Source organism: Stenotrophomonas sp. PUT21 (assembly GCF_052232875.1).
Lineage (GTDB): Bacteria > Pseudomonadota > Gammaproteobacteria > Xanthomonadales > Xanthomonadaceae > Stenotrophomonas > Stenotrophomonas maltophilia_N.
Window position 1 is genome coordinate 1,982,256 of the sequence record NZ_CP197645.1, and the last position, 226,972, is coordinate 2,209,227.

At 66.3% G+C, this 226,972-nt stretch carries 199 protein-coding genes, 9 tRNA genes, 4 pseudogenes and 1 riboswitch (1 of these 213 running past the window's edge); of the genes and pseudogenes, 95 read left to right on the forward strand and 117 right to left on the reverse strand.

Going from position 1 to position 226,972, the window contains the following annotated elements:
• A protein-coding gene (locus tag ACTT2I_RS09125; protein ID WP_421099871.1) for a TonB-dependent receptor plug domain-containing protein crosses the window boundary here: on the reverse strand, positions 1-1,729 show its 5' portion. Its footprint begins 947 nt before the window's first position; 1,729 of the gene's 2,676 nt are visible here — the first part of the coding sequence; its start codon is at positions 1,727-1,729; the stop codon falls past the left edge of the window.
• Positions 1,730-2,153: 424 nt separating this feature from the next.
• Between ACTT2I_RS09125 and ACTT2I_RS09130 the strand changes: the two genes are divergently transcribed.
• From ACTT2I_RS09130 to ACTT2I_RS09160, 7 genes are all read left to right on the forward strand, one after another.
• On the forward strand, positions 2,154-4,046 hold the full coding sequence (locus ACTT2I_RS09130; RefSeq protein ID WP_421099870.1) for a DUF885 domain-containing protein: 1,893 nt from the start codon (positions 2,154-2,156) through the stop codon (positions 4,044-4,046).
• 155 nt (positions 4,047-4,201) lie between these two features.
• A complete protein-coding gene (locus tag ACTT2I_RS09135; RefSeq protein ID WP_443096835.1) occupies positions 4,202-4,987 on the forward strand; it encodes a DUF2092 domain-containing protein in 786 nt (261 codons plus the stop codon).
• A 491-nt stretch (positions 4,988-5,478) separates the two neighbouring features.
• A complete protein-coding gene (locus ACTT2I_RS09140) occupies positions 5,479-5,628 on the forward strand; it encodes a hypothetical protein (RefSeq protein ID WP_293979541.1) in 150 nt (49 codons plus the stop codon).
• Complete coding sequence (locus tag ACTT2I_RS09145) at positions 5,625-6,449, forward strand: hypothetical protein (protein WP_421099868.1); 825 nt, start codon at positions 5,625-5,627, stop codon at positions 6,447-6,449. Before ACTT2I_RS09140 ends, ACTT2I_RS09145 begins: the two co-directional genes overlap by 4 nt.
• 39 nt (positions 6,450-6,488) lie before the next feature.
• Positions 6,489-7,928: a DUF1254 domain-containing protein gene (locus ACTT2I_RS09150; RefSeq protein WP_421099867.1), complete on the forward strand. Its 1,440-nt coding sequence runs from the start codon at positions 6,489-6,491 to the stop codon at positions 7,926-7,928.
• Positions 7,929-7,954: 26 nt separating this feature from the next.
• Positions 7,955-8,548 carry a YSC84-related protein gene (locus ACTT2I_RS09155; protein ID WP_088433316.1) on the forward strand — a complete coding sequence of 198 codons (594 nt, stop codon included), beginning with the start codon at positions 7,955-7,957 and terminating at the stop codon, positions 8,546-8,548.
• A gap of 22 nt (positions 8,549-8,570) precedes the next feature.
• Positions 8,571-8,747, forward strand: a complete 177-nt coding sequence (locus tag ACTT2I_RS09160; RefSeq protein ID WP_167390385.1) for a hypothetical protein — start codon at positions 8,571-8,573, stop codon at positions 8,745-8,747.
• A 39-nt stretch (positions 8,748-8,786) separates the two neighbouring features.
• Here the strand turns inward: ACTT2I_RS09160 and ACTT2I_RS09165 are convergent, their stop codons facing one another.
• The 12 genes and pseudogenes from ACTT2I_RS09165 to ACTT2I_RS09220 form a co-directional block, all read right to left on the reverse strand.
• Positions 8,787-11,084, reverse strand: coding sequence for a patatin-like phospholipase family protein (locus ACTT2I_RS09165; protein WP_421099866.1), 2,298 nt, complete (start codon positions 11,082-11,084; stop codon positions 8,787-8,789).
• On the reverse strand, positions 11,075-12,292 hold the full coding sequence (locus ACTT2I_RS09170) for a BamA/TamA family outer membrane protein (protein WP_421099865.1): 1,218 nt from the start codon (positions 12,290-12,292) through the stop codon (positions 11,075-11,077). Before ACTT2I_RS09170 ends, ACTT2I_RS09165 begins: the two co-directional genes overlap by 10 nt.
• A 126-nt stretch (positions 12,293-12,418) precedes the next feature.
• Positions 12,419-12,967 (reverse strand): DUF4136 domain-containing protein, encoded by a 549-nt coding sequence (locus ACTT2I_RS09175; RefSeq protein WP_088433319.1) that lies wholly within the window; start codon positions 12,965-12,967, stop codon positions 12,419-12,421.
• Positions 12,968-13,128: 161 nt separating this feature from the next.
• The gene (locus tag ACTT2I_RS09180; RefSeq protein WP_421099864.1) at positions 13,129-13,659 is read right to left on the reverse strand and encodes a hypothetical protein; all 531 of its coding nucleotides are present in this window, start codon (positions 13,657-13,659) and stop codon (positions 13,129-13,131) included.
• A gap of 1 nt (position 13,660) precedes the next feature.
• On the reverse strand, positions 13,661-14,479 hold the full coding sequence (locus ACTT2I_RS09185; protein WP_172407510.1) for a DUF2092 domain-containing protein: 819 nt from the start codon (positions 14,477-14,479) through the stop codon (positions 13,661-13,663).
• A gap of 52 nt (positions 14,480-14,531) precedes the next feature.
• Positions 14,532-15,518, reverse strand: a complete 987-nt coding sequence (locus ACTT2I_RS09190) for a SphA family protein (protein WP_421099863.1) — start codon at positions 15,516-15,518, stop codon at positions 14,532-14,534.
• A gap of 42 nt (positions 15,519-15,560) precedes the next feature.
• The gene (locus tag ACTT2I_RS09195; RefSeq protein WP_088433323.1) at positions 15,561-15,938 is read right to left on the reverse strand and encodes a DUF1622 domain-containing protein; all 378 of its coding nucleotides are present in this window, start codon (positions 15,936-15,938) and stop codon (positions 15,561-15,563) included.
• A gap of 42 nt (positions 15,939-15,980) precedes the next feature.
• On the reverse strand, positions 15,981-16,907 hold the full coding sequence (locus tag ACTT2I_RS09200) for a formylglycine-generating enzyme family protein (RefSeq protein ID WP_088433324.1): 927 nt from the start codon (positions 16,905-16,907) through the stop codon (positions 15,981-15,983).
• A complete protein-coding gene (locus ACTT2I_RS09205) occupies positions 16,907-18,505 on the reverse strand; it encodes an arylsulfatase (RefSeq protein ID WP_293979476.1) in 1,599 nt (532 codons plus the stop codon). Before ACTT2I_RS09205 ends, ACTT2I_RS09200 begins: the two co-directional genes overlap by 1 nt.
• Positions 18,506-18,564: 59 nt before the next feature.
• Entirely contained in the window at positions 18,565-19,074 is a 510-nt protein-coding gene (locus ACTT2I_RS09210; protein ID WP_088433326.1) for a YidH family protein, read from the reverse strand.
• Positions 19,075-19,104: 30 nt separating this feature from the next.
• Entirely contained in the window at positions 19,105-19,512 is a 408-nt protein-coding gene (locus ACTT2I_RS09215) for a hypothetical protein (protein ID WP_088433327.1), read from the reverse strand.
• A gap of 616 nt (positions 19,513-20,128) precedes the next feature.
• Positions 20,129-20,989 (reverse strand): annotated as a pseudogene (locus ACTT2I_RS09220) (TonB-dependent receptor plug domain-containing protein); the annotation flags it as partial.
• A 164-nt stretch (positions 20,990-21,153) separates the two neighbouring features.
• Here ACTT2I_RS09220 and ACTT2I_RS09225 point away from each other — a divergent pair.
• Complete coding sequence (locus tag ACTT2I_RS09225; protein WP_088433353.1) at positions 21,154-21,870, forward strand: MgtC/SapB family protein; 717 nt, start codon at positions 21,154-21,156, stop codon at positions 21,868-21,870.
• A gap of 76 nt (positions 21,871-21,946) precedes the next feature.
• Here ACTT2I_RS09225 and ACTT2I_RS09230 read toward each other — a convergent pair whose 3' ends face one another.
• The 5 genes from ACTT2I_RS09230 to ACTT2I_RS09250 all read right to left on the reverse strand — a co-directional run bounded on the left by ACTT2I_RS09230 (position 21,947) and on the right by ACTT2I_RS09250 (position 25,776).
• Positions 21,947-22,714 (reverse strand): SapC family protein, encoded by a 768-nt coding sequence (locus ACTT2I_RS09230; protein WP_088433354.1) that lies wholly within the window; start codon positions 22,712-22,714, stop codon positions 21,947-21,949.
• Between the two features lie 125 nt (positions 22,715-22,839).
• Positions 22,840-23,679 carry a hypothetical protein gene (locus tag ACTT2I_RS09235; protein ID WP_421099862.1) on the reverse strand — a complete coding sequence of 280 codons (840 nt, stop codon included), beginning with the start codon at positions 23,677-23,679 and terminating at the stop codon, positions 22,840-22,842.
• Entirely contained in the window at positions 23,676-24,461 is a 786-nt protein-coding gene (locus ACTT2I_RS09240) for a CDP-diacylglycerol diphosphatase (protein WP_421099996.1), read from the reverse strand. Before ACTT2I_RS09240 ends, ACTT2I_RS09235 begins: the two co-directional genes overlap by 4 nt.
• A gap of 89 nt (positions 24,462-24,550) precedes the next feature.
• Positions 24,551-25,180, reverse strand: coding sequence for a decarboxylase (locus tag ACTT2I_RS09245; protein WP_421099861.1), 630 nt, complete (start codon positions 25,178-25,180; stop codon positions 24,551-24,553).
• A gap of 101 nt (positions 25,181-25,281) precedes the next feature.
• Positions 25,282-25,776 (reverse strand): DUF1543 domain-containing protein, encoded by a 495-nt coding sequence (locus tag ACTT2I_RS09250; RefSeq protein WP_421099860.1) that lies wholly within the window; start codon positions 25,774-25,776, stop codon positions 25,282-25,284.
• 138 nt (positions 25,777-25,914) lie between these two features.
• On the opposite strand from ACTT2I_RS09250, the gene ACTT2I_RS09255 reads away from it, so the two are divergent.
• Positions 25,915-26,220, forward strand: coding sequence for a hypothetical protein (locus ACTT2I_RS09255; RefSeq protein WP_421099859.1), 306 nt, complete (start codon positions 25,915-25,917; stop codon positions 26,218-26,220).
• Positions 26,221-26,253: 33 nt separating this feature from the next.
• Here the strand turns inward: ACTT2I_RS09255 and dld are convergent, their stop codons facing one another.
• The 7 genes from dld to ACTT2I_RS09290 all read right to left on the reverse strand — a co-directional run bounded on the left by dld (position 26,254) and on the right by ACTT2I_RS09290 (position 33,559).
• Complete coding sequence (dld, locus tag ACTT2I_RS09260) at positions 26,254-27,975, reverse strand: D-lactate dehydrogenase (protein ID WP_421099858.1); 1,722 nt, start codon at positions 27,973-27,975, stop codon at positions 26,254-26,256.
• Positions 27,972-29,132 (reverse strand): FMN-dependent L-lactate dehydrogenase LldD, encoded by a 1,161-nt coding sequence (gene lldD, locus ACTT2I_RS09265; RefSeq protein ID WP_421099857.1) that lies wholly within the window; start codon positions 29,130-29,132, stop codon positions 27,972-27,974. Before lldD ends, dld begins: the two co-directional genes overlap by 4 nt.
• A gap of 3 nt (positions 29,133-29,135) precedes the next feature.
• Entirely contained in the window at positions 29,136-29,900 is a 765-nt protein-coding gene (lldR, locus tag ACTT2I_RS09270; RefSeq protein ID WP_421099995.1) for a transcriptional regulator LldR, read from the reverse strand.
• Between the two features lie 67 nt (positions 29,901-29,967).
• Entirely contained in the window at positions 29,968-31,626 is a 1,659-nt protein-coding gene (gene lldP / locus ACTT2I_RS09275; RefSeq protein ID WP_421099856.1) for an L-lactate permease, read from the reverse strand.
• A gap of 185 nt (positions 31,627-31,811) precedes the next feature.
• Positions 31,812-32,246: a VOC family protein gene (locus ACTT2I_RS09280; RefSeq protein ID WP_088433362.1), complete on the reverse strand. Its 435-nt coding sequence runs from the start codon at positions 32,244-32,246 to the stop codon at positions 31,812-31,814.
• Positions 32,243-32,701: an MgtC/SapB family protein gene (locus ACTT2I_RS09285; RefSeq protein ID WP_088433363.1), complete on the reverse strand. Its 459-nt coding sequence runs from the start codon at positions 32,699-32,701 to the stop codon at positions 32,243-32,245. Before ACTT2I_RS09285 ends, ACTT2I_RS09280 begins: the two co-directional genes overlap by 4 nt.
• 99 nt (positions 32,702-32,800) lie before the next feature.
• On the reverse strand, positions 32,801-33,559 hold the full coding sequence (locus ACTT2I_RS09290) for an SDR family NAD(P)-dependent oxidoreductase (RefSeq protein WP_421099855.1): 759 nt from the start codon (positions 33,557-33,559) through the stop codon (positions 32,801-32,803).
• A gap of 209 nt (positions 33,560-33,768) precedes the next feature.
• On the opposite strand from ACTT2I_RS09290, the gene ACTT2I_RS09295 reads away from it, so the two are divergent.
• Positions 33,769-34,863, forward strand: a complete 1,095-nt coding sequence (locus ACTT2I_RS09295; protein WP_421099854.1) for an alkene reductase — start codon at positions 33,769-33,771, stop codon at positions 34,861-34,863.
• Positions 34,864-34,964: 101 nt separating this feature from the next.
• Here the strand turns inward: ACTT2I_RS09295 and ACTT2I_RS09300 are convergent, their stop codons facing one another.
• The 3 genes from ACTT2I_RS09300 to ACTT2I_RS09310 form a co-directional block, all read right to left on the reverse strand.
• Positions 34,965-36,860, reverse strand: a complete 1,896-nt coding sequence (locus ACTT2I_RS09300) for a CocE/NonD family hydrolase (RefSeq protein ID WP_421099853.1) — start codon at positions 36,858-36,860, stop codon at positions 34,965-34,967.
• Positions 36,861-36,959: 99 nt separating this feature from the next.
• Positions 36,960-37,385, reverse strand: coding sequence for a hypothetical protein (locus tag ACTT2I_RS09305; protein ID WP_443096836.1), 426 nt, complete (start codon positions 37,383-37,385; stop codon positions 36,960-36,962).
• Positions 37,382-38,737: an MFS transporter gene (locus ACTT2I_RS09310; RefSeq protein WP_421099851.1), complete on the reverse strand. Its 1,356-nt coding sequence runs from the start codon at positions 38,735-38,737 to the stop codon at positions 37,382-37,384. Before ACTT2I_RS09310 ends, ACTT2I_RS09305 begins: the two co-directional genes overlap by 4 nt.
• A 106-nt stretch (positions 38,738-38,843) precedes the next feature.
• Here ACTT2I_RS09310 and ACTT2I_RS09315 point away from each other — a divergent pair, with 106 nt between their 5' ends.
• Positions 38,844-39,740, forward strand: a complete 897-nt coding sequence (locus tag ACTT2I_RS09315; RefSeq protein WP_421099850.1) for a LysR family transcriptional regulator — start codon at positions 38,844-38,846, stop codon at positions 39,738-39,740.
• Positions 39,741-39,778: 38 nt separating this feature from the next.
• On the opposite strand, the gene ACTT2I_RS09320 is transcribed toward ACTT2I_RS09315, so the two are convergent.
• Both ACTT2I_RS09320 and ACTT2I_RS09325 read right to left on the reverse strand, forming a co-directional pair.
• Entirely contained in the window at positions 39,779-42,598 is a 2,820-nt protein-coding gene (locus ACTT2I_RS09320; protein WP_421099849.1) for a beta-glucosidase, read from the reverse strand.
• A gap of 268 nt (positions 42,599-42,866) precedes the next feature.
• Positions 42,867-43,310 (reverse strand): winged helix-turn-helix transcriptional regulator, encoded by a 444-nt coding sequence (locus ACTT2I_RS09325; RefSeq protein WP_421099848.1) that lies wholly within the window; start codon positions 43,308-43,310, stop codon positions 42,867-42,869.
• A 76-nt stretch (positions 43,311-43,386) separates the two neighbouring features.
• Here ACTT2I_RS09325 and ACTT2I_RS09330 point away from each other — a divergent pair, with 76 nt between their 5' ends.
• From ACTT2I_RS09330 to ACTT2I_RS09355, 6 genes are all read left to right on the forward strand, one after another.
• Positions 43,387-44,733: an MFS transporter gene (locus tag ACTT2I_RS09330; protein WP_421099847.1), complete on the forward strand. Its 1,347-nt coding sequence runs from the start codon at positions 43,387-43,389 to the stop codon at positions 44,731-44,733.
• Positions 44,655-45,089 carry a VOC family protein gene (locus ACTT2I_RS09335; RefSeq protein WP_421099846.1) on the forward strand — a complete coding sequence of 145 codons (435 nt, stop codon included), beginning with the start codon at positions 44,655-44,657 and terminating at the stop codon, positions 45,087-45,089. The genes ACTT2I_RS09330 and ACTT2I_RS09335 overlap by 79 nt, the downstream gene beginning before the upstream one ends.
• 223 nt (positions 45,090-45,312) lie before the next feature.
• Complete coding sequence (gene imuA, locus ACTT2I_RS09340; protein WP_088433373.1) at positions 45,313-45,930, forward strand: translesion DNA synthesis-associated protein ImuA; 618 nt, start codon at positions 45,313-45,315, stop codon at positions 45,928-45,930.
• Between the two features lie 9 nt (positions 45,931-45,939).
• On the forward strand, positions 45,940-47,355 hold the full coding sequence (locus ACTT2I_RS09345; protein ID WP_293978147.1) for a Y-family DNA polymerase: 1,416 nt from the start codon (positions 45,940-45,942) through the stop codon (positions 47,353-47,355).
• The gene (locus ACTT2I_RS09350; protein WP_421099845.1) at positions 47,352-50,453 is read left to right on the forward strand and encodes an error-prone DNA polymerase; all 3,102 of its coding nucleotides are present in this window, start codon (positions 47,352-47,354) and stop codon (positions 50,451-50,453) included. Before ACTT2I_RS09345 ends, ACTT2I_RS09350 begins: the two co-directional genes overlap by 4 nt.
• A 111-nt stretch (positions 50,454-50,564) precedes the next feature.
• Positions 50,565-51,071 carry a hypothetical protein gene (locus tag ACTT2I_RS09355; RefSeq protein WP_421099844.1) on the forward strand — a complete coding sequence of 169 codons (507 nt, stop codon included), beginning with the start codon at positions 50,565-50,567 and terminating at the stop codon, positions 51,069-51,071.
• Between the two features lie 2 nt (positions 51,072-51,073).
• Here the strand turns inward: ACTT2I_RS09355 and ptsJ are convergent, their stop codons facing one another.
• The gene (ptsJ, locus tag ACTT2I_RS09360) at positions 51,074-52,366 is read right to left on the reverse strand and encodes a MocR-like B6 salvage transcription factor PtsJ (protein WP_421099843.1); all 1,293 of its coding nucleotides are present in this window, start codon (positions 52,364-52,366) and stop codon (positions 51,074-51,076) included.
• Positions 52,367-52,454: 88 nt separating this feature from the next.
• Between ptsJ and ACTT2I_RS09365 the strand changes: the two genes are divergently transcribed.
• The 3 genes from ACTT2I_RS09365 (at position 52,455) to ACTT2I_RS09375 (ending at position 53,681) form a co-directional block, all read left to right on the forward strand.
• Positions 52,455-53,222, forward strand: a complete 768-nt coding sequence (locus tag ACTT2I_RS09365) for a YggS family pyridoxal phosphate-dependent enzyme (protein ID WP_421099842.1) — start codon at positions 52,455-52,457, stop codon at positions 53,220-53,222.
• Complete coding sequence (locus tag ACTT2I_RS09370) at positions 53,219-53,455, forward strand: hypothetical protein (protein WP_088433378.1); 237 nt, start codon at positions 53,219-53,221, stop codon at positions 53,453-53,455. The genes ACTT2I_RS09365 and ACTT2I_RS09370 overlap by 4 nt, the downstream gene beginning before the upstream one ends.
• A gap of 70 nt (positions 53,456-53,525) precedes the next feature.
• On the forward strand, positions 53,526-53,681 hold the full coding sequence (locus ACTT2I_RS09375; RefSeq protein WP_167390404.1) for a hypothetical protein: 156 nt from the start codon (positions 53,526-53,528) through the stop codon (positions 53,679-53,681).
• A 50-nt stretch (positions 53,682-53,731) separates the two neighbouring features.
• On the opposite strand, the gene ACTT2I_RS09380 is transcribed toward ACTT2I_RS09375, so the two are convergent.
• Entirely contained in the window at positions 53,732-54,634 is a 903-nt protein-coding gene (locus ACTT2I_RS09380; protein WP_088433379.1) for an AraC family transcriptional regulator, read from the reverse strand.
• A gap of 159 nt (positions 54,635-54,793) precedes the next feature.
• Here ACTT2I_RS09380 and ACTT2I_RS09385 point away from each other — a divergent pair, with 159 nt between their 5' ends.
• Positions 54,794-55,870 (forward strand): aldo/keto reductase, encoded by a 1,077-nt coding sequence (locus ACTT2I_RS09385; RefSeq protein ID WP_421099841.1) that lies wholly within the window; start codon positions 54,794-54,796, stop codon positions 55,868-55,870.
• Entirely contained in the window at positions 55,867-56,400 is a 534-nt protein-coding gene (locus tag ACTT2I_RS09390; RefSeq protein WP_421099840.1) for a nuclear transport factor 2 family protein, read from the forward strand. Before ACTT2I_RS09385 ends, ACTT2I_RS09390 begins: the two co-directional genes overlap by 4 nt.
• A 61-nt stretch (positions 56,401-56,461) precedes the next feature.
• On the opposite strand, the gene acuI is transcribed toward ACTT2I_RS09390, so the two are convergent.
• Both acuI and ACTT2I_RS09400 read right to left on the reverse strand, forming a co-directional pair.
• Positions 56,462-57,448, reverse strand: coding sequence for an acrylyl-CoA reductase (NADPH) (gene acuI, locus ACTT2I_RS09395; protein WP_421099839.1), 987 nt, complete (start codon positions 57,446-57,448; stop codon positions 56,462-56,464).
• A gap of 86 nt (positions 57,449-57,534) precedes the next feature.
• A complete protein-coding gene (locus tag ACTT2I_RS09400) occupies positions 57,535-58,179 on the reverse strand; it encodes a TetR/AcrR family transcriptional regulator (protein WP_088433383.1) in 645 nt (214 codons plus the stop codon).
• A gap of 126 nt (positions 58,180-58,305) precedes the next feature.
• Between ACTT2I_RS09400 and ACTT2I_RS09405 the strand changes: the two genes are divergently transcribed.
• Together ACTT2I_RS09405 and ACTT2I_RS09410 are read left to right on the forward strand one after the other, a co-directional pair.
• Positions 58,306-60,588, forward strand: coding sequence for a TonB-dependent receptor (locus ACTT2I_RS09405; RefSeq protein ID WP_421099838.1), 2,283 nt, complete (start codon positions 58,306-58,308; stop codon positions 60,586-60,588).
• Between the two features lie 17 nt (positions 60,589-60,605).
• Positions 60,606-61,520: a tyrosine-protein phosphatase gene (locus tag ACTT2I_RS09410; RefSeq protein ID WP_088433385.1), complete on the forward strand. Its 915-nt coding sequence runs from the start codon at positions 60,606-60,608 to the stop codon at positions 61,518-61,520.
• Between the two features lie 117 nt (positions 61,521-61,637).
• Here ACTT2I_RS09410 and ACTT2I_RS09415 read toward each other — a convergent pair whose 3' ends face one another.
• The 3 genes from ACTT2I_RS09415 to ACTT2I_RS09425 form a co-directional block, all read right to left on the reverse strand.
• Positions 61,638-62,225: a hypothetical protein gene (locus ACTT2I_RS09415; protein ID WP_421099837.1), complete on the reverse strand. Its 588-nt coding sequence runs from the start codon at positions 62,223-62,225 to the stop codon at positions 61,638-61,640.
• Positions 62,226-62,338: 113 nt separating this feature from the next.
• The gene (locus tag ACTT2I_RS09420; protein ID WP_421099994.1) at positions 62,339-63,154 is read right to left on the reverse strand and encodes a S1 family peptidase; all 816 of its coding nucleotides are present in this window, start codon (positions 63,152-63,154) and stop codon (positions 62,339-62,341) included.
• Positions 63,155-63,227: 73 nt separating this feature from the next.
• A complete protein-coding gene (locus tag ACTT2I_RS09425; protein WP_282259956.1) occupies positions 63,228-63,647 on the reverse strand; it encodes a MarR family winged helix-turn-helix transcriptional regulator in 420 nt (139 codons plus the stop codon).
• A gap of 114 nt (positions 63,648-63,761) precedes the next feature.
• Here ACTT2I_RS09425 and ACTT2I_RS09430 point away from each other — a divergent pair, with 114 nt between their 5' ends.
• Positions 63,762-65,246: an FAD-dependent oxidoreductase gene (locus tag ACTT2I_RS09430; protein WP_421099836.1), complete on the forward strand. Its 1,485-nt coding sequence runs from the start codon at positions 63,762-63,764 to the stop codon at positions 65,244-65,246.
• Between the two features lie 7 nt (positions 65,247-65,253).
• Here the strand turns inward: ACTT2I_RS09430 and ACTT2I_RS09435 are convergent, their stop codons facing one another.
• The 3 genes from ACTT2I_RS09435 to ACTT2I_RS09445 all read right to left on the reverse strand — a co-directional run bounded on the left by ACTT2I_RS09435 (position 65,254) and on the right by ACTT2I_RS09445 (position 67,337).
• Positions 65,254-65,940: a hypothetical protein gene (locus ACTT2I_RS09435; RefSeq protein ID WP_253247686.1), complete on the reverse strand. Its 687-nt coding sequence runs from the start codon at positions 65,938-65,940 to the stop codon at positions 65,254-65,256.
• 157 nt (positions 65,941-66,097) lie between these two features.
• Positions 66,098-66,367: a hypothetical protein gene (locus ACTT2I_RS09440; protein ID WP_088433391.1), complete on the reverse strand. Its 270-nt coding sequence runs from the start codon at positions 66,365-66,367 to the stop codon at positions 66,098-66,100.
• A gap of 136 nt (positions 66,368-66,503) precedes the next feature.
• Entirely contained in the window at positions 66,504-67,337 is an 834-nt protein-coding gene (locus tag ACTT2I_RS09445; RefSeq protein ID WP_421099835.1) for an AraC family transcriptional regulator, read from the reverse strand.
• A 39-nt stretch (positions 67,338-67,376) separates the two neighbouring features.
• Here ACTT2I_RS09445 and ACTT2I_RS09450 point away from each other — a divergent pair, with 39 nt between their 5' ends.
• From ACTT2I_RS09450 to ACTT2I_RS09460, 3 genes are read left to right on the forward strand one after another with little or no spacing between them, the layout of a single operon-like run.
• Entirely contained in the window at positions 67,377-68,843 is a 1,467-nt protein-coding gene (locus ACTT2I_RS09450) for an efflux transporter outer membrane subunit (RefSeq protein WP_421099834.1), read from the forward strand.
• A 31-nt stretch (positions 68,844-68,874) separates the two neighbouring features.
• Complete coding sequence (locus ACTT2I_RS09455; RefSeq protein WP_421099833.1) at positions 68,875-70,011, forward strand: HlyD family secretion protein; 1,137 nt, start codon at positions 68,875-68,877, stop codon at positions 70,009-70,011.
• Positions 70,008-71,597 (forward strand): DHA2 family efflux MFS transporter permease subunit, encoded by a 1,590-nt coding sequence (locus tag ACTT2I_RS09460; protein WP_421099832.1) that lies wholly within the window; start codon positions 70,008-70,010, stop codon positions 71,595-71,597. The genes ACTT2I_RS09455 and ACTT2I_RS09460 overlap by 4 nt, the downstream gene beginning before the upstream one ends.
• 85 nt (positions 71,598-71,682) lie before the next feature.
• Here ACTT2I_RS09460 and ACTT2I_RS09465 read toward each other — a convergent pair whose 3' ends face one another.
• From ACTT2I_RS09465 to ACTT2I_RS09525, 13 genes are all read right to left on the reverse strand, one after another.
• The gene (locus ACTT2I_RS09465; protein ID WP_421099831.1) at positions 71,683-72,537 is read right to left on the reverse strand and encodes a hypothetical protein; all 855 of its coding nucleotides are present in this window, start codon (positions 72,535-72,537) and stop codon (positions 71,683-71,685) included.
• Positions 72,538-72,563: 26 nt separating this feature from the next.
• Entirely contained in the window at positions 72,564-72,836 is a 273-nt protein-coding gene (locus ACTT2I_RS09470) for a heavy-metal-associated domain-containing protein (protein WP_253247687.1), read from the reverse strand.
• Between the two features lie 36 nt (positions 72,837-72,872).
• On the reverse strand, positions 72,873-73,883 hold the full coding sequence (locus tag ACTT2I_RS09475) for a 2Fe-2S iron-sulfur cluster-binding protein (RefSeq protein ID WP_421099830.1): 1,011 nt from the start codon (positions 73,881-73,883) through the stop codon (positions 72,873-72,875).
• Positions 73,880-74,158 carry a glutaredoxin family protein gene (locus ACTT2I_RS09480; protein ID WP_421099829.1) on the reverse strand — a complete coding sequence of 93 codons (279 nt, stop codon included), beginning with the start codon at positions 74,156-74,158 and terminating at the stop codon, positions 73,880-73,882. Before ACTT2I_RS09480 ends, ACTT2I_RS09475 begins: the two co-directional genes overlap by 4 nt.
• A 21-nt stretch (positions 74,159-74,179) precedes the next feature.
• Positions 74,180-75,685 carry an efflux transporter outer membrane subunit gene (locus ACTT2I_RS09485; protein ID WP_421099828.1) on the reverse strand — a complete coding sequence of 502 codons (1,506 nt, stop codon included), beginning with the start codon at positions 75,683-75,685 and terminating at the stop codon, positions 74,180-74,182.
• Positions 75,682-78,858 carry an efflux RND transporter permease subunit gene (locus ACTT2I_RS09490; RefSeq protein WP_421099827.1) on the reverse strand — a complete coding sequence of 1,059 codons (3,177 nt, stop codon included), beginning with the start codon at positions 78,856-78,858 and terminating at the stop codon, positions 75,682-75,684. Before ACTT2I_RS09490 ends, ACTT2I_RS09485 begins: the two co-directional genes overlap by 4 nt.
• Positions 78,855-80,021 (reverse strand): efflux RND transporter periplasmic adaptor subunit, encoded by a 1,167-nt coding sequence (locus ACTT2I_RS09495; RefSeq protein ID WP_421588917.1) that lies wholly within the window; start codon positions 80,019-80,021, stop codon positions 78,855-78,857. The genes ACTT2I_RS09490 and ACTT2I_RS09495 overlap by 4 nt, the downstream gene beginning before the upstream one ends.
• Positions 80,022-80,353: 332 nt before the next feature.
• Positions 80,354-80,626 carry a hypothetical protein gene (locus tag ACTT2I_RS09500; protein ID WP_421099826.1) on the reverse strand — a complete coding sequence of 91 codons (273 nt, stop codon included), beginning with the start codon at positions 80,624-80,626 and terminating at the stop codon, positions 80,354-80,356.
• Positions 80,619-81,797, reverse strand: a complete 1,179-nt coding sequence (locus tag ACTT2I_RS09505) for a hypothetical protein (protein ID WP_421099825.1) — start codon at positions 81,795-81,797, stop codon at positions 80,619-80,621. Before ACTT2I_RS09505 ends, ACTT2I_RS09500 begins: the two co-directional genes overlap by 8 nt.
• Positions 81,798-82,106: 309 nt before the next feature.
• On the reverse strand, positions 82,107-83,567 hold the full coding sequence (locus tag ACTT2I_RS09510; RefSeq protein WP_421099824.1) for an efflux transporter outer membrane subunit: 1,461 nt from the start codon (positions 83,565-83,567) through the stop codon (positions 82,107-82,109).
• Entirely contained in the window at positions 83,564-84,448 is an 885-nt protein-coding gene (locus ACTT2I_RS09515) for an HlyD family efflux transporter periplasmic adaptor subunit (protein WP_421099823.1), read from the reverse strand. The genes ACTT2I_RS09510 and ACTT2I_RS09515 overlap by 4 nt, the downstream gene beginning before the upstream one ends.
• Position 84,449: 1 nt before the next feature.
• Positions 84,450-84,659, reverse strand: a complete 210-nt coding sequence (locus ACTT2I_RS09520; protein ID WP_088433403.1) for a DUF1656 domain-containing protein — start codon at positions 84,657-84,659, stop codon at positions 84,450-84,452.
• Positions 84,660-84,663: 4 nt separating this feature from the next.
• Positions 84,664-86,679 (reverse strand): FUSC family protein, encoded by a 2,016-nt coding sequence (locus tag ACTT2I_RS09525; protein WP_421099822.1) that lies wholly within the window; start codon positions 86,677-86,679, stop codon positions 84,664-84,666.
• A 77-nt stretch (positions 86,680-86,756) separates the two neighbouring features.
• On the opposite strand from ACTT2I_RS09525, the gene ACTT2I_RS09530 reads away from it, so the two are divergent.
• On the forward strand, positions 86,757-87,584 hold the full coding sequence (locus ACTT2I_RS09530; RefSeq protein ID WP_421099992.1) for an AraC family transcriptional regulator: 828 nt from the start codon (positions 86,757-86,759) through the stop codon (positions 87,582-87,584).
• A 28-nt stretch (positions 87,585-87,612) separates the two neighbouring features.
• Here the strand turns inward: ACTT2I_RS09530 and ACTT2I_RS09535 are convergent, their stop codons facing one another.
• Positions 87,613-87,990 carry a hypothetical protein gene (locus ACTT2I_RS09535; RefSeq protein WP_421099821.1) on the reverse strand — a complete coding sequence of 126 codons (378 nt, stop codon included), beginning with the start codon at positions 87,988-87,990 and terminating at the stop codon, positions 87,613-87,615.
• A 187-nt stretch (positions 87,991-88,177) separates the two neighbouring features.
• On the opposite strand from ACTT2I_RS09535, the gene ACTT2I_RS09540 reads away from it, so the two are divergent.
• The 4 genes from ACTT2I_RS09540 to ACTT2I_RS09555 all read left to right on the forward strand — a co-directional run bounded on the left by ACTT2I_RS09540 (position 88,178) and on the right by ACTT2I_RS09555 (position 92,182).
• Positions 88,178-88,594, forward strand: coding sequence for a hypothetical protein (locus ACTT2I_RS09540; protein ID WP_421099820.1), 417 nt, complete (start codon positions 88,178-88,180; stop codon positions 88,592-88,594).
• Positions 88,595-88,604: 10 nt separating this feature from the next.
• A complete protein-coding gene (locus ACTT2I_RS09545) occupies positions 88,605-88,961 on the forward strand; it encodes a bleomycin resistance protein (protein WP_421099819.1) in 357 nt (118 codons plus the stop codon).
• Positions 88,962-89,007: 46 nt separating this feature from the next.
• Positions 89,008-89,937 (forward strand): hypothetical protein, encoded by a 930-nt coding sequence (locus ACTT2I_RS09550; protein WP_421099818.1) that lies wholly within the window; start codon positions 89,008-89,010, stop codon positions 89,935-89,937.
• Between the two features lie 190 nt (positions 89,938-90,127).
• The gene (locus tag ACTT2I_RS09555; RefSeq protein ID WP_421099817.1) at positions 90,128-92,182 is read left to right on the forward strand and encodes a TonB-dependent receptor domain-containing protein; all 2,055 of its coding nucleotides are present in this window, start codon (positions 90,128-90,130) and stop codon (positions 92,180-92,182) included.
• 48 nt (positions 92,183-92,230) lie between these two features.
• Here ACTT2I_RS09555 and pnuC read toward each other — a convergent pair whose 3' ends face one another.
• The 5 genes from pnuC to ACTT2I_RS09580 form a co-directional block, all read right to left on the reverse strand.
• Positions 92,231-92,827: a nicotinamide riboside transporter PnuC gene (gene pnuC / locus ACTT2I_RS09560; RefSeq protein WP_443096837.1), complete on the reverse strand. Its 597-nt coding sequence runs from the start codon at positions 92,825-92,827 to the stop codon at positions 92,231-92,233.
• Complete coding sequence (locus tag ACTT2I_RS09565) at positions 92,824-94,989, reverse strand: TonB-dependent receptor (RefSeq protein ID WP_421099816.1); 2,166 nt, start codon at positions 94,987-94,989, stop codon at positions 92,824-92,826. Before ACTT2I_RS09565 ends, pnuC begins: the two co-directional genes overlap by 4 nt.
• 67 nt (positions 94,990-95,056) lie before the next feature.
• Positions 95,057-95,152: riboswitch (TPP riboswitch) on the reverse strand.
• Between the two features lie 39 nt (positions 95,153-95,191).
• A complete protein-coding gene (locus ACTT2I_RS09570) occupies positions 95,192-96,328 on the reverse strand; it encodes a phosphotransferase enzyme family protein (protein WP_421099815.1) in 1,137 nt (378 codons plus the stop codon).
• A 103-nt stretch (positions 96,329-96,431) separates the two neighbouring features.
• Positions 96,432-98,630 carry a hypothetical protein gene (locus ACTT2I_RS09575; RefSeq protein WP_421099814.1) on the reverse strand — a complete coding sequence of 733 codons (2,199 nt, stop codon included), beginning with the start codon at positions 98,628-98,630 and terminating at the stop codon, positions 96,432-96,434.
• Positions 98,631-98,735: 105 nt separating this feature from the next.
• A complete protein-coding gene (locus ACTT2I_RS09580; protein WP_421099813.1) occupies positions 98,736-99,884 on the reverse strand; it encodes an FAD-dependent oxidoreductase in 1,149 nt (382 codons plus the stop codon).
• 50 nt (positions 99,885-99,934) lie between these two features.
• On the opposite strand from ACTT2I_RS09580, the gene ACTT2I_RS09585 reads away from it, so the two are divergent.
• On the forward strand, positions 99,935-100,387 hold the full coding sequence (locus ACTT2I_RS09585; protein WP_421099812.1) for a MarR family winged helix-turn-helix transcriptional regulator: 453 nt from the start codon (positions 99,935-99,937) through the stop codon (positions 100,385-100,387).
• Between the two features lie 23 nt (positions 100,388-100,410).
• On the opposite strand, the gene ACTT2I_RS09590 is transcribed toward ACTT2I_RS09585, so the two are convergent.
• A complete protein-coding gene (locus ACTT2I_RS09590) occupies positions 100,411-100,803 on the reverse strand; it encodes a hypothetical protein (protein ID WP_421099811.1) in 393 nt (130 codons plus the stop codon).
• Between the two features lie 220 nt (positions 100,804-101,023).
• Between ACTT2I_RS09590 and ACTT2I_RS09595 the strand changes: the two genes are divergently transcribed.
• Together ACTT2I_RS09595 and ACTT2I_RS09600 are read left to right on the forward strand one after the other, a co-directional pair.
• The gene (locus ACTT2I_RS09595; protein WP_421099810.1) at positions 101,024-102,148 is read left to right on the forward strand and encodes a sensor histidine kinase; all 1,125 of its coding nucleotides are present in this window, start codon (positions 101,024-101,026) and stop codon (positions 102,146-102,148) included.
• Positions 102,145-102,921 (forward strand): LytR/AlgR family response regulator transcription factor, encoded by a 777-nt coding sequence (locus ACTT2I_RS09600; RefSeq protein ID WP_421099809.1) that lies wholly within the window; start codon positions 102,145-102,147, stop codon positions 102,919-102,921. Before ACTT2I_RS09595 ends, ACTT2I_RS09600 begins: the two co-directional genes overlap by 4 nt.
• A 29-nt stretch (positions 102,922-102,950) precedes the next feature.
• On the opposite strand, the gene map is transcribed toward ACTT2I_RS09600, so the two are convergent.
• The 3 genes from map to ACTT2I_RS09615 form a co-directional block, all read right to left on the reverse strand.
• On the reverse strand, positions 102,951-103,718 hold the full coding sequence (gene map, locus ACTT2I_RS09605) for a type I methionyl aminopeptidase (RefSeq protein ID WP_088433418.1): 768 nt from the start codon (positions 103,716-103,718) through the stop codon (positions 102,951-102,953).
• The gene (locus tag ACTT2I_RS09610) at positions 103,715-103,927 is read right to left on the reverse strand and encodes a ParD-like family protein (RefSeq protein ID WP_088433419.1); all 213 of its coding nucleotides are present in this window, start codon (positions 103,925-103,927) and stop codon (positions 103,715-103,717) included. Before ACTT2I_RS09610 ends, map begins: the two co-directional genes overlap by 4 nt.
• A 78-nt stretch (positions 103,928-104,005) precedes the next feature.
• On the reverse strand, positions 104,006-104,437 hold the full coding sequence (locus ACTT2I_RS09615) for a RidA family protein (protein ID WP_088433420.1): 432 nt from the start codon (positions 104,435-104,437) through the stop codon (positions 104,006-104,008).
• Positions 104,438-104,583: 146 nt separating this feature from the next.
• Here ACTT2I_RS09615 and ACTT2I_RS09620 point away from each other — a divergent pair, with 146 nt between their 5' ends.
• Positions 104,584-105,051, forward strand: coding sequence for a DUF3806 domain-containing protein (locus ACTT2I_RS09620; RefSeq protein ID WP_421099808.1), 468 nt, complete (start codon positions 104,584-104,586; stop codon positions 105,049-105,051).
• Between the two features lie 15 nt (positions 105,052-105,066).
• On the opposite strand, the gene ACTT2I_RS09625 is transcribed toward ACTT2I_RS09620, so the two are convergent.
• The 7 genes from ACTT2I_RS09625 to ACTT2I_RS09655 all read right to left on the reverse strand — a co-directional run bounded on the left by ACTT2I_RS09625 (position 105,067) and on the right by ACTT2I_RS09655 (position 114,467).
• A complete protein-coding gene (locus ACTT2I_RS09625) occupies positions 105,067-105,969 on the reverse strand; it encodes a cation diffusion facilitator family transporter (protein WP_088433422.1) in 903 nt (300 codons plus the stop codon).
• Between the two features lie 28 nt (positions 105,970-105,997).
• The gene (locus ACTT2I_RS09630; RefSeq protein ID WP_088433423.1) at positions 105,998-108,286 is read right to left on the reverse strand and encodes an Orn/Lys/Arg decarboxylase N-terminal domain-containing protein; all 2,289 of its coding nucleotides are present in this window, start codon (positions 108,284-108,286) and stop codon (positions 105,998-106,000) included.
• Positions 108,287-108,307: 21 nt separating this feature from the next.
• The gene (adiC, locus tag ACTT2I_RS09635; protein WP_019185028.1) at positions 108,308-109,657 is read right to left on the reverse strand and encodes an arginine/agmatine antiporter; all 1,350 of its coding nucleotides are present in this window, start codon (positions 109,655-109,657) and stop codon (positions 108,308-108,310) included.
• A gap of 51 nt (positions 109,658-109,708) precedes the next feature.
• Entirely contained in the window at positions 109,709-111,148 is a 1,440-nt protein-coding gene (locus ACTT2I_RS09640) for a DcaP family trimeric outer membrane transporter (protein WP_293981851.1), read from the reverse strand.
• A gap of 492 nt (positions 111,149-111,640) precedes the next feature.
• Positions 111,641-112,459 (reverse strand): thiol:disulfide interchange protein DsbG, encoded by an 819-nt coding sequence (gene dsbG, locus ACTT2I_RS09645; RefSeq protein WP_088433425.1) that lies wholly within the window; start codon positions 112,457-112,459, stop codon positions 111,641-111,643.
• A 41-nt stretch (positions 112,460-112,500) separates the two neighbouring features.
• Positions 112,501-113,301: a redoxin family protein gene (locus ACTT2I_RS09650; protein ID WP_421099807.1), complete on the reverse strand. Its 801-nt coding sequence runs from the start codon at positions 113,299-113,301 to the stop codon at positions 112,501-112,503.
• 113 nt (positions 113,302-113,414) lie between these two features.
• Positions 113,415-114,467, reverse strand: coding sequence for a helix-turn-helix domain-containing protein (locus tag ACTT2I_RS09655; RefSeq protein ID WP_421099806.1), 1,053 nt, complete (start codon positions 114,465-114,467; stop codon positions 113,415-113,417).
• A 209-nt stretch (positions 114,468-114,676) separates the two neighbouring features.
• Here ACTT2I_RS09655 and ACTT2I_RS09660 point away from each other — a divergent pair, with 209 nt between their 5' ends.
• The 10 genes from ACTT2I_RS09660 to ACTT2I_RS09705 all read left to right on the forward strand — a co-directional run bounded on the left by ACTT2I_RS09660 (position 114,677) and on the right by ACTT2I_RS09705 (position 118,718).
• Positions 114,677-115,075 carry a heavy metal-responsive transcriptional regulator gene (locus ACTT2I_RS09660; protein WP_293981860.1) on the forward strand — a complete coding sequence of 133 codons (399 nt, stop codon included), beginning with the start codon at positions 114,677-114,679 and terminating at the stop codon, positions 115,073-115,075.
• 83 nt (positions 115,076-115,158) lie between these two features.
• Positions 115,159-117,444 carry a heavy metal translocating P-type ATPase gene (locus ACTT2I_RS09665; RefSeq protein ID WP_421099805.1) on the forward strand — a complete coding sequence of 762 codons (2,286 nt, stop codon included), beginning with the start codon at positions 115,159-115,161 and terminating at the stop codon, positions 117,442-117,444.
• A gap of 81 nt (positions 117,445-117,525) precedes the next feature.
• A tRNA-Ala gene (locus ACTT2I_RS09670) sits at positions 117,526-117,601 on the forward strand.
• A 53-nt stretch (positions 117,602-117,654) separates the two neighbouring features.
• Positions 117,655-117,730: transfer RNA gene (locus tag ACTT2I_RS09675), tRNA-Glu, on the forward strand.
• A gap of 145 nt (positions 117,731-117,875) precedes the next feature.
• A tRNA-Ala gene (locus tag ACTT2I_RS09680) sits at positions 117,876-117,951 on the forward strand.
• A gap of 52 nt (positions 117,952-118,003) precedes the next feature.
• Positions 118,004-118,079 (forward strand) — tRNA-Glu (locus ACTT2I_RS09685).
• Between the two features lie 134 nt (positions 118,080-118,213).
• Positions 118,214-118,289, forward strand: a tRNA-Ala gene (locus tag ACTT2I_RS09690).
• Positions 118,290-118,338: 49 nt separating this feature from the next.
• Positions 118,339-118,414 (forward strand) — tRNA-Glu (locus ACTT2I_RS09695).
• Between the two features lie 103 nt (positions 118,415-118,517).
• Positions 118,518-118,593 (forward strand) — tRNA-Ala (locus ACTT2I_RS09700).
• A 49-nt stretch (positions 118,594-118,642) separates the two neighbouring features.
• Positions 118,643-118,718, forward strand: a tRNA-Glu gene (locus tag ACTT2I_RS09705).
• A gap of 50 nt (positions 118,719-118,768) precedes the next feature.
• On the opposite strand, the gene ACTT2I_RS09710 is transcribed toward ACTT2I_RS09705, so the two are convergent.
• The gene (locus ACTT2I_RS09710; RefSeq protein ID WP_088435414.1) at positions 118,769-119,185 is read right to left on the reverse strand and encodes a GNAT family N-acetyltransferase; all 417 of its coding nucleotides are present in this window, start codon (positions 119,183-119,185) and stop codon (positions 118,769-118,771) included.
• A 105-nt stretch (positions 119,186-119,290) separates the two neighbouring features.
• Here ACTT2I_RS09710 and ACTT2I_RS09715 point away from each other — a divergent pair, with 105 nt between their 5' ends.
• Positions 119,291-120,247 (forward strand): SOS response-associated peptidase family protein, encoded by a 957-nt coding sequence (locus ACTT2I_RS09715; RefSeq protein WP_088435413.1) that lies wholly within the window; start codon positions 119,291-119,293, stop codon positions 120,245-120,247.
• Positions 120,248-120,254: 7 nt separating this feature from the next.
• Here the strand turns inward: ACTT2I_RS09715 and ACTT2I_RS09720 are convergent, their stop codons facing one another.
• A complete protein-coding gene (locus ACTT2I_RS09720; protein WP_088435412.1) occupies positions 120,255-120,635 on the reverse strand; it encodes a response regulator in 381 nt (126 codons plus the stop codon).
• Between the two features lie 124 nt (positions 120,636-120,759).
• On the opposite strand from ACTT2I_RS09720, the gene ACTT2I_RS09725 reads away from it, so the two are divergent.
• A tRNA-Leu gene (locus tag ACTT2I_RS09725) sits at positions 120,760-120,846 on the forward strand.
• A gap of 78 nt (positions 120,847-120,924) precedes the next feature.
• On the opposite strand, the gene ACTT2I_RS09730 is transcribed toward ACTT2I_RS09725, so the two are convergent.
• The 11 genes and pseudogenes from ACTT2I_RS09730 to ACTT2I_RS09780 form a co-directional block, all read right to left on the reverse strand.
• On the reverse strand, positions 120,925-121,272 hold the full coding sequence (locus tag ACTT2I_RS09730; protein WP_421099804.1) for a DUF4189 domain-containing protein: 348 nt from the start codon (positions 121,270-121,272) through the stop codon (positions 120,925-120,927).
• Between the two features lie 181 nt (positions 121,273-121,453).
• Positions 121,454-123,310: pseudogene (locus ACTT2I_RS09735) on the reverse strand (methyl-accepting chemotaxis protein).
• Positions 123,311-123,593: 283 nt separating this feature from the next.
• Positions 123,594-125,792 (reverse strand): PAS domain-containing protein, encoded by a 2,199-nt coding sequence (locus ACTT2I_RS09740; RefSeq protein WP_088435420.1) that lies wholly within the window; start codon positions 125,790-125,792, stop codon positions 123,594-123,596.
• Between the two features lie 251 nt (positions 125,793-126,043).
• Positions 126,044-128,419 carry a Tex family protein gene (locus tag ACTT2I_RS09745; RefSeq protein WP_293981877.1) on the reverse strand — a complete coding sequence of 792 codons (2,376 nt, stop codon included), beginning with the start codon at positions 128,417-128,419 and terminating at the stop codon, positions 126,044-126,046.
• Between the two features lie 207 nt (positions 128,420-128,626).
• Complete coding sequence (locus ACTT2I_RS09750; RefSeq protein ID WP_088435408.1) at positions 128,627-128,842, reverse strand: hypothetical protein; 216 nt, start codon at positions 128,840-128,842, stop codon at positions 128,627-128,629.
• Positions 128,843-129,001: 159 nt separating this feature from the next.
• The gene (locus ACTT2I_RS09755; protein ID WP_421099802.1) at positions 129,002-129,445 is read right to left on the reverse strand and encodes a hypothetical protein; all 444 of its coding nucleotides are present in this window, start codon (positions 129,443-129,445) and stop codon (positions 129,002-129,004) included.
• On the reverse strand, positions 129,442-129,645 hold the full coding sequence (locus ACTT2I_RS09760; RefSeq protein WP_019184139.1) for a PspC domain-containing protein: 204 nt from the start codon (positions 129,643-129,645) through the stop codon (positions 129,442-129,444). Before ACTT2I_RS09760 ends, ACTT2I_RS09755 begins: the two co-directional genes overlap by 4 nt.
• Before the next feature lie 47 nt (positions 129,646-129,692).
• The gene (locus ACTT2I_RS09765) at positions 129,693-130,064 is read right to left on the reverse strand and encodes a YfeK family protein (RefSeq protein WP_443096838.1); all 372 of its coding nucleotides are present in this window, start codon (positions 130,062-130,064) and stop codon (positions 129,693-129,695) included.
• Positions 130,061-131,131, reverse strand: coding sequence for a class III poly(R)-hydroxyalkanoic acid synthase subunit PhaC (gene phaC / locus ACTT2I_RS09770; protein ID WP_293981883.1), 1,071 nt, complete (start codon positions 131,129-131,131; stop codon positions 130,061-130,063). Before phaC ends, ACTT2I_RS09765 begins: the two co-directional genes overlap by 4 nt.
• Positions 131,128-132,213 (reverse strand): class III poly(R)-hydroxyalkanoic acid synthase subunit PhaE, encoded by a 1,086-nt coding sequence (gene phaE / locus ACTT2I_RS09775; RefSeq protein WP_088435404.1) that lies wholly within the window; start codon positions 132,211-132,213, stop codon positions 131,128-131,130. The genes phaC and phaE overlap by 4 nt, the downstream gene beginning before the upstream one ends.
• A 52-nt stretch (positions 132,214-132,265) precedes the next feature.
• Positions 132,266-132,880 carry a CDP-alcohol phosphatidyltransferase family protein gene (locus ACTT2I_RS09780; RefSeq protein ID WP_088435403.1) on the reverse strand — a complete coding sequence of 205 codons (615 nt, stop codon included), beginning with the start codon at positions 132,878-132,880 and terminating at the stop codon, positions 132,266-132,268.
• Positions 132,881-133,257: 377 nt separating this feature from the next.
• Between ACTT2I_RS09780 and ACTT2I_RS09785 the strand changes: the two genes are divergently transcribed.
• Positions 133,258-133,908 (forward strand): class I SAM-dependent methyltransferase, encoded by a 651-nt coding sequence (locus tag ACTT2I_RS09785; RefSeq protein WP_421099800.1) that lies wholly within the window; start codon positions 133,258-133,260, stop codon positions 133,906-133,908.
• A gap of 19 nt (positions 133,909-133,927) precedes the next feature.
• Here the strand turns inward: ACTT2I_RS09785 and ACTT2I_RS09790 are convergent, their stop codons facing one another.
• From ACTT2I_RS09790 to ppsR, 3 genes are all read right to left on the reverse strand, one after another.
• Positions 133,928-134,416: an NUDIX hydrolase gene (locus ACTT2I_RS09790; protein WP_421099799.1), complete on the reverse strand. Its 489-nt coding sequence runs from the start codon at positions 134,414-134,416 to the stop codon at positions 133,928-133,930.
• A 57-nt stretch (positions 134,417-134,473) separates the two neighbouring features.
• Positions 134,474-134,983 carry a DUF1249 domain-containing protein gene (locus ACTT2I_RS09795; protein WP_088435400.1) on the reverse strand — a complete coding sequence of 170 codons (510 nt, stop codon included), beginning with the start codon at positions 134,981-134,983 and terminating at the stop codon, positions 134,474-134,476.
• Between the two features lie 92 nt (positions 134,984-135,075).
• Positions 135,076-135,897, reverse strand: a complete 822-nt coding sequence (ppsR, locus tag ACTT2I_RS09800; protein WP_019184148.1) for a posphoenolpyruvate synthetase regulatory kinase/phosphorylase PpsR — start codon at positions 135,895-135,897, stop codon at positions 135,076-135,078.
• 143 nt (positions 135,898-136,040) lie between these two features.
• On the opposite strand from ppsR, the gene ppsA reads away from it, so the two are divergent.
• The gene (gene ppsA / locus ACTT2I_RS09805) at positions 136,041-138,419 is read left to right on the forward strand and encodes a phosphoenolpyruvate synthase (protein WP_421099798.1); all 2,379 of its coding nucleotides are present in this window, start codon (positions 136,041-136,043) and stop codon (positions 138,417-138,419) included.
• A 263-nt stretch (positions 138,420-138,682) separates the two neighbouring features.
• The gene (locus ACTT2I_RS09810) at positions 138,683-139,150 is read left to right on the forward strand and encodes an REP-associated tyrosine transposase (RefSeq protein WP_172407622.1); all 468 of its coding nucleotides are present in this window, start codon (positions 138,683-138,685) and stop codon (positions 139,148-139,150) included.
• Between the two features lie 172 nt (positions 139,151-139,322).
• Here ACTT2I_RS09810 and ACTT2I_RS09815 read toward each other — a convergent pair whose 3' ends face one another.
• The 5 genes from ACTT2I_RS09815 to mntR form a co-directional block, all read right to left on the reverse strand.
• Positions 139,323-140,435: an alkene reductase gene (locus tag ACTT2I_RS09815; protein WP_088435397.1), complete on the reverse strand. Its 1,113-nt coding sequence runs from the start codon at positions 140,433-140,435 to the stop codon at positions 139,323-139,325.
• 116 nt (positions 140,436-140,551) lie between these two features.
• On the reverse strand, positions 140,552-141,421 hold the full coding sequence (locus ACTT2I_RS09820; RefSeq protein ID WP_421099797.1) for an EcsC family protein: 870 nt from the start codon (positions 141,419-141,421) through the stop codon (positions 140,552-140,554).
• A gap of 105 nt (positions 141,422-141,526) precedes the next feature.
• Positions 141,527-142,096, reverse strand: coding sequence for an oligoribonuclease (orn, locus tag ACTT2I_RS09825; protein WP_088435396.1), 570 nt, complete (start codon positions 142,094-142,096; stop codon positions 141,527-141,529).
• 100 nt (positions 142,097-142,196) lie between these two features.
• Entirely contained in the window at positions 142,197-142,721 is a 525-nt protein-coding gene (gene tadA, locus ACTT2I_RS09830; RefSeq protein ID WP_088435395.1) for a tRNA adenosine(34) deaminase TadA, read from the reverse strand.
• On the reverse strand, positions 142,714-143,172 hold the full coding sequence (gene mntR / locus ACTT2I_RS09835) for a manganese-binding transcriptional regulator MntR (protein WP_088435394.1): 459 nt from the start codon (positions 143,170-143,172) through the stop codon (positions 142,714-142,716). The genes tadA and mntR overlap by 8 nt, the downstream gene beginning before the upstream one ends.
• A gap of 241 nt (positions 143,173-143,413) precedes the next feature.
• On the opposite strand from mntR, the gene ACTT2I_RS09840 reads away from it, so the two are divergent.
• The 3 genes from ACTT2I_RS09840 to ACTT2I_RS09850 all read left to right on the forward strand — a co-directional run bounded on the left by ACTT2I_RS09840 (position 143,414) and on the right by ACTT2I_RS09850 (position 144,566).
• On the forward strand, positions 143,414-144,028 hold the full coding sequence (locus ACTT2I_RS09840; RefSeq protein ID WP_443096839.1) for a peroxiredoxin family protein: 615 nt from the start codon (positions 143,414-143,416) through the stop codon (positions 144,026-144,028).
• 109 nt (positions 144,029-144,137) lie between these two features.
• Positions 144,138-144,332: a hypothetical protein gene (locus ACTT2I_RS09845; RefSeq protein ID WP_421099795.1), complete on the forward strand. Its 195-nt coding sequence runs from the start codon at positions 144,138-144,140 to the stop codon at positions 144,330-144,332.
• Positions 144,333-144,386: 54 nt separating this feature from the next.
• The gene (locus ACTT2I_RS09850; RefSeq protein WP_088435391.1) at positions 144,387-144,566 is read left to right on the forward strand and encodes a hypothetical protein; all 180 of its coding nucleotides are present in this window, start codon (positions 144,387-144,389) and stop codon (positions 144,564-144,566) included.
• 48 nt (positions 144,567-144,614) lie between these two features.
• Here ACTT2I_RS09850 and ACTT2I_RS09855 read toward each other — a convergent pair whose 3' ends face one another.
• Genes ACTT2I_RS09855 through ACTT2I_RS09870 form a run of 4 tightly spaced genes read right to left on the reverse strand, consistent with a single transcriptional unit; the run spans position 144,615 to position 150,239 of the window.
• Positions 144,615-145,733: a hybrid sensor histidine kinase/response regulator gene (locus ACTT2I_RS09855; protein ID WP_293981909.1), complete on the reverse strand. Its 1,119-nt coding sequence runs from the start codon at positions 145,731-145,733 to the stop codon at positions 144,615-144,617.
• Positions 145,730-146,314 (reverse strand): chemotaxis protein CheB, encoded by a 585-nt coding sequence (locus tag ACTT2I_RS09860; RefSeq protein WP_293981911.1) that lies wholly within the window; start codon positions 146,312-146,314, stop codon positions 145,730-145,732. Before ACTT2I_RS09860 ends, ACTT2I_RS09855 begins: the two co-directional genes overlap by 4 nt.
• Positions 146,314-147,162, reverse strand: a complete 849-nt coding sequence (locus ACTT2I_RS09865; RefSeq protein ID WP_172407619.1) for a CheR family methyltransferase — start codon at positions 147,160-147,162, stop codon at positions 146,314-146,316. Before ACTT2I_RS09865 ends, ACTT2I_RS09860 begins: the two co-directional genes overlap by 1 nt.
• Positions 147,135-150,239, reverse strand: a complete 3,105-nt coding sequence (locus ACTT2I_RS09870; RefSeq protein ID WP_421099794.1) for a response regulator — start codon at positions 150,237-150,239, stop codon at positions 147,135-147,137. Before ACTT2I_RS09870 ends, ACTT2I_RS09865 begins: the two co-directional genes overlap by 28 nt.
• A 153-nt stretch (positions 150,240-150,392) precedes the next feature.
• Between ACTT2I_RS09870 and ACTT2I_RS09875 the strand changes: the two genes are divergently transcribed.
• The 3 genes from ACTT2I_RS09875 (at position 150,393) to ACTT2I_RS09885 (ending at position 152,223) form a co-directional block, all read left to right on the forward strand.
• A complete protein-coding gene (locus ACTT2I_RS09875; RefSeq protein WP_293981915.1) occupies positions 150,393-151,550 on the forward strand; it encodes a two-component system sensor histidine kinase NtrB in 1,158 nt (385 codons plus the stop codon).
• The gene (locus tag ACTT2I_RS09880; protein ID WP_088435386.1) at positions 151,543-151,911 is read left to right on the forward strand and encodes a response regulator; all 369 of its coding nucleotides are present in this window, start codon (positions 151,543-151,545) and stop codon (positions 151,909-151,911) included. The genes ACTT2I_RS09875 and ACTT2I_RS09880 overlap by 8 nt, the downstream gene beginning before the upstream one ends.
• Positions 151,912-151,989: 78 nt before the next feature.
• A complete protein-coding gene (locus ACTT2I_RS09885) occupies positions 151,990-152,223 on the forward strand; it encodes a DUF1653 domain-containing protein (RefSeq protein WP_088435385.1) in 234 nt (77 codons plus the stop codon).
• A gap of 39 nt (positions 152,224-152,262) precedes the next feature.
• On the opposite strand, the gene ACTT2I_RS09890 is transcribed toward ACTT2I_RS09885, so the two are convergent.
• Positions 152,263-153,258: a GAF domain-containing protein gene (locus tag ACTT2I_RS09890; RefSeq protein WP_421099793.1), complete on the reverse strand. Its 996-nt coding sequence runs from the start codon at positions 153,256-153,258 to the stop codon at positions 152,263-152,265.
• Between the two features lie 254 nt (positions 153,259-153,512).
• Here ACTT2I_RS09890 and ACTT2I_RS09895 point away from each other — a divergent pair, with 254 nt between their 5' ends.
• The 3 genes from ACTT2I_RS09895 (at position 153,513) to ACTT2I_RS09905 (ending at position 158,004) form a co-directional block, all read left to right on the forward strand.
• Positions 153,513-153,740 carry a hypothetical protein gene (locus tag ACTT2I_RS09895; RefSeq protein ID WP_421099792.1) on the forward strand — a complete coding sequence of 76 codons (228 nt, stop codon included), beginning with the start codon at positions 153,513-153,515 and terminating at the stop codon, positions 153,738-153,740.
• 163 nt (positions 153,741-153,903) lie between these two features.
• The gene (locus ACTT2I_RS09900; RefSeq protein WP_088435383.1) at positions 153,904-155,118 is read left to right on the forward strand and encodes an MFS transporter; all 1,215 of its coding nucleotides are present in this window, start codon (positions 153,904-153,906) and stop codon (positions 155,116-155,118) included.
• A gap of 138 nt (positions 155,119-155,256) precedes the next feature.
• Complete coding sequence (locus ACTT2I_RS09905) at positions 155,257-158,004, forward strand: UvrD-helicase domain-containing protein (RefSeq protein ID WP_421099791.1); 2,748 nt, start codon at positions 155,257-155,259, stop codon at positions 158,002-158,004.
• 16 nt (positions 158,005-158,020) lie between these two features.
• Here ACTT2I_RS09905 and ACTT2I_RS09910 read toward each other — a convergent pair whose 3' ends face one another.
• From ACTT2I_RS09910 to ACTT2I_RS09950, 9 genes are all read right to left on the reverse strand, one after another.
• Positions 158,021-158,809 carry a CHAD domain-containing protein gene (locus ACTT2I_RS09910; RefSeq protein ID WP_421099790.1) on the reverse strand — a complete coding sequence of 263 codons (789 nt, stop codon included), beginning with the start codon at positions 158,807-158,809 and terminating at the stop codon, positions 158,021-158,023.
• Positions 158,810-158,865: 56 nt separating this feature from the next.
• Complete coding sequence (locus ACTT2I_RS09915; RefSeq protein WP_293983344.1) at positions 158,866-160,806, reverse strand: response regulator; 1,941 nt, start codon at positions 160,804-160,806, stop codon at positions 158,866-158,868.
• Positions 160,793-161,653 (reverse strand): sensor histidine kinase, encoded by an 861-nt coding sequence (locus ACTT2I_RS09920; protein ID WP_421099789.1) that lies wholly within the window; start codon positions 161,651-161,653, stop codon positions 160,793-160,795. The genes ACTT2I_RS09915 and ACTT2I_RS09920 overlap by 14 nt, the downstream gene beginning before the upstream one ends.
• The gene (locus ACTT2I_RS09925; RefSeq protein ID WP_421099788.1) at positions 161,650-162,666 is read right to left on the reverse strand and encodes an ATP-binding protein; all 1,017 of its coding nucleotides are present in this window, start codon (positions 162,664-162,666) and stop codon (positions 161,650-161,652) included. The genes ACTT2I_RS09920 and ACTT2I_RS09925 overlap by 4 nt, the downstream gene beginning before the upstream one ends.
• Complete coding sequence (locus tag ACTT2I_RS09930) at positions 162,657-163,058, reverse strand: anti-sigma regulatory factor (RefSeq protein ID WP_088435375.1); 402 nt, start codon at positions 163,056-163,058, stop codon at positions 162,657-162,659. Before ACTT2I_RS09930 ends, ACTT2I_RS09925 begins: the two co-directional genes overlap by 10 nt.
• The gene (locus ACTT2I_RS09935; RefSeq protein WP_019184175.1) at positions 163,055-163,426 is read right to left on the reverse strand and encodes an STAS domain-containing protein; all 372 of its coding nucleotides are present in this window, start codon (positions 163,424-163,426) and stop codon (positions 163,055-163,057) included. The genes ACTT2I_RS09930 and ACTT2I_RS09935 overlap by 4 nt, the downstream gene beginning before the upstream one ends.
• Position 163,427: 1 nt before the next feature.
• Positions 163,428-164,288 (reverse strand): STAS domain-containing protein, encoded by an 861-nt coding sequence (locus tag ACTT2I_RS09940; protein ID WP_088435374.1) that lies wholly within the window; start codon positions 164,286-164,288, stop codon positions 163,428-163,430.
• 354 nt (positions 164,289-164,642) lie between these two features.
• On the reverse strand, positions 164,643-165,683 hold the full coding sequence (locus ACTT2I_RS09945) for a hypothetical protein (protein ID WP_421099787.1): 1,041 nt from the start codon (positions 165,681-165,683) through the stop codon (positions 164,643-164,645).
• A 115-nt stretch (positions 165,684-165,798) separates the two neighbouring features.
• Positions 165,799-166,407 (reverse strand): hypothetical protein, encoded by a 609-nt coding sequence (locus ACTT2I_RS09950; RefSeq protein ID WP_088435372.1) that lies wholly within the window; start codon positions 166,405-166,407, stop codon positions 165,799-165,801.
• Positions 166,408-166,716: 309 nt separating this feature from the next.
• On the opposite strand from ACTT2I_RS09950, the gene ACTT2I_RS09955 reads away from it, so the two are divergent.
• From ACTT2I_RS09955 to ACTT2I_RS10000, 10 genes are all read left to right on the forward strand, one after another.
• A complete protein-coding gene (locus ACTT2I_RS09955) occupies positions 166,717-168,051 on the forward strand; it encodes a peroxiredoxin family protein (RefSeq protein WP_421099786.1) in 1,335 nt (444 codons plus the stop codon).
• 117 nt (positions 168,052-168,168) lie between these two features.
• Positions 168,169-168,750 (forward strand): YceI family protein, encoded by a 582-nt coding sequence (locus ACTT2I_RS09960; protein ID WP_088435415.1) that lies wholly within the window; start codon positions 168,169-168,171, stop codon positions 168,748-168,750.
• On the forward strand, positions 168,747-169,196 hold the full coding sequence (locus ACTT2I_RS09965; RefSeq protein WP_088435370.1) for a protein-disulfide reductase DsbD domain-containing protein: 450 nt from the start codon (positions 168,747-168,749) through the stop codon (positions 169,194-169,196). The genes ACTT2I_RS09960 and ACTT2I_RS09965 overlap by 4 nt, the downstream gene beginning before the upstream one ends.
• Positions 169,197-169,209: 13 nt before the next feature.
• Positions 169,210-170,211, forward strand: a complete 1,002-nt coding sequence (locus ACTT2I_RS09970; RefSeq protein ID WP_088435369.1) for a cytochrome-c peroxidase — start codon at positions 169,210-169,212, stop codon at positions 170,209-170,211.
• Positions 170,208-170,756, forward strand: coding sequence for a TlpA disulfide reductase family protein (locus tag ACTT2I_RS09975; protein ID WP_421099785.1), 549 nt, complete (start codon positions 170,208-170,210; stop codon positions 170,754-170,756). Before ACTT2I_RS09970 ends, ACTT2I_RS09975 begins: the two co-directional genes overlap by 4 nt.
• Before the next feature lie 174 nt (positions 170,757-170,930).
• Positions 170,931-173,489 carry a TonB-dependent receptor plug domain-containing protein gene (locus ACTT2I_RS09980; RefSeq protein ID WP_421099784.1) on the forward strand — a complete coding sequence of 853 codons (2,559 nt, stop codon included), beginning with the start codon at positions 170,931-170,933 and terminating at the stop codon, positions 173,487-173,489.
• A 176-nt stretch (positions 173,490-173,665) separates the two neighbouring features.
• Positions 173,666-175,903: an ATP-binding protein gene (locus ACTT2I_RS09985; protein WP_421099783.1), complete on the forward strand. Its 2,238-nt coding sequence runs from the start codon at positions 173,666-173,668 to the stop codon at positions 175,901-175,903.
• Positions 175,900-176,373 carry a response regulator gene (locus ACTT2I_RS09990; protein ID WP_421099782.1) on the forward strand — a complete coding sequence of 158 codons (474 nt, stop codon included), beginning with the start codon at positions 175,900-175,902 and terminating at the stop codon, positions 176,371-176,373. Before ACTT2I_RS09985 ends, ACTT2I_RS09990 begins: the two co-directional genes overlap by 4 nt.
• Positions 176,366-178,789 (forward strand): PAS domain-containing protein, encoded by a 2,424-nt coding sequence (locus tag ACTT2I_RS09995; RefSeq protein ID WP_443096840.1) that lies wholly within the window; start codon positions 176,366-176,368, stop codon positions 178,787-178,789. Before ACTT2I_RS09990 ends, ACTT2I_RS09995 begins: the two co-directional genes overlap by 8 nt.
• Positions 178,790-178,933: 144 nt before the next feature.
• Positions 178,934-179,314 (forward strand): response regulator, encoded by a 381-nt coding sequence (locus ACTT2I_RS10000; RefSeq protein ID WP_421099776.1) that lies wholly within the window; start codon positions 178,934-178,936, stop codon positions 179,312-179,314.
• A gap of 15 nt (positions 179,315-179,329) precedes the next feature.
• Here ACTT2I_RS10000 and ACTT2I_RS10005 read toward each other — a convergent pair whose 3' ends face one another.
• On the reverse strand, positions 179,330-182,212 hold the full coding sequence (locus tag ACTT2I_RS10005; protein WP_421099775.1) for a hybrid sensor histidine kinase/response regulator: 2,883 nt from the start codon (positions 182,210-182,212) through the stop codon (positions 179,330-179,332).
• 390 nt (positions 182,213-182,602) lie between these two features.
• On the opposite strand from ACTT2I_RS10005, the gene ACTT2I_RS10010 reads away from it, so the two are divergent.
• From ACTT2I_RS10010 to ACTT2I_RS10020, 3 genes are all read left to right on the forward strand, one after another.
• On the forward strand, positions 182,603-183,562 hold the full coding sequence (locus ACTT2I_RS10010) for a cation diffusion facilitator family transporter (RefSeq protein ID WP_293983378.1): 960 nt from the start codon (positions 182,603-182,605) through the stop codon (positions 183,560-183,562).
• 73 nt (positions 183,563-183,635) lie between these two features.
• Positions 183,636-184,379, forward strand: a complete 744-nt coding sequence (locus ACTT2I_RS10015) for an SOS response-associated peptidase (RefSeq protein ID WP_172407591.1) — start codon at positions 183,636-183,638, stop codon at positions 184,377-184,379.
• 147 nt (positions 184,380-184,526) lie between these two features.
• The gene (locus ACTT2I_RS10020) at positions 184,527-184,697 is read left to right on the forward strand and encodes a CsbD family protein (protein WP_019184192.1); all 171 of its coding nucleotides are present in this window, start codon (positions 184,527-184,529) and stop codon (positions 184,695-184,697) included.
• A gap of 65 nt (positions 184,698-184,762) precedes the next feature.
• On the opposite strand, the gene ACTT2I_RS10025 is transcribed toward ACTT2I_RS10020, so the two are convergent.
• Complete coding sequence (locus ACTT2I_RS10025; protein WP_088434761.1) at positions 184,763-185,452, reverse strand: class I SAM-dependent methyltransferase; 690 nt, start codon at positions 185,450-185,452, stop codon at positions 184,763-184,765.
• Positions 185,453-185,644: 192 nt separating this feature from the next.
• Between ACTT2I_RS10025 and ACTT2I_RS10030 the strand changes: the two genes are divergently transcribed.
• Positions 185,645-186,046 (forward strand): hypothetical protein, encoded by a 402-nt coding sequence (locus ACTT2I_RS10030; RefSeq protein ID WP_421099774.1) that lies wholly within the window; start codon positions 185,645-185,647, stop codon positions 186,044-186,046.
• 17 nt (positions 186,047-186,063) lie between these two features.
• Here the strand turns inward: ACTT2I_RS10030 and ACTT2I_RS10035 are convergent, their stop codons facing one another.
• Positions 186,064-186,975, reverse strand: coding sequence for an NAD(P)/FAD-dependent oxidoreductase (locus tag ACTT2I_RS10035; RefSeq protein ID WP_088434776.1), 912 nt, complete (start codon positions 186,973-186,975; stop codon positions 186,064-186,066).
• Between the two features lie 257 nt (positions 186,976-187,232).
• Between ACTT2I_RS10035 and ACTT2I_RS10040 the strand changes: the two genes are divergently transcribed.
• The 3 genes from ACTT2I_RS10040 to ACTT2I_RS10050 all read left to right on the forward strand — a co-directional run bounded on the left by ACTT2I_RS10040 (position 187,233) and on the right by ACTT2I_RS10050 (position 191,167).
• The gene (locus tag ACTT2I_RS10040; RefSeq protein ID WP_421099773.1) at positions 187,233-187,664 is read left to right on the forward strand and encodes a DUF805 domain-containing protein; all 432 of its coding nucleotides are present in this window, start codon (positions 187,233-187,235) and stop codon (positions 187,662-187,664) included.
• A gap of 81 nt (positions 187,665-187,745) precedes the next feature.
• Complete coding sequence (locus ACTT2I_RS10045; RefSeq protein WP_421099772.1) at positions 187,746-188,675, forward strand: DUF6624 domain-containing protein; 930 nt, start codon at positions 187,746-187,748, stop codon at positions 188,673-188,675.
• A 137-nt stretch (positions 188,676-188,812) separates the two neighbouring features.
• Entirely contained in the window at positions 188,813-191,167 is a 2,355-nt protein-coding gene (locus ACTT2I_RS10050; protein WP_421099771.1) for an arylsulfatase, read from the forward strand.
• A gap of 244 nt (positions 191,168-191,411) precedes the next feature.
• Here ACTT2I_RS10050 and ACTT2I_RS10055 read toward each other — a convergent pair whose 3' ends face one another.
• The gene (locus ACTT2I_RS10055) at positions 191,412-191,828 is read right to left on the reverse strand and encodes a hypothetical protein (protein WP_421099770.1); all 417 of its coding nucleotides are present in this window, start codon (positions 191,826-191,828) and stop codon (positions 191,412-191,414) included.
• A gap of 190 nt (positions 191,829-192,018) precedes the next feature.
• Here ACTT2I_RS10055 and ACTT2I_RS10060 point away from each other — a divergent pair, with 190 nt between their 5' ends.
• Positions 192,019-192,375, forward strand: a complete 357-nt coding sequence (locus ACTT2I_RS10060) for a hypothetical protein (protein WP_421099769.1) — start codon at positions 192,019-192,021, stop codon at positions 192,373-192,375.
• A 5-nt stretch (positions 192,376-192,380) separates the two neighbouring features.
• Here the strand turns inward: ACTT2I_RS10060 and ACTT2I_RS10065 are convergent, their stop codons facing one another.
• Positions 192,381-193,064: a thermonuclease family protein gene (locus ACTT2I_RS10065; RefSeq protein WP_088434778.1), complete on the reverse strand. Its 684-nt coding sequence runs from the start codon at positions 193,062-193,064 to the stop codon at positions 192,381-192,383.
• Between the two features lie 139 nt (positions 193,065-193,203).
• A complete protein-coding gene (locus ACTT2I_RS10070) occupies positions 193,204-194,448 on the reverse strand; it encodes an MFS transporter (protein ID WP_421099768.1) in 1,245 nt (414 codons plus the stop codon).
• 104 nt (positions 194,449-194,552) lie between these two features.
• Between ACTT2I_RS10070 and ACTT2I_RS10075 the strand changes: the two genes are divergently transcribed.
• The 3 genes from ACTT2I_RS10075 to ACTT2I_RS10085 all read left to right on the forward strand — a co-directional run bounded on the left by ACTT2I_RS10075 (position 194,553) and on the right by ACTT2I_RS10085 (position 204,069).
• Entirely contained in the window at positions 194,553-195,518 is a 966-nt protein-coding gene (locus ACTT2I_RS10075; RefSeq protein ID WP_421099767.1) for an AraC family transcriptional regulator, read from the forward strand.
• A 472-nt stretch (positions 195,519-195,990) separates the two neighbouring features.
• The gene (locus tag ACTT2I_RS10080) at positions 195,991-200,169 is read left to right on the forward strand and encodes an autotransporter outer membrane beta-barrel domain-containing protein (protein ID WP_421099766.1); all 4,179 of its coding nucleotides are present in this window, start codon (positions 195,991-195,993) and stop codon (positions 200,167-200,169) included.
• A gap of 438 nt (positions 200,170-200,607) precedes the next feature.
• Positions 200,608-204,069, forward strand: coding sequence for an autotransporter outer membrane beta-barrel domain-containing protein (locus tag ACTT2I_RS10085; protein WP_421099765.1), 3,462 nt, complete (start codon positions 200,608-200,610; stop codon positions 204,067-204,069).
• Positions 204,070-204,177: 108 nt separating this feature from the next.
• Here ACTT2I_RS10085 and mrdA read toward each other — a convergent pair whose 3' ends face one another.
• Positions 204,178-206,109, reverse strand: coding sequence for a penicillin-binding protein 2 (gene mrdA, locus ACTT2I_RS10090; protein WP_443096854.1), 1,932 nt, complete (start codon positions 206,107-206,109; stop codon positions 204,178-204,180).
• 27 nt (positions 206,110-206,136) lie between these two features.
• Positions 206,137-206,352: pseudogene (locus ACTT2I_RS10095) on the reverse strand (bile acid:sodium symporter); the annotation flags it as partial.
• A gap of 58 nt (positions 206,353-206,410) precedes the next feature.
• On the opposite strand from ACTT2I_RS10095, the gene ACTT2I_RS10100 reads away from it, so the two are divergent.
• Positions 206,411-207,552 (forward strand): IS3-like element ISStma9 family transposase gene (locus tag ACTT2I_RS10100; RefSeq protein ID WP_443096841.1). Its coding sequence is split into 2 segments (ribosomal slippage): positions 206,411-206,651 and positions 206,651-207,552, totalling 1,143 coding nucleotides; the frame shifts between segments, so codons are not numbered across the junction.
• Here ACTT2I_RS10100 and ACTT2I_RS10105 read toward each other — a convergent pair.
• A complete protein-coding gene (locus tag ACTT2I_RS10105; RefSeq protein ID WP_443096842.1) occupies positions 207,541-207,981 on the reverse strand; it encodes a bile acid:sodium symporter in 441 nt (146 codons plus the stop codon). The genes ACTT2I_RS10100 and ACTT2I_RS10105 overlap by 12 nt on opposite strands.
• A gap of 77 nt (positions 207,982-208,058) precedes the next feature.
• On the opposite strand from ACTT2I_RS10105, the pseudogene ACTT2I_RS10110 reads away from it, so the two are divergent.
• Positions 208,059-208,355 (forward strand): annotated as a pseudogene (locus ACTT2I_RS10110) (AraC family ligand binding domain-containing protein); the annotation flags it as partial.
• 24 nt (positions 208,356-208,379) lie between these two features.
• The gene (locus ACTT2I_RS10115) at positions 208,380-208,853 is read left to right on the forward strand and encodes a helix-turn-helix domain-containing protein (RefSeq protein ID WP_443096855.1); all 474 of its coding nucleotides are present in this window, start codon (positions 208,380-208,382) and stop codon (positions 208,851-208,853) included.
• 992 nt (positions 208,854-209,845) lie between these two features.
• Here the strand turns inward: ACTT2I_RS10115 and ACTT2I_RS10120 are convergent.
• Entirely contained in the window at positions 209,846-211,393 is a 1,548-nt protein-coding gene (locus ACTT2I_RS10120; protein ID WP_443096843.1) for a MobA/MobL family protein, read from the reverse strand.
• 249 nt (positions 211,394-211,642) lie between these two features.
• Here ACTT2I_RS10120 and ACTT2I_RS10125 point away from each other — a divergent pair, with 249 nt between their 5' ends.
• From ACTT2I_RS10125 to ACTT2I_RS10140, 4 genes are all read left to right on the forward strand, one after another.
• Complete coding sequence (locus ACTT2I_RS10125; protein WP_443096856.1) at positions 211,643-211,951, forward strand: hypothetical protein; 309 nt, start codon at positions 211,643-211,645, stop codon at positions 211,949-211,951.
• A gap of 1,308 nt (positions 211,952-213,259) precedes the next feature.
• The gene (locus ACTT2I_RS10130) at positions 213,260-215,713 is read left to right on the forward strand and encodes a TerB N-terminal domain-containing protein (RefSeq protein ID WP_443096844.1); all 2,454 of its coding nucleotides are present in this window, start codon (positions 213,260-213,262) and stop codon (positions 215,711-215,713) included.
• Complete coding sequence (locus ACTT2I_RS10135) at positions 215,710-217,008, forward strand: ATP-binding protein (protein WP_443096845.1); 1,299 nt, start codon at positions 215,710-215,712, stop codon at positions 217,006-217,008. Before ACTT2I_RS10130 ends, ACTT2I_RS10135 begins: the two co-directional genes overlap by 4 nt.
• Positions 217,009-217,012: 4 nt before the next feature.
• Positions 217,013-219,205 carry a DEAD/DEAH box helicase gene (locus ACTT2I_RS10140; protein ID WP_443096846.1) on the forward strand — a complete coding sequence of 731 codons (2,193 nt, stop codon included), beginning with the start codon at positions 217,013-217,015 and terminating at the stop codon, positions 219,203-219,205.
• A 198-nt stretch (positions 219,206-219,403) separates the two neighbouring features.
• On the opposite strand, the gene ACTT2I_RS10145 is transcribed toward ACTT2I_RS10140, so the two are convergent.
• On the reverse strand, positions 219,404-220,732 hold the full coding sequence (locus ACTT2I_RS10145) for a hypothetical protein (protein WP_443096847.1): 1,329 nt from the start codon (positions 220,730-220,732) through the stop codon (positions 219,404-219,406).
• A gap of 389 nt (positions 220,733-221,121) precedes the next feature.
• Between ACTT2I_RS10145 and ACTT2I_RS10150 the strand changes: the two genes are divergently transcribed.
• From ACTT2I_RS10150 to ACTT2I_RS10175, 6 genes are all read left to right on the forward strand, one after another.
• The gene (locus tag ACTT2I_RS10150) at positions 221,122-221,286 is read left to right on the forward strand and encodes a hypothetical protein (protein ID WP_168355643.1); all 165 of its coding nucleotides are present in this window, start codon (positions 221,122-221,124) and stop codon (positions 221,284-221,286) included.
• 40 nt (positions 221,287-221,326) lie between these two features.
• The gene (locus ACTT2I_RS10155) at positions 221,327-221,809 is read left to right on the forward strand and encodes a DUF4126 domain-containing protein (RefSeq protein ID WP_421100711.1); all 483 of its coding nucleotides are present in this window, start codon (positions 221,327-221,329) and stop codon (positions 221,807-221,809) included.
• Complete coding sequence (locus tag ACTT2I_RS10160; protein WP_421100712.1) at positions 221,809-222,195, forward strand: sensory rhodopsin transducer; 387 nt, start codon at positions 221,809-221,811, stop codon at positions 222,193-222,195. The genes ACTT2I_RS10155 and ACTT2I_RS10160 overlap by 1 nt, the downstream gene beginning before the upstream one ends.
• 108 nt (positions 222,196-222,303) lie before the next feature.
• Positions 222,304-223,170, forward strand: coding sequence for an SDR family oxidoreductase (locus tag ACTT2I_RS10165; RefSeq protein ID WP_421100713.1), 867 nt, complete (start codon positions 222,304-222,306; stop codon positions 223,168-223,170).
• Positions 223,171-223,202: 32 nt separating this feature from the next.
• Positions 223,203-224,102 carry an SDR family oxidoreductase gene (locus tag ACTT2I_RS10170; RefSeq protein ID WP_421100714.1) on the forward strand — a complete coding sequence of 300 codons (900 nt, stop codon included), beginning with the start codon at positions 223,203-223,205 and terminating at the stop codon, positions 224,100-224,102.
• The gene (locus ACTT2I_RS10175) at positions 224,099-225,922 is read left to right on the forward strand and encodes a glycoside hydrolase family 15 protein (protein ID WP_421100715.1); all 1,824 of its coding nucleotides are present in this window, start codon (positions 224,099-224,101) and stop codon (positions 225,920-225,922) included. Before ACTT2I_RS10170 ends, ACTT2I_RS10175 begins: the two co-directional genes overlap by 4 nt.
• An 87-nt stretch (positions 225,923-226,009) precedes the next feature.
• Here ACTT2I_RS10175 and ACTT2I_RS10180 read toward each other — a convergent pair whose 3' ends face one another.
• A complete protein-coding gene (locus tag ACTT2I_RS10180) occupies positions 226,010-226,444 on the reverse strand; it encodes a hypothetical protein (RefSeq protein ID WP_421100716.1) in 435 nt (144 codons plus the stop codon).
• Positions 226,445-226,972: the final 528 nt, after the last annotated feature.

The window sequence follows — 226,972 nt, forward strand, 5'->3', positions numbered from 1 at the left end:
TGAGGGTGCGGCTGCTGGTGGAACTGAAGTACTGCTGGGCCAGTGCGGGGGCATGGAAGCCGCTGCTGACCGAGGCGCGCAGCGCGACCCCGCCATCGAGCTGGTAACGCAGCGCGAGCTTGCCGTTGGTGGTACTGCCGAAATCGCTGTAATCCTCCCAGCGCCCGGCCAGCGACACCAGGAAACGGTCGGTGACATCGGTCTCGGCCTCGGCATAGGCCGAGACGTTATGCCGATGGTGGTTGCCCGCGTCGGCCGGCTGGATGCCGGCAAAGCCCTGCGAGCCGATGGTCGGCACGCTGCCGGCCGAAGGGCCGTCGAGCACGCGTGCCGGGCCCCACACATACGAGTTGAGTTCACCCGGCGAAATGCCATAGGTATCGCGGCGGAACTCCGCGCCCACCGCCAGGCGCAGCGGCGCATGCCAGCCCAGCTCGACGCTGTTGTTGGCATCCAGATTGGTGGTCCACTGCGAGGCCTCCAGCGCACCGTTGTAGAACGCGGTCGGGCTGTCGGCGCCCAGGGTAGCGTTGAGGGTATTGCGGGTGCGATAGACCAGCTTGTTGCGGCCGTAGACGCTGCTCAGGTCCCAGTGCCAGTCACCGAGCAGGCCTTTGAGGCCTGCACCGAGCGAGGCGTTCGTGCTCTGCGTATCCACCCACGGCAGGAACCCGTCCGGGTAGATCGCACGCACGTTCTCGACCTGGCCGGCGCGGCGCAGCGAGGCGTTGGAGCTGCCCTCGCTCACCCCGTAGCCACCGAACGCGTATGCCTCCAGTCCCTCGGCCCAGGCCAGCGGCTTGCGCAGGTTGCCGAACACGGTTTTCTCCACGGTGTCGGCCGAGTCGGCGAAGCGCCACAGCGCATCGCGGTCGATGCTGGCCTCACGTGGATCGGCGACCGCACCTGCCGCCGCACCGCCGATCGGGGCCAGGCCGGTACCGGAGCCGAAGGTGCCCGAGGGGGACACCGGCGCACCGTTGCGACCGATCCCGAAGTACTGCTGGCGCGTATCGGGCAGCGCGCGGTTGGCCGCCTTGCGGTCGCGATAGTCCCAGGTCAGGTGCAGGCCACCGCCGTCGGCAAAGGCCACGCCGGTATCCAGCGCGACGGCCGTCGTACCGCCGCCGCCATCGCGGGTGGTGCCGCGGCTGACGCGCCCTTCGAACCCGGCATCCTCGCGCAGCACGATGTTGATCACCCCGGCGATCGCGTCCGAACCGTACTGGGCGGACGCGCCATCGCGCAGCACCTCGACCCGCTCGATCGCGCTAACCGGGATGGCATTCAGATCGGTGGAGACCGCGCCCTTGCCGACCGTACCGCCGGTGTTGACCCAGGCGCTGGCATGCCGGCGCTTGCCGTTGACCAGCACCAGGGTCTGATCCGGCGACAGCCCGCGCAGCGTCGCCGAGCGGATGTGGGTGTTGCCGTCCGGCGTGGTCGGATGCGGGAAATTGAACGAGGGCAGCAGCGACTGCAGGATCTGGCTGATGTCGGTGTAGCCGCTGCTGCGGATGTCCTGGGCACCGAGCACATCGATCGGGACCGGCGATTCCAGCACGGTGCGTGCCTGTGTGCGGTTGCCGAGCACGGTGAGCTGGTCAAGCTGGGTGACCGCCGGCGCGGTGACGGACGATTGCGCGTGGACAGGCAGGGTGGTGAGCAGGCTGGCAAGCACGGCGACGGACAGACGGCGACGTCGCAGCACGGTGGCGCGAGGATTCATGGCAACTTCCGCAAAGGTCGGGCGAAGCCCGCAAGAGACGATGGAGCGCAGCGCAGGCGATACGTCAGCGGCGACATCGCCGTGGCAGATGAAAGGCAGGCAAGACAGGTTCCCCCAGGTGACCTGCGGCACATGTTGCAAACTTGTTGCGGAGCGTCAATCCGTCCCGACGTGCCCGCCCTGACCCGCCCGGACGCATTGCGCGGCGCCAGTGGTCAAGTCACTGATTTCATTCGATGGCGGCAACGGCGCAGCGACGAACGCCCTTACCCGTGGGCATATCCAGATAGCCAACGGTGTTCGCCATGCGGCGTCGAACGACCGCCCGAGAGCGGCACGTGCGCGGAGGTGACGATCCGCAGGTGCAGCCGCACACGCACAGGCGTAGCCTGCGCGCAGCCTGCCCGCCAACGGAGATCGCCCTGTGTTTCCGATCACGCCCGCCCGCCTTGTCCCTGCCCTGCTTGCGCTCACCATTGCCGGCGCGGCGTCCCTGCCTCTCCCCGAGGCGCGTGCACAGACGCCTGCGCCCTCAAGCGCCGCTGCCCCCACCTCGTTCAACGCACTGCTCGATGCGCAGACGATGGCCGCGATCAACGCCGATCCCGAACTGCGCACCATGCTGGGCATCAGCGGCGACGCAGCGGGTGATCTGTCCGACCAGTTGACCGACGTCTCGCTGGCAAGGCGCGAGGTCAACCGTCGCGCGATGGCCGACAACCTCGCCCAGATCAAGGCCTGGAACGGTGCGCCCCTGGATCCGCAGCAGCGTCTCAGTGACGGCCTGGCGCGCTGGTTCTATCAGGCCCAGATCGATCTGATGGCGGTGCCCTGGGCCGCGGCGTGGTTGCCGGTCGGCGGCAGCACCTATGCGGTGGATCAGCTGTTCAGCCTGCCGGTCAACCTGCCGCAGTTCATGGACAACCAGCATGCGGTGACCGACCAGACCAGTGCCCGCCATTACATTGCGCGGTTGCGCGCCATGGGCCCCAAGCTGGACCAGGTCCGCGCCAACATGGCCATGCAGGCCAGCCAGGGCGTGGTGCCGCCGGAGGTGGCACTGGAGGGGGCGGCCAACCAGTTCCGCGCGCTGCTCACGCCTGCCCCGGAAAACAGCCTGTGGGTGCAGTCACTGCAGCGCAAACTGGACAAGGTGCCCGCCATCGCCGCGCCGCGCCGGGCCGAGCTGATCGCCGAGGCGACCGCCGCCGTGCGCGAGGCCGTCAATCCTGGGTATCAGCGCCTGCTCGAGGATGTGCAGGCCACGCTGGCCACCCACCCCGGCAACAAGGGCGTGTGGGCGCTGCCCGAGGGCAAGGCGTACTACGACGCGGCACTGCGCTGGTACACCAGCACCGATCTGGATGCCGATACGATCCACCAGATCGGCCTGCGTGAAGTCGCGCGTCTGGACACGGCCATGGATGCCCGCCTGAAACAGCTTGGTCTGCGCGACGGCACGGTTGCCGCGCGAATCGAGACCCTGCGCAAGGATCCGCGCTACCTGTATCCGGACAGCGAGGCCGGGCGCCAGGCACTGCTCGGCGACATTCAACAGCGGCTGAGCGACCTGGGCCCGATCCTGCCGACCTACTTCGGCCACCTGCCAACGCAGCCACTGGTGGTGCAGCCGGTGCCCGTGCACATGCAGACGACCTCGCCCGGCGGTTACTACTATCCGCCGGCGATGGATGGCTCACGGCCCGGCACGTTCTTCATCAACCTGGGCGACATCACCTCCAACACGCGCTGGAGCATTCCTACCCTCACCTATCACGAGGGCTCGCCCGGCCATCACTTTCAGATCTCGATCGGCCAGACCCTGACCGATCTGCCGATGCTGCGCCGCAGCCTCAACCCGAGCGCGTTCAGCGAGGGCTGGGCGCTGTATGCCGAACAGTTGATGGCCGAGGCCGGTGTTTACCGCGATGACCCGGCCGGCGATCTGGGCCGGCTGCAGGCCGAAATGTTCCGCTCGGTACGGTTGGTGGTCGATACCGGCCTGCATCGCAAACAGTGGACACCCGAACAGGCAATGGCCTACATGCAGGCCAAGACCGGAATGACGCCGGGCGACGTCCGCATCGAGGTGTATCGCTATCTGGTGCAGCCCGGCCAGGCCTCGTCCTACAAGATGGGCCAGCTGCGCCTGCTGGAGCTGCGCGAGCACGCCCGCAGGCAACTCGGCGACCGCTTCGACATCCGGGCCTTCCATGATCTGATCCTGGGCAATGGGGCGATGCCGATGACGGTGGTCAGCCAGGCGGTCGAGGACTGGATCGCCGCCGGCGGCCCACCCTCCCCCCACGGCCCCTGAGCGCACCGCGCAGGCGCCGGTGTGCGGCCGGTGCCTGCGTATAAATACCTAGCGGCGTACCGTGTAACTCCGGTTGTCCGCTGCGTGGGCGGTGCGCAGAGTGTCAACAGGGTCGGCCGGTCGCGCGGCCGACCGACGACACTCTGGAGACCGTCATGCCGCGCACCCCTTCGCGCCTGCTGTTGGCGCTGGTCCTGGCCGGACCGCTGCTGTTGTCACCCCCGCCGCTAGTTGCGCAGACCGCTGCCGCGACGATCGATGCCGAGGCGATCCAGGCGCTCACCCGCATGGGCACCGCCCTTCGCGCACTGCCGCACTTCTCGTTGAGCGCCACGACCAGCACCGAATACGTGCTCGACGACGGCCAGAAGATCGCGCTGCCTGGCACCGTCACGTATCGCGTGCTCGGGCCGGACCACTTCTTCGCGGAAATCCAGAGCGACCAGCAGCACCGCCAGCTGTTCTATGACGGCAAGGCGCTGACCATCTACTCCCCGCGCCTGAAGTACTACGCCACGTTGGATGGATTGAACAAGAGCAGCCAGGCGCTGCTGTCCGAATCGGCCACCACCTATGGCATCGAACTGCCGCTGGCCGACCTGTTCCTGTGGGGCACGCCGGCGTTCCCGACCGATCAGTTCCAGTCGGCACTGCTGGTCGGCAGTGCCCGCATCGGCGGTGAGGCCACGCACCATTACGCCTTCCGGCAGCCCGGCGTGGATTGGCAGGTCTGGATCTCCGACGCCACCCATCTGCCGCGGCAACTGGCCATCACCAGCCACAGCGATCCGGCCCTGCCCACCTACCAGGCCACGTTGAACTGGGACACGCGGCGCGCGGTGACCGCAAAGGAACTGGCCTTCGACCCCAAGGGGGCCGCCAAGATCGTGTTCGTTCCGGTCGCGCTGGCCGCGCAGACCGCGACCGACGGGGAGAACTGAGCATGGACCGTTCCACCACGCTTCGCGCCGCACTGGCGCCCGCCTTGATCACCCTGCTGCTGGGCAGCGCGTTGCTACCGGCCGACGCCCAGGCACGGCCGGGCCTGCGCGGCTTTGCCCATCCCTCGATCGCGCATGCCGGCGGTTTTGGCGGCGGAGGCTTCGCGCACGGCGGGGGTGGCTTCGCGCCGCATCCGCCCGGGCCGGGCCCTGCGCCACATCCCGGTCCGGGCCCACGCCCGGAGCCGGGTCCGCATCCTGGTCCAGGTCCCGGTCCCCACCCTGCTCCGGGGCCGGGACCCGGGCCGGGACCCCATCCGCCAGGACCGGGCCCAGGTCCGCATCCGCCCGGTCCAGGCCCAGGTCCAGGCCCAGGTCCGCATCCGCCGGGGCCGGGGCCATACCCGCCGCCGCCCCCGCCGCCGCCGTACTGGGACCATCCGTTCTGGGACGCCGCGGCATTCACCGCCGGCGTCGCGGTCACCTCGGCGGTGATCGGTTCGGTGGTGTACTCGCTGCCGGTGGACTGCAGCACCGTCGTCGTCAACGGCCTGGGCTACCAGCGCTGCGACAATGCCTGGTACCAGCCACGCTACTCGGGCACCACCGTGCAGTACGTGGTCGTGGATGCACCGCAATGAGCCGGCGCCGCCCGCTGCTGTCCCGGTTGGCGCTGCTCGTCGGCATCGCCTGCGCGGCGCCGCTGGCCGCGCAGGAGGCGCCGGCCGGCTCGGCGTCCTCCGATGACATCGCCCGCAAGCTCGCCGACCCCGGCGCGGCACTGATCTCGGTGCCGTTCCAGTACAACTACCAGGGCTCGGTCGGGCCGGGGGGCGACGTCCACAATCAGCAGTTGAAGATCCAGCCGGTGATTCCTTTCGTCCGCGAGAACGGCAAGTTCATCCTGCGCCCGATCCTGCCGCTGAGCTGGAATCAATTCCCGGAAGACAAGCACGGGACGGGCGATCTGTTCGTGCAGGGCTATTACATCCCCAAGACCGCCTCCGAGGCGCATGGCACCGAGGTCGGTTTCGGCTTTGCCGCGCTGCTCGATACCGCCTCGCACGACAGCCTGGGCACGGGCAAATACTCACTCGGCCCGGCCTTCATCCTGGTGCACAAAACACAGAAGTGGACCGTGGGCGCATTGGCCAACCACGTCTGGTCGGTGGGCGGCGACAGCGACCGCGAGGATGTCAGCAGCACCAGCGTACAGCCCTTCCTCACCCGCAACCTGCCCCAGGGCTGGTCGCTGAGCTTCACCTCCGAGACCAACTACAACTGGAAAGCCGACAGTGGCGATGCCTGGACGGTGCCGCTGGGGGCGACCGTCTCCAAGGTGCTGCGGCTGGGCCACACGCCGGTGAGCATCGGCGTCGGCGGTTTCTACAACGTCGATCGCCCGCAGTACGCCAGCCGCTGGACTGCCCGGATGATGGTGACCCTGGTCTTCCCCGAATGATCGCGACGCGCGCCATCCGGTGCGTGCACTGAAGAGGACATGATCATGCGACTGCTGCGCACCGCCACCGCCCTGGCGATCGCCGGTGCGATCCTCGCCCTGCTGGCGGCCTGCCGGCCGACGCCATCGCTCCAGGCCACGACCGCACCAGGCGAGCCGCCCGCGGACGCCGCCGAGACGCGCGCGATCGCACGCGATGCCTATGTCTACGGCGTCCCGATGCTGGGCGAGTACCAGACGATGCACACCTTCAGCATCGACACTGCCAACCCGCAGTACAAGGGGCCCTTCAACACCATCCTCAACATCGCCCGGGTGTTCACCCCGGCCGACACCGCCTTCGTGACGCCCAACTCGGACACCCCCTACTCGTTCGCCGGGCTGGACCTGCGCGCCGAACCGGTGGTGATCACCGTGCCGAAGATGGAACCGGAGCGCTACTTCGTGTTCCAGCTGATGGATCTGTACACCTACAACTTCGCCTACATCGGCAGCCGCACCACCGGCAACGACGGTGGGCAGTATCTGATCGCCGGCCCGGACTGGCAGGGCGCCGTTCCCGATGGCATCACCCAGGTGATCCGCTCGGAAACCCAGCTGGTCAGCCTGGTCGGGCGCACGCAGCTGTTCAACCCCGCCGACCTGGACAACGTCAAACGAATCCAGGCCGGGTACAGGGTCCAGCCGTTGTCGGCCTACCGCGGCACACCCGCGCCGCCGGCACCCGCCGCGGTGGACTGGCCCGCGCCGCTGTCGGCCAGCGAAGCACGCACCTCACCGGCCTTCTTCGGCCAACTCGCCTTCCTGCTGCAGTTCGCGCCGCCGCACCCCAGTGAAGTGGACCTGCGCGCACGCTTTGCCCGGATCGGCATCGTGCCGGGACAGCCGCTGGACCTGGCGACGCTGCCGCCGCCGACGCTGCAGGCGCTGAAAGACGGAATGGCCGACGGGCAGCACGCGATCGACGCACGCCGCAGCGCCCTGAGCGGGAAGATGGACACCCTGTTCGGCACCCGTGAGTTCCTCAAGAACGATTATGTCGCGCGTGCCACCGGCACGCAGATGGGCATCGGCGCCAACTCGCGCGATGAAGCGCTGTACCCCATCTACGAAAAGGATGCCGACGGCGCCCCGCTGGATGGCAGCAAGCACCGGTACGTGCTGCGGTTCGGCAAGGACGGCCTGCCGCCGGTGAACGCGTTCTGGTCGCTGACCATGTATGACCTGCCTGGCCAGCTGCTGGTGGCCAACCCGATCGACCGCTATCTGATCAATGCCGCGATGCTGCCGCAGCTCAAGAAAGACGTTGATGGTGGCGTCACGCTCTACCTGCAGCACGACTCGCCGGGGCCGGACAAACAGAGCAACTGGCTTCCGGCGCCCAACGGCCCGTTCATGGCCGCGATGCGCTACTACTGGCCCAAGCCTGCGCTGCTGCAGGGCCAGTGGACCTCGCCGCAGATCGAGCGGGTGCAGTGACCGCTGTTCCTTCCGGAGGTGCCGTGATGAAACCCTGCCTGCCTGTGTTGGCGCTGGCGCTGGCCAGCGTTCTCGTTGTCGGCTGCAGTACCCGTGCGCCCGCACGCAGTGATGCGCCGCCGTCAACGGAAAAGCGCGAGGCGCAGAACCAGGCGCGTACCGCCACCGCCGCTGTGTTGTCGCGGCTGTATGCAGCCCAGCCCGGCGCCCGCCAGGCGGTGGAACAGGCTGCGGGGTATGCGGTGTTCCGCAGCTTCGGGGTCAAGGTGCTGATCGCCGGCGGTGGCGGCGGGCATGGCGTGGCCATCGACAACCGCAGTGGACAGGAAACCTTCATGCGCATGGTGGAGATCCAGGCCGGCCTCGGATTTGGTGCCAAGACGTTCGATCTGGTCTGGGTCTTCAAGACACCCGAGGCGTACCAGGATTTCATCACCCGCGGCATCGAGATCGGTGGCCAGGCCACGTTGGCCGCCAAGGTCGACAAGGCCGGCGGCGGCCTGACCGGCGCCGTGCAGATCTCCGACGACGTCTGGGTGTACCAGATGACCGAAAGCGGCCTGGCCGCGGAACTGACGGTCAAAGGCACCCGCTACTACCCCGACAAGGCACTGAACTGAGCCGTCAGGCCAAGGAGCTTCCATGCACGGCCATCCGCTGGTCTGGATCGTCAGTCTGTTCGTGCTGCCGCTGGTGGCCGCGCTGGTGCTGAGCCTGTTCGTCCGCCACCGCGGCATCAGCGCCAATGCGGTGCTGGCCTGGTTCGTGATCGTGTGCTGGTGCGGCGCGCTCGGGGTGATCCTGTCGCAGGTGTGGTGATCACGCGCCGCGCACGGCGGTGCCACCCACCGGTCGGCCTCACAGGGATTGCCCCAGTTCGATGAACAGCACATTCTCGCCGCCTTCGCGGAAGCCCATGCCGAAGATCAGCGGGCCGATCCACGAGTCGAAACCGAGGAACACGCTGCCGTTCCAGATCCCGTCGCTCAAGGACATCTCGCTGCGGCGCTGCCAGGCATTGCCGTACTCGAGCGTGCCGCCCACCTGCGCCGAGCGGCCGAGCAGCTTGCCCAGCTCATAGGTATAGCCGGTAAACCCGAGGGCATAGTCCTGGCCGGTCAACTGATTGTGCTGGAAGCCGGCCAGCCGCCAGCGCCCGCCGAGCCGGTACAGGTTCTGCACCGGTGCCGTGCCGGAGGAGGTCACGTGGTAGCGAAGCCCCAGCTGCAGGGCGTGTCTGCCGAACGACCGCGCGGCCACTGCATCCAGATCCAGCTGGCCGAAGCGCGCATCGGCCCCCAGGGCCGGGCTGGACTGGTAGGTGCCGGCATTGACCAGGTAGCCATCGCGCGGGAAGTACACGCTATCGATGTCGTCCAGCGTTGCCTGCGCGATCCAGGCACCCTCGTCGAAGTTCACGCGCGGGATGGTCGGGTCGCCCACCTCCACCTCGGCGTTGCCCGTGTAGCGCTCCACCCCGACCGACAGCGCCAGCACGTTGGACACATTGCGGACCAGCGCCAGCGTGCCGCCGGTACGGCGCACCCGGTAGCGGGCGATCTTGTCGCCGGCCTCGTCATACAGATTGAAGCTGCGCGTCTGGAATCCGCCGCCGACCTGGAAGGCGTAGCGATTGTGCAGATCGAAGGGACGGTAGTACTGCCCGGTCAGTCCCGGTTCGCTGCCGAGCTGCAGGGCGATGCGCGCCTCGGCGCCATACGGCGACAGCGGCGAGAACAGCAGCCCGGCGCGCAGGTTGCTTTCGTGGTTGCCTTCCAGATCGTTGCTCAGGCTCAGCCCCGCCTCCAGGTAGATGGGGCCGTTCGGCTTGGGATAGGCCGACACGAAAACGCCCGTGCGTCCCTCGCGCTCGCGCACCTCGTAGTTGATGCTGGCCAGCGTGCCCATCCCGTACGCCCGCAGGACGCCGGCCTGCATGCCCTTGATGTCGAGCGGTTCGCCAATGCGGACCGGCAGATAGCCCAGCAGCAGCGCATCGGCGTAGCCGGTGTGGTTGTCTACCTCGACGAACTCGATCCTGGCCGTGCCGACGGGGCGTTCGCGCTGCACACGCTGCGCGGCCAGCTGCGTGTACACCTGCGGGGTCTGCGCGAACGCACGCAGCGCCGGCGCGGCCTGCTCGGCGGCGAGCTGGCCGATCCGCAGGGCTTCCGGGGCCTTGTCGAAATCGCCGGTGGCGACCTTGCCGGTCAGGTCCGGGGAGATCAGCAGATCCTGCGTGCCCAGACTGTCCAGCTGGGCCTGGGCACTGCGGGTGGTCAGGAAGCCACTCAACTGGCTGATCACATCGACCAGGCTGGCATCCCGGTCCAACGGCTTGAGCGGCGTGCCCACGTCGACCGCGATCACCCGGTCCGCGCCCATCGCGCGCACCACGTCGATCGGCACCTGGTTGGACAGGCCGCCATCGAGCAGTACGTGCCCATCGATCACCACCGGCCGGAAGATGCCTGGCAGGGACATGCTGGCGCGCATCGCCATCGGCAGGTTGCCCTCGGCCAGTACCACCGGTTGACCGGTGTTGATGTCGGTGGCGACCGCGCGGAACGGAATGGGAAGATCGTCGAAGCGCCCGCTGACCCGGCTACCGCCGGTGGCGCGCTCGAACAGCGCGATCAACTTCTCACCCTCGGACACGCCGCCGGCCAGGGCCACCGCCTTGCCTTCACCGCCCAGCCCGATGCCGATCGGAGCCAGCTGGGCGTAGTCGTCGGCCTTGCGGCGCAGTGACCGGTCGCGGCGCGGCAATGTATCGGTGAACAGGCTCAACCACTCGGTGCTCAACACCACCTGCTCGATCTGCTCAGGCGTCGAGCCGGAGGCGTACAGCGCACCGACCAGGGCGCCGGCGCTGGTGCCGGCGATGCAGTCCACCGGGATGTTCAGCGCTTCGAGCTGCTTGAGGATGCGTACATGCGCGATGCCGCGCGCCCCACCACCGCCCAGTGCCAGCCCGATGCGCGGTCGGGTGTCGCCGGGACCGCGTACGCCGCAGTGGCTGCCCTCGCCGGCCACCCCGGCCGGCGCGACCGGTTCGGCCGCCTGCAGTGGTGCAAGCGCACCGGTCGCCCACACCCCTGCAAGCAGCAACGATGCCGCACGCCGCAGTCGGTGGCGGTGGCCTGTCAACGCCATGCGCTGCCAACCTGGATGTAGAACGTGTCGTCTTCCGGGCCCCAGGCATAGTCCACGCCCACATGCATGCCCAGCTGACGGGCGATCAGATAGCGCACGCCGGCGCCCTTGGAGACCTGGCTGGCCCCGTCACTGAAGCTGTTGTGGCGGCCCCAGGTCCGGCCCGCGCCCACGAAACCGATCAACGCCCAGCGCTGGGTCATGTTCCAGCGCAGCTCGCTCTCCAGCACCGCCGCGCGGGTGTCCTGGTACCGGGCCGAGCCGATGCCGCGCAGATCGATGTAGGGCAGCCGGTAAAACGGAATGTCACCGTTGGCCCAGCGCGCATCGGCGCGGCCCCCGAGCACGAAATACCTGCCCATCGGCCAGTAGCCGTAGGCATGCCCGCGATAGCTCTGGAACGTCGCGTCGCTGCCGATCCCGGGCAGATAGAAATTGCCCTCGACCATGCCGAGCCAGCCCTTGGAGGGTGTGAACGGATTGTCGCGGGTGTCGTATTCCAGCGACAGGCCGAGCCCCGAGCTGCGCTTGGACAGCTCGTGCGGCTGGAACCGGTCACTGTCGGAGGCGACATCGAAACCAATGTCCAGATCCATGTATACCCAGGCCAGGCCCAGATACAGGTCGCGCTCGCCGAGGCGACGGAACCCCTGCTGGAACGACATCAGCCCGTCCATGTTGTACTCGATCTTCTGCGCGGGCAGCAGCGTGCCCGGGGTGTAGAAGCCCAGATTGAACGAGGTCTTGGCCACGCCGCCGCGGTAGCGCCAGCGGTCGTCGTCGAAATGCAGGGATGCCCCCACGCCATAGGCTTCACTGCCGTTGGAGGTGCGCATCGCACCGCCGCCATAGATGTCCGGCGTCACCATCTTCGGTGCACCGCCCTCCCCCGGCGATCCAGAAGCCGGGGGACGATGGAAGAACGCCAACGCCACGCCGCCGCCATTGCCGACCGCCGGGTCGGTCACGATGATCGGCACCGGCAGGAAGCCGCGGTGTTCGAGCAGCCAGCGCGACATATCGAAATGCCCATCTTCGGCGTCGCGGAACAACGAGGCTTTTGCGGTCGACACCGCCGCGGGCGCCGAGGCTTGGGCCGGCACCGCCCCAGGCGCGGCCGCTGCGGGACTTCGCTGCTGGGCGATGGCAGTCCAGGGCGCGAGTACGCCCAACAGCATCAGCAGGCGTACGGCGTGGCCGATCGACACGGGGCACCTCGGAGATGGGAAGCAGGACGGCCCGTCAGTTCAAGTGCGCGGGCCCGCGCCGGTGGGAGGGGAACAGCCCGGCACGGGCCCACGCGGTTGAACACGATTGCCGCATCGGCGCAGCACTCAGCGTGCGGCGGTCGCGCCCGGCGGGAATGCGGCGAACAGCTTGTCCAGGCCGGCCTCCACCGCCGCATTGACCTTGTCCGGCGAGGTCGGCACGGTGCCGCTGGCCGTACCGCGCCACACCGCCTGCTTGGTACGCGCGTCGAACATGTCCACCACCAGGGTGCCCACGTCATACGTATGCACCGTGGTCGTGGCGTTGCCCATGGCCATGCCACCGCCCCAGCCACCACCCCGCCAGCCCCACCCGCCCATGCCGGTGCCGCTGTAGAAGGTGTCCAGGGTCTGCTTCTGCCCCGTGGCAATGTGCGCGGCCAGGGCGATATCGCCATTGGGCGCTTCGCGCAGGCCCTTGGCCTGCAGGCGGGCGTTAATGCCGTCGATGATGCGTTGCTGCACCAGCGGCGAGCTTGCCTGGGGCTTCATCGCCCAGGTGTAGGTTTTGTAGGACCCGAAGCTGGCCGACGGATCGTAATCGGTCTTGACGGTCGGGGTGGAAGCGCAGGCGACCAGGGAGGTGGCCAGGACGGCAATGGCAAAGGCTTTCATGACGCGAGTCTCCAGGGGCAGGATGGAAAGACGCGCTGCGTGGGCAGCCGTCCTGTGGCGGGCCGGGGTGGCAGCCTCGGTTGCCATCACGGTAATGCACCGGCAGTCACGGGTAATGCGCATAACTACGCAGTGGCGACTGGCAAAACTACCGAGCGTGTTCAGCGCGGCGGGTTGATCACCACGTACTGCACGCTGGTACCGGCATAGCGCGGCTCGTACCAGACGTTGCCGCACTGCTGGTAGGCCATGCCGTTGATGACGGTGGTCACGCAGCTAGGCGGAACCGAATTGACGATCGAGCCGATCACCGCCGAGGTCACCGCCACGCCAGCGGTCACCGCGGCGGCCGTCGCGAAGGGATGGTCATCCCAGTGGTTCCAGTGATCGTCGTGGTAGTCCACGTTGACGTTGACGTTGCGATCGACAGTGCGATTAATGTTTCGATTGACGTTGCGGTTCGCATCGATGTTCCGGTTGATGTTTCCGCCACCGCCGCGGTTGACGTTGCCGCCCTGCGGCCGCTGCACGGGACGGTTGATGCTGGTGTGGGCGCTGGCACGTGCGCCGCCGCCATGGAAGCCGCCGCCGCGCTGGGCGCTGGCCGGTGCGGACACCGCCAGCAGGACCACGAGGAGCAGGCCGGCGGCCAGCGAGGACGCCACGAAGAAACGATTGATCACGGTCCGCATGTCAGTTCTCCTGTCCAGCAGCGTCGATCACCACCGCGACCGGGACCAGCTTGATCCGGGCCGCATCGGCCGGAGGCGTGAACTGGAACGCGGTGGCCGCCACCGGCGTGCGCGTATCCCAGCGCAGCTGCGCACGGTATTGCGGCAACGCCGGATCATCCAGCGAGGTGATCACCAGCTTCTTCGGCAACGCGGTCGCCTTGCTCACCCACAGCTGCCAGTCCACCCCGTCCTGCTTGAACGCGTACTGCTCGATCGCCTCGCCGTCCAGGGTGCCGCCGCCGATATGCAGCGCGCCGCGGATGGCGGTCTTCGGAGCTCTGTCGGTGCCCCACAGGAACATGTCGGCCAGCGGCATGTCGATCCCGTAACGGCTGGCCGCATCGTCCACCAGCTCGCCCAGCGTGGCGCTCAACCCGTCGACCTGGGCGTAGTACTTCAGGCGCGGGGAATACAGCGACAGCGCCTTGCCGTCGTAGAACAGCTGGCGCAGCTGACGGTCGCTGCGCAGTTCCAGGAACAGTTGGTTGGGCACCTTGACCTTGTAGGTGACCACGCCATCCAGCTCAACCTTCTGGCCGTCATCGAGGACGACCTCGGTGCTGGCCTGCGAGGTCAGCGAGAACTGCTTGAGTGCGCGCAGCGCGGCGCCCATGCGGTCCAGCGCCGCCAGCGCCTCCGGATCGCGTTCGGGGCTGTCGGCCGGCGTGGATGCCGGCGGAGTCGCCGGGGCGACGCGGGTGGCCGCATGCACTGCAGGGGCCAGCGCGGCCAGCAGCAGGCAGGCAGACCAGGCAACGGGAGGGAGGGCAGAAGGCATGACCGTTACTCCACAGGACGGAACACAGGCGGCCGCAGCAGTGCGGCCGGGATCAGAAGCCACCGCTGATCGAGAGACTCCAGGGATCGCCCTCGAAGCGGTTCTTGACGCTGAACTCGCCGACATAGCGGAACGACACATCCAGATGCTCGCCGCCGGGCCACTTCTTGCCGTAGGTCAGCACCGGGCCGAGCCCGAACGAGCGCCCCTTGAATCCATCCAGGCGGTCCGCGGTGTCACCTTTGTCGTCCTGCAGCTGCTGGATCCAGCCGCCGGCCGCGCCGAAGCCCCAGCCGCTGGCGGTGCGCTTGACCAGCAGCAGATCCGCACGGGCGACCACGCCGTTCTTGTAGTCGGTGTCGTCATTGCGGGTGTACCAGTCCGTGGCGCCCAACACGCTGAACTCCAGCGTGCCCTTCTGGAACAGGTGGGTGTAGCCCACGCTGGGCGAGAACGTCCAGATGTTCATGCCCGGGTTGGCCAACCGGTTGGGGTCGTACTTGGCCGTGGGCGCATACACATATACGCCGAAGGACAGATGCTGCACTTCGCTGATATGGAATCCCGCGATCACCGGGGCGAAGTACACGTCGAACAGGTTGGACGCGTGATCCTTGGTCTGGAAGCGATTGCCCAGCGGCCCCGCCAGGTTCGCGGTGACCTCGGCATCGATGTACGGCACGGTCAGCATCGAGGCGAAGTTCCAGCGTCCGGCCTTGGTGGGCCACACGTACACCCCGGTGGCGGCGGTCAGGTTGACGTCGGCTTCCAGCCCCAATGAGATCTGGCCCGCGATCGGTGCGGGGCGGTTGCCGCTGATCTTGCCGTTGTACCGGATGTAGCTCAGCGACCACTGCATGCCCGGCTCGGGCGGAATGACACCGGCGTAGGAGGTGATCTGCATGCCGGTGATCGAGCGGCCCAGGGCGCCTTCGGTGGCCGCGACCGGGGCACTGCCCAGCGCCAGCAGTCCGCCGAGGATCACGGCCAGCGGGCCGCGCGGAAGCGATCGGGGCGTGGTGGGTGCAGGAGTGTTCATGGCATCTGCCTCCAGGGCGGAAGGGGTTCGCACTACGTAGAATCAGGGCAGCTCAGGCGTTGGCCGGGGCGCGTGCTGGCGCTCGCGCACTTCCTCGATGTCGCGTTCCAGGAAATAGTTCAGGAAGGTCCGGATCACCGCGATCGCGGCCAGTTGGCCGATCGCGTCCCAGTCGGTGTAGATCGAGGACTCGATGATGTCCGCGGCCAGCTGGATGGTGAGCCCGGCCACCAGCCAGCGCCCGTACGCCAGCCACAGCGCGCGCCGTTCCACGTTGGTCGGGTGGCCGCGCAGCGCCAGCCGCAACGCCTGCACGAACACCACAGCCGTTGCCAGCGTGATCAGCACCAGTGCCATCGCATCGATGATGACCACGACCGGCTCGGTAACGGCAATCAGCCAGGCCTTCAGAGGCGTCATGAGGGGTGCTCCGGTAACGCACCTGACGGTGGCAGGTGCCGCTCATCCGCGCTCCACGCAACGGAAGCCGAGGTGGCAGGTGGAGGTATCGATCGGCTGCGCCATCCGGGCCGCCGGCCGGTAGCGCCGGCAGTAGTTGGGCGCACACAGGTGCGAGCCGCCTTTCATGACCCGGCGCGGCATCGCGCTGCGGTCGCGCGGGTCGTGGCTGCCCTCGCGTGCGCCGCCGCGGGGGTTGTCGATCGCGCAGCACGGCTTGCTCTGCAGCTGGTCGTGCTGCTGGTACCAGTCGCTGGTCCACTCCCAGACGTTGCCGATCATGTCGTACAGGCCGTAGCCATTGGGCGGAAAACTGCCCACCGGCGAGGTCCAGCGATGGCCGTCCTCGTCCAGGCTGTGCCACGGGAATTCGCCCTGCCAGGTATTGGCCTGATGGCGGCCCCCCGGCACCAGGCTGTCGCCCCACGCGAACTCGCCGCTCTCCTGCCCGCCGCGGGCGGCGAACTCCCATTCCGCTTCGGTCGGCAGGTCCTTGTCCATCCACTGCGCATACGCCAGTGCGTCGGCGACGTTCACGTGCACCACCGGGTGATCGTCCAGACCCTGCAGCGACGAGGCCGGGCCGCGCGGATGACGCCAATCCGCGCCGGCCACGTAGTGCCACCAGTTGTGCGTATTGGACAGATCGACCGGGTGCGCCGGCTGCACGAACACCACCGAGGACGGCACCAGCAGTGCCGGATCCGCGCCGGGGTAATCAGCCGGGTCCGCCGGGCGCTCGGCCGCGGTCACGTAGCCCGTATCCCGGACGAACCGTGCGAACTCCCGGTTGGTCACCGGGTACCGGTCGATCCGGAACGGCGCCACCCGCGCCTTGTGCGCCGGCCGTTCTTCGGGATAGTGATCGTTGGATCCCATCACGAAGACACCGCCGGCGAGGTCGATCATGGTGTCGGCGACGACGCTCATCATTGATTGCCCGCGCAGGCTTCGCTGAGCTTGGCCAGCGCATCATCGATGGTGAAGGTGTTCGGCTTCTGCACGCGCGGGAAATCCTTGAAGGTGGCCGCGAACTTGTCGGCGATCGCGTAGGCCCCGAACAGGATGTAGTCGTGATGCAGGAACCAGTCGTAGTACGAGTTCGAGGTGATGTCGGCGAACTCGTACGGGTCCGTCCTCAGGTTGTAGACCTTGGGCAGGCGCAGGCGGATGAGCGGCTCGGACCAGACCTGCAGCGTGCCCTTGCAGCGCTGCTCCATGAACGAGACTTTCCAGTTGTCGTAGCGGATGGCCATCACGTCGCCGTCGTCGCTGAAATAGACGAACAGCTTGCGCGGGCTCTCCTTCTCCTTGCCGGTCAGGTAGCCGGTCAGGTTGACGCCGTCGATATGGTTCTTGTACGTCCGCCCGATCGCCTTGTGGCCCTTCTTGAGCTTCTCACTGACATCCGGGTCGCCGGCCATCGCCAGGAAGGTCGGCAGCCAGTCGTGATGCTGCACGATGCCGTTGGCAATGGTGCCCGCGGGAATCTGGCCGGGCCAGCGCACCACCATTGGAATGCGGAACGCGCCTTCCCAGTTGGTGTCCTTCTCGCTGCGGAACGGCGTGGTGCCACCGTCCGGCCAGGAGTTGCGGTGCGGGCCGTTGTCGGTGGAGTACATCACGAAGGTATCCTCGGCGATGCCCAGCTCGTCGAGATAATCGAGAAGTTCACCGACATTCCTGTCGTGGTCGATCATGGTGTCGTGGTACGGCGACTGCCAGCGCCCGGCCTGGCCGAGGCTTTCCTTCTTGGTATGCGTGAAAAGATGCATGTGGGTGAAGTTCACCCAGACGAAGAACGGGGTGTCGGCGTCATGCTGGCGCTTGATGAAGTCCTTGGCGGTGGCCGCGAAATCCTCGTCGCAGGTCTCCATCCGCTCAGGCGTCAGCGGCCCGGTGTCTTCGATCTTCTGCTTGCCGACCCTGCCCCAGCGCTCCTGTTCGGTGGCATCGTCCTTGTCCGTGGCCCAGCTGCGGATGACGCCGCGGGGGCCCATGGTTTTCCGGAAGTTCGGGAAGTCCTCCTCCGGGAAGTAGTCGTACATGTCCGGCTCTTCCTCGGCATTGAGGTGGTACAGGTTGCCGTAGAACTCATCGAAGCCGTGGTTGGTCGGCAGCATGTGGTTCAGATCACCCAGATGGTTCTTGCCGAATTGGCCGGTGGCATAGCCCTGGTTCTTGAGCAGCGCGGCGATGGTCACCAGTTTCTCGTTCATGCCGGTCGGCGCGCCGGGGATGCCGACCTTGGACAGGCCGGTGCGGTAAACGCTCTGGCCGGTGATGAACGACGAGCGGCCAGCAGTGCAGGACTGCTCGCCATAGGAGTCGGTGAACAGCGTGCCTTCATTGGCGATGCGATCGATGTTGGGTGTCCGGTAGCCCATCAGGCCCTGGCTGTAGCAGCTGAGGTTGCTGATGCCGATGTCGTCGCCCCAGATCACCAGGATGTTCGGCCGCTTGCCGTTCTTGCCGGTCTTCGCGGTTCCGGAGGCTTTGGGGGATGCTGCCGCTTTTGCTGTTGCCATGACACTCTCCAGAGATGCGTGTTGGGGTCCGGCGTCATGCCGGCATGCGGGAACGGCCGTCAGGCGAACGGCGAGACGTTGAAGGTCATGCTGACGATCGCCAGCAGGCCGAGCAGCCACAGCAGCCCGGCAGTGATCAGGGTGAGCGAGATGGGATAGTGGCTTTCGCCATGGACGAGGCCTTCGCCGATCATGATCCGGCGCTCAGCCCGCAGGCCCTGCATGTAGCGCACGTGGTAGACGATGCCCAGGGTCAGCAGCACCAGCCCGAGCCCCACCAGAGCGATGCCGAAGTTGCGCGGCGCATGCGGGCGCAGCGCGGTGCCGGTCTCCAGCATGTGCCCGAAGAACTGATAGATGGTGAAGCCGAAGCCGATCAGCGACAGCGCCGTGCGGATGATCGACATCAGCGTGCGGTCCGCGCTCATGCGGGTCCGCTGGAACGACATCCCGGTCCGCCGCGACGAAAGTTCGATGGACGCCTCGTCGCTGCCGCCAAGCAGTTCCTTGGCGCGCGCGATGCTGAGGGCACGGTCGCTGAGGCGCTTGCTCGGGTCGGTGTCGTTCATGAAGGGCTCGTGGCGTGGAAGGTCTGGGAGTCAGTGACGGCGGCGCAGCCAGCGCGATGCGATGCGGGTGATCGGGCCACGCAGGACCAGGTACGGCAGGAAGCCGAGCACCACGGCGATGACGAACGCCTCCAACGGGTACTTGAAACCGCCGAACATGCGGAACTGGTAGATCACATCCATGCCCACACCGAGCAGCAGGATCCGCGTCGTGGCGGTCACCCCTTGGCGCCAGGCCACCTTGCGCTCGCCGGCCGAGCTGTGGGTCAGCAGCCATGCGTAAGGGGTCCTGCCCGCCTTGGCGTCCTTGATGCCGTCGATCAGGGCGGTGATGAGCGCCATCGTCGGCTGCAGGAAGAAGCGGAAGGTCATGGGACCGTCGGCGCGATCGATCATGTCCGTCCAGAAGCGCGTGAGGAAATCGATCACCAGGAGCATCGGCGGGGTCCTTGGGTCAGGGCTCCAGCTTGGGCGGCCCACGCAGGCCGCACAATCGAGTTAGTACTGCATGGACCACAGTATTTTTACTGCGCCCGCGGCACGCGACCGCGGCGGTATGCTCGCTTCCAGCGCGCTGCGGCGACGACCTTGCGCGCCTCCCTCCCCTGCCCGGTCAGCTCCCCGATGCGCAAGGACCAGGACCACTACTCACTGATGCGCGGCGGGCTGGTGCACCGGCTGCTGCATGCCAGCGGGGCGCTGCACGGCACCTCACGGCTGTCGCTGTGGATCGCGCTGGGAATCGTCTTGATCACGCTCGCGCCGATGCTGCTGCTGGCGGCCCGCGCCGGCACCCTGTGGCCCGCGCCGCCGGCGATGTCGCTGCTGGGCGACTACGCCACGCTGGCCCGCCTGCTGCTGGCCGTGCCATTGCTCGTGCTCGCGGCACCGCACTCGGACGCGCTGCTGCGCAATGCGTTCCGCCAGCTCACCCACGCCAGCCTGGTCCACCCGCGTCACGAGGGAAAGCTCGACGCGCTGTTGGCCACGGTGCGGCGCTGGCGCGACAGCTGGCTGCCCGAAGCGCTGTGCGTGATGATCGCCTGGTCGCCGCCTGGCGCGGATTCTGCGCACGGAAGACGCTGCCGCCATACAGCGTGCTGGAGGCATCGCAGCCGTCGGTGCCGGGATCGATGTAGTTGTTGGTGGAGGCGTTGCGGCGATAGGCCACGGCCGTCGCGAGCGGCGCCACGCCGCGCGGATCGTCGGTCAGCGAGTCCATGAAATCGCGCTGCGAACCGTAGATCGCCTTGCGGTTGGCGATCTCCAGGCCGAAGATCGCGTCCCACTGCTCGCCCGAGCCGCCGCCGACCGCCTGCAGGCGCTGGTTGTCGCCGCCCCCCTGTTCGGTGGTGCCGGCGCGCACATTGATGCCGACGCCGTCATAGGTCTTCTTCAGGATGATGTTGACCACGCCGGCGATCGCATCGGAGCCGTACACCGCCGAGGCACCGCCGGCCAGCACTTCGATCCGGTCGATCAGCGCACTGGGAATGTTGGCCAGGTTGACCACATTGACCGAGCCTTCATAGGCCAGCGGGTAATCCGACTGGCGGCGACCGTTGACCAGCACCAGGGTGCGGTTGGGGCCGAGGCCGCGCAGGTTGATGGTGTTGGCGGCGGGGGTGAACGTGTTGCCGAAGTCCTCACCCTGCACATTGCCGGTGTTCTCGGTCAGTGCGCTGAGCGCTTCGAAGGCGCTGCGGTAGCCCTGCGCCTCGATCTGTTCCTGGGTGATCACGGTCACCGGGGACGGTCCTTCCACACTGGCGCGGGGAATGCGCGAGCCGGTGACCGTGACCGCATCGAGCTGGGTGGGCGCATCGGCGGCGTGGACGACAGCCCCTGCGCCGAGCAGGGGCAACAACGACAGAACCAAGGCCCGCCGACGCAGCGGGCGATACAGCACAGACATGCAGACTTCCGGTAAAAGAGGTACGTCCCGGCGCAGACAGGTCCGTGCCAGAGCGTAGTGAGGGAGGGGCCGTGATTCTGCTGAACAGGCAGAAAAGGGGGAAATGACCGGCCGGGATATGCTTATCGGGATTTCGCCTAAGCCCTGCCCTGCAAGGACTCCGCATGCGCTTCATCCAGACCTTCGAGCTGTATCCCTTCCTGGACACCGTGGTCAGCCTGGTGGCCGCGTTCGTGCTCGGCACCCTGATCGGCGCGGAACGGCAGTACCGCCAGCGCACCGCCGGGCTGCGCACCAATGTACTGGTGGCAGTCGGCGCGGCCGCCTTCGTGGATCTGGGCATGCGCATCGCCGGCAGCGCCGAAGCCGTGCGGGTGATCTCCTACGTGGTCTCCGGGGTCGGCTTCCTCGGCGCCGGTGTGATCATGAAGGAAGGCATGAACGTGCGCGGCCTGAACACCGCGGCCACCTTGTGGTGTTCGGCGGCGGTCGGCGCCTGCACCGGTGCGGACATGTTGGCCGAGGGCGCGCTGCTGACGGTGCTGATCATCGCCGGCAACACGCTGCTGCGGCCGCTGGTCAACGCGATCAACCGCATTCCGATCAACGAGGCCGCCTCCGAAGCCACCTACGAGGTCCGCCTGAGCGTGGACCCTGCCGCCACACCCTTGGCGCGCGAGCGCCTGGTGGACGCGCTGGAAGCCGCGCAGTACCCGGTCAGCGACGTGCAGGTGATCGAGCACGGCGACGGCCCGGTCGAACTGGTGGCGATCCTGGTCAGCACCGCCGTCAGTGCCGACGAGCTCGATGCCGTGATCGCGCGCCTGCAGCGTCAGCCCGGTGTGGTGCATGCCAACTGGGAAGTCAGCACCCGCGACTGAGCACCGCCCTGCCCCCAAACAACGAAAAACGGCGGCCCTGCGGCCGCCGTTTTCGTCATTGCACGTGCGCCTGCGGTCAGGCGTCGGCAGGCAGCGCGCTCTGGCGGCTCACCAGTGCGCTGAAACGTGCCAGCGAGCTCAGGTGATGATGGACCAGCGCCAGCCAGCCACTGCGGTGCCAGGCCACGACGGTGGCGTCCGGCAGCGCGGCGAACTTTTCCACGTCCACGACCTGGAAGCCGTTGATCGACATCTGCCGGCCATCGGCCAGGGTGACGTCGATGTTGCGGTCGATCAGCAGGTCGTTCTCGATCAGGGCAGCCGTGAAGCGGCGGGTCTGATCATGCTCGCGGGTGTAATCGCCGCAGAAGCGCATCGCGTTGTCGACGATCTCGGTCGCCTTGCCATCCTGGAACAGCGGCACGCCGTCCTCACTCTGGCCCTGGTTGACCTGCTTGGCAGCCGAATCCAGCGCCAGCACGTACTCGTCCTGCTCACCGGCCTGCATGAACACGAACGGGTAGCGGCGCACGTAGGCCGGCACGTAACTCTGCTCGTCCCACACGCCGTCGGCAACGAACAGGTTGCGCTGGGCCAGACCGACAGCGACCAGCGGCATCGCGTCCTTGCCGGTGAAAATGATCGGATAGTGCTGGGCCAGCGAGCCGAATTCGCCGATCACGGCGGGGATCGCATTGGTATCGGCGGCAAAATGCGCGGTGTCCGGCACCAGGCGCCAGGCGGCGTGCAGATCCGAGCGCAGCGGCACGGGCGCTTGGTAGAACAGCGGACCGGTGGCCTGGGACGGCGCAGCGGCGGGCGGAGTCGTGGTTTCAGCAGTCATGGATTAAGTCGGATACGACGCGCCAGTCAGCCCGGGCGCGAAAGCGGGAACCGCATTGAACGGCCACTATAACGTGCCACGTCCGTGGTTTTTATTTCAATCGCGCCGCCGATTCCCGCGCCCGGCTACAGTTCGGTGAATTCGCTGCAGTCCGGCAATGCCTGGTCGGCCCCATAAGCGCCGTCCCGGAAGCGGTAGACACGCCGATACGAGCAGGCCGGATCCGACACGGTGCGCAGCTCCGACGTTTTCACCCGGCCATGCGCGAGCGAATCCTGCTGGCGTGAGACAAACGATGGAAACCGCGTCGCATGGGTCTGGTAGCGCAGCACCGGCATGCCCTCGCCGGCCGGCTCCAGGGTCAAGGTTGCACCGAAGCCATAATCGTCCTGGCAGGCGCCGGCGCGCAGCGCCATGTCGCGTTCGCTGAAGCACGCGCGGATGCTGGCGTGGCCCTGCACCGGCAGCCGCAGCACCTCACCGGCGCCGGCGTCGTCCGCGCCCGGCATCACGCGCGCCACGATCCGCTCGGTGACGCTGGCGCCCCCGCCGGAGTACATCGTGCTGGCCTGTGCATCCAGCCCGATCAGCACCCCGCCACCGGCGGCCGGGCCCAGTTCAATCAGAGACGCCCAAGGCTGCAGGCCGCCGTCGGCGTTGCCGATGGCCAGCGTGAGCTCGTGGCGCGACATGTCCCTGCCCGCGGAACGCTCACGCACGATCAGCACCGCCTGTTCCTCGTTGTCACCCGCCTGCACGCGCACGCACCAGTGCTGGTCCGCGCTGCAGTACCAGCGCGGGTCGAACGTCTGCTCACCGGCTGCCTCGCCGTCCCCTGCGAGCGCCGCGGAGAGGGCGATCAACCGATTGCCGGACACATCCTGCCAGCCTGCGCCCGGGTCATCCGCCGCCCAGCACAGCGCAGGCAGCGCGATCAGTACGGCGCAGCCGCGGGCACGCCTCACAGCACGCCGTCCAGCGGGCCGGCCGCACCGGTCAGCACGGCGCAGGCATGATCCTGCAGCTCCTCACCGCTGGCTTTGTTGCCCGCCGCCAGGTCCAAGCGGGTGGCCAGCAACACGAAACCGGGCGCGCCAGAGGGGTCTGTCTGCCCGGCCACCACCAGCGACCAGTTGCCGAGATCGGCCGGATCGGCCAGATGGGCGGCCAGCAGACGCACCGGGTTCGCGGTGAGCTCGGCACCCGGCAACTGGCGGGCGAGATAGGCATGCCCCCGCAGCGGCTCCGGCAGCGGCTGCCAGTTGGCACCGATGACCGGCTGCATCCGACGCAGCTGGGCCAGGACATCCGCGCGCAGGCAATCCACGTGGATGTGCAACTGGTGCTGGGAACGGCCATGCGGCGAGTTCAGTGCCAGACTGGCCACGTCGCGCGGCAGGGCACGGCCGAGCGCCTGCTCGGTGTGGCTGCGGGCAGCCCAGGCCGCGGCGAAGTAGTTCGGTGCACCGGCGCGCAGCAATGCGGGGCTTTCAATCCCCGAGACCCGGTCCAGCGGCAACACCAGGAACTGGTAGTGCCCGTGCGAATCCTTGAGCAGGACATCGCGTCGCTGCGCCGCGGCGGATACCGCCAGGCAGCTGCCGCGGGGGGCGGCAGCGTCGGCGCAGTCGCGCTGGATGATGCCCCACAGGGCGTCTGGATTGGCAGGCGGTTTGGCCGGCGGCCGGGCCGGCGTGGCGCAGGCGGCCAACAGCAGCAGCGCACAGGACAGGGAGAATCGGGCGATCACGGACAGGCTCGGACAAGGATGCGGGCCCAGCCGGCACGGCCGGTGGGCGGGCGCGATTGTACCGTGCCGGTTCTGTCGCTTCCGTGTCAGTAGGTGCTGTAGGGCACCTCGACCACCACCGGCGCGGCCGGTGCCGGCGGCTGCAGGGTGTAACGGTCCAGTGCGCCGTTGTCATCGGCGAAACGCTGCGACTGCACCTGCAGACGGTAGGTCGTGGTGCCGTACTTGATGCTGCTGCCACCCGCATCCAGCGCTGCACCGGCCGGCAGCAGCAGGCCGCCGAGGTCGCTGTAGCCGCCCCCTTCCTGCGAGAAGACGTGGTCGACCAGGTCGCCCTCGCGCTTCATCGCAAACACGTGCGGGTCGCCGTGGCGGCGGTTGTAATCTTCGTTGCCGAGCAGATCGGCGATCCAGACCCCCGGCAGCCGGTAGCTGGTTTCCAGCGCGATCGCATCGAGGCGGTCACTGTCCACCACCAGGCAGCACACCGCCTGCTTGTTCTCGCGGTCCAGGATCGCGAAGCGCTCGCCCTTGGCCACCTCGCGCGGCAGGATCGCAAACGGCTGGTTCCTCAGGACCGGCTCGGCGCCACTGGCCGAATGCAGGTTGCGCCAGCCACCGAACACCGGTGCATCCGGCTCGGCCGCCGCCGCGCTGCCCGCCATCGTCATTCCCAGTGTCACGATCAATGCGGCCGTGATCTTCCTGCTGTGCATGCGTTACTTCCGTTGGTTGACCTGTCGCGGCGACAGCGCCGGACCTCACAAGACCGCGACACTATGCGCCAGGGGCAGGGCCGCGGGCAATCGCCGCCTCCTCAGCCGATCACGATGTAGTCACTGACCAGGGTGATCCCGCGGTGCTCACCGCGCTCAAGCTGCACGTGGCGTCCGCCGATCTGGTCGATGGCGATGCAGTCATCCACCTCCAGCAGGGCATCGGTATGCGGCTTGAACCAGCTGGCATCGCGCAGGGCCTTGGCCTTGCGCTTGGCGGCCTCGGCATCGGTGGCGACCAGCAGTTGATAGTCATGCGCCTCACCCAGCGCGCCGGCGGCATACCCGCCGAGATTGAGAAAATAGAGCCGCGGCGCCCCCTCTGCCGGGGCGACCTCGCCGAAGCGCACCTGGTACTCCTCCACCCCATCCACGGCGAGCCAGCCATCTACATGCAGCCCTTTACGCTCACCGAACCAGTCCTGCCTCAGCTGCGGATAGGCATCTTCGATGGCATCGACGTTGGCGAAGGCCACATCATGGACCTCGATCCGGGCGCGGGCATGGCGCCCGCCCAGCATGAACACGTGCAGCACCTGCGACTCCCGGCCTGGCCGATCTGAGAGTGCGTCAGTGTAGCGCTGGCACTGCGTCGAACGGTCGCGGCGTGCTCACTACGCGCCGATGCACACCGCGGTGGTATGGTCGGCGCCTGACCCCGCAGGAGCGACCCGATGGCATCCCTTTTCCGTTATTCCCTCGCCGCAATCACACTGGTCGGCACCCTCTCGCTGGTAGCCTGTGTCAGCACGCCGGGGCCGGAGATCAACGGGCCGGGCCTGTGCAAGGCCGACGCCCTGGGCTGGGCCATCGGCCAGCCGGCCGACGAAACCAACATGCGCAAGTTGCTGCTGCAGAGCGGCGCCGGCCTGATCAACCCGATCGGCCCGGCCACGATCACCACCCGCGACCTGCGCCAGGATCGCCTGCGCGTGTTCATCGACAAGGACAACGTGATCACCGCCGTTCGCTGCGAGTGATTCCCCGCCGGCACCGCCCCCCATGCGGTGAGGCTACCCGGGGTGGGTGCAGTCGCAGCTGCCCCATCCGCGCCTCTTCGCGGTCTGGCCGATGCCCGGGTTGAACGTATTGCTGGGATCGAGCTGCTGGTAGAACGCCGCCAACGGCGGCTTGGCCGGGTACAGATGGCCCACGTTGTGCTCGGCTGGATACTCCGCACCGCGCGCGTCCAGCAGCGCCCACATCGCGTGCTCGATGGCCAGCGGATCCTCGCCCTTGCGCACGATGTAGTCCTGATGGAACACGTGACACAGGAAGTGCCCGTAGTACAACTTTCCGGCCAAGCGTGCGTCGAGGTCCGCCGGCAGGTGTTCCACCCACGCGCGGTCATCGCGGCGTAGCGCCACGTCCAGGGCCACGATGTCCTCGACCTCGCGCCGGTGCACTTCGCGGTAACGCACGGCCGCACCGGCCACCGCAAAGCGATGCAGGAACGCCTTGCGTCCCTCCTCGGCCGTGCACTGGAAGAAGTCGCCCCCGCCGCCGGCGAAGTGATTGCGCAGGAAGGTTTCGGTGGCGGCGGCATCCACCGCCGATACCTTGAGCAGCAGATGGTGCTCGTAGCGGTCACGGAACTGGCCCATGCGCGCCGGCAGATGGCGCGGCAGGCAGCGCATCGCGCACTGGATCACCCGGTCGGTCACCCCGCGCAGGCCAAGGCTTTCGAACCAGCCATCGACCCGGCTTTTCAGCGCGAACGCCGCCGGCACCCGGGCCGTGCCGAAGCGATCGATGAGCAGGAACGTGTCCTTGCCGTACCGTTCGCCGATGTCATACGCCTCGCGGTGCAGGTACTCGCCGGAGATCGGCAGGCGCTCGAACGCGGTCAGCAGATGGCGGCGGATCGTGGTCAGATCCTCCATCGCGTTGCTGCCGATGTAGAACACCTCGCCCGTCTCGCGCGCGAAGGTATCCAGCCGCACCGCGAACACCGCCAGCTTGCCGGCCGAGCCGGAGGCTTCGTAATGGCGCGAGGGATCGGCGTTGTAGCGGGCCGGGGTGGCCGCATCGACCTGGCGTACCTGCCCGGCATAACGCGGATCGGACGCGGCGCGGTCGGTGTGGTTGTCCACGTCGGTGCGCGCGTAGTCGCCGCGCTGCAGCCGCTCCAGGATCTGCTCTGGGGTGTCGCCCAGCGCGATGCCCAGGTGATTGACCAGGTGCAGCCGCCCGTCCGCGTCGACCTGGGCGAACAGCGCCATCTCGGTATAAGCCGGGCCTCGCCGGACCAGCGAACCACCGGAGTTGTTGCAGACCCCGCCCAGCACCGAGGCACCGATGCACGACGAGCCGATCACCGAGTGGGGTTCGCGGTCCAGCGGCGCCAGTTCCTTCTCCAGCCGGTCCAGCGTTGCCCCAGGCAGGCAGACCACCTGTCGGCCCTCGTTGATCAGCTGCACGCCGGTCAGGCGCAGCGTGTTGAGGATCACCACCGGGCGGTCATAGTCGGCACCATCCGGCGTGGAACCGCCGGTGAGGCCGGTGTTGGCCGCCTGCATGATCACGATCGCGTCTGCCGCCACGATGGCCTGCAGGGCGCGCCACTGTTCCAGCAGCGTGCCCGGGCGGACCACCGCCAGCACCGGGCCATCGCCGAAACGGTAGCCCTTGCGGAAGCGCCGGGTCGGCTTGTCGCCGCACAGCACGTGTGCATCGCCGACGATGCCGCGCAGCTGCGTCAACAGCGCCGCCGTGCCTTGGGATGCAACGTTCATGGCGCGGCCGCGAGACGACGGGCGGCATCCACCAGCGAGTCACGGCTGATGCCGGCGATGGTCTTCGCACCGGTGAGCGTCATCGCCACGCGCATTTCCCTGGCCATCAGGTCCAGCAGGTTGGCCACGCCGGCCTCGCCCTGCGCGGCGAGCGCATAGACGAAGGCGCGGCCGAGCAGCACGCTGTCCGCGCCGAGCGCGATCATGCGCACCACGTCCAGGCCGTTGCGGATGCCCGAATCGGCCAGGATCTTCAACTCACCCTTGACCGCATCGGCGATCGCCGGCAAGGCCCGCGCGGTGGACAGCACGCCGTCCAGCTGGCGCCCGCCATGGTTGGACACCACGATGCCATCGGCCCCGAAGCGCACCGCATCGCGCGCATCGTCCGGATCGAGAATGCCCTTGATCACCATCGGGCCGCTCCAGAAGTCGCGGATCCACTCCAGGTCCTTCCATGAAATGGATGGATCGAAGTTGTTGCCCAGCCAGCCGATGTAATCGGCCAACCCGGTTGGGCTGCCGCGATACGTGGAAATGTTGCCCAGATCGTGCGGGCGGCCGAACAGGCCGACGTCCCACGCCCAGCGCGGATGGGTCATTGCCTGCAGCATGCGCCGCGCCGGCGCGTTCGGGCCACTCATGCCCGAATGCGCATCACGGTAGCGCGCGCCCGGCGTGGGCATGTCCACGGTGAACACCAGGGTGGTCACCCCGGCCGCCTTGGCACGCTCCAGCGCATTGCGCATGAAGCCGCGGTCCTTGAGCACATACAGCTGGAACCACATCGGCCGATCGATGGCCGGGGCCACCTCCTCGATCGGGCAGACCGACACCGTGGACAGCGTGAACGGAATCCCCCGGCTCGCCGCCGCCCGCGCCGCCTGCACTTCACCGCGGCGCGCATACATGCCGGTCAGCCCGACCGGTGCCAGCGCCACCGGCATCGCCAGGCGCTCGCCGAACAGCTCCGTTTCCAGGCTCAGATCGGACATGTTGCGCAGGATTCGCTGGCGCAGCGCGATCTCCGACAGGTCCGCGACGTTCCGCTTCAGGGTGTGCTCGGCATACGCACCGCCATCGATGTAGTGGAACAGGAACGGCGGCAGGCGGCGTTGTGCCGCTGCGCGATAATCGGTGGAGGCGGAAATGATCATGGGTCAACCGTGGGAAGAAGGAAGCCGCGACGCACGTGCGCGCCGGGCTTCGTTGTCGTCGAGCGTGCGCAGGGAGGTGTGCACGAATTCCAGGTGCGCGTGCGCGGCGGCACGCGCGCGTTCGGGGTCGCCGGAGAGCACGCCATCCATCATCTCGCGGTGCTGGATGGACAGCGGCTCGAAGGTGCGGGCGGAGGTGTAGAGCTTCTCGCGGCTCTGCGAGATGTTGGTCTGCAGCAGCTCGAACAGGCCACGCATCACCTGCAGCAGCACCAGGTTGTGCGAGGCCTCGGCGATGGCCAGGTGGAAGGCCGCATCGGCCTGTGCCTCGCCGGCCGGATCGTCCTTGCCGTGGGCGGCCATCATGGTGTCGAAGGCCTGGCGGATCTTGGCGCGGTCCTCGTCGGTGGCGCGCAATGCGGCATGCCACGCGGTCGCCCCTTCCAGCGCATGGCGGATTTCCAGCACGTCGAAGCGGTATTCCGGGTCGCCCTGGAACAGCGGCAGATACGGCATCAACGGCTCATCGATGGTCTGCCGGGCCCGGGCAGCCGGCTCGCTCACGTAGGTGCCGCCGCCGACCCGCGCGCTCAGCAGGCCCTGGCTGGCCAGCTGCGCGATCGCTTCGCGCAGCGCCGTGCGCGACACCCCCAGCTGCACCGCCAGCGGTCGCTCGGCCTGCAGCCGGTCCCCCGGCTGCAGGTTCTGCTCACGGATCAGGTCACGCAGCTGCGCGGCCACCTTGTCGGACAGGCGTTCGTTCTTCATGCCGCCATTGTCGCCCGCGTGGCGGGCGATGGGGTCGATGCCGGTGGCCGGAATGCCGCGCATGGGCTCAGGGAATCATCCAGGTCAGCCAGTAGGCCTGCACCGTGGTGATGATGCCGACCATCACGGTGAAGATCAGGCTGTGCTTGACCGTGAAGCGGAACAGGTCCGATTCCTTGCCGGCCAGGCCGACCGCCGCGCAGGCGATGGCGATCGACTGCGGCGAGATCATCTTGCCGGTCACCCCGCCAGTGGTATTGGCCGCGACCAGCAGCACCTCGGACACGCCGATCTGCTGTGCCGTGGTGGCCTGCAGCGCCGAGAACAGCGCGTTGGACGACGTGTCCGAGCCGGTCAGGAACACGCCCAGCCAGCCCAGGAACGGCGAGAAGAAGGTGAAGGCCTTGCCGGTATGCGCCAGGGCCAGCGCCAGCGTGGCCGACAGCCCCGAGTAGTTGGCGAGGAAGGCGAAGGCCAGCACCATGCCGATGGAATAGATCGGCACTTTCAGTTCGTTGGCGGTTTCGCCGAAGGTGCGCAGCGCCGCGGCCGGGCGCATCTTCAGCAGCACGATCGCGATGACCGCGCCCAGCATGATCGCCGTGCCGGTCGCCGAGACCGCATCAAATTTGTAGACCGCCTCGTACCCGGTCGGCACCGGCACGATCGGCGGCATCTTCTGCACCAGTTGATCCAGCGACGGCACCGGAATCTTCAGCACCCAGTGCTCCAGCGCGCCGCCGGCGGCGAACAGTGCCTTGAACGGCGCGATGCTCCAGATCGTGACCATCGCGGTCAGGATCAGGAACGGCGACCATGCCTTGACGATCTGGCCGGTGGAATAGCGCGGGGCCTCCAGTGCCTGGGCGGCGGCTTCAGCGCTGGTCTCGGTATCGAAGCGGAAGATCCGCACCGGCCTCCACCTGCGCAGGAACAGGGTCAGGCAGACCAGCGACGTCAGCGAGGCCGTGATGTCCGGCAGCTCCGGGCCGATGAAGTTGGAGGTCAGGTACTGGGCGATCGCGAAGGAACCGCCGGCCACCAGCACTGCCGGCCAGGTCTCCTTGACCCCGCGCCAGCCATCCATGATCGCCATGATCCAGAACAGCACGATGATGGTCAGGAACGGTAGCTGGCGCCCGGCCATCTGCCCGATCTCGAACGGATCCAGCCCGGTCACCTGCCCGGCCACGATGATCGGAATGCCCATCGCGCCGAACGCCACCGGCGCGGTGTTGACGATCAGGCACAGGCCGGCCGCATACAGCGGTTTGAACCCCAGCCCGACCAGCAGCGCGGCGGTGATCGCCACCGGCGCACCGAAGCCGGCCGCCCCTTCCAGGAACGCGCCGAACGCAAAGCCGACCATCAGCATCTGCAGACGCTGGTCTTCGGTGACCGACAGGATCGAGGCGCGGATGATGTCGAACTGTCCGGTCTTGACCGAGACCTTGTACAGGAACACCGCGCCCAGGATGATCCAGGCGATCGGCCACAAGCCGTAGACGAAGCCATAACCGGCCGCCGCGAACGCCTGCGACAGCGGCATCCGGTAGAACAGCAGGGCCACCGCAAGCGCGATCGCCACGGTGATCGTGCCGGCCAGCCAGCCTTTCATGCGCAGCACGGCCAAGGCGACGAAGAAGAAGGCGATCGGCAGCAGCGCGATCAGGCTGGACAGCCAGAGGTTGCCAGCGGGGTCATACAGTTGTTGCCAGGCCTGCATCGGCGGATCTCATCAAGACGGACAGGGGTCCGCGCGGTCAGCACCGCACGAGCCGAGAACGCTCAACCGGGATTATTGGTATGACCAATAACAAAAGAACCGGCTGAAACTGCCCGCATTGAAACGCCAAACGCCAGGCGAGCCTATTAGACCATAGGTCTAGGCTCGTTGATTGGTAGTACCACTTAGCAGCCGCAGTCGCTGGAGCGGCCTTTCAGTTCCACCGAGTTGCCGTCCGGATCGCGCAGCCGCAGCGACAGCCCGTCGCCCTCGGCGCCGTAATTGCGCTCGGCCGGCCCACTGAGCTCCACCTGGCAGCCCTGCAGGTGGGCGCGCACCTGCTCGGCATCGAACGGCTCCACGCGCAGGCAGACATGCTCGACATTGCGCCCTTCCCGCCCGGGCGCTGCGCCGCCTTTGATTCCCAGCGGACCGTCCACACTGATCAGATCGATCAGCGACTCACCGGCGTGCAGATGCACCATGCCCAGCGAGGGCCGCTCGCGGGCGACCGTGCAACCAAGGACGTCACAGTAGAAGCGCACGGCGCGGGGCAGATCCTGCACGCGCAGCACCACATGGTCGATGCGCTGGATCTCGAAGGGACGTTCGCTGCTCATGACGACTCCAGTTTTTTGGCGATACGGCTGAACACCACCAGCACGATCAGGCACAGCACACTCACGCCGACCGCGATCACGTACTCGCCGATGCCGACCGCGATGCCGATCGCGGCGGACATGATCAGTGAGCTGGCGGTGGTCAGGCCGCTGACCTGGTCATCGCGCGAGCCGCGCAGAATCGTGCCGGCGGCAACGAAACCCACGCAGGCCACCACCGCTTCGATCAGACGCACCGGATCGACCTGCAGCAGGTCGCGGTAGCGTTCTTCCTGGAAGTGTTCGGCGATGCTGTCACCGAGGCCGACGATCAGCGCCGCCGCACCGGCGATCAACATGTGCGTGCGCAGGCCAGCGGCGTGCTTGCCCATCTCGCGTTCGATGCCGAGCGTAGCGCCCAGCAACATCGCCACGGCAATCCGCAGCAGGATCGATAGATCTTGTTCCAGTCCCATCTGCGTCTCTCATCCGGTCATGCATGGAGCGTCGCAGAGAGGGGCGTCTGGGGACCGTGAAACCAGCGGCAGGCCCAGGTGAGCCCGCCGCCGCCGGGCTTACTGGGCCAGATAACCGCCATCGATGGCGTAGTACGTCCCGGTCGCAAAGCCGGCATCGGCACTGGCCAGCCAGGCCACCAGCGCAGCCACTTCCTCGGGTTTGCCGAGGCGGCCGAGCGCATGCTTGCTTTCCAGCGCCTGCTTCACCTTCGGGTCCATCTTGTCCAGCAGCGGCGTGGCGATGAAGCCCGGGCCGACCGCATTGATGCGGATCTTGTCCGCGGCGTGTTCCCATGCCGCCGTCTGGGTCAGGCCGACCACGCCATGCTTGGCCGCGACATAGGCGGCCGAGTTGTTGAATCCCACCTGGCCCAGGATGGAGGCCATGTTGATGATGCTGCCGCCGTTGCCCGCACTGCGCATCGCCTGGATCTGCGCCCGCTGGCACAGGAACACGCTGTTGAGATTGACGTCGATGACGTTCCTCCAGCCATCCACGGGATAGTCACCGCTCGCCGCCGACGGCCCGCCGATGCCCGCGTTGTTCACCGCGATGTCCAGCCCACCGAGTTCCTGCACGGTGCGCTTCACGGCCGCGTCCACCGCGTGCTCGTCGGTGACGTTCAAGGCGATGCCGATCGACTTAACCCCTTTGCTGCGCAGCGTCCCGGCAGTCTTCTCCACGGCGTCGGCCTTGAGATCCCACACCGCCACCGCCGCGCCGGAATCGGCCAGCAGTTCGGCCACGGCCAGGCCGATGCCGGAGACGCCGCCGGTGACGATGGCGACCTTTCCCTTGAGCTGATAATCAATCATCGCGTTGTTCCTCGGGTTGGAATGAGGCTGCGGGCAGTGCCTGCCCATGCCTCGACCATACGCCGCGAAAACGTTACAGAACGTGCACAGCGTGCTCCGCAACAATCCTTCCCATCGCTGCAACGCACCTGGCCCTATGCTCGGGGTCGTACACCCACCTTCTTTTCTTTCATCCGCCGATGGCGGTCGCCCTCCCCCAAGGTAAGCCCATGACAGACTCCACTGACGGCCAGTTGTTTTCCCCCACCCGCCTGGGGGCCATCGACGTCGCCAACCGCGTCGCGATGGCACCGTTGACCCGCAACCGCGCGATCAACGACCGCATTCCCAATCCCCTCGCCATCCAGTACTACGAACAGCGCGCCAGCGCCGGCCTGATCATCGCCGAGGCCACCCAGATCAGTCCGCTGGGCCAGGGCTATCTGGACACCCCCGGCATCTACAGCCAGGACCAGATCGACGCCTGGAAGAAGGTCACCGATGCGGTCCACGCGCGCGGCGGCAAGATCGTGCTGCAGTTGTGGCATGTCGGCCGCATCTCGCACACCAGCCTGCTGCCCGAGGGCGAGGTGCCGGTCGCGCCGAGTGCGCTGCGTGCCAACGCCAAGACGTTCACCGCCAAGGGCTTTGAAGATGTCTCCGAGCCGCGCGCCCTGCGTCTGGACGAGATTCCCGGCCTGATCCAGGACTATCGCCAGGCCGCGCGCAATGCGATCACCGCCGGCTTCGACGGTGTGGAAGTGCATGCCGCCAACGGTTACCTGATCGACCAGTTCCTGCGCGATGGCAGCAACCAGCGCACCGACGAGTACGGTGGCAGCATCGAGAACCGCACCCGCCTGCTGGATGAAGTGGTCAGCGCGATCGTCTCGGAAATCGGTGCCGACCGCACCGGCGTGCGTCTCTCGCCGGTGACCCCGGCCAACGACGCGGAAGATTCCAACCCGCAGCCGTTGTTCGAACGCGCCGTCGAACGCCTGGATGCGATCGGCCCGCTGGCCTTCATCCACGTGATCGAAGGCGCAACCGGCGGCCCGCGCGACAACATCGCCTTCGACTACGCCGCGCTGCGCGCCAAGTTCAAGGGCGCATGGATCGCCAACAACGGCTACGACCAGGCGCGCGCGGAAGCGGCGGTGGCCTCCGGGTATGCCGACATGATCGCCTTCGGTCGCCCCTTCATCGCCAACCCGGATCTGGTCGAACGCTTCCGTCTGGGCGTGGCGCTCTCCGAGCTGGACAAGGACACGCTGTACGGCGGTGGCGCACACGGCTACACCGACTACCCGACCCTCGACGGTTGAGGGTCAATGCGGGTCCGCCGGATGCGCTGTCCGGCCAACCAGATCGAGGATGACCTGCATCCTGGAGGCGCCGGCCACTGGCCGGCACTCCCTTCCAGCCTTCAATACACCGGCAACGAAATGAAACTGGCCTGCTGCGGCGCGTGCCAGATCTGCTGCGTCGCCTTCTGGTAATCGGCCGGCTGGGCCAGGTAGATGTTCGGCACGAACGTCTGCGGATTGCGGTCATACAGCGGGAACAGGCTCGACTGCACCTGCACCATCACCCGGTGGCCCGGTTGGAACACATGGTTTGCGGTCGGCAGACCGAACTTGTAGTCCAGTACCTGATTGCTCGCGATCGCCTTCGGATCGCTGAAGCTCTCGCGGTACCGGCCGCGGAAGATCGCCATCGAGACCGACAGCTCGTAGCCGCCCATTTCCGGCGTCGACGGGGTCTGGTCCGGATACACATCAATCAGTTTCACCACCCAGTCGCTGTCGCTGCCACTCGTGGCTGCCTGCAGATTGACCTGCGGCGCGCCGCCGATCCGCAACGGCTCGGTCAACGGTTCGCTGACGAAGGTGAGCACGTCCGGGCGCCCATCCACGAAGCGTTGATCCTTCACCAGCCAGCTGGTCCACATATCGCGGTCGGCGAACCGCACCGGGCGCGGCACGAACGGCACCGGCTTGGCTGGATCGGACACATACGCCTCGAACGTCGCTTCACCCGCCTGCGGGGCCTCGAAGGACAGCTTGCCGCCCGCGCGCAGGTACAGCGGCTTGGACTGCGCCACGCTGCGCGGCCATTGCTGCAGCTTGTCCCAGTGGTTTTCGCCGGTGTTGTAGATCAGCACCGGCGGTGTCTGCGCCTTGGGCGCGCCATCGACCAGGTACTGATCGAAGAACGGCTTGAGCACATCACGTCGGAACTGCAGCGCGGTATCGCCGTCGAACTTCAACGCGCCCAGGCTGCTGCCGTCATAGTTGACCTGGCTGTGCCGCCACGGCCCCATCACCAGATAGTTCATCGTATTGCCGGTGTCGCGCGGCTCCATCGCCGCATAGCTGTGCACCGCACCCCACATGTCCTCCTGGTCCCACAGGCCCTGCAGCCACATCGTGGGCACGTTCAGCTCGGTCCTGGCCATGCGTGCGTCCAGCGCCTGCTCCTGCCAGAACGCGTCGTAGCTGGGGTGTTCGATCAGCTTGTGCCACCACGGCAACTGATCCAGGCCATTGGCCTTGGCGTAGTCCCCAGCCGAGCCGGCGCGCAGGAAGGTCGTGTAGTCGTCGTAGCCCACGCTGGGAATCGCCGGGCCCTTGCCGCGCTTGGCCAGCTGCCCGGTGAAATAGCCGAAATTGACCTGGCGGAACGCACCGTAGTTGAGCCAGTCATCGCCCATCCAGCCATCGATCATCGGGCTCTGCGGCGCGGCGACCTTCAACGCCGGGTGCGGGTTGGTCAGCGCCATCACCACGGTGAAGCCCTCATAGGACGAGCCCAGCATGCCGACCTTGCCGTTGCTCTCGGGCACGTGCTTGACCAGCCAATCGATGGTGTCCCATGCGTCGGTGGCATGGTCCACCTTCGTGGGGTTGAGCGGCCCACGCAGCGGCCGGGTCATCACGTAATCGCCCTCGGAGCCGTACTTGCCGCGGATGTCCTGGAACACGCGGATGTAGCCGCCATCGACGAACACCTCATCGCCCTGCGGCAGGATGTCACGCATGTTCGGCGAATCCATGCGCTTGGCACGGTTGGCGGCATCGTAAGGCGTGCGGGTCAGCAGAATCGGCGCGTTCCTGGCGCCCTTGGGCACCACGATGACCGTGTAGAGTTTCGTTCCGTCACGCATCGGCACCATCACCACGCGCTTGTCGTAGTTGTCCTGCGCTGTCGGGGTCACGAACCCCTTGGCTGGAATGTCCGGGGTCATCGGCGAGGTCTGCGCCGACACACTGGCCGCAACCATCAGACTCAACAGCGCAACTGGCAATACACGCACACGCATGGGCTCTCTCCCGGCAATGATGGCAACCTCCGCAGCCTAGCGCTGCCCGGCGCGCCCCGGTAGATGCCGAACGGCCCGGCGCCGTGTCTTTGCCCGCATTCAGCTGCCAACCACCGTTTCATGCAAAGCCTGCCAACGCAGCACGCCATCGGTGCCGGTGCCGGTGCCGGTGCCGGTGCCGGTGCCGGTGACCAGGATGGCCAAGGCCTCGCGTCGATTGCCTGCGTGTTGTGCCTCGATCTGGTCTTCCCGATAACGCACCGCGCATGCGCCCGTGCCCAGCGGCAGGTACGTCATCGCATCGATGGTGATGCGCAATCCCGGCCGGCTGGCATGCGCGGCAGCGAAGAAACCGGCCAGCGTGGGTTTATCCAGGCGGATGCCACGGATCCCGACCATGCTGAAGTCCTCGCTGAAACGGGCCAGCAGGGTATCGAGCGCCGCCACCGGCGAGCGGCCGGTGAACCAGTCTTCGATCAGCACATGCAGGTCATGGATCTCGTTGAAGGCAAGCGTGTCATTCATGGGGAGGCTCTCAAGGCAAGGGAAGACGCCGGCAGGCGCCGTAGCAGATGCATCGGCAGCAGGCTCATGCCCGCCGCCAGCATCAGGGTGAGCGGGAACGCGTGCGCTGGCAGCACGGAGGACAGCACCGCCAGCACACAGGCCAACAGCGCGGCGGCCAGACAGAAGCTGAGTTGGCGGTTGAGATTCCACAGCGCACTACCCGGCAGCAGCTCCGCGTCCGCCAACCTCTGGAAGGCGAGCGTCTGTGCACTGCTGCTGCACAGGCTGCCGCCCAGGCCCATCAGCGCGAAGGCCAGCACCGGCAGCCATGGGTGAGTGGCCTGCACGCCGATCAGCAGCACGATCCCGAGCGCCTGGCATCCCATGCCGGCGCTCAACAGTGGGCGCGCCCCGATGCGGGGCAGCCAGTGCCGTGTGGTGGCGATGGCGCAGGCCGAGGCGATCGCCCACGGCAGCATGAAGCCACCGATGGCCGCGGCGCCGTAGCCCTGACGGTGTAGCAGCAGCGTGGCCACCAGCTGGGTGCCGATGAAGGTCCCGGGTACCAGCAGATAGACCAGCATCGCCAGCCGCAGCGAGGCATGCCGCAGCAGCGACCACTGCAGGACCGGATGATCCGTAAGGCGCGCACTGCGGGCATACAACGCCAGCACCAGGGTGGCGACCACGAGCAGGCCCGCGCCGAGCATCCGCTGCCCCGGCTCTGCCAACAGGCTCAGCGCAACCAGCAACACGCTCAGGCCCAGTGAGCCCCACAGCAGCCCGCGACGGTCCAGCGCAGGTACGACCACCGGCTCACGCGGACGCACCCACCACGCCGCCAGCGCCAAGGCCACCATGGCCAGCGGCACACTGACCAGCAGCACGCCGCGCCATGAGCCCCACTCCACCAGCAGGCCGCCCAGCGTGGGCGACAGCGCCGGCACCAGCAGTGCCACCGCCATGATGCGGGCGGTCAGACGCGCGCGGTCGGCCGGTGGGCATTCGCGGTAGGCCATCGCCTGCCCGACCGGAATCAACAGCCCGCCGCCCAGCCCCTGCATCAGGCGCCACGCGATCAGCCACTCGATGCTTGGCGCGGTGCCTGCCAGCACAGCGCCCACGGTGAACAACGCCAGCGAGACGCACAGCACCCGGCGTTCGCCCAGACGCGCCGCCAGCCAACTGCCCAGCGGAATGACCAAGGTCAGCCCGAGCATGTAGGCATTGCCGATCCACGCCAGCTGCGGCACGGACGCGTGCAGGTCGTTGGCGATGGCCGGATACGCGACGGTCCCGATGAACATGTTCACCAGGTCCAGCGAGAATCCCAGCAGGTACAGCGTTTCCACCCTGGCCCGGTATGTCATGACGCGCTCCGATTGCGAGGCGGCAGCATGCGCGTTGCGGCCGGCTGGATATACGGGCAAGCGGATGCAAGACTGTCAAACCATTTTTGACAGTCAACGTGCCGCCATGGTCAGCCTGGATCGCTTCGAGACCTTCAAGACGATTGTCGATGCCGGCAGCCTGACCGCTGCCGCGCAACGCCTGGGCCAGAGCCGCGCGGTGGTGAGCTTCAACCTAAAGCGGCTGGAACAGGAACTCGGTGTGACGCTGCTGGTGCGCAATACCCGCAGCCTGGCGTTGACCGAAGCCGGCGAGCGTTTCTACCAGCACTGCACGGCGCTGCTGGCCACCGCCGAGCTCGCCATCGAGGAAGCACGCAGCGAACAGCTGCAGCTGCGCGGCACGCTGCGCCTGACCACCACACCGGAATATGCGATCGCCCGGGTCGTGCCGGTGCTGGAGTCGTTCCGTACGCTGCACCCCGAGCTGCGCCTGCATCTTTCGACCTCCCCGGCACCGGCGGACCTGATTCCCGAGCGGTTCGATCTCGCGATCCGCCTGGGCCGCCTGCAGGACTCGCAATTGCGCGCGACCCTGCTGGACGAACACGCGCTGTGCGCGGTCGCCGCGCCGTCATTGCTGGCCACATTGCCTGATGATGCCGCGCGCGATGATCCGGACTGGATCCGCACGCTGCCACGCCTGGGCTATCCGCGCCTGGCCGATCTTCCACTGGTGGCGCCCGATGGCAGCGACCAGGTGTTTGCCTGCAACCCCGCCCATGCGGTGGTCACGGTCGATAACGCATCCACGCTGCGCGCATTCGCGCTGGCCGGTGCTGGCGCAACCGTGTTGCCGCAGTGGTTGATCGATGACGATCTGGCGCAGGGCCGGCTGCTGCCGATCCTGCGCCGTCATCGTTTCCCGCGCCAGGGCGTGTATGCGGTGTTTCCCAACACCGCCCAGCGCTCACGCCGGGTCCGGCTGCTGCTGGCGCATCTGCGCGAGCACCTGCCGGGGTGAGCGGAGGCACGACCCACGGTCGTGCCCTGCCCGTCAGCTCAGCGGACCACCTGCTCGGCCAGCTCCAACGGCACGCGCTGCACCGGTGCATTGGCCGCGCGCGAGAGCTGCACTTCGTACTGCCCACCGGCGATCTTCCACTGCTTGGCAGCGGTATCGAAGCTGGCCAGCGTCTTCGGCTCGGCTTCGATGCGGATACGGCGGCTTTCGCCCGGCTGCAGCGTCACCTTCTGGAAGCCGATCAGGCGGATCGGGGTGGTGCTGCCCTGCGGCAGCTGCAGGTACAGCTGCGGCACATCCGCACCGGCAACCTTGCCGGTGTTGCGCACGTCCACACTGGCGACCACACGCTGGCCTTCCACCACCACCTGCAGGTTGTCGTAGCCGAAGCGGGTGTAGGACAGGCCATGGCCGAACGCGTACTGCGGGGTCAGGCCCTTGGCCGCAAACCACTTGTAACCGACGTTGGCGCCTTCGATGTCGTAGTCGATGGTGTCATCCGGCTTGTTCTTCGGGTTGAAGCCCAGGCCGTTGACGTGCGGGCGCGGCAACTGGCTGACATCCACCGGCCAGGTGACCGGCAGGCGGCCGGACGGATTGACCTTGCCGGTCAGCAGCGCGGCGATGCCCTCGCCGCCACGGATGCCCGGGTACCAGGCCTGCAGGATGGCCGGTACCTGCTGCAGCCACGGCAGCTCGACCGGGCCATTGGTTTCCAGCACCACCACCGTCTTCGGGTTGGCCTTGGCCACGCCGGCGATCAGCGCGTCCTGGTTGTCCGGCAACTGCATGTGCGGCAGATCGACCGATTCGGCCGACCACTGCGTGGCGAACACGATGGCCACATCGGCCGCCGCAGCAGCGCGCGCGGCGGCGGCGACATCGCGGCCGTCCACGTAATCGATGCGGGCATCCGGACGCTCGGCGCGCAGCGCCTCCAGCGGCGAGGACGGGTGGAAGATCACCGGGCCCGGCCAGGTGGTCGGCATCACGCCCGGCACCGCATTGGTGCCGCGGGCGGTCCAGCCCACCATCGAGGAACCACCGCCGCCGATCACGCCCTTGTCGGCATGCCCACCGATGATGACGATGCGCTGCACATCCTTGCCCAGCGGCAGCAGATCATCGGCATTGCGCAGCAGCACGCTGCCTTCTTCGACGGTGCGCTGCGCGGCATGGAAGCCGGCCTCGTCGTCGATCGGCTCGTGCACCGGCGGCAGATCGAAGTTGCCGTGCGCGAACATCGTGCGCAGGATGCGGCCGACCATGTCGTCCAGACGCGCCTGCGGCACCACGCCACCGGCCACGGCCAGGCGCAGCGGTTCATCGAAGTAGACCGCCTTGTCGAACACTTCACCGGCCGACTGCTGGTCCAGGCCGGCCAGCGCCGCCTTGGAGCCACTGTGCACGCCGCCCCAATCGGACATCACGAAACCGGGGAACTTCCATTCCTGCTTGAGCACCTCGTTCATGAGGTAATCGTGCTCGCAGCCGTAGGTACCGTTGATGCGGTTGTACGAGCACATCGCCGAGCCCGGCTTGCCGATGTCGATGGCGATCTCGAAGGCCAGCAGATCCGACTCGCGCATTGCCTGCTCGCCGATCTCGGCGCTGTGGAAGTTGCGCGAGGTCTCCATGTCGTTCAGCGCGAAGTGCTTCATCGTGGAGATGACGTGCTGGCTCTGCACGCCGCGGATCGATTCACCCACCAGCACACCGGCCAGCAGGGGATCTTCACCGGCGTATTCGAAGTTGCGGCCATTGCGCGGGTCGCGCTGCAGGTTGACGCTGCCGGCCAGCAGGATGTTGAAGCGCTGCTGCCAGGCTTCGCGCCCCATCGTGGCACCGCCAGCAAAGGCGATGTCCGGGTTCCAGCTGGAGGCCGTGGACGGGCCGGACGGCATCGCGGTGGCGTGGTCGCCCTTGCGCAGGCCGCCGGGGTTGGTGACGCCGACGCCGGCATCGGCCGACTGCTGCGCCGGAATGCCCAGGCGTGGCACGCCCGGCACGAAGCCGGCCGAACCGACCGCGCCTTCCGGCAGTGGACCGCCATCCTTGCCCAGCCCGAAATAGCTGTGCAGCATCTGGAACTTCTCGTCCACGGTCATCTGTGCGACCAGAGCCTTGGCACGGGCATCGGCGTTCAGGCCGGTGTCCATCCACGGCGTATCGCCACCGACCGGCGCGGCATAGCCGAGCGTCAGCAGCGTCGCCGCAGTGGTGCCCTTCTTTCCGTCATGCGTGCGCAGCTTGATGGCGGACGAGGTGGCCGACTGGAAGCCATCGCTGAAGTAGCTTTCATTGGCTTCCAGCGCGACGCGCGACGGATCGAACCCGGCGGTGGTGGCCGCATCGGCGCTGACCGCGCCCAGCAGAACGGCCGGCGCGCCCAGGCGCGAGCGGGTGACCAGCGTCGGCAACGCGGCAGCATCGGCAGCGCTGGTGTACAGCGCGACGACGTGGCGGCCATCGTTGAGGCGCAGGTAATTCAGGGACGGCTGCTCGGTGCCCGACTCGGCCTCGATCGGCAGGCGGGTCAGCACCACGCTGCCGGTCTGCTGCGCAGCGGCCGGATCGGCGGTCACGAAACGATAGTGGTAGCCCAGCGCATCAGCCAGACCCTGCAGAGGATCCACGCGGTCGGCGCGGCGCTCCACGTTGCGCACGGTCACGGCATCGACCTGCAGGTGTTCCAGCTGTGCAGCGACCACGGTGGCGTCCAGATCACCCGGGGTCTGTTCCAGGGTCAGCACGGTGAACGCGTCGGTGGTGGCGGCCGGGGCAGCGGCCCAGGCAGAAGCACTCAGGGAGAGCGCGATGGCGGCCGTCAGGGCCAGGGGCTTTGAAATCGTTTTCATGAGCGGGCGAAACACCTTTGCTTGCGCAATAAATCCGGGGAGTCTTGCCGCAGAAGGGTGCAGCGCCATATCGGCGGGAACCACGCGCAGGTGCGCGGAACCGTTTACAACGCAAGGCGATGACGGCTACGTCCAGGCCCCTCCGCCCGTCGTGACAGCCGCACCACCCGGGAGGCCGTTACCAGCGCCTCACCCCCGAAGAGTGTCCGAGCCTGTTCATGCCTGTCAACAGGATGCTTACATTTGAGACAGCCCAACCCAGGCGAAATCAGGGCGACGGCGGCTTTATCACCCGGGTCTCGGCGGCCGCCACCACGTGCCCGTGCTGATCACGCGGCAGCATCGGCGCCAGGGGCTGCCCATCGCTGTCGGCCTGCAGCACCGAGCGCGGTTCGCCCTTCGCGAACAGGAAGGCCTCGCCCCATTGGCGCAGGGCCACCACCAGCGGGAACAGCGCGCGGCCGCGCTCGGTGAGCACATATTCCTGATAGCTGCGCCCCGCCGCCAGCGGCTGTTGCGCCAGCACGTCCGCCTCCAGCAAGGCCTGCAGCCGCTGGCTGAGCATGCTCCGCGACATTCCCAGACGGCGCTGGAAGTCACTGAACCGGCGCACCCCATCGAAGGCCTCGCGCACGATCAGCAGTGACCAGCGGTCGCCTACCAGATCCAGCGCGCGGCCCACCGGGCAGGTCGTCATCGGCTCGATTGCCATGCAGGCTCTCCTTTCAAGGTTTCATTTTAGAACCACATCCGGCAGAATCAACTGGTTCTATTTTGAAACCACAATCATGGCCGTCATCGCCTCCAGCCCCCGCGCTTCAGCCTCCCCGCTCCCCTCGTCCCTGCTGATGCTGTTCGCCTGCGCGGCCGGCCTGAGCGTGGCCAATGTCTATTACGCCCAGCCGCTGCTGGACGCCCTGGCCGCCGATCTCCAGATCAGCACCGGCCGCATCGGCGCGGTGATCGCGGCGACCCAGCTCGGTTCGGTTGCCGCCTTGTTATGGGTCGTGCCGCTGGGTGACCGCCTGGATCGGCGCCGCCTGATGGCGGTCCAGACCGGCGGCCTGGTGCTGGCGCTGCTGGCCGTGGCGCTGGCCGCGCAGGCCTGGAGCCTGCTGCTGGGGATGCTGGCGGTGGGCCTGCTCGGCACCGCGATGACCCAAGGGCTGATCGCGTACGCCGCCGCCGCGGCGGGCGGGCACGAGCGCGGCCGTGTGGTCGGCGCCGCACAGGCAGGCGTGGTGGTCGGGTTGCTGCTGGCGCGGGTAGTGGCCGGGGCGGTGGCCGATCTGGGCGGTTGGCGCGCGGTATACCTGCTCTCGGCGGCGCTGATGCTGGTGACCGGCACCGTGCTATGGGCACGCCTGCCACGGCTGCCGGTGCTGGCCGCGCCCAACGCGCGCACCGGCTTGATCGCCCTGCTGCGGCAGCAGCCGATGCTGCGCCAGCGCGGCGTGCTGGGCCTGCTGCTGTTTACCGTGTTCGGCCTGTTCTGGAGCAGCATGAGCCTGCCACTGGGCGCGCCACCGTATGCCCTAGGCCACACCGCCATCGGCGCCTTCGCCCTGGTCGGCCTGCTCGGTGCATTGGCGGCGGCACGCAGCGGGCACTGGAGTGACCGGGGCCACGCCGGGCGGGTCACCACCGGCGCCCTGTGGCTGATGCTGCTGAGCTGGGCACCGATCGCGGCGATGTCCCATCACCTGGGCTGGCTGGTGCTGGGCGTGCTGCTGCTGGATCTGGCCGTGCAGGCGCTGCACGTCACCAACCAGAGCGGGATCCTGGCCGCCGCACCGCAGGCGCAGGCCCAGGTGATCGCCACTTACATGCTGTTCTACGCGGCAGGCAGCGGGCTGGGTGCACTGGCCGGCAGTGCGCTGTATGCCGCGTTCGGCTGGCCCGGGGTGTGCATGGCCGGCGCCGGCGTCTCGCTGCTCACGCTGCTGGCGTGGTGGGCGATGCCGGGTTATCACACCATCACCGGTGGTCATGAGCCCTGCCCGGTTCCCGATGGATCGCGGATCGATAATGAGCACTCACGTCCCGGAGCGACCGCATGCCCCCACACCGCCACTTCGATCAACTCTGGCGTGACCGCAACGACACCTCCCGGCAACGCAGCCCCCGGGTGCTGATCCGGGTGTTCGTCGGCCCGGGCGAGCTGGAAGCGCGGGTGGCGTTCTACGAGCAGTTGCAGGGGGTGGTGGCCGATGCGGGCTTTCCGTTCCCCGAGGCCGGCCTGCGCCTGGCGATGGTCGGGGCGTTCCTGCTGATCGAAGGCGCGCCGGACAAGCTGGCCCCGTTCACCTCCACCACCGGCACGCTGCTGGTGGATGACGTGCAGCCGTACTACGACCGGCTGGTGGCGGCCGGCGCGCAGATCATCTTCCCGCTGCAGGTCGTGCCGACCGGTGCGGCCTTCAACGCCGTGCATCCGGACGGCACCGTGGTCGAGTACGTGCACCACCGGCCCGATCCGCACGGGCGCTGAGTCCCCCGCCCCGCACCGATCCATCCCCTGCGTGGCGGCCCTGCTGAAGCATTCATCACCCTCAACCGGTTCGGAATCCGGCTGCCGAATTCGTTAGCATTTTTACTAATTGCAGGTAGGATTGTCGGTCTCAGCCTTTGACACGCGTGCTGCCGATACTCGCCGCCATGCCCTTGTTTCCTGCCCGTTTCCGCCTGCTCCAGCCCTGCCGGGAGGCCTGTTGATGGGCGCCGTGCTGGCCTTGGACCGGCTGCTGGAAACGCGCCGGGTCTGGCGCGGGCAGCCGCGTGCGGCCTTCCCCGAGGTGGCGCCGCACCCGACCGGCCACCCGGCGCTGGATGCCCGCCTGCCCGGCGGTGGCTGGCCGCCGTCGGCGCTGTCGGAGGTGCTGCTGGCCTCGCCCGGGGTCGGTGAGCTGGCCCTGGTCTGGCCGACCCTGGCGCGGTTGAGTCAGCAACAGCAGACCGTGGTACTGATCGCCCCGCCGCACCTGCCGCATGCCCCGGCCTGGGCCCGCGCCGGGCTGGCACTGAACCAGGTGCAGGTGGTCCAGGCCAGCCCGCGCGATGCGTTGTGGGCGGCCGAACAATGCCTGCGCTCGGCGGCCTGCGCGGCGGTGCTGTGCTGGCCGCAGCAGGCCGATGACCGCGCGCTGCGCCGGCTGCAGGTGGCGGCCGAGACCGGCCAGTGCCTGGGCTTTTCCTTCCGCGACGCCCGGCATGCACGCAATCCCTCCCCGGCCGCGCTGCGCCTGCAGCTCGACGATGGCCAGGTGCGGGTGCTCAAGTGCCGTGGCGGGCTGGCACCGGCACAGCCGCTGCCGCTGGCCGTGGCCCATTGAGCCGCCGCCGTGGACTGGGCCTGCCTGCTGCTGCCGCACCTGGCGCTGGATGCCGCCCTGCGCCAGCAACCGGACCCGGACGCGCCGCTGGTGCTGGTCACCGGCCCGGCGCAGCGGCGCGTGCTGCACGCGGTGAGTCCGGCGGCCCGGCAGCTTGGGCTGCGCCGCGGCATGCTGCTCTCGGCCGCGCAGGTGCTGACCCGCGACATGCTCAGCGTGGAGTACGACCCACGCGCCGAGCAGGCCACCCGCCAGCTGCTGGCCAGCTGGCTGTATGGCATCAGCTCACAGGTCAGCCTGGATTTCCCGCATGCGATGGCGCTGGAGATCCGGGCCAGCCGCGCACTGTTCGGTGATTGGCCACAGGTCGAGCAGCGCCTCACCCGTGGCCTGACCGAACTGGGTTTCCGGCATCGGCTGGTGGCCGCACCGAATCCGCATGCCGCCAGCGTACTGGCCCGCGTGCATGGCCGGCTCGGCGTGGCTGCACCCCAGCTGGATGCGGCCCTGGCCCAGGTGCCGATCGAACGCAGCGGGTTGCCGGCCGAGGCGGTCACGGTGCTCGCGCGCTCAGGCCTGCGCACGCTGGGCGCCGCGTTCGGCCTGCCGCGCGAGAGCCTGGCCCGGCGCTTCCCGCCGCAGGTATTGGCGCACCTGGATGCGCTGCGCGGGATCAGCACGCCGCCGCTGCGTTATTTCCAGCCACCGGACCGCTTCGATGCGCGCATCGAGTTCGAGTACGAGGTCGAGTCCACCCAGGCGATGCTGTTCCCGCTGCGCCGCCTGACCGCCGATCTGGCCGCGTTCCTGTGCTCGCGCGATGGCGGCGTGCTGCAGTTCGATCTGTGGTTCGAACACGAAAACCACCCGGATACACGGCTCTCGATCGGTCTGCTCGCCCCCGAGCGCGAACCGGCGATGCTGTTCGAGCTGGCCCGCAACCGCGTCGATCATCTGCAGTTGCCCGCCGGCAGCCGTGGGCTGCGCCTGCAGGCCGAGCAGCTGCCGCCGTTCGTCCCGGCCGCACGCGATCTGTTCGACCCGCGCCCACAGCAGGCGATGCCGTGGGAGCAGTTGCGCGAGCGCCTGCGTGCCCGGCTCGGCGACGATGCCGTGCAGGGCCTGGGGCTGCGCGCCGACCATCGGCCCGAACGCGCGACCGGCGATGCCGGGGGCGCCCCCAAGGCCGCGCCCCCGGTGCTGCCGATGCGCCCGGGCTGGTTGCTGACCCAGCCGCAGGCGCTCCAGGATCCGCACCTGCGCATCCTGTCCGGGCCGGAACGGATCGAATCGGGGTGGTGGGATGCCGGCGACATCCGCCGCGACTATTACGTGGTCGAAACCACGCAGGGCCAGCGCGGCTGGGCGTATACCGCCGCCGATGCACGCAGCGGGCCGTTCATGCTGCACGGCTGGTTCGCATGAGCACGTCCCTGCCCGATTATGCCGAACTGCATTGCCTGTCGGCCTTCAGTTTCCAGCGCGGCGCGTCCATCGCCGAGGAGTTGTTCGCGCGGGCCAAGGGCCAGGGCTACCGCGCGCTGGCGATCACCGACGAGTGCTCGCTGGCCGGCATCGTGCGCGCCTGGCAGGCCGCGCAGAAGCACGCACTGCCCCTGATCACCGGTGCCGAGTTCCAGCTGGAGGACGGTCCGAAACTGGTGCTGCTGTGCACCGATCAGGGCAGCTACGCCGCGCTGTGCCAGCTGATCACCACCTGCCGCCGGCGCGCGCCCAAGGGCGAGTACCGCTGCCTGCGCAGCGACATCGAACAGCTGCACGCCGGTCTGCTCTGCCTGTGGCCGGCGCCCACCCCGGGCATCGAGGATGCGCAGTGGCTGCAGACCTGCTTCCCGCAGCGGCTGTGGCTGGCGGTTGAACTGCACCGCGAGGCCGACGACCGTGCGCGCCTGCAGCGGCTGCGTCGTTTCGGCCGCGACCAGGGCATTCCACTGGTGGCCAGCGGCGATGTGCACATGCATGTGCGCCGCCGCCGCGCGCTGCAGGACACCCTCACCGCGGTCCGCCACCACTGCACACTCGGTGAGGCCGGCTGGCGCTTGTTTCCCAACGGCGAGCGCCACCTGCGTACCCGCCAGGCCCTGGCCACGCTGTACCCGCCCGAACTGCTGGCCGAGACCCTGCGCATCGCCGAACGCTGCCACTTCGATCTCAAACAACTGAAGTACACCTACCCGCGTGAGCTGGTGCCGGCCGGTCACGACCCGGCCAGCTGGCTGCGGGTGCTGGTGGAAGAAGGTATGCAATGGCGTTGGCCAGCGGGCGAGACGCCCCAGCAACGCCACCAGATCGAACACGAACTGGCGCTGATCCACACCAAGCAGTACGAGTCCTACTTCCTGACCGTGCACGACATCGTGCGCTTCGCGCGCCGCCAGCAGATCCTCTGCCAGGGGCGCGGCTCGGCCGCCAATTCGTCAGTGTGCTATGTGCTGGGCGTGACCGAGATCGACCCCAGCGAGATGGAGCTGCTGTTCGAGCGCTTCATCTCCGCCGAGCGCGACGAGCCGCCGGACATCGACATCGACTTCGAACACGAGCGCCGCGAGGAAGTGCTGCAATACGTGTTCAACCGCTACGGTCGCGAACGCGCCGCCTTGACCGCGGTGGCGATCAGCTACCGGGGGCGCAGCGCGGTGCGCGATGTGGCCCGGGTGCTGGGCCTGCCGCCGGACCAGGTCAACGAACTGGCCGCCTGCCTGGACCGCTGGAGCAGCCACGAGCCGCTGCCGGAGGCATTGCGCGAGCGCGGTTTCGATCCGGATACCCCGCTGATGCGGCGCGTGGTCGCCCTGACCGCCGAACTGGTCGACTTCCCGCGCCACCTGTCCCAGCACCCGGGTGGTTTCGTGATCTCCGAACACCCCCTGTCCACGATGGTGCCGGTGGAGAACGCGGCCATGGCCGACCGCACCGTGATCCAGTGGGACAAGGACGATCTGGATGTCACCGGGCTGATGAAGGTGGACTGCCTGGCACTGGGCATGCTCACCGCCGTGCGCAAATGCCTGGCGATGCTGGAAGCGCATGGCGAGCCGAAGATGGGCATGGCCGATATCCCCTCCGGCGATGGCCCCACCTACGACATGATCTGCCGCGCCGACACCCTGGGCGTGTTCCAGATCGAGTCGCGCGCGCAGATGGCGATGCTGCCGCGCATGCAGCCGCGCTGCTTCTACGATCTGGTGATCGAAGTGGCGATCGTGCGCCCCGGCCCGATCCAGGGCGACATGGTCCATCCGTATCTGAACCGACGGAAGAAGCTCAAGGAAGAAGGCATCGAAGAGGTCGACTATCCCCCCGCGCTGGAAAAGGTCTTTAAACGCACCCTCGGCGTGCCGCTGTTCCAGGAGCAGGTGATGCAGCTGGCGGTCGCCGCCGCCGGCTTCAGCCCCGGCCAGGCTGACGCACTGCGCCGCTCGATGGCGGCGTGGAAACGCCACGGTGGGCTGGAGCCGCACCGCGACCAGCTGCTTGCCGGCATGGCCACCAACGGCTACAGCCGCGAATACGGCGAGCGCCTGTTCGAACAGATCAAGGGTTTCGGCAGTTATGGCTTTCCGGAAAGCCACGCGGCCAGTTTCGCGCTGATCACCTATGTCAGCTGCTGGCTCAAGTGCCACCACCCTTCCGCGTTTGCTGCCAGCCTGATCAACAGCCAGCCGCTGGGGTTCTACACCCCGGACCAGATCCTGCAGGACGCGCGCCGCCATGGTGTGCCGGTGCTGCCGGTGGATGTGCGCTACAGCGCATGGGACTGCACGCTGGTGCCCCCCACCTCGCCGGGCCGGCCGTTCGGCATCCGCCTGGGGCTGCGCCTGGTCGATGGCTTCAGCGAGGCGGTCGCCACCGACGTGGTGCAGGCGCGCGACCGCGCACCCTTCGAGAGCGTGGCCGACCTGAGCCAGCGCGCGCAGCTGGACCGTCGCCATCAGGGCCTGCTGGCCGATGCCGGCGCACTCAAAGGCCTGAGCGGCCATCGCCATCGCGCGCGCTGGGAGGTTTCCGGCGTGGAGAAGCCGCTGCCGCTGTTCGAAACCGCGCGCGCCACCGCTGAAACCGCCGTGCCGCTGCCGCTGCCCAGCGCCTTCGAGGACATGCAGGCCGACTACAACAGCACCGGCACCACGCTGGGCCGGCATATGGTCTCCTTCATCCGCAGCCAGCTGCGCCAGCGCCGCTGCCACCGCTCCGACGAGCTGGCCGCACTGCCACACGGGCGCAGCGTGCGCTTTGCCGGGCTGGTGCGCATGCGCCAGCGCCCACAGACCGCCAGCGGCGTCACCTTCCTTACCCTGGAAGACGAATGCGGCATGGTCAACGCGGTGGTCTGGCGCAAGATCGCCGACCGCCAGCACCGCGTGCTGGTCGAAGCCCGGCTGATGCAGGTCGATGGCCGCCTGGAACGCGTGGACGGCGTGCAGCACCTGATCGTGCGCCAGATGCACAATATCGACCCGCTGATCGATGGCGTGCGCACCCACAGCCGCGATTTCCGCTGAACCCTCCCGCGGCCGACCTCATGCCCTGAATGCAATTCCAGACTTTTCCGACTGGTGTCGTGAATGGCCTATCCGGTATCGTCGCACCCTTCCAAGGATCCGGAGAACTGCATGTCGCGCGCGCTGACTGTCACCACGCTGGTCGTTTCCAGCCTCGCCCTGATCGTTTCCGGTTGGACCGCGCTGCGCCTGCACCAGAGCCAGTCCGATGAGCGCGTCATCACCGCACGCGGTCTGGTGATCCGCGATGCCAGTGGCCAGGCACGGGTGATCCTCGGCGCACCGGTGCCTGATCCGCTCACCAAAGGGGTCACCCAGGGGCCGCGCGCCTCACCATTGTCGGGCCTGATCCTGCTGGGGGCGGACGGCTCCGAGCGCGGCGGTTACGGCACCGCCGATATCGGCGACGAGGCCATCCTCACCCTGGACGATGCCACCGGCACCACCGAGGTATTCAAGGTCACCGCCAACCCGGACCGCGGCGCGACGCTGGTGGTCAAACACCAGAACAGTACCGGCGCGATGCTGACCTCCTGGCAGGGCAAGCCGGAACTGATCTTCCTCAAGGACGACGAGCAGACCCACTACATCAGCCCGAACGCCGCTGCGGCGCCCTGAGCTCAACCCGCCAACGCCTCGCGCAGATCCTGCGCGAAGCGCCTTGCCTCGGGGCTGGTCAGTGTGGCCGTGGTGATCCGCAGCCCGTGCACCGGCGCATGAACCGAAAACACCTCGCCCCCGCGCACCTGCCAACCGCGCTGGGCCAGGGCCATCACCAGCGGCTGGCTGTCGCTCGCCAACGGCAGCCACAGGTTCAGACCGTCCATCTGCGCGCCTACCGCGATGCCTTCCTCCTGCAGCGCCTGCCGCAGCATTTCCCGGCGCGCCACGTAATCGTCCCCGGCGCGTTTCATCCGCGCCGCCACCCGTGCAGACCCCAGCGCCGCAGCAGCTGCATCCTGCAACAGATGGCTGACCCAGCCGGTGCCCGGCGCCATCCGCAGGCGCAGCCGTGCCGCGGTTTCGGCATCACAGCCGATCAACGCCAGGCGCAGGTCGGGCCCCAATGACTTGGACAGCGAGCGCAACAACGCCCAGCGCTGGGTCGTTGGCGGAATCACGGCGTGATACGGCTGCCGGGACAACCATGCGAAATGGTCATCGACCAGCACCAGCACCTGCGGATACCGTTCCAGTACCTGGCGCAGCGCGCGCGCGCGCCGCCGGCTGAGGCTGGCACCGGTGGGGTTGTGCGCACGCGGAGTGAGCAGCACCGCCCGTGCGCCGGCGGCCAGCGCCTGCTCCAGCGCCTGGACCTGCATGCCTTCCTCGTCGATCGCCACCGCCTGCGTCTGGTAACCGGCCGCACGCAAGGTATTGAGGCTGCCGAGGAAGCAGGGGTTCTCCACCGCCACTGGATCACCCGCCAGCAGCCAGCAGGCCAGCACGCGTTCGATCGCATCGACCGCGCCGTGCGCCAGTTCCAGCACATAGCCGGGTGGACAATCGCCGGCCAACTGCTGGTGCGCGAGGGTGGCCAAGGCCGGATCGATGGTCGGCGTGCCATACAACCGCGGCGGCCGCGCCGGCAGCAGCGCGCGCAGGTCCGGCAGGCAGCGCGGGTCCGGGTTGCCACTGGCCAGGTCCTGCAGGGCCGAACCCGGCTGCGTGCCTTCCTGTGCCCCCGGGCTCGGCCGTGCGCTGACCACGGTGCCGCGCCGCCCCTGGGTCTGGGCCAGACCGGCCGCATCCAGTCGCTTGTACGCGGCCGCGACCGTGTTGCGGTTGATGCCCAGGGCGAGCGCCAGATCGCGGACCGGGGGCAGCAGCTGGCCCGGTCCCAGCGCGCCACTGAGGATCTGCTGGCGGATGCTCTCGAACACCGCACTGGCGGTCTGGCCGGTGATTTTCATTTTGTCCTATGCCAATATATCCATCGTCACGGGACAGTGTTGCACGTGCGCCGCCGCCGTGCAGCCGTCCCCGCTTCCGGAGCTCCCCATGCCCATCGCTGCCCCCACCTGGCCCCAGGCCACCACTGTCGACGAGATCCGCCACAACCTGCAGGCGGTCCGCGAACGCATTGCCCGCGCCTGCGCACTGGCCGGCCGCGACCCGGCCAGCGTGCGTCTGCTGCCGGTCAGCAAGACCGTCGATGAAGCCCGCCTGCGCCTGGCCTGGGAAGCCGGCTGTCATGAGTTGGGCGAGAACAAGGTGCAGGAGGCCCAGCGCAAGGCTGCGGCCATGGCCGACCTGCCCGGCCTGCGCTGGTCGGTGATCGGTCACCTGCAGACCAACAAGGCGCGCGACGTGGCGCGCTTTGCCAGTGAGTTCCAGGCGCTGGACAGCCTGCGCGTGGCACAGGCACTGGATCAGCGGCTGGAACTGGAGCAGCGCACGCTAGACGTGTTCGTGCAGGTCAACACCTCCGGGGAGGACAGCAAATACGGTCTGGACCCGATCGAGGTCGCCGATTTCGTGCAGCAGTTGCCGGCCTTCTCCAACCTGCGCGTGCGCGGGTTGATGACACTGGCGGTGTTCTCGCCGGATCCGGAACAGGTACGCCCGTGCTTCGCGCGCCTGCGCGAGCTGCGCGACCGTTTGCGCCCCACCCTGCCGCCGGGCGTCAGCCTGGAGGAACTCTCCATGGGCATGTCCGGTGACGTCGAGATCGCCATCGAAGAAGGCGCTACCGTCGTGCGCGTCGGCCAGGCCATCTTCGGTGCGCGCTCCACCCCGGACAGCCTCTACTGGCCGAGCCCGGCATGAGCCACTATCGCCTGATCATCCATTGCCACGACCAGCGCTGGGGCCAGTTCGACAGCGAGGGCCCACAGGCCCGTGAGCACCTCATCGCGCTGGCCGCGCGACTCCCCGACGCGGATGGTTTCCGACTGCAATGGCAGCAGGCGGTCGGCGAGCAGCGGCTGCTGCAGAGTGGTCCGGACGGACTGAAGGTGCTCAGCAGCGAACCCGTGTACCGGGATATGCCTGCGCCATGAACGGCCGCACCCCGGGTTCACGTCAGCGCACCCATCGCACGCCGATGCGCCGGCCGACACTGGATGTGCCATGCTCGCCTCCGTTGCAACCCACCTGGAGAGCGTCGCCATGGCCAAAGGCCTGAACAAACAGAAAGAGCAGAAAAAGAAACCTGCCAAGACCGCCAAGGAAAAGAAGGCGGAAAAGAACGAAAAGAAGACCACCCGCGGTTTCGCGCCGGTCTGACCGCCGGGTCTACCCGCGGATGGCGCGGGCATCATGGGAGTGCGGCCACACTACGGTGTCCCGCAGCTCCTCCCCTCCGCCCACCGCAGCCGCTGGGCATCGGTCGCCGGGGGCAAGCCGAACAGCCGTGAGTAGTCCCGGCTGAACTGCGAGGGGCTTTCATAGCCCACATTGAAGCCGGCCTCGGCCGCATCCAGGCCAGCACTGACCATCAGCCGCCGCGCCTCCTGCATCCGCAGCTGTGTCCTGAACTCCAGCGGGCTCATCGCCGTGACGGCCTTGAAGTGCGCGTGGAAGCTGGAGCGGCTCATGCCTGCAATGTCGGCGATCGCCTCGATCCGGCAGGCACCGCGGAAATGCGTCCGGATCCACAGGATCGCACGGGCAATCTGTCCCTGACGGCTGTCGTTGCGCGTCATCGCCTGCAGCACGCCGCCATCGGGACCGCTCAGCAGCCGGTAGAGGATCTCGCGCAGTGCAAGCGGGGCCAGTGCCCCGACGTCTTCCGGTGAATCCAGCAAGCAGACCAGGCGCGTGGTGGCATCCAGCAGCCCGGCCGTCATCGCACTGAGCGACAGACCGGCGGCCGCCATGTCCGCTGCGGCAGGCCGTGGGTAGGCCAGCGCGAGCTCGCCCAGCACGGTCGCATCCAGATCGATCTGCAGGCTCAGATACGGCTGCGCCGCGGTCGCCTCGATCACCGAGCCCATGACCGGCAGCCCGACCGACGCCAGCAGATAGCAGGTCGGGTCGTAGTAGTAGACGCTGGTCCCCAGCATGGCGCGCTTGCGGCCCTGGGCCACGAAGCAGACGGTCGGCTCGTAGATCACCGGCATCGGCAGCGTCGGCGTGCTGCATCGGATCAGCTTCACCCCGGGCAACCGGGACTCGAAGGTGCCGTCGCGCGGGGCATGCCGGGCGATCGCATCACGGAACAGTTCGAGCGAGGACATGCCGTGGTCTCCGGACGCGCATCTGCGCGATCCGCATCTTCCCTCGCCTTCGGACGATCGTGCAAGCATTGCGGAGGACGGTGCTACCCGGCGCAGGCGCCGGGGCCGAACACTGGGCGCCCACGCAGGCACGGCCTGCCCCTACCGGAGAACGACCGCATGACCTCCCCCACCTCGCTCGATCACTACCGCCTGCTGGGCCGTTCCGGCCTGCGCGTCTCGCCCCTGTCGCTGGGCACGATGACCTTCGGCGCCGACTGGGGCTGGGGCGCGGATGACGCCGAGGCACGGCGCATCTTCGATGCCTACGTCGACCGCGGCGGAAACTTCATCGATACCTCGGTCAACTACACCAACGGCGCATCCGAACGCATCCTCGGCCGCTTCGCCAAGGCCCAGCGCGACCGCCTCGTGCTGGCCACCAAGTTCACGATGGCGCGCGATGCCACCAACATCAATTCTGGCGGCAACCACCGCTACAACCTGGTGCGCTCGGTGGAAGCCAGCCTGCGCCAGCTCGATACCGACCGCATCGACCTGCTGTATGTGCACGCCTGGGACTTCACCACCCGTCCGGACGAAGTGATGCGCGCGCTGGATGATCTCGTCCGCGCGGGCAAGGTGCAGTATCTGGGCATCTGCAACACCCCGGCCTGGCGCGTGGCCGAACTGCAGACGCTGGCCGATCTGCGCGGCTGGTCGCCGTTGATCGCGCTGCAGATCGAGTACAGCCTGGTCGAGCGCACGGTGGAGCACGAACTGCTGCCGATGGCCCGCGCCCTAGGGCTGGGCGTGCTGCCCTGGTCGCCGCTGGGCGGCGGCATCCTGACCGGCAAGTACACCCGTGCCGATCTCTCCAATGAGAACAGCGCGGACGTGGCGAGCAGTCGCAAGGGCGTGATCGCGTCGATCGGCCATCTCAACGAACGCTCGCTGGCGATCGCCGCCGTGGTGGGCGAGGTAGCCGAGGAGCTGGGCGTGACGCGCGCACAGGTAGCCCTTGCCTGGACGCTGGTCAATCCGGCCGTGGTCTCGCCGATCATCGGCGCCCGCACCGTCGCGCAGGCCGAAGACAACCTCGGCGCGCTGGAGATCGTCCTCAGCGACGCGCATCTGGCCCGGCTGGATGAGGCCAGTGCACCCGCGCCGATCTTCCCCGCGCGCTTCATCGATCGGCCGATGGCGCAGCAGCTGATCTTCGGCACCTCCACGCTCCGCGGGGAGGTCCGCCGATGAGCCGGCTGCCGCTACGCTGCGTGCTGTCCGTCGGGCTCGCTGCGGCGGCGCTGGTCGCTGCGCCCATCGCCCGGAGCGCGGAGGCCACGGAGGCCGCGGAGACCACGGTGCAAAACGCCGCGCACAACAAGCGTCTGGTCACCGATGCGTTCAATCGATGGGCAGCCGGCGGCTCGGACTTCTTCAACGAGATGCTCGCGCCGGACGTGGTGTGGACGATCGCCGGCTCCAGCCCGTCGGCAGGCACCTACCGCGGACGCGAGCCGTTCATCGCCCGCGCCGTCCTGCCTTTCGTCAGTCGGCTGCGCACGCCGGTGCGGCCTTCGGCCACACGGATCTGGGCGGACGGCGAGCATGTGATCATCCACTGGAGCGGCAACGCGGTAGCCCTGGACGGCAAGCCGTATCACAACGACTACGTCTGGATCTTCCGCATGCGCGATGACAGGGCGGTCGAGGTACACGCCTTCCTCGACCTGGTGCCTTACGAGGATGTCCTCCGCCGGATCCCCGGCAAGGAGGCAGCATGACGCCTGCGCACCTTTGCCGGTATGCCGGTCACCTGCGATGGCCGCCGTGGGCATTCCCACCTCAGGCGTTGACGTCGACCACGGTGCGGCCCTGCACCCGCCCCTGCAGCACCTGGCCGGCCAGCGCCGGCACCTCGGCCAGACCGATCATCTGCGTGGTGCGGGCCAGCTTGCCCAGATCCAGATCGGCCGCCAGGCGCGTCCAGGCCTGTTCGCGCGCGGCGTAAGGCGCGTTGACCGAATCAATGCCGGCCAGGGTCACGTTGCGCAGGATGAAGGGCAGCACCGAGCCCGGCAGATCCGCGCCCTGCGCCAAGCCGAAGGCAGCGACCACACCGCGATAGCGGGTCTGCGCCAGCACGTTGGCGAGCGTATGGCTGCCGACCGCGTCGATCGCACCGGCCCAGCGTTCCTTGGCGATCGGCGCACCCGGCTCGGACAGCGTGGCGCGGTCAAGAATCTCGGCGGCGCCCAGTTCCTTGAGGTAGGCGGACTCCTCCAGCCGGCCGGTCGATGCCACTACCCGATAGCCGAGCGTGGACAGCAGCGCGATGGCGATGGAGCCTGCACCGCCGTTGGCGCCGGTGACCAGGATATCGCCCAGGTCAGGGCTCACCCCGCCATGCTCCAGCGCCAGCACCGACAGCATCGCGGTGTAGCCGGCGGTGCCGATCGCCATCGCATCGCGGCTGGTGAACGCCTCGGGGATCTTCACCAGCCACTCGCCGGGCACGCGCGCTTTCTGCGCATAGCCGCCGTGGTGGGTCTGGCTCAACCCCCAGCCGTTGACCAGCACGCGGTCACCCGGCGCGTAGCCGGGATGGCTGGAGGTCTCGACCACACCGGCCAGATCGATGCCGGGAATCAGCGGGAAGGTCCGGATCACCGGCGAGCGGCCGCTCAGCGCGAGGGCGTCCTTGTAGTTCACCGTGGAGTACTCCACGGCAACGGTGACATCGCCGGGCATCAGATCCTGCTCGGTCAGCGGGACGACACCGGCGGTGATGGCATCGGCGGTCTTGGTCGCAAGGAGGGCGTTGAAGGACATGGGATCTCCGGTTGCTGTGCATGAGGGACAGTGAAGACCGGACCAGTGTGCGCACCTTGCCGTACCGTGGCGTTAAATCGCTGCGCTCACTCCGCCAGCACGGTGGCGATGGCGTCCGCCAGCAGCGCCCGCACCGTGGCTTCGGCCAGATCCGGATCGCGCACCGCGCGCATCGCCAGGCCCTCCACCAGCAGACGCATCAACAACGTGCGTCGCTCCACATCGGCCGCCACCGGCGTGCGCCCATGCGCGATGTCGTGCTGCCGCAGCCAACCGGCGATGGCCGCGCTGGTCTGCCGGTCGTGCCGTCTCAACACCTCGGCCACGACCGGATCCCGATGCGCTTCGGCCGTGATCTCCGCGTACAGCGCGACGTTGGCGATGGCATTGCCCCGGGTTTCCAGCGTCTCGCCGCGTGCCCACAGCCGGTAGCAGCGCAACAGCCCCTCGACCAGATCGGATGCGGCCGGCATGTGCCCGATCGCCTCCTCGTCGTGCGCGAGCTGCCGCTCGATCAGCGCCAGGACCAGGGCGCGCTTGTTGTCGAAGTAGCGATACATCAACCCTTGGCTGATCTCCGCCTCCGCAGCGATGTCGCTGATGGAGCCGGCATGGAACCCACGGGCGATGAAGCAGCGCTGCGCGGCGTCCAGGATGCGCTGCCGCTGTGCCTCTGCTCGGGTGGCGGCGGCGGCGTCCGCGGGGGCGGCGGAAAGGGGATTAAGCGTCATTGCTCGTCGTAGATGGCATCCAGTTGAGGACCGATGGTACGCCATGGGCGCAGTGAATGAACGGTCATTCATCTGTCATTTTGCACGCACAGACTGCGCCGGCCCCTCCTCCCGTGAACGACTCCGATGCGCCACGCCCAGCTGCACCGTCACCTGTTAGCCCTTGCCATCGCCACCGCGCTGCCCGGCCTCGCCCTGGCCAACGACGCGGAGACCTCCGCTACCGCCGATATCGCTGCACGGGATGTGGTCGCCCTGGATCAGGTCGTCGTCACCGCCCAGAAACGTGCCACCAACCTGCAGGAAACCCCGATCTCGGTCTCCGTGGTGGATGCTGAAGCTTTGAAGGACCGCAGCGCGATCTCGATCGGCAGCCTGTCCGATAGCTCGATCCCGTCGCTGCGGGTCACCCCGTTCGCCACGCGCAGTTCCGCGCTGAACATCGGCATCCGCGGCATCGGTGCCTCCGGTGACGCCAACCAGCCCGCACGCGATGCGGGCGTCGGCGTGTATGTCGATGGCGTCTTCATGGGCCGCGCGCAGGGCCTGGGCAGCATGTTGTATGACGTAGAGCGCATCGAGGTGTTGAAGGGGCCTCAGGGCACCCTGTTCGGCCGCAACACCGAAGGCGGCGCGATCAGCATCGTCACCAAACCGCCCACCGGCGAGTTCGGCGGCAGCGTCAGTGCCGGCGCCTCCAACTACAGCGGCTACACCACCGGCATGCATCTGGATCTGCCGAAGGTGGGCGATGTGAGCGTCAAGATCGATGCGGTGCAGGCCAAGCGGGGTGGCACCACCGACAACCCGATGCGCGGCGAACGCGACTTCAACAGCTACGACAAACGCGGCGCGCGCTTGAGTGCACTGTGGCAGCCCAGCGACGACTTCTCCGCGCTGTATGCCTTCGACACCTCCTTTGATGCCACCACCCCATACCACACGCAGTTGCTGGTGCCGGGCCCCTACGTGAGCCCGCTGCAGCAAGCCGGGGCCAGCGAGGACCGGCGCGGTTCCGCCATTCTGGGCGGCCCGCAGGAAGACAACATCGGCCGCACCAGTGGCCATCTGCTCAACCTCGGCTGGACGCTCAGCGAACACCTGGAACTGAAGTCGATCAGTTCCTACCGCGAACTGACCCAAGGCCAGTTCGACATGGGCCTGGTCGACGCGATTTCCGCCTATGGCGGTCCCAGCACGCCGTTCGGCCGCTACAGCCTGGCCCAGGTGTACCAGCACCAGTACAGCCAGGAATTCCAGCTGATCGGCACCACTTCGCAGGTGCAGTTCCTCGCAGGCGCCTTCTACTATCACGAAACCGCCGGCGACAACGCGCAGACCCCCAACATGCTGCTGTGGGGCCCGGGCGGCAACAGCTATACGCTCAACCCGGCGACCAACCCGTTGAACCTGGGCAACGTGCGCATCGACCGCGCCAGCAAGGCCTGGACGGACAGCCTGGGCATCTTCGGCCAGGCCACCTGGACACCGGCTTCGCTTGAGCGCCTGCACCTGACCGCCGGTGGCCGCTACACGCGCGATGACAAGAAGGGCAGCCTGTACATCGTCAACGGCCTGGCAACCGACCTTGCCTTCGACGATGCGTGGGGACGCTTCGACCCGATGGTGAACATCGCCTACGACGTGGGCGACAACGCGATGGTGTATGCCAAGTACAGCACCGGCTTCAAGGCGGGCGGCGCCAACTCGCGCTCCACCACGTATACCGCCTTCGCGCCGGAAGAAGTGACTGCGATCGAGCTCGGCTTCAAGTCGCAGTTCTGGGACAACCGCGCACGCCTGAACCTGGCCCTGTTCGATTCGAAGATCGAACACAAGCAGATGGATTTCTCGCTGCCGTTCGACCCCAACAGCGGCGAAACCCGCACCACCATGGTCACCACCAACGCACTGAGCAACGGGACCTCGCGCGGTGCGGAGCTCGAATTCAACGTGATGCCGGTGGACAACCTGACCGTGGGCCTGAACTACGCCTACACCCGCATCGATGCGCAGAGCGCGGTCGATCCGTTCGGCGCCGGTGTCCAGGTCACGGTGCAGCCGCTGCTGGCGCCGAAGAACGCCGGCAGCGTGTCGCTGGACTACCTGCTGCCGTTCGCCAACTTCTCCGCGCTCAAGTTCCATCTGGATGGCAACTGGTCCGACGGTTACTACACCAGCGAATACGACCAGATGCTTACCGACCGCTCCTTCATCGTGAACGCCCGCGTCGCGCTGATCGACGTCCCCCTCAACAGCACCGGCTCGACCCTGGCCGTCTCGCTGTGGGCGCGCAACCTGCTCGACGAAGAACACCTGTTCTACAAACTCAACAACGCCTCACTTGGCCAGAGCGGCATCTTCAACGACCCGCGCACCTACGGCCTGGACGTCACCGTCACCTTCTGATCGCCCTGGAGATCCCGATGAACCTTCGATGCAACCACCTTGCCCTTGCCATTGCCCTCAGCCTGCCGATGCTCGCTGGCGCGGGCATCGCACTGGCCCGCGCACCCGTCGCCGACACGGCAGCCGCCGCGCCTGCGGCCGCGCGTACCACCAACGTGCAGCCGGTCGCCGCCGATGCACAACGCCTGATGCCGCTGCAGGGTGCATGGAACACGCGCACCTTTGCCGGCCTGCAGGGCAGCCATGGCCCGATCCCGGCCAGCGCGTTCGTGCGCACCTCGGACCTGGGCCGTCTGACGGCCGCCGATCGCGACGCACTGGCTGCCGCCGGCGTCACGCTGGATATCGACCTGCGCACCGCCGATGAGCAGGCGCAGTCGCCGGACCTGCTGGCCGACGATGCCCGCTTCGCCTACCAGCGCACCTCGCTGATGGGCACCGAGAGGATGGACCTGCAGAAAATGATGACCACCTTCCCGGATTCGCTGGGTGCGGCCTATGTGCAGTGGCTGGATCACAGCCAGCCGCAGTTCAAGCAGGTCTTCCAGCGCATCGCCGCCGAGCGCGACGGCACCGTGCTGTTCCACTGCACCGCCGGCAAGGACCGCACCGGCATCATCGCCGGGCTGCTGCTGGATCTGGCCGGCGTGTCGCGCGCGGACATCGTGCACAACTACGCGATCTCCGCCCATTACCTGGAAGGCCAGCCCAAGGACAGCGCGATGAACGCGCAGATCATGGAACTGATCAAGCAGAACCCAGAGATCGGCAGGAAAATGGCCGGCATGTCCGGCACCGCGCCGGAGAACATGGAGCTGTTTCTCACCGCGCTGCATCAGCAGTACGGTGGTGCCGAGGGCTACCTGAAATCCATCGGCGTCAGCGAGGCGGAGATCGATCAGCTGAAGCTGCGGTTGGGTCAGGCGGGCTGATCGCAATGCATGACGCAGGCGCCGGGGGATGCCCGGCGCCTGCTCGATCCGAGGTGAGCCAGCAGCTCTCGATCCCGGACGAGCACGCGGCGCTGCGTGGGCATGAGCGATGACGGCCTATTGCGCCTGCGGCTCACCCAACGGGCGCTGCCGCCGCTCGTCCTGATCGAACGTGATGTAACGGCGGTGGATGAGCTTGGCATCCATGTCCCAGCGATACGTCTCCACCCCGCCGTTGCCTGTGCCGTCGGACAGAAGACCGACAATGCCGCGGGTCAGGTTGTCCGTGAGCAGCACCTGGGAAGCACCGTCGGCATTCACGCGCAGGCTCAGGCGATCACGCAGGTGATCCTCGCCCTTCCCCACCGGGGCATCGAAGGCAAGACCTACCAGGCCATCTTCGTGGGTTGCCATCCCACCGCGTTCATCGCCTTTGGCATCGTACAGCCACACACCGGCCGTGCGCGATCGCCTTCCGGCATCAACTGCATCCTGGCCCACCTCAACGCGCATTACGCCCTGGTCATCCAGCACAACGACGCGATGGGCGTGGAGTTCATCAACGGTGAGTGTTCCGCGCGGCGCCATCGACAATGCGATGACTGCCACGGCCAGGCCCGCAACAAGCACTCCAAGGGCGATAGTCAACAGAGTGAGGCGGCGTACGGACGTGCGAAGCACCTCCAGCGGTTCTACAACGTCCATGTGCTTGGTGCTCCTTTGCTGATGTCCTTCCTTGGATCATAGCCCTGGCATCGCCGCTGACGTTGCCCCACGCGGTCATACCTGGTCCGCCAAGTACCCTCTTCCAACGCCATTTAAGGCTGCCCGGCCATCACACGTTGAATCCAGTCCCGATAGTGACTCACGCGCACATTGCAGGTCACCTGCCCATAACGCCCGGGTCGAGCCGTCAGCACATTACCCTGCACGACCTTCCAGGCTCCCTGCCCGGCCAGCAGCCACTGGCCATCGCGCTCGATGAGCACCGGGCCACCGCTGTCACCGTTGCCCAGCACGCCCTCGAGGGGCAACGCTTCCGGCGGTTCGTCGAACACGTAGCAGAGCCAGCGGTCGTAGGCGCTGGTGATCCGGTTGAACGCACGCCGGAGCTCGGTGCGATTGGGGCCGTTGGGAGAATGCCCGGTGGCGCCGGTACCCGTTGCGCCCTTCCCCAGGATTTTCGCGATCTGGCCGGCCTCCTCGCTGCCGCTGTAAAGGGCCACCGGCTCAACGTCCGTCACCGGCGCCTTCAACCGGATCAGCGCAACATCATCGCCCGAGGCGAGAAACACCACGATCAGCATCGCCTCGCCACTGGCCATGGCCTGATCGATCAAGGTCTGCGGCAGCGTTCGATAGCCGGGATGGGTGATGACGCGCTCGACGTCCCGGGCCGCTCCATTGATCACCACCTGCTTGAGGTCGGCATGCACCGGCAGCGTGTGTGCGGCGGTGAGCACCCACTGCGGTGCGATCAGCGCGCCGTGGCCTTCGCCGGGCATATCCACGAGGGCGGGAAACTCGGTGGCGGGAACGCGGTACCGCGCATCGTCCACGTCGTGGCGGATGACGATGGCATGGGCGGTCGAGGACGCGACCGTGAGCAGGGCAAGAAGCAGCAATCCTTTCACGTGTGATGCCTTGAGGGTCTGACAACGGGATCCGGTAGACGAACGGACGGGCTGGGAAGGCCGCGGTGCGCCATTACGGCGCGCGTTCACGGGCTTCCAGTGCGCTGGCGAACTTTGCCATCAACCGCACCAGTTCCGACACATCTTCCGCCGCCCAGGACGCGAAGATCTCCCGACCGATCCGCTCGCGTGCGGCGTCCAGCCGATCGGTCATCTCCTTGCCCTTCGGCGCGATGGTCGCCTCACGGATGCGGCGATCCTCGGGGTTTCCACGACGTGTCACCAGCTCCATCGCCGCCAGTTTGGCGACCTGTCGGCTGATGGTGGTGTAGTCGCGGCCCAGCCGGTCAGCCAGGTCCACCACGCCGATGGGGCCGACCCGCTCGATCACCACCAGCAGGCGGAACAGGGCCTGGTCCAGCGTCACCCCGGCCTCCTGGATCAGCCGCTCATCGTTGCGCGGCCGATTCATCACGCTGGCGAGGCTGACCATGGAAAGGTGCAGCGACTTCAATGCGGAAGAATTATGTGTATCTTGCACCTTATTTTTCGCAGGCATAGCATCCCCTCCAAGTAAGTGCATATTACACACACCTGGAGCGGCACAATGGGCAATACCCCTGATGTAGTGATCTGTGGTGCCGGCGCTGCCGGCCTCACCCTGGCCATCGAACTGGCGCGCCGCGGTGTCGCGTTCCGGCTGTTCGAACAGCGCGAGCAGCCTTTTCACGGCTCGCGCGGCAAGGGCATCCAGCCGCGCAGCCAGGAAATCTTCGAGGACATGGGCATCCTCGATCAGCTGTTCGCGGCCGGTGGGCCCTACCCAGTGTCCCGGGTCCATTGCGCCGACGGCAGCAGCGTCGACGCGACGGTCATCGAAGGCGCACCGGCTACGCCGGTCGAACCCTACCGCCAGCCGCTGATGGTGCCGCAGTTCCTGACCGAGGCCGTGATGCGCGATCGACTTGCCGAGCTCGGCCACCGGGTCGAGTTCGGGCATGGATTGATCGGCGTCGAGCAGGACGCAAATGGCGTGACGGTTCGGCTCGCCACCCCCACGGGCGAGCAGACGCTCCAGACGCGCTATCTGGTGGGCGCCGATGGCGGCCGCAGCTTCGTGCGGCAGGCCCTGGACATCGGCTTCCCGGGCAGAACACTGGGTGTGCGCGCGGTGGTGGCCGACATCGTCCTGCAGGGATTGCCGCGCGATGCCTGGCACAGTTTCAACGAGGACGACATGGCGCGGCGCATCTCGCTATGCCCGCTCATGGGAACAGCGCTGTTCCAGTTGCAGGCCCCCGTGCCGTTCGAGGGCGACGTCGACCTTTCCATCGACGGGCTGGCGGACATGGTGCGCATGCGTACCGGCCGCAACGATCTCGAAGTGCTCGATGTCTGTTGGGCTTCGGCGTACCGGATGAACGCGCGATTGGCCGACCGGTACCGCGACGGCCGCGTGTTCCTCATCGGCGACGCCGCTCACACGCATCCGCCCACCGGCGGCCAGGGCCTGAACACCAGCGCGCAGGACGCCTACAACCTCGGTTGGAAACTGGCGGCGGTGTTGAACGGTGCGCCGCAGGCCCTGCTGGATACTTACGAGGAAGAGCGCCGCCCCATTGCAGCCTCGATGCTCGGGCTTGCCACGACGCTGCTCGCTCAGGCCCAGCGCGGCGACAACCGCCGCGGGCGCGACGTGCAGCAGCTCGATCTCGCCTATGGTGAATCGTCACTCACGCTGGCTGCCGAGGCCCGCAGCGGACGCATCGCGCCGGGCAGCCGGGCGCCCGATGCGCCGCTGCTGGGCGCGGGTGGACAGCGCGTGCGCCTGTTCGACGTGCTGCGCGGAACGCATTGGACATTGCTGGGCTACGCCTGCGATCGGTCCAGCGCCCCCTCGCGAGCGGGGTTGCGCGTCCACATCATCGGCCCGGCTGGCGACCTGCGCGATGCGGACGGGCACTTCGCCGAGGCCTATGGCGTGCAACCGGGCGAGTGGCTGCTGATCCGGCCGGACGGCTATATCGCCGCTGTCGTCGACACGCCGCACCTGGCGGCGCTGCTGGCGCATTTTGAACGCCATGCGCCATGACGACGCATTACTTGCCGGCGGGACCCGCGCGGGCTCCCTCATCGCCCTGGGTCGCCTCGCGACTCTTCGCGAACTCCGGGAAGGTCTCCGCTATCGAGGCCTTGTCGGGAAGGACGTAGAACACCCCGCCCCGCTGGAAGGTAGATTCAATGATCTGCGCGTAGAACGCCGGCGAGACATTGATGCAGCCATGGGTGACGCGATTGTCGTCCGGTGACGCCGATGCCAGGCGCTCGGCCCGTCGCTCTTTCGGGACCCCTGTCGCCGTCGGGTGGATGGAGACGGCGGAATCGTAGTCGACCCACAGGACGCGGCCCGCGTCGATGGAGGGCCCGAAGCCCCCCACAAAGCGCCCGGCGGGCGTTGTGCGATCCCGGCCGGGAATTTCGCGAAGGGCGAGGCCCGCGATTCCGGGCGCGATATGGTCGCCGGTCGCCGAGCCGAACAGCCCCGGGGCGGCGCCGCGAAGCTTGCCATCGCCGTCGAAGACCAGGATCTGCGCAGCGGCCTTGTCCATGATCGCGAACGGATAGCCTTGGCTGTCCTTGCTCGCGACAACCCAGCCCGCGAGTTCAATCACGGTCTCGGACACGGCCTGCCCTTGCGGAAGCTCATCGACGGCGGGTGCTGGCTGAGCGGGCGCATCCTCGGCGCTGGCCACGCCGATGCTCGTGAACGCCAGCGCCACGGCCAATGCGCCACGCAGGGCCCGGGTTATAGGGTATGAGTGCGTACGGATGGGACAATTCCTTGCATTGAAGACTGCACAGCCACAGGAAACCAGTGGCCCGCAAAGGCCACTGGTTTCCGATTCACACGTTGCCTGCCTGATACATGCTGCGGGGAACGAATCAGCCACGCGGCTTGCGACGCGGTGCTTGTTCGAGCTGCTGGACGCGGCCCTCGATCTGATCCAGACGCTGGTTGGCCTGCTGCGCCGACTGATTGGCGGACTCGGCGCTCTGCGCTGCACCCTGCACCTTCACGTCGAGCTGGTCGAGGCGTGAATTGATCGTTGCAAACTCGTCTTTGTAGGTCGCACAGGCACTCAGGCCCACGGTAGCGACAAGCGCCACAGCAAGCGTACGCGCGGTCGTCAGGTGTTGTTTGGTCAGAATCATCGCACTGCCTCCTTCTTATGGGGTGTTCGGACTATAGCGGCGTTTACGCCAGCGCCATGACCGGCATTCAGTTGAAGCTCGGCGACGTAGAGGCAGCGTGAAGGACATGCGCGCTCGTTTTCCCACCCTGAAAACCTCACACGTTGGAGACGAGATACTCCGTCGGTGACACCCCGAGAGAGCGGCGAAACATGGCCGAGAACGCGCTTGGGCTCTGATAACCATGCTCCAGCGAAACCTCAAGGATGGAGACGCCCGAGGCAAGACGCGGCAGGCTGAGCAACAGGCACATCCGCCGCCGCCAGCCGCCAAAACTCATCCCGACTTCTCGATGGAAGAGCCTCGCCACCGTCCGCCCGCTTGTGTTCATCGCGCGCGCCAGGCCTTCCAGCGTTACCGGTTCAGCGGGCTCGGCGATCATTCGTTCGCAGAGGCGCAGCAGCTTGGGATTGCGCGGCAGCGGGACATGCAGTTGAAGCCGGGGAGCCACTTCGATCTCGTCAAGGATCAAGTCCATGACGCGCTGGTCGCGTCCTCCATTGCGGTAATCCAGGCGGATCTCGGTAGCGGCAACGATGGCCTCACGCAGCAGCGCGGATACCTCGATGACCTCGCAGTGGCCGGAAAGGCCCGGCCGCACCTGCGGCGCTAGGTAGAGGGTCCGCATGGCGACATCGCCGGCGATCTGGATTCTGTGGACGACATTTTCAGGCATCCACACCGCCCTGCCGGCCGGCACCACCCAGCTTCCAGCAGCGCTGACGACCGTCAACACGCCGGTAAGTGCATGGATCAACTGCGCCCGCGCGTGGCTGTGCGGACGGATATGTTCCCCATGGGGATGTCGGGTGGCCAGGGCTGCGACGGGGCGGTCGGTGGCATGGCAATCGCTGACAGTGCGCTTTTTGTCCATATCTCGACGATGGTAGTCCGCCAGGCGGGAGAAGGACAGTTCGCAGGCTGATGTCATGGACGCCTTGGCTCCACGACATCCACAAGTCCCTCGTCCATGATCGTTCCCCGTCCGCTCTTGTTGTGTTTTCTGGCGACCACCGCCCTCACCGGATGCGCCATGGGTCCAACCCGGCCCCCCGCCTCCACCCTCGACGCAGCGCCATCGTTGAACCCATCGGGCAGCACGAGCGTGGGCCTGCCCACCGTGGCTCGATGGTGGAGCCTCTATCAGGACCCCACGCTGGATGCTCTTGTCATCGAAGCGCTGCAGAACAACCGCGATCTGCGGGTCGCTTCCGCGACGCTCGCCGAAGCCCATACCGTGCTTCTGGAACGCCAGGACAGTCGCCTGCCGGTCACGACCGTGTCCAGCGACATTGGGTATGGCAGCACGGTCAGCGACCAGCTAGCGGCCGCGTTGGATCAAACCGAGATCCGCACCGGACAGCGCTACACCGCAGGCTTCTCATCAGGCTGGCGGCTCGACCTGTTTGGTCAGATCGCCCGGAGCATTCAGGCCGCCCACGCCGACGAGGCGGCCACCCTGGCCGCTGAAGACAGTGTGCGCGTGGTAGTAGCCGCCGAAACGACGCGTGCCTACCTGGACAGCTGTGGCTTGGCCGCGCGCGCAGACGTAGCGCAACGATCGCTCGACGTAGTGACGCGCAGCCTGGAACTGAAAACCGCACTGCGTGATGTCGGTGGCACGACCTCACTGGACGTCGCGCGCTGGGCAGCGCTGATGGAACAGGCACGTGCGGCCATTCCGGCCATCGAAGCCGCGCGGCAGAATGCGCTGTACGAACTGGCCGTGTTGACCGGGCGTCCCCCGGACCATCTGTCCACCACTGCGACCGGCTGTGTCAGCGTGCCTCAACTGACGGCACCCATCCCGATCGGGGACGTGACAGCGCTGCTCCAGCGCCGACCGGATATCCGCGAGGCGGAGCGCCGCCTTGAAGCCAGTACCGCGCGCATCGGCGTCGCCATGGCCAATCTGTATCCGACGGTGTCTATCCTGGGTTCGGCAGCCAGCTCCGCGCCGACCGTGGACGGCATGCGCAATCATGGCTCGATCGTCTGGGGTCTGGGGCCGACACTTTCCTGGCACTTTCCCAACCGCCGCGCCGCGCGGGCGCAGATAGCGAAGGCCGAGGCCCAGGAAGTGGCCGCACTTGCACGCTTCGACGCCGTGATCCTGACGGCACTGAAAGACGTGAAGCAGGCGCTCGCCACCTACGCGGCGGCAGTACGCCGGCACGGCGCCCTCGCTACCGCTGCCCAGCAGAGCCGCGAAGCCGTCCGCCTGGCCGGGGTCGGCCGCAGCGCCGGCGCGATAAGTGAACTGGATGCGCTGGATGCGCAGCGCCGCAATGTCGAGGCGGAAGCGATGCTCGCCTCGGCGGAGGCCGACGTTGCCTTGGACCAGGTCGCCTTGTTCCGTTCCCTCGGCGGCGGCTGGGAACAGGCGCCCGCGGTATCCCGACCCGTGATCACCCGTGCTGCCGATGCTGCGCGCTGATTCTCCCCCTCGCCCTCCTCTGATAGCCAACATGACCAATACAACTTCTTCCCGCAGCGCACATGCCGATGCGCCCGCTTCGCTGATCCGCAAGACACGCCGCCCCGCGGCAATGGGCGCGATCGCGCTGTGTCTGCTGGCTGCCGGTGGCGCAGGCATCCGATGGTGGACGGCCGGCCGCTTCGTGGTCAGCACCGATAACGCCTACGTCCGGGCGGACATCGCCACCATCAGTCCGCGCGTCACCGGTTACATCGTCAACGTGGGCGTGCGCGACAACCAGCGCGTCGCCAAGGGCGATGTGTTGGCGACGCTTGATGATCGGGACTACCGCATGCGCGTGTCCCGGGCCGAGGGTGCGGTCGCTGCCGCAAAGGCAGCAATGGCCGCGCAATACGCGGCCATTGCCAATCTCGATGCGCAAGGCGAGCGGCAGCGCAGTGTGATCGCCGCGACCACCGCAGATGTGCAGGCTCGCCAGGCCGATCATCGGCAAGCGACCTTGGAGTATCGGCGTGAACGGGCGCTGGAGAGCCAACAGGCCTCCGATGCACGGCATCTGGAGGCGGCCGATGCCAGTGCGAAGCGGACCGCGGCCGCTGTGCAGGCAGCGCGTGCCACCGCCGAGGCGAGCAGAGCCTATGCGAGGGTGCTGGCGACAGAACAGCGCCGATCCACCGCCGCATTGGATGAGGCGCGCGGAGCGTTGTTACAGGCCGAAGCCGGCCTGGCCCTGGCAAACCTTGATCTCGAACACACCGTGATCCGCGCGCCGATGGGAGGAACCATCGGTCAACGCGCCGCGCGGGTGGGAGCGTACGTGGGTCCGGGCAGCCCTTTGATGGCGATCGTACCCAGCGAGGTCTATGTCGTCGCCAACTACAAGGAAGTACAGCTGCAGGGCGTCACCCCCGGCCAGCGTGTAGAGGTGGAGGTCGATGCGCTGGGTGGAGGTGTCCTGAAAGGCCGTGTCGAGAGCTTCGCGCCTGCATCCGGTGCGCAGTTTGCGCTGTTGCCGCCGGATAACGCCACCGGGAATTTCACCAAGATCGTTCAGCGCATTCCGGTGCGCATCGCCGTGGATGCCGACCAGCCGAGGCTCTCCAGTCTCCGGCCGGGAATGTCGGTCGTGGCGTCCATCAATACCCGGCCGGGATCCAATCCATGACTGCGGCCACTGCACTGCCTGGCGAAGATTCGGTCTCCCTGCGCTCCTGGGTCGCGGTCATCGGCGGCGTGGTCGGATGCTTCATGGCGGGCATGAACGTCCATGTCACCAACGCGTCGCTGCCGGATGTGCGCGGCTCGCTGGGCGCCACCTTCGAAGAAGGCTCCTGGATCACCACCGCCTATCTCGTGGCGGAGATCATCGTGATTCCGCTGGCGGCGTGGCTGGCGGCGGTATTCACCGTCCGCCGCGTGCTGATGGTAGGGGCTGCGGGTTTCGTGCTCTTCTCGATGGCCTGCTCGATAGCACCCAACATCAATGCGATGATCCTGGCGCGCACCCTGCAGGGTGCCTTTGGCGGCGTTCTCATCCCGCTCTCCTTCCAGCTCATCGTGACCGAGCTGCCCTCCTCGAGGCATCCCTTCGGCATGGCGCTGTTCGCCATTGCAAACAACGTTGCACAGGCCGCGGGGCCTTCGCTCGGCGGCTGGTTGACCGATGCCTATTCCTGGCGCGCGATCTTCTATCTCCAGGTCCCCCCCGGGTTGCTGCTTCTGGCGGCGATCGGCTGGTCGATCCGGCCGGAGCCGATGGCGCTGGAAAAGCTCAGGAAGGGCGACTGGGGTGGGATCATCGCCATGGCGCTGGGTCTGTCCGCACTGCAGATCATGTTGGAAGAAGGCGGACGCAAGGATTGGTTCTCGTCGTCGTTCATCATCGAGGCCTCCCTCGTCGCCGCGGTCGGCCTGGTGGCGTTCGTCGTCATCGAGCTCCGCCGCGAGGAGCCATTCCTCAATCTTCGCCTGCTTTCCAGCTACAACTTCGGCTTGGCCAGCCTGATGCAGTTCACCTTTGGCGCCGTGGTCTTCGGGGTGGTGTTCCTCATCCCCAATTACTTTTCCGACGTGCATGGCTACAACGCGCGCCAGATCGGGCTGACCATGATTCCCTACGGCATCGTGCAGTTCATCATGTCCTTCGCTACGCCGCCGCTGATGAGACGCACGAGCGTGAGGACGGCCATCGTGCTGGGATTCGTCATCATGGCGGTGGGCTGTCTGATGAACATCCACCTGGATGCCAATGCGGCGAGCAACGTCATCGTACCGTCGCTGATCGTGCGCGGCATCGGTCAATCGTTGATCGTGGTCGCGCTCAGTGTGATGGCCGTAGAGGGGCTTGAGCACGCGGAACTTGGCTCGGCGGCGGGCGTGTTCTCGATGGTGCGCAATGTCGGCGGTGCCATCGGCATCGCGGTGGCCAGCCAGTTCATCGTGACCCGGGAACGACTGCACGCGTCGCACATCGGGGAATCGGTGTCGCCGTTCGCGGAGGCGACCCAGCTGCGTGTGGTCGAGCTGGTCAGGATGCTCGCGAAGGTGCCGGTGGAAAGTGCCACAGCCCTCTACGGCAGTGGCCACGCACTGGATCGGCAGCAGGCCTTTGCGATTCTGGACCGGGTCGTCCATCGCGAGGCGCTGCTGCTTGCCTACAGCGACGCCTTTCTGGTGGCCGGCGTCGCCATGCTTGCCTGTGCGGCGGGCAGCCTGCTGCTTCGTGGCAGAAGACGCGTCCGTCCAGCATGACGCACTGGATTTGCCACCGCTCAGCGCCCATAGGTGTGGCTGGGGTCCACCCCAGCCACGGCGACAGGGACGTTGGAGCGGCGGCCTACGAGCCCTTCGCAACATCCACGACAAACGGTACCGTCCGGATTTCATCACTGGCCATGAACTGGATCCAGAGTGCATATCGACCGGCATGAGGCGGCTGTGCGTGGAGCATCATTCGTGCCGGGACCGGCCCTGTCTGCGGATGCGCTGCGCCGTGCCCGCCGTGTGCACCTGTGGCGGCATCGGCGGACATCGCATGCGCGTGGACATAGGCAAGGTCATCGGTGCCCACGAACACCGCATGCGCCGGCACGCCCAGATACAGGCCCAGGTCCTGCGCCGGTTTGCCATTCTTCAGCACCGTCAGGTTCAACATGCTTTCCTTGCCCGCCTGCAGGCCGGCCTTGTCCAGCTGGACGGTATACGGACCATCGGTCCCTTCCCTGGGGGCCGAAACCGGCTGGAGGGATGTCCCGCCGGCAGGGGCAGCCACGTTGACGTCGAATCGAACCACCTGCTGGCCCAGCCCGGTGGGTACTGCGTCGGCGAAGACATGGTAAACGCCCGGCTTGGGGAAGGTCATCGCGACCCGGAACTGACCGTCCGGCCCCGCTTTTCCGGGATGTTCGTGCAGGAAGGTGGAGAATGCGCTGTCGGTCGCGAGCACATGCAGCTCCTGCGACAGCTCCTCGTCAAACTGCGCGATGCGCTTTCCGGTCGTCTTGTCGGCGAAGGTGATGAGCAGATCGCGGGACAGCGGACCGGTCTCCTCGACCGACAGTTCGGCGATGACTTTTTCGGTCGTACCGGAAAGCGCAAAAGCGCCTTTGATCGCTGCATCGGACGCCGAAGACGGCACGGCCACGGTACCGAGGGCGGCGACGCCGAAGGTGACAAGCTGTTTCATGAACATGTGACGTTTCTCCTTGAGAAAGGGAATTACAGCCGCGGTTGCGGCTGGTGCGGATACCCCGCCTCTGCCAGCACCGCGATGAAGGCGGCTTCGTCCAGTGCGGTTTCGACGCGCACCTGTCGCGCCGGCGTGTCGGTCTCGATCTGCGCCAGCGGGTCGACGCTCAGCAGGGCATCTCTCACCGGCCTGGCGCAGGACCCGCACGTCATATTGGGAATGTTGAACTGAAGCATGGTCTTTTCCTGGTTGAGTGGTACAGCGACCACCTTCGGCGTTGACAGCGTGGCAATGTCAATCACCTGTTCTGCACTCTCCACCTGCGCCCTGGTTTCCGTTCATGCAGCCGTCTCCGGCGTAAAGAACACATCGGCGTGGAGATCTTCCGCGCGCAGGCGCGCCGCGCTGAGGACGCGCATGGCCGCCTCCACCATCAACGGCGGCCCGGCGACATAGGCCTTCCATCCTTCAACATCCGGATGATCCGCGGCCACGGCATCGGTCACCCAGCCGGTCCGCCACGTCGTCTGCTGCTCATCGTGGGACAGCACAGGGGTGAACGTCAGGTTGGGGTGGGCCTGCGCCAGTCGCTGGAAGTGCGCCACCCGGTACAGGTCATGGAGGGCGCGTGCGCCCACGTAGACATGCATCGGCTGCGACATGCCCGCCGCGATCGCCCCGTGCACGATCGCCTGGATGGGGGCCAGGCCCGAGCCCCCTGCGATACAGAGCATCGGGCCATCGTGCTGGCTGCGCAGATGGGAGACCCCGAGGGGCCCCTCCACCCGCACGGGATCTCCTGGCTTCAGCGATGCGTGGATCCATTCGGTCACGGCGCCGCCCGGCACGCGGCGAATGTGGAAATCGAGCTCGCCATCGAGCGCACCGCCGGCCATCGAATAATCGCGCGGTGGAACGCCCGGGAATGTCAGTCGCGCATATTGGCCGGCCTTGAAGGCCAGCGCGGCGCCGCCGGTGGCGAGCCGGATCCGTTTGATGTCATGGGTCAGGGTTTCGATCGCCTCGACCCGATAATCAAGGCGCTGCATCGCAGGCGAAGGCCATGCTTCAACATCACCCGCGTAGGCGGCAACCAGATCACTTCCCGGCAGCGCACGGCACGCCAGGAACAGGCCCCGGGCCTTCTGCTCGTCCGTGAGTGCGAAGCGACTGTGCTCCAGGTGCACGACGTTCCCGCTGATCACGCGGGACAGGCAGGAGCCGCAGCGACCTGAGCGGCAGCCATGCGGATACGCCACCTCCGCGGCCAACGCGGCGTCCAGTATGGTGGTTCCCTCCGGCACGGCGAGGGTCCGTCCTGCAGAGCGTATTTCAATGTGTCGGGTCATGGCTGTCGCTCAGGGGCAGCGGTCAGACCGAGCGCCGTGGTCAGCAACGGCCTCTGGGTCGGGAAGGTGCCGTAAAAGACCGACTCGCCCACGAGCGTGATCGGCGCTATCCGCACGCCGGTGCGTGCCTTGGCCTCTTCCATCACCTGGTGGACCGATAGGTCGCGCTCTACGAACACGACACCCTGGCGATCCAGCCACGCTTTCAGCGCATGGCAATCCGGGCATGTCGGTGTCGTGTAGAGAATGACGGGGGGATGGGATGTGGTGATCATGGCGGTCTCCTTCAGATAGGTCTAAGGCGTCGGCATGAGCGTGCTGAATCGCGCATCCGGGGCGCCGCCTGCACCACTGCAGTCGATCTCTTCCCGCGTGCAGGGCAGCCAGCCACCGCCCAGCGCTTTGTAGATGCTGACGATGGCCAAGCGCTGGTTGGTCCGTGCTACCACCAGGGCACGCCGGCTGGCGAAGTCGGCCCGCTCCGCATCCAGCACATCCAGATAGATGCCCTCCCCGTGGGCGAACTGCGCGCGTGCAAGGTGTGCTGCCTGACCCGTGGCGGATGCTTCCTGGAGCCGGAGCTGCAGCGCATCGCCGGCCGAGCTGAAGGCACCGAACGCGTTGTCGGTTTCCTCCAGTGCGCGCAGCACGGTCTGGTCGTACCGGATCAGCGCTTCCCTGGCACGTGCTTCACTCGCCGCGATCCGGGCGCGGACCCGTCCACCATCCAGGAAGGACCAGCGCAGCAGCGGTGCGAGAAGGCTGGAAAGTGCGGAACTACCGCCCGTGGAGCCCAGGCTGCCGGCCACTACGCCAATCGATCCCTGCACCTCGATCTGGGGATACAGCCCCGCGGTCTCCACCCCGATGCGTGCCGTCGCTGCCGCCAGGCTCAACTCCGCTGCTTCGATATCCGGGCGCCGTGCCAGCAGCGCGGCGGGATCACCCACGGCGATTCTGCGGACCGCCAGCTCGTCGCGTGCCGTCACGGTCGAGGGTGCGACGAAGGTCTGCGGTGTCTCACCCAGCAGGAGGGCCAGCGCGTTCGAGGCCACGGTGCGGCGGTGCGCCAGTTCGGGCGCCACCACTTCAACGGCGCGCAGCGCCGCGTCCGCGCGCAGCCGGTCGACCTCGTTGGCCGAGCCGGCCTCCACCAGCCCCTCGACCAGCCGCAGACTGTCACGCTGGCGCCGGGTGATCTCGGCCACCACGCCGAGCTCCGCCTCCAGCCCGCCCAGCTCGAACCAGGTGGCCGCCACCGCCGCCGCCACGCTGGCCTGCACGTCACGCAGCAGCGCTTCGCGCGACCCGGCGTCGGCCCGTGCCGCTTCCGCCGAACGGCGGACACGGCCGAACAGGTCGATCTCCCAGGACGCATCGACGGCGGCCCGATAGGTCTCGGTCCTGCGTGCCTGGCCCGGCCCGCGCTCCACCTCGCCGAGCCGACGGTTCTCATGCCCGACGCCAACGCTGCCGCGTGGCAGGAAGCCCTGCCGACTCTCGCGAAGCATCGCCTTGGCTTCGTCCAGGCGTGCGGCGGCGAGCCCGATGTCATGGTTGGCCGCCCATGCGCGCTGGATCAGCGAGCTCAGCACCGGATCATCAAAGGATCGCCACCACGCCGCGTCCACCGCACCGGCCGAAAGCCCGGCCGATCCCACCCGGAATTCGGTGGGGAACGGCGCTGACGGCACCTCGGGCAGCGATGGCGAGGAGACGTTGGGCCCCACCGACGCGCAGGCGGACAGCATCACGCCTGCGGCAACAGGAAGCAGGAACATCCTGCGGCGACGATCGTTCACGACGCACGCTCCTGTGCAGGATGGCTGGCGCCGCCCTTGCGCCTCTCGAAGCGGGACGAAATGCGGCGGATCACCACATAGAACACGGGCGTCAGGAACAGGCCGAACACGGTCACCCCCAGCATCCCGGCAAACACCGCGACACCCATCGCCTGGCGCATCTCCGCGCCCGCACCGGTCGCCAGCACCAGCGGCACGACACCGGCGATGAAGGCCAGCGAGGTCATCACGATGGGACGCAGCCGCAGTCGACATGCTTCCACCACCGCATCCACGGTGCTCCATCCGTCCTCCTCAAGGGTGCGGGCGAACTCAACGATCAAAATCGCGTTCTTGGCCGCCAGGCCCACCAGGACGATCAGGCCGATCTGCACGAACACGTTGTTGTCGCCCCCCATCAGCCAGACGCCGCCGATCGCGCTGAGCAGACACATCGGCACGATCAGCAGCACCGACAACGGCAGCAACCAGCTGTTGTACTGCGCAGCGAGGATCAGGTAGGCGAGCAGCACACACAGCGGGAAGATGTACAGCGCCGCATCCCCGGCCAGCTTCTGCTGGTAGGTCAGCTCGGTCCATTCAAAGCTCACGCCCTCGGGCAGTACTTCCTTGGCCAGGCGTTCCATCACTGCCACGACCTGGCCCGAGCTGACCCCGGGCGGCGCGCCGCCGGAGATATCGGCCGAGGGGTAGCCGTTGTAGTGGATGACACGGTCTGGGCCCGAGCTCGGCGTGACCGTCACGAATGATGACAGCGGCAGCATCTGACCGGCGGCGTTGCGCACCTGCAGTTGACCAATCGCTTCGGCCTGCATGCGGTGTTCGGCGTCGCCCTGGGCGGTGACCTTGTAGGTGCGACCGAAGCGGTTGAAGTCGTTGATGTACAGCGAGCCCAGGTAGACCTGCAGTGACTCGAAGACATCCGCCAGAGGCACACCCTGGCTCTTGGCCTTGGTCCGGTCGATCACCACGTCCAGCTGCGGCGCGTTGACATCCAGGCTGGTCATCAGCCCGGCGACCTGGCCGGATTCGGTGGCCTTCATCATCAGGATCTGAGTCTGCTGCACCAGGGCATCCAGCCCCACCCCGCCGCGATCCTCGATCTGCATCTTGAAGCCACCCGTCGCGCCCAGCCCGGGGACGGGCGGTGGCGGGAAGACGCCAAGGAAGCCATCCTGGATGCCGGCGAACTTCGCCTGCAGGCGCCCTGCGATCGCCGTCGCCGCAAGATCAGGCGACGTGCGGTCCTTGAAGGGATCGAGCATGACGAACATGACCGCTGCGTTGGGCACGTTGACGAAGCCATTGATGGACAGCCCCGGGAAGGCGACCACGCTCTCGACGCCCGGCTCGGCAAGCGCGAGCTTGGACATCTGCTTGACGACGTCGTCGGTGCGGTCCAGCGAGGCCGAGTTGGGCAGCTGGGCGATGCCCACCAGGTAGTACTTGTCCTGCATCGGCACGAACCCGGGCGGCACCACCTTGAAGCCGAACAAGGTCAGCGCGAGCAATCCACCGTAAATAAACAGCGCGACGCCACTGACCCGCACGAGTTTGCGCACGCCATTACCGTAGGCATCCGGTGCACGCTCGAAGGGACGGCTGAGCCGCTGGAACACCCGCTCGGCACGGCCACGCAGGCTGCGCGGGTCACGTGGGGGCGCGATCGTGCGCGGTCGCAGCAGCATCCCGGCCAGCGCCGGGCTGAGCGTGAGCGAGTTGACCGCAGACAGAATCGTGGAGATCGCGATCGTCAAGGCGAACTGGCGATAGAACTCGCCCTGCAGGCCGGTCAGGAAGGCCGTGGGAATGAACACGGCGGCCAGCACGGAGGTAATGGCGATGATGGGGCCGGTCACCTCGCGCATGGCCCGCCGCGCCGCTTCCAGCGGCTCCTCCCCGTCCTCGATATGCCGCTCGACGTTCTCCACCACCACGATCGCATCATCGACGACGATGCCGATGGACAGCACCAGGCCGAACAAGGACAAGGTGTTGAGCGAGAACCCCATCAGGTGCATCACCGCAAACGTGCCGATCAAGGAGACCGGAACGGCCAGCAACGGGATCAGCGAGGCCCGCCAGTTGCGCAGGAACAGCACCACCACGATCACCACCAGGATGATCGCTTCCAGCAGCGTGGTCGCCACGGACTCGAGCGACGCCTTCACGAACACCGTCGGGTCATACGCGATGCGCGAGGCAAGTCCTTCCGGGAAGTTCTTCTCCAGCCTGCCCATGGTCTCGCGCACGGCCGCGGATACATCCAGTGCATTCGCGCCGGGGCTCTGGATGATCTGCAGGGCCACCGCCGGCTCGCCGTCGAGCAGGCTGCGCAGCGCATAGGCGTCGGCGCCCATTTCGATCCGTGCCACGTCGCGCAGGCGGGTGACCTGGCCGTCATCGCCGGTACGTATGATGATGTCGCCGAACTGGTCTTCGTCAGTGAGGCGGCCCAGCGTATTCACCGTCACTTGGAAGGCCGCGGTGGAATCGGGCGCCTGCCCGACCGAGCCGGCAGCGACCTGGACGTTCTGCTCGCGCACGGCGGCGATGACGTCGCCTGCGGTCAAGCCACGCGCAGCGATGAGGCTGGGATCCAGCCACAACCGCATGCTGTACTCACCCGCGCCCCAGACCAGTACATCGCTGATGCCGGGGATGCGCGACAGTTCGTCGCGAACCTGCAGATAGGCATAGTTGGAGATGTAGAGCGGGTCGTAACGTTTGTCCGGTGACAGCAGGTGGACCACCATCAGAATGTCCGGGGAGGTCTTCTGGGTCACCACACCTTGGCGCTGCACTTCGGCAGGCAGCCGCGGCAATGCCCGCGACACCCGGTTCTGTACCTGGACCTGGGCCATGTCTGGGTTGGTGCCGTCGGCGAAGGTGACGGTGAGGATCATCCGGCCGTCGGTCGCCGATTGCGAAGACATGTACATCATGCCCTCCACGCCGGTGATGGCCTGCTCCAGCGGCGCGGCCACCGTCTCGGCGATCACCTTGGGGTTGGCGCCCGGGTAGGACGCGGTGACCTGCACGGTCGGCGGCGTGACGGCCGGATACTCGCTCAGCGGCAACTGGAAGAACGCCACGATGCCGGCGATCACCATCAGCACCGACAGCACGATGGCGAAGATCGGGCGATCAATGAAGAAGCGCGGGAAATTCACTGCGCTGCTCCTTTCTTCGCGGGCGTTGCCAGCGGCGCACCATCGATGGCGCTGGCCTGCGGCGTCACCTTCATGCCCGGGCGCACCAGGCCCTTGACCACGATGCGGTCGCCCCGCTGCAGGCCCTGCTCGATGACGCGCAACCCATCCACCATCGGGCCCAGCTCAACCGGGCGGTACTCGGTTGCATCGCCTTTCCCGACGACCAGCACATAGCGGTGCCCCTGATCGGTGCTGATGGACTGATCAGACACCAGCACACGCTCTTTCGACGGGCCGGAGGCCAGCCTCACCTTGGCGAACAGGCCGGGCGTCAGCTGCCCGTCCGGGTTGTCGATCACCGCGCGCACACGCACCGTCCCCGTTCCGCGGTCTGCCGCGTTGGACAGGAAATCGAGTCGGCCTTCGCGCGTGTAGTCCTTGTCCGTGACCAGGGCAACCGCGACCTTGGCAGGCTCGGCGCCAGCGGCGGGTTCCTGCGTTCGCCCCGCGGCCAGTGAGCGCAGATAGGTGCGCTCATCCACGTCGAAATAGACATGAAGGGGGTTGATCGAAACCAGTGTGGTGAGTGGCGTGACCCCGCTCGCCACGTAGTTGCCTTCGGTGACCAGCACCTGCCCCACTCGTCCACTGATCGGCGCGGTCACGCGGGTGAAGCCCAGGTCCAGCTGCGCAGCGTCCAGCGCTGCCTTGGCTGCGTCCACCTGTGCCCTGCCCGCATTGCGCGCGGCGATGGCCGAATCCAACCGGTTGCGTGCGACGATCTTCTGCGCAAACAGCTGCTCGGCGCGTGCATGGTCGGCATGGGCAAGCGCCGACGCCGCTTCAGCCTCGCGCAGGCGCGCCGCGGCGGCGTCGCGTGCTGCCTGGAACGGGCGCGGGTCGATATGGAAGAGCGCCTTGCCCTTCTCCACGAAGCTTCCCTCGGGAACACTGACCGCCTGGATATAGCCGGCGACCCGCGGGCGAAGCTCCACCTGCTTGACCGCGGTCAGCGAGCCGGTGAACTCGGCGTAGGGAGTCACCTGCCGGACGACGACCTCGGCTACCGGCACACCGGGCGGCTGGGCGGAGCCCGCGCCGGGCGCGGCCTCCCTGCATCCAGCAAGGGCGAGTGCGGCGCCTATCGCCACTGTCATCAAGGTGGTGCGCGTGATTGTCATCGTTGTGCCTTTCGCGACTGCGGTTGGATGTCTGGATTGCTGAACCGGAGCGGCTCCGGCGACAGTTGTCCGGCATGCCACGCTTGGAAGGTCAAGCGATTTCTGTGCCGTTGCCCATCCGCGTGGGGACGGCCAATCCGCGGGCACGGCGCTGCCGCCCGGCGTGCGCTGAGGCCGCGACGGGCACAGGGGTGCGATGTCTTCAGGCGATGACGCGGAACGCAATCGTCAGATGACTGAGACCCGGGAAAGACCCGGTGCCCGCTTCACGCCTGCTGCAGGGAGGACGTGCTGCAAGGCACGCCAGGCGACAAAGCCGCCTTGAACGGACGCTACGGTCCGAAACGTCCGTACAGGTCCTGTCCGGTGAGCACATTGACCTCACGCAGAAGTGCTTCCGTTGCAGCGTAGATGGCGCTGCCATCCATCCTCCTGATCGCCATGTCCATGCATTCCGAGCGCAGCTTGGCAGTGAGCTCCAGCAGCGCAGACACCACGGCCGGGTCGTCGGGGGTGTCACGCAAGGCGGCTTTGCCAACGGCATGGGCCAGCTCGACATCACCGCATTGAAGGTGCGTCCTTATCTGATGCGATGCCTCACTCATCATCGCCGCCCCGATCACCCACGCTCGCCTCCAGCGCCTTCATCACGCGCCAGCCGCCCGCATCCCTGCCCAGGCGCCACCCCTCGCTGAGCACCAGCGTCCAGCCGGGGCCCGACCACCTGGACCCCTCGCCTTCCACGGCGCCGCCGCCCACGCTGAGCAGCGCCCAGTCCTTGGAGAGCAACGCACCGGCTGCCGCCGTCAGCTCGCCCCACTCGTCCCGCACCGTCACGGGTGTATAGACCGTCCCGGCATCGTCGAGCGGGAAGAGAGAACGCGGATCGAACGACACCGACGGTTTGCGCAGTTCCAGCCGAACCGCATCGTTACCGAGGAAACGCTCACGATAGCCTGCGCTGCGCCGCTCCCGCACTGTGGCGCGTTCGCGTTCCTCTGCGCGCACCTCGTCCGCGCCATATCCGGCATCGCCCTTTGCGATGCCGGGTCCGCCGCCGGGCCCGTCCAGCGCATCGGCCAGCAGCGCAGGCAATGCCGAGCGGGCAGACAACCTGCTGCGCCATGGCGGCGACCAACGGTCGAGCAGCATCCCGTACGCCGGTCCGGTCGCGTACGCCGCCGAACGCACGAAACTCTGCGACGCATCCGCCTTGGCCAGCGCATCCACCGCGGCGGACACCGCATCGCCCTCATGCGCGGCCGCGGCGATTCTGCGCCCGGTGTACTCGGCCAGGCCTTCGTTGCGCTCCACCTTCGCCTCTTCGTCCAGCGCGCGTGTCCCCGCTGCCGCAGCGTCCGAACGTAATGCCCTGAAGCCCAGCGCCGCTGCCGCATGCTGGCGCGCCTGGCGCTCATCGCGCGTGGAGAGTGCCTGCGCCAGCGCACGCATCTCCAGCCGCAACGCGGTGCGACCGGCTTCGTTGTCCAGATGGGCCGTGTCACCTTCGGCGGCAGGCAGGCCGAGGGCCGCCTGCACGCAGTGCCACTGCTCGTGCCATAGCAGCGTGGCCAGTCCGTCCAGCTCTGCGGGCAGTGGCAGAAGCAGCAGCACCGCAGGGGCACCATCGATCGTGATGCAGGTGTTCGCGGGCGGCTGGTCGCTGCGCAGCACGACGGGGAGCGCGGTGCCTGCAACGCCGTTTCTCCGCCAGCTGGTGCCGGAGCCGCGGTCGTGCACCACCACCGGCGCATCCAGTGGTATTCCCCACAGCATCTGTGCAACCTGCCTGGACGACGCGGCCTCCGCCACGCTGGCGACCCTGGTCAGCGCGTCATCGACCCCCGCCGGCGGAGCCTGGGGTGCAGCGCTGCAGGGCATCAGCCAAAGGGTTGCGATGACGGCTGCGACGGCGACAGCAACGCGGTGACCGCGTGCAGGACGCCGCGGTGGCCTTGTCCGCTTCATTGTGGACATCCCTGCCATCATTTCCGCACCTCTCCCTGGACGTACCCACGCTGCACCAGCTCCGGAAGGTAACCCGAGGCGGGCAGTGACGCCATGAGGCCGACCTCCTGCCTGCGCTCACGGGGCGCGCTGCGCCGCCCCCGCTTCCGCATCGTCGCCCGGGCCGGACGGCGACCAACCGCCCCCCAGGGCCAGGAACAGGTCCACCTGGCGGTCAATCAGCTGTGCCTGCGAGGACGCCAATGCGGATTCCGCATCCGCCAGCGCCGCCTCTGCCGAGAGCACGTCGATGAAACCGATTCGGCCGAACCGGTACAGCTGCCCGGCCTGCGCACTGGCATGGGCGGCGTCCTCACGCGCTCGGGCCAGGCTGGCCTCGCGATCGAGCGCCTGCGAGTAAGTGGACAGCGCGGTGTCTGTCTGCTGCAGCGCCTGCACCACGGCGCCATCGAAGGAGGCCAACGCCGCCTCCGCACGCGCATTGGCCGCAGCGATCCGGGCCTTCACTGCGCGCCGGTTCGGCCAGCGCCATGACAGCAGCGGCCCGACGCTGGCACCGACGCTCTCGCTGGCAAGCAGGCGCCGGGGGGCATTCGCGATGCCGGCCGAGGCGCCGAGGTTGACCTGCGGATACAGCTCGGCGGTCTCCACGCCAATGGTGGCCGTCGCAGCGGCTAGGCTGCGTTCTGCCGCACGGATGTCCGGACGCCGCTGGATCAGCTGCCACCCGTTGCCCACCGGCAGGGGCCGATCCAGCCGGGGCGGTCGCGCGCAGGCGCTGACCTCCTGCGGATAATGGGACGGCACCCGGCCCATCAGCGCACCCAGCTCAGCCACTGCACGCTGACGTTCGGCGATCAGCTGCGGAACGGCCGCCGCACTCCGGTTGACCGCGGCGCTGGCACGGGTCACGTCGAACTCCGTGCCGCGCCCACCGGCGGCAAGCCGGCGGGTCGCATCCAGCGTGTCGCGCTGGGTCGACAGCACACGCTGGGTCGCTGCCAGCGTCTGATTGGCGGCGCAGGCGCCGACGTAGGCGCGGGTCACCGCCGCCGCGACCGTCACCCTGACGTGGTCACGGGCCGCTGCGACGGCTTCGGCATCGGCGCTGGCCGCTTCGATGCCGCGGCGGATGCCGCCGGCCAGATCCAATGGATACGACAGCGTGATGCCGAGCGCATAGGCCTGCGGCAGCGAGCCCGAGGGCAGCGTGTAGCCGCCCGCATGCGTGAGCGTGCCTGATGCCGCAGTGTCGGTGCGCAAGGTGCCTTGCGCCTGATGCTCCAGCACCACCGCCGAGGCACGCCGAAGATTGGCATCGGCCGCGCGCAGGTCCGTGTTGGCCCGCAGCGCTTCGGCCACGTAGGCCTCCAGCTGCGCGTCCTGGTACAGCTGCCACCAATGGTCTGGCGGCTCGGCCTGCGTATACGTTGGCGCTCTGCTTGAAGCGAAGCGACCCTGGGCATCGGGCGCCACCGCCATGGCAGTGGCCGGAACACGGTAATCCGGACCCGATACGCAGCCGGACAACCACAGCATCGCACTGATCGCGCCCACACGCCGAAGGTGCGCCCTCATTTGCAGGCGCCCCGTACCGTCGGGGTGATGGTGACGCTGGCCGTCCTGCCGATGATCAGGCGGGTATCGGGCGGGATGTCGTCGATCCGGATGCGCACGGGGATGCGCTGCGCCAGCCGCACCCACGCATACGTCGGCGCCACCGCGGGCAGCAGGTTGTGGGTGTTCGAGCGCTGGTCATCGGCGATGCCGGCAGCAATGCTCTCGACGTGGCCGTGCACGTCACGGGTGTCGCCCATCAGGCGCGCTGTCGCGTGATCGCCCTCGGTGATGCAGGCAAGCTTGGTTTCTTCGAAGTAGCCCTCGATCCGCAGGCTGCGGGTGGCGATCAGGGCCATGGCCTGGGTGCCCGGCGGCAGGAAGTCGCCGGGGTGCAGGTCCAGGTTGGTCACGATGCCATCGGCAGTGGCACGCACTTCGGTTCGTTGGACATTCAGCCGTGCCACCCGTCGCTCGGCCTGCGCTTCGGCCAGGCCGGCCAGTTCGGTGTCGACCTTGGCGGCGTTGCGCTCCCGTGTCTCGGAGGCGACCAGGTTGCCCAGGGCACCGTCCCGTGCCGATTCGCGGCGCGCCAGCGCAAGCGTGGCCTGGGCGCTGCGCAGCCGTGCGTCGGCCGTTTCCAGCGCGGCGGCGAAACGCGGCTGGTCCAGTACCAGCAGCAACTGCCCTGCCCTAACCCGCTGGTTGTCCTGCACCAGCACTTGGGTGACCAGCCCGCCCTGGTCGGAGGCGACCCGGACGACATCCGCGCGGACGCGACCATCGCGCGTCCAGGGATGCCGTTCGTATCGGTTCCACAGCGACAGAACCGCGATCACGGCGAGGGAGACCAGGCAGAGCGTAGCGCTCCAACGGCCAAGAAGAACGAGCGTGTGCTTCATTTCATTTCTCAAGCAGGGGCACGAACTGGATCAACCATTCGGCCAGGATGACGAACAGGGACAGGCCGACCAGCGGGCGACAGGCAAACAGCCGGTACAGCCCGAGCCGCGCCAGCAGCCGCGACGCCATCAACGACAGCGCCAGCGCAGCAAGGGCCACGGCCATCAGGCCGGGGATGAAAACGCCATCAACGGAAACGTCGGGCAACATCGCATCAGTCTCCGTGCGCGGTCAGGGGTGCCAGCACGTCGCGGCGGAGTGCGGCGAGCAGCAACAGCAGGCGCGTGCGCTCTGGCTCATCCCCCGCCAGCACCGCTCCCCGGGCACGATCAAGGCAGTCCAGCAGGTGCGTATCCGGGGCATGGCGCTGGAGCGTGTCGCGCTGGCAGTGATCGATCACCGCGTCGATCAGCGCTGCATGACAGCGGCGGATGGTTGGCGCGTGCGAACGGCTGCCCAGGCAGCGAAGCTCGGCAACCACATCGGCCGCACGCAGCGCGGCAAAGCCCGCGCGCAGGCACTGGCCGGCGCCTGGCTGTCCGCGCAGCCGAGGTGCCAGCAGACCCAGGCGGTCCACCATGCGGCTCGTCCAGCCGGCGACGTCACTCACGCCACCGCGCATCCGCCGCGCGACATCGTGCCGGAGCGCGGCCTGCAACCTGCGGCGGCTGCGATGGGTATCCAAGGTCTGGAACAACAGCATGCTGCACAACGCGACGCCCACACCCACCAGCAGCGCCACGCTGCTGTTGACGGCGGCCACGAAATCCCATGCATTGGTGGCGCCCAGGCCTGCAACGAGCGGAAAGGTCAGCACCACACCAAGTGCGGCCAGGGTGAACGCCGGCCGAGCCAGAAAGGCGCCGCTGAGCAGCAGGGCCGGCGCCAGCGCCACGGCCAGACCGACAAAGCCGGACATGCCAGGAAGGATCGCCAGTCCGTAGACCAGGCCGACCGCCACGCCGATGGCCGAACCGGCCAGATAGCGCATGACATGGCCCGCGGGCGCCTCGGTGGTACCGAACAGCACACACGCGGTGCCGATGATGGAGACGGCGGTCGCGCCGTCGGACCAGCCCGTCGCGATCCACACCACGCAACTCAGCACGATGCCGATGAAGGCGCCAAGCGCGCTGCGCAGGGCGAGCCGATGGTCCCGGTGCAGGACATGGCCACGCGCCTCGCCTGCGAGACGGGCGGGCACCTGCCGGCGCCAGTGCGGATCGTCGCGACCCAGCTGGTGTTCCAGCAGGCGGCAGTCGCGATGCGCGACATCCAGCCCGGCAAGATCCGCGGCCAGGCCCGCTGACAGCAGCGCCTGCCAGCTGTCCACGCCGGCCGCCTCCTCCACGTCCGCCGTGTCGTGCGCCGAGCCGCGGGCGGCCGGACACCCGCGTGCTGGTGCACGCAGCGCTGCCATCGCGTCCTCTACGCCGCTGGACAGCACCAGCACGTCGAGCATGCGGTCATGCAGCGCCCGCAGCACCTGTGCCTCGGTGACGCCGTAGGCGCTGTCGAACCGAAGGTGGACCGCCAACGTGTGCAGCTCAAGCAGGTCCACCGCGACCTTGGCGCGGTCTTCGGCAAGCACGGCCTCGGTCGCGCCGGCGCGCATGTCGCGGGTCCAGCGCTCGGCGTCGGCCAGGATCGCGGCAACGCGGACCTTGACCCGCCGCGAGACCGGACGCGGCAGGAGCAGCGCGTGCACCAGCGTGGCAGCAAGAATGCCGAGGGAGATTTCCTGCACCCGCATGACGGCGACGCTGAAGACCGCCTCGGGCGCCATCACACTGGGGAACCCGATCAGGCTGGTCGTATAGCCGGCAAGCAGAAAAGCGTAGGCACGCGGCGTGCGGTCCAGCATGGCCAGATACAGGCACAACCCCATCCAGGCCGCCAGCACCACGCTCAGCACCAGGGGTTCGTTGGCGAAGCGTGGCACCAGCAGCACCGTGGCTGCCGCACCGCCCAGCGTACCCAGCAGCCGGAACAGGCCGCGGCTGAGGGTGGCACCGGACATCGGTTGCGAGACGAGATAGACGGTCCCGATCACCCAGAAGGGACGGGTCAGGCCGATCCACAAAGACAGGTACAGGCCAAGTACTGCGGCGACCAGGCATTTCAGCGAGAACAGTGCGGCTTCCTGGTCGGCCCTGAGCGCGGGCGACGTCAGCAGTGCAAGCGGCCGGGCCAGAACGGTGCGGCGAACGGGAGGGGGCGACGGGTGCATGGCGCACATCGTAGGCACCGACCCGGGTGATCGAATCTCGCTACAATGCCACTCAATCGCTAAATCCGGTCACGATAATGCCTCCCGTTTCCATCGCCGGCTTCGACATCGACCCGGATGTGACGGATCGGCCCGCCGTGGCCAAGCGCCTGCAGGTAACCGAGCACGCGGCGGAGATCCCGGTCCACGATCATCGCAAAGGTCAGCTGATCCTGGCCCTGCATGGGGCCGTCACCTGTGAGGTGGAACACGCATTGTGGATCGTCCCGCCACAATGCGGGGTATGGATTCCCGGTGGCATGCCGCACAGCAACCGTGCCACGGCGAACGCGCGGCTCTGTTACTTGTTCGTGGAGCCCGGCGTGGTGGATCTGCCACAGCATTGCGTGACGCTGACGATTTCACCGATGGTGCGCGAGATGATCCTGCATCTGGCCGACGCCCCGTTCGACTACCCGCGCGATGGGCCGACCGATCGCCTTGCCCGCGTGCTGCTGGAAGAACTGGTGCAGGTGCCGACCGAACGGCTGTACCTGCCGGTGAGTCATCATCCGAAAATCCGGGCACTCGCCGCTGCCCTTTCAGCACATCCGGAAGACCGCGGCACGATCACCGAATGGGCCAAGCGCCTTGCGCTGGGCGAGCGCACGCTGACGCGCCTGATCGCCAGCGAGACCGGCCTGTCGTTCGGAAAATGGCGGCAGCAGCTCCAACTGCTGATCGCGGTGCGGGAGCTCGCTGCCGGCGCCCCGGTACAGCGGGTATCCGAAGGCCTGGGCTACGAGTCCGTCACGGCCTTCATCACCATGTTCAAGAAGGCGCTGGGGCTTTCGCCCACCCGTTACTTCGCCGCGCGCTCGCGCCGCCAGGCGGCGGGTGCCCCAGACCCCGACGCGCAGGCCTAGCGCGCCGGGAACGGGAACGCGGCGGGGATCAGCGCCAGCCGCGATTGTGGTTGCGGCGGTCCTGGTTCCAGCGACGCTGGTCATGTCGGCGGTCATGGCGACTGCTCCGCTCGTAGCGGTGGTCGCGGTCATAGCGACGATCGCGGTCGTAGCGATGATTACGGTTGTCCCGGCGATCCTTCGTGGTCACGTTGCCGATGGCCCCGCCTGCCACCGCGCCACCGGCGGTCATCAGCGGATCTCCGTTGGACAGCACGTGCCCGGCCACGCCCCCCACGACGGCACCGACCAGCGTGTTCTTGTCCTTGCGCGACATCGCATCCGCATTGCCCGCGGCGGTCACGCCAGCGGTCAGTGCCACTGCCAGAGCCAGGCCACGGAAGCTGAAAACGGTCGAGGTGAGCATGGTTGGATCCTCCAAGGGAACGGTGTTGAATCGAATCTGGTCGCCGAAGGTTGCCGGAACATTGCGTACCTGCAGATGAACCGACCCCTGTTCAGGTTGGCGTAGGCACGCCGGACACCACCATCGGCCGCTTCACATACGCATTTGCTATCGTGCCCTCCGTCAGTCCCTCCTTCTCTGGAATCCCATGCCCCGTACGCCCTCCACCGCCCCTTCCGCAGCAACGATGAACGCCACACTGGCAGCGGCGGTCGCGCGATCTGGAATGGACGAGCAGGCACTGCTGAAAGCAGCCACCCGGGAAGCCTATGAGCGTGTCACGCTCCTGTTGACCACCAGCTACGCCGATTTCAGCCCCGAGCAGCAGCGCAGGATCCGGGCGCTGCTGGACACCGCGCCTGCGGCCAAGCGCGAGAAAGCCCCCAAGGCCGCCAAGGCCCCGAAGGAAGATCTGCCGCCCCGTTTCTGGTTGCCGCACAGCGGCGCCACCTGGTCGGGCCGCGGGCGCGTACCGAACGCTTTCCTGTCCTGGGAAGGCACGGTCGCGCATACCGAATGGAAGAAAACTCACCCCGATCAGCGCTTCCCGTCCTATCCAGGCTGAGGCCGCACCCATGCCGCAGACCGTCATTCCGCAACTGCGCATGACCGATGCCGCGATCAGCGTGCCGTTCTACCAGCGGCTCGGGTTCGCGATCGACTGGGAACACCGCTTCGCACCGGACCTGCCGCTGTTCGTGCAGATCAGCCGTGAGGGCCAGCAGATGTTCCTCAGCGAACACACCGGCGATTGCGAGCCGGGGGGCGCCGTGTACTTTCATGTGCCTGACGTGGACGCATTGCATGCCGCGTTCGTTGCGGCCGGCGCGCCGGTCTTCCGACCGCCGGCAGACGTGCCGTGGGGCGGGCGCGAAATGATGGTGATCGACCCCGACCACAACCGGCTGCGCTTCGCGACACAGGGCGACTGATCGAAGCGACTATGATGGTCGCCATTGAACGAAGCAGTGGTTGCAGATGAGTCGCGGAATCAAGATGCGCAAGGCAGTGGGCACGCACGGCACCCTGCACCGGGTGGGCGACCTGCAGAAGCGTCATGACGCGCAACAGACCCTGCCGACCCTGCTGTGCGATGGGTGCAACGTGCCGGTGAGATTCGTTCCCGAGCACAGCAGGCCCGGCGTGGATCGCGCCCCGCCCCTCCATTTCCCCGCCTACCTCGCCCTGAACAAGGGCACCGGGCATCTGCCCGGGTGTCGCTACAACGCGCCCTCTCATCTGCAGGCCCTGCTTGCCGCCGGTGGCGATCCCGAGTTCCTGCCGACGCTGGATGATGGGAAGCACGAGCTTCGCCTGCTGATCCTCCAGCAGGCCCTGAAACGCGGCAGCGCGGGGCCGGCACTTCTCCCGGCAGACGCACCGCTCGACGGTTACCTGCGCACCCTCACCGACCTGCTTACGCTGCAGGCGATGTGCGAGGACGACACGCTGCTGGCCGCGCAGCTGACCCTGCGCCTGGGCAAGAAGCGGGTGGATTGGACGAATTTCGTCTACTGGCAGGACCGCTACGACGCGGCATGGGAACGCCTTGGCTCAGCATCGAGCGAGCTGCCGATGGCGCTGCTCGGGACCGTGCGGTCGCATCGCACGCCGCAGCCCGGTGACCCCCATGGCGTCACCTTCCTCAACTGTGCTCCGAAGTATCAGCACACCGGTGTGACCGATCGCCGGGATTTCTACGAAGTCAGCGTCGGGCACCCCGATGCCACGTGGCTGAAGTCCTTCCCGGTAGGGGCGGAGATCGTGATGTTCGGGTTGTGGCGCCAAGGCAGGAGCAGCACCGCCTCCCGGCCGCACCCGACCGATCCGCGCCGCACGATCACCAGTGTCACCCACAAGCTGGCATTGCGGCCGAGCTTTGCCCGGCAATTGACCCTGGTGGAGTGATTCGCGCGGCCGGCATGGGTGTCCCGTGATCGACAGCTCGCAACGCTAACGACATCCGAGGTTGTGGAGATGTATCACTACATTTCAAATGCGAATGGTTCGTGATACGATTGTTAAGATTTCTTGAAACCCCACACGGACGTCCCCAGCCATCGCCAGCGGGCTCCCATAGCCACGGAGTATTTTCGCGATGTCGCACCCCTCCCCCGTTTCCCGTCGTTCCGCCGCCACGCTGGCCGTCGCCATCGGTCTGGTACTCACCGCCCAGGCGCATGCCGATGCCGCTGCGGATGCGGCCGCCTCGCCCCGCCAGATGGATACCGTGGTGGTTACCGCCACCGGCGCCCAGCAGTGGATCAAGGACGCGCCGGCCAGCATCAGCGTGATCACCCGCGAGGAGATCGAACGCAAGCCGGTCAGCAGCATCGGCCAGCTGCTGAGCACGGTTCCCGGCGTGACCGGTGGCTATGCGCTGTCCGGCGCGCAGTCGAAAATCCGCCTGCGCGGCCTGCCCGAGCAGTACACGCTGATCCTCATCGACGGTCGCCGCCAGGGCAATTCCTCGGGCGTGAACTACCGCGATGATCTGGGCCCGCAGGATCTGAACTGGCTCTCGCCGGACATGATCGAACGCATCGAGGTGGTGCGCGGGCCGATGTCCTCGCTGTACGGCTCAGACGCGATGGGCGGGGTGATCAACATCATCACCCGCAAGATCGCCAGCGAATGGGGTGGCTCGGTCACCTACAACTACAGCAAGCCGGATTCCTCCACGCGGGGCAACACGCTGCAGATGGGCGGGCTGTTCAGTGGTCCATTGACGCAGAACCTGGGCCTGCGCATCGGTGCCAACGTGACCGATCGCGAATCGGACCGCGGCGAGTATCAGACGCCGGGCAACAAAGCCGAGAACGCCAACGCCCTGCTCAACTGGCGCATCAACGATGATCACACGCTGGGCTTTGAAGCCTCGCGCGGCGAGCAGCGCAACCGTGGCGCAGGTGACGTTGGCGCGTGGGGCTTGTCAAAGCTGGTACAGACCGGCTACGCGATCAAGCATGACGGCCGTTATGGCGATGCCGCCACCTCCAAGACCACGCTCGTCCAGAATGATTACGAAGACAAGGGCAGCACCGTCGGCAACCACTCCAAGGAGACGGTGTTCGATTCCGCGTTCACCCGCAGCTTCCACTGGGGCTTCGAGCAGAGCCTGAACGTGGGCGGCCAGTGGAAGCGCGAGGAACTGGAAAACAGCGACACCATCGGCACCGTGCCGGTGACCTGGACCGGCACCGGCCGGATCAGCCCGACCAGCAAAGCCGACTCCTGGGCGCTGTTCGCTGAAGACCACATCACCCTGCACGAGCGTTTCATCCTCACCGTGGGCCTGCGCTGGGACAACACCGACAACTACGACGACAACCTCAGCCCGCGTGTCTACGGTGTCTGGCACCCGTCCGATGCCTGGACCGTTCGCGGCGGTGTCTCGCAGGGCTTCCGCGCACCGACGCTGAAGCAGGGCACTGCCGGCGCGGCCACCCAGTCCGGCGGCCGTGGCTGCACCGCCCTCACCGTGGAAGGCTGGAACAGCCGCTCGGTCAGCGCCGATGGCACCACCGGCTGCTACATGGCGGGCAATCCGAACCTGGAGCCGGAAACCAGCACCAACTATGAGATCGGTGTCGGCTTCGACAAGAACGGCTGGCTGGCGTCGGCCACCTACTTCCTGACCGACTTCGACGACAAGATCCAGCAGGTTCCCCTGCGCGATATCCCGGGGCAGACCAGCAGCTTCGTCAACGGCTTCTGGTGGACCGTGGCGGAGAACATCGAAAAGGCCCGTACGCGCGGCGTGGAAGCCAGCGTCACCGTGCCGCTGCATGAGCGGCTGACCTGGACCACCAACGCCACGCGCATGCTGGAATCGAAGAACCGCACCACCGGTGCCAGCCTGCTGGTCGTGCCCAAGCTCACCGCCAACACCTCGTTGGACTGGCAGGTGACCGACGCCTGGTCGCTCAACCTGAGCGCGCAGCACATCGGCGAGCAGCTGGTGTCCTCCACCAGCGCCACGTTCGCCAAGGCGTACACGACCTGGGATCTGGTCACCGGCTACGACGTCAATGAACACCTGACCGTGCGTGCCGGCGTACTGAATCTCGGCGACGTCTCCACCATCGAAGAAGGCAACAACTACGACGGCGGCGCACGTACGTTCTTCGTGGGTGCCACGGCGCGGTTCTGACCGCGCCGGGTCGAATGCAGACCTGAGGTGACGCAGGGCGGCGCGGACTTATCCGTGCCGCCCTGCTGCGTTGTGGAGCACGGCCTCGTTGCGCGCTGCCGTCCACGCGCGCAGCCCCATCACCGCCAGCCCGACGAAGACCAGATACAGCACCGCGGTCACGTGCAGGGATTTGACCAGGTACATGCCCACATACACGACATCGACCAGGATCCACAGCCACCATGCCGCCGTATGCCGGCGCGCCTGCCACCACTGGGCGACCAGGCTCAGCGCGGCCAGCATCGCATCCAGCCACGGCAGCGCGGCGTTGGTGTAGACATGCATCGCGGCGCCAAGAGCGAGGCCGAACACCACGCCGATGCCCAGATCACGCCACAGGGCGACCCGCGCCAACGGCATGATCGCGACCCGGCCATCGTCCTGGACTTGGCCGCGCCAGTGCACCCAGCCGTAGACCAGGAAGCCACCGAACACGATCTGCAGCAGCGTGTCCGAGTACAGGCGCGCCTCGACGAACACCAGCGCATAAAGCGCCACCGAGATCAGCCCGACCGGCCAGGCAAGGGTCACCCGGCGCGTCATCAGCCACACACCGAGCATGCTGACGATGGCGGCCGACCATTCCAGGATGGCCGGGTTCATAGCGCGAACGTGACCGACAGCCGGGCCTGGCGCGGCGCGCCCGGGAACAGGTAGTAGTCGCCCGAGCTGCTGCCGGTGTCACGCCAGTAGAAACGGTTGAACAGGTTGTCCACCGAGAGGTTCCAGGTCACCGGATGCTCACCCACGCGGTGTTTGAAGCGCAGCCCGGCGTCGAACACGCTGTAGGCCGGTGCGCTGACGCGGCCGTCGGCGGTGGCCACGTTGGAGGAGGCATAGCGCCAGCCGCCGGTCAGCCCCAGGCCGGTCACGAACGGCAGCTGGTACTCCGCATGCACGGTCGCCCGCGTCTTCGGCACGTTGATCAGCTGGTGCCCCTCGTAATCCGGCGTGCCCGCATCGCGCGCGCGGGCCCGCAGGACGCTCGCACTGGCGGTGAGCGACAGGCGCGCGGTCAGCTGCCCCTGTGCGGTGAGTTCCAGCCCGGTGTGGGTCTGCTGCCCTTCTTCGACGAAGGTGTAGCCCGCGTCGCTGTCGTCCGGCCTGGCGTACTGGAACGGCTGCGCGGTGCGGAACAGCGCCGCACCCAGCGTCAGCGCATCGCTGGGCACGTACTTGATGCCCACTTCGGTCTGGCGCGACAGCACGGACGGCAGGAACGCGCCGTCATTGGAGGTCCAGAACGGCGCCTCCTGGCCGAGCGAGATGCCCCGCACGTAGCTGACGTACGCATTGACCTCATCGGTCGCCTTCCAGACCAGCGCGGTCTGCGGCAGGAACCGCGACAGGCGGCTGTGCCGCTCGGGGTTGCCGCGCTTGTCGTAGGCGCGCTCGTCCAGGCGCACGAAGCGGCCGCCGGCCAGCCACTGCCAATCGCCGAAGCTCATCCGGTCCAGGGCGAACACCGCGGTCTGCGCGCTGTCCAGGCGCCGCGCGGAGGGGCCCGGCATCAGCGGCGACGGCTCGAACTGCGGCACCTGTGCATCATGGATGTTGGCGGTGCCCACGTACTCGTTGACGTTGCGGCGCTTGTCCACGGTGCGTTCGAACCGGTCCGCACCCACGCTCAGCGCGTGGCCGACGCTGCCAGTGGTGAAACTGCCGCGCAGCTCGGCACGGAATTCCAGGTTGCGGCGCGTATCGTCCGGGCTGCGGTAATCGTAGATGTCGTAGTCGCCGTTCGGCGCGAAGTAGTTGCCCGGCACGCTGCCGTCCGCACAGCCGGCAGCGTAATAGCAGCCGTAGGCGAAGGCGACGTTGTCGTCGATCACCGAGCGGCTGTAGCTGGCAGACACGCGCGACTGCCAGTTCGGACTGAAATCGAAGGTATGCAGCGCGGTCAGGTTGGTGCTGTCGATGCCGACCGGCCGCTGCCAGGCCTGGTAGCCGAGCAGGTGCTTGCGGTCCACGCCGCGCGGCAGCCCGGTGGCGCCCAGCAGCTGATAGCCCGAGGCCGAGCGCTGCGCGCTGGTCTGGTAGTTGGCGTCCACTTCGAGCTTGCCACGCTCGCCGATCAGCCAATCGGTGGCCAGCGAGTAGAAGTTGCGGCGGCCATCGGCATGGTCGATGTAGGAATCGCTGTCTTCCCAGGCCGCATTGAAGCGCACCCCGAAACGGGGCGACAGCCAATGGCCGAGATCCACCGCGGTGTAGCGCGAGCCTTCCGAATCCGTGCCGAGGGTGACGTTGCGGACCTCGGCCGGGCGCTTGCCCACGTAGTTGATGATCCCACCCGGGGCCATGACGCCAGCGGCGAGGCCGGCCTCGCCCTTGAGGATCTCCACCGCCTGGATGTTCTCCAGCGCCAGGCGCTGTTCGCCGGTGATGGCCAGCCCGTTGAAGCGGTAGCCGGTGCCGGTGTCCAGCGGGAAGCCGCGGATCGCGATGTTCTGGTAGTAGCCGACCGGCGCGTAGCTGTCGCCCAGCGAGGCATCGTTGCTGGCCAGCTCGGACAGCGTGCGCACCTGGCGGCTGTCCAGCAGATCGCGATCGAGCACGTTCACCGAGGCCGGCGTGCTCTTCCAGTCACCGGCACCGAAGCTGCCGGTCTGCGTGGATGCAGCTGCCGGCTGATGCGCCTGCACGCGCACGGCGGCCAGTTCCGTCGGCGAGCGCTCGGGCGCCTCGGCGAGTTCATTGGCATGAAGGGGCAGCGCGGCGCACAGGGCGGCGGACAACAACGTAGGGCGGAAGCAGCGGTTCATTCGATTCGTCATCAGCTGGGGGAGACGAAGCGAAGGCGCGCACGCGCACCGACCCATCACGGCGGTATGCCTGCTGCTCAAAGCTCCCTACGCCGGTGCAAACCGGATCAGGTTCCAAGGGACTCTCTCAGCCTAGTTTCGCCAGGCACCCCCGCTTCTGTGACTATTTCACTACAAACCGTACGGATTTGCGAGCCTGCCCTCAGGCGGCCGCGTGCAGCGCCTTCAGCAGGCCCTGCCCCGCCGCGGTGCTGAACCAGTCAGCATGCCCCAGCAGGAAGGTGTGGTAGGCCACGTCGGCATTGGCAGGCGAGCGTGTCACACCCTCGAAGTACTCCACTTCCGACAGCGCGAAATCGAGCTGCACGATGGGCAGCAGATCGGCCAGCAGATGGACGCGCTCGGCCGATAGCGGCACGATCTCGCGGTAGCCGGCCAGCAGCGCCAGCGCGATATCCGCGCGCACCGCCTCCGCGCCGCGCTCCAGCGCCAGCCAGGCGATGGCGTTGCGTTCGATCGCGGTCGCAAGATCGAACAGGGCGCTGGTCGGTGAGGCCAGCCCGAGATCCAGCACGGTGTCGACCACGGTGGCAGTGCCCTGCTGGCGCCAGAGCAGATTGGAGACATGCCAGTCGTTGTGCGCCCACAGGCGCGGTTCGGCCTGCAGGCGCACGGCCAGTCCGGCATGCCATGGCAGCACCGCCCGCCGCAGATCGCCCTGCCAGTCCTGCCGTTCAAGATAGGCTGCCAAGCCCGGGCGATCCGCGAGATCGGCCTGGATGGCGGCGACCGGATCGGCGGCACGCAGCAGGTCATCGCGCGCGACCAGCAGATGGGTGCTGCGCTGGGGGGCGTCGTAACGCGCCGATGCCAGATGCAGTGTCGCCAGCATCCGCCCGGCTTCGCGCGCCTGCGCGTTATCGGTCAGCAGCGTCCAGGACGGTGCGTCGCGATACAGATCCTGACCACGGCCCACGCTGTGCAGCTCGTAGGTCCAGCCCTCGTGCTCGACCGCCGTGGCGCCATCGCGGTCATCCAGCACGTCGACCACGGGCACGCCGTGATCGGCCAGGTGCCGGATGAAGCGATGTTCCTCGGCCAAGGTGGCCGCCGTCCGGACACTGCCGTGGTGGCGTTTGACGAACACCCGCTCTCCGCCACTTTCAACGATGGCCGCGGCGGACAGTGGCCGCGGGCTGTGCCACAGCAGCCGGCAGGCGCCGGCCAGCGGCGCGAAGCGCTCGCCGAGCCAGGTGATCTCGCGGTCGCTGATGGCGGGCCAGTCGGCGGCCACCTCATCGTTGTTGAGGCCTTGGACGCGGTGGGTGCTGTTGCTCATGGGATGAAGGGATCGATGACGGCGAAAAGGCACGCTGTCACCAGACAGTGGGCGCGGCGAGGATACCAAGCCTCGCCCTGCCAAGGGGAACAGATGCGTCCCGTCAGGGAGTGCCGTTGCCTTGCTTCGCAGCGGCAGACTTGGCCGGCAGCAGCCGCGGCTGCTCCGCATACCAGTCACGGGCACCGGCGAGGTGCCACTTGCGCTGCTCGCCCTGCAGCTCGATGCCGGCGCCCAGCACGCCCCAGCGCAGGTAGAGATCGCCCCGGCGCTTGCCATGGCTCAAGTCCAGCCTTGCCTGCAGGGACAACCGCTCGTTCTCGGCCTGCAGGTCCTCCACGATCAGCTCGCCGCTGCGCCAGCGCAGCTGCCCACTGGCCTGTACCTCGCCGGAGTCGAGCATCCCGAGCACCCAGCGCGGGTACTCGCTGCGTTGCGCGAACACGCCAAGCAACGGCCCGGCATCGCGCAGGCGCAGGTCGGCCAGCCCATCCACCTGGAATGGCGCCGCCGCATCGATGTGACCACTGCGGATCGCCACCTTGCCCCACCAGCGTCCGTCACTCCTTTCATCGCCGACGTGGATATTGCGCAGCTCCACCGTGGTGCCGCCGAGATCGAACTGGCGGCTGTCGAAATCCGCACGCTGCAGGCGCGCCTGCAGCTGCGCATCGCCGCGCATCGCAATGCCTGCCACGCTCAAGCGGGCGCCGCTGCCACGCAGATCGGCGCTGCCCTTGCCCACCCGGCCGGAGGCATCCAGCGAGACATCTCCACTGAGCAGGCCGGTACCGCCAAGCAGGCGCACGTTGTCGTTGCCGAGGTAGCGGTTGTAGGCGGTCAGGTCCGGCACCCGCGCATCGGTGAAGCGCAGCTGGGCGCGCATGCCGTCACTCAACTGCTTCAGGCGCGCATCACCACGCAGGCTCAGCGCCAGTTGCCGCCCATCGAACAACACCGCCTTGGGTGCGTTGGTCGGCGCGGCCTGGAAGCGGGGAATCTGCACCTTCAGTTCCGCCTGCGCGGGTGTTCCTTCGACAATCCGGCCCTGTGCGTGGGCATCGCCACGCATCCGAACCCCTGCGACCTCCGCCACGGCCGCCACCTGCGGGATGTCCACGGTACTACCGGGTGCGAGTTCGCCGTCGGCGATGATGACGTCTGCCTTAAGCAGGCCACCCCCATCAAGATGGAACCAAGGCTTTTTCACGAACAGATCGCTGATCCAGTTCAGCGACTGGAACTGCCATGCGCCCTGGACGTTGCCGGACAAGCGCGGCAGCAGCTCGGCCGGCGCCTGGAACGGAATCTTCCGGCCGGTAATGCGGAGATCGGCATCGAGTTCACTGCCCGTCTCCGGATCGCGCGGCAGCCGCGCCTGCACGCGCATGTCCTGCGCTACGTCCAGCTGCAGCGACAGCAGGCCGCGGTCGTCGGCATGCACGCCGGCATGCAGCGGCAAGCGCCAGACCAGCCGGCTGCCCGGTCGCAGCGCGCCCTCCTCCAGCGTCACATCCGCAGTGAGGCGGGCGTTGGACACCGCACTGCCGACCTTCACGTGCGGGCCGCCGGTATCGATGCGCAACCCCTGACTGCGGGCGTCGATCTGCAGCTGCGCCCAGGTAATGCCCAGTTTCTGCAGCCCCGGCGCGTCGTCACGATAGTGCCGCGGGAAATGGAAGCGCGCAGCGATATGCGCATCGTCGAGCACATTGACGCCGCCAAAACTGACCTGCGCGTCATCGAAGCCTGCCGTGGAATCGAACAGCTCCGACGGCCCGCCTTTGAGCTGTTTGAGGAAGCCGACCGTGCCGTGGCCCTGCCCCACGATCAGCAGCTTGCCGAAGCGCCCACTGCGGATCGTGTCGCTGTGGATCGCATCGAAGCGCAGGGTCCAACCCCGGTCGCCGCGCGGCGGCGGCGGAATGGCGTTCTCGACCCGCTCCACCTCCGCTTCCACCCCGGTCGCGTCGATACGCGGGATGCGCACTTCCTTGCGCAACAACGCCGGCAGGTCGATCCATGCACTGGCCCGATCGGCACGGAACACATACTGAGTCCGATTGGCCTGGCCGCGCATGCGGATGTTCCAGACCACCGCCTGGCCGGGCATCAAGGTCACCGCCGGGCCGGTCTGCATCGTGAATTTTTCAGGTTTGCGGTTGGTCACCGCATCGAACAGCGGCGTATTGAGGAATACGTTGCCCGCCAGCAGGTACAGCGCATACAGCGCCAGCAGCGAGAGCAACGCCACGCGCCACGGCCGGGGCCAGCGCCGGACGCGCTCGGGAATCAGGGGCATGTGGATCCGCAACAGGAAGCAGGATGACGACCCACTATCGGCAACGCGCAGCCGTCACCGCGTGAAGGCCCCGCGCCGGAAGGCCTCTCATGGCCCACCCACGGCTCAGGAACGTCGTGCTGCCTGCTGCGCCTGGAAGAACGCCACCGTCGGGGCCAGGCCCAGGTGCGAAAGCTGGGTCGCAGCGCCCTCGGCCGAGCCCTGTGCAGCCTCGATGACGCGCTCGAACATGTGCGCCTCGTAGGCTGCAACGGCGCCTTGCCAGTCCGGCACCTGACCGAGCTGCGCGGCCAGCTCGGCGGCATCCAGCATCGCCGCGTTGACACCCTCACCGCCGAACGGGGACATCAGGTGCGCCGCATCGCCGATCAGGGTCAGCCCCGCACGTGGATTCCAGCGGTGTCCGACCGGCAGCGCATGGATCGGGCGCGCCACGAATCGAGTGGTACTGGCCCGGAACAGGTCGCGGATCGTTTCGGCGAATCCCTCAAATTCTTCCAGTAGTGCCGTGCGCATCGCCTCGGGCGAGGTGAAATCGAACCGCGTCGCCGCCCAGTCGACGGGAACGCGGAACACCGCGTAGCCGCGCACGTGCGAATGGCCGTTGCGCTGGGCGATGATCATGCGGCCGTCGCCTTCGATGCCGACCTTGCCGCGACCGACCAATGCAGCCAAGCCGGGATGGGCCCGGTCGATGTCGTCGATGCCGAACTCGATGAAGGTCAGCCCGCTGTACTGCGGCCGATAGGGCGACAGCAACGGGCGCACCCTGGACCAGGCACCGTCGGCGCCGATCACCAGATCGAACGGTCCTTCCACCCCCGTGTCGAATAGCAGCTCCCAGCGGTCGTCCGCGCTGCTGCGTACGTCCGCCAGGCGCCGGCCCCAGTGAAGGGTGTCGGCAGGAAGCGAATCGATCAACAGCGCGCGCAATGCCGTGCGATCGACCTCGGGGCGGCTGCGATCGGTGCCTTCGTTGTCTTCGAACAGCACGTGGCCGGCCTTGTCGAGGAGGCGCTCGCCCTGGTCGTCGTGCCGTGCAATCGCGTCGAATGCCGCGCTGAGTCCGGCACGCTCAAGCGCCAGCAGCCCGGACTCGGCGTGCAGGTCCAGGCTGCCCCCTTGTGGGCGTTCGTCAGGATCGCGCTCTGCTTCGTAGACGGTGCTCGGCAGACCATGGGTATGGAGGATCCGAGCCAGGCTCAGGCCCGCGGGGCCGCCGCCGACGATGGCAATGCGAGGGGGGCTGGGCATGGCGTGCATCCGGGATTAACATAGGGGCCTATATTTATAGATAGCCACCTATGGAACGTCAATCCTCATCTCCCCCGCTGTCCACCGACAAGCCCCTCAAGCTGCTGGGCGTGGCGTACCGCGGCTTCCAGAGGATCGTGGATGCACCGTTGCGCGAACTGGGTTTCGCGATGAGCCAGCTCCCTGTCCTGGTGTCACTGAAGCATGGCAACGCCCTGCCGCAGAGCGAACTGGCGCGGATCGCCGGTGTCGAGCAGCCGAGCATGGCGCAGCTGCTCAACCGCATGGAGCGCGACGGGCTGATCCAGCGCCGTCCGGACCCGGACGACCGCCGCAGCCGGCTGATCGCGCTGACCCCGCAGGCACGCGAACGGCTGCCTGCCGCACAGGCGGTCATGGAAGCGGCCAGCGCGAAAGCGACCGCCGGCTTCAGCGCGGCCGACATGGCGCGGTTGCAGTCACTGATGGTGCGCCTCAACGCCAACCTCGAGGCGAGCGACTGATCGGACAAGGCTGATCGCATCCATCAACGCGGCCGTTGCTGATCGGCCACCCGGAGCTCAGGACGCGCCTGGCCCGCGCGGCCCTGCGGCCAAGGCTGGATCGCAAGCCTGCTACCGCGGCAGGCATCCACGTCCTGGTAGACCTGGGTCCTGCCGTTGGCGAAGGTGAAGCGCAGGTCGTAGCGGCAGCCCTCGCCAGCCAGGTCCACCGTCACCGCATCGCCGCCCCCGGACAGCCTGCGCACCAGGGCACGGGGCGCGAACGCGTCACTGCCGGCAGGCGCGACCTCCACCGCACTCACGCTGTCATGCGCACGGTTGACGAGGGTCAGATAACGGGCGTTGGCGGCGCCGGCAAGCGGTACCGTCACGGTGGAGAGCAGTCCGGCAAGGGCAACGGCGCGGGTCAGGGTCATGGCAGCGGTCTCCAGCAAGGAAGGGATCTCGGCAGCGCCTGCATCACAGGGCGCGTTCCGGTCGTCCCATCTCGCCGTCGCGGCGGCGGCCCGGCAACCGGTCCGGGACCAATCGTCGCCACGCGCGGACCAATCGTAATGAGGCCTCATGGCGCTTCCCGTGCGCACGTCCGCCTGCCTAAGATGACCTCCGCCAGAAACGCCTGGCCCGGAACCCACCATGTACCTCCGCCTTGGCAGCACCCGGATCCGCCTGTCCCGCTACCTCGCCGTGTGGACGGCGGTGGCCGTCATATTCGCCGTCCAGACCTCGATCAACGCCGGCCTGCCGAACAGCCAATGGCCCCTGTGGGACCTCATGCGCTGGTCGCTGATCCAGTGGTATACGTGGGCCGCGCTGGCACCGACGGTCTTCCGCCTCGCCGAGCGCTTCCCGGTGCGCGGCACCGGTCGCTTGCACGGCCTCGGCGCGCAGGTAGTGGCCAGCCTGTGCATGACGGTCATCGCGATGATCGTGGGCGCACTGGTGTCTACCCTGTTCGAGCCCAGCGGTTTCTTCGAGCAGCTGGGCTACTTCCTGGAGCAGCACTTCGCCATCGGGCTGCTGACCTACTGGACCCTGTTCGCGATCCAGCAGGCCCTTCACTTCCACGCCGAGAAAGCCCGCCGTGAACTGGAAGCCAGCCAGTTGGCCACCGAACTGGCGCAGTCGCGGTTGCGCTCGCTGAAATCGCAGCTGCAGCCGCATTTCCTGTTCAACACGCTGCACGCGATCATTACCCTGCTGGACGAGGACAAGGTCTCGGCCGAGGACATGCTGCTGCGCCTGAGCGAGCTGCTGCGCGCGTTCCTGGAGGACTACGACGGCCAGGAAATCAGCCTGCGCCAGGAGCTGGACCTGATCGAGCTGTACCTGGGCATCCAGCGCACCCGCTTCAAGGACCGGCTGACCACCCGCACCTACATCGGCCCGGAGACGCTGGACTGCGCGGTGCCCAGCCTGATCCTGCAGCCGCTGGTGGAGAATGCCCTGCGCCACGGCATCGGCCAGCGCGTGGGCAGCGACACCATCGAGATCGAGGCCCGGCGCGACGGCGATGCGCTGTGCATCGAGGTGCGCAACCGCAACAGCACCCTGTCGGTCGAGCCGGCCGCATCGGACGGGCATGGCATCGGCATGTCCAACACACGCCTGCGCCTGAAGGAACTGTACGGCGATGCCGCCGAGGTGAGGCTGGACATGATGTGGCCGGAAGGTGTGGTGTGCCGCATCCGCGTTCCGTTCCGGGAACTGGAGAGCGCCGACGATGCACCGGAATTCTTCCCGGGCACAGCGCCGGCATGAGCCTCACCGTTCTCGTGGTCGATGATGAGCCGATCGCGCGGCACGCGGTCATCCGGTTGCTGCGCGATGATCCTGAGCTTGAGATCGTCGGCGAATGCGGCGATGGCGTATCGGCGGTCAACGCCATCCGCAACCAATCGCCGGACCTGGTCTTCCTGGACATCCAGATGCCGGCGATCACCGGCCTGGACGTGGTCGCCACCATCGGTGCCGAGCGGATGCCGGCCACCGTGTTCGTCACCGCCTACGAGCAGTACGCCGTGAAGGCCTTCGAAGCCAATGCCGTGGACTATCTGGTCAAACCGTTCAGCCGCGAGCGCTTCGCCGCCACCCTGCAGCGGGCCAAGGCGCGGCTGTCGGCGGCCCGCGGGGTGGGCGCGCAGGCCTCGACGCAGATCCTGCAGGCGCTGGATGCATTGCGGCAACGTGACGCGTATCTGCAGCGCATCCCGGTGCGTGTGGAGGAGCATGTGGTGCTGGTGGCAGTGGATGACATCGTCTGGATCAAGGCCGCGCGCAACACGGTCGAGATCCACCTGGTCGACCGCGTGCATGAGCTGCGCGAGACCATGGCCACCCTCGCTGCCCGGCTGGACCCGCGGCACTTCGCCCGCGTGCACCGCTCGGCGATCGTCAATGTGCGCCGGGTCAAGGCGATCCATCCGTGGTTCAACGGCCACCACGTGGTGACCATGGACACCGGCCAGCAGCTGCGCATGAGCCGCTATCAGAACGAGGCGTTTCTCAAACTGGTGTCCACACGCAGCGAATGAGGCTGCCGGGCATGGCCCGGCCGCCCGCTTCAGTCGGGCATCCGCTCACCCGTGCGCAGGGTCAGCACTTCCACCCCATCGGCGGTCACCAGCACGGTGTGCTCGGCCTGCGCCGACAGTTTCCCGTCGCGGGTGGTCACCGTCCAGCCGTCCTCACTCATGTCGATGGCCGCGCGGCCCTGGTTGATCATCGGCTCGATGGTGAAGGTCATGCCCTCTTCCAGCTCGAGCCCGTCGCCGCGGCGCCCGTAATGCAGCACCTGCGGTTCTTCGTGCATCTCCTGGCCGATGCCATGGCCGCAGAATTCGCGCACCACGCTGTAGCCATGCGCCTTGGCATGCTGCTGGATCGCAAAACCGATGTCGCCCAGCGTCGCGCCCGGGCGCACCACCCCGATCCCCTTCCACATCGCCTCGCGGGTCACCCGCACCAGCCGCTTGGCCGCGTAGTCGACCTCACCGATCAGATAGGTCTTGCTGGAATCGGCGATGTACCCCCCCTTTTCCAGCGTGATGTCGAGGTTGACGATGCTCCCGCTGCGCAGGATGGCATCGGCCGAGGGCACCCCATGGCAGACCACGTTGTCGATGGACGAATTGAGCACGTAGGCGAAGCCATACTGTCCCTTGCTCGCCGGGCGCGCCTGCAGCTCATCGACGATGAAGCGCTCGACCCAGTCGTTCACCTGCAGCGTGCTCATGCCTTCCAATGGCAGCGTGTCCAGCGCTTCGAACACCTGGGCCAGCAGGCGTCCCGATGCGCGCATCAGCGCCTGTTCTTCAGCGGTCTTGATCATGCTTCGGCCACCCGCAACGCGCCCGGTTCGACCCCGGCGGCGCGCAGTTCACGGCTGACGATCTCCTGGTAGCTCATACCCGGATTCATTTCGCACAGCATGCCGATCTTGATCCAGAAGCCCGCCTGGGCATTGATCGAGCGGCCCGAGACGCCGCTGGCGCGGCGCAGGTTGTCGTGTAGTTCGTCGTCGATGTTGACGATGCCCATGGGCGAGCCTCTCTAAAAAAATGATATACACATCATATATGTTTCGTATATCACATGAGAAGGCCCGCCCCGGATCGTTCAGCCGGTGTACGCCGTCGCCTCGATCTCGAACAGCATGCCGTCCAGTGCCAGCCGCGGCACCGGGATGAGCGTGCAGGTCGGCGCACGGCCCAAGGGCCAGCGGCGGCCGATCTGATCCGAGAGGATGCCGAGCCGGTCCTGATCGTGATCCACCACCAGCACGGTCAGCTTTGCCACGTCGGCCAGGGTGGCACCGGCCGACGCCAGCGCGAGGCTGAGGTTGTCCAGCGCCTGGGCGACCTGCGCCTCGAAGCGCGGCGACAACGCGCCATCGGCGGTTTCCCCGCCCTGCCCGGCGATGTGGATCACGCGGGCCGGCAGCCGCACCACGGCAACGTGGGAATAGCCGTTCGCGGTCGGGTCGTACAGCCCGGACGGATTGATGAAACCAAACAGGCCGGCAGGCGCAACAGGGGTATCGGTCAACATGGGGGGAGGCGTCGTCGGGGAGTGAGTGCGCAGTCTCCGGCCTCAACTGCGGTTGAGGTCAACGGCGCGCACTGCAACGTTGCGATGCGCCGTCGCATTGCCCGTGCAGAGCTGCCAGAATCGCGACCGGGCATCCGGAGAACCGCATGAGCGACAAGGACGTGGCATTGGCCGGGTTTTCGGACCGGGAAAGCGCGTGGGCACAGGAATCCAGGGATCTGGGCCGACAACTGCTGACGATCTATGCCGGCACGAGCGAGGTCACCCCGAACGCGCTGGACACGGCCTTCCGGCGTTGGAAGGCCGACGATGTCGCCCAGCGCCCTGCCGACAACGTCGTGGCGTGCGGGCTGGGCATCCTCTTCGGTGATTACGTGATTGCCCATCGCGGCGGCGATTGGCGCATGCAGACCGACGCCTATGGCACCGACGCGGTAGTGGTCGGCCCCGCCAAGCTCAAGCTGTTCCCGGTGGCTTCGGTCTCCAAGCGGATGGCCCCGGACAATGAGGACATCGCCTTCTTCGAGCCCATCTGGGCCAGCCTGCCCCCGGCTCACCTGCCCGACCCGACGCCGCCCGTGCCCTGGTGGCGCCGCCTTTTGGGGCGACCCTGAGTCCCGTCCCCGGCCTCAGGTCCAGGCCGGATCGGCGGTGAAATCGATGGTCAGCCAGAACTCACTGCCGCGCGCATCCAGGCGCTCGGCGATCTCATCACGCAGCCGGTCCACATTGCCGATGTTGCCGATGACCGTTTCCGGGTGGGTGAGGATGTGGATCTCCACGAAACGCATGCGGCCCATCTTGGCCACGTGGCTGGTGAAATCCAGATAGCCGTGTTCGGCGACGAAGTCTTTCATCACCGCCTGCACGCGCGCATCCAGCGTATCCGGCGCCACCTGCAGGACCTCTCGCATCGCCTTCCACGCGCTGCGCAGCGGTACGGGCAGCACCGCGACGCTGATCGCGGCCAGCACCAGCGGGTCCAGATAGGGAATCCAGTGGGCATGCGCGCCATCGCGCAGCAGCAGCGCGATCGCGAACGCCAGCACGACGGCCAGGCTCATCATCCCGCTGAGCAGCCACGCGCGCACATCCAGCCAGAGCAACGCCGAATGCAGCTGCATCGCGCGGGTACGCACGTACGCGGCCATGGCCAGGTTGCTCACGCACAGCAGAGCCGCCCACAGCAGCGCCGGCCCGGCCTTGACCTCGTGCCCGCCGGTGGTCAGCCCGATCACCGAATTGGCCAATGCATAGATGCAGGCCAGCGACAGGATCGCCCCGCCAAGGGCCTCCACCATCGGCTCCAGATGCCAGTAGCCGTACTGGAAGCGCGGGCTTTCTTCCCGCGCCACCAGCCGCAGCACCGACAACGCCACCAGGGTCAGCGCCACGTCCACCAGGCTGTAGACCCCATCGAACAGGATGGCCTGCGACCCCACCAGCAGGCCGCCGATGAAGCCGATGGCGCTGACCGCCATCGTCACCCCGATGGAGAATGTGAGGACCCGTTGCTCGCGTGCTGTATCCATCGCTGGCCGAGGGTCCTGCGCGCGGGCGTCAGACCTTCAGCACCTCCACCTTGTAGCTCGGCGCATCGCCGTCGGTATCAATGATAAGCCCGTGCACATCCGACTCGAAGCCCGGGAAGCGCGCATTCTGCTCGCGGGCGATCCGCAGCGACTGGATGATCGGCTCGTCGCTGCTGCCGAAGCGCTCGCCCGGCATGATGGTCGGGATGCCCGGCGGGTACGGCACCAGCATGGTGCCAGCGATGCGGCCGCTGATCTGCTCGATGTCGACCCGTTCGATCTGGCCACGGACCAGATGGTCATACGCCTCGGCCGGGGTCATCACCGGCTCGGGCAGGTCCACGTACATCGCGCGCATCACCTGGGCCACACCGAACTCGTCGTTGAAGGCGTGCAGCGCATCGCAGAGGTCGCGCAGGCCCCAGCCGGCGTAGGCGATCGGGAACTCGGCCGCGAGCTGCGGCAGCGCACGGGTCAGCGGCGCGTTGCTGTCATAGAGCTCCTTGAAGGCCATCAGCTCGGTGACCAGGGTGCTCCACTTGCCCTTGGTGATCCCCATGGAGAACAGGAACAGCACGGAATAGAGATTGGTCTTCTCCACCGTGATGCCACGCGTCCACAGGAACTTGCTCAGTACCGCGGCCGGAATACCGCGCTGCCCCATCTCGCCGTCCATCGACAGCCCGGGCGTGAGCAGGGTGACCTTGATCGGATCGATCAGCACGTAATCGTCGACCAGGCCATCGAAGCCGTGCCAGTGCGCGTCCGGCTGCAGATACCATTCGCTGCGCTTGGCCACCATCGGGGCCGGCGCATCGCCCTTGGCCAGCGAACGTTCCAGCTTGTCCGGCTGCCACACACTGAACCACCAGTCGTCGCGGCCCAGATCCTCGCGTACATGCAGCATCGCGCGGCGGAACGCGATCGCCTCATCGTGCATTTCCTGCACCAGCGATTCACCCGCCGCACCTTCCATCATCTTGGAGGCCACATCACAGGCGGCGATCACGCCGTAGTGCGGGCTGGTGGTGGTGTGCATCATGAAGGCTTCGTTGAAGCGTTCGGCATCCAGCGCATGGGTGGCCGCGTTGCGCACGTGGATCATCGAGGCCTGCGAGAACGCGGCCAGCAGCTTGTGCGTGGAGTGCGTGGTGAAGATGATCGCATCCTGCTCGCGCGGCTTGCCCTTGGCCATGCCGTAATGGTTCTCATAGAACGGATGGAACGCGGCATAGGCATACCAGGCTTCGTCGAAATGCAGGTAATCGACCGCGCTGCCGATCTCTTCGGCGATCTTTTCGGCGTTGTAGCACAGCCCGTCATAGGTCGAATTGGTGACCACCGCGATGCGCGGCTTGGAACCGGCCTTGTAGGCCTTGCTGGCCAGCGGGTTGGCGGCGATGGCCTGCTGCAGCGACTCGGGCGTGAACTGGTCCAGGCTGATCGGGCCGATGATGCCGTGCGCGTTGCGGCTGGGGGTGAAGTACACCGGGACGCCCCCGGTCATGATGAGTGAGTGCAGCAGCGACTTGTGGCAGTTGCGGTCGACGAACACCACATCGCCCCGCCCCACGGTCCCGTGCCAGACGATCTTGTTGGCGGTCGAGGTGCCATTGGTGACGAAGAAGGTGTGGTCGGCACCGAAGTTGCGCGCCGCCTCGTTCTCGGCCTCCTTGATCGGGCCGGTGTGGTCGAGCAGCGAGCCCAGCTCCGGCACCGAGATCGACAGATCGCTGCGCAGGGTGTTCTCACCGTAGAACTGGTGGAACGCACGCCCGACAGGCGACTTGGTGAACGCTACGCCGCCGGCATGCCCCGGCGTATGCCAGGAGTAGTTGGACTCGGCGGTGTGGTGGATCAGCGCCTTGAAGAACGGTGGCAGCAGATTGGCCATGTAATCTTCGGCCGCGCGCATTACCTGGCGTGAGATGAAGCTCTTGGTGTCTTCGAACAGGAAGATGTAGCCGTGCACGAACTTGAGCAGCTTGCTGGGCACCTTCTCGATGGTGCGCCGCTCGCCGTACAGGAACACCGGCAGGTTGGCGCGGCGGGCGGTCTGTTCGCGCAGGAAGCCCAGCAGGCGCTGGAACTGCTCCGGGTTTTCCTCGGTGCCGTCGATGGAGATCAGCACCGCCGAGGCCGCCACATAGGTGCGCGCGCCGGCCTGGGCATCGGCCAGGGTCAGGCCGCACAGCACGCGCTGGTCGTTCTTGCGCAGTTCGTCCACCAGCGCACGGATCAGGATGCCGCCGATGCGCGGGGATTCGTAGTCGTCGTCGATGACGATGATCGGGTAATCAAGGGACTTGAAGTACACAGGGATTCTCCTGGGGCAATATCACGAAAGCGTCGTGCGGACAGCGGCGTCGAGCGCGGGCAGCTGGCCGCGCTGGCGGCGACGCTCCTCGCTGAAGAACGGGTAGAACACCGTGATGAACAACACGAACAGGAAGGCGTACTGCACGATGTTGCCGGCCGAACCGAAGATCGCCCACAGGCAGTACACGACGGTGACGCTGGTCAGCAGCCAGAACGCGCCGGTATGGACCAGCGTGTGCGAGCGCTCGACCACGAAGTAGCAGGCCACGCAGGAGTAGATGTACGGCAGCAGGGTCAGCACGACCGCGGCCGAGGTGATCACATCGAACTGGGCCGAGGCGGTCTTGGAGGTGGAGGTGACCAGCACCGCCAGGGTCATCAGCACCGCCACGATCAGCACGCCCTTGACCGGCACGTCGTCCTTGTTGGTCTTGCTGAAGATGCTGGGGAACAGGCCGTCATCCGAGGCCGCCTTGGCGCTCTGCGCGGTCAACAGGATCCAGCCGCCGAGCGAGCCGGCTGCACCGACGAAGGCGCACAGGCTTACCAGCGCCCCGCCCCAGCCACCCACCGCATTGGCGGCGGCCAGTGCGAACGGCGCATCGGAGACCTGCAGGTCGCCATTGGGCACCATGCCCATGATCACCGAGGAGCTGGCGATATAGGCGATCGCGGCCAGGAACACGCCGCCCAGCGTCGCGCGCGCCACGTTCTTCTCCGGGTTCTCGACCACGCCGGCAGTCACCGAGGCCGATTCCACGCCGATGAAAGCCCACAGGGTCAACGCGGCGGCACTGGAGATCGCGCCGAAGTTGGACTCCCCGGAAACGTTGTAGGCGCCCTTGAAGATGGTCGGATCGAAGAAGAACCAGCCGAAGATCGCGATACCCAGGATCGGCACCAGCGCGAAGCTGGTGGTCACCGTCTGCAGCTTGCTGACGAACGACGGGCCGATCACGTTGGCGAAGCTCAACGCCCATACCAGGGCCAGCACCGCGATGCAGCGTGGCAACGGCTCGGACAGGATCGGGAAGAAGTAGCTGAAATAGCCCACCGCCGCGATCGGGATGGCGACGTTGCCGATCCAGTTGGCGAACCAGTAGATGGTGTTGGTCTGGAAACCCATGTAGGGGCCGAACCAGTCCCTGGCGTAGGCATAGGGACCACCGGCCTTGGGGGCCAGCTTGCCGAGCTTGGCGAACACGAAGGCCAGCAGCAGCGCGCCGGCGGTGGTGATCAGCCAGCCCCAGATCGAGGCCGTGCCGATCTTGGCCAGGCTGGAGGGCAACAGGAACACCCCCGACCCCATCATGTTCCCGGCCACCAGGAAGGTGGCACCGACCACCCCGATTTTCTTCGCTTTTGCCATGACGCTTGCTCCTTTGCCAGGCAGGGACCCGGTCATGCCGGGCGTTGGGAGTTACTTGATGAAGTTGTACTGGAGGCTGCCCTGCAGCCGCATCGTGTCGCCGCGTTGTCCACTCTGCTGTTCCAGCTGCCCGTAAAGCAGCTCCATACCCATCGTCCAGGACGGGGCCGGGCTCCAGAGCAGGTTGAAGACGCCGTAGCGGCTCTGGCGGAACGCATCGGCCGCCAGCGCATCGTTGCGTCCACTGGTGAGCTGGCCGTAGATCAGGTTCGAGCGCCACAGCGGCGACCAGTAGTGCGTGTAACCGACGAAGCCGCCGTACAGCGACAACGCCTGCAACCGCCCGTCGGCGGTCACCACCGCGTCCATGCCCGAGCCGGTCAGGTCGGCGGTGTAACGGGCCAGGCCCTTGCCGCCGAGCATGCCGAACAACAGCAGGTCCTGATCACCGACCGCGGCCGAGCCACTGAGCTGCAGGCCACCGGCGAAGCGGCGGCCGTCGCCGGCATCGCCGTCGTACCCCAGGCTGCGCGCGACCGCGCCCAGCTGCAGATGGCCCCAGTCACGCTCCATGCGCGCCGTCACGGTGACGTCCGGCAGCGAGTCCACCGGCATGACCCCCTCGGCGGGGTTGCTCAACTGGGTATCCGGATCCTCGGCGGCCACGGTGAGGGTATTGCCCTTGCCCATTGCGAAGCTGTGGTGGATGCCGGCCACCAGCAGGTACCCCGCTCCCCCCGGCCCGGCGAAATCCAGGGTGTCAGGCAGGCTGTCGGCGTCCATGAAGGTGGAATAGCCATAACCGGCGTAGGTGTTGCCCAGCTGCCCGTAGGCGTGGCGCAGGCGGAACTGATAACTGTCGCTGCTGCCGAAAAAGTCGTTTTCCAGATAGAAGCGCAGGTTGCCATGCGTGGTCGGGCGCCGCGCCTCGAAGCTGAAGCGGGTCTGCTTGGCATGCAGGGTGAAGTTGGAGACATCCCGGTGTGCACCGCCGACCGGAATCGAAGAAGTGACGAACTGTTCCTGGTCACCGGCCGCGCGCGAATCGGCGATGGCATCGAGCTTGGCGTACCCGCCGATGCGGATCAGGGTGTCGGTGTTGGGGATCGCGAAGAAGCCTTTCAGCTCGGGATCGGTCGGCCCGGCAGCGCTGTCCGGTCGGGAGGCGGCGGTGGACGGATCAGCAACGGAATCGCGTTGCGGGAGAATCGCCTGGCCCATGCCGGGTACCTGGGCTTGGGCAGTCACGGGCGCTGGCGAGGGTGGCGGAGTCGTGCTCGTACCCGGCGCAGCGGCCGGTGCCGCGATGGCTACCGGCGGCGCGGACGGAGGTTTGCCGGATTCGATCGCCTCCAGGCGTTTTTCCATCTGTTCCAGTGTCTGCCGCAGCGTCTGAATGTCCTGCCGCAGGGCAGCGGCCGAATCCTGCGCATAGCCCGGCGCCGCAGCGAATGCTGCCACGCATGCGACCGTCAACACAGCCAAGCGCATAACGTCCTCCTTGAACCGTACACAGTCCCGCGGGTCCAGGCCGGCCGACGTCCAGGACGCCGCCGATCATGGGCACGCAGCCCGGCACTGCACTGCGCGCGACCTTCTCCGGCGCGCGATCCGGTGGCCACCACGCCATCGAACCCGTCGTCCGCATCGGTACGCTCGCACGGGATCCCCTCATCCCTGATGACCGGCGCGTTCAAGCGCGTCGGCCAGCGCCTTGAGTAACAATCGCAAAGTGAGAATGCCGTGAATGTTGCCGGACAGTTTTCTGACTGGGCGGCCACGCGTCCGGTGCGTGCGGGGGAATCCATGAGATAGCGCATGCGGCCAGCTTAGCGACCGCAACGTTTTCGGCCTTGATCCAAATCAAGCCGAGTGCGTCAACGTGCGACGCCGGGCTTTCCCGGCCGCAATACGCCTTCATGACACCCAAACGCAACGCGCCGGGTTCAACCCGGCGCGTTGTGCAGCGATACCGCGGTCCGCTCAGCGCGGGCCGAGCACCACGGTCATGTCATCGCCCTGCGGCATGCCGGAACGGCGTTGCACCATTCCCTGGGCATCCTTGAACAGAATGCCCGGCGTGCCCTGGAAGCCCAGTTCAATCATCAGCACCTGATTCGCATCGAGCTTGTTGGCGACCTCCGCCGTCAACGATGCCGCCGGCTTGATGCCACCGCGATCGAACAGCCGTTCGTTCTCCAGCAGCGCGGCACTGGGGTTGGGGGCGGTAAGGATCGCAGCCGCCTTGGCCGGGCTGTCCTCACGGATCACGCCGACCATGACGTGGCGAAGCTGCACCTTGCCGGCATCCACCCACGGCCGCGCGGCTTCCCAGAAACGATGGCAGTACGGGCAGTTCGCATCGCTGAAGGTGTAGACCACGCGCGGTGCATCGGCGCGGCCGTCACGCACCCAGGCGCTTTCGTCGAGCTTCTTCCAGCTGCGCTCGGACATCGGTTTGGCCACCAGCTTCTCCAGTGGCGCGGCCCCCACGTCTTCGCCATTGGCATCGAACAGGCTCCCGACCACCACGTTCTTTCCGTCCGCGGTGACATACGCCGCCGCAGGCTGCTGGCCGCCGACCACGCCGGCAAACCCGCGCAGGCCACCCGGCGCATCAAACTCGCCGATCACCTCGAAACCATGCTTCTCGATGCCCTTCAGCACGGCCGGGCGGTCGCCGCCAGCCTTCGGCGCGGCAGCACCGGCTTTCGGCGTCTGTGCCTGGCTGCACCCGGCCAGTGCCATCAGCAGCGAGACGGCAAGCACGGTGCCCAACGGGCGCGAGGACTTCAATTTCATGGTGACTCCTGGATTCAAGGAACAAGACAACGCGACGACCGTTACAGGCTGTCGAGCTTGGATTGCAGGCCGGCGGCACTGAGTTCGCCCAGGTGGATGTGCTTCAGCCGGCCCTGCCCATCAAAGAAGAGGGTAGTCGGATAGGCGTGCACCTGCAGCCGCTCGGCAGTGAGCGCGTCTTCGTCGAGCAATACGTTGGCCAGGGTGAGCTGCTCGGCGGCCAGGAAACCCTCGACCTCCTCCCGGGTTTCGCCCTGGTTGACGAACAGGAAGCGGATATCCGGGTGGCGCTGCTGTGCGCGCGCCAGCACCGGCATCTCGCGCCGGCAGGGGCCACACCAGCTTGCCCAGAGATTGACCACCACCGGCTTGCCCTGTGTGTCGGCCAATGCGATTGGCTGCCGCTGCAGCGAGGTCAAGGTGATCGCCGGCAGCGTCACCCGCGATTGCTGCAGCCAGCCAGCGCCGGTAGACAGCACGGCCCAACCGAGCAGGCCCGCCAGCGCAGCGGCGCCCACGGGGCGGCGCAGTGTGGGCCAGCGGCGCACGCGCCACGCCCCCCACCCCAGCCCGACCAGCAGTGCCGGCCACAGCAGGAACCCGCCATCGCCGATCCGCAGCACCCCCCAGGGATCGGCCGCATAGTCGCCCGCGTGCCACATCACGAACGCCACCCGCCCGGCCAGCAGGCCCAGCAGCAGCATGTCCACCACCACCGATCGCGGACGCGGTGCGCCTTCGATGACCGGAGCACGCACCACACTGGCCACCAGCATCGCAATGCCAAGCGCCACCACTACCCACACGACCGCAAGCGGTACCGGGCCTACACTGCTGATCATTGATTCTCTCCGCCCTCGCACGGGACCTGCCAGGTGCGACGGCTGTTGCATCGGGCCCGTCGGCATGGTCCCAGCAAGGCATCAAGGGAGCAAGTGTGCCGGTGTCGCGCGATTCAGGCCGCCGAACGGATCGACTCGACCACCCGGCCGACCGGGCGCGCTGCTGCACGCTCGCGCTGCTGTGCGGCCACCTGGCGGCGATAGCGTGCCGGCGTCAGCCCGACGATGCGCAGGAACAGCCGACGGAACGCACTCTGGTCGGAGTAGCCCACCGCCCACGCCACCTGGTCCACCACCCCACCGGCCTGCAGCAGCAACTGCGCCTTGGCGATGCGCAGGCGCTGGCAATACTCGATCGGCCGCATGCCGGTGGCTTTCAGGAACCGGCGCTGCAAGGTGCGCGGCTCCAGCCCGGCCTGCAGGCAGATGTCATCCAGCCCGACACCGCGTGCCGCAATCCCGTGCAGCCAGCGCTGCGCCTTGAGGATGCAGCGGTCGCCATGCGCGAAGTTCGGGCTGAAGCGCTCCAGATCGTCCAGTTCGGTGCGCGGTATCACCAGCTGCAGCTGCTGGATGACGGTGTTCATCACACTTTGCCCGTACACGCGTGCGAGCAGGCGCAGGCTCAGATACTTCCAGGCCTCCTGGCCGGCGGCCGTCAGCAGGTCACCATCATCGACCAGGGTACGTTCGCTGGGGAGCCAGCTGGGTACCATCGTGCGCAGTGCCGGGCAGCGCGTGGGATCGGGAACACTGACCGAGCGGCCGGCCAGCACGCCCGCTGCCGCCAGCAGCAGCCCCCCCTCGTCGCAGCCAGCCAGCAGGCTGCAGCCATCGTGGCATTCGCGCAGCCAAGCCAGCAGGCGCTCGTCGGGCGGTGCCATGGTCCAGCTCGATTCACTGCCGGGCACGACGATGATCGCCGGCAGGGCATCGCCGAACAGCTCCGCCCCCGCCACCCGCTGCATGCCGCGGGCGGACATCGTCCAGCGCGTGACCAGCATGCGCCCGCCCGTGCGGCGCCCGGCGGCCACGGTGCGGTTGCAACGCTGCGCCAGCTCGGACAGCACGGGCGCGGCGGCGCGCAGGCTGCCGGGGAATTCTACGACCGCAACTTCCATCAGGGTCGGCGTATCCGGCTGCAGCGTGTTGCGGGGTGCGTCCATGGCCATTCTCCTGGGACAGTGCCTGCCGGCGGGGCCGGGCAGAACAGGTCGATACATAAGATGGCCTGAGGCTACGGACGTCCCGGCGGGACGGCCATGCAACTAGTTGTAAATTTCACGCAGACTGAATTTTCAGTGGGGTTCCAGCAAGGCTTGACCCTTGACCAGACTCCAAGGTCCAGAATGGTGCGGTCATCCACGAGGTGCTCATGAACATTGGACAGCTCGCGCGCCAGGCCGGCGTGCCGATCGATACGGTGCGCTACTACGAGCGGCAGCAGCTGCTGCCCACCGCCCGACGCAGCGCCGGCGGCTACCGGGTCTTCAGCGAGTCGGACCTGACCCGCCTGCGTTTCATCCGCCGCGCCAAGGCGCTGGGTTTCAGCCTCGATGAAATCGGCGACCTGCTGGGCTTCAGTGATCAGCGCGGCCAGGACATGGCCCAGATCCGCGACAGCGCAGTGAACAAACTCAGTGACATCCAGCAGCGCATCAACGAGCTGCAGCGCATGCACGGCGCGCTCAAGCAACTCGTCGATGCCTGCCCCGGCCATGGTGATCAAGCCCAATGCCCGATCCTGACCGCACTGACGGAAGCACGCCAATGAACCCGACCCACGCGCATGGGAATGGCGCGCCCGCAGCGAAAGGCCCGTCCTGCTGCGGCGCTCCGCCAGCGCCTTGCGCGGGCATGCACACAGACCCGGTCTGCGGCATGGCGGTGGACCCGGCCACCACCACCCACCACGCCCGTCATGACGGCAGCGATTACCCTTTCTGCAGCGATGGCTGCCGGCGAAAGTTCATTGCCGACCCGCAGCGCTACCTGACCCCGGACGCTGATGCCGCCGAGCCGGTCCCGGCCGGCACGCTGTACACCTGCCCGATGCACCCGGAGATCGTGCAGGAAGGACCCGGCACCTGCCCTCTGTGTGGCATGGCGCTGGAACCGGCGATGCCCAGCCTGGAGGAAGGAGAGAATCCCGAGCTGACCGACTTCCACCGTCGCTTCTGGTGGAGCCTGCCGCTGAGCGTGGCCACGATGGCGCTGGCAATGCTCGCGATGACGCCGGTGCTGCATGGGCTGTCGCCGGATCTGCGGGTGTGGATCGAACTGGCGCTGGCGACACCGGTAGTGCTCTGGGCCGGTTGGCCGTTTCTGCAGCGCTGGGCGCAGTCGATCCGCCACCGCAGCCCGAACATGTGGACGCTGATCGGGACGGGTGTGCTGGCCGCATACGGTTACAGCGTGGTCGCCACCGTCGCGCCCGGCCTGTTCCCGCCGTCGTTCCAGCAGCACGGACATGTTGGCGTCTACTTCGAAGCGGCGGCCATGATCATTTCGCTCACGCTGCTCGGGCAGTTGATGGAGCTGCGCGCACGGGCGAAGACCTCGGCGGCGATCAAGGCACTGCTCGGCCTGGCACCGAAGACGGCGCGCGTGCTGCGCGAGGATGGCCGCGAAGAAGACATCGAGATCACCGCGCTGCAGCCCGGCGACCGCGTGCGTGTACGCCCGGGTGAGAAAGTACCGGTGGACGGCACGGTGGTGGACGGCCGCTCCTCGATCGACGAATCGATGCTCACCGGCGAGCCCGTGCCGGTCGGCAAGACCATCGGCGACACAGTGATCGGTGCGACCCTCAACGGCACCGGCAGCCTGGTGGTGCGCGCTGATCGCCTGGGCGATGACAGCATGCTGGCGCAGATCGTGCAGCTGGTCGCGCAGGCGCAACGCTCACGTGCCCCGATGCAGCGCATGGCCGACACCGTGGCGTACTGGTTCGTGCTGGCGGTGTTGTCGGTGGCGGTGCTGACGTTCTTCGGCTGGGGGCTGTTCGGCCCCGAGCCATCGTGGACGCACGCGGTTCTCAGCGCGGTTGCGGTGCTGATCATCGCCTGCCCGTGCGCACTCGGGCTGGCCACGCCGATGACGATCATGGTCGCCACCGGCCGTGCTGCACAGCACGGCGTGCTGTTCCGCGATGCCGAAGCGATCGAAGCCCTGCGCCAGGTCGATACGCTGGTGGTCGACAAGACCGGTACCCTGACCGAAGGGCGGCCGGCGTTCCGTGATGTGCAGGCGGTGGCGCCCTACCAGCCCGATCAGATTCTGCAGTGGGCGGCGAGTCTGGACCAGGGCAGCGAGCATCCGTTGGCTGCAGCGATCGTCGCGCAGGCGCAGGCGCGTTCGATGCCACTGACCCAGGTGGTGGACTTCGACTCGCTGACCGGCATGGGCGTGCAGGGCGTGGTCGACGGCAAGACGCTGCTGCTCGGCAATACCGCACTGATGGACGAACACGGCATCGCGCTGGATGCGCTGCGCGAGGCGGCCGAGCAGCTGCGCAAGGCAGCGGCGAGCGTGATGTACCTCGCCGTGGACGGCCAGCTCGGCGGTCTGCTCGCGGTCGCCGACCCGATCAAGGCCTCCACTGCCGAAGCGATCGCCCAGCTGCACCGCGATGGCCTGCGCATCGTGATGGCGACCGGCGATGGCGCCGCCACCGCCGAAGCGGTCGCGCGGGAACTCGGCCTGGATGAGGTGCACGGCGAAATGCGCCCCGCCGACAAGGCCGCGCTGATCCGTTCGCTGCAGGCGCAGGGCCGCAAGGTCGCGATGGCCGGTGACGGAATCAATGATGCGCCGGCGCTGGCGAGTGCCGACGTGGGTATCGCGATGGGCAACGGGACCGATGTGGCGATGTCGAGCGCGCAGGTCACGCTGGTCAAGGGCGATCTGCGCGGCATCCTGCGTGCGCGCCAGCTTTCCACCGCGAGTGTGCGCAACATGCGGCAGAACCTGGGCTTTGCGTTTCTCTACAACGGCCTCGGCATTCCCGTTGCGGCCGGCGTGCTGTACCCGCTGGGCATCGTGATGTCGCCGATGCTGGCCGCGGTGGCGATGAGCTTGAGTTCGGTCTCCGTGATCAGCAACGCGTTGCGTCTACGCCATCAGCGACTGCCGGGCGAATGAAGCGCGATTAGTGACGATGTTTCTTCACTTTTTTCTTGCCAATCGAAAACGTCGTCGTTATGATTTCGCTCCTCACGACGTGGGGCCATAGCTCAGCTGGGAGAGCGCCTGCATGGCATGCAGGAGGTCGGCGGTTCGATCCCGCCTGGCTCCACCAATCCGATCATTAGGCCGATCAGATTGCAGTGACAAAATTTGAAGTTTTCGTGCGTCCCCATCGTCTAGAGGCCTAGGACATCACCCTTTCACGGTGGCGACCGGGGTTCGAATCCCCGTGGGGACGCCAGTTTCAAACAGACAGCCCTGACTTCGGTCGGGGCTTTTTGTTTTTCGTGGTCGGTTTTTTTCCGCATGCATTCTTTCTTCGGTATTTCAGAAAAAAGACTTGGCGAACGCTTCACGGCCGCGTAGAATTCCGCCTCCAGCATCGTGGGGCCATAGCTCAGCTGGGAGAGCGCCTGCATGGCATGCAGGAGGTCGGCGGTTCGATCCCGCCTGGCTCCACCACTCCGGACCTTAGGCCGTTCGGGTGTGCTGAACAATTTGATGAGTTTCATGCGTCCCCATCGTCTAGAGGCCTAGGACATCACCCTTTCACGGTGGCGACCGGGGTTCGAATCCCCGTGGGGACGCCACTCATCAGACGAATACCGAGGCCCGGCATGCCGGGTCTTTTTATTCACCGTCTACTGCGGTTGCGATGCGGATGTCCGAAAGGCTTCCACAAACGTGAACAGGCAGATATACTAGGCGGCTCGCGGTACAACGTGGGGCCATAGCTCAGCTGGGAGAGCGCCTGCATGGCATGCAGGAGGTCGGCGGTTCGATCCCGCCTGGCTCCACCACTTCTCCGGACACAGGCCGTCCGATGGAAGCCAAAATTCGGTTTAACGCGTCCCCATCGTCTAGAGGCCTAGGACATCACCCTTTCACGGTGGCGACCGGGGTTCGAATCCCCGTGGGGACGCCAGCTTCAAACAGACAGCCCTGACTTCGGTCGGGGCTTTTTGTTTGATGACCCCTTCCCATCCGGCAAAACCGCCGCTATGATAGGCGGCTCGCAGCACAACTGTGGGGCCATAGCTCAGCTGGGAGAGCGCCTGCATGGCATGCAGGAGGTCGGCGGTTCGATCCCGCCTGGCTCCACCACTTCTCCGGACACAGGCCGTCCGATGGAAGCCAAAATTCGGTTTAACGCGTCCCCATCGTCTAGAGGCCTAGGACATCACCCTTTCACGGTGGCGACCGGGGTTCGAATCCCCGTGGGGACGCCAGCTTCAAACAGACAGCCCTGACTTCGGTCGGGGCTGTTTGTTTATGGGCCTTACGCCACCACCTTCGCCATCCCCACCGAGCGCGGCGCGGTCAGGGCGAAGCCGAACTGCGCATACAGCCGATGCGCCTGCCCATCGGCGATCAGGCTGACATACGCACCGACAGCATTGGCGCGCAGCCAGGCGTCGAGCTCGGCCATCACGGCCTTGCCCAGGCCCTGCCCCTGGCGGTCCGGGACCACGGCGATATCCACCACCTGCAGGAAGCAGCCGCCGTCGCCGATGATCCGGCCCATGGCCAGCAGCCGGTCGCCCTCGCGCAGGCTCACGCCGAAGACCGTGTTGGGCAGGCCACGTGCGGCCGCCTCGGCCGTTTTCGGGCTCAACCCGGCCAGCACCCGCAGCGCGCGGTAGTCCTCCACGCCGGGCGGCAAGGGAATGCAGTGAACGCCAGCGGGCAGCGACATGACACGGATCCGGCTATGAATGGACGCTCAGCATGCCCGACCGTATTCGCAGGATGTGCGACCCACCGGCCTATGCTGTGCCTCTGCCCACCCTGTTCCGCCGCCATGTGCTATTCCGCCCAGATCCGCGCCGATTACACCAAGCTGGTCCGTGAGTACGGCGCCGTGCTGTCGCTGGACGAGTTCGCCCAGCTGTATGCCCACGACGCCGGCAAGCAACGCCCGAAAACCCCCAAGGCGATGGACGACGGCTTTGCCGGTGCCCGCACGGCGCAGGGCCAGGAGATCGTGGCGCGGATACAGCAATGGCATGCCGAGGAGATGCAGGCGCTGGATGAGGAACTGCGCCTGCAGGGCGCGCGATTGAAGGCGGCCGAAGCGCAACTGGCCGCACGCCCCACGCAGAAGGCGCGCAACGAGGTGCGCATCGCAGGCAATCGGATCGAACGTGCGCAGACGCGCCTGTCGGACCTGCAGCGCGCCGGCCTGGTGCCGCGCGACAGCCGCATTTTTCCCGGGGTTTACGCGCCGGTGATCGTCTCCGAGCAGGGGCAGCGCGTGATCAAGCCGATGCGCTACCAATGCCGGCTGCCGGACAAACCCGCGCGTAACGACGTGCTCTATCCCGGCACCTACAACGCACGCCGTGACAGTCTGGAGGGGTACTGGGCCTCCGCGTTCGGCCACCGGCATGGCGTGGTGGTGGTGCAATCGTTCTACGAGCACGTGCCGCGGCATGCACTGGAACAGCGCCTGCTGTCGCCGGGCGAGAAAGCCGAGAACGTGGTGCTGGAGTTCAGCCCGCAGCCACCGCGCGATCTGTTGATCGCCTGCCTGTGGTCGGAGTGGGAAGGGCCGGAAGGCCGCCTGTTGTCGTTTGCCGCGATCACCGACGAGCCACCCGCCGATGTGTCGCGTACGGGCCACGACCGCTGCATCGTGCCGATCCGGCGCGAACATCTGGATGCCTGGTTGAACCCGGACCCCGAGGATCTTGCTGCGCTGTACCGGATCCTGGACGATCGCGAGCCGGTGACATTGGCGCACGCCGAAGCGGCGTGAGGGCAGCTCAGCCGGCGACCGAATCGCCGACGCGTGCACGCCCCAATGCGGCATTCAACTCGGCCGTCAGGTAGGGCTTGGTCAGGATGGTGCCCGACCGGAAGGCCTCGGGCAGATGCTCGGTCGCCATGCCGGTCGCCAGCACGAAAGGAATCTGGCGCGCGGCCAACGCTGCCGCCACCGCTTCACTGGTTTCATTGTTGGCGAGACGATAATCCAGCAGCACCACCTGTGGCTGGGTCTCGCCGAGCAGGCGCAGCGCCTCGGACACCGAGGCGGCCAGCCCCACCACCACCGCGCCGGACTGCGCCAGCTGCATCTGCAGCAGGGCCGCACTCATTTCGTCGTTCTCGACCACCAGCACCCGAAGATCCTGCAGCGCGCTCATGACGACTCCCTGTATGGTTCAGCGCGATGAGTATAGCGTCCTGCGCAGGTGAAACCCTGACAGGAACTTAAGCATTCAGGCCTGCACAAACGTCGACATCTTGTATACACTACGCGGCCAGCCAGCCGAAGTGGCGGAATCGGTAGACGCAGCGGACTCAAAATCCGCCGCCCTTAAAAGCGTGTGGGTTCGAGTCCCACCTTCGGCACCATGGAAAACCAGAACGCCCCGGATCGACGGATCCGGGGCGTTTTTTTCGTTCTGCGGCGGCTCGACAGCGCCGCGGCGACTACTCCGCCGGCGCAATCGGCGGCAGGGTATGCGGCCGCATGGGCGGCACGGCCGGCACCGCCGGTGCTTCGCGCCACAGCAGCACCAGCCGGCAGTCTCCCGCCTTTCGGCGGCACATCGCCTCGGCCTTGCGCTGGGCAGCGGCATCGTCCTGCGCAGAGAGGGCAAAGCCCATCGCACCCGTGCCCGCATACAGCGCCGAGTATCCAGTTTCCGAAGTGCTCGCCACACTGCTGCAGTTGGATGAGCGCTGCGCGCAGTACCCCAGCGCCTCTTGCAGGGCCGCGCTGACGCTGCGGTTGTTCATCGAATAGCCGTACGTGCCGGTGTCGGCATCGTAGGACACCGCCGACGCCGCGCCCGCAGCGCAAGGTATGGCCAATCCTATGGCCAGCAACATGACCCACCGTGGCGCAATCCGCATTGTGTACTCCGACCTTGGCGTGAAAGGTGGAGTATCCCAAAGGCCGCGCGCCGTGTGCATCTCTGTTTACCGCGGCGCGCGGTCAGCGGTTCCCTCACGGCAGTCAGACCAGACGCAGTGCGGGCTGGCCAGCAGTGGGATTGAGGTGCGCCGTGCGAGGCGCACCGGCCCCCGCCACCCGGAACGCAGCCACCGTCTGCAGCAACTGCGTGGACTGCTCTTCCATGCTGCGGGCCGCCGCCGAAGCCTCCTCCACCAGCGCGGCATTCTGCTGGGTGCTCTCGTCGATGTGCTCGACCACCTGGTTGATCTGCTCGATGCCTTCACTCTGCTGCTGGGCTGCAGCGCTGATATCGGCCATGAGATCGCTCACGCGCTTCACGCTGACCACGATCTCGTCCATGGTGCGTCCCGCGCTTTCGACCTGGCGCGTGCCTGCCCCGACCTTCTCGACCGAATCGCCGATCAGCTGCTTGATCTCCTTGGCGGCCTCGGCCGAACGCTGCGACAGCGAGCGGATTTCCGAGGCGACCACCGCAAAGCCGCGCCCGTGCTCGCCCGCGCGCGCCGCCTCCACCGCAGCATTGAGGGCCAGGATGTTGGTCTGGAATGCGATGCCGTCGATGACCCCGATGATGTCGACGATGCGACGCGAGGAGTCGTTGATCAGCGACATGGTCGAGACCACGTCGTGGACCACCTGCCCGCCCTGCGCCGCCACCTCGACCGCACCGCCGGCCAACTGGTTGGCTTGGCGGGCATTGTCCGCCGTGCGCCGCACGGTCGCGGTCAGGCCTTTCATCGACACCGCGGTTTCTTCCAGCGAAGCGGCCTGTTGTTCGGTGCGCACGGACAGGTCGCTGTTGCCTTCGGCGATCTCGCTGGCACCCACCGCGATGGTGTCGGCGGCCAGTTTGATCTGGGCGATGATCCCCGCCATCGCCTCGACCAGCGCATTGATGCCCTCGCACAGTTCGGCGATCGGGCCGGTCTTGTCCTGGGTGGCGATATGCCCGGTCAGATCGCCGGCCTGCGCGGCAGCCACCACCTCGCGCGTCTGCGCGACCGCCTGCTGCAGCGCCAGCGTGTCACGCACCTGCGCGGTGATGTCGGTGGCGTACTTGACCACTTTGAACGGGCGTCCGTTCATGTCGTAGATCGGGTTGTACGAGGCCTGGATCCACACCTCGCGCCCGCCTTTGCCCAACCGCCTGTACTGGCCGGCGTCGTACTCGCCGCGGCCGAGTTTGGCCCAGAACGCCTAGTACTCGGCGCTCTGGCGATGCTCGGGCTCGGCGAACATCGAATGGTGCTGGCCACGCACCTCCTCCAGTGCATAGCCCATGGCCGCGAGGAAGTTCTCGTTGGCGGCCAGGATGCGGCCCTCGAGGTCGAACTCGATCACGGCCTGTGATTTGTTGATCGCGGCGAGCTGGCCGGCAAAATCGGCCGCCTGGAATTTCTGCGCGGTGATGTCGGTCGCGAACTTGACCACCTTGTACGGTCGTCCGTCGCTGTCGAACACCGGGTTGTAAGACGCCTGGATCCAGATCTCGCGTCCACCCTTGCCGATCCGCCGGTACTGGCCGGCGTTGAACTCACCGCGGCCCAGGTTGGCCCAGAAATCCTGGTACTCCCGGCTCTTCGCATACTCGGCATCGACGAACATGGCGTGGTGCCTGCCCTGGATCTCCTCCAGCGTGTAGCCCAGGGTCTGCAGGAAATTGTCGTTGGCATGCACGATGGTGCCATCGAGATGGAACTCGATCACCGCCTGGACCCGGTGCAGGGCCTTGACCTGCTCTTCCAGCTCGGCCTGCTGCTGCAGGGCAGCCGCTGCCGTGGTGCCGCCAGTGGCGCGGCGGGAAACGAACAACGCCGTGAACGAGTGCCACAACGAGCCTGCGTCGGCGTCGCTGCGACGACCTGGCACATGCGTGTGCAAGCCTGAAGTAATCATCTTTAGACCTCGGTGTCCGGTTAGCGAATAGGTCAGCGCCGGGCCATGGCCCGGTGGCGGTATTCCGTTGGCTGGGACTCACGAAGATCGCCAGTGGGGATGACGTTGCTTCGATGGGCTTCAAACACCGGGCGAGCCGGCGAACATGAACCATTAAATAAAGGTGTACGGCCAGGTATCCACGTGAGCAGACAGGCAGCAACTGCGAGTCATATAACGGCGGACAGTCTGAAAGCTTTAGGGCCATCAACCGGCGGGGCCGGGGCACGGCCCGGCCCAGCCGTCACTCACCACTTTCGCTCGCATCCAGGGCATCGAGGGGGTCAATGGCACCCAGGGCCTGTGCTTCCACCTGCACGTTGTCGCGCCCCATCGCTTTGGCCCGGTAGCACTGGGCGTCGGCCGCGGCCACGGCGTCATCCACGCTCATCCCCCCGAACAGCGGGGCGATCCCGATGCTGGCGCCCACGCTCAACCGCCGCTGGTCCCAAGGGATCGACAGCCCGCGCATCGCCTCGAGCAGATCGCTGGCGATGCGGCGGGCACGCTTGAGCGAACAGCCGGCCAGGATCACCGCGAACTCGTCGCCGCCCAGCCGCGCCACGATGTCCGAATCGCGCACGCCGTGCCGCAGCACGCTGGCCACCGCCCACAGCACGGCATCGCCGGCCAGATGGCCGTGGGTATCGTTGACCGGCTTGAAGTGGTCCAGGTCGATGTACATCAATGAGGCCGACTGCCCGGTCCGCGCGACCCGGGTGATGGCCTGCTGCAGGTGCGCCTCGAAGCCGCGCCGGTTGCTCAGCTCGGTCAGCGGGTCGATCTCGGCCAGGTGCCGGGCTTCGCGCTGGCGGGCGCGCTGCTGGGTGACGTCACGGATCACCCAGACCGCGCCGCTGATCTGCCCGTCCTCATCACGCAGCCAGGCACGGGTGAGGTCGACCGGCAGCAGGTGCGCACCGACGGACAGCAGCAGGTCCGAATGCAGGTCGACCGCATTGCTGTCCGGGTCGAGCAGCACGGCCACATCCAGCGGTGAGCGCGGCGCGTACTCGGTCGTCAGTTCCATCACCTCCTGCAGCTGGCTGCCGGCCAGGGCCTCGGCACCCTCCCCGGCCAGCGCGCGGGTGGCCGCAGCATTGGCGTACTGGATGCCGCCGTGCAGGTCCAGGGTCAGCACCATATCGGCCACCGCGTCCAGGGTGACGCGGGTGCGCTGCTCGGATTCACGCAGTTGCTGGCCGCTGAGCCGCTGGGCGGTCACGTCCTGGATCTGCGAGACGAAATGCAGCGGCTCGCCATTCTCCGTGCGTACCAGCGACACCGACAGCCGGCCCCAGACCAGGTTGCCGGCCTTGCCCAGGTAGCGCTTCTCCATGTGGTAGTGCTCGCGGCGCCCGGCCAGCAGGTCGCCCAGCAGGGCCAGGTCGGTATGCAGATCGTCCGGATGCGTCAGCGTCTGGAAATCGATCTGCAGCAGTTCGGCACGGGTGTAGCCGAGAATGCCGCACAGCGAATCGTTGACGTCCAGCCAGCGCCCTTCCAGCGATACCAGGGCCATGCCCAGCGCGGCCGAGGAGAACGCCCCGGCGAACTTCTCCGCCGCGACGAACGCCTGCTCACGCACCTGCAGCAGCGGGGTGAGGTCGACGGCCATGCCGACGTAGCCGATCCGGTTGCCCCCGGCGCAGTCCAGCGGGCTGATCGACAGCCGCACCTGGCGCCGCTCGCCATCCTTGCGCAGGAAGGTCCACTGGTGCGACCAGGTGCCCTGCGCGGCGCGCGCGGTCAGCGCCTCGAAAATGGTCGGCATGCGCCCCTCCGGGCCCACCTGGGGCTGCAGGTAGGCGCGCATCTCGTCCGGGTCATGGAACAGGCCCGGATTGACCCGTCCGATGACCTCCTCGGGACGATAGCCCAGCAGCTTCTGGGCGCCGGTGTTGAACAGGTTGACCACGCCATCGACATCGGTAGCGATCACGGCCACCTCGTCAGAGGCATCCACCACCGCCTGCAGGCGCTGGCGCATGTTGGCCGCCTCCTGGCGGGCCTGCTGCAGCTCGGTGACATCGGCGTGGGCACCGGCCATCCACAGCGGGCGGCCCTGCGCATCGCGCTCGTAGACGCGGCCACGGTCCTGCACCCAGATCCAGTGACCCTGCTTGTGCCGCATCCGGCACAGGCTGTCGTAGTGCGGCGAGCGCCCCTCCATATGCTCGTTGAGCAGCGCATCCGACTGCGCCCGATCGTCGGGATGCACCAGCTGGAAGAACGTGTCCGGCGTGATCGGGGCCAGTTCCTCGCGGGTATAGCCGACGATCTCCGCCCAGCGCTCGTTGACCCGCATCTGGTTGCCCGCGATGTCCCAGTCCCAAGTGCCCGCCGCGGTACCTTCGATGATCATTTCCAGCCGATGCCGCTGCTCGGCCATGTCGCGCAGCGCGGCGGCCGCATCAAGCGGGGCATCCGGTTGCCGGCTCATGCGTGCGCCCCGGTCCGACACGCCGCGCACAGCCCTGTGCCAGCGCGGTGATCGGCGCTGCGGCCCGCCCGGTTGCCCGGTCCTGCCTGGTCGTCTGTCATCTGGGCTCCCCGCCGTCCACCCACCCTACGGGCATTCAACGGGAAGTGTGCGTAAACGCGCGTCAAACCAGAAGTGCCCCCGGCCACCGGGACCCTCGAAAACGCCAAAGGCCGCCCGAAGGCGGCCTCTGGCGGGCACCGACAGCGGGATCAGCCGCCGCGCTTGGCCCGGGCGAAGGCGTCGGCCAGCGCATTGTTGGCCGGCGGTGCCGCACTCCCGGGACGCGGGCCGGACGCGCTACCGCGGTTGCCGTTGCGCGGACCATTGCCCGCCCCGCCCTCCCGCCGAGCGCCACCCGCCGGGCGCGCATCGCGCTCACCGGGGGCCTTGGCCGGCGCCGGGGTGTCATCCAGGCGGCGGGTCAGCGCGATGCGTTTGCGTGCCACGTCCACCTCCAGCACCTTCACCTTGACGATGTCACCGGCCTTGACCACGTCACGCGGGTCTTTGACGTAGGTATCGGACAGCGCGGAGATATGGATCAGGCCATCCTGGTGCACGCCGATGTCCACGAAGGCACCAAAGGCGGCCACGTTGCTGACCACGCCTTCCAGGATCATGCCGACCTTGAGGTCTTTCAGTTCCTCGACACCGTCGGCGAAGCGTGCCGCCTTGAACTCCGGGCGCGGATCGCGGCCGGGTTTCTCCAGTTCCTTCAGGATGTCGCGCACGGTCGGCACACCGAAGGTCTCGTCGGTGAACTGTTCCGCCTTCAGGCCGCGCAGGAAGCTGCCATCGCCGATCAGCGCCTTGATCGGGCGCGCGGTGGCGGCCACGATGCGCTCGACCACCGGGTAGGCTTCCGGGTGCACCGACGATGCATCCAGCGGCTGGTCGCCATCGGCGATGCGCAGGAAGCCGGCGCACTGCTCGAAGGTCTTCTCGCCCAGGCGCGGCACTTTCAGCAGGTCCTTGCGGCGCTTGAACGGACCGTTGTCGTCGCGATGGCGCACGATGTTCTCGGCCACGGTGGACGACAGCCCCGATACCCGCGACAGCAGCGCCGCCGAGGCGGTATTGACGTGTACGCCGACCGCGTTGACGCAGTCTTCCACGCGCGCATCCAGCGCGCGCGCCAGGCGGTACTGGTCCACATCGTGCTGGTACTGGCCGACGCCGATCGCCTTCGGTTCGATCTTGACCAGCTCGGCCAGCGGATCCTGCAGGCGGCGGGCGATCGACACCGCACCGCGGATGGACACGTCCAGGTTCGGGAATTCCTTGGCCGCGAACTCCGAGGCCGAGTACACCGAGGCACCGGCTTCACTGACCACGATCTTCTGCAGCCTGGTGTCACCCAGCGCCTTGATCACCTCACCGGCCAGCTTGTCGGTCTCACGGCTGGCAGTGCCGTTGCCGATCGCGATCAGCTCCACGTTGTGCTGCACGCACAGCTGCTTGATCGTGTGCAGCGACTGGTCCCACTGGCGGCGCGGCTCGTGCGGGTAGATGGTGTCGGTGGCGACCAGCTTGCCGGTGGCATCGACCACGGCGATCTTGCAGCCGGTGCGGATGCCCGGGTCCAGGCCGAGCACGGCCTTGGGGCCGGCCGGGGCGGACAGCAGCAGGTCCTTGAGGTTGTCGCCGAACACCGAGATCGCCTCGGCCTCGGCCTTCTCGCGCGCCTGGTTGAACAGGTCCAGCAGCAGGTGCATGTGCAGCTTGGCGCGCCAGGTCAGGCGGCAGGCGTCGAGCAGCCAGCGGTCGCCCGGGCGGCCCGCATCGCGGATACCCGCGTTGTGCGCGACGCGGCCTTCGGCGTAGAGATTGCCGGCCTCGGCGTCGCTGCCGGGGTCCAGTTCCAGGAACAGGATTTCCTCGCGGCGTGCGCGGAACAGCGCCAGCAACCGGTGCGACGGAATCTTCGCCAGCGACTCGGCGTGCTCAAAATAATCGCGGTATTTGGCGCCCTGCTCTTCCTTGCCCTCGGCGACACGCGCGCGGATCACGCCGTTCTCGCCAAGCCAGGTGCGCAGTTCGCCGACCAGCGCGGCATCCTCGCCCCAGCGCTCCATCAGGATCGCGCGGGCGCCTTCCAGCGCTGCCTTGACGTCGGCCACGCCCTTGTCGCTATCGACAAAGGTCGCGCCGAATACCTGCGGGTCCAGGCCCGGATCGGCCAGCAGGCCATCGGCGAGCGGCTCCAGGCCGGCTTCGCGCGCGATCTGGGCGCGGGTGCGGCGCTTGGGCTTGTAGGGCAGGTACAGATCTTCCAGCCGCGACTTGGTGTCCGCGCCCAGGATCTCGTTGCGCAGTTCGTCGCTTAGCTTGCCCTGCTCATCGATGCTGGACAGCACCGCGGCGCGGCGGTCTTCCAGTTCGCGCAGGTAGGTCAGGCGTGTTTCGAGGTTGCGCAGCTGGGTATCGTCCAGCCCGCCGGTGACTTCCTTGCGGTAGCGGGCGATGAACGGAACGCTGGCGCCTTCGTCCAACAGGGCGATGGCGGCCAGGGCCTGGGCGGTCTGGGCACCGATCTCATCGGCGATGGTCTGGGCGATCTGCTGCGCGAGCTTGATGTCAGGCATTGCTTCCGGCCGGAGCCGCTTTGCGGAAAGAACCCATTCTGGCGATGCCGGGCGGCGGGCGAAAGCCGTTGACAGTCCGGGCCGAACCTGTCGCCCCGTGGCGGTGACCACACGAGGGAACCTGTGTTCACGCCGGCATCCTTGCGTGGGGCTGGGATGCCGGCGCGGGCGCCCGCGACAACCGGGCGCCTTTACGGTCCTGCTGGCTTACCGGTAATGCACGGCCGCGCGCTGGTGGACGATCTCATCGTGCATCGACTCCAACGCCATCACCCGCACCTTGCCTACCCCCTGCAGCTCCATGAACCGCTCGGTGTAGATCTCCCGGCCCAGCTCGGTATCGGCCTGGGACTTGCTGAAGCCATGGGGCACCAGGCCCTTGTCGCCATCCTTGCTACCACCGACATAAAGAACGATTGCCATGTGATGTGTTCCTCCAGAAACGTTATTGCTGATACAGCGGTGCAAGCTTACCCCGGCAAACCTGACTGGTTCGTCATGCAGGCTAATAACGTTTTTTTGCATGCAGATGACGTCGTGTTGTCGACGTTTTTCTTACATGGATTTAACGCGGAGATAACGTCATCGCGGCCACCAGCCTTTCCCGTGCAGCGCATACACGTCTGCAGCGCGTTCGAACGGATTGCGCGCGCTTACTCCGCCGCAGAGCAGATACACCGGCAGGTACAACGGCCCCAGCACCAGATACTGGTAGACGTGCGCACGCTCGTGATCGTGCAGGCCGATCACCGGCTCGGTGGCGTGGCCGGCCTGGTGCGCGTAGGTGCGGCACGGCACATCGAGGATTGGCCCCGTGTGCAGGATGACGTTGCCCAGCGTGATCGCCCCGCCCGGCCCCCAGGGAAATTCGCGGAACACGATCGCGCAGTCGCGCCCGTTCCACGACGGGCGCGCACCGGCCAGCATGCCGGCGGTGCCAGCGGCGAGACCGATCAGGGTATTGGGTGAGGTCCACAGCGCGCCAAGCCCCTGCAGCGCGCGCAGCAGCACCGCCGGCAAGCTCAATCGGCCTCGTTGGGGATCAACAGCCACAGGATCAGGTAGACCAGAATGCCGGGGAAGGCGGCCGAGCCGATGGAAATCAGCACGAACAGCACCCGGACCAGGGTGACGTTCCAGCCGAAACGATGCGCGATGCCGCCCATGACGCCGGCGATCATGCGGTCGTTGAGCGAGCGGGACAGCGGACGCGGCGGTGTGTTCATGCACGGGGTCTCGAGCCGGAATGGGCCGACTCTAACGCGAACCGTGTCTACGGGGTGCGTTGGCGCAGCGCCTTGAGCCGGGCGGCGAACCAGACCGCCGCCGTCGTCTCCGGCTGGCCGGGACAGGCGATCCGGTAGGGCTTGCCGCTCATGCTGCTCTGAATGGCGGCACGCTCGATGAACTGCTCGGCGGTATCTACCTTGTCCTTCTTCAACAGGTAGTCGTACTTGCGCTGCAGGTGGGCGCGCGCCTCGGGCGCATCGTGCCAGCTGCCGTTGCGCTGGAAGCGGCAACTGGAGCCCTCCAGCGCGCCGATCAGGCCGGCGATCTCGCGGCGGGCCGTCTCGTTCGGCGCCGCGTGGGCGGAACCGACCGCCAGCAGACCCACGGCCAACCAGGCGATTGCGTAGCGCTTCATTGCGAACGCCCGTCCAACCACCCGGTGATGGTACCGGGCACTTCGCGCTGGGCACGGCCGGACACGTAGATGCCGATATGGCCGCCGCGGAAACTGCTCTCGGTGTAATCCGTGCTGCCGATCCGGCCGCGCAGCGCGCGTGACGCATCCGGCGGGACCAGATGGTCCTGCTCGGCATAGATGTTCAGCACCGGCAGCGTGACCTGCTGGAGGTCGACCGTTTCGTCACCGATGCGCACGCCGTCATGCATCAGGCCATTGCCTTGGTAGAACTGCTTGATGAAGTCACGGAACGCCTCGCCGGCGAGGTCGGGCGAGTCGAAGATCCACTTCTCCATGCGCAGGAAATCTTCAAGCGCATCCTTGTCATCGAGAATGTCGAGCAGCCCCACGTACTTCTGCACGTTGAGGCGGAACGGCTTGAGCATCAGGTAGCTGGCATTCATCAGATCGGCCGGGATGTTGCCCAGCGTGTCCACCAGCAGATCCACGTCCACCTGCCGCGCCCAGTGCGAGAGCATGTTGTCCGGGGTGTGGAAATCGACGGGCGTGACCATCGTGATCAGATTGGCCAGCTTGGCCTGGCGCAGCGCGGCATAGCACAGCGCGAACACGCCGCCCTGGCAGATGCCCAGCATGTTGATCGGTTCGCCGCCGTTGCGCGCCTGCAGGTGATCCACCGCGCCATCGACGAAGCGCAGCAGGTAATCCTCCAGCGTCTGGTAGCGCTCGGAGCGATCCGGGTAGCCCCAGTCCAGCACATAGACATCGTGCCCGAGCGCCAGCAGTTTCTGCACCAGCGAGCGGTCGGTCTGCAGATCGACCATGTACGGCCGGTTGACCAGTGCATACACGATCAGCAGCGGCGTCCGGCGCACCGGCGCTTCGCTGCCGACGAACCGGTACAGCGTGACCTTGCCATCGCGCCAGACTTCCTCGCGGGTGGTCACGCCGTAATCGACATCGTCCACCGAAGGCAGCAGCTTCAGGCCATCCATCAGCTTGCGCTGCATGGCCAGGGTTTCCTGCAGCAGGTCTTCGGCGTTGAAGCCCAGGGGACCTTTCATGCGCTGCGCTTCCGGGGCTTGGAGGTGGGCTTCAGCGGCTTGGTGGCTGCAGCAGCTTTGCCGGCGTTGCCGGCTTTCGCCGCCTTCGCCCGCATGGGTGGCTTGCTCTGTGCTGATGCTGCCTTTTTCGAGACTGCCTTCTTCGGGGCTGCCTTCTTCGGGGCAACCGGCGGGGTGGCCGGCCTGCCAGGGCCCGCACCTCCGGCCATGCGCCGCACCAGCCGCTCCAGCTCGGCGATACGGCGATGCGCGGCATCCATCTCGGTGCGTGTGGGCAGCCCGAAACTTTCAGTCAGCCGCTCGATTTCCTGCTGGGTGGCCGCGCGCAACCGCATCTGGGCATTGCCCAGCGCGGCGTAGACCGCCTGGAACGGCTCGGACAGCGCGACCTTCGCGTACGCCTCTTCGGCCGCGTCGATCCACAGATCGAACATCGCCCGCGCACTGGTGAGCTGGTTGCCGGGCTGTTCGTGTTCGGCCAAGCGCTGCTCGAACAGGGTGAACGCATCGTCCAGCGCCTGTTTGATCTGTTCCACGTAATCGCGCGAGTGCGCCTGGTAGTCCTGCTGGGCGCGCAGCAACGCCTGCCAGCGGGCCTGGTGCTCGCGGCCGGGACCGAACGCCGGGCTCTGCAGCCACGGGCCGAGCTGCCGCTGCAGGGTTTCCAGCAGCTGCAGCAGGTCCGGCCCCTCGGGATGAGTGTGGCCACGCGCGCCTTGCAGCATCCACTGCAGCAGCCCGTCGCCCTGCCCCAGCACCGCCGTACGCCACGCCTGCGCGACCTCCGCGCTGGTGGTGTCGCGGCCGGCGAACTGCGCAGCCACCTGCTGCATGGTCCCGTACCAGCCACCGGCCTGTTCGCGGAAGCGGTGCACGGCTTCATCGGCCGGGCCGCTGGCCGCGTTGGGCATCATCTGCGCCCACCAGTCGATCGCCTGCTGCCAGTTGCCCTGCCCCTCGGGGCCGGCGGCATGTCCCGGCGGTGCCGCAGCATGCCGAAGGGCATCACCCCAGGCACTGAAATACTGCCGCGCCAGGGCTTCTACATCGCCTGCGCCGCTGCCACTGCCCGCCGTGGTCATGACCGTCCTCCCGTCTCGGGAAACGATGATAGCAATGCCGCGCTGCCCTGCCTCACGGCTTGGGGATGCGCAGCGTCTTGCTGATCATCAGCGAGCCGGACAGCGCGAACAGCAGCACCAGCGGGTGCAGCTGCCACGGGCCGAGCTGCCACTGACCCAGCCACAGCTCCGCTCCGGTCGCCCCGACGCTGGCCGCCACGGCCAGCACCACCACCAGCGCCAGGCTGGTTGGGATCGGGGTGCCCTCGAAGTACGGCACCTTGTCGCCTTCGCCGGCCAGGGCTTCGGCGGTCACGTTGTAGCGCGCCAGGCGGCTGACGCCGCAGCAGACGAAATAGCTCAGCACCAGCCAGTCCCAGCCGCCCTGCATGCCGCAGGCGTAGGCCAGCGCGGCCGGGGCGACACCGAAGGAAATGATGTCCGACAGCGAGTCCAGCTCACGGCCCAGGGTCGAGCTGGACTTGCGCCAACGGGCGATGCGCCCGTCCAGCGCGTCGAAAATGAAGGCCAGCGGGATCAGGGCCATGCCGAACAGCAGATAGCTGCGCTCGCCATCCTGCAGATAGCGCATGGCGGCAAAGACCGCCCCGGTGCCGCAGAACGCGTTGGCCAGGGTGAACCAGTCGGCCAGGTGGAACTCGCGCAACATCGAGAAGTGACGTTTCATGAAAGATCGGTTGGCGGCAATCGCAAGAGAGTACCGCGTGCGGCCCGCGCCCGGACAGCCCACCCTACGCCCCCGTACCCCGGGTTTGCCGCGGCGTTCACGCCAAGGCGACCTGCGGTGAATTTTTGGCCACCCATCTTGACAGCGAGCACCGGCGGGGGCCGACGCGGCTTATCCACAAACTTGCCCACGAGTCATCCACACCCCCTGTGGACAACTCAGTCTCAATAGACGCGACCGTGGTGATTTGTTGATCACCGATCCTCATCGTGGCCGCGCGATTGACCTTCACACCGGCGCCCATCGCTGCCGCCAGTGGGCTAAGCTGGCGGATGGACTCCGCCGCCGCCAGGTCCTGCCGCCCACCGACAGGAGTCTTGCGCGTGCTTTCCCCCGATGATCTGGCCGCCCAGTTGCGCCACCCGCACGGCGAGCATGCGCTTGCCGTGGCCGAGTCCATGAACCGCAGCAACGGCGACCTCAACCGGGCCGCCATCGCCCTTCTGTCGGTCACCGCTGGCGAGCAGATCCTGGAGATCGGTCCCGGCAATGCTGCGTTCGCACCGGATCTGCTGCGCGCACCGCACAGTGCCTACGTGGGGGTCGATGTGTCCGCGGCGATGGTGGATGCAGGCAATGCGCTGCTGCTCGCGTGCGGGCTGCAGGATCGTGCCGACGTCCGCCTCGGCGATGCGCATGCTCTGCCGCTGGACTCAGGCTGCGTAGACGCAGCGCTGGCGGTGAACACCCTGTACTTCTGGGACGAGCTGAAATTCGCCTTCGCCGAGCTGGCGCGCGTGCTGCGCCCCGGCGGCCGGCTCTGCCTGGCCTTCGGCGATGCCGCCTTCATGCGCACCCTGCCCTTCGCCGCGCATGGCTTCCACCTGCACGAACTGGCCGAGGTCGAGCAGGCCCTGCGCAGCGCCGGGCTGACCGTGCAGGCCTGGCGGGCGCATCACGAAAGCGGGCGCAGCAACGACGGGCGCGCGGTGAGCAAGCACTTCCACCTGCTGCTCGCGCGTCGGTAGCGTCGGCCGCCGCCCGGCACTACAGCCGGGTGTAACTCCAGGACTGCATGGCGCCGTCGCGGTACGGCATCACCCCGTGGAATGCGCGCGGTTCGTCGTCGAAGACCAGCGGCAGGAAGCTGCGATCGCCTTCCCACAACGGCAGGCTGTCGATCTTGTCCACGTCCACCCACTCCAGGGTGCCCTCCGGGTTGGAGGTCAGCGGCGTGCCGGTGAAGTCATCGATGACGAACACAAAGCCGAACCAGTCCTCGCCATTCTTGCCGAAGCCCGGCCAGCTGATCGTGCCGCGCAGGCGCATGGTGCCGCACTCGATGCCGGCCTCTTCGCGGATTTCGCGGCGCATGCAGGCAGCGGCGTCTTCGTCGCGCTCCATCTTGCCGCCCAGCCCGTTGTACTTGCCCAGGTGCAGGTCACCGGGGCGGGCATTGCGGTGGATCATCAGCACTTGCTTGCCGTCGGAGGACAGCACGTAGCCCAGGGTGGCCACGATGGGGGTATAGGGCATTTCGCACACGCTCGGGAACACAGACCCCCGATTATGCGTGATCCGTCCGGGGACGGCTCAGGGCACCAGGCTGGTGCGGCGCGCGTCGGCCGGTGCCGCCACCGCGCCATCGTGACGCAACGTCGCCACGCCGTGACCCCGTTCGGCCAGGTATTCCAGCCATTTGCCGAGGAAGGTGTTCATCCGCATGCGGTGGCTGATCAGCTCGGCCGGCGGCGGGTACATGCCCACCACATCCTGCCAGCGGCGGCCCACGTAGCAATGGGTGGTCTCGGCCTGCCGGGCATCGCGGTACAGGCGGACATAGGCCGACGGATCCGGCTGCCCGGTGACCGGATCGGCGAAGTCGTAGGTCAGGCGCAGCTCGACCGTATAGCGGTGGCACTCGATCACATCCAGGCGCACATCCAGCCCATCGCCGATCGAGGAGACGTAGCTGCCGGGCACCAGTTCCGACGGTGCGAACAGGCGCACGAGGTGCTGGTAGTTCTCGGCGTACAGGCCCATCAACCAGCTCAGGCGGCTGAGCCGGGGGATGCGTTCGATACGGGGCGATGCCTGGGCCATGGGTCGATCCTACACGTTGATCTCCCAACGTGGGGGCGGCAGCGGCCCGGCCAAAGGGGCGGCCCGCCACCGGTTCACGCCGGCGTGCCGGATCAATACATCTCGCGCTGCAGCCCCAGTGTGCCCAGCACCTTGCTCGAGATCTCCTCGATCGAGGTATGGGTGGTGCTCAGGGTCGGGATCCGCTCCATCCGGAACATGGTCTCGGCGGCGGCGACCTCGCGCCGGCAGGTCTCCAGGTTGGCATAACGCGAGTTCGGGCGACGCTCCTGGCGGATCTGCTGCAGGCGGTCCGGGTCGATGGTCAGACCAAACAGCTTCTTGCGGTAAGGGCGCAGCCGCGGCGGCAGCCGGTCCTGCTCCAGGTCCTCGTCGGTCAGCGGGTAATTGGCCGCGCGGACCCCGTAATGCAGGGCCAGGTAGATGCAGGTCGGGGTCTTGCCGGCCCGGGACACGGCCACCAGGATCACGTCTGCATCGTCGTAATTGATGGCGATGCCGTCGTCGTGGGTCAGCGCGAAGTTCATCGCGTTGATGCGGCGATGGTAGGTCTCGAAGTCCACCATGCCGTGCGCCTGGCCGACCCGGGAATGCCGGTTGACCGCCAGTTCCCGCTCCAGCGGCTCGATGAAGGGAGCGAACACGTCCAGCATCAATCCGCCGCTTTCGGCCAGGATGATGCTCAGCCCGCTGTCCACGCAGGAGCTGACCACGATGGGCCGGACCTGGTACCGCTCGCCCGCTGCACGGATCCTTTCACAGGCTTCCCGCGCTTTTTCCGGATCATCGATGAACGACATCCGGTCGGTGATGAAGCTGAACCCGGAGAACTGGGTCAGGAGGCTATGCCCAATGGTTTCAGCGGTGATACCGGTTCCATCGGACACGTAGAACACCGGACGGATCGTCGACATACGGCTTTTACCCCCTCCGAAGCTTAAAAAGGCTGTCGATACAAGCTTGTGCCGACAGCGGTCTGCCCGGCATCATATCGGCTTCTTCCTACGGACGTGGCCATCCAGCCCGCCTCGGGCGATGGCCAAACGGAGCATCGCGCTTGAACGAGAACATCCTGTGGTTGCACGAACTGCGCCTGGCCGATCTGGCCCGCGTAGGCGGCAAGAATTCGTCGCTTGGCGAAATGATCGGCAATCTGGCCGGTCTGGGGGTGTCTGTCCCCGGCGGTTACGCAACCACCTCTGAAGCCTTCAAGGACTTCATCGCCCATAACGATCTGTCCAAGCGCATCTTCGACAAGCTGGCCACGCTGGACGTGGAAGATGTCGGTGCCCTGACGATCGCCGGCAAGGAAATCCGCGGCTGGGTGATCGATGCCCCGCTCCACCCGGCGCTGGATCAGGACATCCGCACTGCCTACGCCAAGCTGTGCAGCGAAAACGGCGGCGGCGATGTCGCGGTCGCGGTGCGTTCCTCGGCCACCGCCGAAGATCTGCCCGATGCGTCCTTCGCCGGCCAGCAGGAAACCTTCCTCAACGTGACCGGCGCCGACGATGTCGTGCTCAAGGTCAAGGAAGTGTTCGCCTCGCTCTACAACGACCGCGCGATCGCCTACCGCGTCCACCACGGCTTCAAGCACGAGGACGTGTTCCTGTCGGCCGGTGTGCAGCTGATGGTGCGCTCGGGCGTGGGCTCCTCCGGCGTGCTGTTCACCCTGGACACCGAGTCCGGCTTCCGCGACGTGGTGTTCGTCACCTCCTCGTTCGGCCTGGGTGAAATGGTCGTGCAGGGTGCGGTCAACCCGGACGAGTTCTACGTCTACAAGCCCACCCTGACTGCCGGCAAGCCGGCGATCCTGCGCCGTTCGCTGGGCAGCAAGGCGATCCGCATGGTCTATTCGGATGTCCCCGGTGAGCGCGTGCGCATCGAAGACACGCCGGCCGAGCTGCGCAACACCTTCTCCATCAGCGATGAGGACGTGCAGGAACTGTCCAAGCAGGCGCTGGTCATCGAAAAGCATTACGGCCGCCCGATGGATATCGAGTGGGCCAAGGACGGCGTCAGCGGCAAGCTGTTCATCGTGCAGGCGCGCCCCGAGACCGTGAAGTCGCGTGGCCATGCCACCCAGATCGAACGCTTCGCGCTGAGCCAGAAGGACGGCAAGGTGCTGGCCGAAGGCCGCGCCGTGGGTGCCAAGATCGGCGCCGGCACCGCCCGCGTGGTGAAGTCGCTGGACGACATGGCCCGCGTGCAGCCCGGCGACGTGCTGATCGCCGACATGACCGACCCCGATTGGGAGCCGGTGATGAAGCGCGCCTCGGCCATTGTGACCAACCGTGGCGGCCGTACCTGCCACGCGGCGATCATCGCGCGTGAGCTGGGCGTGCCGGCCGTGGTCGGCTCGGGCAACGCGACCCAGCTGATCCAGGACGGCCAGCAGGTGACCGTCAGCTGCGCCGAGGGCGACACCGGCTTCATCTACGACGGCATCCTCGAGTTCGAGCGCACCACCACGGACCTGGGCAACATGCCGCCGGCGCCGCTGAAGATCATGATGAACGTGGCCAACCCGGAACGTGCCTTCGACTTCGGCCAGCTGCCGAACGCCGGCATCGGCCTGGCCCGCCTGGAAATGATCATCGCCAGCCACATCGGCATCCACCCGAACGCGCTGCTGGAATACGACCGCCAGGATGCGGCGACCAAGAAGAAGATCGACGAGAAGATCGCCGGTTACGCGGATCCGGTCAGCTTCTATGTCGGCCGTCTGGCCGAAGGCATCGCCACCCTGACCGCTTCGGTGGCCCCGAACCCGGTGATCGTGCGCCTGTCGGACTTCAAGTCCAACGAGTACGCCAACCTGATCGGCGGCAGCAACTACGAGCCGCACGAAGAGAACCCGATGATCGGCTTCCGCGGCGCCAGCCGTTACGTCGACCCGAGCTTCTCGGCCGCCTTCGCGCTGGAATGCAAGGCCGTGCTGCGCGTGCGCAACGAGATGGGCCTGGACAACCTGTGGGTCATGATCCCGTTCGTGCGCACCCTGGAAGAAGGCCGCAAGGTCGTCGAGGTGCTGGAACAGAATGGCCTGAAGCAGGGCGAAAACGGCCTGAAGATCATCATGATGTGCGAAGTGCCGTCCAACGCGCTGCTCGCCGATGAGTTCCTGGAGATCTTCGACGGCTTCTCGATCGGCTCCAACGACCTGACCCAGCTGACCCTGGGCCTGGACCGCGATTCCTCGATCGTCGCGCACCTGTTCGACGAGCGGAACCCGGCGGTGAAGAAGCTGCTGTCGATGGCGATCAAGTCCGCGCGCGCCAAGGGCAAGTACGTGGGCATCTGCGGCCAGGGCCCGTCCGATCACCCGGATCTGGCCGAATGGCTGATGCAGGAAGGGATCGAATCGGTGTCGCTGAATCCGGATACCGTGGTGGATACCTGGCTGCGTCTGGCCAAGCTCAAGGCGAAGGGTTGATTCTTGCGGCGTTGAGATGAAGAACAAAACCCCGCGCAAGCGGGGTTTTGTTTTGTGCAGCATCGGTAGAGCCGACCAACGGTCGGCTATCCACGCTGGTAGAGCCGACCGTTGGTCGGCTAACCAGCCTCGGTAGAGCCGACCGTCGGTCGGCTGCTCCGTCGGCCGGCTACACCATCGGTCGGCTGTACGCGCCCATTCCCCACACCCCAACGGCACATCGCCTTATGGCCGCCCCGCGCACCGCTGGGCATCCTGAAGGCATGCCCAGCCCACGCCTTCATTACGGCCGCCACTCGTGCATCGGCATCGTGTACGCGCTGACGACCATCACGCATGCGCGTGTACCCCACTTCCACCAGCCCGACCTGGCCAGGCATGTCATGCAGGTGCTGCATGCCATGGAAGACGAGCATCGGGTCTGCAACCTTGCGTGGGTGGTCATGCCAGACCACGTGCACTGGCTGATGCAGCTCCGGCAGGGCGCACTGGGCGCATGCATGCAGCGCTTCAAATCGCGCAGCAGCCTGCTCATCAATCGCCAATCAGCCCGCAGCGGCCCTGTCTGGCAAGCCGGTTATTACGACCACGCACTGCGCAAGGACGAAGACCTGCGACGCCAAGCCACCTACATCCTCGCCAACCCGGTCCGTGCTGGCCTGGCGGAGGTGATCGGTGCGTATCCCTTCTCGTGGTGCAGATGGCCCACCGAAGACCATCCGCCCGGGTAGAGCCGACCGTTGGTCGGCTGGTAGAGCCGACGATCGGTCGGCTGCCGCGCGTCGCGCGGCGGATGACGTATACACGCCGTCGGATTGCAGAGCAGCTGACCAACGGTCAGCTCTACCCCCCCTGGATCGCGGGAGAGCAGCCGACCAACGGTCAGCTCTACCCGGTGCGCGTTCAGGCCTCGGCGGTCTCCGCCACCGGGTAATCGGTGAACCCTTCCGCCCCACCCCCGAAGAACGTCGCCTTGTCCGGCGGATTCAGCGGCAGGCCCTGCTGCAGGCGCTCGGGCAGGTCCGGGTTGGCGATGAAGGGGCGGCCGAAGGCGATCAGGTCGGCCCAGCCCTTGGCCAGGGCCTCTTGCGCACGTTCCACCGTGTACTTGCCGGCGTAGATCAGCGTGCCACGGTAGATCATTCGCAGCGCTTCCTTGAAGGCCACCGGCATCACCGGCGCGTCTTCCCAGTCGGCTTCGGCGATGTGCAGATAGCCCACCCCGATCGCATCAAGCAGATGCGCCGCGGCCAGGTACGTCGCCTGCGGGGTGTCGTCCACCGCGCCCTGCAGCGTGGTCAGCGGCGCCAGACGCACGCCGACGCGCTCGGCGCCGATCTCCGCGGCCACCGCCTCGGTCACCTCGCGCAGGAAGCGCAGGCGGTTCTGCAGCGAACCACCGTAGGCATCGGTGCGCTGGTTGGCCTGGGAATCGATGAACTGGTTGATCAGATACCCGTTGGCACCGTGCAGTTCGATGCCATCGAAGCCGGCCGCGATCGCATTGCGCGCCGCGGTCGCATAGTCGCGCACGATCCCGGCGATCTCCTCGATCGCCAAGGCCCGCGGCATCGAGTGCTGCACCATCTCGCCGACACCGCTCTGCGGGCCGCGGCCTTCGGGATCAACGAACACCTTGACGCCCTCGGCCAGCAGGGCCGACGAGGACACCGGCGCGGCGCCACCCGGCTGCAGGGCGACGTGAGAGACCCGGCCGACGTGCCAGAGCTGGGCGACGATGCGGCCGCCGGCCGCGTGGACCGCATCGGTGACGACACGCCAGCCGGCCATCTGGGCTTCATCGTGGATGCCCGGGGTCCAGGCGTAGCCCTGGCCCTGCTGGCTGATCTGGGTGCCTTCGCTGACGATCAGGCCGGCCGAGGCGCGCTGGGCGTAGTACTCGGCCATCAGAGGCGTGGCAACGTTGCCCTCGCCCGCCCGCGAGCGGGTCATCGGCGGCATCACGATACGGTTGGGCAGCGTCAGCGCGCCGCGGGTATAGGGGGAGAACAGCATGGGAATCCTTGATTGGGGAGCCGCCGCAGCGGTGATGCCGACAAGGATGGGGACAGCGTCGCCGGCCCAACAGGCCTGGGCCGGCAAAACAGTTGTGCCGCCGATGCAACGATCGCTCAGCTGCGCTCTGCGGCCAGCATGGAATAGGCAGTCCGCACGGTCTCGTAGCCGTAGGTGCGCTCCAGCCGGCGCACGATGAAGTGCCCGCGCGCCACGTCCTGGTAGTAGTCGGTGAACATGGTGTTGAGCGTGGCGCCGGCCACCGCACCGACGATCGGCACGGCCTGGGCGGCGAATTTCTCGGTGACGACCACGCCGAAGCGGGCGGCCACTTTCTCCACCAGTTTGGCCAGCCACTTGCCGGCTTCCTTGGGGGTCAGCCCGATCATCACCGGACTGCCGCCGACCGCGCGCCCAGCCAGTTCGGCCGACAAGTGACGCATCACCTCGGCCGTGAAGCCACGCGTGATGTAGTAGCCGGTCTCGCTGGCATCGTCCTTGCCGGAATTGCCCCCCAGCGCAAACACTTCCAGGCAGGCGTGCCGGGTGCTCATCTCGCGCAGGTCGAAGCCCTCGCTGCGGGCGACATCGGCCACCGACCGCATCATGATCGTGGTCGAGACCGGCAGCTCGATGAACAACGTCGTGAAGCCGAACGCACCGCCCACCGCCCCCGATGTCGCCGCCGCCAGTTTGTGCCAGCGGGTCGATGCGGCCTTGCCAGGCGTATTGTCCATCGTCCACAACGCCGCCTGGGCGGATTTGAACAGCGCCGCTTCAACCGCGCCGTGGATGCGGCGGGACACCGAATCCGGCAACCGTTTGACCGCGAACTCCAGCGGCGAACCGATCAGGTTCGCCATCTTGGCGGTCAGCGTGGGGGATTCAAGCAGGTCCACCGCGCGCTGCAGGTCGCGCCAGTCCTGTGAGGTGGGCAGGATCGAGGACGCCAGCGGTGGCGGTTGCGGCGAGGTGATGGCATTCATGGCCGCGATCATAGCGCCGCCGATGTTTACCGCTCGTTGCCTCGCCTGCCAGTGGCTGAACGCCTGCGCGCACGCCACGCTACCGGGCGGTGCCCGGCGTTCGGATCAGGCCGGCAGGCCCGACAGCGCGCCCATGAACTGGCGGTAATGGCGCAGCTCTTCGATGGAATCGTGGACGTCGCTCAGCGCGGTATGGCTGGCGGTCTTGCCGACGCCCGCCGCGACACCCGGAGCCCAGCGCTTGGCCAGTTCCTTGATCGTGGACACGTCCAGATTGCGGTAATGGAAGTACTTCTCCAGGCGCGGCATTTCACGGTGCAGGAAGCGACGGTCCTGGCAGATCGAATTGCCGCACATCGGCGAGGCACCGGCCTTGATCCACTGCTGCAGAAACGCGATGGTCTGCGCTTCGGCCTGGCCCAGGGTCACCGTGCTGTCGACGACGCGCTGCCACAGACCCGAGCGGCGGTGCTGATTGCGGTTCCATTCGTCCATCGCCTCCAGCCGTTCCACCGGGTGATGGATCGCGAATTCCGGACCTTCGGCCAGCACCTTCAACTGCGCATCGGTCACCACCGTGGCGATCTCGATGATCGCATCGTTATCGGTGTCCAGACCGGTCATTTCCAGATCGATCCAGATCAGTCGCTCGCCTTCTGCGCCGTTGTCCGCCATGTGTTCGCCTTGTGCTGGGCCACCGCTTGCGCGGCGACCCGGTGTGGATAAGGCGCCCATGATACCGCCAACGCGTCACGGCCCTGTCGCTGCAGCGGCGTTATTCCAGCAGCAGCGGCGGCTTGCCGCGCTTGGCGCGGAAGTAGTTGGTCAACCGGGTGCTGGCATCCTTGGCCAGCACGCCCCCGTGTATTTCCACGCGATGGTTGTGGCGCGGGTCGCCGATCAGGTCGAACACGCTGCCGCAGGCGCCGGTCTTGGGATCGGTGGCCGCGTACACCAGCCGCGCCACGCGTGCGTGCACGATCGCCATGGCGCACATCGCGCACGGCTCAAGCGTCACGTACAGCGTGCTGCCGATCAGCCGGTGATTGGTGATCGCCCTGCCCGCCTGCCGCATCGCGACGATTTCGGCATGCGCACTGGGGTCGTGATCGGCGATGTTGAGGTTCCAGCCTTCGCCGAGGACAGTGCCATCGGCGCCGACCAGCACCGCGCCAACCGGAATCTCGTTGAATTCACGCTCGGCACGCTCGGCCAGCCCCAGCGCGTGGCGCATCCAGTGTTCGTCCTGGTCGTGCACCGGCACGCCCAGCGGTGGCGGCGGCGCCAGGCGCTCAACCATGGCCGTTGGCCTTGCGCACGAACGCCTCGAACGCGGCCAGGGTGGCTTCGCTGACGTGGTGCTCGATCCCTTCGGCATCGCGGCGCGCCGAATCGGCGTCCACGCCCAGCGCCAGCAGGAACTGCTCCACGGTCTGGTGGCGGGCGCGCATCTCCACCGCCAGCTGCTCGCCGGCCGGGGTCAGAAACACCCCGCGGTAAGGGCGCTGGATCGCCCAGCCTTCCTTGACCAGCCGCTTGAGTGCCTTGGCCACGGTGGGCTGTGCCACCCCGAGGCGGGTGGCGATATCCACCTGGCGGGCCTCGCGACCATCGGCGATCAGGTCCGCGATCAGCTCCACGTAGTCTTCGACCAGCTCGGACCGGCGCGCTTCACGCACCTGCACGAAGCCCTCGACATGCACCTGGGCATCGATCAGGGGCGAGGTGGCTTTACGGGTCGAGGACGGCATGGTGGCTCCAGCAATGGCCGGTGGCGAAGGGCTGCGGCACCCGGACAGTTTACCTCACGGGGGTTTGCGACTGATCCGGCGCGGCCCGGCAGGCCCGGCGCGCCCCGATCTTTTGATAGCCCACGCCTGGATTGAAACCCATGTCTCATTCACAGGAGTTTGTGTTTGACAAATGATTTTTGTTGCCGGATATATACCCCACCTACTCAGCCATGGATCCGGCCGAAGGCCAAGGAGCAGCATGGACGCATCCGCATTACGGAAGTACGGCAGCCTCGCTCTGATCGTCGTCCTGGCCGCGCTGATGACAGCGCTGGCGGTGCAGAACCGCCAGCTGCGGCAGCAGCAGGCACTGCTGGTGAGCAAGGTCGAACAGATTTCCAAGGCCGTGCACGGTCTGCCCGAAGGCGCCCAGCCCGAAGCACTCGACGCCACCGCACTGGACGGCCAGGCGGTCACCCTCGCCGGCCCGGCCAGCGGCCGCCAAGTCCTGTATTTCTTCTCCCCTGCCTGCAGGTTCTGCCTGGCCTCGGTGCCACAGATCCAGGCGCTGGACGCCGCCGCCCGCAACAACGGCAACCGCGCCTTCGAGATGGTCGGCGTCAGCCTGCCCCCGCATGAAACCGCCGAGGACTACGCACGCCAGCATGGCTTCGCGTTTCCGGTGGTGAACGATACCGACGACCGGATCCGGCAGCGCTACAACACCACCCTGGTGCCGATGGTGGTGGTGATCGAGGACGGCCGGATCATCTACCGCCACGTCGGGCAGCTCAAGGACCGTTCGGTCGATGCCATCACCGGCGCATTTGTGATCCACGCGTCGCGCAGTGCGGCGCCCGCGCCGGCAGGCTGATTCCCTCTGGCGTCGCCACCGGGCGGCGCATCCCCAGGTCTCTCCGCGCCGCTCAAGGGGCGGATCGACAGTTCCGTCAGTTGTCCTTCCCATCCCAAGGAGTTGAACGATGACGTCGAAACACACGCTGTCCCTGCTTGGCGGCCTCGCCGTCGCCGGCATGCTCGCCTTCGCTTCCGCCCAGGCGTTCGCCACATCCGCTTCGCCCGCTGCGCTGTCCGGCTGCAAGGCCGCGCCACACTGCGACTACGGCGCCAATCCGGACGGCACCTGCTGCCCGCTGACGGACCCGGCGGCCCGGTAAGCCGTTTCGCGCACCACCGGTTGTCCCCGTGTCACCTACCCAAGGAGAAACACCGTGAAGTCGAAGAAACTCATCTCGGTTTTTGGTGGTATCGCCGTTGTCTGCGCATTGGCGTTCGCATCCAGCCAGGCCCTGGCCACCTCCAGCCAGCCCAAGCCGTTGGCCGGATGTGCCGAGCAGCCGAACTGCACCTATGGCGGGCACGGCGTGTACCTGTGCTGCGATCCGCTGTAACCAGCACTCGACCATCCCGGCCATGCGCCGGGATGGTTCCTGCGGCAGCTAGCGGATCCGCCGCTGCAGCAGGGTTTCAAACAGGACCGTGCCTTCCTGGTTGGCGGCCACCAGGCTGCCGCCATGCGCACGCGCGAACTCGCTGGCGATGAACAGCCCCAGCCCAAGCCCGCGGCTATCGTGGAAACTGGCCTTGAACGGCTCGAACAGCCGCGGCAGCAACGCCTCGGGAATCTGCCCGGCATTGCGCACCTGCAGCCGCAGCGGCGCGTTGCGCTCACCCTCCAGGCGCACCACGACCGGCGCATCGCCACCATGCAGCACAGCGTTGCCGATCAGGTTGGACAGCAGCTGCGCCAGACGGTCCGGATCGCCCTGCAGGTGGGCATCGCCCTGGACCTGCACCTCGATGGTGGCCTGTGGATGCGCGCGGCCGATCTCGGCCACGACCGACGCCGCCACGTCAGCCAGATCGCATTCGGTACTGTGCAGGCGCAGGCCGCCGGTACGGATCTTCGAGAAATCCAGCAGCTGATCGACCATCCGCGCCATCCGCTGCGCGCTGTTTTCAAGATGGCCCAGGGTGCGCTGCACCGCGCCATCGTCGGGCAGGTCCAGCGACAGCTTGTCGGCGCACAGCAGGATGGAGGCCAGCGGCGTGCGCAGGTCATGCGTCAGCACGGCCATCATCGTCTCGTTGAGCGTGAGCGCATGCTCCAGCGCCTCGTTGCGCGCCTTGAGCAGTTGCTTCTGCTGATAAAGCTCGATGAACACATTGACCTTGCTCATGATCACCTGCGGCTCGATCGGCTTGTGCAGGAAATCCACGGCGCCGGATTCGTAGCCCTTGAAGGCACGCACCGGATCATTCGGCGAGGCGGTCAGGAAGATGATCGGCACATCGCGGCTGCGCTGCGAACCGCGCATCAGCTCGGCCAGCGAGAAGCCGTCGATCTCGGGCATGTGCACATCCAGCAGTGCGAGCGCGACTTCGTGCTCCAGCAGCAGCTCGAGCGCTTCGGCGCCGGACAGCGCGCACAGGATCTCCAGGCCCGGGCGACGCAGCAGCGCTTCCATCGCGACCAGGTTCTGCGGAATGTCATCGACAATCAGCAGCTTCACGCAATCAGGGGTGGCCGTCGACCCAGCGGGCTCGATCAGGTTCATCGGGTAAGACCTTTCATACGCGTGCAGATGGAGGTGAGCGGGAGCACCGCGTCGGCACCGGCGTGCGCCAGTGCGGAGGCGGGCATCATCGAGGAATAAGCCTCCTCAGGGCATTGGATCCAGGCTTCGCCACCGGCCTGCCGGACCGCGGCGACACCGTCGCTGCCGTCACTGCTGGCGCCGGTCAGCAGGATCGCCAGTACGCCATCGCCGAAGACATCGGCGGCGCTTTCAAACAGGGGGTCGATCGCCGGGCGCGAGAACAGCACCGGCGGATCGACCGACAGCGCCAGCGTGTCACGATCCTCCACCAGCAGGTGGTAATCGGGCGGCGCGAATGTCACCGTGCCGGCCTGCAGCGGCTGTTTGTCCTCGGCCTCGCGCACCGGCAGCGGGCAGCCGGCATCGAGCAGGTCGGCGATGCGGCTGGGGCGGTCGCGCGGCAGGTGCAGCACCACCAGCACCGGCAACGCCAGCGTTGCGGGCAGCGCCGACAACAACGCCTGCAGCGCACTGACGCCACCGGCCGAAGCACCGATGACCACCAGGTCGAACCGGCTGCGTTGCGAAGCGCCGCTCATCAGGCCAGCTTCCGGTACAGGCGCTGATCGCGCGCGCACGCTTCGAACAGATCCGCATGTGCGCCGAACTGCAGCGATTCCTTGCTGCCCAGGCCAAGGAAGCCGCGGTGGACCAAGGCTTCATGGAACAGGCCGATGGCACGGTCCTGCAGCGGCCGCTGGAAGTAGATCAGCACGTTGCGGCAGGACACCAGGTGGACTTCGGAGAACACGGTATCGGTGGCCAGGCTGTGGTCGGCGAAGACGATGTTGCGCTTCAAGCGGCGATCGAACACCACGCTGCCGTAGCCGCTGCTGTAGTAATCCGAGAGCGAGCCGGTGCCACCGGCAGCCAGATAGTTGCGGCTGAACTGCGCCAGCCGGTCCAGCGCGAAGGCACCGGATTCGGCCGCCTGCAGCGCTTCGGGATTGATGTCGGTGGCGTAGATGATCGCCCGGTCCAGCAGCCCTTCCTCGTGCAGCAGGATCGCCAGCGACCACACTTCTTCGCCGGTGCTGCAACCGGCGATCCACAGCTTGATCGAGGGATAGGTGCGCAGCACCGGCACGGCGTGCTCGCGCAGCACGCGGAAGTATGGCGGATCGCGGAACATCTCCGAGACCTGCACGGTGAAGTACTGCATCGCCTGGGCGAAGGTCTCCGGCTCGTGCAGCAGGCGGTGCTGCAGCGCGCCCATGGTCGGGCAGTCGAACCGGGCCATGGCATGGCGCATGCGCCGCCGCAGCGACGCCAGCGCATAGTCACGGAAGTCGTAGTGGTAGCGCTGGTAGACCGCCTCCAGCAACAACTTCAGCTCCAGGTCGAACAACTCCGTTTCATTCATCGGCGCGAGCACCACACGCGGCACAGCGAAACCAGCTTGTCCACGTCGATCGGCTTGGCGATGTAATCATTGGCGCCGGCCTGCAGGCAGTGCTCGCGGTCATCGGGCATCGCCTTGGCGGTCAGCGCGATGATCGGCAGGTCGCGCCAACGGTTGTCGGCGCGGATCTCGCGCATGGCGGTCAGCCCGTCCATCTCCGGCATCATGATGTCCATCAGCACCAGGTCGATTTCCGGGCGCAGCTTCTCCAGCGCTTCGCGGCCGTTGCGGGCGATATCCAGGGTGACCCCGAGCGGCTCCAGCACGCTGGAGAGCGCGAAGATGTTGCGCACATCGTCCTCGGCCAGCAGCACGGTGCGGCCATCGAGCACCGCATCGCGGCGGCGTGCTTCGCGCAGCAGGCGCTGCTGGTCGGTCGGCAGCGAGGCCTCCACGCTGTGCAGGAACAGGGTCACCTCATCGAGCAGACGCTCGGGCGAGCGCGCGCCCTTGATGATGATGCTCTTGGAATAGCGGCGCAGGCGCTGCTCTTCGTCGCGGGTCAACGCGCGGCCGGTGTAGACGATCACCGGCGGGAACGCGACGGCGTCATTGCCGGCCATGCGTTCGAGCAGGTCGTAGCCGGTGCCGTCCGGCAGCGTCAGGTCGGTGACCATGCAGTCGAAGGTGGACCCGGCCAGCTCGGCCATCGCTTCGGTGATGGTGCCGACCGCCGTGATTTCCAGCTGGTCACGGCCAAGCAGCAGCTGCAGGTTCGAACGCAGCTCGCTGTCGTCCTCGACGATCAGCAGGCGACGCATGTCGCGCTGGCTGGTCGCCTCCAGCTGTTGGATCGCCCCGACCAGACGCTCGCGCGTGGCCGGCTTGATCACATAGCCGATCGCACCCAGCTCCATGGCCACCTGCGAGCGCTCCAGACCGGAGACCACATGCACCGGGATATGGCGCGTGGCCGGGTCACGCTTGAGGCGCTCCAGCACGCTCAGGCCGGAGACATCGGGCAGGCCGATATCGAGCAGGATGCCATTGGGGAGCAGTTCGGCAGCCAGGCTCAAGGCTTCTTCGGCGGTGCCGGCAACCACGCAGTCGAAGTCAAGTTCGTGCGCCATCGACACCAGTGCGCTGGCGAAGGCTGCATCGTCCTCGACCACCAGGATCATCCGCCCGGCGCGGCTGCGGCGGCCGCGGTCGTCCATGACCTTCGGCGCAGGCGCCGGGGTGGGCTCGGCATGCGCCTGGCCCAGCGGCGCGGCGGCCGGCCTGGTCGGCGCTGGCACCGCGGCGGGGCGGACGTCATGCACCACGTGGTGCGCATCGCCCATACCGCCACCGGCCAGCAGCGGCAGCTCGAGCGTGAAGCAGCTGCCCCGGCCCGGCTCGCTGGACACACTGATGCTGCCGCCCATGCGGGCCGCCAGATCGCGCGAGATCGACAGACCCAGCCCGGTGCCACCGTAGCGGCGGCGGGTACTGCCATCGGCCTGGCGGAACGCCTCGAAGATGACGGCGGTCTGTTCTTCTGGAATGCCGATCCCGGTATCGGAGACGGCGAACTGGATCCGCCCTGCCCCGGCACTGCGCACTTTCAACGAAACGCTGCCGTGCTCGGTGAACTTGACCGCATTGGCGAGCAGGTTCTTCAGGATCTGCTGCAGGCGCTGGCTGTCGGCCAGCAACTGGGTGGGGGCATCCGGGGCGGCACTGATCTCCAGGATCAGGCCCTTCTGCACCGCCATCGGTTCGAAGGTTTCCTTCAGGCGCTGCAGCACGCTGGACACCGCCAGGTTCTCTTCGACCAGCTCCACGTGCCCGGCTTCGATCCGCGACAGGTCGAGGATGTCGTTGATCAGCGCCAGCAGGTCGTTGTTGGACGAGTGGATCGCCTGGGCGTACTTGACCTGCTCGGCGGTCAGCGTGCCGTCCTTGTTGTCGGCCAGCAGCTTGGCCAGGATCAGCGCGCTGTTGAGCGGCGTGCGCAGCTCGTGGGACATGTTGGCCAGGAATTCGGATTTGTAGCGCGAACTAGCCTCCAGTTCATTGCTGTTCTGCACCAGCTGGGCCTGCGCCAGCAGCAGCGCCTGCTGGCGCGACTCCAGCTCATGGGTGCGCTCTTCGAGCTGCACGTTGGTCTGCTCCAGCTCGGCCTGCTGCTGCTCCAGGTTGGCCTGGGAGTGCAGCAGGCTGCGGCTCTGCTCTTCCAGCTCCTCGTTGGCCACGCGCAGCTCTTCCTGCTGGGTCTGCAGCTCTTCACTCTGGCGCTGGGTCTCTTCCAGCAGTTCCACCAGCTGCGCATTGAGCAGCGCCGCGCGCAGGGCGATGCCGATCGGTTCGGCGCACTGCAGCAGCAGCGCCATTTCCAGGCTGCGCGCGGGCGACACACCGGCACGGCCCAGCTCGATCACGCCGATCACCACGCCATCGGCCGTGATCGGCCCCAGCAAGCGCTGGTGAACGGTGGTGCGGCCCAGCGGGGTATCGATATCCAGCGGGCTGTCACTGTCTTCCAGGCGACGCGCGCGGCCTTCGCGGATGATCTCGCCCCATTGCCCGGCATGTGCCGGGAGCGCCTCGGGCAGCTGCGACGGCAGCGCGGAGCCGCCAACCAGCACCAACCGCTCGCCCTGCAGGCGGTACATCGCGCCGACATCGGCATTGAGCTGCGCGCACAACGCACGCATGGCCTGGTCGGCCAGCTCGCGCGGGGTCGGATCGCCCTGCAGGCTGGTGCCGACCACATTCTCGCCGGCCTGCAGCCACAGCGCATCGGCCGCTTCACGGCGGGCGCCGATGGCCTTCATCACGGTCAGCGCCATCATCAGGAACGCAACGCCACCGATGCTGCGGTTGACGAAGGAAAACGCGGAGTTGCTGCTCGCCGGCGCCACGTTGTAGCCCACCGCCAGCAGGATGCAGGACCCGATCGCCACCAGCAGCGGCACTTCCATGCGGCGCTGGAACAGCGTGATGCCGACCGCCATGAAGTAGGTCAACCAGACCGCATAACCCAGCGGCACCACCATCTCCGTGCCCAACGTGGCGGCCATCAAGGCGGCCGACGCAAGCCAGATCCAACGGTCACGGGAGGTGGGCGCAGAATTCATGCCGTGTTCCAGCTTAAAAGGGGGCTGATGGTACCCGAAGCGGTAAACGGGTGTTAAGCGCCAGAAGTCAGCGCGTTTGCCGCACGTTCTTGACACTTTCTTCACATCATCGCCCCTACGGTTCGGTCCCTTATCGGGGAGTCGATAACCGTCGTGGTCCAGGCCGTATCCAGCGTTGCACCGCTTGCCGACGAAAGCCGGCAGCTGAAGCTGTTGATCGACAATGTGAGCGATCACGCGATCTATCTGCTCGATACACAGGGCAACATCTGCAGCTGGAACCGTGGCTGCGAACGGGTCAAGGGCTATGCCGCCGAGGCGGTGATCGGCAAGCACGTCGGCCTGTTCTATACCCCCGAAGATCAGCAGCTCGGCGTTCCGCAGCAGGCGTTGGCCTATGCCCGCGACCATGGCCGCTTCGTCGGCGAAGGCTGGCGGGTGCGCTGCAATGGCGAGCGTTTCCGTGCCGGCGAAGTGATCGAGCCGGTCCGCGAAGACGGCGCCCTGCTCGGCTTCGTCAAGGTCACCCAGGACGTCACCGAACGCTACCAAGCCCAGCGCCTGCTGCAGGATGCGCAGCGCGCGCACGTGCAGCAGCGCCAGCTGGACAACGTGGGCCGCCTGACCCGGGGCCTGGCCCATGAATTCAACAACCTGCTGACCACCATTGGCAATGCGCTGGACCTGATCGCGCTGCGCCCCGGCGCCGACGGGCGTACCCAGGAGCTGGTGGACCTGGCCCAGGCCGCCGCTGACCGGGGCTCCCTGCTGACCCGCCAGCTGCTGGCATTTTCCGCGGACCAGACACTGGTGCGCGAGCCGGTGGTGGTCCAGGAGTTCCTGCTCGACGCCCTGCCGGTGCTGCGCCGCGCCTGCCCGCCGGGCATCGAGGTGCAGTTGGATTTGATGCCGGATCTGCCCCCGATCGTCACCGATGGCGTACAGTTGCACAGCGCCGTGTTGAATCTGGTGCTCAATAGTGGCGAAGCGATGCCCCAGGGCGGCACGGTCACGATCACGGCCGAGGTCGAACAGCGCCTGGCACCGGATCTTTCCCAGCCCATGCGCCGCCACTATGTCGCCATCGCGGTGACCGACCAGGGCAATGGCATGCCCCCGGACATCGCCGAGCGCGCCAGCGAGCCGTTCTTCACGACCAAGGAAATCGGCAAAGGCAGCGGGCTGGGCCTGAGCCAGGTGTTCGGCTTCGTGTCCCAGTGCGACGGCTTCGTCGACGTACAAACCGCCCCCGGAAGGGGCACTACCGTCCGCCTGTTGTTACCTGTCATTGAGGAAGTCGAGCATGTCTGAGCCCCTACGCGTATTGATGGTCGAAGACCAGCAGGATCTGCGTGAACTGATCGGCCAGGCGCTGCAGGACTTCGGTATCGAAATCCACACGGCCGACGACGGCCCGGCCGCGCTGCGCCTGATGCAGGACCCGGGCGGGTTCGATGTGGTGTTCAGCGATATCAGCATGCCCAACGGCATGAGCGGCGTGGAGCTCAGCGAACACGTGGCCGACGTGCTGCCCAACGCGCGCATGATCCTGGCCTCCGGCTATGCGCGTTCGCAGTTGCCGCCGCTGCCGGAGCATGTTGAATTCCTGCCCAAGCCGTATCGCCTGCGCCAGCTGGTCACGTTGCTGCAGTCGCCGGCCGCACCGCTCTGAGCCAAGCGCTCTGAGCGCCGAGCGCTGTTCCCCGCCTTCCGCGCCAGCACCTGGCCGCGTTGACTGTCCCCCACGCCCATGTCCGATCTCCCTTCTCTTCCCACCCTGCCCCTCGGCCACTACCGCCATTTCAAGGGCGGCAACTACGAGGTGATCGGCGTTGTCCGCCACAGCGAAACGCTGGCGCCGATGGTGCTGTACCGGCCGCTGGACTCGGAGGTCGGCCTGTGGGTGCGCCCGTACGAAATGTTCATGGCGCAGGTGGAGGTAGAGGGGCAGTGGCGGGCGCGTTTTGCGCGGGTTGATGGGTGAGGCTGAGCGCTTCAGCCCCAGCCCGCGTTGCCGGCAGGATCAGCCGGCCACAGCCCGCGCCGCGCCCACCAGCGCACGCAAGCGCGCCGTCACCGCGCGGAACTGCTCCGGCAGCGTCACCGCATCCAGTGCATCGACCTGACGCGAGAGCACCGACAGCGCTTCGGCCATGCTGACCACCGGCTGCCCTGCCTCCGCGGGCGCCTCCTGGACCTCCAGGTGCGCGCCGATCACCCCCGCCAGCACTTCGAAGCCTTTCACCGTCGCGGCGTCGAGCTTGGAAGGAGTGGGATCCAGCGCGCACAGCGTGCCGTGGAAGCCGCCATCGCGGCGGAACAGCGGCACCGAGATGTAACTCTCGAACCCATACAGCGCCGGCGTGGGATGGCTGGAGAACACCGGGTGGGTACTGGCCTGGTCGAACTGGACCAGATGGCGATGCTCGCGGATCTCATCGCAGATGGTGGTTTCCAGCACGAGGTCATCGCCCGGACGCAGACCAAAATCCAGGCGGTCATGCACAGCGCAGGCGGTCCAGCGGTCTGCGGTGACGCGCGCTACGGCCACAAAGCGCATCCCGGTCATCGCACTGGCCAGTTCCAGCATGCCCGGCACGGCCGGCATCGCAAGCAATGCCGCGACATCCTCCAGACGCGGGTCCGTGGAGCTGGCGAGTGATGCCACCGGCGCCGCGCCCGGACCATCTTCGTCCAGCGGGTTTTCCAGCGCGGCCAGGCGACGGTCGAGCACCTTCGTGTTGACCTCATTGAAGAGGCCGCGCACTGAAGCTGACAACGCCCGGGCGTCGGCTATCGCGCCCACGAAATGGATGCCCTTGCCGACCAGGCGGATCTGCTCGACGCCGTGGTCCACGCGCAGCGACGGCCACGCCAGGCGGTGCAGCATGCGCATCCAGTCATTGCGCGGGGTCTCATCCAGCAGCGCAGTGACAATCACCCGCTGGGCAGCTGGTCCGTCCTGCGGGCCCGGCAGATCAAAGCCGATGAGGGCGGGGAAGCCCGGACTGGTAGACATCTCAACCTCTCTGGGGGCCTGGGGCAGCCATCGAAAGGGTGGCCTTGAGCGTAAATTGTCGCATGAATGGGCGAGACTGGCCGTGATCGGGTGCTATTTCTGGCGCCCGCTGAGTCACGGTGTCGCCACCGCCAGCCTGCGCGTGCATCGGGAGCAGAGCGGCTATTATTGTCCTGCGGCGGATATCGCCGCAGCGCCGGTGCAGCAGGCGGCGGATTGAACGGACAACCTCTCAACGACAAGGACGTGACGGCATGGGTGCGACGGGTCAGAGTGTTTCGGTAGTGGTCGGGATCGTCTGGGCGCTGCTCGGGCTGCTGTGGATCTTCGTTCCGTTTGCCATCTTCGGTATCAAGGGCCTGCTGCAACACATCGTGACCGAACAGCGCAGGACCAACGAGATTCTCACCCGCGTGCACGGCGACCGCATTCCGCCGGCGGCTCCGGAACCCCAGCCGTTCAGGGTCGGGCCGTATCCGTGACCTGGGGGCCATAGGCAGCGTTTGCCTGTGTTGCGTGGCTGCCTTGGCAACCCCGGCCTCGTGACGGCGCGTCGTGCGGATCCAGCGTTCCACGCGCGCCGCTGATTAATGCTGCGTCGCAGCAGTACAATGCGGCGCTTCCCCGTTCGACGCTGCTGCCTGCATGAGCTCCTCTTCCGTCCCTTTGGCCGCCCGGCTTTCGCCGCGCGAGCGCACCCTGATCCTGCTGGCCTTGTCGCTGGGCGGCTTTGCCATCGGCACCAGTGAGTTCGCCAGCATGGGGCTGATGCTGGAGATCAGCCGCGGGCTGTCGATCAGCGAGACCCAGGTCGGTCACCTGATCAGCGCGTATGCCATCGGCGTGGTGGTCGGTGCCCCCGTGCTCGCCTTCGCCGGCGCCGGTTTCGCCCGTCGCAACCTGCTGCTGGCCTTGATGGGTTTCTATGCCATCGGCAACCTGGCCAGTGCGCTGGCCCCCAACTACGGCACGATGCTGCTGGCGCGCTTCGTCGCCGGCCTGCCGCATGGCGCCTACTTCGGTGTGGCGATGCTGGTGGCCGCGGCGATCAGTCCGCCAGCACAGCGTGGCGCGGCGGTGTCCAAAGTGCTGCTCGGCCTCTCCGTAGCGATCCTGGTCGGCAATCCCCTCACCACCTGGCTCGGCCAGCAGGTCAGCTGGCGCACCGCGTTCGCCTTGGTCAGTGTGCTGGCGATCGCCACCGTGGCGATGATCGCGCGCTTCCTGCTGCCGGATCCGGATGAAGTACGGACCTCGCCGATGCGCGAGCTGCGCGCGTTCAACCGCACCCAGGTGTGGCTGGCGCTGGCGATCGGCTCGGTCGGCTTCGCCGGCATGTTCTGCGTGTTCACCTATCTCGCCCCGACACTGGTGCAGGTCACCGGACTGGCCGAATCGTGGATGCCGCTGGCTGTGGGCATCTTCGGCATCGGCGCGATCATCGGCAACGTGGCCGGTGGCTGGCTGGTGGACCGCTTCCAGTTCCGTGCGGCCGCCGTGGTGCTGGTCTGGTCGATCCTGGTGCTGCTGGCCTTCCCGCTGGCCGCGCAATCGGTGTGGAGCGTGTTCCCGATGATCATTGCGGTCGGCACCATGGGCGCCCTGGCCGCCGTGCTGCAGACCCGCCTGATGGACGTGGCCGGCGAAGCGCAGACGCTGGCAGCCGCCTCCAACCATGCCGCGTTCAATACCGCCAATGCACTGGGCCCGTGGTTTGGCGGCATGGCGATCGGCGCCGGCTTCAGCCCGGCCGTGACCGGCTACGTTGGCGCCGCCACCGCGCTGGGCGGCCTGCTGCTGTGGTGCGTGGCGATGCTGGTGGACCGCCGCGCGCGCGGCGTGCCGGCGCTGCAGCAGTAAGCAGCGCTCGCCAACAGGTTGTTTGAAAATCCCCGCCTGCGCGGGGATTTTCATTTCTCTATCATGGGTGTCCGATCAAACCGCGCCTCATGGTTGTTCCGGCCACGGCCGCAACGAAGGCCGCAGCTGGAAACACCGATGACGTACGAATGGGCCCCGAGCGACTGGGGTCAACGCCTCACGCGATCGCCGCACTGGCGCCTGCGCCTGGAAGACGACGGGCTGGTCCTGACCGTTGACGGTCATCGGCATTACGCGCCGCTTGAGGCACTGCAGGTGCATCCCCGCCTGCCCTGGGCGCGGCTGACCCTGCAGCGTGACGGACATGCCCCCCTGATCCTCGGCGGCCTGTCTGTGGCGTCCGCGCGCTTGCTGGCGTCGGCACTGGAGGCGCGAAGCAGCGAGCAACGCCAGCGCGATCATGTCGCCCTGTTCCAGCAGTCCCACACCGCCATCCAGCGGTGGCTCGCCCAGGTGCAGGCGGCTACCGACCTGGCCGACGAAGAATCCCTGTGGCTGACCCACGAGCAGCAGCAGGCGCTGCTGCAGGCGCGCCCCACCCTGCCGCTCGACGAAGACGCGCTGTGGACGGTGTTCGATGATGCCGACCTGCGCAGCCAGCTCGATGGCGACCCCGCCGCGATCGAAGAAGCGCTGATGCTGTGGCTGGCCGACTGGCCGACGATGTGGGCACGCCGCAATGAGGCGCATCAGGCGCGCGAACGGGTTGCCAGCCGTGCGTTGCTGGATCGCGTCGAAAGCCGGCCCCTCACCGATGAGCAGGCCCGCGCAGTGATCTGTTTCGACAACCGCGTGCAGGTGGTGGCTGCTGCGGGTTCAGGCAAGACCTCGACGATGGTGGCCAAGGCCGCCTATGCCATCGAACGCGGGCTGGTCGCGCCCGAGCGCATCGTCATGCTCGCCTTCAACAAGGACGCCGCCACCGAGCTGCAGGCGCGTGCGGACCGCGCGTTCCAGCGCCTCGGCCTGGATCAGGTGCGGGTGGAAGCGCGCACCTTCCATGCGCTGGGTCGGCAGATCATCGCCCAGGCCACCGGGCAGATGCCGCAGGTACCGGACTGGGCGGTCGATGCCACGCAGGGGTTCCACCGGCTGGCCGAGATCATCGACCAGCTCAAGGACCGCTCGCTGCATTTCCGCACCCAGTGGGACATGTTCCGGCTGGTGTTCGGCCGTGACCTGCCCGTCATCGGCGGGTCGTTGGACGCCGAGGAGTGGGACAAGGATGGCCAGGGCTATGTGCGCACCCTGCAGGGCGAGCGCGTGCGCAGCATCGAAGAATGCGTGATCGCCGACTGGCTGTTCTACAACGGCGTGGCGTACACCTACACGCGGCGAGATGCGTTCGATGCCGGGACCGATGCGTACCGCCAGTACCGCTCGGATTTCTACTATCCCGGCATTGCGCTGTATCACGACCACCTTACCCCGGAGGGACACGATCTGGCGCCTGCGCCTCGCCGGGGCGAACCGGGGGCCCGCGATGGCATCGCGCGGATCGAGACGACCCCGCTTCAGTTGCGCACCGGCGAACTGTTCGTGCGGCTGGGCGAGGCCTTGTCACATCGAGGTATCGAACTGGACCCGAATCCCGACCGCGAACTGCCCGAGGGCGGTGCGACCCCGATGCCGGACAGCGAGCTGATCGGCCTGGTGCGCACCTTCATCAGCCACGCCAAGAGCAACGCGCTGCAGGTGGAGGACATGGTCGAACGGCTGCGCCGCCTGCCCGACGATCACTTCAAGCACCGCTACCGCCTTTTCCTCGAACTGATCATCCCCATCCTGGACGGCTGGGACGATGCCCTGGTCGCCGAAGGGGGCATCGACTTCGAGGACATGCTCAACCAGGCGGCCGAACACCTGGAACTGGGCCGCTATGTCGCCCCCTTCGATCTGGTGATGGCCGACGAATTCCAGGACGCCTCGCGCGCCCGTGCGCGGCTGTGCCGGGCACTGGTGCAGGCGCCGGGCAAGCATCTGTTCGCGGTCGGTGACGACTGGCAGTCGATCAATCGCTTTGCTGGCGCGGATGTCTCGGTGATGACCGGCTTCGTGGACTGGTTCGGCCAGGGCCAGGTGCTCAAGCTCGAACAGACCTTCCGCTGCCCGCAGGCGCTGTGCGATGTGTCCAGTGCCTTCGTGTCACGCAATCCGGCGCAGATTCCCAAAGAGGTCCATTCGGTCACGCCAGCCTACGGCGCGGTGCTGCAGGCCTTCCAGGTGGCCTCGCGCGACCGGCTGGCCGGCGCGGTCGAGCAGTATCTGGAGCGGCTGCACCAGCAGCTGTTGTCCGGCCAGGCGCCGCCCGGCCGCGATGGCAAGGTCACGGTGTTCGTACTCGGCCGCTACAACGCAGACCGCGTGATGCTGCCGGCTACGTGGCGGGCGCGTCATGGGCAGCACATGGACGTCAGCTTCCTTACGGCGCACCGCGGCAAGGGTGCCGAGGCCGATTACGTGATCCTGCCCGGCATGCTGGACCGGCGCTTCCCCAACACCCGCGCCGACGACCCGGTCCTCTCCCTGGCGATGCCCGACAGCGATGCGTATCCGCTGGGCGAGGAGCGCCGCCTGTTCTACGTTGCATTGACGCGCGCGCGACGCTCGGTGGCGATGTTCACCGTGCAGGGCCGGCGCTCGGCGTTCCTGACCGAGCTGGTCAATGAGGGGGCGGTGCGCGTCACCTCCATGGCGGGTGAGGCCATCCATGAGCAGGCCTGCCCGGCCTGCAAGGTGGGCGTGATCGTGCCGCGCACCGGGCCGTATGGCGCGTTCCAGTCGTGCTCGGGCTATCCGCGCTGCGAGTACAAGCCGCCGAAGGTGGGGGGACAGCCGGGCGTGCGCACTTTCGCGGGGGCCTGAGCCGCACGCGCAATGCTCAGCCCAGCGCGGCGGCCATCTCGGCATCGATCTGCGCAAGCAGTCCCCGGCGGTCGTCCACGCCCGGCATCACCCGCACCAGGTTGCGCAGCATCCGCAGATCCTGCTGCTGGCCGAGCTGATCGCCCAGCGTGTGCAGTGCCCGCGCCTGTCGGCCCGGGCTGCGGCGCTTGAGCGAGGCGGCCAGCGCGCTGTCCAGCACTGGCAGTGCTTCCAGCTGCATGCGCAGGCGGCGCACCCGCCGGCGCCAGCGGTGCAGATCCTCGGTATCGCGGCTGCGTGCGGCGCGCTTCTCCGCCTTCGCCGTGCGTCGCTCACTGCGGGCCACTCCCTTGCGGATGTCACGCGCCCTGAGTGACTCCCAGGGCTGGGCCTGGAGGTCACGCGCGATACGCACCAGTGCCGCGTGGCGACGTGCGAACGCCGGGTCGCGCGCGAGCGCCTGGGCGAGGCGTGCATCGCGGCGGGCCGTCAGTCGATGACATACCGGCGCCCACGGCTGGGCGGGCTGCTGCGCGGCCAGCCGTTTGCAGGTGTCCACCACCACATGGGCATCGCGCAATGCCGACAGCCCCTGCCCGAGGCGGCGCAGTGCGGCGTCGACGAGGTCTGTCTCAAGGGGGCTGTTGTCCAGCAGTGCGAGCAGCGCGCGAAGGCGGCGGATCGTCTTGCGCGCCCGATGCACGGCATCGTGGATATCGGGTTGGGGCGACAGCGCCTCGGCGATGGTGATGCACTCACGCGCCGCCAGTGCGCGGGCGGCTGGGCCGATGGCGGGTGGCGACATGGTGGGTTCCCCCGGAGGCGTCAGGGGATTGTACCCATGCCGCGGCACGCTGCCCGTCAGCCGGGGTTGAACATCTGTCGCACGCCCCGCAGCAGCTCGTTGACGCTGAACGGCTTGGGCAGCAGCGACATGCCCTGCCCGAGGAACTCGTTACGGACCGCCGCGCTCTCGGTATAGCCGGTGACGAACAGCACCGGTAGATGCGGCCGCAGGGCCCGCGCCGCGTCGGCCAGCTCGCGCCCGTTCATGCCCGGCAGGCCGACGTCGGACAGCAGCAGGTCCAGCTCACGGTCCGAATGCAGTTCCAGCAGCGCCTGCTGCGCGTTGATGGCTTCCACCACCTGGTAACCGGCTTCGACCAGCATCTCCCGGACCATCATCCGCACCGAATCGGTATCGTCCACCAGCAGGATGCGTTCGGCGCTGCCCCGGGGCAGCTGTGCGGGGAGCGAGGCTGGGGCGACCGGCTGGAGCTGACCCTCCGGCAGCAGCAGCTCGATCTCCGTGCCTTCGCCACGTTCGCTGGCGATACGTGCACTGCCACCGGACTGACGCGCGAACCCGTAGGTCATCGACAACCCGAGCCCCGTGCCCTCGCCCTGCGGCTTGGTGGTGAAGAACGGCTCGAACACCTTGGTCAGCAGTTCGGTAGGAATCCCGACGCCGTTGTCGAGCACGGTCACGGTGATGTAGTGGCCAGGGGCCAGCTCGTGGTCACGTTCGATATGCGCCCGCCCGGCGCGGATCCGGATCAGGCCCTGGCCGGACAACGCATCGCGGGCGTTGATGACCAGGTTGAGGATCACGTTCTCGAACTGGTTCGGGTCGGCGACCGCGATCAGCGGTTCCAGCCCCAGCTCCAGCTCCAGTTCGATGTTCTCCCCGATCGAGCGCTGCAGCATGTCTTCCAGCGAGCGCACCCGCGCGACGACGTCGAAGGTCTGCGGGTCCAGTGGTTGTTTGCGGGCGAACGCCAGCATGCGCTGCGTCAGCGCCGCCGCACGGTGTGCCGAGCCAGTGGCGATCTCGACGTAGCGCGAGGCCTTGTCCCATTTGCCGCTGGAGGCGGCAATCTCGATCATGTCCAGCCCGGAGATGATCGTGGTCAGCAGGTTGTTGAAATCGTGCGCGATGCCGCCGGTGAGCTGGCCCAGCGCATCCATCTTCTGCGCCTGCATCAGCTCGATTTCCGTACGCTCGCGCTCGGCGATCTGGAAGGCCAGTTCAGACGTGGCGCTTTCCAGTTCCTGGCGCTGCTCGTTGGCACGCGCATGGTGCTCGGTCGTATCTTCGATCAGCACCAGCCCCTGCCCGGCCGCCTGGTACGGGGTCACCCGCCACTCGGTCATGCGGATCGCACCGCCGACGCGAAGGCTGAAGGTGCCCTGCCAGCGCTCACCTTCGGCGAGGGCCACTTTCAACGCGCTCAGTGGTGCAGCTTGGTCCTGCAGCAGCTGATCGAGTTGGCCGGGGCCCATCTGCTGGCCGAGCAGACGGGTGAACGCGTCGTTGGCGTCGTGCGCGTTGAGGTCGGCATCCAGCAACGCGATCGGCGCATTGATATGGCGGAAGATTTCACGGAAGCGCGCCTCGGTCTCGCGCAGCGCCTCTTCAGCGCGGCGGGCGCGCAGCAGGCTGCGCAGCGTGGCTAGCAGCACATCCGGATCCACCGGATGGATCAGATACGCATCCGCACCCGCGTTGAGGCCGGTGATCATGTCACCGGTCGCGATCGACGCCGCCGAGACGTGCACCACCGGCAGTAACTGCAGCCGGGTGTCCTCACGCAGCCGGCGCACCACGTCGAACCCGCTCATGTCCGGCAGGTTCACATCCAGCACCAGCGCGCCGAAATCATGCTCGGCCAACCGTTCCAGACCCTCACCCCCGGTACCGGCTTCCTCGACATGGAACCCGTGGTGTTCGAGCACGCGGCGTACCGCGTAACGCGTCGCCACGTTGTCGTCCACCACCAGGATGCGATCAGGACTCGCCATGCGCGGCCTCCGTGGCCAGGGTCAGCGGCAGCACCACATAAAAGTTCGAGCCGGTGCCGAGTTCGCTTTCGACCCCGACATGCCCGCCCAGCAGCTCGGCGAAGCGCTTGCACAGCGACAACCCCAGGCCGGTCCCGCGCAGGCGCTTCTGCAGCGGTGTATCGACCTGCACGAAATCCTCGAACAGGGTCGACTGCAGCTCGGCGGGGATGCCGATGCCGGTATCGCGCACGCTGAAGCGCACGGCCGCCTCCCCTTCCAACCGGGTCGACACCACCACCTGGCCATTGGGCGTGAACTTCAGTGCGTTGGAAATGAAGTTGCGCAGGATCTGCGCCAGCTTCTTGTCGTCGGTATACAGCAGCGGCATCACCGGTGGATCTTCGAACACCAGATCCACCTGGTTGCCTTCCACCAACGGACGGAACATGCCGCGCAGGGCCGAGAACAGGTCCATCAGGTCGAACCAGGCCGGTGAAATGGTGATCCGCCCGGCTTCGATCTTGGCCAGGTCCAACAGGTCGTCCACCATTTCGCGCAGCTCGCTGGTGGAGGCACTGATGAAGCGCACCTGGCGGCGCTGCTCGTCGGTCAGCGGGCCGTCCATGCCGTCCTCCAGCAGCCGCGTCATGCTCAGGATCGAGCCCAGCGGCGTGCGGAATTCGTGGCTCATGTACGACAGGAACCGGCTCTTCAGTTCGGACACCTCACGCAGCTGCTCGGCCTGCTGATCCAGCTCGGCATACAGCGCGAGCACGCCCTGGTTGGTCTCATCCAATTCGGCACGCAGCGCATCGGCTTCCAGTCGCAGCCGCTGCAGTTCCTCATCGTGGGGGGTGACGCTCAATGCAGATCTCCAAGACGCAGGGCAACAATGCCGGCGTCATCCCGGCCACGATCGAAATCACGCTGCAGCACCGCCACGATCACCGCCGGATGGCGGTGGAACAAGCCGGGGTAGTCACGCAGGCTCCAACGCGCCTGTAGTCCATCGCTGTGCATGACCAGCAGCGTGCCTGTGGCCGCGTGAAAATGGAATGGTTGTGCCTTGCGGTACTGCACCCCGACGATCCCCGGGTGCGAGGCCAGCCCACGCGAACCGGTAGGCTCGCACAGGCTGGCGGCGATATTGCCGATACCGGCGAACTCGACCTGGCCGGTGGCCACCTCCACACAGGCCACCGCCGCGGCGCCCCCCCGGGTGCCGGACATGCCGGCGTGCAGCACCCCGATCGACGCCGGGGCGCCGCGCGCGGCAGCATGCGCGACCGCGTCCACGCCCGCCCACGCAGCATCGGCCGCGGGAAGTCCATGGCCGAGGCCATCGATCACGGTGACAGAGACGGTCTGCGCATCTGCGCGCAGATGCCACGCGTCGCCACAGGCAATCTCGTGGCGCATCGGAAGGCGCAGCGCACCGTAGGCGATATCGATATCACGCGGCGCGCGGCTGGCGTAGATCCGCGCGACCACCACCGCCCCCTTGGCATCGGACCACGCATCGAGCACGCTGGCCTGGCGCTGGATCGCGCCGAGCCCGAGGCCCTGGGTGCCGCCGGTTGAGTAGCCGTCTGGAAGACAGTCGGCCAGGGAAAAGCCCGGGCCGCCATCCACGGTGCACAGCTCCACACCGTTACCGCCGCGGCCACAGACCATGGACAGGTACATACGGCCGCCGCGCCCATGTTTGAGCACGTTGGTGGCCATTTCAGTGGCCACCAGCGCCGCGCGGCCGGCATCCATGTCATCCAGGCCGACATGATCGGCCAGCGCCAACGCTTCGCGCCGGGCCTGTCCAACCTGCGAGGTTTCTTCGACCACCACGACCCGCGTTACCTGGCCGGCGAAGTTCAGCTCCATTTGGTGATCGTGATGCGGGTGCCCTGCCCGGGTGCACTCTCCAGTTCGAATTCATCCACCAGCCGGCGCGAGCCGGACAGCCCCAGGCCCATGCCCGAACCGGACGACCAGCCATCGGTCAGCGCCTGCGCCACATCCGGAATGCCCGGGCCGTTGTCGGCGAAGACCAGCCGCACGCCCTTGCGCAGCCCCTTCTCCACCACGTCCCAGTCCATCGTCCCGCCCCCCCCGTAGATCACGGCGTTGCGTGCCAACTCACTGGCGGCAGTGACCAGTTTGGTTTGATCGATCAGGCGCAGCTTGCAGGCCACGCACACCTGGCGCGCGGCCTGACGGGCCAGCACGACATCCTGCTCGATGCGGATCGGCAACGAACCACGGGTGGCACTCATGAGGCCGCTTCGTCTTCGTCGGTGCGCTGCAATAGCTTCATGCCGCGCTCCACATTCAGCGCGGTGCGCACGCCACTGAGGGTGAGGCCGAGCTCCACCAGCGTGATCGCCACCGCCGGCTGCATGCCCACCACCACGGTGGTGGCATCCATGATCCGGGCCAGCGATGAAATGGTGGCGATCATGCGGCCGATGAACGAATCGACGATATCCAGCGCGGAAATGTCGATCAGCACGCCGCGTGCGGAAGTGCTGCGGATCTTCTCGGTGAGGTCATCCTGCAGGGTCAGCGCGAGCTGATCATGCATGTCCACCTGGATGGTCACCAGCAGCAGATCGCCCATCTGCAGGATCGGGATGCGCTCCATCTCAGCGGGCGGTCCGGGTCACGGTCTGGCCGGTGCGCTTGAGCGCGAGGGCCAGTGCGTCGGCCAGGTTGGCCTTGGTCACGATGCCCTGCAGGTCCAGCCCTAGGTGCACGATGGTCTGCGCGATCTGCGGCCGCACGCCACTGATGATCGCATCGGCGCCCATCAGGCGGATCGCGGTAACGGTCTTGAGCAGGTGCTGGGCCACCAGCGTGTCCACGGTGGGCACACCGGTGATATCGATGATGGCGATTTCCGAACCGGTATCGACGATGCGCTGCAGCAGCGATTCCATCACCACCTGGGTGCGCTGCGAGTCCAGCGTGCCGATCATAGGCAGCGCCAGCACGCCTTCCCACAGCTTCACCACCGGCGTGGACAGTTCCAGCATTTCTTCCTGTTGGCGCTGGATCACGTCTTCGCGCGTCTTCTGGAACACGCTGACCGTATGCAGGCCCAGCTGGTCGATCAGCTCGGAGAGCGCCCACAACTGGTTGCCCAGCTGCGCTGGATCATCCGCGTAGCCCTGCTGGATCAATTCAAACAGCGGGCGCTTGAGCGAGAAGATGAAGCTGGCGGTCTCTGACGAATTGAACCCCTTCAGCACGCGCTCGCGGGAAAGCTCTTCCAGGAAGCGGCGGATGTCCTGCCACTCCACGCGTGCGATCGAGCTGACGTCGGTGGCCGACACCGCCTCGAGGAACAGGCGCCAGAACTCGCGAACCTGGGTGTCCAGCTCGCGGGACGACAGCCGGCCGTCCTGCGCCTGGCTGGAACCGGCCAGATTGCCGGCCCACGCGGCCAGCAGGGGCTCCTGATGGCTGCGGATGAGATCGATCGTGCGCTGCTGCAAAGCCGCCATGGAAAGGGTCCTGAAAAGAAGGGATACACCGGGTGGGCTGGCGACCCATCACCGATATGAATGGGGGTCGCAATCATCAAAGCTTAAATGAATTCAGGAAGATTGGGCATGACGGCAGATGCCGATGGCGTGAAGGCTCCCTACACCTCCCTGACTGATTCAGATTACTGCGATCGGCGGTGCCACAGCGTCCCTCCATGGGCGTCCCGCCACAACGCATCAAGCCGCCCGAAGGCGGCCTGATGGTGGAGCGGTCAGCGCAGCAGCGCGAACAGGAGCAGCAGCGGAATCGGAATGCCGAGCATCCACAGCAGAATGTACTTCATGGTGTTTCCTCCCTTGGGATGATCAGGTTCACAGGTCGCGGCGACGGCCGCCCCAGGTGGCACTCAGGCTGGCAATGAAGGCACCGATCAGCAGCGTGATGAACAGCCACAGCGCAGCGTAAGCGGTCGCCTTGCGGGCATCGTCGGCCGCCTGCTTGGCCTGCTGCTTGGCGTTGTCCAGCGCCGCACGCAAGCGGGTCTGCACATCGGTCACGCGGGCCTGCGCTTCGGCCTGGCTCATGCCGGTCTGTGCCGCCACCAGCTGACCCAGGTACTGCGTATCGGCCGGGTCCATGGTGTCGGACTTGAGGCTGTTGACGATGATGCGGTTGACCTCGGTACGCACCTCACGGCTGTCCGGACGGCGGTCTGCACCCAGCATCGGGCGCGGCGGCGGCGGTGCGCCGTTGACCGGCGGTGCCGGCGGTGCCGCTGCATCGGCCGGACCGGCCGGCGGCGCGGGCTGCGCTGCGGTCGGGTTGGCGCGGAACAGCGAATCCACCCAGTACTGCACGTCACCCTGGTCACTGCCCATGGCGGCCGAGCCCGCACCCGCGGCGGCGATACCACCGGCAGTGGAAGCTGCCGCACCTGCGGTGGCACCCGCCACCTTGGCACCGGCACCGAGAATGCCACCGATCGCAGAGGTCAGCAGCGCGGCCGTCAGCAGCGTGGCCACGGCCCACGACACGAAACCATGTGCGGTATCGCGGAAGTAGGTTTCATCGCCATGCAGATTGCTCCACTTCGTGCGCAGGCGACCGGCCAGATAACCACCCAGGCCGGAGGCCGCGATGGCGGTGAAGGTCAGCCATGCAATGCTGGACCAGCCGAAGGTCTCGGCTGTCACGCCTTCAAACGACCACGGCGAGACTGACGACAGGCCCAGGCCCACGCCGAGAATCACCAGGATCAACGAAAGCGCGGCCGCAGCAATCGCACCGGCCAGGATCGCGCCCCAGGACACGGCGCTGTCGCGCGGAAGATCCACCACCGGCGGTGGGGTGACCACGGCCACGGTCGCCGCAGCGACGGGCTCGGGGTGGGCGTAATCGCCTCGGGTATTCATAGCGTATGGCACTCCTTTTCATGCGCTGCGGACGCAGCTCGCATCGGCAGGCTGCGCTTCAGCTCGTGAAATATGCGAGACGCTGAAAACAAGACGGTGTGGATATCAGGCCTGATCAGACCCGCCGACCGAGCAGCATGATCACACCCACCAGCCCACCCAGCGCACCGACAGCGGCCAGTTCGATGGACGGCTCACGCAGCCGCAATGCCATCACCATGCACAGCGCGCCCAATCCGATGATCACCGCGCCGATGGCGGCCGCACGCGCGGAGCCATAGAAGTGCGTGCGGCGGATCGGTTCGCTGACCGCCGGCTGCTGGCGTTGCCAGGTCGCCAGCGCCTGCTCGAATTCGCGCAGCAAGCGATCTCGGCTCTGCAGATCGGCCGCACTTACCATCAGTGTCGCCCGGCCCGGCCGCACCAGTTTCAGATAGTCATCGGTGCCCCAGCTGGACAGCTCATCGAAGGGCACCGCATCGCGCCGCGAGAACATCAAACCGTCGGGCAGGACCATCACTTCGTTGCGCGTCGGGAACCCCTGGAAGGCCAGCAACGGCGGCAGCACCAGGCACAGCATCGCCACCACGATGGCGACGCCCACCGGGCCGCGATTGAGCACGATGAACATGAAACTGCCCGCCGCCAACGCGAATGCGAGCGGCACTGCCAGCTGGTGCCAGCGGGTGTAGACCGAGACCTGGATACCTTCCCTTGGCTTCACGATGACCTCCCTCCTTTATCGGCCCGCGGCCGAACGGCTCAGGCCACCATGGTCTTCGATGTCGTGCACAGCGGCAAATCCGCTGATGTCAAAACGGTTATCAGCCTGCCATCGTCGCGCCGGTGAATATGCTGATGAACATGCGTTCCAAGCCGCGATGAACTTTTACGACATTCACGTGGCAATAATCCAATCACGCCATCGATGGCACGTGACCGGCCAGGGATGGCCTTTCAGCGGATGCAGTGGAACGGGGGCTGCATCGCCGGCGACTTGGCGCGTCCAAGGGGATTATCTGGAAGCACTCTCATGACACTGGCATTATCCGGTCGCGTCCTCGCGACCCTGTTCCTGGCCTCAAGCCTGTCCTTCGCCGCATCGGCGGCGACCAAGGCACCCTTTCCTGCCGAAGGCGTCTGGCGCGGCGAATTCACCATCGATGGCGACCCCATCCCCTTCAATTTCGAAGTGAAGGGCAAGCGCGCGCAGGACGCGACCTTCACCCTGCTCAACGGCACGCGCACCGACAGATTCAAGGTCACCCCGCGCGAAGACGGCATCTTCTCGGTGCGGATGAATACCTACGATGCGGTGCTGGAAGGCAACGTTTCCGAGGATGGCAAGCACCTCGTGGGCCAGTACAAGGACCTGGTCCCCAGCCGCAACGGGGCGCGCAACCTTGCCTTTACTGCCGAACAGGGCGCGGCGTGGCGTTTCGTCAAGCCCGGCCAGGATGAGGCGCCGGCGGCGGACCTCAGCGGCAAATGGGCGGTGCAGACCATCGACAAGGCCGCCCGCCAGGACAAACGCAACCAGGTGGCCCTGCTCAAGCAGGAGGGAAATCGCCTCTCCGGCGTGTTCATGACCGTCGTCGGCGACACCCGCGAACTGGAAGGCACCGTGCAGGGCAATCGCTTCTATCTGTCCGGCTTCAGTGGGCCGAGCCCGCTGCTGATCCGCGGCACGATCGATGAGGACGGCAACATCCAGGGCGCATTCGGCAGCGGTATCTACAACGTGGTGAAGTTCGAGGCCGAGAAGAACGACAAGGTGGAGCTGCCCGATCCGTACAAGCTCACCTTCCTCAAGGATGGCCAGGAGCGCATCGATTTCAGCTTCCCCGATCTGCAGGGCAAGCAGGTCTCGCTGCAGGACGACAAGTATCGCGGCAAGGTCGTCATCGTTGAAGTGATCGGCACCTGGTGCCCGAACTGCACCGACCAGACCTACTTCCTGGCGCCGTGGTTCAAGCAGAACCAGCACCGGGGCGTCGAAGCGGTGGCGGTCGCCTTCGAGCAGGAAGACAACTTCGATTACTTCAAGAAGACCCTGACCACCTTCAAGGATTACTTCGACATCCGTTACGACATCGTGTTCGGCGGCATCGCCGACAAGAAAGTCGCTACCGAGAAACTGAAGGGCCTCAATTACATGGCCGCCTTCCCCACCACGATCATCATCGGCCGTGACGGCAAGGTTCGGGAGATCTACACCGGTTACACCGGTACGGTGACCGGCGAGTATCACCAGGATTACGTGGCCCGTTTCAACAGCCTGCTCGATGGGCTGATTGCCGAGCCCGATCCGTATGCGGCAAGCGCCTCGACCGCGTCCACGACGCCGGCACTGGCCATCGCCCCGTAACCCTCCGCGGCGGCCGGCATGCCCGGCCGTCGCGGCCCTCCCTCCTGCGTTGCACGCCCGTACGGCACCCCCGCGATGCCGCGGGCGGCTGCGCGCCTCGACAAAGAGACCCGCCCCATGCGCACCGCCCTTCTGTTGACCCTGCTCACCGCCGCCACCGCACCCGCCGCAGCGATCGCCGCCCCGGTGACCTACCAGCTCGACCCCACCCACACCGATGTCCTGTTCACCTGGAACCACAACGGCTTCTCCTTCCCGACCGGCCGCGCGGCGATCAGCAGCGGCACGCTCATCTACGACGCGGCCAAACCCACGGTGTCGCAGGTGCAGGTGGAGCTGCCGCTGGCCGAGCTGGCCACGCACGTGCCCAAGCTCGACGAGATCGTCAAGAGTGACAAGCTGTTCGACGTCGCGAAGTTCCCGCAGGCCACGTTCCGCAGCACCTCGGTCAGCACGCAGGGGAGCGGCCGCCTGAAGATCACCGGCGACCTGACCCTGCACGGTGTCACCCGCCCGGTCGTACTCGATGCCACCCTCAACAAGCTCGGCGAGCATCCCAGCCGCAAGGTGCCCACGATCGGCTTCAATGCCACGGCCGTGATCCGCCGCAGCGAGTTCGGCCTGGACGCATTCCTGCCCAACATCGCCGATGAGGTACAGCTGCGCATCACCACCGAGGCGCAGGGGGCGAAGGAGTGAGGCACGGCATCCTCACCCTGGGGGTTGCGCTGCTGCTGAGCACTGGCAGCGCGATCGCTTCCGATACGCCGAAGGTCGCCCTCGATCCCCGGCTGGAGGCGCGAGCGGACGGGTCGCGCGAGCTGGTCATCGACGCCCGCATTGAGCCGGGTTGGATCCTGTACGCCTCGGACTTCGAGCAACCGCAGATCGGACCGCGCGCGGCGCGCGTGATCCTGGCGGACCAGGCTCAGCCGCACGGCCCGCTGCGCTCGGTGGATGCGCGCGAAGGCCACGGCCGCAGTTTCGCCGGCGACTACCGCTACACCTACTTCAGCGAGCGGGGGCAGCTGCGCCTGCCCGTCGCGGCGGGCAGCACGCCGGTGACCGGCACCCTGCGCGCGCAGGTCTGCTTTGAGCAGAGCGGGCTGTGCGAGCTGGTCCAGCAGGAGATCGCCGCGCGTTGAGCGCGGCATCGTCATGCCCCGTCGCGTCCGTCCCCTCGCCCTGCTGGCCGCGCTGATCGGCGGTGCCGTGCTGGCCCCGGTGTTTTCCGCCGATGCACCGACCTACGACGGCGATCTGTCCGACAACCCCCGCGCCCAGCTGGGTCGCCAGCTCTTCTTCGATCCCATCCTCTCGCGTGACCGCACGGTCTCGTGCGCCAGCTGCCACCAGCCCGCCCGCGCGTTTGCCGATGACCGCGCGCTCAGCCTGGGGGTGGAAGGCCGCCTGGGCACCCGCAACACCCCGAGCGTGATGAACAGTGCCGGGCGCACCCGCTTCTTCTGGGATGGCCGCAGCGAAACCCTGGAAGAACAGGCCCTGGCGCCGATCGCCAACCCGCTGGAGATGGACCTGCCGGTGGATGACGCCGTGGCCCGGCTGCTTGCCGACCCGGCGTGGGTGGCACGTTTCCAGGATACCTACCGTGCCGCCCCCAGCCCGCGCACGCTGGGGCGCGCCCTCGCCGCCTACCAGAAGACCCTCAACACCGTGGACAGCCCTTACGACCGTTACGCACTCGGCCAGGAAGACGCGATCAGCGACGCGGCCAAGCGCGGCCGTCTGTTGTTCATCACCAAGGCGCAGTGCGTGAGCTGCCACGCCGGCGAGGATTTCACCTCGGACCGCTTCAAGAACATCGGCATCTACAACGGCCGTGAGTTCAACGACGAGGGCCGCGGCGGCGTCACCGGCGACCCTGCGCAGAAGGGTGAGTTCAAGGTGCCCGGCCTGCGCAACGTCGCGTTGACGGCGCCCTACATGCATAACGGCATGTTCAAGACGCTGCGCGAGGTGATCGTGTATTACGACGACCCCGGCAAGGTGATCCCCGATTCGATCGGACGCGATGCGCAGCTGCGCGACCCGCTGCATCTCACCGAAGCGGAGATCGACGACATCGAGCAGTTCCTCCACACCCTCACCGACGATCGCTTCGCATCGCGCGCGACGTCCTCGACGGCCTCGCCTCCATGACCCCTCCTGTTTCGCGCCTTTCAGCGCTTCTGGCCGCCATGCTGATGATGGCGCTGCCCATGGCAGTGCTCGCCGGGCCCCCGCCCGCCGCCACGCCCGCCGCCACGCCCACCCACCACGCGGCACCCGCCCTGCACTGGACCGACCTGGACGGCGCCCCTGCCACGCTGGCGCAATGGCGGGGCCGCCCGGTGCTGCTGAACTACTGGGCCAGCTGGTGCGGCCCGTGCCTGAAGGAACTTCCGGACCTGCAGCGCTTCTCGCACGCGCAGGCCCCGTTGCCGAATGGCGTGCATGTCGTCGGCGTCGCACTGGATGACGTCGCGGCCGCCAGGGCTCTGCGCGACCAGCTGCAGCTCACCTACCCGCAACTGGTGGAGAGCGACGGCCCACCCGGCACCGCCGCCGCCTTCGGCAACCGCATCGGCACGCTGCCGTTCTCGGTGCTGATCGATGCGCACGGCAATGTCCTGCAGGTCCACAACGGGCCCTTGCATCCGGCCGATCTCGCCCGCTGGGCCGCTGCCGCGGGCGTCGCGCCGTGATCCGCACCGCCCGCATTGCGGCCACGGCCGCTGCCGCTGCAACGCGCTGTCGCCCGGGTCCGCTGCGCCAACGTGCCGGCTGACCCGCCCGTCCCGGCACCGCCTGCCTGCCCGCACGCCTGCCCGCCGCATGCCCTGCCGCATCGCGGCCCACCTACTCTCTGGGGATCCTCCATGCTGTCCACGCACCATCGCCTGCCGTTGGTTGTCGCCGTTCTGTCCGCACTCTCCCTGCCCGTCGCCGCGCACGGCGCACCCGAGGTGGAGGTCGCCACCAGCACGAGTACCGCCACACTGGATACCGTCACCGTGACCGGAACGCGCGCCCAGGGCCGCACCGTGCGCGAAAGCGCGGCGCCGATCGATGTGCTGTCGGCCGAAGACATCCGCGCGGCCAACGCGACCAGCCTGCTGGATGCGCTCAACACCACCGTGCCGAGCTTCAACCTGCCGCTGGAAACCGGCGATCTCAACAGCATGGTGCGCGCCGGACAGCTGCGCGGCCTGAATTCCAGCCACGTGCTCGTACTGGTGGACGGCAAGCGCCGGCACGCCACCGCACTGCTGGGCGCCGGTGGCTTCGGGGGCGCCGCACCCGCCGATCTGGCCCTCATCCCTACCGGGGCGATCGCGCGCATCGAAGTGCTGCGCGACGGTGCATCGGCGATCTACGGTTCGGACGCCATCGCCGGCGTGATCAACATCGTCACCAACACGTCTGCCCGCGGCGGCAACGTCTCCTACCGCGACGGCACCTATTTCGCGGGCGATGGCCGCTCGCGCGTGGTGCAGGCCGATGCCGGGTTCGGCATCGGCGACGGCGGCCATCTGCACCTTGCCGCGCAGCTGGATGACCAGAAAGCCACCAACTACACCAGCCCCGCACGGGATACCTTCCTGTACTACTTTCCGCGCAACGCCGCGGGCAATCCGATCCGCCCCGGTGGCAACCAGGCCAGCAACCCAACGCTGCCCCCGGGTGCCACACCCGATCCGCGCGAGGCCACGCGCGACAACAATGCCTGGCGCAACCGGGGCATCCGCGCGTTCCGCACGAAGACCGCCACGGCCAATGCGAGCATTCCACTGGCCGCCACGGTAGAGGCCTACGGGCTGTTGACCCTGGCCCAGCGCGACGCCTGGGCACCACAGAACTTCCGCCAGCCGCTGCGCAATGAAGTGGTTCGGGCCATCGATCCGAATGGCTTCGCCCCGACCGAGCACATCGACGAGAACGACGGCGCGCTCACGCTGGGGGTACGCGGCCAGGCCGGCGAATGGGATTGGGACCTGAGCAGCGGCTACGGGCGCGATGCGATGGACATCAACCTGCACAACAGCATCAACCCCACCTACGGCCTGGACAGCCAGACCGATTTCTATATCGGCGACCTGCGCTACAGCGCCTGGACCCACAACCTGGATGTGCGCCGCCAGCTGCAGACGGCCTGGCTGGCCGCGCCACTGGAACTCAGTGCAGGCGCGGAGTACCGCGATGAGCGCTATCGGATCGGCGCGGGCGATGTGCAGTCCTACACCCATGGCGGGCAGCGCGTGCTGGACGGCCCCTACGCCGGCACGGTGCTGGGCATCGGCCTGGGCGGCTCGCAGGCGCTGCCCGGCTACCGGCCGGAAGACGCGGTGGATGTCAGCCGCAACAGCGGCGCGGTGTACGTCGGCGTCGCGGCCGACCTGGGCTCGCGCTGGCGGGTGGACCTGGCGGGCCGGCATGAGCGTTACTCGGATTTCGGCAGCGAGACCACCGGTCGCCTGTCCACCCGCTTTGCGCTGCATCCCCGGCTCGCCCTGCGCGGCACGATCAGCAACGGCTTCCAGGCCCCTTCGCTGGCTGCGCAGGCGTACCGCAACACCTCCAATGGCAATTTCTACACCGACCACATCCTGCAGGCCGGCTCGCCGCAGGCCATCGCGCTGGGCGCGCAGCCGTTGCGCCCGGAAACCTCGCGCAGTCTCAGCCTGGGCATCGTGGCCGAGCCCTGGCAGGGCGCGTCGCTGACCGTGGATGCCTACCGCATCGATGTGGATGATCGCATCGCACTGTCCACCACCTTCCGCGAGGGGCTGTATCCCGGCTCCGGTGCGCTGGTCACCGCGGTGGGCCTCGGCGCGCAGGATGGGGTGCGCTACTTCATCAATGCCGCCGATACGCGCACCGAAGGTGTGGAGGCCACGCTCGAAGGCCGCGTCGATCTGGGCCGCGGCGGCGCCCTGCGCTGGACCCTGGCCAGCAGCCACACCCGCGCGAAGATCACCGGGCTGGCCCCCACACCCGCGGTGCTGGCCGCCTTCAATGTGCCGGTGTTCAGCACCGGATCGCAGAACGAGCTGCTGTACAAGGCGCCGAAGTCCCGGCAGGTGCTGGGCCTTGACTGGAGCCTGGGCCGCTATCGCGTCGGGCTGCGCCAGAGCCGCTACGGCAACATCCAACGCTATGGGTCGCCGACCACGGTGGCCAGCAGTGGGCCATATGCGGGCCAGGCCGAGATCGCCTACGACATCGGCGGCCTCTGGATCACCGATCTGCAACTGGGCGCCACCCTGCCCGGCGGCTGGGACGTGGCACTGAACGCCAACAACGTGTTCGACCGCAAGGTCACGAAACTGCCCGAGCCGCTGCTGGCGGCCAACGAGTACTACCGCTACGCCAATGGGGGTCCGATCGATGGCTCCGGTGGGCTCTGGTCAGCCACCCTCCGTTACCGTTGGGATTGATCCGCGCGCAGCGCAAGGAACACCGTCGCATCCTCACAGATCCGGGCGCCCGCCTATGCAAAAATAAGGGAACTGTGGCACACCGCGTCGCAGGTGACGGTGTGTGCTCCTGACAACCAGGCGCAGCCGTGCCATTCGTGCGGTGGCCAGTACTGGTAAAGATCAGGAGTCAATGAATGTCCTCGAGGAATTCCGGCGCAAGCGCCTTGGATCTGTCCAGCTGCGCGCGTGAGCCGATCCGTACCCCCGGTGCCATCCAGCCGTACGGATTGATCCTGATCCTCGATCACACGACATTGACGGTCAACGCCCGCGCGGTGGCCGAGCCGGGCCTGCTGGAGGCGCTTGGCGATCCGCTGGGCCAGCCGCTGGATCAGGTCCTGGCCGGCACTCTGGCGCCATGCAGGCCGGTACTGGAGGCATTGGAGGATGGTGCCTCGCATTTCCTGGGCGCGCACCCGGTCGGCACGGCGGGCAACCACCACACCGTGGCCCACCGGATCGGTGATGACGTCATCATCGAGCTGGAGGCCCCGGTGCCGGGCGAACCGGGCTCACTGGAGGACCTGTATCCGTCGATCCGCCGCTTCATGGCCGCGATCGAGCGTGCGCCGACCACCCAGGCGCTGTGTGAGATCGCCGCGGCGCATATCCGCGAGCTGACCGGCTTCGACCGCACGATGATCTACCAGTTCGACAAGGACTGGAACGGCGCAGTGGTGGCCGAGGACCGCAATGACGTGCTGCCCTCCTACCTGGATCTGCGCTTCCCGGAATCGGATATCCCCGCCCAGGCGCGTGAACTGTACCGGCAGAACCGGGTCCGCCTGATCGCCGACAGCCGGTACACCCCGGTGCCGCTGGTGCGGGTGCCGGCCATCGCCGACGCGCCGCCGACGGACCTCGGCCCGGCCATGCTGCGCAGCGTCTCCCCGGTGCACCTGCAGTACATGCGCAACATGGGCACGGGCGCATCGATGTCGGTCTCGGTGCTATCCGAGGGCGAGCTGTGGGGCTTGATTTCCTGCCACAACCAGGTCGCCCGCCGGGTGCCCTACCACGTACGTACAGCCTGCGAGTTCATCGGCCAGATCCTGTCGCTGCAGATCGCGGTGAAACAGCGCGCGGTACTGGTCGAAGAGCGCATCGCACGCCGCGCGATCCAGGTCCGGCTGCTGGGGCGGATGGCCGGTGACACCGACTTCATGGCCGCACTCGGCCGCGACCAACAGAGTCTGCTCGCGCTCACCCAGTCCACCGGCGCGGCGATCGTGCACCGTGGCGAGTGCATCCTGCATGGCCAGTGCCCCGGCCAGCGCCACGTGATGCAGCTGGTGCAATGGCTGACCGCGCGACAGATCGAGGGCGACATCTTCTGCACCGACACGCTGCCGCTCGACTGGAAGGAGGCCGCAGCCTTCGCCGGCGTGGCCAGCGGCGTGCTGGCCATCTCCATTTCGCAGATCCACGACAGCTTCGTGATCTGGTTCCGGCCCGAAGTCGTCCGTACCGTGCGCTGGGGCGGCGACCCGCGCAAGGAAGAGACCGGACAGCCCCTGTCGCCGCGCACCTCGTTCGAGGGCTGGAAGCAGACCGTGCGCCAGCAGTCGCTGCCCTGGAACGACGTGGACCGCGATGCTGCGCTGGAACTGCGCACCGCCATCGTGGATATCGTGCTGCGCAAGGCCGAAGAGATGGCGGCATTGAACGAGCAGCTGTTGCGCAGCAACAAGGAACTCGAAGCGTTCTCCTACTCGGTGAGCCACGACCTGCGCGCTCCGTTCCGGCACATCGTGGGTTATTCGGAACTGCTGTGGTCCTCGGCCGGCGAAAGATTGAACGATTCAGAAAAGAGATTCCTCGAGACCATCGTGGAGTCGGCAAAATCGGCAGGGACGCTGGTCGATGACCTGCTCAGCTTTTCGCAGATGGGCCGCTCGACGATGGGCCAGATCGCGATGGACATGACCGCTCTGGTGGATGACGTGCGCCACAAGCTCGACATGGAATACACCGGCCGCGCCATCGACTGGCAGATCGCGACGCTGCCCAAGGTGCTGGCCGACCCCGGCATGCTGCGGCTGGTGTGGCAGAACCTGCTGTCCAACGCCATCAAATTCACCCGTGACACCCCGGAACCACGCATCGAGGTGGGTCACGAACGCCATGACACGGAGGACATCTTCTTCGTGAAAGACAACGGCTGCGGTTTCGACATGCGCTATGTGGACAAACTGTTCGGTGTGTTCCAGCGGCTGCATCACGTCGATGAGTACGAAGGCACCGGCATCGGCCTGGCCAACGTGCACCGCATCATCACCCGCCATGGCGGCCGGACCTGGGCCAACGGCCAGGTCGGCGCCGGCGCCACCTTCTATTTCACCATCCCCTTTGTTACTGGAGACCACCTATGAGAGATCTGCGACCGATCCTGCTCGTAGAAGACAACCCGAAAGACGCTGAATTGACCATGGCCGCGCTCGCCCGCTGCCAGTTGCTCAATGACGTGACCCATGTGCGCGACGGCGTGGAAGCGCTGGAGTATCTCCGCTGCCAGGGGCGTTATGAAGGTGCCATGCATGGCGGCCCGGTGGTCGTGCTGCTGGACCTGAAACTGCCCAAGCTCAACGGCCTGGAAGTGCTCAAGGAAATCCGCAGCGACCGCGCGCTGAGCAGCACCCCAGTGGTGATGCTGACCTCCTCGCGCGAGGAGCAGGACCTGATCCGCAGCTACGAGCTGGGCGTCAACGCGTTCGTGGTCAAGCCGGTGGACTTCAAGGAATTCCTTGAAGCGATCCAGGGCCTGGGCATGTTCTGGGGCATCACCAACCAGCCGCCACCGCACGGCACCCTGTTCGGCGGGAAGAGTAGACACGATGGCTGAGGCTGCCACAGGAAGGACCATCAGGATCCTGATGGTCGAAGACAGTGCACTTGATGCAGAACTGATCACCGCGCAACTGCAACGCGCCGGCGTGCCGTTCACGGCCGAGCGCACCTGGTCACACCAGGGCATGCTCGATGCCCTGACCGCCAACGCGTTCGATGTGATCCTGGCCGACCACGTCCTGCCGGGCTTCGATGGTGACGCCGCGCTCGCCCTGGCCAGCGAAATCGCCCCCCAGATTCCCTTCATCTTCGTCTCCGGCACGCTCACCGAAGAACTCGCAGTGCAGGCGCTCAAGCGCGGTGCGCGCGATTACGTGGTCAAGTCACGCCTGCAGCGCCTGCCCGATGCCGTGCTCAGGGCCATCGGCGAAGCGCAGGAGCGCCGCCGGCTGCAGCGCGTGGAGGCCGAGCTGCATGAGAGCCACCAGCGGCTGAAGCTGATCACCGATTCGCTGCCGGCGCTGATCGCCTACTTCGGTCACGACCATCGCTACCGCTTCGCCAACAACGCCTATGTCGAGTGGCACGGCCGTACGCCGGAAAGCCTGATCGGCCGGCACACCCGCGAGGTGATCGGCGAGGACACCTTCAACAGCATCCAGCAGCACCTGGACCGGGTCCTGCTCGGTGAGAAGGTGAGCTTCGACCTGCTCTCGCTGCGCAGCGATGGCACGCCCCGCCACGCGCAGGTGGACTGCGTGCCCGAGCTGGCGCCGGACGGCGCGGTGCTCGGCTATTACGCGATGGCGCGCGATATCAGCGAGCTCAAGCACGCGCAGGCGCTGCTCAGGGCCAACAACGAATCCCTGGAACGCCAGGTCGACGAGCGGACCTCGGCGCTGCACCGCAGTGAAAGCCGGCTGCAGGCGCTGTTCGAATCCAGTTTCCAGCACCAGAACCTGCTGACCCTGGATGGTCACATCATCGACACCAATTCGGCGTCGCTGGCGGCCATCCTCGCCAACAAGGAAGACGTCCGCGGCAGCCTCTACTGCGAGTCTGCCTGGTTCGCCGATACCCCCGGGGTACCTGGCGTGGTCTGCACGGCCATTCTCGAGGCGGCGGCCGGCACCGCCTCTCGTCATGAGCTGGCGCTGCGCCTGCCCACCGGCAAGCGGACCTTCGATTTTTCCTTCCGCCCGCTGTTCGATCACCAGGCGCGGATCACCGCCGTGGTCTCCGAGGCGGTGGAAACCACCGCGCGGCGGCAGGCCGAAGAGGCGCTGCGGCACAGCCAGAAGATCGAGGCCGTCGGCCAGCTGACCGGCGGGATCGCGCACGATTTCAACAACATCCTGACCGTGATCGCCGGCAACATCGAATACGCCAAGATGTTGACCGACCGCCTGGGTGACGCTGCAGGCAATTCATCGCGCTCGCTGGACAACGCGATGAAGGGCGTGATGCGCGCGGCCAATGTCACCCAGCGCCTGCTGGCATTCTCGCGCCGCCAGCCGCTGAAGAACATGCCGGTGGACCTGAACGAAGAAATGCGCGGCATGCAGGACATGCTCAAGCGGTCGCTCGGCGAGCTGGTGCAGATCGACATGCTGCACAGCCCGGATATCTGGTGCGTGGAGATCGATCCGAGCCAGCTGGAGGCCTCCATCCTCAACCTGGCCGTCAATGCCCGCGATGCCATGCCCGAGGGCGGCCGCCTGACGATCGAGATCGACAATATCCACCTGGACAAGGATTACGCGGCGCAGCACCCGGATGTCCCGCCTGGGCAGTACGCCATGATCCGCGTGCGCGACAGTGGCCAGGGCATGTCGGCCGAGGTGATGGGCCGGGTGTTCGAACCGTTCTTCACCACCAAGGAGGTCGGCCGCGGCACCGGGCTGGGCCTGTCGATGGTGTACGGCTTCGCCAAGCAGTCCGGTGGCCATGTGCTGCTGGATTCCATCGAAGGCACCGGCACCACGATCACCCTGCTGTTCCCGCGCTCGGCCTCGGCCCTGCCCGGCACCCGCCAGGCCGAGGCGCAGGATGCCAACGCCTACGAGGTGGAGGAGGAGACCACGGTACTGGTGGCCGAGGACAATGACGATGTCCGCGCCTACACCGTGGATACCCTGCGCCAGCTGGGCTACCGCGTGCTCGAAGCGCACGACGGACCGTCCGCCCTGCGCCTGCTCGACCGGCCGGACGTGACCGTGGACCTGCTGTTCTCGGACATCGTGATGCCGGGCATGTCCGGCTGGGCCCTGGCCAAGCAGGCGATCGGCCAGAAACCCGGCCTGCGGGTGCTGTTCACCTCGGGCTATCCGCGCGATATCGACGCAAGTGGCACGGTCGGCCGGACCATCGCGCTGCTGGCCAAGCCGTTCACCCGCAGCGACCTGGCCCGTTCCATCCGCGCTGCCCTGCAGGACGAGAGCCCCGCCCACGGCAGCGACACGGTGGAATGAAGCTGCGCAGGGCGGCTGCCGGCAACGGCGGCGCCCGGGCTCATGACGCTGGGCTGGCATGCGATGCACAGCGGCCTAACACGCGCGGGCGCTAAGGTGGAGATCCGTACAGGTGGCTGCACGCCACGAGGATCTCCGCCCGCAATGACCGCTGCCAGTACACACCCGCGATGCCGCGTGCTTCTCGTCGAAGACGACGCACCCATCCGGGAGATGACCAAGGACATCCTCAACGACGATGGCTTCGAAGTCCTCGACGTTGCCGACGCCGAGGCAGCGCTGGGGTGCCTCAGGCACGACGGCCCGTTCGACCTGCTGGTCTCCGATGTCGGCCTGCCCGGAATGGACGGCCGCGACCTGGCCACGATCGCCACCACCCTGCACCCGGCCATGCCCATCCTGCTGGTCACCGGCTATGCCGGCGCCGCCGGGGCGCGACCGGACTTCCTCGGCGAAGACATCAAACTGTTGCGCAAACCCTTCACGCTCAAGCAGCTAGTGAGTTCGGTCAGGTCCCTGCTCTGAGCCCGGCCATCACCGTCACGGGCTGCCGGGTCGGCTTGCCAGCAGCGCGCGGGCGCGCCGCTCCAGTTCGGCCGTGGTGAACGGCTTGGTCAGCACCTCCATCCCCTCCTCCAGCTGCCCGGCCCCGACCGCCGCCGACGCTGCATAGCCGGTGATGAACAGCACGGGCAAACCGGGCCGCACCTGACGCCCCGCGTCGGCCACCTGGCGGCCGTTGAGCCCACCCGTGAGCCCGACATCGGTGATCAGCAGGTCGATGTGCTGCCCGGAGTGGAGCAGTTCGATCGCCTGGCCACCCTCCGGCGCCTGCAGCACCCGATAGCCGGCGCCGCCCAGTACCTCGCTGAGCAAGGCGCGGATCGCCGCCTCGTCTTCGACCACCAAGATCGTCCCGACGCTGGGCGTCGGTGCGGCGGGCATCTCCTGTGCAGCCTCCTCCGTCGCATTGGCCGCGGTTTCGCCGATGAAGCGCGGCAGGTATACCTCGACCGTCGTGCCTTGACCGACCTGCGAGTCGATCCGCACCTGGCCGCCAGACTGGCGGGTGAAGCCATAGATCATCGACAAGCCCAGCCCGGTGCCCTGCCCGATCGGCTTGGTGGTGAAGAAGGGCTCGAACACCTTCTCGATCACCGCCGCCTCCATGCCGGTGCCGACGTCCGTGACCGCCAGCCGCACGTAATCGCCCGGCGCGGTATCCAGCGCGGCCGCCGCCTCGGCCTGCAGCGTCACGGTCGCCGTGCTGATGGTGAGCGGGCCACCCTCGGGCATCGCATCGCGGGCATTGATGCACAGGTTCAGCAGCGCATTCTCCATCTGCGGCACATCCACCAGCACCGCCCACGGATCCGAATCGAGCTGCGTGGCAATCGCGATCGCGGGCCCCAGCGTGCGCGAGATGATGTCCAGCATGCCGCGCACCATCGCATCGGCCACCACCGGCGTCGGCGCCAGCGTCTGCCGGCGGGAGAAGGCCAGCAGGCGCTGGGTCAGCGCGGTGGCGCGCGACGCGCTGGACTGCGCCATCTCCAGGTAACGACCGATGTCGTCATAGCGCCCCTGGTCGATGCGCAGTTCCAACAGCTCCAACCCCACCGAGATGGCGGTCAGCAGGTTGTTGAAGTCATGCGCCAGGCCGCCGGTCAACTGGCCTACGGCCTCCATCTTCTGGCTCTGCCGCAGCCGCTCTTCTGCGACCTGCAGTTCGGCACTGCGCGCCTGCACCCGCTCCTCCAGCGTCAGGGTCAGCTCACGCAACTGTTCTTCGGCCTGGCGACGCTCGGTCACGTCCGAGGCGGTGCCGAACCACTCGGTGATCCCGCCGTTGTCATCCAGCAGTGGCACAGCGCGCATCTGCACCCAGCGCACCGTGCCGTCGGGCAGCAGGCTGCGGTGCTCCAGCTCCAGTGGCTGCCGCTGCGCCATCGCGCGGGCGATGGCCTGTTCCAGCAGGGCCAGATCTTCCGGATGTACGTAGCGTTCCTTCCAGTCGGTGACCGCCGGCAGGCTGTCGTCCTGTGCCACCGGTCCAGTGGCCAGGATCTGGCGCATCTCGCGCCAGTCGGCCGTGACCGCATACAGCGACTGCGACGAGGCGCTCACCAGCGCCCCGAGGCGGCGCTCGCTATGGGCCAGCGCATCGCTGGCGCGGCGCTCCTCGGTACGGTCAGCCAGCACCTTGACGAAGCCCTGCACGGTGCCATCCTCATCGCGCAGCACGGTCATGGCGCCGCTGGCCCAGAAGCGCTCCCCGGACCTGCGTGCCAGCCAGCGCTCACCGCTGACCCCGCCGGATGCGATTGAAATGCCCTGGTTGCGCCGCAACCGCTCGGCGTGGATATCGTCCGCGGTGTAGATCACCTCCACGTTCTGGCCCAGCATCTCCGCCTCGGTCCAGCCGAAGATGTGCTCGGCCCCGGCATTCCAGAGGGTCACCTTGCCTTGAAGATCCGAGGCGACGATCGCGTAGTCGCTGGCGCTGTCGATGATCTGGCGGTTGCGCGCCTCCACCTGGCGCATCGTGCGCTGCAGCTCGATGTGGGAAGTGACATCCAGGCCCTGGACGAACACGCCTGCCGTGCTGCCGTCTTCGCCGGCTACCGGCTGGAAGACGAGATCCAGCATGCGCCGGGCCGAGGACGGATCGGATGGGAACGGCGCGTCGTAGACCATCTCGCTGCCGATGTACGGCTTGCCGGTGCGGTACACCTCGTCCAGCAACGGCATGAAACCCTGGTCGACGATTTCCGGCAGCGCGTCCCGGATCGACTTGCCCAGCACGTGGCGGTTGCCGACCAGCCGCTGGTAACCCGGGTTGGCCAGCTCGACGCGGTGCTCGGGCCCACTGAGGAAGGCCATGAACATCGGCGATTTGTCGAACAGCGCGATGAGCCGCTCGTTTTCGCGGGCAAGGCGCTGTTGCGCCAGCATGATGCCGGTCACCTCATTGGTGACGCAGAACGCACCGCCAACCGTGCCATCGTCCAGGAAGATCGGGGAGAACGAGAACGTCCACCAGGTCTCTTCGGGCACGCCCTGCCGGCTCATCGACACCGGCAGGTTCTCGTAGCGGGAAGACTCGCCCGCGAATGCGGCCTCGATCGGTGCGCGCACGGCATCCCATGCGTCCGCCCACAGTTCCTTCAGCGGTGCCCCCAGCGCCCGCTCCAGGCGTGGCCCCAGGATCGGGCTGTAGGCATCGTTGAAAAAGAACGTCAGGTCGTCGCCCCAGACCACATACATGCTCTCGGGCGAGGCGAGGATCAGGTTGATCGCATTGCGCAGCGGCCCGGGCCAGTGGGCGATCGGGCCCACCGGCGTCGCCTGCCAGTTCCATCCACGAACCTGCTCGGCCATCGGGCCGGTGCTGCCAGGAAAACGCCCCACCCCTGCACTCATGCGCGCCGCTCCACAACGGCCGGGGCACGCGCGCCGCGCAGCCGCGCGGCAGACCAGGGAGGAACAGACATCATCGGGGCACCGAACCTTGAACTGAAGGCGTCGCAGGAGCAGGGGGGAACGGCAGGCAGCGCTCGGCCGGCCGGAATGGGGAGAGCAATTTAATCCACGCGGGGCAAATCCATGTCAACGCCCGGCGTCGCACCGGACCTGTGCCCACGGCCAGGGATTCTCCCGCGCCACCGGCTGCGGGTACAGCACCTTGGGGGCCGCACGGCCGTCCTTCCTGCCACGCTCTGCCTGCCACGTCTGCCTGCCACGCCCGGATGTGCACGCGCCCGGGACGCGCCGTTGGCGATGATGCGGCACCCTCCCCACCCCGCCTCCGCCATGGCCAAGCCGACTGGCTCCCGTCTCGTGATCTATGCCGCCCTCGCCGGCAACCTGGCCATCGCCATCGCCAAGTTCGTCGCCGCCGGCATCTCCGGCAGCTCGGCCATGCTCAGCGAGGGCGTCCACTCGCTGGTGGATACCATCAACGAGCTGCTGCTGTTGTACGGCCTGCGCCGGGCCGAGCAGAAACCGGACACCCTGCACCCCTTCGGCCATGGGCGCGAGCTGTATTTCTGGAGCTTCATCGTGGCGCTGCTGGTGTTCGCCGCCGGCGCCGGCGTGTCGGCTTATGAAGGCATCCAGCACATCCGCAACCCCGAGCCGGCCACCAACCATCTGATCAGCTACGTCGTGCTGGGCATCTCGCTGGTGTTCGAAGGCACCTCGTGGTGGATCGCCCTGCGCGAATTCCGCGCCACCAAGGGGTCGCTGGGCTACTTCGAGGCGTTCCGCCGCAGCAAGGATCCGTCCACGTTCACGGTGTTGCTCGAAGACAGCGCCGCCCTGCTCGGCTTGGGCTTCGCACTGGTCGGCCTGCTCGCCGCGCAGCTGCTGGACATGCCCATCCTGGATGGCGTCGCCTCGCTGTGCATCGCCGGTGTGCTGGCCGTCACCGCGTTTCTGCTGGCCCGGGAGACCAAGGGGCTACTGGTCGGTGAGCCGGCGCACCCGAGCGTTGCCAAACGCATCCTGGCGGTCGCCAACACCGATGCCGACCTGCGTCGCGCCAATGGCGTGACCACCATGCAGATGGGCCCCGAACAGGTCGTGGCGATGCTGAGTGCGGAGTTCGAGGATGATCGGACCACGCCGCAGATCGAGGCGTGCATCACCCGGATCGAGAAAGCAGTGAAAGCCGAGTATCCGGAGCTGGTGGCGTTGTTTGTGAAGCCACAGACACCGGAAGTATTCCAGGCGCGGCGGGCAGCGTTGGCGGAGCCGCATCCGGACGCGTGATCCCAGCGCACCGCGCGCCACCTCGCCGGTGCTGCGCACGACGCCGTCACGGATGTCGTCGGATGCTCGGCCCATGCGCCGTTTCGCACAAGCCATCGCCGATATCGAGTCACTCCCCGCCGGACTTCCCATCACGCTGGCGCGGACGCTGGCGACCGCCCCGGATCACTACAACATCGCCAAGGGCAGCGTGGCCACGGTGCTGGCGCGCGACCACGACGGCTCCATCGCCGTGGCCGACATGGTGTGGGGACTGGTGCCGCGCTGGTCCAAGGAGCCGGCCACGTCCTACACGACAGTGACCGCACGGCTGGACCGCGCGCCACGCAGCCGCATCTACGCGCAGGCCTGGGCACAGCGCCCATGCGTGCTGCCCATGACCGGCTATTACAAATGGGACCGCGAGCGCCAGCCGCCGTGGCCGCTGTTCGTGCAGCGCAAGGACGGACTTGCCCTGCTCGCCGCCGGGCTCTGGGAGCATTGGGAACGCGAGGACGGCCAGCAGCTGGACAGCTTCACCGTCCTGACCGGGCCGAACCACGCGATTCCTTCCCCACTCACCCCGGATGGGCCGATCTTCATCGCACCGGCCACCGCCCTGGACTGGTTGAGCGGCGCCTTCAAAACACCCGCGGCGTTGAGCGCACGAGCCTCCACGCCGGCACTGGAGGCCTATCCGGTCAGCCGCGCGTTTCGTGATCCCTCGCGCGACGATTACACACTGTTGGAGCCGGTCGATCCGGATGCGCCTGCAGCAACTGCCGAACCACCGCAATGGGACGGCGATGCATGGGATGAGCGCGATACCGATGAATGACGTGCAGCGCACGTGAGCGTCAACCTTTCCGGCGCTTGAACGGATTCCGCATCAACAGCGAATTTCACCTTCGCGCCACCGCACTGCGGTCAGGGTGGAGATGCCCAGCAACACGGGCCCTCTCTCTAACTAATTGTGGAGTCAACCATGGACAAGAATCGCACTGAAGGCGCCAAGAACCAGGTCAAGGGCACCGTAAAGGAAGTCGTGGGCAAGGTCACCGGCGACAAGACGAAAGAAGTGGAAGGCAAGATCCAGAAGGGTGTCGGTGAAGTCCAGAGCGATGTGGGCAAGGCCCGCGACGACGCTCGCCGCTGAGCCTCATCCCACGGCTCTCTGACCGCATCCGCGGCAGAGGGCAGTGGGAGGTTCATCCGTACTTTTCAGCAGCCGTGTTCTTCACCGGCGTAGGCAACCCACCCTCTGAACGACAGCGCGGCATAGAACAGACCCGGCCGCTCGAAACCCGCCGCTTCCAACAAGGCAACGTCCTCCTCCGGCGACAATGCCGGCAGACGCGTCGCCATCATCTCAGCACGTGCCGTTGCCGCTTCACCGGGCAGGCCCTGTGCCGTCACGAATGCAGACCAGCGCTGGAACCATCGCAGTTTTTCATCCGGATGGTTCGGCACGCTGTGATGGGCGATGATCAGCGGGGCACCCGGCAGGAGACGACGACGCAGCTCGCGCAGCGTATGCAGCCGCGTTTGCGCTGACAGAAAATGCAGCGTCAACAGACAGGTCGCGCCATCGAACGCCCGCTCCGGCGCGCTGTCGATGTAGCCTTCAATGAGCTCAACACGGGCAGTGCTCTCCTCCCCCAGCATTCGCCTTGCCAGCCCGAGCATCTCGGCGGAGGGATCCACGCCTGTGAACCGCCACGCCGGACTCGCCTCGGCGAAGGCCTTCAATTCCATGCCACCCCCTGCCCCGAGCACCAGCACACGTCCCTGCGGCGGCACGTGCTCGGCCAGCAGAACATGGGTCATGTGGTGCAGCGCGTGGACGCCAGGCACCTGGCGCACCAGGTTGTCGGCATAGCGGGCGACGGCATCGGGATCTGAGAAGGACATGCGGGCACCGGATTCGAGGCAGCCCTTAATGTAACATCGCCAGTTACATTAAGGCCACTAATTCAGACTTCTCTGACATTTCGCACGGGTGTGTTTTCAGTAGGATCAACTCACTCAATGCGAGTGACGCCCGCCAGGACGGCTGTCATTGCCGTCACCGTGGACCGGAAATTCAGATAAGGAGCGCCTGAAGTGAATCGACACATCCTGCTATTGCTCGTGGGTGCCGCCCTCGTCCCTGCAGCCGCTGCCAGCGACGCACCCGTTCTAAAGGGTACGAAGGAGCTGCGCGACTACTGGATCTATGACCACGCGACGTCCCTTCCCCTCGCCGAAGCCGCAGGCATGGACATCATCGTGCCGCCTGAAATGAACAGACAGGCCGTTCCCTGGAACAAGACCTACGCTGTCCGGATCGACAGCACGGGCACCGTCATCAGCGCGACGTGCACGGATTGCGCGGAAGATGATCCCGTAGCACCCATCGTTGCGCGGGGCTTCTTCGTGGAGCGCTACACCCCGGCGCCTGGAAACACCCAGCGTCTCCCCGTGCAGGTCCTGCTTCCTGCCGAGTTGATTCCCCCCGCCGGCTGAGCAGGTTCAAGCACCTGCTACTCCAACAGCCCCATCAGCGAGTGATGCACCGCCACGCCGGCCAGCGCGCCCTCGCCCACTGCCAACGCGATGCTGCCCGCCATCCGGGCCGCATCGCCGCAGGCAAACACGCCCGGCACCGTGGTCTGTTTGGCCGAATCGGTGGTGATGCACCCGCCATCCTTCAATTCGCAGCCCAGCTGCTCGGCCAGATCCGTGGACAGCCGCGAATGCGGCGAAATGAACAGCGCATCCACCTCCACCCGCCGCCCATCGGCGAGCACCACCGTGGCAGTGTCTTCCACGGCGCGCACGCGGGTCGCCTCAATCACGACGCCGCACGCTTCCAGCCGCCCACGCTGCGCGGCATCGATCTTCGCGGAAGCCTCGCTGCAGAACAGCGTGATGTTCCCCCAGTCGCACAGCAGCAGGGCCTGGGCCGCGCCGCCATCCTTCGCGCAGCCGATCACGCCGATGCGCCCTTCGAACACCTCGTAACCGTGACAGTACGGGCAATGAAAAACGCTCCGGCCCCACCGTTCGCCGATGCCCTGGATGTCGGGAAGCGCGTCGGTCACCCCGTGGGCCAGAATCACTCGCTGCGCCACGAAGGCCTGGCCCGCTTCGACACTGACCTGGAAGTTTCCGTCGTCATCGATCGCCTGTGCGGACACCGCAGCACCGGTGAGCCAGGTCAGGGTGGGATAACGCAGCAGCTCTTCGCGGGCCTGAGAGGCGATCTCTGCCGGCGGCAATCCCTCCCTGCCAAGGAACCCGTGCGCCACGCGCGCATTCCGGTTGCGCGGCGCTCCCCCGTCGATGATCAGCACCTTGCGTCGGGCGCGCACCAGCTGCAGCGCGGCGGACATGCCCGCGTAGCTGCCACCGATGATGATGACGTCAAAACGGTGGGGAGGCAGATCGGTCATGGCGCTGTCCCGGCGTTCGTAGAGTAGCGAATGCGCCAGCGTGCGGGAGGTGGGATCAACGCCGTGCGTGCTGCGCGTGAGCCCGGGCATCACACCCCCCACACGATTCAGCAGGCACTGGATTTCAGCGTGCTATACCTCCCGGCATGGGATGCATCGCGCGTCGCACTCATCGTCTCCAGGCAGTCCACCGCATTTCGAGGCCGGGCGCCTGATCAACAGGCCACTGATCAACAGACCACTTGGGCACCGCCGTCATGTCATCCATCTTCCCCACCGATAGCCCGCGCCTGCCAAGCCTCATCGATTGCCTTGGTTTCGCGCTGCTTCCATTGAAGCGCTACCGCACGTTCTCCGGCCGCGCGAGCCGCAGGGAATTCTGGGCGTTTTCGCTGCTTGCCAGCGCTGCGCTTGGCAGCTGTTATGCCTTGATGATGTGGTCTCACAGCGCGATATGGATCCAGGTCGGCATGTCAGTGGGCGCCGTGCTGGTGCCGCTGCTGCTGCTCCCCATGATCGCGGTGACGATCCGGCGACTTCACGACATCGATGAGTCAGGCTGGCTGGCCCTGATCGTGCTGGTGCCCTTGGGGGTATTCGTGTTCTTTCCGTTGATGTTGCTCCCACCAACGCCCGGCGCCAACCGCTTTGGCTCGCGCGCCCCAGAGGATCCGCAAAGCGGTGCGTGAGATTGAGAAGCTTGGCGAGGGCTTGAATTCCGGGCGCTGAAGCCGCTACGTTGTCGGTGCATTCACCAGGGAGCACCACCGATGCACGGAAGGCCGACACGACTGATAAAGGTGACCCAGGCAGCAACGCTGACGGTCGCCCTGTTCGCAGCCGCCGCTGCCGCCGCCGCTGAGCCGCCCAGCTTCTTTACCGCGCTGGATTTCTACGGCAACAACGACTACGCCGCCTGCAGCACCACCCTGAGTGACCTGCACGCGCAAGGCATCCCCTTCCCTGACGGTGGCGACCTGCTGCTGATCGAATGCACGGCGGCGGCGGGCGACCATACCGCCGCGTTTGCGTATGTGGATGCGCTGCTGGCCAGCGGTCGGCTGCCGCTTGAGGATCTGCGCACGAAACAGCGCCCGGGCCTGAATGCGCTGCGTGCCGATCCGGCCTGGCCGGCGGTGCTGCAGCGGGTCATCGCTGAAGAAAAGAAGCACGAGGCGCTACGCGATGCGCCATTGCGCCAGGCCCTGCTCGCACGCGAGGCGGAGGACCAGACAGCGCAACACGCCGCCATCGACGCTGGCGGCGGCGATGCGTGGCAGCAGACGGCGCCGGTGAGCGAAGCCAATGCAACGTGGCTGAAAGCCGTGATCGCCGAGAAAGGCTGGCCAGGCATCAGGCGGGTCGGCCGTGACGGGGCCAAGGCGGCCTGGCTGATCGTGCAGCATGCCGACCATGACCCCGCGTTCCAGGCGCAGGCGTTGGCGCTGATGCAGAACGCCGCCAAGACCGGCGACGCCGACGCCGCGGATGTAGCGCTGCTGACCGACCGGGTGCTAATCGCCCAAGGCAAGCCGCAGCGCTACGGCACCCAGTTCACGAGCGCCGCCGACGGCGTGATGGAGCTTCAGCCCACCGAGGACATGCAGACCCTGGACGCCCGGCGGCGCGCGGCGGGTCTTCAGCCCTTGGCGGCCTACAAGGCGATGCTGTCGGAGACCTACGGCAAGCCGGTGAGATAGGTTGCCGGACCACCGGCGGCAAATCGACCCGGCGTGCCGCCGCCAGTACTTCTACCTAGGCAATGGCCCGTCTATTTTCGGGTGCCAACAGGGACCGCGATGGCGACACTGGAGCTTCAGTCCATCGAGGCGCGACCATGAGCCAGGAACTCCCCGGCAGCATCCTTCCGATTCCCGACCAGGCCTACCAGGGGCCATTGTCGTTCGACGCGAAAAAGCTCGGGGTCAAGCTTCCTCCCATCACGGCCAAGCGCCCGCCGGACGGCGCGCCCAATGTCCTGCTGATCATGTTCGACGATGTCGGCTTTGGTGCCGCCAGCGCTTTCGGCGGACCGGTGCATACGCCCACTGCCGATCGGCTGGCCAACAGCGGCCTGCGCTACATCCGCTTCCATACCACCGCCCTGTGCTCGCCCACGCGTGCCGCCCTGCTCTCCGGGCGCAACCACCACGCGGTGGCCATGGGCCACATCACCGAGACCGCCACGCCGGCTCCGGGCTATCGCTCCACCCGCCCCAACTCGGTCACGCCGCTGCCGGAAATCCTGCGCCAGAACGGCTATAACACCGCCCAGTTCGGCAAGTGCCACGAAGTGCCGGTGTGGGAGTCCGGACCGACCGGCCCGTTCGACCATTGGCCGGCCTTCAGTGGATTCGAGCGCTTCTACGGCTTCATCGGCGGTGAGACCAACCAGTGGACACCCGCGCTGGTCGACGGTGTTTCCGCCATCGAGGCACCGCTGGATCCCGACTACCACCTCATGCCGGATCTGGCCGACAAGGCCATCGACTATGTCCGGCTGCAGAAGAGCCTGACGCCGGACAAACCGTTCTTCGTGTACTTCGCGCCGGGGGCGACACACGCCCCGCACCATGTCCCCAAGGACTGGATCGCCAAGTACAAGGGCAAGTTCGATCAAGGCTGGGACGCCATGCGCACCGCCACCTTCGCGCGCCAGCGCGAGCTGGGCGTCATCCCCGCCGACGCCGTGCTCACCCCGCGCCCGGAGGGTATTCCGGCATGGGAGGACATGCCGGCTGAACTCAAGCCGATCCTCGCGCATCAGATGGAAGTCTATGCCGCCTTCCTCGAGTACGCCGACCACCACACCGGCCGCGTGATCGACGCGCTGGAGGAACTCGGCGTCCTTGATGACACGCTGGTGTACTTCATCATCGGCGACAACGGCGCCTCCGCCGAGGGCGGCATCAACGGTGCCTTCATGCTCACCACCGCCTCCAACGGAGGCGCCGAGTACGAAACCGCCGCGTTCTGGCAGCAGCACCTGGACGAAGTGGGTGGACCCACGGCCTACAACCACTACGCCGTCGGCTGGGCGCATGCGTTGTGCACGCCCTACCAGTGGACCAAGCAGGTGGCCTCGCACTATGGCGGCACGCGCAACGGCACCATCGTGCATTGGCCGGCCCGGATATCGGGCAGTGGCGAACTGCGCAGCCAGTGGCACCACGTGATCGACGTGGCGCCGACCATCCTAGACCTCGCCGGCCTGGCACAACCGCATACGGTCAACGGTGTCACCCAGGTGCCGATGCACGGCGTCTCCATGGCCTACACCTTCAACGACGCCGATGCCGAGGAGCGCCACCTCACGCAGTACTTCGAGATCATGGGCAACCGGGGCATCTACCACGACGGCTGGACCGCGCAGACCAAGCACCGCACCCCCTGGGACGTGGTGGCCAAGGGCGTGGATTTCTCGCAGGACGTCTGGGAGCTGTATGACACCACCAAGGACTGGACCCAGGCCGACAACCTGGCCGCCGCGCAGCCGGACAAGCTGGCCGAGCTGCAGCAGCTGTTTCTGATCGAGGCGGTTCGCCACAACGTGCTGCCGATCGATGATCGCGCCGCCGAACGCATGAATCCCGAGCTGGCCGGCCGGCCAACGCTGACCACCGGCGACACCCTGCGGCTGTATCCGGGCATGACCCGCCTGGGCGAGAACGTGGCGATCAACGTCAAGAACCGCTCCTACGCGGTCACCGCCGAGATCGAGGCGCCGCCCAGCGGCACGCTCAACGGCGTGATCGTCGCCCAGGGCGGACGCACCGGCGGCTGGTCGTTCTTTGCCGAGAACGGCAAGCTGGGCTACCACTACAACCATTGCGGGCTGCTACGGAAGACGGTGCTGTCCGAGACCGACATCGGCACCGGCCGCCATCAGGTGCGGGTGGAGTTCGCTTACGCGGGCGGCGGGATCGGGCGCGGTGGCACGGTCACCCTGTATATCGACGGGAAAGCATCAGGTACTGGCGAGGTGGAGCGCACCCATCCGCTGTACTACTCCTTCGATGAAGGACTGGACGTGGGCATCGACACGGGGATGCCGGTGTATGAGGGCTATGTGACCGAGCGCGGCAGGTTCAACGGGATCATTCACTGGGCGGAGATCCAGCTGGACCAGGATGATCACTCGCACATGATCGATCCGGAGGCGCATCTGGAGGCGGTGATGCGGCACCAGTGACGGTCACGCTGATCTGTGGCCGTCCGCCACATCACGGCGCCCGGCCTAGGGCCGGGCCTGGATGTGGAGGCGCGGCTTACTTCTGGAGCCTCGCATGCTCCTGGGCTGCGTGCGAACGAACGACAAGGCCATAAACGTCATCAGTGCCGCTGGCGGCCTGTCGCGCCTCGGACATCCACCTTCCTGGTCGAACATGGTCGACGTGTCGATCCTTCCCGCGAGGAAGCCCTTCCCGAGACACATGTCAGACCGTGCTGTTCACCTCCCCGGGTGCTTCGTTCCGACCCATCGGTGAACGCGGTATGCACAGGGACCCAGGCGGAGGGGACCCACCGTCAACCGCCATCGTCGACATCCCTGGAGCAACCGTGCTGCTCTGTTGAAGACCCTCCTGCACCGCTGCAAGCAATCGGCGGGCACAGCGCACAGCGCTTCCCAGGGCCGGGTCCAGCCCGACGAGGTAGACGAAGCAGCCATCGAACTTCGCCGACGCCGTCTCCAGGCCTTCCGAGTACATCATCTCCCGCTTGAGCGCCTTGAACCAGCGCTTGGGTGGCTCGGCGGCCAGCTCGATCACGACAGCGGCTTCGCCGAAGCCCAGCGGCATCGCTTCGATCCTCAGCACCTGGGGGTTTGACGGGGTCTTTTGTCTGGCGGCCATTGCCCTTCTCCTCTGGAACAATGACGGAAAAGTATCCTCAGCAAGCGCCAAGAGCGCGTCAAGATTCGCTGTCGGCCGCCAATCTCCTGATGCCGTCACTGGTACGACGCAATGCGCAACGGCTGCTGGTCATATACCGCCAACGCGACAGTGGCATGCTGCCTGCTCGTGCGGGAGAGCAACGATGCGGATGACGGGAAATCTTCTGGCAGCAACAGCTGTCACGCTGAAGGTCGGCGTGGTGTTCTGGGTGCTGGTGGCCTGGCGGACACCCGGCGGCGAGCCTTGGGACGCGCCTGCGTTCTGGACCGTCGTCTATCCCATCGCACTGGGCATCGCCGCCGTTCTAGGCGCCTGCTTCCCTCGCAGGGCGTGGCTATGGGGGATGTTGCTCATGGCGCTGCAGGTGCCGGTGGTGGCCGTGATGTCGGGCGTTGGCCCGTTGCTGCTGGCCGGACTGGTGTATGCGCTGGTGCTTGCGTTGCCGGCGATGGCCGTCGCGGCAGCCGCGGGCGCGCTGCGTCGCCGCCTGCTTGGGAGGCGTTGAGACGCTCAGCGCTTGGCCGGCTGCCACCCTGCCCGCACGGCGTCCGCAGGGCTGCAGAACATACGCTCGCCACGGCTCAGGTCGATGCTCGTGCGCGCATAGTCCCGCTGGCCCGGCACGTGGTAGATCTTCCTGCCCTCGCGGGAGATGTTGCCCTTGATGCGGCATCCGCCCGGCGCCGGCTGCGTGGCCACCGGGGCGTGTCGCGCGGCCTGGTCACGCTTGCTGCGACGATAGTCCGCTGGCATCTGGAACGGCCCCTGCCAGAGGTTCCGCTGGTGCTGGCGCGCGTCGGCTTCGTCTGCGATGAATGCCGTGGCGTACTGGCGATACGCGACCGCCCAACCGGAGCGCACCATCCACCGATTGACCGACGCCCCCTGGACAAAGCACTCCGCCACCACCCTGCCGTAGCGGTCGGTGTCCTTGGGCTGGCAACGCACGGTCTTGTCCAGCAGATACTCATCCAGCACGGCGGCTGACCGCCGCCCACAGGGCCAGGGACGTCCGTCTTTGGCGGTGCATTGCTGGGCGCTTTCCGGCGCATCGATGCCCCAGAGGCGGATGCGCTGCTTGGCCACGGTGAGAGTGTCCCCATCCGTGACCGTCGCGCGGCCAACCAGCTCTGCTGCCACACCAGGAACCCACGCGGAAACCAAAAGCAACACCACCAGACCTTTCACCACCATCAACAACAACGTCCTTCAAGTGCACGCTCGGGAGCGAGCGCCAGTTAAAACAGGGCCGAGCACTTTAGCGGAAGCGGCGACAGGACGCCGACTACATCGACAGTCCTTCACTCCCGACGTGCATTCCGGGTACGGTCGCCTAGATATGAAACGCCGGACCTGCCGACAACGCCGCCGAGCTCACCCTGACCCGGAACGCAATGAGCAGGCTGGCGAGGAGCATCACCGCCGCGGCAACACCAAGGACTGCGACGATGCCGCCCAGTCCGAACACCAGGCCGCCCAAGGCGGCGCCCGCGGCGATGGACGACTGCACGGCAGCGACCACCATCCCGCCCGCACTCTCCGCCTGGTCGGGCACCGCACGTGCGACCCAGCTCGACCACGCCACCGGCACGCCACCGAAGGCCAGACCCCAGAGCGCGACTAGGATCGACAGCCCGCCAGTGCCCACCGGCAACAGGAGCATGCCCAGAGCAGCTACGCCAACCACGGCAGGCATGATCACCAACGTGACCTTCAAACTGCGCTCCATGAGCCAGCCGGCCAGCAGTGTGCCCACAAAGTTCGCCACACCGAATCCGAGCAGAATCAGCGCCAGGCCATCAGCGCTCATCTGGCCCAGGCTTTCCAACGTCGGGCGGATATAGGTAAAGAGCGAGTACTGACCGGTGTGCGCCAGAACGCAGCCCAACATTCCGACTGCAACGCCTGGCCGGCGCAGGAGGCCGACCACCGACTCCGGGATCGCCACCTTGCGCGGCGCCATGCGGGGCAGCGTGAACCACTGGAACGCGAACGTGAGTCCACCTACCGCCGTCGCCGCCCAGAAGGCGCTGCGCCAACCCAGCAGGCCTCCCAGGTAACTCCCCAAAGGAACGGAGACCACTGTGCCGACCGCAATCCCGCTGAAGATGATGGACAGCGCGCGAGGCACGCGCTGTGCCGGCACCAACCGCATCGCCACGGCCGCTGCCATGCTCCAGAAACCGCCCAGCGCAATGCCCAAGAGCACGCGCATCACCAGCAGGACCCCCATGCTGGATGACAACGCCACCAAGGCGTTGGAGAGAATCATCAGGGCCGTGAAACTCAACAGCACCAGGCGCCTGTCTATCGAACGGGTCAGCCGCGGCACAAGCAGGCCAGCGAACAGCGCCACAACCGCAGTGACCGTCACGGCTTGGCCGGCCAGCGCCTCCGACACCCCGAGGTCCGCCGCCATCGGCGTCAACAGACTGGCCGGCAGATACTCCGCCGTGAGCAGCCCGAAGACCCCCATGGCCAGCGAGAACACCGCCACCCATGCCGGGGAAGAAGGCTCCCCGCTCCCCCTGTCCACAGCATCAGGCGTGTTCGCGGCATCAACTACGTTATTGCTCATCACAGATCCCAGTCCATTCGTGCAGCCGAGAGTCTAGGGAGCCGAGTCAGGATGATCTATGATTGCCCGACCTATATTTTTGATCGAAACCCCTGGCCATCTCAATGAGTCACGCTCCACCCCAGCCCGCCGACCTGATCACCCCGCTGTTGACCGGCATGCGGCTGCATGGCGTTCAATACCGACGCATTCAGACCGGGCCGAGCTTTGGGCTTGGATTTCCGCCGAAGCCAGGCCATGCCTATTTCCACTACCTGGCCGTAGGCACTGCGATTCTTCGCGGCGCGGATGGCAGCCAACACCGGTTGTCCGCCGGGGATGTCGTGCTTGTTCCACGCGGAGACGAACACGCGCTGCTGTCTGGCGCCGACCACCCCGTCCAGTGCCTGGAAACGATAGACGCCGCCCCGCTGGGTGACGCAGTGAGCGGGATAGACACGTGCCCGAGCACACATGCCGTGCCAAGCGCCGTGCTCTTCCACGGCTGCATGGTGTTCGATCTGGGTGGCATGCAAGGGTTGAGCAAGGTGATGCCGGCGGTGATGTTGGCCGATGGCAACGCCACTGCGTTCCCGGGGCTGCTGCCGATGGTCGACGCGATGAAGCGCGAAGTGTGCTCTGGACGTATTGGATACGCAGCAATCCTTGCCCGGCTGGCGGATGCAGTGGCCGCCATGATCGTCCGTGACTGGGTCGAGCGCGGTTGCGACGGCGCATCGGGCCTGGTCATGGCCATGCGCGATCCTCGTCTATCGCTGGCGTTGCTTGCGCTGCACAGCGACCCTGGGCGTGACTGGACCGTCGAGGCACTGGCTGCGGAATCGAACATGTCACGGTCGGTCTTTGCAGAGCGGTTCCAGACCGTCATGGGAACCGCACCCCTGCGGTACGTGACCGAGCTGCGGATGCAATTGGCGAGTCAATGGCTGAGCCAGCAAAGCCTATCCATCGAGGGGGTGGCAGAACGTCTTGGCTACGCATCGCAGGCTGCCTTTAGTCGCGCGTACAAACGCGTCATGGGGCACTCGCCTGGGGCGGCTCGGCGGGGGCGCTCCTTGGCCTCTCCCTAGGAGCGGCGCCAGCCCTACCCCGTCCAATGGGTGACGGAAACCCGTTTGGGAGACTGCCGGTCAATGCTGCGCCGTGCTCAGCCGCTGTAGACGGAAGAACGTCACACGGTGCGCAGCGTGCGAGCAATGCCCTCGCGCCGTGCATTGCCCCTGGTCGGACTCGATGGCCGCATGCGCCTTTCCCAGCGCCGCTCGCCTCGAGAGCGTCAAGGGTGATCGAAATGGTCAGGCAATGCTTTGATTCGACCTATTGCCGCGCCCTGCACAAAACGCGACGACACGTGAACGGCGCCGGTTCACAAATGGCATTTACAACTAATTGCATAGGACGGGGACGAAGACGTCACTAGTTTTGCGACTGCCGACACACATTGGCCGGTTGCAATTCAGTTGCGCCGCAGTTGCCAGGGATTGACCTCCGTAACCGGGAGGCGGCCGGGCGAGGTTTTCCACCCTTCTGTGATGAAATTACATGAACCGTGTAACCCGCAACAAGCTCTCCCACCACGCCCTCTCGCTTGCCATTGGCGGCGCCCTCTCGCTGGCGGCCACGGCCGCCTTGGCCGCCGATGCAGACCGTCAGGTTGCCGACGGCACTGTCATCACCGTCCCGGCGGGCAGCATCGACACTACTGGCGATTATGCGCATGCGCTGGAAGCGATCAACGGCGGCACCATTTCGGCCACCGATACTGATCTGGCCACCCATGGTTACCGCGCACAGGGCATTTTCGCCGATGGCGCCGGCAGCACCGTCACGCTTACCGGCGGATCGATCACTGTCGACGGCACCGACAGCGGTGGCGGGCTCGCCCGCAACGGCGCGGCACTGGTTGTTGACGGCACCAATATCAATGTCTCGGGTAACGGCGTACACGGCTTGGCTGCTTTTGCCGGCGGCCAGGTGACCGCACGCAACACCCACATCGAGTCTACGGGCCAAGGGGACCACGGCGTTGACGCGCGTGATGCGGGCAGCCGCCTGGAGATCAGCGACAGCACCATCCATACGACCGGCAACAACGCGTCGGGCATGTTCGCCAACCTCGGCGGCCAGCTCACCGCCGATCGGGTTGATGTTCACACCGAGGGCAACACCAGCTATGGCGTGCTGATCGGGAGTGGCACGCTGGAAATGCGCGACTCCACCATCCGTACCGACGGCGATTATGCCTCTGGCGTGATCGGTAAAATCGGCGCGCAGATCGGGCTTCGCAACAGCAGCATCACCACGGCTGGCAACTTCAACGCGGGTGTGCATGCCGACGGCGAGGCCACGATCAAAGCCGATGGCGTGGAAATCTCCACCGCCGGCACCACCGCAGTTGGCGTGCTTGCCAGCGGTGCGGACGCATCGATCATCTTCAATGGTGGCAGGATCCAGACCACCGGCGTCAACAGCGATGGGGCGCGGGTGAGCAACGACGGTCATCTGGAGATCGGCCGCGATGCTGGCGGCAATGGCACGTTGATCCAGATCAGCGGCGACAACGCTCGCGGTGCCTGGATCGACAAAGGCACCGCCCGCATCGACGGCGCCACCATCGAAATCAATGGGGGCCGTGGCACCGGTATCGTCGGCGCGGCCGGTGTCGTCACCTCGCATGGCGGGGATGCGCAGGTGACCAACACCACCATCAACACCACCGGCTTCTGGGCCGATGGCGTGGATGTCGAGGGAGATTCCTCGATGACGGTGGCCAACAGCAGCATCCATACCACCGGAAACAACGCCAAGGGTGCGGTGGCCTATGACGGCAACGCCTCGCTGGTTCTGGACAACGTAAGCATCCGCACGGAGGGCGCCACCGCCCGCGGCGTCGTCGCCAGCGGGGTGGCCACCAACGTGTCGATGACCGGCGGCAGCATCACCACTACGGGTGCCAGCAGCAAGGGCGCCCAAGCCATCTCCGGCGCTGCCCTGCAGCTGGGCCAGGTGAACATCGATGCCTCCGGAACCGGGGTCCAGGCATCGGGTGACAGCCGGGTGGATATGTCCAACGTCACCGTGCTGACCCACGAGGGCTATGCACACGGCATCGAGGCGACCGGCAACGGGGCGACGGTGACCGGCAGCAACGTGCATTCGACCACCGAAGGTGAGCACGCCTATGGCCTGCGCGCCAACGATGGCGGCTCGGTGGAGCTGGACGCGGTGACGGTCAACACCAAGGGTGCGTACGCCCACGGGGCGGTGGCTGATACTGCTGGCTCGCGGTTGAAGACGAGCAACACGAACATCACCACTACCGGTGACGTGGGCATGGGTGCCCGCGCCTTCGATGGCGGCATCGTCGACATCGCCGACGCCTCCGTGACTACCTATGGCAACGGCGCCTATGGGCTGGATTCGATGACCGGTGGCTCGGTGCTGAACGCCGACAATGTGCGGGTGGAGACCTTTGGCACCAGCTTTGGTGGCACCACCGCTTCGGCCGTCGTGGCCGAATGGGGCGGACAGGTGAACATCAGCAATGCCGACATCGTGACCCATGGCGTTTCTTCGATCGGCCTGCTGTCTCAGGTCGGTGGCAGCGCCGGTGATCCCGATACCGTCCTCAATGCCCACAAGGTGCAGGTAATGACCTCCGGCGAGAACGCCTTTGGTGCGATGGCCTGCTCGCTGGTCGTGGGGGCTGGCGATGCCTGTGCCAGCCCGATCCATTCCGGCACGGCCGCCGATGGCGCCCGCGCAATGCTCAACATCACCGACAGCTCCATCCAGACCACCGGTGTCGGCAGCCACGGGCTGTATGCCTATGGTCCCGCAGGCGCGGCGCTCGTCGCCACCGGCAGCCAGGTGCTGACCACGGGCGATGGCGCGCATGGCGCCGTGGCCGAATTCGGCGCAGATCTCCAGCTGATCGATTCCCAGGTGCGTGCCGAAGGCGTCGGCGCCGTCGGTGCTGACGTGATTGGCAGCACGCTGGGCATGTCGGGCGGCACCCTTTTCAGCGTGCAGGACAGCGCCATCCGTAGCGAAGGCGGTGACATCACATTGGCGGCCGCTGCCCAGATCAGTGCTGGTAATGGCGTGTTCGTGGAGCAGGTTGGCGATGACGCCAGCACGGTACGCATGCAGGACCGCGTCGTCGCTGTCGGCGACATCGTGTTCGGCGCCGGCGCCACGACCGCCGCTACCACGCTGCAGCTGAGCAACGACTCGGCGTGGATCGGCAAGACCGCCGGCGTGATCGATGATCTTTCGATCGCCAGCGGCTCGCGCTGGCAGATGACCGGCGATTCCGAGGTGGGTCAACTCCGCCTGGATCATGGCATCGTCGCCTTTGACCCGACGACCACGGGCACCTTCAAGACCCTGACCGTCAACGGTGATTTCGAGGCCGACAACGGCCTGCTGCTGATGAACACCGCATTGGGCGACGACAACTCGGGCACCGACAAACTTCACGTGCTGGGCAACACGTCGGGCACCGCAGGGGTCGCGGTGAACAACCTCGGCGGCCTGGGTGCTGAAACCCAGGACGGCATCCAGATCATCGAGGTAGATGGACGTTCGGATGCCCGTTTCGACCTGTCGGGTCGCGCGGTTGCTGGCCAGTATGAGTACTTCCTCTACCAGGGCGGCAAGAGCGACCCGAATGATGGCGATTGGTACCTGCGCTCGGAGATGAGCCCGGTCGATCCGGGCACGGACCCCGGCGCGGATCCGGTGATCAACCCGCCGGCACCGGTGCAGCGCCCGGAGGGTGGCGCGTACCTGGCAAACCAGGCCGCGGCCGTCGGCATGTTCGACCTGACCCTGCACGAGCGCGTGGGCGAGCCGAACCTGGCTGAGCGTCAGCGCTCGGGCAACAACGTGGGCAGTGTCTGGGTCCGAACCACCAGCGACCACCCTCACTACCGGATCAACGATCAGTTGGCCGGGCAAGGACGGCAGAGCGTGCTGCAGATTGGCACCGACCTGACCCATTGGGGAAGTGAAGACCGTGGCGTGCTGGGTGTGATGGCCGCAAACGGCCAGTCCCGAAGCCAGGTGACCTCCGACCTCACCGGCTACAGTGCCCAGGGTCGCGTTGACGGTCGGGCCGTTGGTGTCTACGCCACCTGGATCCAGGGTGCGAAGAACGATGGCGGCCTCTATGTCGACAGCTGGCTGCAGGCGGCTCGATTCAAGAATTCGGTGCAGGGCGATTCCTTGGCCCAGGAGAACTATCGCTCGCGCTCCACTGCAGCCTCTCTCGAAGCGGGCTATGCGATGCGTCTGACCAACAATGAGAACAGTGCCCTGTATCTGGAGCCGCAGGTCCAGGCAATCTGGACGGACTACCGGATGGAAGGCGGCAACCACCAGGAAGTGAACGGGACTGTGGTCAGCAAAGGCGACGCGGGTGGCCTGCAGACCCGCGTCGGCGCTCGCCTGTATGGGCACGCCACTGCGGAAACCGGCAATCGCGTGCAGCCGTTCGTCGCGGTGAACTGGATCCGCAATCCCAGCCACGCGAACTCGGTGTGGATGGATCAAACCCTGCTGGAAGGCGTCGTGCCGCGGGATGTGTACGAAGCCAAGGCAGGCGTCCAGCTGCAACTTTCGCCGCGCCTTACCGGCTGGGGTGAGCTGAACACCCAGCGTGGCGCCTACGGCTTCAGCAGCATGGGTGCGCAGATGGGCGTCAAGTACGCCTGGTAATCGAAACCTGACTGCGGTCCAGACGAGGGCACCTTCAAGGTGCCCTCTTCTGTTTCCCGTCCGGACGCTGCCGGGTGCATTGAGCGCGTGTTGGACTGGCCGAAGGTTCTCGGACCGCAATAGGGTGACAACCCGCCGCGCTGGCGCGGGCCCTTAGAGAATCTGCTCCCTAAGACGGGCAAGGTAAGGCCGAAGGCACCGAACAAATATAGAAGCGAGCAATGCTGAGCCGCCCCACCTCACGAACCTTAATGCCTCCCTGCTCAGTCCGCGAATCTGTACTTGCTGGTTCATATGGCAATGAATCAGCAGTGAACAAATTTGTGACCTGGAACTCATTTACAACTAATTGCATATCGTGTCGCCTTCACCCCTTCTACCTTGCAGCCCTTCATCTAGATCGACGCCACCCGGCGTCCTAATCAAGGGCTCAAGTGCATGAAATCTGAGATTCTCCGCAGTAGCTTGTATGTCGCCATTGCTTCAGTGATCAGCATCTCGGGGACTGCTACCGCTAGTGCCGGCGACCCGATCGTCGCCGATGGCATTCATATCGATACCAGCGGCGAAACCACTGAGGGAGCTGGCTATCTCGGTCATGCGATGAGCGCCATCAACGGCGGCAGCATCACCGCCTCTGACATGACGCTATCCACCACCGGCTTACAGGCCTCTGGCGCCAATGCTAGCGGTGCGGGCAGCCATATCGAGATAAGCAACAGCACCATCACCACCTCCGGGTATGTGTCGCCCGGCCTGAACGCCGAAGCCGGCGGTAAGATCATCGCGGAAGGAGTGACGTTCAATTCCACGGGCGAAAACGGGCGGGGCGTCCAAGCGAGCGGTGCCGGTAGCGAGGTGACGTTCAATGGTGGGAGCATCAGCACCGCACAACTGTACGCGGACGGTGTTCGCGCCAGAAACGGCGGCACGATCAACATAGGCCGTGACAGCAGCGGTAACGGCAGCGTTATCACGGTCGCTGGAGGCGCGTGGGGCGGCATCGTCGGAGGAGGAGCCTCGGGGAGCGGAAAGTTAAACATTGACGGCGCCAACTTCCGGGTCCTATCTGGCCTCCTCGCCCAAGGCAATGATGCCGCGCTCAATGTCACCGACACCACAATCGAGTCCCGCGCGGGGGCAGTGCTGGTCGACGCTGGCGGCCAGGCCAGTCTCCAGAACGTTACGATCCGCTCGGGTCAGCCCACCCGCACCGGCAGCTCGGGGGTCGTAGTGCAGGACGGTTCTCACGCGGATGTCATCGACTCCTTGATCAATACGGCTGGTGATCTGTCCCACGGCATCCATGTGAAGAGCAATGGAACCGCCGACGTGGTTGGCTCCGAGATCGTCACCTCTGGCAACCTCGATGCACACGGCGTTTTTGTCGAATCCGACGGGCGCACGACCATCGTTACCAGCAGCATCACGACGACCGGGGCTGATCGCTCCCATGGCCTTGCCGCAACCAGCGGCGGAGCCATTGAGGCGAGCAAGGTGAGCATTCGCACGCAAGGCCAGTGGTCTCGTGGTGTAGACGCCCGAGACAATGGATCCATCAAAATCTCAGACAGCGATGTGACCACTGACGGTGTCGCTGCCCATGGGCTGCTCGCTAGTAATGGCGGCAGCATCATCTCCGATGGCACGCACATCAATACGCTTGGAAGTGGTGCGCAAGGTGTACTTGCACATGGGGGCACTATTATCTTCAACAATGGGAGCGTACGTAACGAGGGAGTTCAAACCCACGGTCTCCAAGCATCCGACTCAGGCAATCTTACCGCTGAAAACACGTCGGTTCACATGCTGGGCACAGGAAGCTCCGCGATTTATGTGGAAAGCAACGGATCCTTCAACGGCAGCAATCTGACGTTGTTGGCGGAAGGCGAGTCCGGCAAGGGAGTATTCATGAATAGTCCTGCAGCTGCGCCACTATCGCTTAGCCACTCAACCATAGCCGTCACCGGAGCAAACGCAGCCGGCGTTCAGATCATGAGTGGCGAAGGCAGGTTTGATGATGTGGCGGTCGAAACGACGGGCGTCGCATCCACCGCTGTGCAGGTAAATGGCGCACAGTCCCGCGCAGAGTTTCATGACAGCCAAATCGTTTCCGAAGGCGTTAATTCGAGCGCGGCAAGCCTTCTGGACGGCGCCACGCTATACATCAGCAACAGCGCCCTGAACAGCCAAGCCGCCGCGGCACTGTTGATGGAAAATGGCACATTCACGGCCGCCAATGGCACCACCATCGAAGGCAATGGCACGCTTGCCCAGTTCGGCTCGGATAGCGCCAACACCCTTAACTTCGACCAGAATGTTGTTGCGTTGGGTGATATCCGGTTTACCGAGGATGCCCTGGATGCCGATGGCAACGGTACTTTGGATCGCACCTCAGCATTGTCGCTGGACCACGGCAGCTATTGGCGCGGCGCTACCGATGCAGTCGGCAGCGTCACGCTTTCCAACGGCAGCCGCTGGGACGTGACCAGCGATTCGCAGATCGGCGAACTATCGCTGGCCAATGCCACCCTCGCCTTCGACCACGCTGACGGCCACTACAAGACGGTCACGGTCGATGGCGACTTCCAGGCGGACAACGGCCTGCTGCTGATGAACACCGCATTGGGCGACGACAACTCGGGCACCGACAAACTGCACGTGCTGGGCAACACGTCGGGCACCGCAGCCGTCGCGGTCAACAACTTGGGCGGGCTGGGTGCCGAAACGCAGGACGGCATCCAGATCATCGAGGTGGATGGGCGTTCGGATGCCCGTTTCGACCTGTCTGGTCGCGCGGTTGCAGGCCAGTACGAGTACTTCCTCTACCAGGGCGGCAAGAGCGACCCGAATGATGGCGATTGGTACCTGCGCTCGGAGATGAGCCCGGTCGATCCGGGCACGGACCCCGGCACGGATCCGGTCATTGACCCGCCGGCACCGGTGCAGCGCCCGGAGGGTGGCGCGTACCTGGCAAACCAGGCCGCAGCTGTCGGCATGTTCGACCTGACCCTGCACGAGCGCGTTGGCGAGCCGAACCTGACTGAGCGTCAGCGCTCGGGCAACAACGTGGGCAGTGTCTGGGTCCGAACCACCAGCGACCACCCTCACTACCGGATCAACGATCAGTTGGCCGGGCAAGGACGGCAGAGCGTGCTGCAGATTGGCACCGACCTGACCCATTGGGGAAGTGAAGACCGTGGCGTGCTGGGTGTGATGGCCGCAAACGGCCAGTCCCGAAGCCAGGTGACCTCCGACCTCACCGGCTACAGTGCCCAGGGTCGCGTTGACGGTCGGGCCGTTGGTGTCTACGCCACCTGGATCCAGGGTGCGAAGAACGATGGCGGCCTCTATGTCGACAGCTGGCTGCAGACGGCTCGATTCAAGAATTCGGTGCAGGGCGATGCCTTGGCCCAGGAGAACTATCGCTCGCGCTCCACTGCAGCCTCTCTCGAAGCGGGCTATGCGATGCGTCTGACCAACAATGAGAACAGTGCCGTGTATCTGGAGCCGCAGGTCCAGGCAATCTGGACGGACTACCGGATGGAAGGCGGCAACCACCAGGAAGTGAACGGGACTGTGGTCAGCAAAGGCGACGCGGGTGGCCTGCAGACCCGCGTCGGCGCTCGCCTGTATGGGCACGCCACTGCGGAAACCGGCAATCGCGTGCAACCGTTCGTCGCGGTGAACTGGATCCGCAATCCCGGCCACGCGAACTCGGTGTGGATGGATCAAACCCTGCTGGAAGGCGTCGTGCCGCGGGACGTGTACGAAGCCAAGGCAGGCGTCCAGCTGCAGCTTTCGCCGCGCCTTACCGGCTGGGGTGAGCTGAACACCCAGCGTGGCGCCTACGGCTTCAGCAGCATGGGTGCGCAGATGGGCGTCAAGTACGCCTGGTAATCAAGACCTGACTGCGGTCCAGACGAGGGCACCTTCAAGGTGCCCTCTTCTGTTTTCCGTCCGGACGCTGGGCCGTCAGAAAAAATGCGCTCGCACATTCCCCGAGCTTCAAGGATGGACTTGAGCGTCCCCATGACCATTCCCTGCATCGGTTCCTGACGCTCCAGACAACCACGCGTCGAACACCTTTCGCGCGATGGGTGCTGCGGCGGCACCGCCATAACCCCCGCCCTCCACGGTGACTGCGATCGCGATCTCGGGGTGATCAGCTGGCGCGAATCCGACGAAAAGTGCGCGGTGTCGCAGGTGAAGAGCAAGGCTTTTCGGGTTTACCGCTGCAGCGCCCCGACGACTGATGACCTGCGCCGTGCCTGTCTTCCCTGCGATCGCGTAACTCGCCCCCACCGCCGCACGCCATGCTCCACCCCCGGGGCGCATGGTCGCCATCATCCCATCGCGAATCGCTTGCACATTGGACGGATTGCGGCTGACCGGCTTGCCAGGGCTCAAAGGAAGCGTCGTCCAATGCTCGTCAAAGCCCCCACGCTCCTGGACTACCAGATGTGGCCTTCGCAGCTGACCATCCGCAATGCCTGCCACGCCTTGAACCAATTGGACAGGAGTCACGCTCCAATCTCCTTGGCCGATGCTCACGTTGACCGTGTCCCCTGGATACCATGGCTGCTTACGGCTCTTTCGCTTGACATCGGGGGACGGAAGAATTCCTCCGATCTCGCCAGGTAGATCAATGCCTGTCGGCTGACCAAAACCGTAATACGCCATGTAGCTGTCGAAGCGCTCAATACCGAGTTCCAGAGCCAGCTTGTAGTAATACGTATTCACAGACTGCGCTATCGACTTGCTTAGATCAGTCCATCCATGGCCCCCGCGATGTGAATCACCCCACCCTCGAGAATAGCCTGGCAGGTAAAACATCCCGGTAGACAGGACGCTATCGTCTGGGCGACGAAGCCCTGAATCGAGCCCAGCCAAGCCGATCAGCGGCTTGATCGTAGAGCCGGGTGCCACTCCGCCCAGCACCAAGCGATTGAATTGCGGGCGCGACGGATTGCTGTTGATTGCGTTGAATTCACTATGACTCATGCCGCGTATGAACATGTTTGGGTCGTAAGAAGGAAGGCTAACCATCGCTAGAACTTCGCCTGTGCGTGGATCTACAGCAATTGCAGCACCTTCCTGGCTTCCAAACGCCTCTGTCATAACCTGCTGGAGATCGATATCAATCGATAGCCTCAAGTCCTTACCAGAATGCGCCGGCAGACGCCCAATTGTTCGTACTGATCGGCCTTGAGCATTGGTCTCCACCTGTTCGTACCCAATCTTCCCGCGTAGTTCTGTCTCGTAGTAGCGTTCAATGCCGGACTTCCCTATGTGCGTGAGATCGCCCCCCTCTACATCAAGACCACTAAGCTCTTGCTCATTGATTTGCCCTACATATCCGATGATGTGTGAAAGAAGATCTCCATAAGGATAGTGGCGTATAAGATGCGGCTGCAGCTCAAGGCCGGGGAAACGCCAAAGATCGATGGCAAAGCGCGCCATCTCCTCCTCAGTCAAACGAGACTTCACCGTAATTGACGCCCCTCTTCTCCGAACACGCAGCGCCGCCTTGAACGAATCCAACTCGTTCTCGCCAAGCGGAATGATCGTTGAGATTTCGCGAATCGTATCGTCGACGTTCGCCACTTCCTCTGGCGTCAAAACCAAACGAAATGCAGGAACATTGTCGGCGAGAAGGCGCCCCCTGCGATCGTAGATCATGCCTCGCGCGGGGATGGAAGGCTTCAGTCTTATCCGGTTTTGATCAGAGCGTGTGGCATACAGATCATGATCGAGCACTTGCAGCTTGAAATACCACGCGGCCAAACCGACCAGGGAAATCAGGGTGGCAGTGAAGCCAATCAATGCCCGCCTCCGAAACAGCGCAGCTTCGGTACGATGATCTCTTATCTTTCGCGATCTTTGCATTGCTAGAGGACGTGAAAAAAAGGCAGAGCCACGGCAGTCGCAGGCAAACATTTCAGCGGCATCTCGGATCAACCACGTTTACTTTTGTATTTCTTTATGCCCATCCAGCGCGTAGTGCCGCGCCAACACCGCGCACACCATCAGCTGAATCTGATGGAAGATCATCAGAGGGAGCAAGACGTGGCCAAGTGTCGCGCCCGCGAACAACACACTCGCCATGGGAACACCGTTTGCCATGCTCTTTTTGGACCCACAGAAGACGATGGTGATGCGGTCCTCTCGATCAAAGTGAATCGCCCAGGGTTCCGTAGACACCTCGCAGCCATAAACTATGGCTTAGGCGGAGGTGGTTATGAGCACGAAGCGGTACACCGATGAGTTCAAGATCGAGGCGGTACGGCAGATTGTTGAGTACGGCCGTCCGGTAGCGGAGGTTGCCGAGCGACTGGGCGTGTCGATCCACAGTCTTTACGGCTGGAAGCGGCAACAAGGCAAAGGCGATGTTGGCCGGCGTGTCGAGCAGGACCAGAACGCGGAAGTGCGCCGCCTCAAGGCTGAGCTACGCAGGGTCACTGAAGAGCGAGACATCCTAGAAAAAGCCGCCGCGTACTTTGCAAAGGGGTAAGAGCAAAGTACGCCTTCATGAAGCAACACGCAGATGAGTTCGGCCTCGCGGCGATGTGTCGGATGCTTGGCGTCCATCGCAGTGGCTACTACGCCTGGCTAAAAGAGCCGGCAAGCGCTCGCGACAAGGACGATCAGCGATTGCTCGGCCTAATCAAGCACAGCTGGCTGGAAAGCGGCTCTGTGTATGGCCACCGCAAAGTGACCACAGATCTGCGCGAGCTTGGCGAGACGTGTAGTCGTCATCGCGTGGCACGCTTGATGAAGAGCGAGGGGCTGCGGGCAATGGTCGGCTACGGTCGGCGACCACGCCCATTGAGCGGCCCTGTTGGATCAGTCGCCAAGAACGTTCTGGCTCGCGGCTTCAAAGTCAATGAGCCAAATCGCGCGTGGGTCACGGACATCACCTACATCCGCACGTACGACGGCTTCCTGTACTTGGCGGTAGTGCTTGATCTGTTTTCGCGTCAGGTCGTTGGATGGGCAACCCGACCAACTCAACATACGGACCTGGTTTTGCAGGCGCTATTGGCCGCAGTGTGGCGGCGCAAGCCAAGCCCCGGGCTTCTGCTTCACTCCGACCAGGGAACCCAGTTCACCAGCGAAGACTGGCAGAGCTTCCTGCGCGAGCACGACATCGTGTGCAGCATGAGTCGACGAGGAAACTGCCATGACAACGCAGCGATGGAGAGCTTCTTCCAGCTACTGAAGCGGGAGCGTATTAAGCGGAGGATCTACAGCAATCACGACGAGGCACGGGCCGACGTCTTCCAGTACATCGAGATGTTCTACAACCCAAAACGGCGGCACAGTTCCAACGACGGGCTGTCCCCGGTAGAGTTCGAGAAGCAGTACGCACTAAACGGCTGACGACTGTCTACAAAACCCTGGGCGATTCATACATATAGCAGCCGGCACGTTCCCTCCTGCGAGAGAAGTGAAGGCTATTGCGGACTGAACGGTCCCCGGTAGCACGCACAGGAACATCACTCCCATCAGTAGAGATTCGCCGAGAAAAGGCCGCAGAACAGGTTGCGATGCCAAGCCCAGCAATGGAAACACTACGAATGTAGATCCGAGAACGACCAGGTGCAGGCGCCAATGGCCGATGCCTGAGAGAATCGCCTCTCGCGACAGCTTTGCGCCATGCATGAAGAAGAGCAGCGCGATTGCCGCTATCGTCGCCTTGTGGAAGAACACTGCCAGTGCCCCAGAGGCTGGGAATAATGTCGCGGTGGCGAGCACGGCGATCAATAGAGTCGTGAAGCCATCAAACAGCAAGCGCAGTTGCTTGATCACGCTGTGATTCCCTTTGTCAAAGCAGCTGGGGGACAGTACGCTTACCAGCTGTTACGCTTTATCGGCAAAGAGAAAAGATGTGTCGGCGAAAGGACATCGAGCAGCAGTTACTCGGCCAACTTGCCCAATTGAGCGAGCTTCCTAGACCTCTACTGGGTCATCGGGACTCATGGCAGAACCAAGCGATTGGCGAGCCGCATTGCCATCCCTGGATTCAACTGTCATATGCGGTTGAAGGAATACTTACCGTTGAGACGGCTCGAGCCCGACTTGTGGCCCCACCCAGCCGAGCAGTATGGATACCACCCGGCGTAACGCATGGGGTGCGGGCCGAAGAAGACACGCTGATACGGAGTATCTATGTTTCTGCGGACGTCCTTCCCGGGAGGCCGTGCGAGGTGATCAGGATCAGCCCCCTGCTGCGGGAACTGATTCTGGAGTTTGGACAGTTTCAAATTGAGTATGAGGTTGAAGGGCCGAATCAACGACTAATCCAGGTGCTTGTTGATCGTTTGGCCGTCGCACCGAGTTGTGACCTCCGACTACCTTGGCCAGAGCACATCCGCCTGCATTCAATTTGCAGCTATCTTGCAGCGCACCCGGACTGTCGTTTTCCAATGGCTCATTTCAGCGCCGACCTGGGTGTCAGCGATAAGACGTTGAGCAGGCGCTTTATGACGGACACGGGCATGACGTTTCGGCAGTGGCGACAACGCTCCCGACTGCTTGCATCTCTTCCTCTTCTGGAGAAGGGCATGCGGGTAACGGACGTTGCCATTGAGTGCGGATACGATAGCCTGTCGGCATTCATCTCCTCTTTTGGTGAACTGGTGGGCTGCACACCACGCAACTACATGCAGAGACTGGGCTGACACGAGTGCCAGCCGGAGCGATACAGGCGCCTCGGCAGCGTGCGCGGCTTGATGCTTGGAAGCCATGCGTCGCAAGCCTTCTCTAGGCTAATGGTCTCGATCACTTGGGGTCGAGAAGCGCCTGTCCGCCGAACAGGAGTGGGACCAAGTGCGCCAACCGCTGCGGCTTCGGCAGCGTTCGCGCGGGCTTGCGCCTGACGGAAGCGCCATGCGCCTTCCTCGCTATCCAGCGCAGCCAGTGTCAAACGTCTAAAACAACGCAAACAATCATAAAAATAATAACTTGCGATGATATGGCGGAGAGAGTGGGATCGGATCACCACCGATCTAACCAATTCTATCCGTTGCAGAAAGCATCTTCGGCAGGTTTCCTTTGGCTGTTTCCCCGATCATACCCAGTCCTAGGTACGGTTGGTACTGCCCTGCGGGTCGCCAAGCCTCCCCGGCGTCGGCACCGTCGGCCAACGATCTCGTGACCCCCGATGGCTGCGGGTGCGGAGATACATCTAAGGGCGAGATCTAAGGTCGAATTGGAAGTTCAGATATGTGAAATTTCTCTCATTTCTAATTGGCGACTATGGGTATGGGTGCTTGGATGGGGCCGTCCACTAACGAAAAGGAAGGCTCTATGCACCACGACACACAGCTCCAAATCGCCAGCCAATTGCTCAGCGCTCTTATGGTTCAGACCCCAAGTCGGGACATCGACGATCGCGACGTAGATGTTCGGCATGCTTTGGATGTCGCCGCCGAACTGATGAGCAGTGGGGACCGATTACGCCCCCGGGGAGCTGCCCCCCCCACCCGCTGCCGGCAGATCGCAGAGAATGCCCGTTGACCGCTCGCTCCCACCACCGGAAATGCCAGAGTCAATGGAGCAGTGGCGGAGCAGCGGGATCAACACACCAATGCCCGGTCCGAAGCCAAAGCTGGGCAGACGACCTGGTCTGCACTGAGTAAGAAGTGGCCCCGCAACTGCGGGGCCACTCGTTTTATGGCCTCGGCGGTGCCGATGGATGCGATGCCGGACCAGGCCGAGGCACCCCCGGGACCCTGCGCACCGATGGCGCCATGAATGCAGGCAACTCACCGCAAGACTGAGCCAACTCCGACGCTTGTTGAAGAATGTCTCTTTCGGCGGCGTCCAGCGCAGGCTGAGTCGCCCTCTCTTGGGCCTTAGCCAACTCGATTGACCGCATCTCGAGCACAGCCAGACGCCTCCCTCGGCGTTTGGCCCATTCCTTGGGCGACCACTGGCTCCCTTCTCGTGGGTGGTCCGCGTTGAAGCCCTCCCACTGCTGCTGCGCCATGTGGTGAAGCCGGTCTGCTCGCCGGACCGCGCTCTCCCTCCGCCCCCTTCTCAGCAACGCCTGCTTGAGCGTGCGAATCTTGACCGCAACAGATGCGACCAACGGGCGTGCCTGGACGGTGTCACCAAAGCGGACCACGTGACGGCGCACACCCGCGAGCCACTCCCGAACAACGCCCAATGCCAAGTCCGCGCGGGCTTGGGTAATCTCCCAGAGGTCTCTCAGTGCAACATCAATCCACTCAAGGCAGCTCCAATGCCTCGGGGGGCGCTCGGGGCCCCACACCCCGTTCTCAATGGGAGGCAGCCGGATGCCCATCACTCCCTCAATCTTGAGATCGCCGATCACGAGAACCGGCGCGGCAGACTTCTGCTTGGCTCGCTCAGCGAGTGCAGCCTGGTGATCGTGCGTGGGGGGAAGGCCAATGGCCCGACCCTCTGCCACAGCGTCTTGGATCAGCGTTTCGAACTCTTGGTCGTTCTCCTGGTGAATCGACAGATTGGTCGCTTCGACGTGGGTGGGCTGACCTTTCCTGGCAAGCGCCGTAGCGACCTTTCCTTGGTGACGCGTAGGCTCCCTGGAGAGCAGCGTTGCCCGAAGTGGATCCCCCTCCAACAAGGCCATCTGAGACTGCTCTTCCAAGCTGCGGTGGTCCACGCGGGACCGGATGCCAGCCGCCTCCAGATGCGAGTTGATCGTGGACGCCACCGCCTCGCGAACCCACTCCACCTCAATCCTGCCCGTGGGCCCGCCGTCCAGCTCCTTGGTCTTGTCACAAAAGCCTTGCTCAGTGATTCGGCGCGTGCTGGCAAGGATGTGTACGTGGTGGTTCAGGCCGTCCGGTATTGCGGGCGCATGGATGCTGGCTTGGACGGCAAATCCATAGCGCTCCACCAACACGTCCGCTATCGCCCAAGCGAGTTCACTGCGCTGTTCTGCATCCAGTTCGTGCGGCAGAGACACCTCGAACTCGCGTGCAATCGTGGCGTCTTTGCGACGCTCGGCTGCTTCGATCGCGGGCCAGAGTTCGCCTGGAATCAAGGCCCATGGTGGCGCTCCTGGTGGGCCTAGGCACGTGCTTGCGACGACACCACTGCGGCGCTGATAGCCGTGCACTTGTCCTGTCCGAAAGTCCTGAAGGCGCAGACCGCCGCGATAGGCAGCCGCAGCGACGGCGGACTGGCCTCGCGCACGACTGAAGGTTTTGACGCTGGTGTGGTAGATATCCATTGAGATCTCCGTGATTGGTCGGAGTCTTTATGCTTTTGTTTTTTCTCTTCGCAAGCGGGAAACCGCTTGGGGTTCAAGGGGCGAAGCCCTTTGCGCACGTGTAACGCAGTTACACCTAAGTGCGCTCTTGCATTGTTCTTTTAAGCATGTTTTTTGAGCGTTACACGTTCGTACATATTCAGATGCGAGCGATCTTGACGGCGCCAACTTCTTTGGTTGACTGGTTTCAACCTCATGAAGGAATTCACCATGACCGCAACCAATCACTACCATGAGCGCATCCAGAGGGCCACGGAGCGGCTCGCCCAGCTTCAGGCGCGCGAGCTGTTGGCATCACGACGTCAAGCGAGCAAAGCCAAGCAAGCCCAGCGTCAAGAAGAAGCGCGCCGCCGCCGTGTCGCACCGCTGGTTTACTTGGCGGCTGCAGAAACATTGGAGGACGCAGAACTCTTGGGCTCGCTTCTGATCCACCAGCAGAGCCGCACAGATGACGAGATCCGAAAGGATGCTCGCGTCGTCGGCAATGCGAAGCTGCAGGATTCCATCTCTCGACATTGAAGCGTTCGATCTGATCCGAGTGCTGGCTGCCAAGAAACTGGACGGCCAGTCTTTCGGTCACTTCTCTCTACGTTTCCTGTGGACTGACTGAGTCCGGACCCGGCTAGGGCTTTCCTATATGGCCCAAGCTAATACGACCTTCCCGAGGCCCACCGCTGATCCCAATCCCCCGAGCAGGAGAAAAGCTGCTGGCACGCAGCAACCCAAGGCCTTCCCCATTTTTCGCTGGCGTCCCGCTCGCGTGAGCGGCACACCGATCTGTCTGGACAACTTGGATTTTGCGGCTGACAAGCCGCTTGCTCGTTTCCAAGAAAAGCCTGGTATTCCTCTCCGCCTTCCCATTGCATCCTCCTTGAGCAGCACTTCGTTGACTTGTCTCCCAGACTACTTTACCGCAACGTCCACGGAGGTCCTGGGACGCCAACCAGCGGAAATCCTACATGTTTTCCGCATGAGCCCAAATCGATGGGAGCCGGGATTGGCAAACCAGGTCAAAGGCTTCCGGAGTCAGATCCGTCCCTATAGAGATTTCGGTCCAGCTCCGTGACGAGTCTGAGCCCGCATTCAGCGACCTCCAAGAATCGCCTCTCGGACCAAACGCGCTGGAGATGAGGCGGCTCGGCCTGCCTTACCGTGGAAAGCAAGCCGGGCATCGGCTCCGCCTCTGGCGTTATTATGGCCTTCAAGGAAGCGCCGTAGGCAGGGGGCCACGTGGCGAGAAAAAGGAAGCAATCCGCCGCCGGTTGGATCGTCGGTGTATTGGTCGTTATTTGGCTGATTCCAAAGGAGATTTGGATCGGTCTCGGGATCGCCACGCCCATAGGATTAGTCCTCTGGATCTGGCTCAAATGGCGGGCTGAGAGGAAGGTCGCCCCGGCACCAGCGCCCGTGCCAGAACCCACGCTGGCAGAGCTCATCCAATCTTCAGCGCCCAAGGCGATGCCCAAGGAGCCAGTCAGGCGGCCGACGCCCATCCGCGACGAGGCAGCCATTGCTCCTGTCGAGCCATTGAGAGCTTCTGGCCCGCCCGCCTCCCACTCTTCAGGCTCGGGTGGATCACCGTCCCAAGTGCCCGGACCGGTTTCGCACGGGTCGGCCGTCGGTGGGCCAAGCACAATTGAAATGGCCCTTTCGCCTCCGGACGCGGGGACGTCCCCGAGGGTTCTTACCAGGGCCGCCCTTGCCATGGCCGATGAGCCCACCCTAGGCCCGGACTTCTCGGTCTCACAGCTAGAGCCAAGCAATCTGAGCCTGGAGACCTCCACTCATTCCGCCCCCCGTAAGAAAGCTGGAAATCTGGCAGAGGCAATGAAGGCCGTAGCCGAGCGCTCTGCTGCAGGAAAGGCTGCCCAGAACTTTACGGAACAGGTGCAGGTCCAAATTCCCGCAGCGTCGGACGCAGCTCAAAGGCTCGCAGCAGCTTTGACGGCCCATGGGGCCCAGGCGACTGGCGCAAGCCGGCACGGAAACTTGAAGGAAGTGAAAGCACATATTGCCGAGCACGGAGCTTCCTACAGCGACCCCACCCAAGTTGAAACGGAACTGAGGACCAGCGCTCACGATGAACGCGGACCGTCTCAAGGTCAGCAGGCGCCGCCTGCCGTCGCCAGAGCGGCCCCTCCACCATTGCCCTCAGCAACGGGACCCGCTGCCGGAATGGAAGAACTGCATCGCGTCGTCATCGCTTCTGACGCTCCCTCAAAGGAGTTCACCGTCCCTCGCCCGCCCGAAGGCTGGGCGAAGACCCGATGGCTAGGCACCGATGAGACGGTCGAGATCGGGGGCGTAGCCATTCGAGGCGGCCTCTTCTACACGGGCGTCAAGCTCGACTCCCCCAATGGCGATACCGAGCCCAGCCTTGTCAACAGCGTTTTGGCAGTCGCTCCATATGGCGATTACAGGGGCTCCACCAACTACTGGCTGGCCTACGCTCAGCTGTCACCCAGCGAACGGCGGGCGTACCTGACCTGGTTGGCATCGGACCGAACCGACAGCAATTGTTCAATAAACTATGTCCGTCTCTACTTCTTCGGCCTGGAGCGCCGCGTCCTACTCGACTCGGTAACCGACCCAGAGTCGAGAAAGGACTGGCCAGCTATTAAGCAGGCCCTCCGAAAGCTAGGCTCCGCCTATGGACAGATCTACGGCCCTATCCGTGGATACACCAACAGCTTGCTGGACTGGATGGAGCTGGATTCGGTCGAAGAGAAGCTCTACACAAAACCAATTCCCCCGTTTGATCGCTCCTACGAGCTCCCCTTCTACGTCCGCTTGGCGCTGGGCCAGTGTTCGCTTGACCGGGCGCCCATCCCTGCTCCCCTGGCTCTGGCCTGGATTCGGCTAAATCCGGAGGTTTCGCTGCGAACCGCGGCAGTCCGGTGCGCCGATGAGTTCGATCGCCTATTTGTAGAGCGGTATCACGAGCTGTTTGGCAGCGGTATGGTGTTTCCCAAGAACCGCACCAAGCTCAAGTTCGCACGGCAACCAGCTTCGCCGGCCCTGTATGGCGCCTCCCTCAAGCCCAAGACGTTCGGAGACGTTCCTGACGTCACGGCCCTTCGTGCCCCACTGAAGGGCCTGCTTGAGGTTGTTCAGCAGTGTACCGACGAGCTCGGACCCTACAGCCGATTGGTTGGCAGATCTTCTGATTCAAAGGATGCCCTGGAAGCGTTGCTTTTGCTGCCGCCCAGCATTTGGCCTGAGAGCCAAAGGAACATCCTCCGTTCAATTGCAGAGGACGTCCAACCAAGCAACATGACGATCACGTTGGCAGAGCTGAGCGCTCGGTTCGGCCCAAGCCTCGGCCCTCTTGGCAGGGAAAGGGTTCGCGATCTCGCCGGGGTATTGGAAAGCGTGAATGTCGGGATGGAGCCAAATGTCTTGGAGGGAGCACGTGCTCCGTCTGAAGCCGATCCGATCGTGATTTTTGCGCTCCTACCGGGTCAGTCGCACAAAACAGACGCCGCAGCATATCAAACAGCCATCCTTACCTTGCAGCTGGCCTCGGCGGTCGCCCAGTCGGACGGTTCCTTCAGCGCGCAGGAGCTGGCGCATCTCTCCCTAGAAATCGACGGCTGGTCTCACCTTAGCGTGGCCGATCACGGGCGACTGCGTGCCCACCTGGACTTGCTTGTCGCGTCGCCCATTTCCCTGCCATCACTGCGGAAAAAGCTCGATCCGCTGGACAGTGCAACCAAAGAGGCCATTGCGGCTTCCATGGCCACTCTCGCCCAAGTGGACGGAATGGTGTCGCCGGAGGAGGTGCGCTTTCTGGAGAAGGTCTACAAGGCCCTGGGTGTCGAACCCAAGCGGGTCTTCAGCGACATCCATGCCCCGAGATCGGGCAAAACCCAGCCCCAGTCCACTCAGTCCGCCTCGTTCCAGCTGGATCCAGAGCGCATCGCCGCGCTGCAGCGCGACACGGCCAAAGTGTCCGCCCTCCTTGCGAACATCTTCACGGAGGACGAGCCCAACTCTAGCCACGAAGATGCTCCCCCTGCATCTGTGGAGGAAAGGACTGAAGTCAGCAACGGCCTACTAGGCCTGGATGAGTCTCACAGCGCATTGCTCCGACTGATGCTGTCTCGCCCGAGCTGGACGCGTGCCGAGCTCGAGGACGGCGCTGCAGACCTTGAGTTGATGCTGGATGGTGCGCTGGAGCAGATCAATGATGCCTCCTTCGACGCCTATGACATCCCCTTCTCCGACGGAGACGATCCGTTGGAGGTCAATCCCGAGTTCATTGAGAAGATCGAGCAATGAGTAGCCCTATTCGAACCAAAGACCGCGACGCGGTCGTCCAGTCTCTTCGCGCTGGCGTTGTCCCCCGCGCAGGACAGCACCTGATTCAAGTTGGCCGCGCTCGCGAGGTGGAGACGCTGGTCGGCGACATCGACCGGCTCGCCGATGGTGGATCCTCCTTCCGCCTAGTGATCGGAGAATACGGCTCCGGCAAGACGTTCTTCCTCAACCTGGTTCGCGCCATTGCCATGGAGCGAAAGCTCGTCGTAGCCAGCGCGGACCTGAACCCGGATCGCAGGCTTCATGCATCCGGAGGGCAAGCGCGTTCGCTATATGCGGAGCTGATGCGGAATCTGGCGACGCGAACCAAGCCCGAAGGCGGCGCATTGCCCGCAGTGGTTGAGAAGTTCATTGCCACCGCAAAGTCCGAATCCAAGGCAAAAGACGTTCCTACCGAACAAGTCATCCGCGCCAAGCTGGAACAACTGACGGAGCTGGTCAACGGCTACGATTTTGCGGATGTCATTGCGGCTTACTGGCGAGGGTTCGAGGAAGGCAATGAACAGCTGAAATCCGATGCCATCCGCTGGCTTCGTGGTGAGTTCACGACCCGTACGGATGCCAAGGCCGCGCTCGGCGTCCGCACAATCGTTGACGACGCGTCCGTCTATGACCAGCTCAAGCTCATGGGCAGGTTCATCCACCTCGCCGGCTATAGCGGGTTGCTCGTATGCCTAGATGAGTTGGTCAACCTGTACAAGCTGGCCAACGCTCAGGCCCGAAACTCCAACTATGAGCAGCTCCTGCGCATGCTCAACGACTCGCTCCAGGGAACGGCGGTTGGTTTGGGTTTCGTTCTTGGAGGGACACCCGATTTCCTTATGGACACCCGCCGCGGGGTCTACAGCTACCAAGCACTGCAAAGCCGACTCGCACAGAACACCTTCGCCACAAACGGCCTAGTGGACTTCAGCGGACCTGTGGTCCGCCTCGCCAGCCTTACTGCGGAAGACTTCTACGTTCTATTGACCAAGATCCGCCACGTCTATGCCGGTGGCGACCAGGCCAAGTATCTCCTTCCTGACGAGGCCGTTCATCAGTTCATGGAGCATTGCGCCAGCCGCATCGGCGACAACTTCTTCCGCACTCCCCGGACCACCATCACCGCCTTCATCAATCTGCTTGCTGTGCTTGAGCAGAATCCTGGCACCAACTGGCAGTCCTTGATCGGTGCGATCGAGGTCAAACCGGACCTTGGCGGCCTGGGCGACCTTGATGTGGTCGAAGATGACGAACTGACCTCTTTCAAGCTGTGAGCTCATGAGCACCTCCAGCGCCTTCCATTCGCTTCATCCCGGCATCCAACGCTACCTGTGGGCGGAGCAATGGGAGGCATTGCGGGAGGTGCAGGAAATGGCCATCCCGGCCATCCTGCCGGCAGATCGCGATGTCGTCATCGCAGCCAGCACAGCATCAGGAAAGACCGAAGCAGCGTTCCTTCCGGCCCTGACTCACCTTTTGAACGGCGATACAGATGGACTGATCGTCTACATCAGCCCCCTCAAAGCACTGATCAATGACCAGTTCGGGCGGCTGGATCGCCTATGCGAAGATCTGGATATCCCCGTTTGGCCATGGCACGGAGACATCGGCTCAACTACAAAGCAGCGCTTCTTCAGGAAGCGAACGGGCGTGTTGCTGATCACCCCGGAATCCCTGGAAGCGATGCTGTGCAATCGCGGCACGTCTGTGGCGGGAATCTTCAAGGGAGCAGCCTTCGTTATTGTCGATGAGCTCCATGCATTCATCGGAAGTGAGCGAGGAAAACAACTTCAGTCGCTCATGCATCGCATGGACGTCGTCTTGGGGCGAAGAGTGCCTCGGATTGGGCTGTCGGCAACTCTGGGAGACATGCAAGCCGCGGCGACCTTCCTCCGCTCGGACGGCAGGGCCACAATCGTCGATGCCCCGTCGGGAAACAACGAACTTCAGCTGATACTCAAGGGGTTTGAAGAGCCTCCTGCGCCGCAAGATGCCAAGCACGAAGAAGTGGCGCCGCTAGCCGTTGCCAAGCATCTGCATGAGGTGCTTTGCGGCACGAACAATCTGATTTTTCCCAACAGCAGACGCGAGGTAGAGCGCTACACCCACCTCCTGAACGAGATCAGCGAGCAGGCCAATCGACCGCGGGAGTTCTGGCCGCACCACGGCAATCTTTCCAAGGAGATTCGATCAGACACGGAAGCTGCGCTGAAGCAGAAGGAGCGCCCAGCAACCGCAATCTGCACGAATACGCTGGAACTGGGCATCGACATAGGCGCCGTGAAGAGCGTGGCTCAGATCGGGACGCCCCCTTCCGTCGCCAGCCTCCGGCAGCGCATGGGTCGCTCAGGGCGGCGGAAAGGCGAGCCGGCCATCCTCCGCGGATACGTTATCGAGGATGCGATCGACTCCAACTCCGACCTGAAGACCCGCCTAAGGCTGGACACGGTTCAGTCCATCGCTTCTGCATTGCTTCTCATCGACAAGTGGTTCGAACCACCCGTCGCCGGCGGCGCTCATCTGTCGACGCTGGTGCAGCAGCTTTTGTCTGCGATCGCCCAGTATGGCGGGCTGCGCGCCCCCCAAGCGTATCAGCTGCTGTGCGCGTCCGGCGCGCCGTTCCAAGGCCTCTCAAGCGAATCCTTCGTAGAACTCCTGCGCCATCTTGGGAAGCAGGACGTGCTCACCCAGGACAGCTCCGGGCTACTCCTCCACGGGCCGATCGGCGACAAGCTGGTCAATCACTACTCCTTTTATGCTGCTTTCGTGGCGGACGAGGAGTTCCGCATTGTCGCGGCGGGAAAAACTCTCGGAACCTTGCCAATCACGCAAATGCTCGCGGCCGGCCAGCGCATCCTCTTTGGTGGACGCACCTGGCTAGTGGAGCAAGTCGATGAGGCACAGAAGACGATCTACGTCCTGGCAGCCAAAGGTGGAAGCCCCCCGATCTTTAACGGAAGCGGAGGGCGTGTGCATACCCGTATACGTCAGACGATGCGTGCGCTCTACCGCGGCGAACTACGTCCAACATTTCTGGACGCTACGGCGAGCCGCTTCTTGGAGGAAGGCAAGAGCGCCTATGAGCACCTGGGACTCGACGAGAACGTCCTAGTGGACCAAGGAAGCCATTTCCTCCTCCTGACATGGGCTGGGGACGCTGCCAACGAAGCCATTGCGTGCCTCCTCGGCGCGAGAGACTTCAACGCACAGGCCGGCAGGCTCGGCGTTGAGGTCACCAAAGGCTCGCAGACCCGCAGCGATCTGCTGGAAACTATGGTAGTAATTGCTTCACAGCCCGCCCCAAGGAGTGAGGAGCTTCTCGTCAAGGCTAAGAACCTAGCCAGCCAAAAATGGGATGGCCTGCTGCCCCCGCGCCTTCTCATGCACTCCTACGCTTCGATGCGCTTGGACGTAGCTGAGGGACTGGACTGGCTGAGGGCATATCAGACTGTCAGTCAGGCCGAACATTGAGGCGCAACCTCAAAGGCCCGTCCAGCCACCTAAAGTGTGGAGGGCTCAGTAGAAGAATGCCCGAAACGGGATTTGCGGGTGGCGCTTTGGGCGTGTGAAAGAACCTACGGAGTTCCCTCCCAGCTCCTCCGCCCCATCGTGGGGCGGACGAGCTCGCCTGCTGAAAAGTCGATATTTCTGACCCTTCAACTTGTCATATCACTGATCATCATCCGTGCCCCGACTCCCGGTAGACGGATCCTTTGGCCTAAACCTGCCAGGCCTCTCAGTTCGCCTGACAGCCTTGAGCACTACGTCCTTGAGGTCTTCAGACAGGTTCGGAACCTTCCTTAGGGCGTCGCGAAACATTGGCGACGCAAAGAATTCGGCATAGGGGCTCCCGTGGTCAGTCTCCGCCATGAAACGCAACGGCTCTTGATCAAGGTGGCGAAGCGCAGACCCGAATAGGTCTTTTTCAAAGTCTGGGTCGATACGTGAAGCCTCGCGCCGATAGCCCTCGTAGGCTGTCGCCAAGGATGCTTTAAATGAATAGTCCTCGGCTAGACGGAATCGCTGAGCTATCTGACGGGTCGCCAGCCACGCTACCCACAGCGGCGCAGCAAGGGAAAGCGTCCCAAGGGCGACTTGAACCCAAAGCAATGACATGAACTGCTGGGCAGTCGGGTCCTTCGTCAGTTCGGAGATTGCTTGGACTCTCAGGTAGCCAAGATAGGCACCGGCGCCGAGTGCGCCGATCAAAAGCCCAACCCACCATCTGACCGATACCCGGAGGGCGTTTGCCCGGCTATTGAAAGCCTCAGCGAGCGCATGGCTGGTCGTGGCGCGATACACGGCCTCGATCCCGTCCATCACCTTTTTGGCCTCGACCTCCAATGCCTCCATCCGAGTGAAAGACGACGCAGCATCATCTGCTGCAACCTTAGACTTCGACGCAGCTTCAACTGCAGACTGATGTGCTGCGGCAACGTCTTTGCGTGCGTTTGCAATCATTTCCGCATCGACGGGAAGGTCGCCGATCAGCTGTGCGCCCTGCTTGATTTCGGCCAACTGGGCTTCGAGGGCCTCTCGATCCACAACAATGGCATCCAATGCCTTCCTGGTTAGCTTCAGTTGACGCCGCAACCTACCCGGCAGCGTCTCTGGGTCCGGCTCGGCCCAAGCCCCATTGGGAAACAGAGTGCGCTCCCACTGATTGAGCGTCTCAAAATACGCCCAACCTCCCTGACCTATATTACCGCTCGTTAGATTTCCCAAATTCCCAGTAAGCATGCTGAGCTGGGCCGGAAGGCTGGCGATCAAGTCCGCTGGATCTTGCTCGTCACCATCACTGGAATCGAAGCTAAGATCGGCATCCCTAATCCGCTGGGCCAATCGTGCCGGAACAGCGGCAACTTCTTGGGGCGTCAGCGAAGGCGCCATCCAACCAATCTGCTGTTGAAGTGGGTTGGTCACCCCACTAAACGTCCGCTCTACCGCGGACGCAAATTCATCTAACGCGCTACACGCCGCTTCGACCTGCTTATCCATAGATAGCCCCCTGTCGTCAGCGCATTGTAGGGGCAGAACCTGCCCCAGGAGCAAGATGGCGACCTGTGACAAAGCTCTTCAAAAGGTCAGACGAGCCAAGAGACCATCGCCTAGGCGTCTGAAATTTGTTTGGAGCGCGTATTCAGGGTCTAACGCACTCAGGTTGACGAGCTCAGTGAACAGGTTGGTTGACGGTGGCCAACGCAATCATGGCATCTATCAAACGCAACGTCAGCCTCCCGTATCCTCCACCCGTAACGACGAACAGATACCCGCGACAGCGTAGTCAGACGGTGACCGCAGCGTGGTGAGTATGTGGAGCCCGCCCAAACACCGTTCTCATGGCGTCGGGAGCAGCATAGAGGGCGATGCCAAACACGGAGCGACCCATGAGCAAACTGCCCTTCAATCCCGGCGCCGACGCGGATGACCAGGACAAAGCGCACACCCCGGACAAGCTCCGGAATGATGACGCCACGTGGAAAGACAAGGACATGCCTGAGGCGGAGCACACCGCCAAACCCGAAGACTACGAGCGCCCGACAAAGCCTTGATTGTCCTGTCCAGCACCTCCTTCCTATTCAGGAGAATCAGATGGCCTTGATCCACTCGATATTGATGGGAGCTGTCGCCGGAATGCGGGCGATGACCCCTTTGGCTGCGGTGACCAACGCCGCGCGGAGCGGCAACTTGCCCGCCGACAACGGTGCCCCTCGCCTTCTGGCCAACAAGCTCGCCTCCGCAGGTATGCTCGCATTGGCAGGCGGAGAGCTTGTTGGTGACAAGATGAAAACGGCCCCCGACCGCATCGTCCCAGCGGGTATGGTTGCGCGCGTCGCTACCGGGATGATTGCAGGCGCAGCGCTTGCTCCCCATCGGCAGCGGAAGCTGGGCGCGCTTCTGGGTGCCGGCGCCGCTGTTGGTATGGCTTACGTGACCTTCAACCTGCGCATGCGGGCGATCGCCCGCTACGGTCAAAGCAGCACCGGCGCCGTGGAAGACGCCATTGCCGTCGGCAGCGCTGCCCTCATCACACAATGGGCTGCCGGGGGCGCCAAGCCAAGAGGACTTCGCTGATGAACCTCAATGAGCCGACGTCCCTCGGTCGGCGGTGCTGGGCCATCGCCGAGGGCTACATCCCTGCGTGGAGCAACGGGCCGGAACCAGAGCTACAAAGCCACGAGACCTGCTGCATCCTCAACACCGGTTCCACCGATGCGGCGATCACCCTGACGCTGTATTTCGAGGAACGCGACCCGCAGGGCCCTTACCGCTTCACCGTCCCCGCCCGACGCACGTGTCACAAGCGCTTCAACGATCTTGAGGTGCCTGCCCCGGTGCCCCGTGGCGTGGGTTTTTCGTGCGTCATCAAATTCGATGTTCCAGTCGTCGTCCAGCACACCCGGCTTGATTCACGCCAAGCCGAGAACAGCATCATGACGACCATCGCCTACCCACTTTGACCCTCCGGTCGATCCGGCTCCTGCACATCGCATCGACACGACTGGGCCGCAACGTTTACCAGGGCGTCCGCACACTGACCTTTCCTCAACCCCATAGAGGCTCAGCCAATGCCCGTGCCCAACTACCCGAAGCCCCCGTTCAAGGCGCAGCAGCAGTCGTTTCCCGGCAAAACCGACAAGCTCGACCCTCGGCCAGACCACGGTGAGGACAGCTACGTTGGTCACGGCTTGCTGAAAGGCAAGAAAGCTCTGATTACCGGCGGCGACAGCGGTATTGGTGCGGCAGTAGCCATTGCCTACGCCCGGGAAGGCGCCGATGTGGCTATCGCGTTCCTTGAGGGCGAGGAGAAGGATGCCGCCAGCATTGGCGCTCTGATCGAAGCGGCGGGTCAGAAGGCCGTTCTGTGCCCCTGCGACATCAGTGACGACGCCCAGGCCGAGGCGCTCGTCAAGCAGGTCACCGGCGAACTTGGCGGCCTGGACATTCTGGTCAACAACGCCGCTTATCAGCGCTACTACGAATCCTTCGACGACATCACCCTGGACGACTGGCGAAAGACGTTCGATACCAACGTGCACGCGGTCTTCAACCTGACCCGGCTGTGCGTGCCGCACCTGCAGGACGGCGGCTCGGTCATCAACACCGCCTCCGTGAACTCCAAGAAGCCCACCCCCAACATCCTGCCCTATTCGGCCACCAAGGGCGCGGTGGCCAATCTCACCATCGGCCTGGCCGGCCTTCTCGCCGAGAAGGGGATCCGGGTCAACGCGGTGCTGCCCGGCCCGATCTGGACGCCCTTCATTCCCGCCGGCATGGCCGCGGAGGAAGTCGAGCAGTTCGGCAGCCAGACTCCGTTCGGGCGTCCCGGCCAGCCCGCGGAGCTCGCCTCGGCCTACGTGATGCTCGCTGCCGACAGCGCCAGCTACACCTCCGGCGCACTGCTTACCGTCTCCGGCGGCGCGGTCACCCTGTAAGGCCTGTTCTCCCTCCTCCCCCAAGGATTCCAATGACTTCCCGCAACCAATACGACATGCAGAACCCGCTGACCCAGTTCCCACAGCCGACCTACCCAGCCCAGGTTCAAACCCCGCCCGGCACTGTTCATGAACTCAAGCCGGCGGCTGACCATGGCGAGAAAAGCTACGTGGGCCTGGGGCGCATGAAGGGTCGCAAGGCTCTGGTGACCGGCGCCGATTCCGGCATCGGCCGCGCCGTGGCCATTGCCTTCGCGCGCGAGGGCGCCGACGTGGCGCTGAACTACCTACCCGAAGAAGAAGACGACGCCGCCGAAGTGGTGGCGCTGATTGAAGCCGAAGGCCGCAAGGCGATCGCCATCCCGGGTGACCTCCAAGAGGAGCAGTTCTGCGGAGACTTGGTGGCGCAGGCGGTCAAGGCGCTGGGCGGGCTGGACGTGGTCGCCAACATTGCCGGCAAGCAACTGGCCGTGGAAAAGATCGAAGACCTCACCACCGAGCAATTCGACGCCACCTTCCGCACCAACGTGCATGCGCTGTTCTGGGTGTGCAAGGCTGCCCTGCCGCATTTGCCCGCCGGCGCCACCATCATCAACACTGCGTCCATCCAGGCCTATCAGCCATCGCCCAACCTGCTGGACTACGCCCCCACCAAGGCGGCCATCGTGAATTTCACCAAGGCCTTGGCACAGCAGGTGGCCGAGCGCGGCGTTCGGGTCAACGCGGTCGCCCCGGGCCCGATCTGGACCCCGCTGCAGCCTGCTGGCGGCCAGCCGCCCGAGGCCATCCCGGAATTCGGCTCGCAGACCCCGCTCAAGCGCGCCGGCCAGCCGGTGGAAATGGCGTCGGCCTATGTGCTGCTGGCCACCCAGGAGTCGAGCTACATCACCGGTGAGGTGATCGGTGCCACCGGCGGCATGCTGCTGCCGTGACCGCTGGCTCCCGCGATGCCGATAGCGTGCCTGCCGAGCGCGACGCGGACGGGTATGCGCCCATCCACGCCTACGCCGCCATTGGCGATGGGCGCTCCAGTGCGCTCATCGCGCCGGATGGCAGCATCGACTGGTGGTGCGCCCCTTGCATGGACGCACCGCCCTTGCTCGACCGCCTGCTCGATGCCCCGGCCGGCGGTCGTTTTGTGCTCCAAGCCCGCGACGTTGAGCAGGTGCAGCGGCGCTACCGCGACAACAGCAATGTGTTGGAGACCGACGTTCGCACCAGCACCGGCCTGGCCCGCGTGACCGAGTCGCTCAACAGCGGTCCCGCCGGGCGGCTGCCTTGGTCCGAGCTGGCTCGCCGGATGGAAGGCGTCGAGGGAGAGGTCAGCTTCGATCTGCTCTACCAGCCCGGCACGCGCGCCGGGGCCTGCACGCCGTGGATGAGCGACACCCCAAACGGGTGCGTGCATCACGCCGGCCCGGTCATGACGATGCTGCGCTACTCCGAACGCGTGCAGATCGGCAATTGCGATGACCGGGAACTCCGTGGCACAGTGACCCTTCGGCCCGGCGACCGGGAGATCATCGCGCTGCTGGCCTCGCAGGACGAAGTGCTCCCGGTTCCGCCCTTGGTCGATATCGATACCCGCATCGACCGCTCTGATCGGGAATGGCGCCAGTGGGTGGACGACCTTCACTGCGACGCCAGCCGACGCGACGAGGTCATCCGCTCGGCCTTGGCGCTCAAATTCCTCTGGTTCGCCCCCACCGGCGCCATCGCCGCCGCCGTGAGCACCTCTCTGCCGGAACGCATCGGCGGGGACAAGAACTGGGATTACCGCTACGCCTGGGTGCGCGATGCTGCATACGTCATCAAAACCTTCCTGCGCGTGGGTGCCCTGCCCGACGCCAAGGCCGGCTTCAGCTGGCTGATGACCACGATCGGCCGCCACCGCCCCGGGCTCGCGCCTTGCTACACGCTGCGCGGCGAACGGGTCGAAAAAGAGCGCTGCATCGACGTGCCGGGCTACCGCAACAGCCAACCGGTCCGCGTGGGCAACGCCGCCGCCGAGCAATTGCAGACCTGCGCCTACGGTGACGTGCTGGAAATGGCCAGCCGGATGATCGAAGCAGGCCACATCCTCGATCCCACCACCGCCCGGCTGCTGTTCGAGCTCGCCGACGAATGCGCCGACAACTGGATGCGCAAGGACAGCGGCTTCTGGGAATTGGGTGACGCGCAGCACTACACAATGTCCAAGGTGGAATGCTGGATGGCGCTGCGGCGGGCCTGTGAGCTGGCTGAGGCCGGCCACATAACCACCGCTCGCCTGCCGCGCTGGAAGCGTGAAAAAGAGCGCATCCTCGACTGGGTCGACGCGCACTGCTGGGATGAGGCAAAGCAGAGCTACGTGATGCACGCCCGCAGCGACCGGCTGGACGCGAGCCTGATGCTGGCGTCGCGCTTCGGCCTAGGCGAAGTGCGCCGGGAGCGTTTCATCGCTACTCGGGAGGCCATGCGGCGCGAACTGTCGGACGAAAGCGGTGATCTGCTTTGGCGCTATAGCGGCATGCGGGACTGCGAAGGCACGTTCATCAGTTGCGCGTTCTGGATGGTGGAAGCCTACGGCCTGCTGGGCGAGACGGAAGAAGCCAATCGCTTGTTCACCTCGTTGCTGGCCCGCGTCCAGAACGATGTGGGCCTTATGCCGGAGATGTGGGATCCCCAGCAGGAACAGGGGCTGGGCAACACGCCACAAGGCCTGAGTCACTTGGCCTTGGTGCACGCTGCCCTCGCTTTGGATGGCGAGTGACGCCTACCAGTCGCGAGGCCAGCAAAGGGCGAGCTCTGCATTTTTTGGGCTAGGTCCTGTGCCACCTCGGCATTGGCCTTCTCCCGACTAGTGCGCTCCGAGCTGTTCAAGGTAGTGGGCGAACATCGAGTCGCCCAACTGTTTTGCCAAGGCAAGGGGGTCACCTTCCTCTACGTCAGCCCCGTAACGAACAAGAACAGAGGCAACCGCGATCTTGTTTTGAGCCTCCATTTCTTCGGCCATCGCCAACCAAACCAAGGGAGGCTCATCCCCCTCGTCCTCGGTAAAAGGGTAACTGTTGGGGCCAACACCGGCATTTAGCAGCGCGTCGACGAGCTCAACGTCGCCCCGAATGCAGGCGTTGTGCAGCTGGGGATAGTCCAGCGCCCTCGCGCGATCAGTGATGTCGCTCGGCAGCCGATCAACCGCCCGGCACATTTGTCGGAATGCGTCTCGGAATTCCGGGAGGGTCACATAGAGTTTTCCCAGCCCTTCGGCTATTGCTCGTGGGAACATTTCCATGGATCTCTCCTTCTCCGGCGTGATCAGCCGAGTCTCTCATCCATCCTATACCTGTCGGGCGACAGATCCCAAAAAGAAGAGATCGGCTTTCGCCGCCGCAATGGTGGGCAGGTGTGTCCGGTTCCGCGGCCGTACCCAGCGGCGGCGGTGGGACTCGCGTAGTCCACCAGCTGTCTGAGGCCCTTCCAATCCGTGCCGTCCGGCTCCCGCGGCTGCCATTACCCGCCACTACCTCCGTTGCGCGAGCGGCTCACGCGAACGGGCACTCGCCCCTCGTTCGCAGATTGATTCAACGAGGCGGTCACCCGGTGATCCGGCCACTGGACTAAATCAATCAGTCATCGTCCAGCGGCCCACGCCGATGGAGCGATCTCCATGGAAGACCACTGGAATCAATCTAAATACCCAAACGTTCTGGCAGGGTTCTGCAGCTCCTGACCGCGCGCACGAGGCTGATCCAGCGCGTGTCCTAAGCCAATCCGGCCAAGCTCGCTTCTATGGCATCATCTATTGCGTCACAATACTCGG

Bases quoted from the DNA above. Each gene is read 5' to 3' on its own strand.
- ACTT2I_RS09135 (WP_443096835.1), top strand. From the start codon at position 4,202: ATGCCGCGCACCCCTTCGCGCCTGCTGTTGGCGCTGGTCCTGGCCGGA.
- ACTT2I_RS09145 (WP_421099868.1), top strand. From the start codon at position 5,625: ATGAGCCGGCGCCGCCCGCTGCTGTCCCGGTTGGCGCTGCTCGTCGGC.
- ACTT2I_RS09150 (WP_421099867.1), top strand. From the start codon at position 6,489: ATGATCATGCGACTGCTGCGCACCGCCACCGCCCTGGCGATCGCCGGT.
- ACTT2I_RS09155 (WP_088433316.1), top strand. From the start codon at position 7,955: ATGAAACCCTGCCTGCCTGTGTTGGCGCTGGCGCTGGCCAGCGTTCTC.
- ACTT2I_RS09160 (WP_167390385.1), top strand. From the start codon at position 8,571: ATGCACGGCCATCCGCTGGTCTGGATCGTCAGTCTGTTCGTGCTGCCG.
- ACTT2I_RS09165 (WP_421099866.1), bottom strand. From the start codon at position 11,084: ATGGCGTTGACAGGCCACCGCCACCGACTGCGGCGTGCGGCATCGTTG.
- ACTT2I_RS09175 (WP_088433319.1), bottom strand. From the start codon at position 12,967: ATGAAAGCCTTTGCCATTGCCGTCCTGGCCACCTCCCTGGTCGCCTGC.
- ACTT2I_RS09180 (WP_421099864.1), bottom strand. From the start codon at position 13,659: ATGCGGACCGTGATCAATCGTTTCTTCGTGGCGTCCTCGCTGGCCGCC.
- ACTT2I_RS09185 (WP_172407510.1), bottom strand. From the start codon at position 14,479: ATGCCTTCTGCCCTCCCTCCCGTTGCCTGGTCTGCCTGCCTGCTGCTG.
- ACTT2I_RS09190 (WP_421099863.1), bottom strand. From the start codon at position 15,518: ATGAACACTCCTGCACCCACCACGCCCCGATCGCTTCCGCGCGGCCCG.
- ACTT2I_RS09195 (WP_088433323.1), bottom strand. From the start codon at position 15,938: ATGACGCCTCTGAAGGCCTGGCTGATTGCCGTTACCGAGCCGGTCGTG.
- ACTT2I_RS09200 (WP_088433324.1), bottom strand. From the start codon at position 16,907: ATGAGCGTCGTCGCCGACACCATGATCGACCTCGCCGGCGGTGTCTTC.
- ACTT2I_RS09205 (WP_293979476.1), bottom strand. From the start codon at position 18,505: ATGGCAACAGCAAAAGCGGCAGCATCCCCCAAAGCCTCCGGAACCGCG.
- ACTT2I_RS09210 (WP_088433326.1), bottom strand. From the start codon at position 19,074: ATGAACGACACCGACCCGAGCAAGCGCCTCAGCGACCGTGCCCTCAGC.
- ACTT2I_RS09215 (WP_088433327.1), bottom strand. From the start codon at position 19,512: ATGCTCCTGGTGATCGATTTCCTCACGCGCTTCTGGACGGACATGATC.
- ACTT2I_RS09225 (WP_088433353.1), top strand. From the start codon at position 21,154: ATGCGCTTCATCCAGACCTTCGAGCTGTATCCCTTCCTGGACACCGTG.
- ACTT2I_RS09230 (WP_088433354.1), bottom strand. From the start codon at position 22,714: ATGACTGCTGAAACCACGACTCCGCCCGCCGCTGCGCCGTCCCAGGCC.
- ACTT2I_RS09245 (WP_421099861.1), bottom strand. From the start codon at position 25,180: ATGCACAGCAGGAAGATCACGGCCGCATTGATCGTGACACTGGGAATG.
- ACTT2I_RS09255 (WP_421099859.1), top strand. From the start codon at position 25,915: ATGGCATCCCTTTTCCGTTATTCCCTCGCCGCAATCACACTGGTCGGC.
- dld (WP_421099858.1), bottom strand. From the start codon at position 27,975: ATGAACGTTGCATCCCAAGGCACGGCGGCGCTGTTGACGCAGCTGCGC.
- lldD (WP_421099857.1), bottom strand. From the start codon at position 29,132: ATGATCATTTCCGCCTCCACCGATTATCGCGCAGCGGCACAACGCCGC.
- lldR (WP_421099995.1), bottom strand. From the start codon at position 29,900: ATGAAGAACGAACGCCTGTCCGACAAGGTGGCCGCGCAGCTGCGTGAC.
- lldP (WP_421099856.1), bottom strand. From the start codon at position 31,626: ATGCAGGCCTGGCAACAACTGTATGACCCCGCTGGCAACCTCTGGCTG.
- ACTT2I_RS09280 (WP_088433362.1), bottom strand. From the start codon at position 32,246: ATGAGCAGCGAACGTCCCTTCGAGATCCAGCGCATCGACCATGTGGTG.
- ACTT2I_RS09285 (WP_088433363.1), bottom strand. From the start codon at position 32,701: ATGGGACTGGAACAAGATCTATCGATCCTGCTGCGGATTGCCGTGGCG.
- ACTT2I_RS09290 (WP_421099855.1), bottom strand. From the start codon at position 33,559: ATGATTGATTATCAGCTCAAGGGAAAGGTCGCCATCGTCACCGGCGGC.
- ACTT2I_RS09295 (WP_421099854.1), top strand. From the start codon at position 33,769: ATGACAGACTCCACTGACGGCCAGTTGTTTTCCCCCACCCGCCTGGGG.
- ACTT2I_RS09300 (WP_421099853.1), bottom strand. From the start codon at position 36,860: ATGCGTGTGCGTGTATTGCCAGTTGCGCTGTTGAGTCTGATGGTTGCG.
- ACTT2I_RS09305 (WP_443096836.1), bottom strand. From the start codon at position 37,385: ATGAATGACACGCTTGCCTTCAACGAGATCCATGACCTGCATGTGCTG.
- ACTT2I_RS09310 (WP_421099851.1), bottom strand. From the start codon at position 38,737: ATGACATACCGGGCCAGGGTGGAAACGCTGTACCTGCTGGGATTCTCG.
- ACTT2I_RS09315 (WP_421099850.1), top strand. From the start codon at position 38,844: ATGGTCAGCCTGGATCGCTTCGAGACCTTCAAGACGATTGTCGATGCC.
- ACTT2I_RS09320 (WP_421099849.1), bottom strand. From the start codon at position 42,598: ATGAAAACGATTTCAAAGCCCCTGGCCCTGACGGCCGCCATCGCGCTC.
- ACTT2I_RS09325 (WP_421099848.1), bottom strand. From the start codon at position 43,310: ATGGCAATCGAGCCGATGACGACCTGCCCGGTGGGCCGCGCGCTGGAT.
- ACTT2I_RS09330 (WP_421099847.1), top strand. From the start codon at position 43,387: ATGGCCGTCATCGCCTCCAGCCCCCGCGCTTCAGCCTCCCCGCTCCCC.
- ACTT2I_RS09335 (WP_421099846.1), top strand. From the start codon at position 44,655: ATGCCCCCACACCGCCACTTCGATCAACTCTGGCGTGACCGCAACGAC.
- imuA (WP_088433373.1), top strand. From the start codon at position 45,313: ATGGGCGCCGTGCTGGCCTTGGACCGGCTGCTGGAAACGCGCCGGGTC.
- ACTT2I_RS09350 (WP_421099845.1), top strand. From the start codon at position 47,352: ATGAGCACGTCCCTGCCCGATTATGCCGAACTGCATTGCCTGTCGGCC.
- ACTT2I_RS09355 (WP_421099844.1), top strand. From the start codon at position 50,565: ATGTCGCGCGCGCTGACTGTCACCACGCTGGTCGTTTCCAGCCTCGCC.
- ptsJ (WP_421099843.1), bottom strand. From the start codon at position 52,366: ATGAAAATCACCGGCCAGACCGCCAGTGCGGTGTTCGAGAGCATCCGC.
- ACTT2I_RS09365 (WP_421099842.1), top strand. From the start codon at position 52,455: ATGCCCATCGCTGCCCCCACCTGGCCCCAGGCCACCACTGTCGACGAG.
- ACTT2I_RS09370 (WP_088433378.1), top strand. From the start codon at position 53,219: ATGAGCCACTATCGCCTGATCATCCATTGCCACGACCAGCGCTGGGGC.
- ACTT2I_RS09375 (WP_167390404.1), top strand. From the start codon at position 53,526: ATGCTCGCCTCCGTTGCAACCCACCTGGAGAGCGTCGCCATGGCCAAA.
- ACTT2I_RS09380 (WP_088433379.1), bottom strand. From the start codon at position 54,634: ATGTCCTCGCTCGAACTGTTCCGTGATGCGATCGCCCGGCATGCCCCG.
- ACTT2I_RS09385 (WP_421099841.1), top strand. From the start codon at position 54,794: ATGACCTCCCCCACCTCGCTCGATCACTACCGCCTGCTGGGCCGTTCC.
- ACTT2I_RS09390 (WP_421099840.1), top strand. From the start codon at position 55,867: ATGAGCCGGCTGCCGCTACGCTGCGTGCTGTCCGTCGGGCTCGCTGCG.
- acuI (WP_421099839.1), bottom strand. From the start codon at position 57,448: ATGTCCTTCAACGCCCTCCTTGCGACCAAGACCGCCGATGCCATCACC.
- ACTT2I_RS09400 (WP_088433383.1), bottom strand. From the start codon at position 58,179: ATGACGCTTAATCCCCTTTCCGCCGCCCCCGCGGACGCCGCCGCCGCC.
- ACTT2I_RS09405 (WP_421099838.1), top strand. From the start codon at position 58,306: ATGCGCCACGCCCAGCTGCACCGTCACCTGTTAGCCCTTGCCATCGCC.
- ACTT2I_RS09410 (WP_088433385.1), top strand. From the start codon at position 60,606: ATGAACCTTCGATGCAACCACCTTGCCCTTGCCATTGCCCTCAGCCTG.
- ACTT2I_RS09415 (WP_421099837.1), bottom strand. From the start codon at position 62,225: ATGGACGTTGTAGAACCGCTGGAGGTGCTTCGCACGTCCGTACGCCGC.
- ACTT2I_RS09425 (WP_282259956.1), bottom strand. From the start codon at position 63,647: ATGGTCAGCCTCGCCAGCGTGATGAATCGGCCGCGCAACGATGAGCGG.
- ACTT2I_RS09430 (WP_421099836.1), top strand. From the start codon at position 63,762: ATGGGCAATACCCCTGATGTAGTGATCTGTGGTGCCGGCGCTGCCGGC.
- ACTT2I_RS09440 (WP_088433391.1), bottom strand. From the start codon at position 66,367: ATGATTCTGACCAAACAACACCTGACGACCGCGCGTACGCTTGCTGTG.
- ACTT2I_RS09445 (WP_421099835.1), bottom strand. From the start codon at position 67,337: ATGACATCAGCCTGCGAACTGTCCTTCTCCCGCCTGGCGGACTACCAT.
- ACTT2I_RS09450 (WP_421099834.1), top strand. From the start codon at position 67,377: ATGATCGTTCCCCGTCCGCTCTTGTTGTGTTTTCTGGCGACCACCGCC.
- ACTT2I_RS09455 (WP_421099833.1), top strand. From the start codon at position 68,875: ATGACCAATACAACTTCTTCCCGCAGCGCACATGCCGATGCGCCCGCT.
- ACTT2I_RS09460 (WP_421099832.1), top strand. From the start codon at position 70,008: ATGACTGCGGCCACTGCACTGCCTGGCGAAGATTCGGTCTCCCTGCGC.
- ACTT2I_RS09465 (WP_421099831.1), bottom strand. From the start codon at position 72,537: ATGTTCATGAAACAGCTTGTCACCTTCGGCGTCGCCGCCCTCGGTACC.
- ACTT2I_RS09475 (WP_421099830.1), bottom strand. From the start codon at position 73,883: ATGACCCGACACATTGAAATACGCTCTGCAGGACGGACCCTCGCCGTG.
- ACTT2I_RS09480 (WP_421099829.1), bottom strand. From the start codon at position 74,158: ATGATCACCACATCCCATCCCCCCGTCATTCTCTACACGACACCGACA.
- ACTT2I_RS09495 (WP_421588917.1), bottom strand. From the start codon at position 80,021: ATGACAATCACGCGCACCACCTTGATGACAGTGGCGATAGGCGCCGCA.
- ACTT2I_RS09500 (WP_421099826.1), bottom strand. From the start codon at position 80,626: ATGAGTGAGGCATCGCATCAGATAAGGACGCACCTTCAATGCGGTGAT.
- ACTT2I_RS09505 (WP_421099825.1), bottom strand. From the start codon at position 81,797: ATGCTGTGGGGAATACCACTGGATGCGCCGGTGGTGGTGCACGACCGC.
- ACTT2I_RS09510 (WP_421099824.1), bottom strand. From the start codon at position 83,567: ATGAGGGCGCACCTTCGGCGTGTGGGCGCGATCAGTGCGATGCTGTGG.
- ACTT2I_RS09515 (WP_421099823.1), bottom strand. From the start codon at position 84,448: ATGAAGCACACGCTCGTTCTTCTTGGCCGTTGGAGCGCTACGCTCTGC.
- ACTT2I_RS09520 (WP_088433403.1), bottom strand. From the start codon at position 84,659: ATGTTGCCCGACGTTTCCGTTGATGGCGTTTTCATCCCCGGCCTGATG.
- ACTT2I_RS09525 (WP_421099822.1), bottom strand. From the start codon at position 86,679: ATGCACCCGTCGCCCCCTCCCGTTCGCCGCACCGTTCTGGCCCGGCCG.
- ACTT2I_RS09530 (WP_421099992.1), top strand. From the start codon at position 86,757: ATGCCTCCCGTTTCCATCGCCGGCTTCGACATCGACCCGGATGTGACG.
- ACTT2I_RS09535 (WP_421099821.1), bottom strand. From the start codon at position 87,990: ATGCTCACCTCGACCGTTTTCAGCTTCCGTGGCCTGGCTCTGGCAGTG.
- ACTT2I_RS09540 (WP_421099820.1), top strand. From the start codon at position 88,178: ATGCCCCGTACGCCCTCCACCGCCCCTTCCGCAGCAACGATGAACGCC.
- ACTT2I_RS09545 (WP_421099819.1), top strand. From the start codon at position 88,605: ATGCCGCAGACCGTCATTCCGCAACTGCGCATGACCGATGCCGCGATC.
- ACTT2I_RS09550 (WP_421099818.1), top strand. From the start codon at position 89,008: ATGAGTCGCGGAATCAAGATGCGCAAGGCAGTGGGCACGCACGGCACC.
- ACTT2I_RS09555 (WP_421099817.1), top strand. From the start codon at position 90,128: ATGTCGCACCCCTCCCCCGTTTCCCGTCGTTCCGCCGCCACGCTGGCC.
- pnuC (WP_443096837.1), bottom strand. From the start codon at position 92,827: ATGAACCCGGCCATCCTGGAATGGTCGGCCGCCATCGTCAGCATGCTC.
- ACTT2I_RS09565 (WP_421099816.1), bottom strand. From the start codon at position 94,989: ATGAACCGCTGCTTCCGCCCTACGTTGTTGTCCGCCGCCCTGTGCGCC.
- ACTT2I_RS09570 (WP_421099815.1), bottom strand. From the start codon at position 96,328: ATGAGCAACAGCACCCACCGCGTCCAAGGCCTCAACAACGATGAGGTG.
- ACTT2I_RS09575 (WP_421099814.1), bottom strand. From the start codon at position 98,630: ATGCCCCTGATTCCCGAGCGCGTCCGGCGCTGGCCCCGGCCGTGGCGC.
- ACTT2I_RS09580 (WP_421099813.1), bottom strand. From the start codon at position 99,884: ATGCCCAGCCCCCCTCGCATTGCCATCGTCGGCGGCGGCCCCGCGGGC.
- ACTT2I_RS09585 (WP_421099812.1), top strand. From the start codon at position 99,935: ATGGAACGTCAATCCTCATCTCCCCCGCTGTCCACCGACAAGCCCCTC.
- ACTT2I_RS09590 (WP_421099811.1), bottom strand. From the start codon at position 100,803: ATGACCCTGACCCGCGCCGTTGCCCTTGCCGGACTGCTCTCCACCGTG.
- ACTT2I_RS09595 (WP_421099810.1), top strand. From the start codon at position 101,024: ATGTACCTCCGCCTTGGCAGCACCCGGATCCGCCTGTCCCGCTACCTC.
- ACTT2I_RS09600 (WP_421099809.1), top strand. From the start codon at position 102,145: ATGAGCCTCACCGTTCTCGTGGTCGATGATGAGCCGATCGCGCGGCAC.
- map (WP_088433418.1), bottom strand. From the start codon at position 103,718: ATGATCAAGACCGCTGAAGAACAGGCGCTGATGCGCGCATCGGGACGC.
- ACTT2I_RS09610 (WP_088433419.1), bottom strand. From the start codon at position 103,927: ATGGGCATCGTCAACATCGACGACGAACTACACGACAACCTGCGCCGC.
- ACTT2I_RS09615 (WP_088433420.1), bottom strand. From the start codon at position 104,437: ATGTTGACCGATACCCCTGTTGCGCCTGCCGGCCTGTTTGGTTTCATC.
- ACTT2I_RS09620 (WP_421099808.1), top strand. From the start codon at position 104,584: ATGAGCGACAAGGACGTGGCATTGGCCGGGTTTTCGGACCGGGAAAGC.
- ACTT2I_RS09625 (WP_088433422.1), bottom strand. From the start codon at position 105,969: ATGGATACAGCACGCGAGCAACGGGTCCTCACATTCTCCATCGGGGTG.
- adiC (WP_019185028.1), bottom strand. From the start codon at position 109,657: ATGGCAAAAGCGAAGAAAATCGGGGTGGTCGGTGCCACCTTCCTGGTG.
- ACTT2I_RS09640 (WP_293981851.1), bottom strand. From the start codon at position 111,148: ATGCGCTTGGCTGTGTTGACGGTCGCATGCGTGGCAGCATTCGCTGCG.
- dsbG (WP_088433425.1), bottom strand. From the start codon at position 112,459: ATGAAATTGAAGTCCTCGCGCCCGTTGGGCACCGTGCTTGCCGTCTCG.
- ACTT2I_RS09650 (WP_421099807.1), bottom strand. From the start codon at position 113,301: ATGATCAGCAGTGTAGGCCCGGTACCGCTTGCGGTCGTGTGGGTAGTG.
- ACTT2I_RS09655 (WP_421099806.1), bottom strand. From the start codon at position 114,467: ATGGACGCACCCCGCAACACGCTGCAGCCGGATACGCCGACCCTGATG.
- ACTT2I_RS09660 (WP_293981860.1), top strand. From the start codon at position 114,677: ATGAACATTGGACAGCTCGCGCGCCAGGCCGGCGTGCCGATCGATACG.
- ACTT2I_RS09665 (WP_421099805.1), top strand. From the start codon at position 115,159: ATGCACACAGACCCGGTCTGCGGCATGGCGGTGGACCCGGCCACCACC.
- ACTT2I_RS09710 (WP_088435414.1), bottom strand. From the start codon at position 119,185: ATGTCGCTGCCCGCTGGCGTTCACTGCATTCCCTTGCCGCCCGGCGTG.
- ACTT2I_RS09715 (WP_088435413.1), top strand. From the start codon at position 119,291: ATGTGCTATTCCGCCCAGATCCGCGCCGATTACACCAAGCTGGTCCGT.
- ACTT2I_RS09720 (WP_088435412.1), bottom strand. From the start codon at position 120,635: ATGAGCGCGCTGCAGGATCTTCGGGTGCTGGTGGTCGAGAACGACGAA.
- ACTT2I_RS09740 (WP_088435420.1), bottom strand. From the start codon at position 125,792: ATGAGCCGGCAACCGGATGCCCCGCTTGATGCGGCCGCCGCGCTGCGC.
- ACTT2I_RS09745 (WP_293981877.1), bottom strand. From the start codon at position 128,419: ATGCCTGACATCAAGCTCGCGCAGCAGATCGCCCAGACCATCGCCGAT.
- ACTT2I_RS09750 (WP_088435408.1), bottom strand. From the start codon at position 128,842: ATGGCAATCGTTCTTTATGTCGGTGGTAGCAAGGATGGCGACAAGGGC.
- ACTT2I_RS09760 (WP_019184139.1), bottom strand. From the start codon at position 129,645: ATGAACACACCGCCGCGTCCGCTGTCCCGCTCGCTCAACGACCGCATG.
- ACTT2I_RS09765 (WP_443096838.1), bottom strand. From the start codon at position 130,064: ATGAAGCGCTACGCAATCGCCTGGTTGGCCGTGGGTCTGCTGGCGGTC.
- phaC (WP_293981883.1), bottom strand. From the start codon at position 131,131: ATGAAAGGTCCCCTGGGCTTCAACGCCGAAGACCTGCTGCAGGAAACC.
- phaE (WP_088435404.1), bottom strand. From the start codon at position 132,213: ATGACCACGGCGGGCAGTGGCAGCGGCGCAGGCGATGTAGAAGCCCTG.
- ACTT2I_RS09780 (WP_088435403.1), bottom strand. From the start codon at position 132,880: ATGAAACGTCACTTCTCGATGTTGCGCGAGTTCCACCTGGCCGACTGG.
- ACTT2I_RS09790 (WP_421099799.1), bottom strand. From the start codon at position 134,416: ATGCCCTATACCCCCATCGTGGCCACCCTGGGCTACGTGCTGTCCTCC.
- ACTT2I_RS09795 (WP_088435400.1), bottom strand. From the start codon at position 134,983: ATGGCCCAGGCATCGCCCCGTATCGAACGCATCCCCCGGCTCAGCCGC.
- ppsR (WP_019184148.1), bottom strand. From the start codon at position 135,897: ATGTCGACGATCCGTCCGGTGTTCTACGTGTCCGATGGAACCGGTATC.
- ACTT2I_RS09810 (WP_172407622.1), top strand. From the start codon at position 138,683: ATGCCCAGCCCACGCCTTCATTACGGCCGCCACTCGTGCATCGGCATC.
- ACTT2I_RS09815 (WP_088435397.1), bottom strand. From the start codon at position 140,435: ATGCTGTTCTCCCCCTATACCCGCGGCGCGCTGACGCTGCCCAACCGT.
- ACTT2I_RS09820 (WP_421099797.1), bottom strand. From the start codon at position 141,421: ATGAATGCCATCACCTCGCCGCAACCGCCACCGCTGGCGTCCTCGATC.
- orn (WP_088435396.1), bottom strand. From the start codon at position 142,096: ATGGCGGACAACGGCGCAGAAGGCGAGCGACTGATCTGGATCGATCTG.
- tadA (WP_088435395.1), bottom strand. From the start codon at position 142,721: ATGGTTGAGCGCCTGGCGCCGCCGCCACCGCTGGGCGTGCCGGTGCAC.
- mntR (WP_088435394.1), bottom strand. From the start codon at position 143,172: ATGCCGTCCTCGACCCGTAAAGCCACCTCGCCCCTGATCGATGCCCAG.
- ACTT2I_RS09840 (WP_443096839.1), top strand. From the start codon at position 143,414: ATGGACGCATCCGCATTACGGAAGTACGGCAGCCTCGCTCTGATCGTC.
- ACTT2I_RS09845 (WP_421099795.1), top strand. From the start codon at position 144,138: ATGACGTCGAAACACACGCTGTCCCTGCTTGGCGGCCTCGCCGTCGCC.
- ACTT2I_RS09855 (WP_293981909.1), bottom strand. From the start codon at position 145,733: ATGAACCTGATCGAGCCCGCTGGGTCGACGGCCACCCCTGATTGCGTG.
- ACTT2I_RS09860 (WP_293981911.1), bottom strand. From the start codon at position 146,314: ATGAGCGGCGCTTCGCAACGCAGCCGGTTCGACCTGGTGGTCATCGGT.
- ACTT2I_RS09870 (WP_421099794.1), bottom strand. From the start codon at position 150,239: ATGAATTCTGCGCCCACCTCCCGTGACCGTTGGATCTGGCTTGCGTCG.
- ACTT2I_RS09880 (WP_088435386.1), top strand. From the start codon at position 151,543: ATGTCTGAGCCCCTACGCGTATTGATGGTCGAAGACCAGCAGGATCTG.
- ACTT2I_RS09885 (WP_088435385.1), top strand. From the start codon at position 151,990: ATGTCCGATCTCCCTTCTCTTCCCACCCTGCCCCTCGGCCACTACCGC.
- ACTT2I_RS09890 (WP_421099793.1), bottom strand. From the start codon at position 153,258: ATGTCTACCAGTCCGGGCTTCCCCGCCCTCATCGGCTTTGATCTGCCG.
- ACTT2I_RS09895 (WP_421099792.1), top strand. From the start codon at position 153,513: ATGGGTGCGACGGGTCAGAGTGTTTCGGTAGTGGTCGGGATCGTCTGG.
- ACTT2I_RS09900 (WP_088435383.1), top strand. From the start codon at position 153,904: ATGAGCTCCTCTTCCGTCCCTTTGGCCGCCCGGCTTTCGCCGCGCGAG.
- ACTT2I_RS09905 (WP_421099791.1), top strand. From the start codon at position 155,257: ATGACGTACGAATGGGCCCCGAGCGACTGGGGTCAACGCCTCACGCGA.
- ACTT2I_RS09910 (WP_421099790.1), bottom strand. From the start codon at position 158,809: ATGTCGCCACCCGCCATCGGCCCAGCCGCCCGCGCACTGGCGGCGCGT.
- ACTT2I_RS09915 (WP_293983344.1), bottom strand. From the start codon at position 160,806: ATGGCGAGTCCTGATCGCATCCTGGTGGTGGACGACAACGTGGCGACG.
- ACTT2I_RS09925 (WP_421099788.1), bottom strand. From the start codon at position 162,666: ATGGAGCTGAACTTCGCCGGCCAGGTAACGCGGGTCGTGGTGGTCGAA.
- ACTT2I_RS09930 (WP_088435375.1), bottom strand. From the start codon at position 163,058: ATGAGTGCCACCCGTGGTTCGTTGCCGATCCGCATCGAGCAGGATGTC.
- ACTT2I_RS09935 (WP_019184175.1), bottom strand. From the start codon at position 163,426: ATGGAGCGCATCCCGATCCTGCAGATGGGCGATCTGCTGCTGGTGACC.
- ACTT2I_RS09940 (WP_088435374.1), bottom strand. From the start codon at position 164,288: ATGGCGGCTTTGCAGCAGCGCACGATCGATCTCATCCGCAGCCATCAG.
- ACTT2I_RS09945 (WP_421099787.1), bottom strand. From the start codon at position 165,683: ATGAATACCCGAGGCGATTACGCCCACCCCGAGCCCGTCGCTGCGGCG.
- ACTT2I_RS09955 (WP_421099786.1), top strand. From the start codon at position 166,717: ATGACACTGGCATTATCCGGTCGCGTCCTCGCGACCCTGTTCCTGGCC.
- ACTT2I_RS09960 (WP_088435415.1), top strand. From the start codon at position 168,169: ATGCGCACCGCCCTTCTGTTGACCCTGCTCACCGCCGCCACCGCACCC.
- ACTT2I_RS09970 (WP_088435369.1), top strand. From the start codon at position 169,210: ATGCCCCGTCGCGTCCGTCCCCTCGCCCTGCTGGCCGCGCTGATCGGC.
- ACTT2I_RS09975 (WP_421099785.1), top strand. From the start codon at position 170,208: ATGACCCCTCCTGTTTCGCGCCTTTCAGCGCTTCTGGCCGCCATGCTG.
- ACTT2I_RS09980 (WP_421099784.1), top strand. From the start codon at position 170,931: ATGCTGTCCACGCACCATCGCCTGCCGTTGGTTGTCGCCGTTCTGTCC.
- ACTT2I_RS09985 (WP_421099783.1), top strand. From the start codon at position 173,666: ATGTCCTCGAGGAATTCCGGCGCAAGCGCCTTGGATCTGTCCAGCTGC.
- ACTT2I_RS09990 (WP_421099782.1), top strand. From the start codon at position 175,900: ATGAGAGATCTGCGACCGATCCTGCTCGTAGAAGACAACCCGAAAGAC.
- ACTT2I_RS09995 (WP_443096840.1), top strand. From the start codon at position 176,366: ATGGCTGAGGCTGCCACAGGAAGGACCATCAGGATCCTGATGGTCGAA.
- ACTT2I_RS10000 (WP_421099776.1), top strand. From the start codon at position 178,934: ATGACCGCTGCCAGTACACACCCGCGATGCCGCGTGCTTCTCGTCGAA.
- ACTT2I_RS10005 (WP_421099775.1), bottom strand. From the start codon at position 182,212: ATGAGTGCAGGGGTGGGGCGTTTTCCTGGCAGCACCGGCCCGATGGCC.
- ACTT2I_RS10010 (WP_293983378.1), top strand. From the start codon at position 182,603: ATGGCCAAGCCGACTGGCTCCCGTCTCGTGATCTATGCCGCCCTCGCC.
- ACTT2I_RS10015 (WP_172407591.1), top strand. From the start codon at position 183,636: ATGCGCCGTTTCGCACAAGCCATCGCCGATATCGAGTCACTCCCCGCC.
- ACTT2I_RS10020 (WP_019184192.1), top strand. From the start codon at position 184,527: ATGGACAAGAATCGCACTGAAGGCGCCAAGAACCAGGTCAAGGGCACC.
- ACTT2I_RS10025 (WP_088434761.1), bottom strand. From the start codon at position 185,452: ATGTCCTTCTCAGATCCCGATGCCGTCGCCCGCTATGCCGACAACCTG.
- ACTT2I_RS10035 (WP_088434776.1), bottom strand. From the start codon at position 186,975: ATGACCGATCTGCCTCCCCACCGTTTTGACGTCATCATCATCGGTGGC.
- ACTT2I_RS10040 (WP_421099773.1), top strand. From the start codon at position 187,233: ATGTCATCCATCTTCCCCACCGATAGCCCGCGCCTGCCAAGCCTCATC.
- ACTT2I_RS10045 (WP_421099772.1), top strand. From the start codon at position 187,746: ATGCACGGAAGGCCGACACGACTGATAAAGGTGACCCAGGCAGCAACG.
- ACTT2I_RS10050 (WP_421099771.1), top strand. From the start codon at position 188,813: ATGAGCCAGGAACTCCCCGGCAGCATCCTTCCGATTCCCGACCAGGCC.
- ACTT2I_RS10055 (WP_421099770.1), bottom strand. From the start codon at position 191,828: ATGGCCGCCAGACAAAAGACCCCGTCAAACCCCCAGGTGCTGAGGATC.
- ACTT2I_RS10060 (WP_421099769.1), top strand. From the start codon at position 192,019: ATGACGGGAAATCTTCTGGCAGCAACAGCTGTCACGCTGAAGGTCGGC.
- ACTT2I_RS10065 (WP_088434778.1), bottom strand. From the start codon at position 193,064: ATGGTGGTGAAAGGTCTGGTGGTGTTGCTTTTGGTTTCCGCGTGGGTT.
- ACTT2I_RS10070 (WP_421099768.1), bottom strand. From the start codon at position 194,448: ATGAGCAATAACGTAGTTGATGCCGCGAACACGCCTGATGCTGTGGAC.
- ACTT2I_RS10075 (WP_421099767.1), top strand. From the start codon at position 194,553: ATGAGTCACGCTCCACCCCAGCCCGCCGACCTGATCACCCCGCTGTTG.
- ACTT2I_RS10080 (WP_421099766.1), top strand. From the start codon at position 195,991: ATGAACCGTGTAACCCGCAACAAGCTCTCCCACCACGCCCTCTCGCTT.
- ACTT2I_RS10085 (WP_421099765.1), top strand. From the start codon at position 200,608: ATGAAATCTGAGATTCTCCGCAGTAGCTTGTATGTCGCCATTGCTTCA.
- mrdA (WP_443096854.1), bottom strand. From the start codon at position 206,109: ATGTTTGCCTGCGACTGCCGTGGCTCTGCCTTTTTTTCACGTCCTCTA.
- ACTT2I_RS10120 (WP_443096843.1), bottom strand. From the start codon at position 211,393: ATGGATATCTACCACACCAGCGTCAAAACCTTCAGTCGTGCGCGAGGC.
- ACTT2I_RS10125 (WP_443096856.1), top strand. From the start codon at position 211,643: ATGACCGCAACCAATCACTACCATGAGCGCATCCAGAGGGCCACGGAG.
- ACTT2I_RS10130 (WP_443096844.1), top strand. From the start codon at position 213,260: ATGAAGGCCGTAGCCGAGCGCTCTGCTGCAGGAAAGGCTGCCCAGAAC.
- ACTT2I_RS10135 (WP_443096845.1), top strand. From the start codon at position 215,710: ATGAGTAGCCCTATTCGAACCAAAGACCGCGACGCGGTCGTCCAGTCT.
- ACTT2I_RS10140 (WP_443096846.1), top strand. From the start codon at position 217,013: ATGAGCACCTCCAGCGCCTTCCATTCGCTTCATCCCGGCATCCAACGC.
- ACTT2I_RS10145 (WP_443096847.1), bottom strand. From the start codon at position 220,732: ATGGATAAGCAGGTCGAAGCGGCGTGTAGCGCGTTAGATGAATTTGCG.
- ACTT2I_RS10150 (WP_168355643.1), top strand. From the start codon at position 221,122: ATGAGCAAACTGCCCTTCAATCCCGGCGCCGACGCGGATGACCAGGAC.
- ACTT2I_RS10155 (WP_421100711.1), top strand. From the start codon at position 221,327: ATGGCCTTGATCCACTCGATATTGATGGGAGCTGTCGCCGGAATGCGG.
- ACTT2I_RS10160 (WP_421100712.1), top strand. From the start codon at position 221,809: ATGAACCTCAATGAGCCGACGTCCCTCGGTCGGCGGTGCTGGGCCATC.
- ACTT2I_RS10165 (WP_421100713.1), top strand. From the start codon at position 222,304: ATGCCCGTGCCCAACTACCCGAAGCCCCCGTTCAAGGCGCAGCAGCAG.
- ACTT2I_RS10170 (WP_421100714.1), top strand. From the start codon at position 223,203: ATGACTTCCCGCAACCAATACGACATGCAGAACCCGCTGACCCAGTTC.
- ACTT2I_RS10180 (WP_421100716.1), bottom strand. From the start codon at position 226,444: ATGGAAATGTTCCCACGAGCAATAGCCGAAGGGCTGGGAAAACTCTAT.